The organism is Mesorhizobium sp. B2-1-3A, from assembly GCF_006442655.1.
Classification (GTDB): domain Bacteria; phylum Pseudomonadota; class Alphaproteobacteria; order Rhizobiales; family Rhizobiaceae; genus Mesorhizobium.
In genome coordinates this window covers 739,622-962,326 of the sequence record NZ_VFWK01000002.1, presented here as the reverse complement: position 1 = coordinate 962,326, position 222,705 = coordinate 739,622, and the positions used below count along the sequence as shown (strand labels likewise).

At 64.9% G+C, this 222,705-nt stretch carries 223 protein-coding genes, 1 tRNA gene and 1 pseudogene (2 of these 225 only partly in view); 123 read left to right on the top strand and 102 right to left on the bottom strand.

The window, feature by feature from the left end:
- Nucleotides 1–332: the final stretch of an aldo/keto reductase gene (locus FJ977_RS11245; RefSeq protein ID WP_140771295.1), read on the top strand. It extends 670 nt beyond the left edge of the window; the window shows 332 of its 1,002 coding nt (coding positions 671–1,002); its start codon lies off the left edge, out of view; the stop codon is at nucleotides 330–332.
- Between the two features lie 268 nt (nucleotides 333–600).
- Here the strand turns inward: FJ977_RS11245 and FJ977_RS11240 are convergent, their stop codons facing one another.
- Nucleotides 601–1,506, bottom strand: a complete 906-nt coding sequence (locus FJ977_RS11240; RefSeq protein ID WP_140771293.1) for a LysR substrate-binding domain-containing protein — start codon at nucleotides 1,504–1,506, stop codon at nucleotides 601–603.
- Nucleotides 1,507–1,584: 78 nt separating this feature from the next.
- Here FJ977_RS11240 and FJ977_RS11235 point away from each other — a divergent pair, with 78 nt between their 5' ends.
- Both FJ977_RS11235 and FJ977_RS11230 read left to right on the top strand, forming a co-directional pair.
- Nucleotides 1,585–3,012 carry an FAD-binding oxidoreductase gene (locus tag FJ977_RS11235; RefSeq protein WP_246682924.1) on the top strand — a complete coding sequence of 476 codons (1,428 nt, stop codon included), beginning with the start codon at nucleotides 1,585–1,587 and terminating at the stop codon, nucleotides 3,010–3,012.
- Nucleotides 3,013–3,033: 21 nt separating this feature from the next.
- Nucleotides 3,034–4,197: an MFS transporter gene (locus FJ977_RS11230; protein ID WP_140771291.1), complete on the top strand. Its 1,164-nt coding sequence runs from the start codon at nucleotides 3,034–3,036 to the stop codon at nucleotides 4,195–4,197.
- A 128-nt stretch (nucleotides 4,198–4,325) separates the two neighbouring features.
- Here FJ977_RS11230 and FJ977_RS11225 read toward each other — a convergent pair whose 3' ends face one another.
- Nucleotides 4,326–6,293, bottom strand: a complete 1,968-nt coding sequence (locus FJ977_RS11225) for an AI-2E family transporter (RefSeq protein ID WP_181179759.1) — start codon at nucleotides 6,291–6,293, stop codon at nucleotides 4,326–4,328.
- A gap of 173 nt (nucleotides 6,294–6,466) precedes the next feature.
- Here FJ977_RS11225 and FJ977_RS11220 point away from each other — a divergent pair, with 173 nt between their 5' ends.
- The 3 genes from FJ977_RS11220 (at nucleotide 6,467) to FJ977_RS11210 (ending at nucleotide 8,973) form a co-directional block, all read left to right on the top strand.
- Complete coding sequence (locus FJ977_RS11220) at nucleotides 6,467–7,036, top strand: TetR/AcrR family transcriptional regulator (protein WP_140771287.1); 570 nt, start codon at nucleotides 6,467–6,469, stop codon at nucleotides 7,034–7,036.
- A 123-nt stretch (nucleotides 7,037–7,159) separates the two neighbouring features.
- Nucleotides 7,160–8,029 carry an SDR family NAD(P)-dependent oxidoreductase gene (locus tag FJ977_RS11215; RefSeq protein ID WP_140771285.1) on the top strand — a complete coding sequence of 290 codons (870 nt, stop codon included), beginning with the start codon at nucleotides 7,160–7,162 and terminating at the stop codon, nucleotides 8,027–8,029.
- A complete protein-coding gene (locus FJ977_RS11210) occupies nucleotides 8,026–8,973 on the top strand; it encodes an SDR family oxidoreductase (RefSeq protein WP_140771283.1) in 948 nt (315 codons plus the stop codon). Before FJ977_RS11215 ends, FJ977_RS11210 begins: the two co-directional genes overlap by 4 nt.
- 13 nt (nucleotides 8,974–8,986) lie before the next feature.
- Here the strand turns inward: FJ977_RS11210 and FJ977_RS11205 are convergent, their stop codons facing one another.
- The 7 genes from FJ977_RS11205 to FJ977_RS11175 form a co-directional block, all read right to left on the bottom strand.
- The gene (locus FJ977_RS11205; RefSeq protein ID WP_210243835.1) at nucleotides 8,987–9,451 is read right to left on the bottom strand and encodes a helix-turn-helix transcriptional regulator; all 465 of its coding nucleotides are present in this window, start codon (nucleotides 9,449–9,451) and stop codon (nucleotides 8,987–8,989) included.
- A gap of 184 nt (nucleotides 9,452–9,635) precedes the next feature.
- The gene (locus tag FJ977_RS11200) at nucleotides 9,636–10,715 is read right to left on the bottom strand and encodes a D-alanine--D-alanine ligase family protein (protein ID WP_140771279.1); all 1,080 of its coding nucleotides are present in this window, start codon (nucleotides 10,713–10,715) and stop codon (nucleotides 9,636–9,638) included.
- A gap of 17 nt (nucleotides 10,716–10,732) precedes the next feature.
- A complete protein-coding gene (locus tag FJ977_RS11195) occupies nucleotides 10,733–11,350 on the bottom strand; it encodes a C39 family peptidase (RefSeq protein ID WP_140771277.1) in 618 nt (205 codons plus the stop codon).
- A 139-nt stretch (nucleotides 11,351–11,489) separates the two neighbouring features.
- Nucleotides 11,490–11,918, bottom strand: coding sequence for a VOC family protein (locus FJ977_RS11190; RefSeq protein ID WP_140771275.1), 429 nt, complete (start codon nucleotides 11,916–11,918; stop codon nucleotides 11,490–11,492).
- A 118-nt stretch (nucleotides 11,919–12,036) separates the two neighbouring features.
- On the bottom strand, nucleotides 12,037–12,861 hold the full coding sequence (locus FJ977_RS11185; RefSeq protein ID WP_140771273.1) for an outer membrane beta-barrel protein: 825 nt from the start codon (nucleotides 12,859–12,861) through the stop codon (nucleotides 12,037–12,039).
- 208 nt (nucleotides 12,862–13,069) lie between these two features.
- A complete protein-coding gene (locus tag FJ977_RS11180) occupies nucleotides 13,070–13,738 on the bottom strand; it encodes an outer membrane beta-barrel protein (protein ID WP_246682921.1) in 669 nt (222 codons plus the stop codon).
- A 323-nt stretch (nucleotides 13,739–14,061) separates the two neighbouring features.
- Nucleotides 14,062–15,021 (bottom strand): AraC family transcriptional regulator, encoded by a 960-nt coding sequence (locus FJ977_RS11175; protein WP_140771270.1) that lies wholly within the window; start codon nucleotides 15,019–15,021, stop codon nucleotides 14,062–14,064.
- 345 nt (nucleotides 15,022–15,366) lie between these two features.
- Here FJ977_RS11175 and FJ977_RS11170 point away from each other — a divergent pair, with 345 nt between their 5' ends.
- The 4 genes from FJ977_RS11170 to FJ977_RS11155 all read left to right on the top strand — a co-directional run bounded on the left by FJ977_RS11170 (nucleotide 15,367) and on the right by FJ977_RS11155 (nucleotide 18,420).
- On the top strand, nucleotides 15,367–16,269 hold the full coding sequence (locus FJ977_RS11170) for a protein-L-isoaspartate O-methyltransferase (RefSeq protein ID WP_210243834.1): 903 nt from the start codon (nucleotides 15,367–15,369) through the stop codon (nucleotides 16,267–16,269).
- A gap of 308 nt (nucleotides 16,270–16,577) precedes the next feature.
- On the top strand, nucleotides 16,578–16,832 hold the full coding sequence (locus FJ977_RS11165; protein WP_244735465.1) for a hypothetical protein: 255 nt from the start codon (nucleotides 16,578–16,580) through the stop codon (nucleotides 16,830–16,832).
- Between the two features lie 210 nt (nucleotides 16,833–17,042).
- Nucleotides 17,043–17,792: a DUF4142 domain-containing protein gene (locus tag FJ977_RS11160; protein WP_140771267.1), complete on the top strand. Its 750-nt coding sequence runs from the start codon at nucleotides 17,043–17,045 to the stop codon at nucleotides 17,790–17,792.
- 25 nt (nucleotides 17,793–17,817) lie between these two features.
- Nucleotides 17,818–18,420, top strand: a complete 603-nt coding sequence (locus FJ977_RS11155; RefSeq protein WP_140771265.1) for a general stress protein — start codon at nucleotides 17,818–17,820, stop codon at nucleotides 18,418–18,420.
- Nucleotides 18,421–18,537: 117 nt separating this feature from the next.
- On the opposite strand, the gene FJ977_RS11150 is transcribed toward FJ977_RS11155, so the two are convergent.
- From FJ977_RS11150 to FJ977_RS11140, 3 genes are all read right to left on the bottom strand, one after another.
- Entirely contained in the window at nucleotides 18,538–19,737 is a 1,200-nt protein-coding gene (locus tag FJ977_RS11150) for a PLP-dependent aminotransferase family protein (protein WP_181179786.1), read from the bottom strand.
- 167 nt (nucleotides 19,738–19,904) lie between these two features.
- Nucleotides 19,905–20,357 (bottom strand): GNAT family N-acetyltransferase, encoded by a 453-nt coding sequence (locus tag FJ977_RS11145; RefSeq protein ID WP_140771261.1) that lies wholly within the window; start codon nucleotides 20,355–20,357, stop codon nucleotides 19,905–19,907.
- A 206-nt stretch (nucleotides 20,358–20,563) separates the two neighbouring features.
- Nucleotides 20,564–21,283 (bottom strand): pyridoxamine 5'-phosphate oxidase family protein, encoded by a 720-nt coding sequence (locus FJ977_RS11140; protein ID WP_140771259.1) that lies wholly within the window; start codon nucleotides 21,281–21,283, stop codon nucleotides 20,564–20,566.
- A gap of 38 nt (nucleotides 21,284–21,321) precedes the next feature.
- On the opposite strand from FJ977_RS11140, the gene FJ977_RS11135 reads away from it, so the two are divergent.
- Entirely contained in the window at nucleotides 21,322–22,767 is a 1,446-nt protein-coding gene (locus FJ977_RS11135; RefSeq protein WP_140771257.1) for a PLP-dependent aminotransferase family protein, read from the top strand.
- A 320-nt stretch (nucleotides 22,768–23,087) separates the two neighbouring features.
- On the opposite strand, the gene FJ977_RS11130 is transcribed toward FJ977_RS11135, so the two are convergent.
- Nucleotides 23,088–23,585, bottom strand: coding sequence for a hypothetical protein (locus FJ977_RS11130; protein WP_246682917.1), 498 nt, complete (start codon nucleotides 23,583–23,585; stop codon nucleotides 23,088–23,090).
- 155 nt (nucleotides 23,586–23,740) lie between these two features.
- Here FJ977_RS11130 and FJ977_RS11125 point away from each other — a divergent pair, with 155 nt between their 5' ends.
- Complete coding sequence (locus tag FJ977_RS11125; RefSeq protein ID WP_140771421.1) at nucleotides 23,741–24,301, top strand: DUF922 domain-containing protein; 561 nt, start codon at nucleotides 23,741–23,743, stop codon at nucleotides 24,299–24,301.
- Between the two features lie 348 nt (nucleotides 24,302–24,649).
- On the opposite strand, the gene FJ977_RS11115 is transcribed toward FJ977_RS11125, so the two are convergent.
- Entirely contained in the window at nucleotides 24,650–26,179 is a 1,530-nt protein-coding gene (locus FJ977_RS11115) for an acid phosphatase (RefSeq protein WP_140771253.1), read from the bottom strand.
- A 199-nt stretch (nucleotides 26,180–26,378) separates the two neighbouring features.
- Here FJ977_RS11115 and FJ977_RS11110 point away from each other — a divergent pair, with 199 nt between their 5' ends.
- Nucleotides 26,379–27,665, top strand: a complete 1,287-nt coding sequence (locus tag FJ977_RS11110; protein WP_140771251.1) for a cytochrome-c peroxidase — start codon at nucleotides 26,379–26,381, stop codon at nucleotides 27,663–27,665.
- 6 nt (nucleotides 27,666–27,671) lie between these two features.
- On the opposite strand, the gene add is transcribed toward FJ977_RS11110, so the two are convergent.
- Both add and FJ977_RS11100 read right to left on the bottom strand, forming a co-directional pair.
- Nucleotides 27,672–28,664: an adenosine deaminase gene (add, locus tag FJ977_RS11105; protein ID WP_140771250.1), complete on the bottom strand. Its 993-nt coding sequence runs from the start codon at nucleotides 28,662–28,664 to the stop codon at nucleotides 27,672–27,674.
- 123 nt (nucleotides 28,665–28,787) lie between these two features.
- On the bottom strand, nucleotides 28,788–29,492 hold the full coding sequence (locus FJ977_RS11100) for an SDR family oxidoreductase (RefSeq protein ID WP_140771248.1): 705 nt from the start codon (nucleotides 29,490–29,492) through the stop codon (nucleotides 28,788–28,790).
- A gap of 127 nt (nucleotides 29,493–29,619) precedes the next feature.
- Here FJ977_RS11100 and gcvA point away from each other — a divergent pair, with 127 nt between their 5' ends.
- The gene (gene gcvA / locus FJ977_RS11095; RefSeq protein ID WP_140771247.1) at nucleotides 29,620–30,519 is read left to right on the top strand and encodes a transcriptional regulator GcvA; all 900 of its coding nucleotides are present in this window, start codon (nucleotides 29,620–29,622) and stop codon (nucleotides 30,517–30,519) included.
- A gap of 48 nt (nucleotides 30,520–30,567) precedes the next feature.
- Here gcvA and FJ977_RS11090 read toward each other — a convergent pair whose 3' ends face one another.
- The gene (locus tag FJ977_RS11090) at nucleotides 30,568–31,185 is read right to left on the bottom strand and encodes an XRE family transcriptional regulator (protein ID WP_140771245.1); all 618 of its coding nucleotides are present in this window, start codon (nucleotides 31,183–31,185) and stop codon (nucleotides 30,568–30,570) included.
- A 135-nt stretch (nucleotides 31,186–31,320) separates the two neighbouring features.
- Here FJ977_RS11090 and FJ977_RS11085 point away from each other — a divergent pair, with 135 nt between their 5' ends.
- From FJ977_RS11085 to FJ977_RS11070, 4 genes are all read left to right on the top strand, one after another.
- Nucleotides 31,321–32,454, top strand: coding sequence for an FAD-binding oxidoreductase (locus FJ977_RS11085; protein ID WP_140771243.1), 1,134 nt, complete (start codon nucleotides 31,321–31,323; stop codon nucleotides 32,452–32,454).
- A gap of 49 nt (nucleotides 32,455–32,503) precedes the next feature.
- Complete coding sequence (locus FJ977_RS11080) at nucleotides 32,504–34,108, top strand: ABC transporter substrate-binding protein (RefSeq protein WP_140771242.1); 1,605 nt, start codon at nucleotides 32,504–32,506, stop codon at nucleotides 34,106–34,108.
- An 84-nt stretch (nucleotides 34,109–34,192) separates the two neighbouring features.
- Nucleotides 34,193–35,293 carry a serine hydrolase domain-containing protein gene (locus FJ977_RS11075; RefSeq protein WP_140771240.1) on the top strand — a complete coding sequence of 367 codons (1,101 nt, stop codon included), beginning with the start codon at nucleotides 34,193–34,195 and terminating at the stop codon, nucleotides 35,291–35,293.
- A 130-nt stretch (nucleotides 35,294–35,423) separates the two neighbouring features.
- Nucleotides 35,424–36,107 carry a YoaK family protein gene (locus tag FJ977_RS11070; RefSeq protein ID WP_140771238.1) on the top strand — a complete coding sequence of 228 codons (684 nt, stop codon included), beginning with the start codon at nucleotides 35,424–35,426 and terminating at the stop codon, nucleotides 36,105–36,107.
- Between the two features lie 2 nt (nucleotides 36,108–36,109).
- Here the strand turns inward: FJ977_RS11070 and FJ977_RS11065 are convergent, their stop codons facing one another.
- Nucleotides 36,110–36,829 carry a 3-keto-5-aminohexanoate cleavage protein gene (locus tag FJ977_RS11065; RefSeq protein ID WP_140771237.1) on the bottom strand — a complete coding sequence of 240 codons (720 nt, stop codon included), beginning with the start codon at nucleotides 36,827–36,829 and terminating at the stop codon, nucleotides 36,110–36,112.
- Between the two features lie 187 nt (nucleotides 36,830–37,016).
- On the opposite strand from FJ977_RS11065, the gene FJ977_RS11060 reads away from it, so the two are divergent.
- Entirely contained in the window at nucleotides 37,017–37,211 is a 195-nt protein-coding gene (locus FJ977_RS11060; RefSeq protein WP_181179755.1) for a hypothetical protein, read from the top strand.
- A 15-nt stretch (nucleotides 37,212–37,226) separates the two neighbouring features.
- On the opposite strand, the gene FJ977_RS11055 is transcribed toward FJ977_RS11060, so the two are convergent.
- Both FJ977_RS11055 and FJ977_RS11050 read right to left on the bottom strand, forming a co-directional pair.
- Nucleotides 37,227–39,320 carry an EAL domain-containing protein gene (locus tag FJ977_RS11055; RefSeq protein WP_140771235.1) on the bottom strand — a complete coding sequence of 698 codons (2,094 nt, stop codon included), beginning with the start codon at nucleotides 39,318–39,320 and terminating at the stop codon, nucleotides 37,227–37,229.
- A gap of 140 nt (nucleotides 39,321–39,460) precedes the next feature.
- Nucleotides 39,461–39,556: a putative RiPP precursor gene (locus FJ977_RS11050; RefSeq protein ID WP_181179753.1), complete on the bottom strand. Its 96-nt coding sequence runs from the start codon at nucleotides 39,554–39,556 to the stop codon at nucleotides 39,461–39,463.
- 304 nt (nucleotides 39,557–39,860) lie between these two features.
- Here FJ977_RS11050 and FJ977_RS11045 point away from each other — a divergent pair, with 304 nt between their 5' ends.
- A complete protein-coding gene (locus tag FJ977_RS11045) occupies nucleotides 39,861–40,310 on the top strand; it encodes an ester cyclase (protein WP_140771233.1) in 450 nt (149 codons plus the stop codon).
- Between the two features lie 367 nt (nucleotides 40,311–40,677).
- Entirely contained in the window at nucleotides 40,678–41,748 is a 1,071-nt protein-coding gene (locus FJ977_RS11040) for a phosphatase PAP2 family protein (protein ID WP_140771231.1), read from the top strand.
- Nucleotides 41,749–41,827: 79 nt separating this feature from the next.
- On the opposite strand, the gene FJ977_RS11035 is transcribed toward FJ977_RS11040, so the two are convergent.
- Both FJ977_RS11035 and FJ977_RS11030 read right to left on the bottom strand, forming a co-directional pair.
- Nucleotides 41,828–42,364 carry a hypothetical protein gene (locus tag FJ977_RS11035; RefSeq protein ID WP_181179751.1) on the bottom strand — a complete coding sequence of 179 codons (537 nt, stop codon included), beginning with the start codon at nucleotides 42,362–42,364 and terminating at the stop codon, nucleotides 41,828–41,830.
- 115 nt (nucleotides 42,365–42,479) lie between these two features.
- Complete coding sequence (locus FJ977_RS11030) at nucleotides 42,480–42,806, bottom strand: DUF1330 domain-containing protein (RefSeq protein ID WP_013894455.1); 327 nt, start codon at nucleotides 42,804–42,806, stop codon at nucleotides 42,480–42,482.
- A gap of 177 nt (nucleotides 42,807–42,983) precedes the next feature.
- Between FJ977_RS11030 and FJ977_RS11025 the strand changes: the two genes are divergently transcribed.
- The 5 genes from FJ977_RS11025 to FJ977_RS11005 all read left to right on the top strand — a co-directional run bounded on the left by FJ977_RS11025 (nucleotide 42,984) and on the right by FJ977_RS11005 (nucleotide 46,500).
- Nucleotides 42,984–43,676, top strand: coding sequence for a helix-turn-helix domain-containing protein (locus tag FJ977_RS11025; RefSeq protein WP_140771229.1), 693 nt, complete (start codon nucleotides 42,984–42,986; stop codon nucleotides 43,674–43,676).
- 91 nt (nucleotides 43,677–43,767) lie between these two features.
- The gene (gene ada / locus FJ977_RS11020; protein ID WP_181179749.1) at nucleotides 43,768–44,886 is read left to right on the top strand and encodes a bifunctional DNA-binding transcriptional regulator/O6-methylguanine-DNA methyltransferase Ada; all 1,119 of its coding nucleotides are present in this window, start codon (nucleotides 43,768–43,770) and stop codon (nucleotides 44,884–44,886) included.
- A 21-nt stretch (nucleotides 44,887–44,907) separates the two neighbouring features.
- Nucleotides 44,908–45,117, top strand: coding sequence for a hypothetical protein (locus FJ977_RS11015; RefSeq protein WP_244735460.1), 210 nt, complete (start codon nucleotides 44,908–44,910; stop codon nucleotides 45,115–45,117).
- 100 nt (nucleotides 45,118–45,217) lie between these two features.
- Nucleotides 45,218–45,760: a methylated-DNA--[protein]-cysteine S-methyltransferase gene (locus FJ977_RS11010; protein ID WP_140771223.1), complete on the top strand. Its 543-nt coding sequence runs from the start codon at nucleotides 45,218–45,220 to the stop codon at nucleotides 45,758–45,760.
- Entirely contained in the window at nucleotides 45,757–46,500 is a 744-nt protein-coding gene (locus FJ977_RS11005; protein WP_140771221.1) for a 2OG-Fe(II) oxygenase, read from the top strand. Before FJ977_RS11010 ends, FJ977_RS11005 begins: the two co-directional genes overlap by 4 nt.
- Nucleotides 46,501–46,507: 7 nt before the next feature.
- Here the strand turns inward: FJ977_RS11005 and FJ977_RS11000 are convergent, their stop codons facing one another.
- Entirely contained in the window at nucleotides 46,508–47,410 is a 903-nt protein-coding gene (locus tag FJ977_RS11000) for a LysR family transcriptional regulator (protein WP_140771220.1), read from the bottom strand.
- 116 nt (nucleotides 47,411–47,526) lie between these two features.
- On the opposite strand from FJ977_RS11000, the gene FJ977_RS10995 reads away from it, so the two are divergent.
- Nucleotides 47,527–48,441, top strand: coding sequence for an alpha/beta hydrolase (locus tag FJ977_RS10995; RefSeq protein WP_140771218.1), 915 nt, complete (start codon nucleotides 47,527–47,529; stop codon nucleotides 48,439–48,441).
- Nucleotides 48,442–48,548: 107 nt separating this feature from the next.
- Nucleotides 48,549–49,310, top strand: a complete 762-nt coding sequence (locus FJ977_RS10990; RefSeq protein WP_140771216.1) for an alpha/beta hydrolase — start codon at nucleotides 48,549–48,551, stop codon at nucleotides 49,308–49,310.
- A gap of 21 nt (nucleotides 49,311–49,331) precedes the next feature.
- Here FJ977_RS10990 and FJ977_RS10985 read toward each other — a convergent pair whose 3' ends face one another.
- The 3 genes from FJ977_RS10985 to FJ977_RS10975 form a co-directional block, all read right to left on the bottom strand.
- On the bottom strand, nucleotides 49,332–50,261 hold the full coding sequence (locus FJ977_RS10985; protein WP_140771215.1) for a sigma-70 family RNA polymerase sigma factor: 930 nt from the start codon (nucleotides 50,259–50,261) through the stop codon (nucleotides 49,332–49,334).
- 183 nt (nucleotides 50,262–50,444) lie between these two features.
- On the bottom strand, nucleotides 50,445–51,389 hold the full coding sequence (locus FJ977_RS10980) for an alpha/beta hydrolase (protein ID WP_140771213.1): 945 nt from the start codon (nucleotides 51,387–51,389) through the stop codon (nucleotides 50,445–50,447).
- Between the two features lie 101 nt (nucleotides 51,390–51,490).
- Entirely contained in the window at nucleotides 51,491–52,078 is a 588-nt protein-coding gene (locus FJ977_RS10975) for a dihydrofolate reductase family protein (protein WP_140771211.1), read from the bottom strand.
- Between the two features lie 102 nt (nucleotides 52,079–52,180).
- On the opposite strand from FJ977_RS10975, the gene FJ977_RS10970 reads away from it, so the two are divergent.
- Both FJ977_RS10970 and dinB read left to right on the top strand, forming a co-directional pair.
- Complete coding sequence (locus FJ977_RS10970; protein WP_140771210.1) at nucleotides 52,181–52,597, top strand: helix-turn-helix domain-containing protein; 417 nt, start codon at nucleotides 52,181–52,183, stop codon at nucleotides 52,595–52,597.
- A gap of 126 nt (nucleotides 52,598–52,723) precedes the next feature.
- Nucleotides 52,724–53,971 carry a DNA polymerase IV gene (gene dinB / locus FJ977_RS10965; RefSeq protein WP_140771208.1) on the top strand — a complete coding sequence of 416 codons (1,248 nt, stop codon included), beginning with the start codon at nucleotides 52,724–52,726 and terminating at the stop codon, nucleotides 53,969–53,971.
- 200 nt (nucleotides 53,972–54,171) lie between these two features.
- Here the strand turns inward: dinB and FJ977_RS10955 are convergent, their stop codons facing one another.
- A complete protein-coding gene (locus FJ977_RS10955) occupies nucleotides 54,172–54,702 on the bottom strand; it encodes a sterol desaturase family protein (protein WP_140771206.1) in 531 nt (176 codons plus the stop codon).
- A 189-nt stretch (nucleotides 54,703–54,891) separates the two neighbouring features.
- Between FJ977_RS10955 and FJ977_RS10950 the strand changes: the two genes are divergently transcribed.
- Nucleotides 54,892–55,362, top strand: a complete 471-nt coding sequence (locus FJ977_RS10950; protein ID WP_140771204.1) for an NUDIX domain-containing protein — start codon at nucleotides 54,892–54,894, stop codon at nucleotides 55,360–55,362.
- A gap of 24 nt (nucleotides 55,363–55,386) precedes the next feature.
- Here the strand turns inward: FJ977_RS10950 and FJ977_RS10945 are convergent, their stop codons facing one another.
- A complete protein-coding gene (locus FJ977_RS10945) occupies nucleotides 55,387–56,382 on the bottom strand; it encodes a LacI family DNA-binding transcriptional regulator (protein ID WP_181179747.1) in 996 nt (331 codons plus the stop codon).
- A 364-nt stretch (nucleotides 56,383–56,746) separates the two neighbouring features.
- Between FJ977_RS10945 and FJ977_RS10935 the strand changes: the two genes are divergently transcribed.
- From FJ977_RS10935 to FJ977_RS10920, 4 genes are all read left to right on the top strand, one after another.
- Nucleotides 56,747–57,538, top strand: coding sequence for an ABC transporter ATP-binding protein (locus FJ977_RS10935; protein ID WP_140771200.1), 792 nt, complete (start codon nucleotides 56,747–56,749; stop codon nucleotides 57,536–57,538).
- 68 nt (nucleotides 57,539–57,606) lie between these two features.
- On the top strand, nucleotides 57,607–58,428 hold the full coding sequence (locus FJ977_RS10930) for an ABC transporter permease (protein WP_140771198.1): 822 nt from the start codon (nucleotides 57,607–57,609) through the stop codon (nucleotides 58,426–58,428).
- Nucleotides 58,429–58,474: 46 nt separating this feature from the next.
- Nucleotides 58,475–59,464, top strand: a complete 990-nt coding sequence (locus FJ977_RS10925; protein WP_140771196.1) for an ABC transporter substrate-binding protein — start codon at nucleotides 58,475–58,477, stop codon at nucleotides 59,462–59,464.
- A gap of 84 nt (nucleotides 59,465–59,548) precedes the next feature.
- The gene (locus tag FJ977_RS10920; RefSeq protein WP_140771194.1) at nucleotides 59,549–60,457 is read left to right on the top strand and encodes a nucleoside hydrolase; all 909 of its coding nucleotides are present in this window, start codon (nucleotides 59,549–59,551) and stop codon (nucleotides 60,455–60,457) included.
- A 108-nt stretch (nucleotides 60,458–60,565) separates the two neighbouring features.
- On the opposite strand, the gene FJ977_RS10915 is transcribed toward FJ977_RS10920, so the two are convergent.
- Nucleotides 60,566–61,750, bottom strand: coding sequence for a Gfo/Idh/MocA family oxidoreductase (locus FJ977_RS10915; RefSeq protein WP_140771192.1), 1,185 nt, complete (start codon nucleotides 61,748–61,750; stop codon nucleotides 60,566–60,568).
- 290 nt (nucleotides 61,751–62,040) lie between these two features.
- Between FJ977_RS10915 and FJ977_RS10905 the strand changes: the two genes are divergently transcribed.
- The 11 genes from FJ977_RS10905 (at nucleotide 62,041) to FJ977_RS10855 (ending at nucleotide 75,046) form a co-directional block, all read left to right on the top strand.
- Nucleotides 62,041–62,934, top strand: coding sequence for a MurR/RpiR family transcriptional regulator (locus FJ977_RS10905; RefSeq protein ID WP_140771188.1), 894 nt, complete (start codon nucleotides 62,041–62,043; stop codon nucleotides 62,932–62,934).
- Nucleotides 62,935–63,012: 78 nt separating this feature from the next.
- Nucleotides 63,013–63,795, top strand: a complete 783-nt coding sequence (locus tag FJ977_RS10900) for an SDR family oxidoreductase (RefSeq protein WP_140771187.1) — start codon at nucleotides 63,013–63,015, stop codon at nucleotides 63,793–63,795.
- Entirely contained in the window at nucleotides 63,792–65,336 is a 1,545-nt protein-coding gene (locus tag FJ977_RS10895; RefSeq protein ID WP_140771185.1) for a mannitol dehydrogenase family protein, read from the top strand. The genes FJ977_RS10900 and FJ977_RS10895 overlap by 4 nt, the downstream gene beginning before the upstream one ends.
- Before the next feature lie 22 nt (nucleotides 65,337–65,358).
- Entirely contained in the window at nucleotides 65,359–66,273 is a 915-nt protein-coding gene (locus FJ977_RS10890; protein WP_140771183.1) for a sugar phosphate isomerase/epimerase, read from the top strand.
- An 88-nt stretch (nucleotides 66,274–66,361) separates the two neighbouring features.
- A complete protein-coding gene (locus tag FJ977_RS10885; RefSeq protein WP_140771181.1) occupies nucleotides 66,362–67,396 on the top strand; it encodes an ABC transporter substrate-binding protein in 1,035 nt (344 codons plus the stop codon).
- 267 nt (nucleotides 67,397–67,663) lie between these two features.
- Nucleotides 67,664–69,220: a sugar ABC transporter ATP-binding protein gene (locus FJ977_RS10880; RefSeq protein WP_140771179.1), complete on the top strand. Its 1,557-nt coding sequence runs from the start codon at nucleotides 67,664–67,666 to the stop codon at nucleotides 69,218–69,220.
- Nucleotides 69,217–70,188: an ABC transporter permease gene (locus FJ977_RS10875; RefSeq protein ID WP_140771177.1), complete on the top strand. Its 972-nt coding sequence runs from the start codon at nucleotides 69,217–69,219 to the stop codon at nucleotides 70,186–70,188. Before FJ977_RS10880 ends, FJ977_RS10875 begins: the two co-directional genes overlap by 4 nt.
- Nucleotides 70,189–70,246: 58 nt before the next feature.
- A complete protein-coding gene (locus tag FJ977_RS10870) occupies nucleotides 70,247–71,293 on the top strand; it encodes an ABC transporter permease (RefSeq protein WP_140771175.1) in 1,047 nt (348 codons plus the stop codon).
- 306 nt (nucleotides 71,294–71,599) lie between these two features.
- Nucleotides 71,600–72,610: an aromatic ring-hydroxylating dioxygenase subunit alpha gene (locus FJ977_RS10865; protein ID WP_181179745.1), complete on the top strand. Its 1,011-nt coding sequence runs from the start codon at nucleotides 71,600–71,602 to the stop codon at nucleotides 72,608–72,610.
- Nucleotides 72,611–72,740: 130 nt separating this feature from the next.
- Nucleotides 72,741–73,493, top strand: a complete 753-nt coding sequence (locus tag FJ977_RS10860; RefSeq protein WP_140771171.1) for an ABC transporter ATP-binding protein — start codon at nucleotides 72,741–72,743, stop codon at nucleotides 73,491–73,493.
- Nucleotides 73,490–75,046 carry a permease gene (locus FJ977_RS10855; protein WP_140771169.1) on the top strand — a complete coding sequence of 519 codons (1,557 nt, stop codon included), beginning with the start codon at nucleotides 73,490–73,492 and terminating at the stop codon, nucleotides 75,044–75,046. Before FJ977_RS10860 ends, FJ977_RS10855 begins: the two co-directional genes overlap by 4 nt.
- 203 nt (nucleotides 75,047–75,249) lie before the next feature.
- On the opposite strand, the gene FJ977_RS36250 is transcribed toward FJ977_RS10855, so the two are convergent.
- The 3 genes from FJ977_RS36250 to FJ977_RS10840 all read right to left on the bottom strand — a co-directional run bounded on the left by FJ977_RS36250 (nucleotide 75,250) and on the right by FJ977_RS10840 (nucleotide 78,481).
- Nucleotides 75,250–75,558: a hypothetical protein gene (locus FJ977_RS36250; protein WP_246682913.1), complete on the bottom strand. Its 309-nt coding sequence runs from the start codon at nucleotides 75,556–75,558 to the stop codon at nucleotides 75,250–75,252.
- A gap of 18 nt (nucleotides 75,559–75,576) precedes the next feature.
- Entirely contained in the window at nucleotides 75,577–77,508 is a 1,932-nt protein-coding gene (locus FJ977_RS10845; protein WP_246682912.1) for an SLC13 family permease, read from the bottom strand.
- An 85-nt stretch (nucleotides 77,509–77,593) separates the two neighbouring features.
- Nucleotides 77,594–78,481: a transglutaminase family protein gene (locus FJ977_RS10840; RefSeq protein WP_140771167.1), complete on the bottom strand. Its 888-nt coding sequence runs from the start codon at nucleotides 78,479–78,481 to the stop codon at nucleotides 77,594–77,596.
- A gap of 277 nt (nucleotides 78,482–78,758) precedes the next feature.
- On the opposite strand from FJ977_RS10840, the gene FJ977_RS10835 reads away from it, so the two are divergent.
- Entirely contained in the window at nucleotides 78,759–79,781 is a 1,023-nt protein-coding gene (locus FJ977_RS10835; RefSeq protein ID WP_140771411.1) for an aminopeptidase, read from the top strand.
- Nucleotides 79,782–79,866: 85 nt separating this feature from the next.
- Here the strand turns inward: FJ977_RS10835 and FJ977_RS10830 are convergent, their stop codons facing one another.
- Nucleotides 79,867–81,411, bottom strand: coding sequence for an alpha/beta hydrolase (locus FJ977_RS10830; RefSeq protein ID WP_140771165.1), 1,545 nt, complete (start codon nucleotides 81,409–81,411; stop codon nucleotides 79,867–79,869).
- Nucleotides 81,412–81,629: 218 nt separating this feature from the next.
- Between FJ977_RS10830 and FJ977_RS10825 the strand changes: the two genes are divergently transcribed.
- Nucleotides 81,630–82,271, top strand: coding sequence for a class I SAM-dependent methyltransferase (locus FJ977_RS10825; protein WP_140771163.1), 642 nt, complete (start codon nucleotides 81,630–81,632; stop codon nucleotides 82,269–82,271).
- A gap of 39 nt (nucleotides 82,272–82,310) precedes the next feature.
- Here the strand turns inward: FJ977_RS10825 and FJ977_RS10820 are convergent, their stop codons facing one another.
- The 3 genes from FJ977_RS10820 to FJ977_RS10810 form a co-directional block, all read right to left on the bottom strand.
- Nucleotides 82,311–83,129, bottom strand: coding sequence for a hypothetical protein (locus FJ977_RS10820; RefSeq protein ID WP_140771161.1), 819 nt, complete (start codon nucleotides 83,127–83,129; stop codon nucleotides 82,311–82,313).
- A 7-nt stretch (nucleotides 83,130–83,136) separates the two neighbouring features.
- On the bottom strand, nucleotides 83,137–84,639 hold the full coding sequence (locus FJ977_RS10815; protein WP_140771159.1) for an ATP-binding protein: 1,503 nt from the start codon (nucleotides 84,637–84,639) through the stop codon (nucleotides 83,137–83,139).
- Between the two features lie 317 nt (nucleotides 84,640–84,956).
- A complete protein-coding gene (locus tag FJ977_RS10810) occupies nucleotides 84,957–85,616 on the bottom strand; it encodes a glutathione S-transferase family protein (protein ID WP_140771409.1) in 660 nt (219 codons plus the stop codon).
- 175 nt (nucleotides 85,617–85,791) lie between these two features.
- Between FJ977_RS10810 and FJ977_RS10805 the strand changes: the two genes are divergently transcribed.
- From FJ977_RS10805 to FJ977_RS10780, 6 genes are all read left to right on the top strand, one after another.
- Nucleotides 85,792–86,100 carry a hypothetical protein gene (locus tag FJ977_RS10805; RefSeq protein ID WP_140771158.1) on the top strand — a complete coding sequence of 103 codons (309 nt, stop codon included), beginning with the start codon at nucleotides 85,792–85,794 and terminating at the stop codon, nucleotides 86,098–86,100.
- A 137-nt stretch (nucleotides 86,101–86,237) separates the two neighbouring features.
- Nucleotides 86,238–87,245 carry a LacI family DNA-binding transcriptional regulator gene (locus tag FJ977_RS10800; protein ID WP_140771157.1) on the top strand — a complete coding sequence of 336 codons (1,008 nt, stop codon included), beginning with the start codon at nucleotides 86,238–86,240 and terminating at the stop codon, nucleotides 87,243–87,245.
- A gap of 75 nt (nucleotides 87,246–87,320) precedes the next feature.
- Complete coding sequence (locus tag FJ977_RS10795; protein WP_140771155.1) at nucleotides 87,321–88,112, top strand: 3-methyl-2-oxobutanoate hydroxymethyltransferase; 792 nt, start codon at nucleotides 87,321–87,323, stop codon at nucleotides 88,110–88,112.
- An 8-nt stretch (nucleotides 88,113–88,120) separates the two neighbouring features.
- Nucleotides 88,121–89,125, top strand: coding sequence for a sterol desaturase family protein (locus FJ977_RS10790; RefSeq protein WP_140771153.1), 1,005 nt, complete (start codon nucleotides 88,121–88,123; stop codon nucleotides 89,123–89,125).
- Nucleotides 89,126–89,239: 114 nt separating this feature from the next.
- Entirely contained in the window at nucleotides 89,240–90,181 is a 942-nt protein-coding gene (locus tag FJ977_RS10785; protein ID WP_140771151.1) for a substrate-binding domain-containing protein, read from the top strand.
- A 77-nt stretch (nucleotides 90,182–90,258) separates the two neighbouring features.
- The gene (locus tag FJ977_RS10780; RefSeq protein ID WP_140771150.1) at nucleotides 90,259–90,576 is read left to right on the top strand and encodes a MocE family 2Fe-2S type ferredoxin; all 318 of its coding nucleotides are present in this window, start codon (nucleotides 90,259–90,261) and stop codon (nucleotides 90,574–90,576) included.
- A gap of 71 nt (nucleotides 90,577–90,647) precedes the next feature.
- Here the strand turns inward: FJ977_RS10780 and FJ977_RS10775 are convergent, their stop codons facing one another.
- From FJ977_RS10775 to FJ977_RS10765, 3 genes are all read right to left on the bottom strand, one after another.
- Nucleotides 90,648–91,478 (bottom strand): aldo/keto reductase, encoded by an 831-nt coding sequence (locus FJ977_RS10775; RefSeq protein WP_140771148.1) that lies wholly within the window; start codon nucleotides 91,476–91,478, stop codon nucleotides 90,648–90,650.
- Nucleotides 91,479–91,621: 143 nt separating this feature from the next.
- Complete coding sequence (locus tag FJ977_RS10770) at nucleotides 91,622–92,254, bottom strand: PQQ-binding-like beta-propeller repeat protein (protein WP_140771146.1); 633 nt, start codon at nucleotides 92,252–92,254, stop codon at nucleotides 91,622–91,624.
- Between the two features lie 89 nt (nucleotides 92,255–92,343).
- The gene (locus FJ977_RS10765) at nucleotides 92,344–93,564 is read right to left on the bottom strand and encodes a helix-turn-helix domain-containing protein (protein ID WP_140771144.1); all 1,221 of its coding nucleotides are present in this window, start codon (nucleotides 93,562–93,564) and stop codon (nucleotides 92,344–92,346) included.
- A gap of 295 nt (nucleotides 93,565–93,859) precedes the next feature.
- On the opposite strand from FJ977_RS10765, the gene FJ977_RS10760 reads away from it, so the two are divergent.
- The 4 genes from FJ977_RS10760 (at nucleotide 93,860) to FJ977_RS10745 (ending at nucleotide 96,425) form a co-directional block, all read left to right on the top strand.
- Entirely contained in the window at nucleotides 93,860–94,612 is a 753-nt protein-coding gene (locus tag FJ977_RS10760) for a thioredoxin family protein (protein ID WP_140771142.1), read from the top strand.
- A gap of 106 nt (nucleotides 94,613–94,718) precedes the next feature.
- The gene (locus FJ977_RS10755; RefSeq protein WP_140771140.1) at nucleotides 94,719–94,976 is read left to right on the top strand and encodes a hypothetical protein; all 258 of its coding nucleotides are present in this window, start codon (nucleotides 94,719–94,721) and stop codon (nucleotides 94,974–94,976) included.
- 49 nt (nucleotides 94,977–95,025) lie between these two features.
- On the top strand, nucleotides 95,026–96,030 hold the full coding sequence (locus tag FJ977_RS10750; protein WP_140771138.1) for an NAD(P)-dependent alcohol dehydrogenase: 1,005 nt from the start codon (nucleotides 95,026–95,028) through the stop codon (nucleotides 96,028–96,030).
- 122 nt (nucleotides 96,031–96,152) lie between these two features.
- The gene (locus tag FJ977_RS10745) at nucleotides 96,153–96,425 is read left to right on the top strand and encodes a hypothetical protein (RefSeq protein ID WP_140771136.1); all 273 of its coding nucleotides are present in this window, start codon (nucleotides 96,153–96,155) and stop codon (nucleotides 96,423–96,425) included.
- A gap of 19 nt (nucleotides 96,426–96,444) precedes the next feature.
- On the opposite strand, the gene FJ977_RS10740 is transcribed toward FJ977_RS10745, so the two are convergent.
- Both FJ977_RS10740 and FJ977_RS10735 read right to left on the bottom strand, forming a co-directional pair.
- The gene (locus tag FJ977_RS10740; protein ID WP_140771134.1) at nucleotides 96,445–97,443 is read right to left on the bottom strand and encodes a bestrophin family ion channel; all 999 of its coding nucleotides are present in this window, start codon (nucleotides 97,441–97,443) and stop codon (nucleotides 96,445–96,447) included.
- 59 nt (nucleotides 97,444–97,502) lie between these two features.
- Complete coding sequence (locus FJ977_RS10735) at nucleotides 97,503–98,120, bottom strand: TetR/AcrR family transcriptional regulator (RefSeq protein WP_140771132.1); 618 nt, start codon at nucleotides 98,118–98,120, stop codon at nucleotides 97,503–97,505.
- Between the two features lie 285 nt (nucleotides 98,121–98,405).
- Between FJ977_RS10735 and FJ977_RS10730 the strand changes: the two genes are divergently transcribed.
- The 6 genes from FJ977_RS10730 (at nucleotide 98,406) to FJ977_RS10705 (ending at nucleotide 106,116) form a co-directional block, all read left to right on the top strand.
- Nucleotides 98,406–98,903, top strand: a complete 498-nt coding sequence (locus FJ977_RS10730) for a (2Fe-2S)-binding protein (protein WP_140771130.1) — start codon at nucleotides 98,406–98,408, stop codon at nucleotides 98,901–98,903.
- Nucleotides 98,900–99,958 carry a xanthine dehydrogenase family protein subunit M gene (locus tag FJ977_RS10725; RefSeq protein WP_140771128.1) on the top strand — a complete coding sequence of 353 codons (1,059 nt, stop codon included), beginning with the start codon at nucleotides 98,900–98,902 and terminating at the stop codon, nucleotides 99,956–99,958. The genes FJ977_RS10730 and FJ977_RS10725 overlap by 4 nt, the downstream gene beginning before the upstream one ends.
- The gene (locus FJ977_RS10720; protein WP_140771126.1) at nucleotides 99,948–102,206 is read left to right on the top strand and encodes a xanthine dehydrogenase family protein molybdopterin-binding subunit; all 2,259 of its coding nucleotides are present in this window, start codon (nucleotides 99,948–99,950) and stop codon (nucleotides 102,204–102,206) included. Before FJ977_RS10725 ends, FJ977_RS10720 begins: the two co-directional genes overlap by 11 nt.
- A 165-nt stretch (nucleotides 102,207–102,371) precedes the next feature.
- The gene (locus FJ977_RS10715; RefSeq protein ID WP_140771124.1) at nucleotides 102,372–102,845 is read left to right on the top strand and encodes a (2Fe-2S)-binding protein; all 474 of its coding nucleotides are present in this window, start codon (nucleotides 102,372–102,374) and stop codon (nucleotides 102,843–102,845) included.
- Nucleotides 102,842–103,825 (top strand): xanthine dehydrogenase family protein subunit M, encoded by a 984-nt coding sequence (locus tag FJ977_RS10710; protein ID WP_140771122.1) that lies wholly within the window; start codon nucleotides 102,842–102,844, stop codon nucleotides 103,823–103,825. The genes FJ977_RS10715 and FJ977_RS10710 overlap by 4 nt, the downstream gene beginning before the upstream one ends.
- Nucleotides 103,822–106,116 (top strand): xanthine dehydrogenase family protein molybdopterin-binding subunit, encoded by a 2,295-nt coding sequence (locus FJ977_RS10705; RefSeq protein WP_140771121.1) that lies wholly within the window; start codon nucleotides 103,822–103,824, stop codon nucleotides 106,114–106,116. Before FJ977_RS10710 ends, FJ977_RS10705 begins: the two co-directional genes overlap by 4 nt.
- 42 nt (nucleotides 106,117–106,158) lie before the next feature.
- On the opposite strand, the gene FJ977_RS10700 is transcribed toward FJ977_RS10705, so the two are convergent.
- The 10 genes from FJ977_RS10700 to FJ977_RS10655 all read right to left on the bottom strand — a co-directional run bounded on the left by FJ977_RS10700 (nucleotide 106,159) and on the right by FJ977_RS10655 (nucleotide 118,403).
- Nucleotides 106,159–106,917: a slipin family protein gene (locus FJ977_RS10700; protein ID WP_140771119.1), complete on the bottom strand. Its 759-nt coding sequence runs from the start codon at nucleotides 106,915–106,917 to the stop codon at nucleotides 106,159–106,161.
- Entirely contained in the window at nucleotides 106,914–108,299 is a 1,386-nt protein-coding gene (locus FJ977_RS10695; protein WP_140771117.1) for a nodulation protein NfeD, read from the bottom strand. Before FJ977_RS10695 ends, FJ977_RS10700 begins: the two co-directional genes overlap by 4 nt.
- A gap of 144 nt (nucleotides 108,300–108,443) precedes the next feature.
- Nucleotides 108,444–109,148, bottom strand: coding sequence for an outer membrane protein (locus FJ977_RS10690; RefSeq protein ID WP_140771116.1), 705 nt, complete (start codon nucleotides 109,146–109,148; stop codon nucleotides 108,444–108,446).
- A 247-nt stretch (nucleotides 109,149–109,395) separates the two neighbouring features.
- Nucleotides 109,396–110,277 (bottom strand): DMT family transporter, encoded by an 882-nt coding sequence (locus tag FJ977_RS10685; protein WP_140771114.1) that lies wholly within the window; start codon nucleotides 110,275–110,277, stop codon nucleotides 109,396–109,398.
- Nucleotides 110,278–110,412: 135 nt separating this feature from the next.
- Nucleotides 110,413–111,099 (bottom strand): aspartyl/asparaginyl beta-hydroxylase domain-containing protein, encoded by a 687-nt coding sequence (locus FJ977_RS10680; protein WP_140771112.1) that lies wholly within the window; start codon nucleotides 111,097–111,099, stop codon nucleotides 110,413–110,415.
- A gap of 57 nt (nucleotides 111,100–111,156) precedes the next feature.
- Nucleotides 111,157–112,650, bottom strand: a complete 1,494-nt coding sequence (locus FJ977_RS10675) for an efflux transporter outer membrane subunit (protein ID WP_140771110.1) — start codon at nucleotides 112,648–112,650, stop codon at nucleotides 111,157–111,159.
- 10 nt (nucleotides 112,651–112,660) lie between these two features.
- A complete protein-coding gene (locus FJ977_RS10670) occupies nucleotides 112,661–115,828 on the bottom strand; it encodes an efflux RND transporter permease subunit (protein ID WP_140771108.1) in 3,168 nt (1,055 codons plus the stop codon).
- 4 nt (nucleotides 115,829–115,832) lie between these two features.
- Nucleotides 115,833–117,107 carry an efflux RND transporter periplasmic adaptor subunit gene (locus FJ977_RS10665; RefSeq protein ID WP_140771407.1) on the bottom strand — a complete coding sequence of 425 codons (1,275 nt, stop codon included), beginning with the start codon at nucleotides 117,105–117,107 and terminating at the stop codon, nucleotides 115,833–115,835.
- 263 nt (nucleotides 117,108–117,370) lie between these two features.
- Nucleotides 117,371–117,577, bottom strand: coding sequence for a hypothetical protein (locus FJ977_RS10660; RefSeq protein WP_140771106.1), 207 nt, complete (start codon nucleotides 117,575–117,577; stop codon nucleotides 117,371–117,373).
- A 124-nt stretch (nucleotides 117,578–117,701) separates the two neighbouring features.
- On the bottom strand, nucleotides 117,702–118,403 hold the full coding sequence (locus FJ977_RS10655) for a hypothetical protein (RefSeq protein WP_140771104.1): 702 nt from the start codon (nucleotides 118,401–118,403) through the stop codon (nucleotides 117,702–117,704).
- A gap of 226 nt (nucleotides 118,404–118,629) precedes the next feature.
- Between FJ977_RS10655 and FJ977_RS10650 the strand changes: the two genes are divergently transcribed.
- Both FJ977_RS10650 and FJ977_RS10645 read left to right on the top strand, forming a co-directional pair.
- Nucleotides 118,630–119,355, top strand: coding sequence for a response regulator (locus FJ977_RS10650; RefSeq protein ID WP_140771102.1), 726 nt, complete (start codon nucleotides 118,630–118,632; stop codon nucleotides 119,353–119,355).
- Nucleotides 119,352–120,593, top strand: coding sequence for an ATP-binding protein (locus tag FJ977_RS10645; protein ID WP_140771100.1), 1,242 nt, complete (start codon nucleotides 119,352–119,354; stop codon nucleotides 120,591–120,593). Before FJ977_RS10650 ends, FJ977_RS10645 begins: the two co-directional genes overlap by 4 nt.
- Before the next feature lie 283 nt (nucleotides 120,594–120,876).
- On the opposite strand, the gene FJ977_RS10640 is transcribed toward FJ977_RS10645, so the two are convergent.
- From FJ977_RS10640 to FJ977_RS10630, 3 genes are all read right to left on the bottom strand, one after another.
- Nucleotides 120,877–121,377 (bottom strand): hypothetical protein, encoded by a 501-nt coding sequence (locus tag FJ977_RS10640; protein WP_140771098.1) that lies wholly within the window; start codon nucleotides 121,375–121,377, stop codon nucleotides 120,877–120,879.
- A gap of 72 nt (nucleotides 121,378–121,449) precedes the next feature.
- Nucleotides 121,450–121,674 carry a hypothetical protein gene (locus FJ977_RS10635; RefSeq protein ID WP_246682911.1) on the bottom strand — a complete coding sequence of 75 codons (225 nt, stop codon included), beginning with the start codon at nucleotides 121,672–121,674 and terminating at the stop codon, nucleotides 121,450–121,452.
- A gap of 43 nt (nucleotides 121,675–121,717) precedes the next feature.
- Nucleotides 121,718–121,990 (bottom strand): DUF4242 domain-containing protein, encoded by a 273-nt coding sequence (locus FJ977_RS10630; protein ID WP_095775628.1) that lies wholly within the window; start codon nucleotides 121,988–121,990, stop codon nucleotides 121,718–121,720.
- A gap of 246 nt (nucleotides 121,991–122,236) precedes the next feature.
- Here FJ977_RS10630 and FJ977_RS10625 point away from each other — a divergent pair, with 246 nt between their 5' ends.
- Nucleotides 122,237–124,825 (top strand): AAA family ATPase, encoded by a 2,589-nt coding sequence (locus FJ977_RS10625; protein ID WP_140771405.1) that lies wholly within the window; start codon nucleotides 122,237–122,239, stop codon nucleotides 124,823–124,825.
- Between the two features lie 38 nt (nucleotides 124,826–124,863).
- On the opposite strand, the gene FJ977_RS10620 is transcribed toward FJ977_RS10625, so the two are convergent.
- From FJ977_RS10620 to FJ977_RS10610, 3 genes are all read right to left on the bottom strand, one after another.
- Nucleotides 124,864–125,868 carry a cytochrome d ubiquinol oxidase subunit II gene (locus FJ977_RS10620; RefSeq protein ID WP_140771094.1) on the bottom strand — a complete coding sequence of 335 codons (1,005 nt, stop codon included), beginning with the start codon at nucleotides 125,866–125,868 and terminating at the stop codon, nucleotides 124,864–124,866.
- A 1-nt stretch (nucleotide 125,869) separates the two neighbouring features.
- Complete coding sequence (locus FJ977_RS10615) at nucleotides 125,870–127,231, bottom strand: cytochrome ubiquinol oxidase subunit I (RefSeq protein ID WP_140771092.1); 1,362 nt, start codon at nucleotides 127,229–127,231, stop codon at nucleotides 125,870–125,872.
- 119 nt (nucleotides 127,232–127,350) lie between these two features.
- Nucleotides 127,351–127,839, bottom strand: coding sequence for a MarR family winged helix-turn-helix transcriptional regulator (locus tag FJ977_RS10610; RefSeq protein WP_140771090.1), 489 nt, complete (start codon nucleotides 127,837–127,839; stop codon nucleotides 127,351–127,353).
- Between the two features lie 60 nt (nucleotides 127,840–127,899).
- Here FJ977_RS10610 and FJ977_RS10605 point away from each other — a divergent pair, with 60 nt between their 5' ends.
- From FJ977_RS10605 to FJ977_RS10595, 3 genes are all read left to right on the top strand, one after another.
- The gene (locus FJ977_RS10605; RefSeq protein WP_140771088.1) at nucleotides 127,900–128,856 is read left to right on the top strand and encodes a zinc-binding alcohol dehydrogenase family protein; all 957 of its coding nucleotides are present in this window, start codon (nucleotides 127,900–127,902) and stop codon (nucleotides 128,854–128,856) included.
- Nucleotides 128,857–129,028: 172 nt separating this feature from the next.
- Nucleotides 129,029–129,955: an ABC transporter ATP-binding protein gene (locus FJ977_RS10600; RefSeq protein ID WP_140771086.1), complete on the top strand. Its 927-nt coding sequence runs from the start codon at nucleotides 129,029–129,031 to the stop codon at nucleotides 129,953–129,955.
- Nucleotides 129,952–130,731 carry an ABC transporter permease gene (locus FJ977_RS10595; RefSeq protein ID WP_140771084.1) on the top strand — a complete coding sequence of 260 codons (780 nt, stop codon included), beginning with the start codon at nucleotides 129,952–129,954 and terminating at the stop codon, nucleotides 130,729–130,731. Before FJ977_RS10600 ends, FJ977_RS10595 begins: the two co-directional genes overlap by 4 nt.
- Before the next feature lie 231 nt (nucleotides 130,732–130,962).
- Here the strand turns inward: FJ977_RS10595 and FJ977_RS10590 are convergent, their stop codons facing one another.
- On the bottom strand, nucleotides 130,963–132,000 hold the full coding sequence (locus tag FJ977_RS10590; RefSeq protein ID WP_140771083.1) for a phosphatidylglycerol lysyltransferase domain-containing protein: 1,038 nt from the start codon (nucleotides 131,998–132,000) through the stop codon (nucleotides 130,963–130,965).
- A gap of 433 nt (nucleotides 132,001–132,433) precedes the next feature.
- Between FJ977_RS10590 and FJ977_RS10585 the strand changes: the two genes are divergently transcribed.
- From FJ977_RS10585 to FJ977_RS10575, 3 genes are all read left to right on the top strand, one after another.
- Entirely contained in the window at nucleotides 132,434–133,621 is a 1,188-nt protein-coding gene (locus FJ977_RS10585) for an NAD(P)/FAD-dependent oxidoreductase (RefSeq protein ID WP_140771081.1), read from the top strand.
- Nucleotides 133,622–133,709: 88 nt separating this feature from the next.
- Entirely contained in the window at nucleotides 133,710–134,198 is a 489-nt protein-coding gene (locus FJ977_RS10580; protein ID WP_140771079.1) for a MarR family transcriptional regulator, read from the top strand.
- Nucleotides 134,195–134,875, top strand: a complete 681-nt coding sequence (locus tag FJ977_RS10575; protein ID WP_140771077.1) for a GNAT family N-acetyltransferase — start codon at nucleotides 134,195–134,197, stop codon at nucleotides 134,873–134,875. Before FJ977_RS10580 ends, FJ977_RS10575 begins: the two co-directional genes overlap by 4 nt.
- A 21-nt stretch (nucleotides 134,876–134,896) precedes the next feature.
- Here FJ977_RS10575 and FJ977_RS35765 read toward each other — a convergent pair whose 3' ends face one another.
- Together FJ977_RS35765 and FJ977_RS10565 are read right to left on the bottom strand one after the other, a co-directional pair.
- Nucleotides 134,897–135,121 (bottom strand): hypothetical protein, encoded by a 225-nt coding sequence (locus FJ977_RS35765; protein WP_181179743.1) that lies wholly within the window; start codon nucleotides 135,119–135,121, stop codon nucleotides 134,897–134,899.
- Between the two features lie 218 nt (nucleotides 135,122–135,339).
- Nucleotides 135,340–137,343 (bottom strand): PhoX family phosphatase, encoded by a 2,004-nt coding sequence (locus FJ977_RS10565; protein ID WP_140771073.1) that lies wholly within the window; start codon nucleotides 137,341–137,343, stop codon nucleotides 135,340–135,342.
- Nucleotides 137,344–137,614: 271 nt separating this feature from the next.
- Between FJ977_RS10565 and FJ977_RS10560 the strand changes: the two genes are divergently transcribed.
- Nucleotides 137,615–138,250 (top strand): hypothetical protein, encoded by a 636-nt coding sequence (locus tag FJ977_RS10560; RefSeq protein WP_140771071.1) that lies wholly within the window; start codon nucleotides 137,615–137,617, stop codon nucleotides 138,248–138,250.
- A gap of 186 nt (nucleotides 138,251–138,436) precedes the next feature.
- Here the strand turns inward: FJ977_RS10560 and FJ977_RS10555 are convergent, their stop codons facing one another.
- Nucleotides 138,437–139,099 carry a response regulator transcription factor gene (locus FJ977_RS10555; protein ID WP_140771069.1) on the bottom strand — a complete coding sequence of 221 codons (663 nt, stop codon included), beginning with the start codon at nucleotides 139,097–139,099 and terminating at the stop codon, nucleotides 138,437–138,439.
- Nucleotides 139,096–140,487, bottom strand: a complete 1,392-nt coding sequence (locus tag FJ977_RS10550; RefSeq protein WP_140771067.1) for a sensor histidine kinase — start codon at nucleotides 140,485–140,487, stop codon at nucleotides 139,096–139,098. The genes FJ977_RS10555 and FJ977_RS10550 overlap by 4 nt, the downstream gene beginning before the upstream one ends.
- A gap of 171 nt (nucleotides 140,488–140,658) precedes the next feature.
- On the opposite strand from FJ977_RS10550, the gene FJ977_RS10545 reads away from it, so the two are divergent.
- From FJ977_RS10545 to FJ977_RS10535, 3 genes are all read left to right on the top strand, one after another.
- Nucleotides 140,659–140,997 carry a hypothetical protein gene (locus FJ977_RS10545; protein WP_140771065.1) on the top strand — a complete coding sequence of 113 codons (339 nt, stop codon included), beginning with the start codon at nucleotides 140,659–140,661 and terminating at the stop codon, nucleotides 140,995–140,997.
- A gap of 27 nt (nucleotides 140,998–141,024) precedes the next feature.
- Nucleotides 141,025–141,726 carry a phosphatase PAP2 family protein gene (locus FJ977_RS10540; RefSeq protein WP_140771063.1) on the top strand — a complete coding sequence of 234 codons (702 nt, stop codon included), beginning with the start codon at nucleotides 141,025–141,027 and terminating at the stop codon, nucleotides 141,724–141,726.
- 291 nt (nucleotides 141,727–142,017) lie between these two features.
- Nucleotides 142,018–142,293, top strand: a complete 276-nt coding sequence (locus tag FJ977_RS10535) for a helix-turn-helix transcriptional regulator (protein ID WP_140771061.1) — start codon at nucleotides 142,018–142,020, stop codon at nucleotides 142,291–142,293.
- Nucleotides 142,294–142,401: 108 nt separating this feature from the next.
- Here FJ977_RS10535 and FJ977_RS10530 read toward each other — a convergent pair whose 3' ends face one another.
- From FJ977_RS10530 to FJ977_RS10520, 3 genes are all read right to left on the bottom strand, one after another.
- Nucleotides 142,402–143,028, bottom strand: coding sequence for a DNA-3-methyladenine glycosylase (locus FJ977_RS10530; protein ID WP_140771059.1), 627 nt, complete (start codon nucleotides 143,026–143,028; stop codon nucleotides 142,402–142,404).
- The gene (locus FJ977_RS10525; protein WP_140771403.1) at nucleotides 143,007–143,387 is read right to left on the bottom strand and encodes a nuclear transport factor 2 family protein; all 381 of its coding nucleotides are present in this window, start codon (nucleotides 143,385–143,387) and stop codon (nucleotides 143,007–143,009) included. Before FJ977_RS10525 ends, FJ977_RS10530 begins: the two co-directional genes overlap by 22 nt.
- A gap of 108 nt (nucleotides 143,388–143,495) precedes the next feature.
- Nucleotides 143,496–144,356, bottom strand: a complete 861-nt coding sequence (locus tag FJ977_RS10520) for an ATP/GTP-binding protein (RefSeq protein WP_140771057.1) — start codon at nucleotides 144,354–144,356, stop codon at nucleotides 143,496–143,498.
- 114 nt (nucleotides 144,357–144,470) lie between these two features.
- Here FJ977_RS10520 and FJ977_RS10515 point away from each other — a divergent pair, with 114 nt between their 5' ends.
- Nucleotides 144,471–145,271: a helix-turn-helix transcriptional regulator gene (locus FJ977_RS10515; protein WP_140771055.1), complete on the top strand. Its 801-nt coding sequence runs from the start codon at nucleotides 144,471–144,473 to the stop codon at nucleotides 145,269–145,271.
- A gap of 19 nt (nucleotides 145,272–145,290) precedes the next feature.
- Here the strand turns inward: FJ977_RS10515 and FJ977_RS10510 are convergent, their stop codons facing one another.
- The 3 genes from FJ977_RS10510 to FJ977_RS10500 are packed head-to-tail and all read right to left on the bottom strand — an operon-like array spanning nucleotide 145,291 to nucleotide 147,567.
- Nucleotides 145,291–146,097, bottom strand: a complete 807-nt coding sequence (locus FJ977_RS10510) for a YiiX/YebB-like N1pC/P60 family cysteine hydrolase (protein WP_140771053.1) — start codon at nucleotides 146,095–146,097, stop codon at nucleotides 145,291–145,293.
- 55 nt (nucleotides 146,098–146,152) lie between these two features.
- A complete protein-coding gene (locus FJ977_RS10505; protein WP_140771051.1) occupies nucleotides 146,153–147,097 on the bottom strand; it encodes a CHAD domain-containing protein in 945 nt (314 codons plus the stop codon).
- Complete coding sequence (locus FJ977_RS10500; protein WP_140771049.1) at nucleotides 147,094–147,567, bottom strand: CYTH domain-containing protein; 474 nt, start codon at nucleotides 147,565–147,567, stop codon at nucleotides 147,094–147,096. Before FJ977_RS10500 ends, FJ977_RS10505 begins: the two co-directional genes overlap by 4 nt.
- Before the next feature lie 90 nt (nucleotides 147,568–147,657).
- Between FJ977_RS10500 and FJ977_RS10495 the strand changes: the two genes are divergently transcribed.
- From FJ977_RS10495 to FJ977_RS10480, 4 genes are read left to right on the top strand one after another with little or no spacing between them, the layout of a single operon-like run.
- A complete protein-coding gene (locus FJ977_RS10495; protein WP_140771048.1) occupies nucleotides 147,658–148,374 on the top strand; it encodes a DUF1956 domain-containing protein in 717 nt (238 codons plus the stop codon).
- Nucleotides 148,371–149,324 (top strand): HlyD family efflux transporter periplasmic adaptor subunit, encoded by a 954-nt coding sequence (locus FJ977_RS10490; RefSeq protein WP_140771046.1) that lies wholly within the window; start codon nucleotides 148,371–148,373, stop codon nucleotides 149,322–149,324. Before FJ977_RS10495 ends, FJ977_RS10490 begins: the two co-directional genes overlap by 4 nt.
- Nucleotides 149,321–150,241 (top strand): ABC transporter ATP-binding protein, encoded by a 921-nt coding sequence (locus tag FJ977_RS10485; protein WP_140771044.1) that lies wholly within the window; start codon nucleotides 149,321–149,323, stop codon nucleotides 150,239–150,241. The genes FJ977_RS10490 and FJ977_RS10485 overlap by 4 nt, the downstream gene beginning before the upstream one ends.
- A complete protein-coding gene (locus FJ977_RS10480; RefSeq protein WP_140771042.1) occupies nucleotides 150,238–151,374 on the top strand; it encodes an ABC transporter permease in 1,137 nt (378 codons plus the stop codon). Before FJ977_RS10485 ends, FJ977_RS10480 begins: the two co-directional genes overlap by 4 nt.
- Nucleotides 151,375–151,683: 309 nt before the next feature.
- Here FJ977_RS10480 and FJ977_RS10475 read toward each other — a convergent pair whose 3' ends face one another.
- Nucleotides 151,684–152,661, bottom strand: coding sequence for a threonine/serine dehydratase (locus tag FJ977_RS10475; RefSeq protein WP_140771040.1), 978 nt, complete (start codon nucleotides 152,659–152,661; stop codon nucleotides 151,684–151,686).
- 312 nt (nucleotides 152,662–152,973) lie between these two features.
- Nucleotides 152,974–153,294 (bottom strand): hypothetical protein, encoded by a 321-nt coding sequence (locus FJ977_RS10465; RefSeq protein WP_056576330.1) that lies wholly within the window; start codon nucleotides 153,292–153,294, stop codon nucleotides 152,974–152,976.
- A 177-nt stretch (nucleotides 153,295–153,471) separates the two neighbouring features.
- On the opposite strand from FJ977_RS10465, the gene mbfA reads away from it, so the two are divergent.
- The gene (gene mbfA, locus FJ977_RS10460; RefSeq protein ID WP_140771036.1) at nucleotides 153,472–154,455 is read left to right on the top strand and encodes an iron exporter MbfA; all 984 of its coding nucleotides are present in this window, start codon (nucleotides 153,472–153,474) and stop codon (nucleotides 154,453–154,455) included.
- 20 nt (nucleotides 154,456–154,475) lie between these two features.
- On the opposite strand, the gene FJ977_RS10455 is transcribed toward mbfA, so the two are convergent.
- Together FJ977_RS10455 and FJ977_RS10450 are read right to left on the bottom strand one after the other, a co-directional pair.
- Nucleotides 154,476–154,820: an antibiotic biosynthesis monooxygenase gene (locus FJ977_RS10455; RefSeq protein ID WP_056574020.1), complete on the bottom strand. Its 345-nt coding sequence runs from the start codon at nucleotides 154,818–154,820 to the stop codon at nucleotides 154,476–154,478.
- Nucleotides 154,817–155,149 carry an NIPSNAP family protein gene (locus FJ977_RS10450; protein WP_140771034.1) on the bottom strand — a complete coding sequence of 111 codons (333 nt, stop codon included), beginning with the start codon at nucleotides 155,147–155,149 and terminating at the stop codon, nucleotides 154,817–154,819. Before FJ977_RS10450 ends, FJ977_RS10455 begins: the two co-directional genes overlap by 4 nt.
- Before the next feature lie 172 nt (nucleotides 155,150–155,321).
- On the opposite strand from FJ977_RS10450, the gene FJ977_RS10445 reads away from it, so the two are divergent.
- On the top strand, nucleotides 155,322–155,996 hold the full coding sequence (locus FJ977_RS10445) for a winged helix-turn-helix domain-containing protein (protein ID WP_140771032.1): 675 nt from the start codon (nucleotides 155,322–155,324) through the stop codon (nucleotides 155,994–155,996).
- 10 nt (nucleotides 155,997–156,006) lie between these two features.
- Here the strand turns inward: FJ977_RS10445 and ligD are convergent, their stop codons facing one another.
- The gene (ligD, locus tag FJ977_RS10440) at nucleotides 156,007–158,505 is read right to left on the bottom strand and encodes a DNA ligase D (RefSeq protein ID WP_140771030.1); all 2,499 of its coding nucleotides are present in this window, start codon (nucleotides 158,503–158,505) and stop codon (nucleotides 156,007–156,009) included.
- Nucleotides 158,506–158,513: 8 nt separating this feature from the next.
- The gene (locus tag FJ977_RS10435; RefSeq protein WP_140771028.1) at nucleotides 158,514–159,368 is read right to left on the bottom strand and encodes a Ku protein; all 855 of its coding nucleotides are present in this window, start codon (nucleotides 159,366–159,368) and stop codon (nucleotides 158,514–158,516) included.
- A 357-nt stretch (nucleotides 159,369–159,725) separates the two neighbouring features.
- Between FJ977_RS10435 and FJ977_RS10430 the strand changes: the two genes are divergently transcribed.
- From FJ977_RS10430 to FJ977_RS10410, 6 genes are all read left to right on the top strand, one after another.
- The gene (locus FJ977_RS10430) at nucleotides 159,726–159,866 is read left to right on the top strand and encodes a hypothetical protein (protein WP_013892047.1); all 141 of its coding nucleotides are present in this window, start codon (nucleotides 159,726–159,728) and stop codon (nucleotides 159,864–159,866) included.
- 2 nt (nucleotides 159,867–159,868) lie between these two features.
- Nucleotides 159,869–159,994, top strand: coding sequence for a hypothetical protein (locus FJ977_RS36645; protein ID WP_281406814.1), 126 nt, complete (start codon nucleotides 159,869–159,871; stop codon nucleotides 159,992–159,994).
- Nucleotides 159,995–160,045: 51 nt separating this feature from the next.
- Nucleotides 160,046–160,519, top strand: coding sequence for a DCC1-like thiol-disulfide oxidoreductase family protein (locus FJ977_RS10425; RefSeq protein WP_140771026.1), 474 nt, complete (start codon nucleotides 160,046–160,048; stop codon nucleotides 160,517–160,519).
- Nucleotides 160,520–160,598: 79 nt separating this feature from the next.
- Complete coding sequence (locus FJ977_RS10420; protein ID WP_140771024.1) at nucleotides 160,599–162,311, top strand: SDR family oxidoreductase; 1,713 nt, start codon at nucleotides 160,599–160,601, stop codon at nucleotides 162,309–162,311.
- Between the two features lie 346 nt (nucleotides 162,312–162,657).
- Nucleotides 162,658–163,026 (top strand): YciI family protein, encoded by a 369-nt coding sequence (locus FJ977_RS10415; protein WP_140771022.1) that lies wholly within the window; start codon nucleotides 162,658–162,660, stop codon nucleotides 163,024–163,026.
- Between the two features lie 7 nt (nucleotides 163,027–163,033).
- Nucleotides 163,034–164,278 carry an RNA polymerase sigma factor gene (locus FJ977_RS10410; RefSeq protein ID WP_140771020.1) on the top strand — a complete coding sequence of 415 codons (1,245 nt, stop codon included), beginning with the start codon at nucleotides 163,034–163,036 and terminating at the stop codon, nucleotides 164,276–164,278.
- A 104-nt stretch (nucleotides 164,279–164,382) separates the two neighbouring features.
- On the opposite strand, the gene FJ977_RS10405 is transcribed toward FJ977_RS10410, so the two are convergent.
- The 6 genes from FJ977_RS10405 to hrcA all read right to left on the bottom strand — a co-directional run bounded on the left by FJ977_RS10405 (nucleotide 164,383) and on the right by hrcA (nucleotide 170,049).
- Nucleotides 164,383–165,009 (bottom strand): glutathione S-transferase family protein, encoded by a 627-nt coding sequence (locus FJ977_RS10405; protein ID WP_140771018.1) that lies wholly within the window; start codon nucleotides 165,007–165,009, stop codon nucleotides 164,383–164,385.
- A gap of 341 nt (nucleotides 165,010–165,350) precedes the next feature.
- On the bottom strand, nucleotides 165,351–166,331 hold the full coding sequence (gene cysK, locus FJ977_RS10400) for a cysteine synthase A (protein ID WP_140771005.1): 981 nt from the start codon (nucleotides 166,329–166,331) through the stop codon (nucleotides 165,351–165,353).
- Between the two features lie 179 nt (nucleotides 166,332–166,510).
- Nucleotides 166,511–167,128: a LysE family translocator gene (locus tag FJ977_RS10395; RefSeq protein WP_140771003.1), complete on the bottom strand. Its 618-nt coding sequence runs from the start codon at nucleotides 167,126–167,128 to the stop codon at nucleotides 166,511–166,513.
- A 135-nt stretch (nucleotides 167,129–167,263) separates the two neighbouring features.
- A complete protein-coding gene (locus FJ977_RS10390) occupies nucleotides 167,264–168,631 on the bottom strand; it encodes a sorbosone dehydrogenase family protein (protein ID WP_140771001.1) in 1,368 nt (455 codons plus the stop codon).
- Between the two features lie 98 nt (nucleotides 168,632–168,729).
- Nucleotides 168,730–168,927, bottom strand: coding sequence for a hypothetical protein (locus tag FJ977_RS10385; protein WP_013892036.1), 198 nt, complete (start codon nucleotides 168,925–168,927; stop codon nucleotides 168,730–168,732).
- 39 nt (nucleotides 168,928–168,966) lie between these two features.
- Nucleotides 168,967–170,049: a heat-inducible transcriptional repressor HrcA gene (gene hrcA / locus FJ977_RS10380; protein WP_140770999.1), complete on the bottom strand. Its 1,083-nt coding sequence runs from the start codon at nucleotides 170,047–170,049 to the stop codon at nucleotides 168,967–168,969.
- A gap of 179 nt (nucleotides 170,050–170,228) precedes the next feature.
- Here hrcA and rph point away from each other — a divergent pair, with 179 nt between their 5' ends.
- The 5 genes from rph to FJ977_RS10355 are packed head-to-tail and all read left to right on the top strand — an operon-like array spanning nucleotide 170,229 to nucleotide 173,535.
- Nucleotides 170,229–170,945, top strand: coding sequence for a ribonuclease PH (gene rph, locus FJ977_RS10375; protein WP_140770998.1), 717 nt, complete (start codon nucleotides 170,229–170,231; stop codon nucleotides 170,943–170,945).
- Between the two features lie 15 nt (nucleotides 170,946–170,960).
- Entirely contained in the window at nucleotides 170,961–171,371 is a 411-nt protein-coding gene (locus FJ977_RS10370; RefSeq protein ID WP_140770996.1) for a VOC family protein, read from the top strand.
- The gene (rdgB, locus tag FJ977_RS10365; RefSeq protein WP_140770994.1) at nucleotides 171,371–172,033 is read left to right on the top strand and encodes an RdgB/HAM1 family non-canonical purine NTP pyrophosphatase; all 663 of its coding nucleotides are present in this window, start codon (nucleotides 171,371–171,373) and stop codon (nucleotides 172,031–172,033) included. The genes FJ977_RS10370 and rdgB overlap by 1 nt, the downstream gene beginning before the upstream one ends.
- Nucleotides 172,030–173,208, top strand: coding sequence for a radical SAM family heme chaperone HemW (hemW, locus tag FJ977_RS10360; protein WP_181179741.1), 1,179 nt, complete (start codon nucleotides 172,030–172,032; stop codon nucleotides 173,206–173,208). The genes rdgB and hemW overlap by 4 nt, the downstream gene beginning before the upstream one ends.
- Before the next feature lie 3 nt (nucleotides 173,209–173,211).
- Nucleotides 173,212–173,535: a low molecular weight protein tyrosine phosphatase family protein gene (locus FJ977_RS10355; RefSeq protein ID WP_140770992.1), complete on the top strand. Its 324-nt coding sequence runs from the start codon at nucleotides 173,212–173,214 to the stop codon at nucleotides 173,533–173,535.
- Here FJ977_RS10355 and FJ977_RS10350 read toward each other — a convergent pair.
- Genes FJ977_RS10350 through FJ977_RS10340 form a run of 3 tightly spaced genes read right to left on the bottom strand, consistent with a single transcriptional unit; the run spans nucleotide 173,477 to nucleotide 174,541 of the window.
- Nucleotides 173,477–174,142, bottom strand: a complete 666-nt coding sequence (locus tag FJ977_RS10350; RefSeq protein ID WP_140770990.1) for a hypothetical protein — start codon at nucleotides 174,140–174,142, stop codon at nucleotides 173,477–173,479. The two genes, FJ977_RS10355 and FJ977_RS10350, sit on opposite strands and share 59 nt — an antisense overlap.
- Before the next feature lie 17 nt (nucleotides 174,143–174,159).
- A complete protein-coding gene (locus tag FJ977_RS10345; protein ID WP_140770988.1) occupies nucleotides 174,160–174,348 on the bottom strand; it encodes a hypothetical protein in 189 nt (62 codons plus the stop codon).
- A gap of 7 nt (nucleotides 174,349–174,355) precedes the next feature.
- Complete coding sequence (locus FJ977_RS10340) at nucleotides 174,356–174,541, bottom strand: hypothetical protein (protein ID WP_140770986.1); 186 nt, start codon at nucleotides 174,539–174,541, stop codon at nucleotides 174,356–174,358.
- A gap of 166 nt (nucleotides 174,542–174,707) precedes the next feature.
- On the opposite strand from FJ977_RS10340, the gene rsmI reads away from it, so the two are divergent.
- A complete protein-coding gene (gene rsmI / locus FJ977_RS10335) occupies nucleotides 174,708–175,619 on the top strand; it encodes a 16S rRNA (cytidine(1402)-2'-O)-methyltransferase (RefSeq protein WP_140770984.1) in 912 nt (303 codons plus the stop codon).
- On the top strand, nucleotides 175,612–175,989 hold the full coding sequence (locus FJ977_RS10330) for a YraN family protein (RefSeq protein ID WP_172347700.1): 378 nt from the start codon (nucleotides 175,612–175,614) through the stop codon (nucleotides 175,987–175,989). Before rsmI ends, FJ977_RS10330 begins: the two co-directional genes overlap by 8 nt.
- Nucleotides 175,990–176,257: 268 nt before the next feature.
- On the opposite strand, the gene FJ977_RS10325 is transcribed toward FJ977_RS10330, so the two are convergent.
- Nucleotides 176,258–177,064 carry an undecaprenyl-diphosphate phosphatase gene (locus tag FJ977_RS10325; protein ID WP_056573971.1) on the bottom strand — a complete coding sequence of 269 codons (807 nt, stop codon included), beginning with the start codon at nucleotides 177,062–177,064 and terminating at the stop codon, nucleotides 176,258–176,260.
- Nucleotides 177,065–177,224: 160 nt separating this feature from the next.
- On the opposite strand from FJ977_RS10325, the gene FJ977_RS10320 reads away from it, so the two are divergent.
- The 12 genes from FJ977_RS10320 (at nucleotide 177,225) to FJ977_RS10260 (ending at nucleotide 189,136) form a co-directional block, all read left to right on the top strand.
- Nucleotides 177,225–177,917 (top strand): glutathione S-transferase family protein, encoded by a 693-nt coding sequence (locus tag FJ977_RS10320; protein WP_010912586.1) that lies wholly within the window; start codon nucleotides 177,225–177,227, stop codon nucleotides 177,915–177,917.
- Nucleotides 177,898–179,052 carry a tRNA epoxyqueuosine(34) reductase QueG gene (gene queG / locus FJ977_RS10315; protein ID WP_140770981.1) on the top strand — a complete coding sequence of 385 codons (1,155 nt, stop codon included), beginning with the start codon at nucleotides 177,898–177,900 and terminating at the stop codon, nucleotides 179,050–179,052. The genes FJ977_RS10320 and queG overlap by 20 nt, the downstream gene beginning before the upstream one ends.
- Complete coding sequence (locus tag FJ977_RS10310) at nucleotides 179,049–179,951, top strand: SDR family oxidoreductase (protein ID WP_140770979.1); 903 nt, start codon at nucleotides 179,049–179,051, stop codon at nucleotides 179,949–179,951. Before queG ends, FJ977_RS10310 begins: the two co-directional genes overlap by 4 nt.
- Before the next feature lie 62 nt (nucleotides 179,952–180,013).
- The gene (mepA, locus tag FJ977_RS10305; protein WP_140770977.1) at nucleotides 180,014–181,108 is read left to right on the top strand and encodes a penicillin-insensitive murein endopeptidase; all 1,095 of its coding nucleotides are present in this window, start codon (nucleotides 180,014–180,016) and stop codon (nucleotides 181,106–181,108) included.
- A gap of 188 nt (nucleotides 181,109–181,296) precedes the next feature.
- Nucleotides 181,297–182,322: a glucokinase gene (locus FJ977_RS10300; RefSeq protein ID WP_140770975.1), complete on the top strand. Its 1,026-nt coding sequence runs from the start codon at nucleotides 181,297–181,299 to the stop codon at nucleotides 182,320–182,322.
- Between the two features lie 162 nt (nucleotides 182,323–182,484).
- Nucleotides 182,485–184,341 carry an ABC transporter ATP-binding protein gene (locus tag FJ977_RS10295; protein WP_140770973.1) on the top strand — a complete coding sequence of 619 codons (1,857 nt, stop codon included), beginning with the start codon at nucleotides 182,485–182,487 and terminating at the stop codon, nucleotides 184,339–184,341.
- Nucleotides 184,338–185,159, top strand: coding sequence for a 4-hydroxy-tetrahydrodipicolinate reductase (gene dapB / locus FJ977_RS10290; RefSeq protein WP_140770972.1), 822 nt, complete (start codon nucleotides 184,338–184,340; stop codon nucleotides 185,157–185,159). The genes FJ977_RS10295 and dapB overlap by 4 nt, the downstream gene beginning before the upstream one ends.
- A 41-nt stretch (nucleotides 185,160–185,200) precedes the next feature.
- On the top strand, nucleotides 185,201–185,821 hold the full coding sequence (locus FJ977_RS10285) for a 2,3-bisphosphoglycerate-dependent phosphoglycerate mutase (protein ID WP_140770970.1): 621 nt from the start codon (nucleotides 185,201–185,203) through the stop codon (nucleotides 185,819–185,821).
- A 286-nt stretch (nucleotides 185,822–186,107) separates the two neighbouring features.
- Nucleotides 186,108–186,192 (top strand) — tRNA-Leu (locus FJ977_RS10275).
- Nucleotides 186,193–186,340: 148 nt separating this feature from the next.
- Nucleotides 186,341–188,038: a cyclic nucleotide-binding domain-containing thioredoxin-disulfide reductase gene (locus tag FJ977_RS10270; RefSeq protein WP_140770968.1), complete on the top strand. Its 1,698-nt coding sequence runs from the start codon at nucleotides 186,341–186,343 to the stop codon at nucleotides 188,036–188,038.
- A 61-nt stretch (nucleotides 188,039–188,099) separates the two neighbouring features.
- Complete coding sequence (locus FJ977_RS10265) at nucleotides 188,100–188,408, top strand: UBP-type zinc finger domain-containing protein (RefSeq protein WP_140770966.1); 309 nt, start codon at nucleotides 188,100–188,102, stop codon at nucleotides 188,406–188,408.
- Nucleotides 188,409–188,596: 188 nt separating this feature from the next.
- Nucleotides 188,597–189,136: a cytochrome b gene (locus FJ977_RS10260; RefSeq protein ID WP_140770964.1), complete on the top strand. Its 540-nt coding sequence runs from the start codon at nucleotides 188,597–188,599 to the stop codon at nucleotides 189,134–189,136.
- 23 nt (nucleotides 189,137–189,159) lie between these two features.
- Here the strand turns inward: FJ977_RS10260 and FJ977_RS35760 are convergent, their stop codons facing one another.
- The 5 genes from FJ977_RS35760 to FJ977_RS10240 all read right to left on the bottom strand — a co-directional run bounded on the left by FJ977_RS35760 (nucleotide 189,160) and on the right by FJ977_RS10240 (nucleotide 192,718).
- The gene (locus tag FJ977_RS35760; RefSeq protein WP_181179740.1) at nucleotides 189,160–189,333 is read right to left on the bottom strand and encodes a hypothetical protein; all 174 of its coding nucleotides are present in this window, start codon (nucleotides 189,331–189,333) and stop codon (nucleotides 189,160–189,162) included.
- Nucleotides 189,334–189,403: 70 nt separating this feature from the next.
- Nucleotides 189,404–189,877 carry a DUF2127 domain-containing protein gene (locus FJ977_RS10255; protein ID WP_181179784.1) on the bottom strand — a complete coding sequence of 158 codons (474 nt, stop codon included), beginning with the start codon at nucleotides 189,875–189,877 and terminating at the stop codon, nucleotides 189,404–189,406.
- A 118-nt stretch (nucleotides 189,878–189,995) separates the two neighbouring features.
- Entirely contained in the window at nucleotides 189,996–190,376 is a 381-nt protein-coding gene (locus FJ977_RS10250; RefSeq protein WP_140770960.1) for a YkvA family protein, read from the bottom strand.
- 70 nt (nucleotides 190,377–190,446) lie between these two features.
- Complete coding sequence (locus FJ977_RS10245) at nucleotides 190,447–190,626, bottom strand: hypothetical protein (RefSeq protein WP_056576321.1); 180 nt, start codon at nucleotides 190,624–190,626, stop codon at nucleotides 190,447–190,449.
- Between the two features lie 100 nt (nucleotides 190,627–190,726).
- Nucleotides 190,727–192,718, bottom strand: a complete 1,992-nt coding sequence (locus tag FJ977_RS10240; protein WP_140771399.1) for a transcriptional regulator — start codon at nucleotides 192,716–192,718, stop codon at nucleotides 190,727–190,729.
- 249 nt (nucleotides 192,719–192,967) lie between these two features.
- On the opposite strand from FJ977_RS10240, the gene FJ977_RS10235 reads away from it, so the two are divergent.
- The 3 genes from FJ977_RS10235 to FJ977_RS10225 all read left to right on the top strand — a co-directional run bounded on the left by FJ977_RS10235 (nucleotide 192,968) and on the right by FJ977_RS10225 (nucleotide 195,982).
- Entirely contained in the window at nucleotides 192,968–194,056 is a 1,089-nt protein-coding gene (locus tag FJ977_RS10235; protein WP_140770958.1) for a pyridoxal-phosphate dependent enzyme, read from the top strand.
- Between the two features lie 13 nt (nucleotides 194,057–194,069).
- Complete coding sequence (locus FJ977_RS10230; RefSeq protein ID WP_140770956.1) at nucleotides 194,070–195,557, top strand: aspartate aminotransferase family protein; 1,488 nt, start codon at nucleotides 194,070–194,072, stop codon at nucleotides 195,555–195,557.
- Nucleotides 195,558–195,625: 68 nt separating this feature from the next.
- Nucleotides 195,626–195,982 carry a hypothetical protein gene (locus FJ977_RS10225; RefSeq protein ID WP_140770954.1) on the top strand — a complete coding sequence of 119 codons (357 nt, stop codon included), beginning with the start codon at nucleotides 195,626–195,628 and terminating at the stop codon, nucleotides 195,980–195,982.
- Between the two features lie 12 nt (nucleotides 195,983–195,994).
- Here the strand turns inward: FJ977_RS10225 and FJ977_RS10220 are convergent, their stop codons facing one another.
- The gene (locus FJ977_RS10220) at nucleotides 195,995–197,512 is read right to left on the bottom strand and encodes a winged helix-turn-helix domain-containing tetratricopeptide repeat protein (protein ID WP_181179738.1); all 1,518 of its coding nucleotides are present in this window, start codon (nucleotides 197,510–197,512) and stop codon (nucleotides 195,995–195,997) included.
- A gap of 227 nt (nucleotides 197,513–197,739) precedes the next feature.
- Between FJ977_RS10220 and FJ977_RS10215 the strand changes: the two genes are divergently transcribed.
- The 6 genes and pseudogenes from FJ977_RS10215 to FJ977_RS10190 all read left to right on the top strand — a co-directional run bounded on the left by FJ977_RS10215 (nucleotide 197,740) and on the right by FJ977_RS10190 (nucleotide 204,226).
- Entirely contained in the window at nucleotides 197,740–197,988 is a 249-nt protein-coding gene (locus tag FJ977_RS10215; protein WP_181179736.1) for a DUF1127 domain-containing protein, read from the top strand.
- Between the two features lie 124 nt (nucleotides 197,989–198,112).
- Entirely contained in the window at nucleotides 198,113–198,484 is a 372-nt protein-coding gene (locus FJ977_RS10210; protein WP_140770948.1) for a hypothetical protein, read from the top strand.
- A 121-nt stretch (nucleotides 198,485–198,605) separates the two neighbouring features.
- Nucleotides 198,606–199,232 (top strand): CDGSH iron-sulfur domain-containing protein, encoded by a 627-nt coding sequence (locus FJ977_RS10205; RefSeq protein ID WP_140770946.1) that lies wholly within the window; start codon nucleotides 198,606–198,608, stop codon nucleotides 199,230–199,232.
- A 109-nt stretch (nucleotides 199,233–199,341) separates the two neighbouring features.
- Nucleotides 199,342–199,552 (top strand): annotated as a pseudogene (locus FJ977_RS10200) (DUF559 domain-containing protein); the annotation flags it as partial.
- 124 nt (nucleotides 199,553–199,676) lie between these two features.
- Nucleotides 199,677–201,719, top strand: a complete 2,043-nt coding sequence (locus FJ977_RS10195; RefSeq protein WP_140770944.1) for a hydantoinase/oxoprolinase family protein — start codon at nucleotides 199,677–199,679, stop codon at nucleotides 201,717–201,719.
- 335 nt (nucleotides 201,720–202,054) lie between these two features.
- On the top strand, nucleotides 202,055–204,226 hold the full coding sequence (locus tag FJ977_RS10190) for a malate synthase G (protein ID WP_140770943.1): 2,172 nt from the start codon (nucleotides 202,055–202,057) through the stop codon (nucleotides 204,224–204,226).
- Between the two features lie 68 nt (nucleotides 204,227–204,294).
- On the opposite strand, the gene FJ977_RS10185 is transcribed toward FJ977_RS10190, so the two are convergent.
- Nucleotides 204,295–204,810: a GNAT family N-acetyltransferase gene (locus tag FJ977_RS10185; RefSeq protein WP_246682909.1), complete on the bottom strand. Its 516-nt coding sequence runs from the start codon at nucleotides 204,808–204,810 to the stop codon at nucleotides 204,295–204,297.
- A gap of 186 nt (nucleotides 204,811–204,996) precedes the next feature.
- Here FJ977_RS10185 and FJ977_RS10180 point away from each other — a divergent pair, with 186 nt between their 5' ends.
- Nucleotides 204,997–205,650, top strand: coding sequence for an outer membrane protein (locus tag FJ977_RS10180; RefSeq protein ID WP_140770941.1), 654 nt, complete (start codon nucleotides 204,997–204,999; stop codon nucleotides 205,648–205,650).
- 88 nt (nucleotides 205,651–205,738) lie between these two features.
- Here the strand turns inward: FJ977_RS10180 and efeO (FJ977_RS10175) are convergent, their stop codons facing one another.
- The 7 genes from efeO (FJ977_RS10175) to FJ977_RS10145 form a co-directional block, all read right to left on the bottom strand.
- Complete coding sequence (gene efeO, locus FJ977_RS10175) at nucleotides 205,739–206,554, bottom strand: iron uptake system protein EfeO (RefSeq protein WP_140770939.1); 816 nt, start codon at nucleotides 206,552–206,554, stop codon at nucleotides 205,739–205,741.
- Nucleotides 206,555–206,592: 38 nt separating this feature from the next.
- Entirely contained in the window at nucleotides 206,593–207,891 is a 1,299-nt protein-coding gene (efeB, locus tag FJ977_RS10170) for an iron uptake transporter deferrochelatase/peroxidase subunit (RefSeq protein ID WP_140770937.1), read from the bottom strand.
- The gene (gene efeO / locus FJ977_RS10165; RefSeq protein WP_140770935.1) at nucleotides 207,888–209,063 is read right to left on the bottom strand and encodes an iron uptake system protein EfeO; all 1,176 of its coding nucleotides are present in this window, start codon (nucleotides 209,061–209,063) and stop codon (nucleotides 207,888–207,890) included. Before efeO (FJ977_RS10165) ends, efeB begins: the two co-directional genes overlap by 4 nt.
- Nucleotides 209,060–209,905: an iron uptake transporter permease EfeU gene (efeU, locus tag FJ977_RS10160; protein ID WP_140770933.1), complete on the bottom strand. Its 846-nt coding sequence runs from the start codon at nucleotides 209,903–209,905 to the stop codon at nucleotides 209,060–209,062. The genes efeO (FJ977_RS10165) and efeU overlap by 4 nt, the downstream gene beginning before the upstream one ends.
- A 214-nt stretch (nucleotides 209,906–210,119) precedes the next feature.
- Nucleotides 210,120–211,538: an aldehyde dehydrogenase family protein gene (locus FJ977_RS10155; RefSeq protein WP_140770931.1), complete on the bottom strand. Its 1,419-nt coding sequence runs from the start codon at nucleotides 211,536–211,538 to the stop codon at nucleotides 210,120–210,122.
- A 330-nt stretch (nucleotides 211,539–211,868) separates the two neighbouring features.
- Nucleotides 211,869–213,401, bottom strand: a complete 1,533-nt coding sequence (locus tag FJ977_RS10150) for a YifB family Mg chelatase-like AAA ATPase (RefSeq protein WP_140770930.1) — start codon at nucleotides 213,399–213,401, stop codon at nucleotides 211,869–211,871.
- Between the two features lie 250 nt (nucleotides 213,402–213,651).
- Nucleotides 213,652–214,716, bottom strand: a complete 1,065-nt coding sequence (locus FJ977_RS10145; protein ID WP_140770928.1) for a glycosyltransferase — start codon at nucleotides 214,714–214,716, stop codon at nucleotides 213,652–213,654.
- Nucleotides 214,717–214,890: 174 nt separating this feature from the next.
- Here FJ977_RS10145 and FJ977_RS10140 point away from each other — a divergent pair, with 174 nt between their 5' ends.
- Nucleotides 214,891–215,964, top strand: coding sequence for a glycosyltransferase (locus FJ977_RS10140; RefSeq protein ID WP_181179735.1), 1,074 nt, complete (start codon nucleotides 214,891–214,893; stop codon nucleotides 215,962–215,964).
- A 90-nt stretch (nucleotides 215,965–216,054) separates the two neighbouring features.
- On the opposite strand, the gene gshB is transcribed toward FJ977_RS10140, so the two are convergent.
- From gshB to FJ977_RS10125, 3 genes are all read right to left on the bottom strand, one after another.
- Nucleotides 216,055–217,008, bottom strand: coding sequence for a glutathione synthase (gene gshB, locus FJ977_RS10135; protein ID WP_140770924.1), 954 nt, complete (start codon nucleotides 217,006–217,008; stop codon nucleotides 216,055–216,057).
- 157 nt (nucleotides 217,009–217,165) lie between these two features.
- Nucleotides 217,166–217,540 carry a GtrA family protein gene (locus FJ977_RS10130; RefSeq protein ID WP_140770922.1) on the bottom strand — a complete coding sequence of 125 codons (375 nt, stop codon included), beginning with the start codon at nucleotides 217,538–217,540 and terminating at the stop codon, nucleotides 217,166–217,168.
- A gap of 4 nt (nucleotides 217,541–217,544) precedes the next feature.
- Entirely contained in the window at nucleotides 217,545–218,549 is a 1,005-nt protein-coding gene (locus tag FJ977_RS10125) for a glycosyltransferase (protein WP_140770921.1), read from the bottom strand.
- A 164-nt stretch (nucleotides 218,550–218,713) separates the two neighbouring features.
- On the opposite strand from FJ977_RS10125, the gene FJ977_RS10120 reads away from it, so the two are divergent.
- A complete protein-coding gene (locus FJ977_RS10120) occupies nucleotides 218,714–220,507 on the top strand; it encodes a GtrA family protein (protein ID WP_140770919.1) in 1,794 nt (597 codons plus the stop codon).
- Here the strand turns inward: FJ977_RS10120 and FJ977_RS10115 are convergent.
- Entirely contained in the window at nucleotides 220,491–220,715 is a 225-nt protein-coding gene (locus FJ977_RS10115) for a hypothetical protein (RefSeq protein WP_140770917.1), read from the bottom strand. The genes FJ977_RS10120 and FJ977_RS10115 overlap by 17 nt on opposite strands.
- Before the next feature lie 2 nt (nucleotides 220,716–220,717).
- Here FJ977_RS10115 and FJ977_RS10110 point away from each other — a divergent pair, with 2 nt between their 5' ends.
- Nucleotides 220,718–222,067, top strand: coding sequence for an EAL domain-containing protein (locus FJ977_RS10110; RefSeq protein ID WP_140770915.1), 1,350 nt, complete (start codon nucleotides 220,718–220,720; stop codon nucleotides 222,065–222,067).
- A gap of 256 nt (nucleotides 222,068–222,323) precedes the next feature.
- Nucleotides 222,324–222,705 carry the beginning of an SDR family oxidoreductase gene (locus FJ977_RS10105; protein ID WP_140770913.1) on the top strand. The gene runs 386 nt beyond the window's last position, so only the first 382 of its 768 coding nucleotides appear in the window; it begins with the start codon at nucleotides 222,324–222,326; the stop codon falls past the right edge of the window.

The window sequence follows — 222,705 nt, the reverse complement described above, 5'->3', positions numbered from 1 at the left end:
GCGACTACCGCCGCAACGACCCGCGCTACCAGGGCGAGAATTACGACGCCAATGTCGAGGCGGCGAGCACGGTGCGCGACGTCGCGGCCGCCCGGGCCGTCAAGCCGGGTCAGGTCGCACTGGCCTGGCTGCTGCAAAAGGGCAGCGATTTCGCGGTTGATATCGTGCCGATCCCCGGCACCAAGCGCAGAAAATATCTGGAGGAGAACATCGCCGCCGCCTCGCTGAAGCTCGACGCCGCCGACATGGCCGCGCTCGACGAGGCGCTCGCGCCGGGAAAAATCTCCGGCCCACGCTATGGCGAGCGCGGCATGGCGATGCTGGACCGGTAGAGGGACAGTTGCGAAACGAGGGAACCGTCCTCGGACGAGAAGGAGCCTATTCGATTCGATCGAAATTTATCAGGCCGTAGGGACAAGACTGACCAGTTGATTGTCTGGCTTCGTAATTGCTCCGGCTCCAAGCTCGCTTGCCGAAGCAAGGTGCCGATCCTCCTTCTCGTAATTAACGCATAGCCGCCCGCCCAACCTCGGCACCCTTCATCGGATGAACGCTGTTCCTCGGCGGCAAGCCGGCGCAGCTTATCCATGTTCGGCAATCTCATATGACGGTTCTCGTCCACGCCGAGAAAGACTCTATGATCGTGGACCGCGGACTGGAATGCATCCATACGACATAAAAACTGTAGCCCGGCAGAGACAATGGATGCGCTTTGACGAGCGAGCCGTTTTCCAGTTCACGGCCAACCACGACGTCACTGCAGATCGCAATGCCTTGCCCGGCGACAACCGCGTCGATCGCATGCAGTTCCTCGCGGAAGCTCAAGTCCCAACCCTTGTCGGGACTGAGGTCCGGATCGATTGAGCGGGCCGTCGCGAGCCAGCGGCGCCAGGTAGGAGCGTCCGGATCCCGGTTCATCCAGTCAAAATGGATCAGGGGATAACGCAAGAGATCCGCGGCACGCTCTATCGCCAGTCCATCGCTTGCCAGCAATCGTGGACTGCAAACGGGAAAGAAGGAATCGCGGCACACCTCTTGCGCTGCAAATCCTATAGGCGGGCGACGCGCATAGCGGATCGCCACGTCCGCGGCGCCGGCGCGCAGGTCGAGTACCACATCCGTGCCGATGATCTCCAGCGGCACCGCCGGGTTGGCCTCTCGCCATTTCGGCAGCCGGGGCACCAGCCATCGGCTCGCGAAGGCATTCGGACTCGTCACCCGCAATGGTGCTTGAGCATCGGGCTCCGCGACTGCGGCAAGGGAACCTGCAAGAAGATCAAAGCCGTCGCGAAGGATCGGAAACAGCCGCGCTCCCGCACCCGTCAGCATGAGCGGTCGCGGCCGGCGCTGAAGCAGCTTGCAACCGCATATCTCTTCCAGCAAGCGGACCTGGTGGCTAATCGCCGTCGGCGTCACACCGAGTTCCGCGGCGGCGGCCTTGAAGCTGCCGTGCCGGGCTACGGCCTCGAAAGCGCGCAAGGCGCGGAGGGGCGGACGGTTGCTCACATCGGCAATCTAGATGAATTCCCCTCATCTGCCAGCTAAGAATTTTGCCTTTGCAGAAGATCGGGCCCCTGTGAGAGCATGATCGTCTCGCTGGAGCCAAGGGCGGTAACGATGGAGATTCCCAGGCAGACCGATACGCTGTCGGGCCGATCTCATTCTCCGAGCACGACATTCGAACAACTGCGACAGCACTTACAAGGCGAAGTGGTATTACCGACGGACGTTGGCTACGATCAGGCGCGCGCGGTCTGGAACGGAGCGATCGACAAGCGGCCTGGCGCAATCGTCTTTTGCGCCAATTCCGACGACGTCGTTCATGCCGTGAGCCATGCCAGGTCAAAAGGTTGGCTCGTAGCCGTTCGCAGCGGCGGCCATAATGTCGCCGGCCTGTCGGTCTGCAACGATGGGATAGTGATCGACCTATCTCGCATGAAGAAGATTATTGTCGATCCCGGGCGCCGCATCGCAAGGGCCGAAGCCGGTGTCAACCTTGGCGAGTTCGACGCGGCCACACAAACGCACGGTCTCGCGACGACCATGGGCGTCAACAGCGACACCGGCATTGCCGGCCTCACGCTGGGTGGCGGTTTTGGCAAGCTCGGGCGCAAGCATGGCCTGAGTTGCGACAACCTGATCGCCGCTGAAATCGTCACGGCCGACGGACAATTGCTGCGCACAAGCGCCGGCGAGCATCCGGACCTGTTCTGGGCCTTGCGCGGCGGCGGCGGCAATTTCGGCATCGTGACGGCGTTCGAATACCGGCTGCACACGGTCGGCCCGGCCCTTCTCGTGGGCTCGGTGCTGCACGTCTTCGATCATGCGCGCGAGGCCATGCGGTTTTACGACAAATTCTCCCGCGACGCCCCCGACGAGGTGAGCGTCGACGCCGCGCTCGTGACACTGCCCTCTGGCGATCGTGCCTTCAGCATCTCGGCCTGCTATGTCGGGCCACCCGAGGAGGGCGAGCCTGTCATCGCACCGCTTATGAAATTCGGATCCCCTGTCGAAAGCCGCCTTCAGCCCATTCCTTATCTTCGGATTCAATCGGCGGGCGATAGCCTTTTTCCACGCGGGCGACGTTATTACTGGAAGGCGCAGTTCCTGCGCGAGATCAGCGGTGGCGCGATCGAGGCGCTGCTCGATGCCTACGCGAAGGCTCCCAACAACTCGTCCCTGCTGGTTTTCCAGCAGGTCGGCGGAGCGATCGCTCGCGTGCCCGCGTCGCACTCCCCCTATGCCAACCGCGACGCCGCCCTCGACTGCTTCCCGATCGCCATCTGGGACAATCCTGCCGATGACGAGGCGAATATGCGCTGGGCACGCGATCTGTGGAATGCGGTCCGACCATTCTCCACCGGCGGTGTCTATGCCAACAATCTCGGGGATGAGGGCGATGAGCGCGTGCGTGATGCCTATGGCGCGAACTATGCGCGCCTTGCCGCCATAAAGAAGCAATATGATCCGACCAATTTCTTCCGGTTGAACCAAAACATCAGGCCTGCGTAGCCCGGAATTTGTGGGGAACCCGTGCGCAGTCGCTGGACGATCCTTGCTGTCTTGTTTGTCGCCCGCATCGCAATGGCGTTTCAGTTTCAGAGCGTTGCCGCCGTCGCGCCCCTTGCCGGCGTGAACCTGGCCGACATCGGCATTCTAATTGGTCTCTATCTTGCGCCGGGGATCGCGTTGGCTCTGCCTGGCGCGGCCATCGGAGAGCGCTACGGCGACAAGGCGACCGTTCTCGCCGGTCTCATGATGATGCTGGCGGGTGAGATGCTGACCACGGCGTCGACGTCCTGGAACCTGCAAATCGGCGGTCGACTGATCGGTGGCACTGGCGGCATTCTGCTGAATGTCCTGATGACAAAGATGGTCGCCGAATGGTTTGCCGGCCAGGAAATCGCAACCGCCATGGCCATCTACATCAACTCTTGGCCAGCGGGGATCGCCATCGCTCTCATGCTGTTGCCTGCAATCGGGACGACATTCGGGACGACCGCCGTCGGCATTGCTGTTTCGGTCCTGATTGTCGTCGGTATCGGCCTGATGATCTTCATCTATCGCGCGCCAGAGGTGCCATCCTTCAGTGGAAGTGAACGCCGCGGCATTTCGGCGGGGGTAACTTACGCTCTCGTCGCCGCCGGCCTGATCTGGTGCCTTTACAATGTCGGCTTCGCAATGGTCTTCAGTTTCGGTCCGTCGATGCTCGTTGAACGCGGTTGGTCCAATCCGTCGGCGGGATCGACGATCAGCATCGTGCTTTGGCTGGCGGCGCTTTCGGTCCCCCTGGGTGGCTTCCTGGCTGATCGCACCAAACACGGCGGCGCGGTCCTCATCGCGGGCTGTGTCACCTTTGCATTCCTGATGCTGCTTCTGTCGCGAAACGAACCGGTGCTGCCCCTCATCATAGCCATTGGGATCGTGTGCGGCTTGCCTGCCGGCGCGATCATGAGTTTGCCGACGCGCGTGCTCAATCAGCAGACGCGCTCGATCGGGATGGGAGTGTTCTACACCGTCTACTATGCCGGCATGCTCGCCGGGCCGGCGATCGGTGGCAAACTTGCTGCTTGTGCCGGCACCGCGGCCGTCGCGCTCGATTTTGGCGCTGCCGCGCTCCTCCTTTGCCCTCTCCTCCTTTGGCCACTCCACAAGATCAGCCGCCTCCCGCCGCCGATGGTGGCTCCAATCAGGTAACGCGGACATTCCCGCATTTCCGTCCGTCGGGCGGACGTCGACTTAACGACACGACGGCCTCCGGTGCACTCATCTCCGCATCCTCGTTCAGGAAATGACAGAGCTGAACCATCCGGCTGGCTTCACCCCTAAGCCGCCGCGGCAGCCACCTTCCTAGGGGCAGCGCGTGGCCGGCGCCGTTTGGCGACGAGCTTCAACGCAATCGGCGGCTCTTTCGACAGCGCGCCCGTCACCGCGCCGACCATGCCATGCGCGACGAAATCCGCGCCGATGTCCTGGGCCAGCCTGGCGGTCGCTTCCTTGTCGCCGTTGCCGGTCTCCGACCAGAACACGACGCCCACCCGAAGTGCTGCCTTCGCCCGCTTCAGCCGGCGAACCAGGAAGCGGGCATGCTTGACGGAATCGCGGTTGAGGAAGCCGACCACGACCGTATCGATGGCTTCGAGCTCAAGACGGCGGATGCTGGCGGGTTCCATGTCGGCAAAGCCCGCCTTCGACGCGGCCGCGCCCTGGACTTCCAGCACCTGCGCCAGCATCGCGGCGGCGGCATCGTCGAGCTCGCCTCGCCCGCCGGCGCAAAGCACCGATAGGCCGGTGCCGTCTGGCAGGTCGGCCGCGTCCTCATCGGCGGCGTCGCCGGGCTCGCCCGCCTCCTCGGCCTGCTCATCCTCCTCACCCGCTTCCTCTTTCGCCTCGTCCTCCAGATTGGCCACCAGCGTCAGGGCGCTGGCCGCCACTTGCCGCCTTTGCAGGTCACCCATGACGCCGCGCACACGGTCCCGCTCGCCCAGCAGAAGGGCCGGAATGGCGACCTTGTCGTAGAACTCGACCAGATACTTTTCTTCCAGCATCTCCTCGGCATGATCGGTGGCTTCGTCCGGATCGCCCGCCAGAAGCCGCTGGTAGAGCCGCGCGTGAGGTTCCAGCACGGGCTCGTTGCCGAACAGCACGTCGAGGAATTCGAACTGCGGCACGTGCCTGCCCAGAACCACCAGGCAGACGGTGAGCGGCGTCGACAGCACCAGCCCGAGCGGCCCCCACAGCCACGTCCAGAAGATCGCCGCCACGATGATCGCCAGCGGCGACAGCCCGGTTCGCGAACCGTAGAGCCAGGGCTCGACGACATTGCCGGTGACCAGTTCCATCACCACGAACAAGGCGGCCGTCCACAGCACGAGCTCCCAGCCGGGCGCCACGGCAAGCGCCAGGAACAGCGGCAAAAGCATGCCGATGGCCGGGCCGATATAGGGAACGAAACGCAGCGCCAGCGCCAGCAACCCCCAAAGCAGGGCATTGGGAATGCCGAGGATCCACAGCCCGATAGCGATCGGTATGGCGTAGACGATGTTGACGACCAATTGCATGAGCAGATAGAGGCCCACGCGCTTGCCGGCATCCTGAAGCGCCTCGGTGGTGCGATGAAGGTCGCCATAGCCGACAAGCCTGATGAAGCGGTCGCGCAAATCCTCCCGCTCGAGCAGCATGAAGATGACGACGACAATGATCAGCCCGGCCGATCCGAGCGGGCTGATCAGCGGACCGACGATGTTCTGCAGGACTTCGAGCGGCCTTTCGCGCGAGACGATTTCGACCGGCACCGGCTCGCGCGGCGGCTTGTCGGGCGTGGCGGCCGGCAGCGTGGCGTCCTGCCTGTCGATCTCCTGGCCGACACGCTCGACCACGCCGCTCAATCTCGAAATGATCCCTCCCCCGACCCCGGTTTCCTTGAGCGAGCGGATCTTGGCCAGGATGTTGGTCTGATAGACCGGGATGTTCTGCGCCAGTTCGCTGACCTGCGTGGCGACGATGAAGCTGAACAGGGCAAGTGCCGCGAAGGCGGCGAGCACGCTGGCGATGACAGCGGCGATCCGCGGAATGCCCACCCGCTTGAGCGCCGAAACCAAGGGCGCGAGCGCGAAGGTCAGCAGCAGTGCAATGGCGATCGGCAGGAAAACCTCGCGCCCGAAATACAGCGCAGCCACCGTGGTGACGGTGGTCGCCACATTTGGCAGTGATGTTCGCGGGTGGGGCGCGGCGGCCGAAAGAATGTCGTCCAGCCCCTGCGACGCCATTCCATTCCGACGATTGTTCGCCACCTGGTACATCTCCCCTGCCAACGGCCATGGTCTGACATATTGAGCCGGCGTGCAACCTTGGCCGGCGGCAATGCGCTGCTCCCCAACGGGCGCCGGTCCGAATGGCTCCCACACGCTTGACATTTTGTGCGCACGTCAATAAATGAGTGACCACTCACTCAAATGGCTTGGACATGGCACGCCCCCTCAGCGAAGAAAAACGTCAGGCAATCCTGGCCTCGGCCACCGAGCTGGTGGCGACGCTTGGAACCGGCGCGGCCACGGCCAAGATCGCCAGGGAGGCCGGCCTCTCCGAAGGCTCGCTCTTCAATTACTTCGCCAGCAAGGATGAGTTGCTCAACCAGCTCTACCTCGAGATCAAGACCGGCCTCGGCAACGCCTTGCTGACTTCATATCCGTCGCAGGCCAGCGTGCGCGAGCGCAGCCGCCACGTCTGGAACAACTTCATCGACTGGGGTGCGAAATTTCCCATGAAGCGCAAGGCCATGCGCCAGCTCAGCGTGTCGGAGCGCATCACCGAGCAGAGCAGGCGGCAGGGCAACGCGGCCTTCGGCGACATCAACAGGATGATCGAGGAAAGCCTCGACGACGGCGGGCTGAAGGGCTGCTCGATGGCCTTTGCCGGAGGCATTTTCGAGGCCCTCGCGGAGACGACGCTAGAATTCATCGCCCGCGATCCCCGGCAACGCGAACACTACAAGGAGGCCGGCTTCGCGTTTTTCTGGAGCGGTATCTCCAAGTAGCTCCGGGCGGGTCTCAAACAGCACCACACGGATCATGACCACCGCAAATCTACGACCAAATCAACACGAATGAATGAGTGCCTAATCACTCGTTTATTGCCAACACACTGAACGGAAAAGACAATGTCGAAAGTCTGGCTGATCACCGGCAGCGCCCGCGGATTGGGGCTGGATATCACCGAGGCGGCGCTTGCCGCCGGTAACAGCGTCGTGGCGACGGCGCGCGATGTCACCCGCCTCGCCGATCTCGAAAGGCGCTACGCCGGGCATCTGCGCGGCTTCGCGCTTGATGTCACCGACCCCGCCGCCGCGCAGGCCTCGGTGGATTTTGCGCTGGAGACGTTCGGACGCCTCGACGTTCTCGTCAACAACGCCGGCTTCGGCCATATCAGCCCGTTCGAGCAGACCGGGGAGGCCGATTTCCGGGCGCAGATCGAGACCAATCTCTACGGTGTCGTCAATCTTGCCCGCGCGGCCATCCCGGTCATGCGCGCCCAGCGCTCGGGCCATATCATCAACATTTCCTCGGTCGGCGGGCGGACGGCCACGCCGGGCCTCGGCGCCTACCAGGCGGCAAAATGGGCGGTGGGCGGGCTCACTGAAGTGCTGGCGCTGGAACTCGCCCCCTTCGGCGTCAAGGTCATCTCGGTCGAGCCGGGCGGCATGCGCACCGATTGGGGAGCCACCGCCCTGGCCGCCGCGCCGGCCCTGCTGCCCGATTATGAGCCAACCGTCGGCGCGGTGCTCGGCATGCTCAAGGCCTATGTCGGCAATGCCATTGGCGACCCGCGAAAGGTCGCCGATGTCATCGTCGATCTCGCCGACCGCGATGCCTTGCCCGCTCACCTGATCCTCGGCAGCGACGCCTTGCATGTCTTTGCCCAGGCCGAAGCCGCGCGCCAGCAGGCGGCGACGGAATGGGCACCGGTCAGCACCTCCATCGATATCGAGGGTGTCGACCTTTCCTTCCTGTCGCGGGATGGCCACTCGTGAGCGCCTGGACCACGCACGACATCCCGCCCCAGCAGGGACGCAAGGTGGTGATCACAGGCGCCACCGGCGGCCTTGGTTACGAGACGGCGCTGGCGCTGGCGCAAGCCGGCGCGGACGTGCTGATGACCGGGCGCAACGAAGCCAAGGGCAAGGATGCGCTGAGCCGCGTCCAGGCCGCGGTTCCCGGCGCCGCCGTGCGCTATGCCCATCTCGACCTCGCGGACCTCGCCTCAATCGAAGCCTTCGCCGGCCAGCTCGCCGGCGAATGGGAGGCCATCGACCTGCTGGTCAACAATGCCGGCGTCATGACCCCGCCGACCCGCCACGAAACCGCCGACGGCTTCGAACTGCAATTCGGCACCAACTATCTCGGTCACTTCGCCCTGACCGGACGCCTGCTGCCTATGCTGCGCAAGGGCAACAGGACGCGCGTCGTCAATCTCAGCAGCGGCGCCCACCGCATCCAGGCGGCGATCCATTTCGACGACCTGCAATGGCAAAAGCGCTACAGGCCGTGGGCCGCCTACGCGCAGTCCAAGCTCGCCATGATCCTGTTCGCCTTCGAACTGCAGCGCCGCAGCGACATCAATGGCTGGGGCTTGCTGAGCAATGCGGCTCATCCCGGCTACGCTCTCACCGACCTGCAGACCAGCGGTCCACGCATGGGGCGCGGCGGCGGGTCTTCACCCTTCGATTGGCTCGGCGTGCTGCTCGCGCCGGTTCTTTCGCAGTCAGCCGCGCAAGGCGCGCTGCCGACGCTGTTCGCCGCGACCGCGCCCGATGCGAAGCCGTGCGGCTATTACGGTCCGCAAGGCCCGTTCGAACTGAAGGGCGCGGTCGGCGAGGCAAGGATCGGCAGGCATGCGCGCGACACTGCCGTCGCCGCCCGGCTTTGGGATGTGTCGCGGGAGTTGACCGGTGTTGGCTGGCCGGGCGGAGCCTGACGCACCCGTCAGCTCAGCCTTGCCTGGCAAACAGCGTGATGCCGGCAGCGCCGGCAACCTTCAGGACTTTCCCCAGTTCGAGTGTCGGCTTGCCGTTCTCCAACTCCGACAGGAAGCGCCGGCCGACCCCGGCGAGATCGGCGAACTGCTGCTGGGAGAAATCCCGCCGCTTACGGGCCGCGCGCACCAGCCGGCCGAGATCCGCCGGCGACGTTATGGTGCTGCCCTGCAAGGCCGACTGCGCCAAGGCGTTCCCGTCATCGCGGACCGAAGCAAGCCGCCGCGGCAGCGATGCACGGACGGGCCTGGAGTCGTCGCGGGGATCACCAAGGCTCCCCTCATGCTTATTCGAAACGCCGTCAGCCGGAACAGCCGGCGCCAGCGAACCGAACAAATCCCCCTGCCCGGCGGCGGCGGATCGTGCGGCGCGGCGCGCAATTTCGACAGCGCTTTCAGGCAGGGGTGTTTGTGTGGTCATGATTCCGCTCCCGAGCGGGAGCATATGCTCTGCCGGGGTGAAATCAAAGCCACTTTGTTACCGCACGGGATCATAAATCATGACCCCGTACGGGAGCATCTGTACATCCTGTCAAAGCGATTGCCGTCAGCTTCCACCCGGAAGCAAGCGCGGGTGGAGATTGCTCCCGAACGGTATCAGTCGATCAGCGCCCCGCGTATCTTGCCAGCGCGTGCTCGATCAGCACGTCGATAACCTTGCTGTAGCCGATGCCTATCGCCGCCAGCGCCTTGGCGTACATCGAAATGTCGGTGAAGCCCGGCAGCGTGTTGACCTCGTTGACCAGCAGTGAACCGTCGGCGCGCAGGAAGAAGTCGACGCGCGCCATGGCCTCGCAGCCCAGCGCCCGGAAAGCCTGCGCGGCCATCTCCTTGGCTCTGTCGGCAACCGCGGCCGGCACATTGGCGGGCACCTGGACCATCGCGCCGTCGGCGTCGAGATATTTGGCCTCATAGGTGTAGAAGCCATGCTTGCCGGCGGGAATGATCTCGCCGGGCAGCGACACCGTGAGTGAGCCGTCGGCCCGCTCCAGCACCGAACATTCGATTTCGCGGCCTTCGACGAACTCCTCGATCAGCACCTTGCCATCATAGCGGAAGGCCGTTTCGACGGCCTGCTGGAAGCCATCCCTGTCATTCACCTTGCTCACGCCGAAGGACGAGCCCTGGCGCGCCGGCTTGGCGAAGAAGGGCAGCCCAAGCGCGCCGGCAATTTCCTGGAACGAACCTTTGTCGTTGCGATGCACGGTCACGGAGCGGGCAACGCCGAGCCCCGCCTCGCGCATCAGCCGCTTGGCGACGTCCTTGTCCATGGCGACGGCGGAGGCCAGGATGCCGCAGCCGACATAGGCGACATCGGCGACCTCGGCATAGCCCTGCACCGAGCCGTCCTCGCCGAACGGTCCGTGCAGCACGGGAAAGACGACGTCGACCGGCGGCAGGTCATGCTGCGTGCCACCGTGCGGCACGGCCACCAGCCGTCCCTTGCCACCTGGCAACAGGGCGACCTCGATACCGTCCTCCGATACCGCGGCCCCTGCCCCGTCGCCGTCAGGCTCGGACAACGGTTGCAGCAGCCATCTGCCGTCCCTGGTAATGGCGATCGGGACCACCTCGTAGCGCGTCCGGTCGATTGCCTTCAGCACATTGGCCGCCGACAGGCGCGACACCTCATGCTCGGCCGAGCGCCCGCCATAGAGGATGGCAACTCTTGTCTTCCCGGTCATTGAAACCCCTCAAAAAATCAAATGGCGACGGCAATGCCGCGATTGGCAAAGAAACGGTCGAAATCATATGGCGCCAACACTGCATTCTCTTGTGTGGCACTGGTATGGCCGGATGGGTTGTGAAAGCGAAAACCATCATCGGATGCCGCTGTCACCAGCACCAAATGGCCGCCCTTCGATGGCGGCTCGCGCTCGGGCCAGCGGATCGAGCTGCTGACCGAAGCGATGAAGAAGCGCGACTGCCCGAGGATCGCCGGAATGTCCGATGTCGCGACATTGGTCATCACTTGCGCCTCCAGGCCGAACTCCGCCTTCACGAAGGTCACGAAAGGCGCGTAGATCAGGCCCTTGATCGAGCCTTCATTGACGACATAGCCGCCATATCCGGTGCATCGCCTGGCCAGCTCGATCGTCGGCACGATCTCGCCCCGCGTCGCCAGGATCATCTTGAGGCACGCCATGCCGCAGATGTTGTCGGCCCAGACCGCGTATTCGTCGAGCGTGTCCGCGCCTGATCCCCGCCACAGCGGATCGCGCCGCAACGCGGCCTGGGCGCCATCGGCGATCACGGCCAGCGTCATGTCGGGCGTTTCCCACTGGCTGAAAAACGGCACGGCTTCAGGCAACGGGCTCATGCGAATCCCCGGGGCGGCTCATTCCGATCTCGTATACGAGGATACGGGATCAAAGAAAAGCCGACGCTTGGAGACTGTTTCGAGTTCGCTCTTGCCGCCAGGGTGGTATGTCCAGACAGTCTCTCAGCCAGACAGTCTCTCAGAAGGTGATCTTCACCGAAGCGGTACTGCGCGTGTGCGGACCGTGATGGACGGCCTCGATATTGTTGCCGTCCGGATCGAGCAGGAAGGCGGCGTAGTAACCGGGATGATAGGGCCGCTCGCCTGGCGCGCCATTGTCCTTGCCGCCGGCCGCCAATCCGGCCTTGTAAAAGGCGTCGACCATCGCGTGGTCCTTTGCCTGGAAAGCCAGATGGTGACGGCCGGTGAGCTGTCCCAGCGCGGCACGGCTGTCGGCACTGGAGATGAACAGCTCGTCGCACCAGAAATAATCCGCTGCCGTCCCGCCGATCGGCACATCGAGCACTTGCAGGATCGCCTCGTAGAAACGCCGGCTGGCGGCGAGATCCCTTACCACCAGCTGGATATGGTCTATGAGCCGGCCGCGATGCAGTTCCTGGGTTTCCATGCAAATCCTCCTCGCAAGGCCCCGAATGTAGATTCGGACCGGGCGCCGTCAATACGGGCGGCGGTGTCAGCTGACATGCCTTGCCTGGTTTCGCTGGATCTCCCTGGAGCTGGCCGCGTCACTTCGTGTTGGTCACCGAGGAAGCCCGGTAGGTATCCATGGTGGCGCCGTTGCGGTCTTCGTCGAACAGCGTTTCGCTGCCGAAGCTGGCGCGCAGGCCGATGACGAACTTGTTGGCCTTGATGCCCTCGGCGGACGTTTCGAACTTCCTCCGCTCGAATTCGTAGCGTCCGAACACCGCCCACGGTGTTTCGTCGAACCGGTACATCGCCTGGACGGCGGCACCGATCAGGTTCTCGCTGGTGCCGTCATAGTCGGTTTGGTTGAAGTCCAACTCGGCATCGAGGCGAAGATTCTTCCGGACGAAATAGCGCGCCACGCCGCGCACGCCCCATTGGTCGCCGTGAAAATCGTTCACGGTGAGCTGGCCGACACTGGCCTGGCCGTAAAGGGTCAGGTTGCCGAGGTAGAGCTGGGCTTCCGGACCGACCGCATAGTTGTAGACGGTCACGTCGTCGCCGAAGCCGAAGGATGTGTAGGCCGCGAAGATGCCGGCGGCAAAACGGTCGGGATCGCGATAGAAGCCATGGATCGCGCCGCGTGTGTCATCGAGCGGGTCATAGTGACCCCATATGCGGTCGTAGGTCAGGTCGCCCTGCAGGTTCCAATGCTGCGCGAATGCGATGTTGACGCGCGCTGCTCCGCCGCCGGACCGGGTCGTATAATCGTCGCCGACAAAGCGCAGCCCGCCGAGATAGAGTTCGCCGTAACCCGAAATCCGCGGCGTCGTCACCATCTCCGCGGCCAGCGGCGACAGGGCGTCCGCGGCGAAAGCGGAGGTCGTGGCGGCCAGCGAAGCGACGACAAGTAAAAAGCGATGCATTGAGAACCCCGAAAAATATGCGTTCCGGACCCCGCGTCCGGCGAAATGACCGTCAATTGGCCGATACCGTGGCCGGCGCTGACGGGCCTTCCCGTGTTGCATCGTTCGCCGTGCCGCGTCTTGGGCTGGACCGCATGCGAATTGTCCTGGAGTGCGCCGCCACACTTGACGCACCGGTGTGGCCATTCGGCATCAGCGGAGACACCGTTCAGAATTTGTAGGCGATGCCGAGCCGGATATCGTGCGTCTTCAGTTCGATCGCATCGGGATTCACCGCGGCCCCATCGAAGGTCGAGTGCCGTATGGAGATGTGGCGGCCGAAGTCGGCAAAGCGATATTCGCCCCGGACCACCCAATTGTCGCTGACGGCATATTCGGCGCCGGCGCCCAGCGCATAGCCCGCGATGGTGTCCTCGACATCGGCATAGACATCTCCGCTCGGCAGGAAGACGGTGCTGTGCTTGTAGTGCGCCATCGCCACGCCGGCGGTGACGAAGGGAAGCCACCGATCCATCGCGTAACCGGCCCTCAGGCGGGCGGACCCGATCGAGTTCAGTTCCAGCACACCGCCGAAGCCGGGATCGTCGACGCCCAGCGCCTGATAGCCGGTCGTGTCCTTGAGACTTGCGAAGTTGTAATCGCCCTCGACGCCGAGGACCAGGCCGCCGTCGAACTGCTTCATATAGCCGGCATATAGGCCGCCGAAGCCGCCCGAAAGGCTGCCGTAGCCCCAGCCGTAGCCGCCAAAACTGTCAGGCGTGAAAGTCTGGCCAACCCTTGCGTCGTCCCATCCGTATCCGGCCTGCGCGCCGATATAGCCACCGGACCAGTTGTAGGCGGTCGAGACCGGCAGGCCGGCGTCGGCGGCTGAAGCCATGCCTACGTGCCCGAGAAAGAAGGCTGTGGCGAGAAGTATCGTTTTCATTGCTTGTGCGCGGTCCCCGAGATGCTCGCCACGGCGGAAGTGCTTCGCGACGATACATCGCGTGTCTCGCATTGTTCGCCGTCCTTCGTCTTGGGCTGGACCGCACCGGACTTGTCTTCGAGCGTGCCGTGGTGCTTTCCCGCCCCGTGTGGCCGTTCCGCACCGGCCGGATGAGACCAAGGGTCCGATGTGGTCGAGCGGCTCACCGTCTTACGACGACGGCGAACTCCGACTATCCCAAGGGAAAGCCGTTTCACGCTTTTCCTCGAGTTGCCTTATCTGGCGCCGCTCGGCGTCGAACCGAAGCGGCGGCGGAAGCAGCGGTTGAAATAGGAGACGTCGGAAAAGCCGCTCAGCAGCGCGATTTCACTGATGCGCATGCGGTCGTTGCGCCTGTCGCTAAGCATGCGGTGGGCCCTCTGCAGGCGCAATTCGAGAATGCGCTCGGCGAAGCTCACCCCGGTCTCCTGCAGGAGGTCATGGACATAGCGCACGGAAAGCCGCAACTGCTGGGCGACCTGCTGAGCCGAGATGGCGGGATCGGCGAAATTGTCGCGGATCTTGTCCAGTATGGCCTGCAGCCTCGCCGCGCGCAGGCCGCGCATGCCGGCGAGTTCGGCGGGATCGCCCTTGGCGCCGGTCACCAGGCCGATCAGGTCGACGATGGTTTCGGTGGCATGGGTGACAAGGTTGGGCGAGACCAGGGCCGGGCCTGCCGCCAGGAAGCTGCAATAGCGCCTGAGCATGCCGAGCGCCTCATTGTCGGCCGCGACAGTCAGTGCCAGCCGGTCCTCGACACGGGCGAAGGCATTCTCCAGGATCTCGCGCGGGACGACGATATTGGCCCACACATTGCTGTCGCCGCCGCTCATTTCCAGCGCTTCGGAGGCCGACACCAGCGCGGCCTCGTTTTTGCCGACGCTGTAGTCGCGGCCGGCCTGGGCGCCGCTCAGCGTGGTGTCGCCATTGTTGATCAGCAGGAGATAGCCGTCGCGGCCGTCATCGGCGATGTTGCGGGCCTTGCGGCTGGCATGCTGGATCGTTCCGGCCATCTGCCCCAGCACCAGCGGCCCCACCGCCGTCGCCTCGATGGCCGCGGCGAACGGCCGGTTGGCCGAGATGGCATATTCGACCGACCAGATCTCCGCGACATGGATATCCTGCCAGAGCGCGAACCGTGCTTGATCGTCGAGATGTGATGGCAGGTCGACCGACGAGAAGACGTTCTTTTTCAAAAATAACCGGCCCTTCCCGCGCCTTCCAGGAAATGCACCGTATGAAACTTGCTTGCGTCTTGTCCAGAGTTGGCGATGTTTATGCTTTGCGCGACAATTTCATTGCCGTACCGGTCAAGAATTCAGTCGATATTCCCCGAGCCGGCGTTCGAAATTTCAAAACAATCGGAAATATACAGGCGCGCGGGAATCATCTCCGCCGAGTGACCTTCGTACACTCGCGGTGGTTGAGCCCGTACTTGTGCCTTTCGCCGATCTTACCGAAATGTATGGACCTTCCCGGTTGTCAAACCATCGGATCGGGACGATCCTCGGCCTGACCTGTCAGCCGCGGGGTATCCTGCCATGAAGGATCGCCAGATACGCATCGAGGTCAGGCGCTTGCGCGTCGACCGCCGGCAATTCCTGTTTGGCGCCACCGCCACCTTGCTGGCCGGGCCCGCCGAGGCCGATGTGCCGGCTGGCTACGATCGCAACGCCATGCCGGCGATGGACAGTCGCGCCGGCTTCATCGACTGGATGCGGAAGAACCGGGGCGAGGATGCCGGCTTCCTCGGCCAGCGCTGGGATCGCTTCCAGGCCCTGCTCGCCCACAAGGATATCTGGGACCTGCGCGACAAGCGCGCCTATCTGATGACGCCGCGCGAGGAGTTCGTCACCAAGGCCAATCTGAGCCGCGCCTATGAGTGGCACTATCTCGATATCGGCTATGGCGTGACGATCACCGGTCCGCACAGCGTCGCGCGCATGACCAATTCGCTGCAGATCAAGCCCGGCGACAAGGTGCTCGAGATCGGCACCGGCTCCGGCTACCAGTCGGCCTATCTGTCCAACCTCACCGACAAGGTGTTCTCGATCGAGATCATCAAGCCGCTGGCGGCAAGGACGCGCGCGCTCTACGACGCGCTGATCGCCAGGGGCTATTCCGAATACAAGGCGATCACCACCCGCAACGCCGACGGCTATTATGGCTGGCAGGAAGAAGCCCCGTTCGACAAGGTCATCGTCACCTGCGGCATCGACCATATCCCGCCACCGCTGCTGCAGCAGCTGAAGCCGAACGGGATGATGGTCATTCCGGTCGGCCCGCCCGGCGCCCAGCATGTGCTGAAGGTCACCAAGCACCAGGAAGCTGACGGTACGTTCCAGGTCACGCGCGCCGACATCTACAATGGCGGCACGCTGTCCTTCGTGCCGTTCACCAAGCTCGAAGGCGACGCCATAAAGGGCACGCATAACGGCCCGTAGCCCACCGCACCGGTCGGCGCGCCATTGGGTGGCCAGCCCTCGGCCCAGGCTTCAAACAAAAAGCCCGCCAGGAGGGGATCCAGCGGGCCTTTGGAAAGCTGATATTGAGCTTTCAGATGTCTGACGGGGGTTCAGACGCAATGACAACCCCTGATGACCACGGAGGTTCCAACAAAGCCGAAAGAATTCCGACAGAGGCTGGACCTCGGCAATTCAAACGGCGGAAGCGATTTCTTTTCGCGGCACCGCTCCGAGCTGGAACCTTCCACTGCTGACCGGGTTTGTGGCGCGGTCAGGGAGGAATTGAATTGGACAGTTTTAAGAGGCTCGAAGCACTCGTCGACGGCGCCGGCGGCGACAGCATCGAAGAAGCGACCGCTTTGCTGCGCCGCTTCAAGGGCAGGTCGCAGGAGATCACAGCGGCGGTGGACGAGTTCATGCTGGACTTCAAGACATTGGTCTTCGTCATCGAAAGCGGCAAGGAAGGGTTCGAGAAATCGATCCGCAAGCTGGCTCGCGCCAGGCTTTCGAAGATCAAGCTCTTGATCGGCGTCCCGGCGTAACGGCTCGTGGCGACGTCCACAAGCCTACGGAGCGCCGATACGTGGCTTCCGCGCAGCCCGCCCCGCTTCAAGTTCCTTCGCTGGTCGCAAAGGTAGGGAAACGACTTTCTTGTCATTGGCGACATCGCTTTATTGCTTATCCCTCGGAACAAAGCTCTCGAGCGCAGATTAAGTCCTCAGCACGTATGTGCATAAACAAGGACCTTCCCCATGAAAACTCGCCTTCTTATGGCCTCACTGGCCACAGCCACAGCTATGGCTTTCGCGCTGCCAGCCTTTGCTGCCGACAGCGCGCAAGACTTTGTCGACAAGGCAGCGAACGGTGCGATGTTCGAAATAGATTCGAGCAAGATCGCCGAGACCAGATCGCAGGATCAGAGCGTCAAGGATTTTGCGCGTAAGATGATCGACGATCACGGCGCGGCCAATGCCAAGCTGGAGACGATCGCCGGCGAGCAGAAGCTGACGGTTCCCAAGGAACTGGACGCCAGGCACAAGAGTGATGTCGACACCCTGCGGAACGGCAAGGATCCGATCGACGGCTCCTACGTCCAGATGCAGCGCGACGCGCACACCGATGCCGTGAAACTGTTCGAGAGCTACGCCAAGGACGGCGACAACGCCGAGCTGAAGACGTTCGCCGGGCAGACCGTGCCGACGCTCAAGATGCACCAGGAGATGATCGAGAAGATCGCGGCGGCCATGGGCACCCAGTCGTCGAGTTCGCAGACGCCCAAGGTCACGGTCGGCGACAAGCCCGACCAGGCCCCTCCGCTTTCCGGCGCGAACAGCTTCACCGAAGACCAGGCAAAGGGCCGGATCAAGGATGCCGGTTTCTCGGATGTTTCGAAGCTGACCAAGGACGACCAGGGCATCTGGCGTGGACAGGCGAGCAAGGGCGGCAAGAACACCACCATCGCGCTGGACTACAAGGGCAACGTCGTTGCCGGCACCAACTGAATCCGAAATCGAGGAGATCAAGACCATGAAAACCGTAACCGGACTATTCGACAATTATGACGACGCCTCCGATGCCGTTGGCGAACTGGAAGCCACGGGCATTCCGCATTCCGACATCAGCATCGTCGCCAACAACGCGGACAACCGGCACGAAAATGACGGCTCCAGGACCGCGGATGACGCCGCGGGCGGCGCTGGACTTGGAGCTGCGATCGGCGGAGCTGGCGGGCTGCTGGCTGGACTCGGCCTCATGGCCATTCCGGGCGTCGGCCCGGTGGTGGCGGCCGGATGGCTGGCGGCCACCGCGGTCGGCGCGGTGGGAGGTGCCGTGGTTGGTGGCGCCGCGGGTGGCATCGTCGGCGCGCTGACCGACTCCGGCGTGTCTGAAACCGATGCACACGTTTACGCGGAGGGCGTGCGCCGTGGCGGCACATTGGTCACGGCCAAGGTCGATGACCAGTTCGTGCCCGAGGCTGAAAGGATTCTCGGGCAGGCCAAATCCGTGAACCTGGAAGAGCGGCGCGGTGAATACCAGGCCGACGGTTGGACCGGCTTTGACGCCGATGCGGAGAATTACCGCTCGAACGAAATCGGACGCGACGGAGCTCGTGACGTCAACCGCATCTGACTTCGAGCAATTCCAGGAAACAAAGAGTTAGGGCGGTTTGCCGTTTCCGTGAAACGGTGAACTGCTCCAGAAGCTTCGCTGCCGGATCATCATTCCGGCGGCGAAGCTTGCCTAAGCCTACGCCTTCAGCAGCGCCGCCAGCCTTGGAATGCCCTCGGTCACCGCGCGGCGGTCGGCCAGAGTGAAGGACAGCCGCAGCGTGTTGCGCCCAGTGCCGTCGGCATAAAAGGCGTTGCCCGGCACGAAGGCGACGCGCGCCTCCTTCACCGACCGTGCCAGCAGTTCGGTTGCATCGACCCCCTCCGGCAGCGTCGCCCAGACGAACATGCCGCCTTCCGGGCGGCTCCAGGTCACGCCCTTGGGCATGTTGGCTTCCAGCGCGCCGAGCAGGCCGTCGCGGCGCTCGCGATAGGCGCCGATGAGTTTTTCGACCTGGCCGTCGAACACGGCCTCGGCGACGCGGTGCATGACGAGTTGGTTGATCGAGGGGCTGTGCAGGTCGGAGGCCTGCTTCATCAGCACCAGTTTTTCCACCACATGGCGCGGCGCGCACACCCAGCCGACGCGCATGCCGGGCGACAGGATTTTCGAGAACGAACCGCAATAGAGCGTGCGCGCCTTGTCGATGCCGCCGGACCGCGCGCAGTCAAGCGCCAGGATCGGCGGCACGCCCTCGCCGTCATAGCGCAGCGCGCGATAGGCGGCGTCCTCGATGACAGCGATGTCGAGTTCTCCGGCAAGGTCGAGCACCGCCTCGCGCTGCTGCCGGTCCAGCGTGTTGCCGGTCGGGTTGGCGAAATCAGGAACCAGATAGGCGAATTTGACCTTGCCGCCATTTGAAGCCGCCGCCGCGCGATAGGCATCCGGCGTCATGTTGCCGCCTTCGGGCCGCAGCCGGTCGTAGCGCGGCTCATAGGCATTGAAGGCCTGCAGCGCGCCGAGATAGGTCGGCCATGTCACCAGCGCGGTGTCGCCCGGCGACAGGAACAGCTTGCCGAGATAGTCCAGCGCCTGCTGCGAACCGGAGGTGATGAAGATGTTGGCCTCGTCACAGGCAACGCCGAGCTTGCCCATCTGCCCGGCGATCCAGCGCCGCAGCGGCAGATAGCCTTCCGAGACCTGGTATTGCAGCGCTGCCCCCGCCTCCGCGCCGCCCAGCACCTCGGCATAGGCATCGCGGATGGCCTCGGCCGGAAACAGCGACGGATCGGGAATGCCACCGGCGAAGGAGATGATATCCGGCTGGTCGAGCAGCTTCAGCAGTTCGCGGATTTCGGAGGCCTTCATGCGCGACGAGCGCGAAGCCAAGAGGTTCATAAGGGTCAAGTCACGCCTCCCCAGACGTTTCGGATATAGGTCAACTTGGCTGACCTATATCCGCTTTGCCAGGCAATTTGAATAGTGCCTGAAGCTCTTGCGGTATACGCCAGTCTCTGCCGGGGCGGAAACATCAATCGCTTCGTCAGCTCAGCGGACAATTGCCCCTAAAGGCTCTTCTTGTAGCCAATATGGCTGCCGGTGAAGCCGAGGCCTTCATAGAAACGGTGTGCGTCCGCCCGCCCCTTGTCGGTGGTCAGTTGCACAAGACCGCAGCCGCGCGCCCGGCATTGATCGATCGCCCATTCGAACATCCGCCGGCCGATGCCGCCCGAGCGGCGATGGCCGGCGATCCGCACCGCCTCGATCTGCCCGCGCCAGGCGCCCTTGCGTGAAAGTCCGGCAAGAAAGGTGATCTGCAACGTGCCGATCACCTCGCCGCCATCCACGGCCACCGCCAGCAACTGGTTGGGGTCGGCGTCGATGGCCTTGAAGGCATCGACATAGCCTTGCGCCAACGGCAAGGAGGCATCCTCGCGGGCAGCACCCAGCGCATCGTCGGCGAGCATGGCGACGATGGCGGGAAGATCGGAGGCTTGCGCCTTGCGAAAGGTGATCATGGCGCCGGGATAGCGCGAGGAATGGGCGGCGGCAAGTGAGCTCTCCCTTCTCCCCTTGTGGGAGAAGGTGGCCTCGCGAAGCGAGGACGGATGAGGGGTGTTCCAGGGAACGCCGACGTCTCACTCCGCTGGAACACCCCTCATCCGTCTCGGCGCTGCGCGCCGATCCACCTTCCCCCACAAAGGGGGGAAGGAAGAGGTGCTAACTACACCTCGCCCTCATACACCCTCTGCGCCTGCGTCAACGCCGCGTCCAGCCTCTCGCCCTCGGCATAGCCAGCTAGATTCCCCGGCCGCTCGATGCCAGGCAGCAGCCTTGGACACGGCTCGGCCGCACCGATCACCATCCGCACCGGGATGACGCCCGCCCAGACGGGATGGCCGTAATCCTCCTCGTCATCGCCGACACCCTTGGCGCGGACTTTCGCCGAAGCCTCCTCGATGCGCATACCGATCACCATCGTCGCCTTGGCCTCCTGCGCCGAGATCGGCCGCAAGGTCTCGGAACGGCCGGGATAGAAGCGGTCGACGACGCCGGCCAGCGCCTTCATCTTCTCTTCCGGCTCGTCAACGATGCGTGCGGTGCCGAAGCACATGGCCGAGCGGTAGTTGGCGGAATGGTTGAAGCCGGTGCGTGCCAGCACCAGCCCGTCGAGATGCGACACGGTGAGACAGGCAGGCGTGCCGCCGCGCAACTGGCGCAGCATGCGGCTGGCCGACGAACCGTGCCAATAGAGCATGTCCCCCTCGCGCCAGTGGATGGTCGGCGTGCAATAGGGCTGGCCGTCGAACGTATAGGCGACATGGCAGAGCAGCCCGGCATCCAGCACCGCGAACACGGCCGCATGGTCGTAGCTGCCGCGCTCATGCAGGCGCTTGACCCGGTTGCGGCTGGTGGTCGGAAAGCTGGCGGCGACATCGTTCACGGCTTGCATCCTCAATTATTGTCTGCCAACCATGCGTCATGGCATTGGTCGATAAAAGAACCAATCAAGGCGATAAAATTCAGACCAATCTGCCGGACTGGTCGGCGCTGATCCCGGTTTTGCCCGGCGACGGCCCGCGCAGCCGCGAACTTTACGCCGCGCTCAGGCGGCTGATCGAGACCGGCGCGCTGGCCGCCGGCGCCAAGCTGCCGACCACACGCGACCTCGCCCGGCGCTTCGGCCTGTCGCGCTCGGCGGCGGTCGCCTGTTTCGAAATGCTGATCTCGGAAGGCTTTGCCGTCGCCAAGGTCGGGGCCGGCACTTTCGTCGCGCGCGATGTACCGTATCTGCCGACAACACTGGCCAAGGCGCGTCCGCCCGAGATCGATGCCGCCACGTCGTTGCCTTGCGGCCTTGGCGTCGCGGTATCCGACCCGCGCACGCTCGACCTGTTCCGCATCCTGCTGTCGCGCCACCTCGCCCGTCCCGGCCCCGAACATTTCCGCTACGGCGATCCGCGCGGCGGCATCGCGCTGCGCACCGCGATTGCTACGTATCTGAGGACCGCGCGCGGCGTGCGCTGCGACGCCGGCCAGATCGTGCTGACCTCGGGCACGCAGCAGGGGCTCGACCTGCTGGCGCGCGCCGCACTTCGCCCCGGCGACGCCGTCTGGCTGGAAAACCCCTGCTATCCCATGGCGCACGCCGTGCTGGCCGGCAGCGGCGCCAGGATTGTCGCCGTGCCGGTGGACAGCGAAGGGCTCGATCCCGGGATCGGCGAAAGCCTCTGCCCACAGGCACGCGCGGCCTATGTCACGCCCTCGCACCAATATCCGCTCGGCGTGACGATGACGATGCCCCGCCGCCTTGCCCTGCTCGATTGGGCGCGACGCAACGACGCCTGGATCATCGAGGACGATTATGACAGCGAGTTCCGCTATGCCGGCCCGCCGCTGACCTCGCTGCAAGGCATGGATGGCGCCAACCGCGTCGCATATCTCGGCACCTTCTCCAAAGTGCTCTTCCCCGGCCTGCGCATTGGCTATGTCGTGGTGCCGGAGCCGCTGCTCGATGCCGTGATGGCGGTCAGGGCGCGCTCCGACCGCTACCCCTCGACACTGGCCGAAGGCGCGCTGACCGACCTCTTGAACGAAGGCCACTTCGCCGCCCATCTCAGACGCGTGCGCCGCCGGGTGCAAGCCGCGCGCGACGTGCTGGTGGCTGGCCTCGAGGCGCATTGCGGCGATGCGCTCGATGTGACGGTGCCCGAACAGGGGCTGCATCTGATGGCGATGCTGCGGGGCGCCGGGCCGGACACCGCGATCGTCGAGGCGGCAAAAGCGGCAGGCGTCGGCGCGCGGGCGCTGTCGGCGATGTTCATCGACGGGGCGCCGAAGCACGGGCTGGTGCTGGGCTTTTCCGGGTTTTCGGATGAGGAGTTGATGGGAGCGACGGTGCGGCTGGGTGGGGTGATGGGGTCGTGATCGGTAGTTGTTGTGTTGGTTTGGAGCAGCGCAAGCCTCGGAGATTAGCCGAAGCCCTCCACCCTTCGTCATCCTAGGGCGAAGCAGGAGCGAAGCTCCGTCGCGGAGACCCTAGGATCCATGCCGCGACATCTGTGATGGGCCAAAGCGGATCAGGATAGAGCACTGTAATTCGACGCAGAACAACAGTAATACGTCGGGATAAAATCCTGATTCCGTTGCATTTTCCGGCAAAGCTCACGGCATGGATCCTAGGGTCTATGCCGCGTCGCTTCGCTCCTTGCTTCGCCCTAGGATGACGAAGGCGCGGGTACCGCCCCTCAATCCCCGTCACCGGCAGGCTTCGCCTTGCCGCACTGCGCCAGCACCTTGCCGATAGCCCCGCTCGACCCCTTCAGCGGAAAACTGCTCGCGCCATATTTGGCTGAACTGACCGACACGTCACCTTTCGAGCGCAGCAGGTCGAGCAACGGATCGACCTTGGCCAAATCCACCGTGAAATAACCGTACATTTCCTCCAGCTGCAGCGTCCTGGTCACCGTTTTGCCGTCGGCCTTGAAGTCGAACGCGCCGCTGGCGCCGGATTCCGGTTGCTGGCCGGCCGTGCCGAGGTCATAGCTCAGCACCGGCGTGTCGAAACAGGCCAGCATCAGATGCGCGTCGCCTTTCGGCCCGCCGCAGACCGAGGCGGTCAGCACACTGCCCCCCTCGTCTTCCTCCATCTTGGCACTCCAGCCGCCGCAAGACGCGGCAAAAGCCGGCTGCGCGACCTGCAATGCGGCCACGGCACCGGCGACGACGAGATATCCCGCTTTCATGATTTCCCCCAATGACTCAGCCGCGATATTTGCAGCCCCCACCGGCAACATATAGGAAAAGTGACCCGGTGGCATCGCCTGTTCGGCACCGCCGCCCGGTCCCTGCCTGGAGAGAGTTTGTGTCGAGAGTTCGTCCTTGTGTTTTGCTGGCCGCCATGCTGGCCTTGCCGGTCACCGCCCATGCCGAGTGGAAGCCGGCCGAGAAGGTCGAGACCTACGCCATTTCGGGCCAGTCCGGGATCGAGCTCTACCGGTCGATCGGCGAGAACGGGCCGAATGTCGGCATTACCCGCGCCATCGCGTACACCAACTTCAAGCTGACCTGGGGGGTCAGGGACTACAAGCCCAGGGGCAAGGACTGCGTGCTGACGGCGGGGAAGCCGAAACTGGTCATCACCTACACCTTGCCAAGCCCTTCCGCCCCGCTGCCGCCGGCCGTCCAGAAGAACTGGGAAGTGTTCATCGCCGGCGTCAGCGCCCATGAGAAGGTGCATGGCGCCAGCATGATACAGATGGTCCATGACATCGAAGCCGCGACACACGGCCTGACCGTCACTGATGATCCCAAATGCACCAAGACCAGGGCCGAGGTAGTCCGTCGGCTCGATGCGATCTCGAAGGCGAGGATACAGGGCAGCCGGGATTTCGACCGCGTCGAATTCGGCCAGGGCGGCAATCTGCAGAAGCTTGTGCTAGCCTTGGTGACCGGTCCCTGACTGTCATCATCGCGGCTCCATCAGGTCCGGTCCTCAAGCCCCCGACGCCATGGCGCGGTCACCACGGTGGCAAACTCGCGCCTTTCCTCTCCCCCTCCGGAGCAGGGCAATCGCATATGAGTTTTTACGAAGAGGACCCCCACCCTAACCCTCCCCACAAGGGGGAGGGAACGCTGCCGCTTTTCTGGCTTCGGACCTGGACACTTCGTAGAGATCGGCGCCGACCCACTTCCCCTCCCCCTTGTGGGGAGGGGTTAGGGGTGGGGGTACGTGCCGGGCAAACCTTCGGGAAGTTTCCATATGCGATTGCCCTGCCCTCCGGAGGGAGAGGAAGGGCGCCAGCCCAACCTACCGGCTCAGATCAAGCGCGGCGCTCAAATCGCCCATCGGCGGCTGGTCGTTGTTGCGCAGCGCCTTGTCGCGGGCGACGATGCCTGAAAGCACCGGCAGGTCGTAGCGCGCGGTGATGAAGCGCAGGATCGACGTCGTGTCGTATTGCGTGTGGTCGACCGTGCCCATCTTCGCGTAGGGCGAGATGATGAAGGCCGGGACGCGGTTGCCCGGGCCCCAGCGGTCGGCCTTGGGCGGCGCGACATGATCCCAGAAGCCGCCATTCTCGTCATAGGTGACGACCACCAGCATGTGGTTCCATTGCGGGCTCTTCTCCAGATGCGCGACGAGGTCGGCCAGATGCTGGTCGCCCGATGTCACATCGGCATAGCCGCTGTGTTCGTTGAGATTGCCTTGCGGCTTGTAGAAGCTGACAGAAGGCAGCTTGCCGTCATCGATCGCCTTGATGAATTCGGAGCCGTCGAGACCGCCATCCCTGAGATGCGCGGTGCGCGCGGCGGTGCCCGGCGCATAGGCGGCGAAATAGTTGAACGGCTGGTGGTGGAACTGGAAGTTCGGCACCGGCGTCGCGTTCTTGCCGTCGAGCGTTGCCTGCCAGGCGCCGGCATACCAGGCCCAGTCGATCCCCTTCAGCGACAGCAGGTCGCCGATGGTGATGTCGTGCTGCGGCGGCAGCGTCGTCGGCTGCGCCGGGTCGGCCAGCGCCTTGTCGCCGCCTTCGACGGGCTTGTTGGCGCTCGGCTGATAGGGCGGCTGCATGGTGTTGACGGCATAGAAGTCGGGCGTGATGGCGCCGTCATTGACGAATTTCGGCACGCCGCCAAGGGCGGAGGGTGGCGAGTTGTCGGCCACCTTCAGCGTCTTGCCATCGGCTTCGACAACGGCGATCTGGCCCTTCACCGGGCTGGTATCGGCGTTTGGATAGACCGGGGCGCAGGCGCAGGCGAGCTGGAAATGATTGAGGAAGGAGCCGCCAAAGGCGCCCTGGAAGAAATTGTCGGCCAGCACGTATTTCTTCGCCACCGCCCACATCGGCAGGCCGGAGCCGTCATAATGGCCCATGACCAGACCGCCTGAATCGGCCCAGGCGGCGAACTTGTCGTTCCGGCCGCCATCGATCTGCATCTGCTCCTGGTAGAAGCGGTGCCAGAGGTCGCGCGTGACGACGGAGGTCTTCTCGTTGAAGCCGCTGGCGTCATCGATGGCGAAGCTGGCGTTGCTCAGATGCGCCGACTGCGCCTCGGTCACCACAGGCGTCACGCCCTTGGCGGTCAGCCCGCCCCAGGCCGGCGGCAATTCGGCAAGCGGCTTGCCGTCGCGGTCGAGCTGGCGCGCCTGGTCGGCCGAGACATTGGCCAACCCGTTGGCGCCGGGGAAGCCGCCATAGAGATTATCGAAGCTGCGGTTCTCGGCATAGATGACGACGACAGTATCGATCTTGTCGTAGCCGGGAGGGGCGGCGTTGGCAGCGCTGGCGAACGATGCCAGGGCGGTGGAGGCCAGGAAAAGCGAACTGAAGGGCCGCATCAAGGAGTCCTCATGGCTAAGGGGGATGGCTAGAGGCGTCGTGCATGGCCGGTGGCCGCGCACGCAAAGAGCTACGTCGATGCCTTGTCACCTTTGTGACACTTGCCTCGCCCGCGAACACGGTTTCGTGAAGAACGGAAGCAGTCATCAATCCGTTGCAGTGCGCCCCTAACTGCGGAGCGAAATGGACTGGGAAGCGATGACGACGGGACGAGGCAGACGCCTGATGATCGCGGCCGCTGCCGCCTCGTTGTTCGGCCTTGCCCTCGCCTGGCCGCAAACCCTTGTCCATGCCGGATCCGGCAGCGTCCACCCCGGCCCGCTATCGCGTGCCGATGCCTTCGCGCGGGCGCAGTCGCTGACCGCGCTTGGCCGAAAAATGTTCTTCGATCCGGCGCTGTCCGCCTCGGGCAAGCAGGCCTGCTCGTCCTGCCATGACCCGCACCATGCCTTCGGCCCGGCCTCGGCCACGCCTGTCGAGATGGGCGGTCCGAACCTCGACCGGCCGGGCGTGCGCGCCGTGCCGTCGCTGCGCTATCTCCAGGCCGCGCCCGCCTTCACCGAGCATTTCTACGATTCCGAGGACGAGGGCGATGAGAGCGTCGACAATGGCCCGACCGGCGGCCTGACCTGGGACGGCCGGGCCGACCATGGCAAGGACCAGGCGAAAATCCCCCTGCTCTCGCCCTTCGAGATGGCCAACAAGGACGGGACCGCCGTCACATCGGCCTTGCGCAAATCAGCCTATGCCCGCGAGTTCAAGGCCGCCTTCGGCGACGACGTGTTCGACCACCCGGGCGATGCCTTCGACGCCGCCGCCGAGGCGCTCGGCACATTTGAGCAGAGTGCACCTGATTTCTATCCCTATTCCAGCCGCTACGACGCGTTCCTCGCCGGCAAGGCGCAGCTGACGGCGCGGGAATTGCGCGGCCGCGCGCTGTTCGAGGACGGGGCCAAGGGCAATTGCGCCAGTTGCCACCTCAGCGAACCGGCCAATGACGGCGAGCCGCCGCAATTCACCGATTTTGGCCTGATCGCCATCGCCGTGCCGCGCAACGCGGCAATTCCCGCCAATGCTGACCCCGCCTATATCGATCTCGGTCTGTGCGGCCCGCTGCGCACCGACTTCAAGGGCCGGACCGAGTATTGCGGCCTGTTCAAGACGCCGAGCCTGCGCAACGTCGCGCTGCGCAAGAGCTTCTTCCATAACGGCACCTTCCACACGCTGCGCGACGCTGTCGCCTTCTACGCCAGCCGTGATACCGATCCCGGCCATTGGTACCCCAGAAATGCCGATGGTACGGTCCGGCAATATGATGATCTGCCAAAGGCTTACTGGCCGAACTTGAATCAGGATCCGCCCTTCAACGGCAAAAAGCCCGGCAACAAGCCGGCGCTGACCGACGCCGAGATCGACGACATTGTCGCGTTCCTGCAGACGCTGACGGACGCGGATCAGCAGGCCGGGACGGTGCCTGCGAACTGAACCTTGCTAGCTTCGCCAGGCCGCCAGATCGGCCAGGATCCGTGCCTTCAGCGCGGGGTCGGCGTAGCTCGCCTGCACCGATGTCGCGGCGAGCTGGCGGATGGTTTCGTCGTCCCAGGCGAAGGCCTCCGCGCAAGCGGCGTAGGATGCCTCAAGCGTGGTGTCGAGCAGTGCCGGATCGTCGGTGTTGATGGAGACCGGGACACCGGCCTTGCGCAGGGCGTCGAGCGGATGTTGCGCCAGCGAGGGATAGACGCCGAGCGCCAGGTTGGAGACCGGACAGATGCCGAGCGGAATCTGTCTTTGCGCCAGCAAGTCGACAAGGTCCGGATCCTCGATCGCCCGCACGCCGTGGTCGATGCGGTCGGCACCGAGCAGCTCGATTGCGTCGCGAACGCCTTCCGGCCCGCTCGACTCGCCGGCGTGAACCGTGCGCCGCAAACCCGCCGCGCCGGCACGGCGAAACGCCTCGGCGAAGCGTGGGCCGGTGCGGCCGGCAGCCGCTTCGTTGCCGTCGATCGACAAGGCAGCGACACGGCCGTGCCTGATGTCGATCAGCAGCTCCACCAGCTCGATCGCTTCCGCCGCCGACTGGGTGCGAAGCAGGCTGACGCAAAGCCCGACCGGCGGGTGCCCATCCTGTTCGGCGGCCGCGAAACCCGCATCGAACGCGTCGATCATCCCCGGAACGTCTTTGTGCCAGTGCGGCCAGTGCGTCGGGTTGACGATGACGTCGGCGTAGCGCACGCCGCTTCGGCCCATGCGCTGCGCGAACTTGTAGGCCGTGGTCGCGAGCTGCTCGCGCGTGCGAAAAGTCCCGCACAACCAGTCGAGCATCTCGAGAAAACTCTTGAGGTCATGGACTTCGAACAGCCTGTCGCGCGGCGCGCGCAACGCAATGCCGGCTTCCTCGCAGTTCCTGACCACATCGTCGGCCTCGAAGCAGCCCTCGATATGGATGTGCACTTCGGCTTTCGGCAGTCCGATGAAGTCGGTCAATGACGCCTCCCCTCTTGGCCGGCACCATCAAACCATGAAACTGTCGCTGTCGGTTTCAAGAAATGATTGAAAGTACTGCGCACGAGCCGCGAGACTGGCGGCGCCTGGCCCCAGGCCGGCGCCTCACAGCGCCCGGATGACACCCCCATCGACACGAATGTTCTGGCCGGTGATATAGCCCGCACCCTCCGATGCCAGGAAGGCGATGGTCGCGGCGATCTCCTCCGATGTGCCGTAGCGCTGCATCGGCACGTTGTCGCGGCGCTCCTCGGTGGCCGGCAGGCTGTCGATCCAGCCGGGCAGCACATTGTTCATGCGCACATTGTCGGCGGCGTAGGTGTTGGCGAAGATCTTGGTGTAGGCGGCAAGACCGGCCCGGAACACGGCCGAGGTCGGGAACATCGCATTCGGCTCGGCGACCCAGGCGGTCGAGATGTTGATGATGGCGCCGCCCTTCTGCTTGACCATTTGCGGCGCCACGATGCGCACCGGCCTGATCACGTTGAGCAGATAGACATCCATGCCGGTATGCCATTGCTCGTCCGTGATCTCCAGGATCGGCGCGCGCGGGCCGTGACCGCCGCTGTTGACCAGCACGTCGATGCGGCCAAAACGCTCCAGCGTCAGGTCGACGAGGCGCTGCAGATCGTCATTCGACTGGTTGGAGCCGGTGACGCCGAGCCCGCCCAATTCCTTGGCCAGCGCCTCGCCCTTGCCCGACGAGGACAGGATGGCGACCTTGAACCCGTCCGCCGCCAAGCGCTTGGCCGCCGCCGCCCCCATGCCGCTGCCGCCGGCCACGACCACAGCCACTTTTTCTACACTCATTGGATTTTCCTCTTCGGGTTGGCGAGAGCCGCAAACGGTGTTTTCGGGATCCGAGCGCTGATATAGCTGGTTTTTCCGCTTGGTTCGAACCAGAATGCCTGAAATCAACCAGTAGAAAAACTCCTGCATGCCCGAAGCCTTCCTGAGCCTGCCGCCGCTGAATGCGCTGCGCGCCTTCGAGGCCTCGGCGCGCCATCTCAACTTCCGCATCGCCGCCGAGGAGCTGAACGTTACCCAAGGGGCGGTGGCCCAGCACATTCGCGGGCTGGAGGCCGATCTCGGCACGAAACTGTTCGAGCGGTTGCCACGCGGGCTGGCGCTGACCGATGAGGGCCGCGCCTATGTGCCCAACATCCGCCGCGCCTTCGACCTGATCTCGGAGGCGACCTTGCTTCTACGCCCCGAACCGGCGCGGCTGACGATCAGCGTGACCCCGAGCTTCGCCACCAAATGGCTGATCCCCAGGCTGCAGGACTTCATGGCCGACAATCCGCTGGTCGACCTGCGCGTTCTGGCCAGCGAAAGCCTGTCGAGCTTCCAGGCCGACGGCGTCGACATCGCGGTGCGGCAAGGCCGCGCCCCCTTCGGCCCAGGCCTGATCGTCGACCTGTTGTTTCCCCAGCAGATCATCGCCGTCTGCAGCCCGGCTCTGCTGCCGGCCGGCACAACCGAAATCGCGGCGACCGAAATCCAGCATCACGTCCTGCTGCACGACGCGCACAATCTGTGGCCGGAATTCATGGAAAAAGCGGTCGGCCTGAAGATGACGACCGAGTTGAAACGCATGCGCTTCAACCAGACCGGGCTCGCCATCGACGCGGCCCTCGCCGGCCAGGGCATAGCGCTGGCCAGCCGCTTCCTCGTCGCCGCCGACCTCGCCGCCGGCCGGCTGATCCAGCCGGTGCATGGCGAGATGCGCGGCACGCAGGATTTTTATGTCGTGATGCCAAGAAAACAGCGCCATCCCGAACCGACGCAGGCCGTCCGGCAATGGCTGCTGGATGCGGGGGAAAGGCCGCCCGTGTAGATCAACAAGGGCGTTGGGCTCCGCATTGGAACGTGCGCAGCAGCCCCCCTACCCCTCCACAGTCTCCAGCACGCTCAGCAGAGTGCCTTCCATGTCGGGCTCGTCGCCGGAACACACGCACAGCATCTCGGCGTCACCCTCGCCCACCGAGAGGTAGGCGTGGCCCATGGTGGAATCGATGTAGACGCTGTCGCCCTCCTTGAGCCGCACCGGCGCGTACTGGTCGGTGTGGAGTTCGATCTCGCCCTTGAGCACGATCAGGAACTCCTCGCCGGCATGCCGGGTCAGCGGGCCGAACTCCTCCGGCGTGCGGGCGCGCGCATAGGCGCGGATCGGCACCATGCGTTTGCGCACCAGGTCGGTGGCCAGATACCGGTAGTCGTAGTTGCGGGTCAGCTGGCGCAGCGTGTTGGCCGGCGAGGTCACCGAGCGGCGCGTGCGCGACGCCGGCTGCTTGCGGTCGCCGCTGAGCAGCTCCGTCACATGGATGCCGAGCCCCTCGCAGATCTGCAAGAGCTTGTCGTAGCTCAGCGACATCTGGTCGTTCTCGACCTTGGACAGCGTCGACACCGCGACGCCGGTGAGCGTGCTGACCTCCTGCAAGGTCCAGCCATGCGTCTTTCTCAGCGCCCGCAGACAATCACCGAGGTTCGGTTGCTCCGACATTGTCAGCTCCATGGCGCGGCCATCCGTCGCTCGTTTGCTCTAGGTAGTCGAACTCCCGGTCGCCATCAACAACACCAACAATTTTCTTATACGCTAAATATTGACTGGATACGAAAACATTTTTACGACTGGTGGATGCAGTCGAAGTCTCCCAAAAAAATCGTCGTCATCGGTGGTGGTATTGCCGGCCTGTCGCTGGCCGCGGCCGTGCGGGACTGGGCAGAAGTCATCGTCATCGAGCGTGAGCCGCATCTGGGCTACCACGCCAGCGGCCGCTCCGCCGCTCTGTTCACCGAGACCTATGGCAACCGGTTGGTGCGCGGGCTGACGCTGGCCAGCCGGGAGGCCATCGTCGAGGGCGGGTTCGTCGCCCACCGGCGTGGGGCCCTGCATGTCGGCTGGCGCGGCGACGACGCGGCGATAGACCGGCTGGCCGGCGAATTGCAGGCGCTGGTGCCGAGCGTGCGCCGCCTCTCCGCGGCCGAACTCCACGCCCTGGTTCCGGTCATTGCCACGGAGGCCACCTGCGGCGGCGTCTATGAGCCGGACGCGGTGGATGTCGACACGGGCAAGATGCTGGGGTCAAGCGCCTCGGCGCTGAAGGCCGGCGGCGGCATCATCCGCACCGGCGAGGAAGTCCGCGAGATCGGCCATGCCGGAGACGGCTTCCATATCATCACCAGTGCCGGCGAGCATCGGGCCGACATCGTCGTCAATGCCGCCGGCGCCTGGGTCGATGTCGTCGCCGGCCTTGCCGGGCTCTCCGGCCTTGGCTTCCAGCCGAAACGGCGCACCGCCTTCCTGTTCGACCCGCCCGCGGGCACCGATATTGCCGGCTGGCCGCTGGTGGTCGATTTGCACGAACAATTCTACTTCAAGCCCGATGCCGGCAGGCTGATCGGCTCGCTGGCCGACGAAACGGACTCCGAGCCTTGTGACGCCTGGCCCGAAGACATCGATGTCGCCATCGCTGTCGACCGCATCGAGCAGGCGACGTCGATGCGCATCGGCCGGCCCTCGACGCCGTGGGCGGGCCTGCGCACCTTCGCGCCCGACCGCACGCCGGTCGCCGGCTTCGACCCCCGCCTGCCCGGCTTCTTCTGGCTCGGCGGCCAGGGCGGCTACGGCTTCCAGGTGTCGCTGACGCTGGCCAGGCTGAGCTCGGCGCTGATGCGCGGCGATCCCCTGCCTGCGGATGTCACCGCGCTCGGCGTCACCGTCGCGGCGCTGGCGCCCGACCGTTTCCTCGTCCCGGCGGCAACGCCATGAAGTTCATGCCCTTCCCTCAACCCCGAAAGTGTCATCAGGAGCGTTTGCGATGAAATCCCCCGTTCTGCGCGCAGTGCTTGCCTCGACCCTTCTGGCCTCGTCCGTCCTGCTCGGCGGGCAGGCCTACGCCAAGACGCTGGTCTATTGTTCGGAAGCCAATCCGGAGACCTTCAACCCGGCGATCGGCATCGCCGATTCCACCATGGACGCCGCCGCCAAGACGATCTTCAACCGGCTGGTCGAATTCAAGCCGGGCACGACGGAGGTCGGGCCGGCGCTGGCCGAAAGCTGGGATGTCTCACCGGACGGCAAGACCTACACCTTCCACCTGCGCCACGGCGTGAAATTCCAGTCGAACGAGCATTTCACCCCGACGCGTGATTTCGACGCCGACGACGTGCTCTACACCTTCAACCGCCAGCGCGATGCCAACAATCCCTACCACAAGCTCGGCGGCGGCACTTACGAGTACTTCAATGCGCTCGGCATGGGCACGCTCATCGACAAGATCGACAAGGTCGACGACTACACCGTGCGCTTCACGCTGACCGCTGCCAACGTCACCTTCCTGGCCGGGCTGGCGCTCGACTATCTCTCTATCCTGTCACTGGAGCAGACCGAAAAGATGGTGGCGGCCGGCACGCCGGAGCTGATCGACAGCCAGCCGGTCGGCACCGGCCCATTCATGCTCGAGGCCTATGTGCCCGACAGCCAGGTCCGTTATACCGCCAACAAGGATTACTGGCGCGGCGCGCCGAAGATCGACACGCTGGTCTTCGCCATCACGCCCGAGCCGACCACCCGCGTCGAGCGCATCAAGGCCAATGAATGCCAGGTCGCCGCCCCGCCGCCGCCAAGCGCGGTGGCCGACCTGCGCACCGATCCCGACATCACGGTGCTCGACCTCAAGGGCCAGAACATCGGTATCCTCGGCTTCAATGTCGAACACCAGCCGCTGGGCGATGTGCGCGTGCGCACCGCGCTGGCCAAGGCCATCGACCGCAAGGCGATCGTCGAGGCCGTCTATGCCGGCGCGGGCACGGTGGCCGGCAGCGTCGTACCGCCGGCGCAGCTCGGTGCCGTCACCGATGCGGGCATCGACTATGATCCCGATGGCGCCAAGAAGCTGCTGAAGGAAGCCGGCCACGAAAACGGGCTGAAGATCAGCCTGTGGGCGATGCCGGTGTCGCGCCCCTACAATCCCAACGCCAAGCGCATGGCCGAGATGATCCAGGCCGACTGGGCCAAGGTGGGTGTCCAGTCGGAGATCGTCAGCTTCGAATGGGGTGAATACCTCAAGCGCACCGCGGCGGGCGAGCAGGACACCTTCCTGCTCGGCGGCAGCAGCGACAATGGCGATCCCGACAACATGCTGAGCTATCTCCTGTCCTGTGACGGCGTGAAGGGCGGCTCCAACCGCTCGCGCTGGTGCGACAAGGATTTCGAGAAGCTGCTGAACGAAGGCCGCGTCGCCGCCGACCAGAAGGAACGCGCCGCGATCTACGGCAAGGCGCAGGCCATCCTGAAGGCGGAAGTGCCGGTGGCCCCGATCGCCCATTCCATGGTCGCGATCCCGATCCGCAAGAGCGTGCTCAACTACGTGCTCGACCCCTTCGGCCGGCAGAATTTTGCCGCGGTCGACATAGCGGAATAAGGCCCGGCTCCTCGTGGTCCATTCCTCGGCAGGATGGACCACGACATCCATGAAACCAGCAATTTAGCGGCGAAAGCAGAATCGATGCGTGAGAATTTGAACGCCCTCCTCGACACCTACCTCGCCGATGGCGCGGTAGGCGCCTCGCTGGCCTATGCGCGAAACGGCGCGACGCCAACCGCCCTCACATCGGGGCTTTCCGACCGGCAAAGCGGCGCCGGCGTCACATCGGACCAACTGTTCAAGATCGGCAGTTGCACCAAGACCTTCGTCGCGGCGGCACTGGTCAAGCTCGCCGAGACCGGCAAGCTCGATCTCGGCGCGCCGATCTCCGCCTGGTTTCCGGACCTGCCGGGAGCCCGGGATATTTCGGTGCGCCAGCTGATCAACCACCGCAGCGGGCTGCCGGAATTCGAATATTACATTCCGATGGACCCGAGCCGGCGATGGACGCCGCAGCAACTGGTCGACATCGCCTTCGCCTCCGACAAGCAGAAGGCCCCGGGCGGTCCGGCCGTCTACAACAACACCGGCTATGTGCTGGCCGGCATGGTGATCGAGGCCGTCACCGGCCAGTCGCTGGGCGCCTATGTCAGAAGCGCGATCCTGCAGCCGCTCGGCCTGAAAAACACCTGGTCGCCGGCGACCGAAGCCTTTCCGGAAAAATCGATGGTGCGCGGCTATTACCACCGGCCGCCGCCGGCGCCGAACGCGCCCACCGACATCGCTTCGGGCGGCGAGATGTGGCGCATGGATGGCGTTCTGCCCTATTCCGACGCCTTGCAGGATTCCTCCGATTCCTTCCCCTTCGGCGCCGCCTATGGCTGCGGCGACATGGTGGCGACCCCGTCCGACATGGTGGGCTTCATGCGCGGCCTGTTTTCCGGCGGGCTGCTGTCGCCGCACTTCTTCGCGGAGATGTTCGAACACCGCGTGCCGGCGAGCTTCCCCGGCACACGCATGCGCGAAACCGGCGCCGGCATGTTCCAGAGCGCCTATGCCGACCGCGCCTTCTACGGCCACCAGGGCAGCATTCCTGGCTATGTCGCCGTCATGCTGCATGACCCGGAAACGGATCTCACCATCGCCATGACCAGCAATGTCGGCTCCGGCAACCGCCTCTCCTTCCAGGCCAGCGGCCTGCATCCGGTGGTCGATCAGGCGATCCGGATTATTCTGGAGTAGCAATCTGGGCGGACGCCTAGCCGGACGTCCAGTAAAGGTACCGTGCTCGTGACGGCAAGGCCCCTAACGGAGGTGGATTGCCGCGCGGGGATATGAGACGCTGCCTGATCCCCGGACGCGAGATGCCGCCATGAAGCCCACCCTGCCGCTGCTGTTGAGCCTCAATGGCGGTTATGTCGACACGGCGGGCTTCCTGGCGCTGCAGGGCCTGTTCACCGCGCATGTGACGGGGAACTTCGTCACGCTGGGCGCCTCGCTGGTGCTCGGCATTTCGGGTGTGCTGGCAAAGCTCCTGGCGCTGCCGGTGTTCTGCATCGTCGTCATCCTGACCCGGCTGGCCGGCGAACATCTGCGCCGGCATGGCCGGCCGGCGCTCGCGCCGCTATTGGGAACCAAACTGGCGCTGCTTGTCATCGGCGCCGCCCTGGCGGTCCGCTTTGGCCCCTTCGCCAGCGGCGACAGCGCGGCCGCGATCTTCACCGGCATGGTGCTGGTCTCCGCCATGGCGATCCAGAACGCGGTGCATCGGGTCCATCTGGCGGCAGCCCCGCCCTCGACGCTGATGACCGGCACCACCACCCAGATCATGATCGACCTCGCCGACCTCATCGGCGGGCTGGCGCCGGAGGCCCGCCCGGCGCTTGTTGCCCGCCTGCGGCGCATGGCGGCGGCAGTCGCCGTGTTCGCCACCGGCTGCGCGGCAGCCGCACTCGGCTTCGCCTTCGTCAATGTCTGGTGCTTCGTCATCCCGCCGGTGATCGCGCTGGCCGCGCTGGTGCTACGGCTCGCGGCGCCGGACGAGACGAGGCAATAGGATCAGCCCCGCGACGAGAAGATCGCCACCGCCGCCGCAACGATTTCGGCATTGTCCTTCGCCACCGTTCCGTCGGCCAGCGTCTTGCCGTCTTCCAGCCCGACCCGCGTCGACCAGCGCCTTTGGCGCGCCAATTCCACGAACGGCCAGACCGTGGCGTCGACGCCATGCAGCAGGATCGGCCGCCGCATCTCGGCGCGTTCGAGCGCGGCGCCGATGCCTCGAGCCTCGTCGAGCGCCGCCGCCAGGTCCTGTATGTCGATCTCGATCAGGATGCGCAGCACCCGGCTACGGTCGGCAAGCGCCACGAAGCGCTCGGCATCCTCTGTCGTGGCAAGCCCGGCCTCGATGCCGACGCCGCGCTGGCGCAACAGCTCCATCACGGCGGGCGCGTCCGCCTCCGACAGATTGACAGAAGCATAGTCGGGCAGCTCGCGCCAGCCGGCGATCGCCGCGCGGGTCCGACCGGCATCATTTTCGATCCAGGCGCCGGTCGACACGCCGACAAGCGTGCCCGGGCAAGCCCGGCGCACCGCCAGCACCGTCGCATCGACGGCGGCCAGGCTTTCGCGCCCGTCGGCGCCGCGCGGATGGATGTGCAGTTCGCCGGCGCCGGCGGCGACGCAGGCCGCGGCATCGCTTGCCATGGCCTGCACATCGAGCGGCAGTTTCGGGTGGAAATCGCGCCGACGCGCGCCGTTGATGCAGGCCTGGACGATCATGAATGTCACCTCGGGAAAAGAAGTCTCAGTCTAGCCGTGCGGGCAGGCAGGGCAAAGAGTTGCGCGGTGTCTCTCCTGACAGCGCGGCAAGGTCCGGCGGCATTTGAATAAAAAACGCCTGTGGATATTTACCCAGCGTTCCGGCGGGCAAGCCAAGATAAATTAGGGCGGGATCATGGAGGGACCATTGACCAGCGATTTTTCAGCCGCCCGCATCCATCTCGAACGCGCCTATCACTATCTGCGCGGCAATGACGAGACAAGCCGCTCGACATGCGAGGCCCTCGACCTCCTCATCGAGACGGTGGCGGAAGCCCAGCACAGGCGGCCCGAGACCGGAGTGCTGGACTTTCCTCAGGTGACGATGCGGCACCCCAGCTGATGTAAGCGACAGGCATCAGGACGCCTTGCGGGCACCGCTTGCCGGCCCGGCCGCACGTGCCACGATCTGCTCCAGCGGTTCGGGCCGGTGCAGCAGGAAGCCCTGGCCGAAATCGACGCCCATTGCCTGCAGGATGCCGAGCGTCTCGGCCTGCTCGATCTTCTCGGCCACGACGGCGCAGCCGACGCTGCGGGCAATGCCTGATATGGCCGAAACGATCTCGCGGTCGAAGCGGCTCTCGGCGATGTGCTCGATGAAGGACCCATCGATCTTGATGGCATCGACCGGAAAACGCCTGAGATATTCGAACGAACTCATGCCGGCGCCGAAATCGTCGAGGCTGACCTTGCAGCGGCGCTCGCGCGCCTTGCGCACGAACGTCTCGGCGGCGTCGAAATTGGTGACGGCGGCGGTTTCGGTGATCTCGAACCCGATGCCGGAATGCGGCGCTCCGGTTTGCTCGATGATGCTGTCGACGAAGTCCCACAGCCCCGGATCGCTCAGCGTCTGCGCCGACAGGTTGAAGCCGAGCGTGATCGCGCCGGACTTCATGGCCGCGCCGTGCTGCGAGAGCGCGGTGCGGATGATCCAGCGATCGAGCCTGGCGGCAATGCCGAAGCGCTCGGCCGCCGGTATGAATTCGCTGGGCGGGATCAGCTTGCCGGCGCGCCCGGCAAGCCGCGCCAGCACCTCGACATGGCGGCTTTCCTGCCAGGGCCGGCCCAACCGGTGGATCTCCTGACCGAACAGTTTCAGCCGGCCGTCCTCCATGGCGTCGACCGTATCGGCGGCGAGCCGTGCCGCGTTGAGGCCGCCCGAAGCGGCCTCGGCCGAAAACACCGCGAAACGGTCGCGCCCGGCGGCCTTGGCCGCGTAGCAGGCATCGTCGGCGCAGGCCAGCGCGTCGGCAACCGTGGTGGCTCGGTCATCGACGATCGCGATGCCGATGCTCGCCGCGAGCCGGCGCGAGGTCACGGCGAGGCCGAGATCGGCGCCGCGCACGGCCGCCAGGATGGCGCCGGCCAGCCGCTCGGCCTGTGCGGCGTCGCAATGGGGGACCAGCAGGGCGAACTCGTCGCCGCCCAGCCGCGCCGCATGCGCCGATGGCGGCAGGCAGCGGCCGATGCCCGCCGCCACGCTCTTCAGCGCGAGATCGCCGGCGGCGTGGCCGGCGAAGTCGTTGAGCGCCTTGAAGTAGTCGAGATCGACATAGAACACCGCCAGCGGCATGCCCGTGGCGATATGGTCGGCAAGCAGCCTGTCGAAGGCGGCGCGGTTCCACAGGCCTGTCAGCGCATCGTGACGCGCGGCGAAGGCAAGCTCCTGCTCGCGCAGCTTGTCCTCGGTGATGTCGCGCACCGTGCCGAGGACCTGGCCGGCAGCGCCCGCGGCGGCGACGAAACGCACCAGCGATTCGATATGGCGGATCTCGCCGTCGCGCTTGATGATGCGGTATTGCGAGGCGGTGACGCCCTCCGATCCGGGTGCCGGCTGGTGCGCGCGTTCCGTGGCTTCCTTGTCATCGGGGTGCAGAAAGCTGTGCCAGAGGTCGGCGGGCACCTCGTCGGCATCGGCGGCGACGCCGAATATGGCCCTGGTGCGGGCGTCCCAATAGCTCTTGTGGGTAGCGATGTCGTAGTGCCAGATGCCGGTGCCGCTGGCGGCGAGCGCCAGGCGGAAGCGCATGGTGACCTGTTCGAGCGCGGCTTCGGCAGCCTTCTGCTTCGAGATGTCGGTCTGCACGCCCATCAGCCGCACCGGCCGCCCGTCCGTGCCGCGCTCGACGATGCCACCGCGATCGAGCACCCACACCCAATGCCCCTGCTTGTGCTTCAGCCTGAGTTCGGTCTCGATGGTATCGGTCAGCCCGGCGATGTGGCGGTCGCCACTGGCCAGCGCCCGCTCGCGATCTTCGGGATGGGTGAGTCGCAGCCACAGGTCGCTGGCGTTGGCGAGTTCATCTTCCCCGTAACCCAGCATTCGTGCCCAGGTCGCCGAATAGAAGCAGTCGCCGCTGCGAAGATCCCAGTCCCAGACGCCAAGATGGGCGCGTTCCAGGGCCTTGGCCCAGAACGCTCCATTGCGACTTTTCTTACCCTGACGCGCCATAGTCTGTTTCGCTTGCCCCACCGACGGGCAATCTGCGGCAAGACCAGAGAAGAAACAGTTACCGGAGCGGCGGAATGCCATGTCTGGAAGGTCAGCGGCCCATCAAGGCGCCCACGCTGCTTGCCGCAAGGGGCGGCCCGTCAACTTTCCTCGACCGTTGACACGCCGCTGGCCGCCGTCACGCCGGACAGCTTTTCGCGCTTTTCGAGCCTCGGCTCTTCGTAGGTCTTCGTCATCGCCAGTTCCTTCTCCAGTGCCCTTTCGCCGCTCAAGTCCATCCGGGGCCAGGTGGGCAGGCTTGGGCCCGGCGGAACAGAGTTTGGCCTGGGCCGCCCTGTCCAGGTCCCGGATACCGACGCCCTCCCGGTCTTTCGATTGGGCGACAAGAAGCGGAGTTTTGTCGCCGGCCAATGGTCCTAGTGATCGCACGAGGCCGCCCATCCCGGCGATCTCGAGAGAAGCAGCCGCCCGGCAGCCATCGGCCGAATGCGCCCACGCCTTGGGGAAAACGGCATGCACGACAACAAAGAGGACCCTCCCATGACCAAACAGGAAGACAACAAGGCCGTCGTCGTCAGATGGTTCACCGATTTCTGGGGTGAAACCTGCGATCTCAGCGTCGTCGACGACATCGCCGCGCCCGACATGCTGCTCAAATATTCCTTGCATGAGCCGCGCCGGGGCCGCGACGACATCAAGGCCTTCATGACCGATTTCCGCGCCGCCTTCCCGGATCTCAACTTCTGGGCCACCGCCGATCTCATCGCCGAGGGCGACTATGTCGTCGGCCAGTGGGAGGGCGGCGGCACGCATACCGGGCCGGCCTTCGGCGATTTCCTCGCCGGTTCGCTGCCCGCCGCCACCGGCCGCGCCATGCGCTTCACCGGCACCACGGTGCTGAAGGTGATCGGCGGCAGGATCGTCGAGGAGATCGGTCTCGACGACGGCGTCGCGGCGCTGACCCAGCTCGGCCTGATCAAGGCCGCCTGATCGGCGGGGCCATCGCCGCCAGGGCAATTCCAGGAAAAATGTGAAACGGTTTTCCCACAGGAATTGCGTAAAAACAAACAGTTAGAGCAGTTCGCCGTTTCCGTGAAATGGTGAACTGCTCCAGGCGGCGGCCCCTAGGTCGAAGCCGGCAGCCGTTCGGGGCGTTCGGAAGCGGCCCGCGAAATCGTCAATACTTGTGCATTTCACGACGACATCTTCGTCAACGATTCCTTGATGAAAAAAGAATAATTATAGACGTCTAATATTTTCAATTTTTATCCTTTGCCAAGTGTAACTGAATAGTAATACACAATATGCAAAAAATACCCATCAATAATGCTTTGGGCAGCTGGCGGGACGTCCTTCAATGAATGCGCACACCGGGCAGCGGGACCGCGATCGCCGGTCTCTTGCCGTTATCGACCTGGACATCGCGGTGACCAGGAGCGGTTGGCTGCTGACCGCCCTGTGCCTGGCCTATGCCCTTACCGCGCTTAGCCTGCAGCCGGACCGCTATCTGCATCTGGCGCAATCCTACACAGAGCCATTTGTCTTCTTCCTGCCTACGCTTCTTGCCGCCGGCCTCGGCGTGATGGCGCTGACATTTGCCAGGCATGGCCCGACGCGGTTCATGCTCGACATGCTCAGGCAGCGCTGGCTAGGCGCGGCACCGGTGATCCTCCTGTCCTTTCTCTGCATTACCGCCTTCACCACCTTTAAGATCGCCATCCCGGAGATCGTGCCATTCTATGCCGACCGCATGCTGGCGGAGCTTGATCTTGGACTGCATGGCGCCGATCCCTGGACATGGGCGCACCGCGTCGTTCCCGAACGCATTTCGGCTATCATCTTCATCGGCTACGGATATGGCTGGCACCTGCAATGGTTCGGCACCTTGCTGTTCGTCGCCTTCTGGAACAACCCGGCAGCGCGTTTGCGTTATTTATGGGCGCTCGCGCTGACCACGATCCTGTGTGGCACCGTTCTGGCCATGGCGCTGTCCTCCACCGGCCCGATATTTCATGACCAGTTCTATGGCGGCGACCGGTTTGCCGCCTTGCAGACCGCGCTGGCGCGGAACAGCTACGCCGCGCCGGTCCATATGTATGCCAGCTATCTGCTCACAGCCTATACAAGCGGCCGCCCAGAACTGGGCGGCGGCATATCCGCCATGCCAAGCATGCATGTCGCCTTCGTCACGCTCAACGCTTTCTTCCTCACCGGTTTCGGCCGCCGCTGGGCCGTTGCCGGCTGGTCTTTTGCAGCACTCATCCTGTTCGGCTCGGTCTATACCGGCTGGCACTATGCCGTGGACGGCTACCTTTCGATCCTTGTCGTGTCCGCGATCTGGTATCTGACAGGGCGTTTCGTCCTGCCGCAAGCGAGCCGGGATACCGTCGGGACGGATCTGCCGTTGCCCGAACCGGTGTCGCAATGACCGGGCCCGGCTGAGGCCGGCAAACCACCTCCAGCTGGCTTTCGGCCAGGCGGCCTTGGCGCCGCCTGGCCTTGGCCCGCTACTGGCTCGGCGCCATCGTGTGTTCGCAAGACACTTTCGGGTTCATGTCGGCGAAGGTGCCGGTCGGGTTGCCCTTCCAGGCCCAGACATGCAGCTCGTAGAATTCACCAAGGCCATAGCGGTTGGGCGCGCTGTTGAAGTTGAACAGCCGTCCGTCCAGCGACGCCGGCCCCTTCGAGGTGATGTATTCGACCGCCACCAGCTTCAAAGTGCCGTCGGCCATCGGCTCGTACATGACGGCCTCGGGACGGGCGATGTCGATCTTGTCGTCCTTCAGGTACTGGCCGTTGACGTAGTGGATACCCATGGCGCCGCCGGTGATGCCGCTGGCGCAGGGAATGGGCGCATAGCCCTCGGCCGTCGCCGCTTTCACGTCAAGAAACCGGCTGTTGGCGGCCCGCACCTTGTCGGCCAGCGGATTGGGGCCGGACGCGGCTTCAGCCGCTTCCTGATGCGCCTGTGCGAAGGTGGTGCAGACGGCCAGCATGGCCCCCGCCATGACAAGCCTGTTGCGAAAACCTGATATCATGTCCATTCCATTCTTCTTGAAAAAGCACGGCTGGCCGGCCGCCGGAAATACGGCGGCGCGACAGGCAAGCGCCGTGGCTGTTGTTGCTTGGAGATCCCGAAAACGATGCGGCGAATGCCGGTCATCCCTTCGGCAGATATGGGATCGTTCCGGCCAGATCGGTGTCGTCGATCAGCTGGAAACGGCTGTCGCTGCCGCCTTGACGGGCCGAAACGAAAGGCGCGTAGGCCGGATCGTTGGTGAAGGCGCGCGCCGCCGCCTCCGACGGGAAAGCCATCAGGGCGATCAGCGTGGTGTCGAGCGGCTTGCCTTCGAGCGTCTTCACATTGCCGCTGCGCGACAGATACTTGCCGCCATGCTTGTGGACGAGGTCGTGCACCGAGGCGGCATAGTCCGGCACCCATTTCGGGTCTTTCATCTTGATGTCCGCGATAAGATAAGCAGTCATGGTCGTCTCCTGGTTGCGGCGCACAGGGGTATCCCGTGTCACCGGCCAAAGGGCTCGCATGGCGGGGCCCTCGCCAACCAGTCCGCGATCTGTACCGGGCCGGTACAGTTTCTGTACTCGCCGCCTCAATCATGAAGGACTAATGTTCGGCCTTGCTTCGAGGGAAGGACACCAATCATGGCCCAGCACGGATACAAGCAGTTCTGCCCGCTATCGATGGCTGCCGAGGTGCTGTGCACCCGCTGGACGATGGTGCTGATGCGCGAGTTGGTGGCCGGTTCGACCCGCTTCAACGACCTGCGCCGCGGCGTCCCAAAAATGTCGCCGACCCTTCTGTCGCAACGGCTCAAGGAGCTCGAGCTGGCAGGGATCGTCGAGCGCAGGGAGGTCCAGGGCGAGAAAGGGATCTTCGATTACCGGCTGACCGAGGCCGGCCGCGATTTGCGCCCGGTCGTCGAGGCGATGGGCTTCTGGGGGCAGAAATGGGTCGAGTCGCGGCTGTCGCTCAAGAACCTCGATCCGTCGCTGCTGATGTGGGACATGCGGCGCAATCTGAACCCATCGCCGCTCCCTGAAGGGCGCACGGTGATACAATTCCTGTATCAGGATCTGCCGGCATCCAAACGCTCGTGGTGGCTGATCGTCGAAAAGCACGGCGAGGTCGACCTTTGCTGGTACGATCCGGGCTTCGATGTCGATCTCTACGTCTCGACCGACCTGCACACGATGACGGCGATCTGGATGGGGTTGCTGACCGTCGAGAAGGCCGGCGCCAAGGTTTCCCTGACCGGCGATCAGGCCATCGGCAGGAAGATGCAGACCTGGCTGGGACTCAGCCCGTTCGCGGTGGAGCCCAAACGCGCGGCGTAAGGGAGCCGCGCCCCTCGCATACGCTTGCGCCATCCTGACATTTGTCAGGAAACGGGTGGCGGCGGCGGCTTTCGGCGGCTTCAATGCTGCCATGTTCGTCACGCTCCAAAGAGACTTGAAATCCACGCCGCTGCCGGTCAGTGACGATCCGCGCTGGGCGCGCATCGTCGCGCGTGACAAATCGGCGGACGGAGAATTCTGGTATTCGGTGGCGACGACCGGCGTCTATTGCCGGCCCTCCTGCCCGTCGCGGCAGGCCAACCCTGCCAATGTGCAACTGCACGACACGCTGGCCCAGGCAAAGGCGACCGGCTTTCGCGCCTGCCGGCGCTGCACCCCGGATGGCCCCTCGCTCGAGGCCGGCAATGCCGCGATGGTCGCCGATGCCTGCCGCAGGATCGAGCAGGGCGAGGAAGAGCCCTCGCTCGCCGAACTCGCCGATGCCGCCGGCCGCAGCGCCGGCTATTTCCACCGCGTCTTCAAGGCGACCACCGGGCTGACGCCGAAGGACTATGCCGCCGCGCACCGCGCCGCCCGGGTCCGCCAGGGTCTGGAGGACGGCGCCAGCGTAACGGCCGCGATCTACGACGCCGGTTTCAATTCGAGCGGCCGCTTCTACGAAAAATCGACCGGCATGCTCGGCATGACGCCGACGCGCTACCGCGCCGGCGGCGCCAACGAGGATATCCGCTTCGCCGTCGGCGAGACCTCGCTCGGCACCATACTGGTGGCGTCGAGCCGCAAGGGCGTCGCCTCGATCCTGCTCGGCGACGATCCGGATGCACTGGTGCGCGACCTGCAGGACCGCTTCCCCAGGGCGCGGCTGATCGGCGGCGACCGCGACTACGAGGCGCTGGTCGCCCGCGTCGTTGGCTTCGTCGAGGCCCCACGGTTCGGTCTCGACCTGCCGCTCGACGTGCGCGGCACCGCGTTCCAGCAGCGCGTCTGGCGGGCCTTGCGGGATATCCCGGTCGGCAGCACGGTTTCCTACGCCGAGATCGCCGAACGCATCGGCTCGCCCAGGGCAACCCGCGCCGTCGCCGGCGCCTGCGCCGCAAACGCCCATGCGGTCGCGATTCCCTGCCACCGCGTGATCCGCAAGGACGGCGCCCTCTCAGGCTATGCCTGGGGTGCCGAGCGCCGGCGCGCGCTTCTCGACCGCGAGGCGGACGGGACGGCGACCGCCGCCGACCGGCCTTCGCGGGCCTGACGAGGATCGGCGATGCGCGCGATGGCCAGGTCTTCCACCACCGGCGCGAACAGCCAGATCGCCAACGGCGCAGCCATCGACGCGAAGTCACGGGTGTTGGCCGCCATCGGCGGCCTGGTCGATGCCGGCAAGGCCGAATTGAGCAGCACCGCGACAGGTGAGATCGAGCTGCGCCTGTCATCAGGCGAAGTGTTCGTGCTGGGCGAGGTGTCCGTCACGCGTGTGGCATAGGCACACTCAAACGCCAAGATTTGAATTTGAAAGCAAGCATCGGAGTGAGGAACGCAAGGCACCTGGCTAGGGTTCGGCCATAGACAAAGGAGTGAAGGCAATGAACCCCATGCAAACTCAAGTGACCGCATCGACGGCGCACGACACCATCGCCTATGCCGCCGGCCAATCCGCGATCGGCCATATCCTGGCCGCCCGCAGCCCCTTCGGCGTCTGCGCCATCCTGATCGGCTCCGACGCCGATGCATTGAAGCAGGATCTCGCCAGCTACTTCCCCGGCACGGCCTTGGCCGAGGACGAGGCCGCCTTGCGTGACGATCTTGCGGCAATAGCGCGCTTCATCGAAACGCCCGCCGCCGGCCTCGACCTGCCGCTCGACATGCGCCACGGCACGCCGTTCCAGCAACGGGTGTGGGAAGTGCTGCGCACCATACCGTGCGGCGCCACCATCACCTACACCGCGCTTGCCCGACGCCTTGGCCAGCCGAACGGCGCGCGCGCCGTGGCGATCGCCTGTGCCGCCAACGCGATCGCGCTCGGCATTCCCTGCCACCGTGTTGTCAGAGCCGACGGCACGCCGTCGGGCTACCGCTGGGGCATCGAGCGCAAGCGCGCGCTGCTGGACAAGGAGGCCGCGATATGAACGCCCATGCCAAGGTTGCCACATCCGTGGTCGAAGCCGCGGAGACCCGCATCACCGGCTACGACTGGCCAGCCCTTGCCGCCGAACTCGACGGGTTCGGCTGCGCGGTGATGCAAAAGCTGCTCTCACCCGAGGAGTGCCGGCGGATCGCCGGCCTCTACCCCCAGGAGCAGCATTTCCGCAGCCATGTCCACATGGCCAGGCACGGTTTCGGCAAGGGCGAATACCGCTACTTCCGCTATCCCTTGCCCGACCTCATCGGCGGCCTGCGCAGCGCGCTCTATCCAAGGCTGGCCGAGGTCGCCAACCGGTGGAACGAACGCATGGGGATCGCCCTGCGCTATCCCCGCACGCATGCCGAGTTTCTGGACCAGTGCCATGCCGCCGGCCAGGAGCGGCCGACGCCGCTTCTGCTGCAATATGTGCCCGGCGACTTCAACTGCCTGCATCAGGACCTCTATGGCGACCTCGCCTTCCCTCTGCAGGTGGCGATCCTGCTCTCCGAACCGGGCGAGGATTTCACCGGCGGCGAATTCGCGCTGACCGAGCAGCGGCCGCGCATGCAGAGCCGGGTCGAAGTGGTGCCGTTGCGCCAGGGCGATGCGGTGGCCTTCGCCGTCCACAACCGGCCGGTGCAGGGGACCAAGGGCACCTACCGCGTCAACCTGCGCCACGGCGTCAGCCGGCTGCGCTCGGGCATGCGCCACACGGCCGGCATCATTTTTCATGATGCCAAGTGAGCGCTGCTCAAGCCTCCCAATAGGGCGGATCGCCAAAGGCATCGCGCAGCCATGTGGTGAGCGCGCGCAGTTTGGCGGATCCGCGCCTATCCTCGGGATAGGCGATATAGATGGTGGCTCCCTGGGGCTCGGCGCCGACATCGACGACCATCAATCGCTTGTCGGCGATCTCGGTCTGGATGAAGTAGGCGGGGAGCAATGCCAGGCCGAGGCCGGCAAGAGCGGCGTCGCGCATCAGGATTCCGTTGTTGACGCGCAACGCCGTTTGTGGGCGGATCGTCACCAGCCGCCGCGAAATCTTGAGCCGCCAGTCGGCGGCGCCCCGGATGGAATAGATGATGCCCTTATGGCGCTTCAGATCTTCGGTGGCCGCGGGCCGTCCGAACCGCTTGATATAGTCCGGCGAGGCCACCAGGAAGCGCTCGCTGGAAGCCAGCTTCTTGACGATGACAGGTCCGTCATCGACGACCGGCCCGTGACGCACGATGGCATCGTAGCCATCGGCCACCATGCTGACGAAACGATCGTCGAGATCAAGCGTCAGTTCGATCCCCGGGTGCCTGGCCAGGAAGCCATACAGCGCCGGGCCGAGATGGAGGATGCCGAAACTGGTCGGCGCCGATATCCTGAGCGGCCCGGCCAGTTCGCCGCGATGTTCGGCGATTTCGGCGCTGGCATCGGCCACCTCTTGCATGATGCGCTTGGCGCGTTCGTAAAAACCCCGCCCCGCTTCGGTGATCGAGAGTTTGCGGGTGGTGCGGTCCAGAAGCTTTGTGCCGAGGCTGCGCTCGAGCTCCGACAGCCGCTCGCTGATGACGGACTTGGACAGGCTCATGCGCCTGGCCGCCTCGCTGATCGAACCGGATTCCGCGACGGCGACAAACGCGGCGGCGGCTTCAAGCTTTAGCATTGTTCGGCGTTCCCGAATTCACAATCAGGCGACCGACGCCTAACGAAATCAAGGGCATGGTGCCATAGTTGGAAGGACCGCGATACGGCGGCCACAAAAGCTCGGGGTAATGCATCATGTTTCGTCCTTTGGTTATCGTGCTTGGTCTGCTGTCACTCGCCGCTCCGGCCTCGGCGCGCGTGATCCCGTTTCCGGCGGGCTTCAAGACCCAGTCGATCGAGACCAACGGCACCAGCCTGCATGTGCGCGTCGGCGGACAAGGGCCCGCAGTCATTCTGCTGCACGGCTTCGGCGATACAGGCGACATGTGGGCACCGGCGGCGACAAAGCTGATGAAGGATCACACGGTGATCGTGCCGGACCTGCGCGGCATGGGCCTTTCGGCGCATCCGGACAGCGGCTACGCCAAGAAGAACCAGGCGGTCGACATCGCCGGTGTGATGGATGCGCTGAAGATCGACAAGGCCGACCTGGTGACGCACGACATCGGCAACATGGTCGGCTATGCGCTGGCCGCGCAATATCCGAAGCGCATCACGAAATGGGTTGTCATCGACGCACCGCTGCCGGGCATAGGTGACTGGGACAAGATCAAGCAAAGCCCGCTGCTATGGCACTTCAACTTCCGCGGCCCCGACATGGAGCGGCTGGTGGCGGGCCGCGAGCGCATCTACCTCGACCGCTTCTACAACGAACTGTCGGCTGACCCGAAGAAGATCGATGAGGCGACGCGCGCCCACTACGCAAAACTCTATGCGCGGCCGCATGCCATGCATGACGCCTTCGAGCAGTTCAAGGCATTCGACCAGGACGCCGTCGACAACCAGGCGATGCTTTCCGCCGGCGGCAAGCTTCCCATGCCGGTGCTCGCGGCCGGCGCGGAGAAATCGGCGGGCACGTCACAGGCCGACATCCTGCGGTTCGTCGCGTCGGACGTGACGGGCGCCATCGTGCCCGCATCCGGCCATTGGATCATGGAAGAAAACCCGGATGCCACGGTCAAGCTGATCACCGATTTCCTCGCCAGGTAACAACCGGCCGGCGATCATTTCGGACCTGCTGAAACCGATGTCATGAAACCAAGCCGATGGGTTGTCCCTCGCAAGGCGGCCCGTCACGACAAAAATGGAGCCATTCGATGTCGTTGTCGCATCTTCTCTTGTCGGGAACCGCCGTCCTGATGGCGATGGCCGCGCCGGCTTCGGCCGCCGGCGCGCCGAAGAAAACGGTCGTGCTGGTGCATGGTGCCTTTGCCGACGGCTCGAGCTGGAGCAAGGTCATCCCCTTGCTGGAGGCCAAGGGGCTCAATGTGGTGGCGGTGCAGAATCCGTTGAGCTCGCTGGCCGCCGATGTCGACGCAACCAGGCGGGTCATCGATGCCCAGCCGGGGCCGGTCATCCTGGTCGGCCATTCCTGGGGCGGTGTCGTCATCAGTCAGGCGGGCGTGAACGACAAGGTCAAGGCGCTGGTCTATGTCGCCGCCTTCGCACCGCCAAAGGGCGTGTCGGTGAACGATCTTGGCAAGGGGCAGCCGCCGCTGCCCTGGGCAAGCGCCCTGGAAGCCGATAGCGGCGGCTATGTCAGGCTAAGCGCTGAAGGCGTCGCCAAACATTTCGCGCAGGACCTGCCGCCGCAGGAAATCAGCCTGATCGCAGCCACGCAAGGTCCGCCCTTTGCCGGTATCTTCGACGAGAAGCTCACGGCCGCCGCCTACGAGACCAAGCCGAGCTTCTACATCGTCGCCAGCCACGACGGCATGATACCGCCGGCGGCTGAAGCCGCGATGGCCAAGGCGATCGGCGCTGAGGTGACCGAGCTTGCGACCAGCCACGTTCCTATGCTGTCCACACCGCGCGAGGTGGCCGATGTCATTCTGGCTGCCGCCGACTCGGTGAAATAGGACGCGGGCCGGATCGGCCCGTCACCCGTCCGTGAAGACCATCTCCAGGATCCAGGGGCAGGCATAATAGTCGGCGATGCGATCGATGACGCCGCCATCGGCATGGATGCGCACCAGATAGGCTGGCCGCCACGCCTCGCCCTGCAGCCTGTCGACCACCAGCACGGCCTCCCCTTCGATCGCATCTTGCCGCATGCGCCAGGGCTCGCCGCGCTCGTATTCGACGAAATAGGGCGAGCGGGAGAGCAGGCCATTGTAGCAGTCCGAAACCCGCAGCCGGGCATCGGCGCTGGTCAGCGCCCGCACCCCGTCCCAGTCCCTGGCATTGAAGAGCTCGACATAGCGGCCGAGCAGCCGCTCCAGTTCGGGGTCGTGCGCGGGTGCCGCGACCGGTTGCGCCGGAAGAGCGGCGAGCTTGGCGCGGCCACGATTGAGCGCCGACTTGACGCCGCCCGATGTCGAGCCGACCAGGTCGGCGATCTCTTCCAGCGAATGGTCGAGGACATCCTTGAGCAGCACGCAGGCGCGCTCCTTCGGCGGCAGGTGCACCACCAGCCGCTCGATGGCGCGGCCGGCGCCCGGACCGGCGGGCTCGACAGGCAGCACGATCTCATCGCTGGCATAGGAGGCTTCGGCCTTGAGCCGCGTGCGGCGGTTGCGGATGAAGTCGATGCACCTGTTATGGGCGATACGAAACAGCCATGGCCGCAATGCCTGTGCATCGTCGAGCAGCGCGATCTTGCGGTAGGCCTCGAACAGCGCCTCCTGCATGATGTCCTCGCCGTCGAGAGCCGAGCCGGTCATGCGCGCGCAGTAGCGGTGCAGACGGACGCGCAAATGCGAGACCGTCTCCAGGAATGCCCTGTAGCGCAGGTCGAACAGGCCTTCGGGATCGAGGCGCGGCTCGATGCCTTGCCTCGTTTCACGGGATGTGCGGATCTGCTGGTTCATCGCGGCACGTCGCTTAGAGCAATTCCAGGAAAAGTGTGTAGCCGTTCGGAATTGCGTCAAAACAAAGAGTTAGAGCAGTTCGCCGTTTCCGTGAAACGGTGAACTGCTCTAACGTCACGGCACCATCGCGCAGGCGCCGTGCATCCACAAGCACGAAGTGCGACCCGATCGGCCCGCCCATGCTTATGCCGCCTTGCCGCTGGCGATCTTCTCGCTGACGGCATCCGGCAGGCCGAGCCTCGGCCGCAGCCAGGCGGCGAAGCGGCCGATCGCGTCATCGGCCTCCGGCGCCCGGCCGGCCATCATCTGGAAGGAGTGCAGCATGCCGTCGAAGACATCGAGGCGCGTCTCGATGCCAGCCTGCCGCGCGCGCTCGGCGAACATGCGGCTTTCGTCGACCAGTGCCTCGTCGGCACCGGCCTGAAGGAAGACGGGCGGAAAGCCGCTGAGATCGGCGTAGAGCGCGCTGACCTCGGGATCGAGCCGGTCGCCGTCGCCGATGAAATTGGTCACCAGCCAGTCGACGGACTCCCTGGCGAAGGCCGGATCCTTCTCGCGGTTGGTCGCGTAGCTGGCGCCGGTCAGCGCCATGTCGAACCAGCCGGAGATGATCAGCGTGGCGGCTGGCAACGGCCGGCCTTGCGAACGCAGCCGCTGCAGGAGGCCATAGGTCAGCACCGCGCCGCAGGAATCGCCGGCAAGCGCGACCCGCCGGGTGTCGAAGCCCTGGTCGACGAGCCAGTTCCAGGCGGCCATCGCCGCCTCGGTCTGGGCCGGATGCTTGGCCTGGTGCGCCAGCGGATAGTCATAGAGCAAGGCCCGGCAGCCGACGGCTTTGGCGAGATGGCCAACCATCTTGCGGTGCGTGTAGATCGAACCGCCGAGGAAGCCGCCGCCATGCGCATAAAACAGCGCCCGCCGCTCGTCGCCGCCCTTCGGCACGATCCACAGCGCCGGCACGCCGCCGGCATCGACCTCGATATAGTCGACGCCGCCGGGTTCGCGGGTCAGCGCCGTCCAGCTGGTGTCGTTGAAATCGATCATCGCCTTTGGGCTGTTGAACGTGCCGGCATTGGCGACGATCGCCGCATAGTGGTTCCTGTTCGCCTCACTCTCAGTGCTCGCCATGATAATCTCCCAGGGTTGCGGATCGCGGGCTGCGCGACCTTCCAAAGCCAAGGACGGACGGGCGGGTGGAAAGGATACGTCGGACCCGGATTTTTCTCTCCTCACCGCGCCGGAGCGTAGCGATTGACCACCATGCCGCAGGCATAGGCCTTCGAGCCGAGCAGAAGCAGGTCCTGGAAACCGCCCTGCTCGAAGATGCGGCGTCCCGCGCCCAGCACCGCCGGGTTGATGAACAGCTGGAACTCGTCGACCAGCCGGGCCGCGATCAGCGCCGATGCAAAGCCGGCACCACCGAAGGCGGCCATGTCGCCGCCCTCGCCTGCCTTCAGCGCCTCGATTTCGCGCGGCAGGTCGCCGCTGACCACCGTCGTGCGCTCCCAGCGCGAGCTTTTCAGCCTGCCGCTCGGCACCACCTTTCGGGCCTCCACGATACGCTGGGCGAAGGCGTAGAACGGATCGGCCGGAAACCTCTTCGCCGCATTGCCCCAATGGGTCAGATACCCCTCCTCGGCCATCTTGCGGCTGAGCAGGATTGTGTCGATGCCGGCGAAGACGGTGTTGAAGTCCCGCTTCAGCTCCTCGTCCCAAGCACTGTCGTCGCCCCACTCCCAGAGCTGCCAGCCATGATCCTCATAGGCGCCGACGAAACCGTCGACCGACATCTGCATCTGAAGGATGAGCTTCTTCATCGTCGTCTCCACATCAAGAGGCAATTGCTTTACTTTTGGAACCATTGACGCAGGCCAAAAATGATGTCAATAGTAAATTGATTTAAAAATGGAAGCATAGAAATGTCGACGCGTGAAAGATCCGGCTGTCCGATCAGCCTGTCGCTGGAACTGCTGGGCGACCGCTGGACGCTGCTCATCATCCGCGACCTGGTCTTCGCCGGGAAAAAGCATTTTCGCGAGTTCCTGCAGTCCGATGAAGGCATCTCCTCACGCACGCTGGCGGAGCGGCTGCAGACGCTACAGGACGAAGGCATCCTCACTCGCAGCGACGACCCGAGCCATGGGCTGAAGGCGATCTACCGGCTGACCGAGGCCGGCATCGACCTTTTGCCGGTGCTGGCCACGCTCGGCGCGTGGGGCAGCAAGCACCGCAAGGCCGACGATCACCTGGCCCGGATTGCCGACGAACTGGCGGCCGGCGGCGAGCCTGCGCTGGAACGGATCAAGGCAACACTGCGGGCAGAGCAGATTGGGTAGGTGGCGGCGCAGCGTTCCCTTCTCCCCTGTAGGAGAAAGTGGAGCTTTCCACAGTCCCGCTTGACAATTGTCTCCTTTTGTTCTCTATTCGTTCTTGTCTATCAGCAACCTCGGATATGCAGCGGGATGGAAACCACAGCCACCATCCTGCATGCCGATCTCGACGCGTTCTACGCCTCGGTCGAGCAGTTGCTCGATCCGTCGCTGCGCGGCAAGCCGATCGCGGTGGGCGGCGGCGTGGTGCTCGCCGCCTCCTATGAAGCGCGCGCCTTCGGCGTGCGCGGCGGCATGCCGGGGCGCAAGGCGCGCGAGCTTTGTCCGCAGCTGATCTTCGTCGGCGGCAATTTCAGCCACTACCAGCGGCTGGGCGACGCGGCGATCAAGGTCCTCGACGATTTCACGCCGGTGGTCGAGCGCATTTCCATCGACGAGGCCTTCGCCGATGTCGCCGGCTGCACGCATCTGTTCGGGCAACCGGCGGAGATCGCCACGGCGATCCGGCGCCGCGTGCGCACGGAACTTGGCCTGCCGATCTCGATCGGCGTGGCCCGCACAAAGCATCTGGCCAAGATCGCCTCGCAGGTCGCCAAGCCCGACGGGCTGGTGGTGGTCGATCCCGGTACCGAACTCGCCTTCCTGCACGATTTGCCGGTCTCGCTGATGTGGGGCGTCGGCCCCGCGACAAAGGCGCGGTTGGCCGAGATCGGCGTCGAGACCATCGGCGAGCTTGCCCGAACGCATAGCGGCGCGCTGACGCGACTGCTCGGCCCCGCCGCCGGCGAAAAGCTTGCCGCCCTGTCGTGGAACCGCGACCCGAGGAAACTGGAAACCAAGCGCCGGGCGCACTCGGCAGGCGCGCAATCGGCGCTTGGCCTGAAGCCGGCCGTGGCGCGGGTGATCGTGCCCACGCTTCTGCACCTGGCCGACCGGGTCGCCAGCCGCCTACGCGCCAAGGCGCGGCCCGGCCGCACGGTGACGGTGCGCGTGCGCTTTGCCGATCTCAGCGCCGTCACGCGCTCGATCACGCTGGATCAGCCCATCTCCGCGACCACCATGCTGGCCGAGATCGCCGGCGACCTGGTGCGCGGCGTCCTCGCCGACCATCGCCAGGAGAAAACGATCTCGCTGCTGGCGATTTCGGTCTCGCATCTCGAGGAAAGTGCCGAACTGCAGCTCGACCTGCCGCTTGGCCTCGCCGACGAGAAGCGCCGCCCCGGCAGTCAAAAAGGCCTGGCCCGATTCGGCGCCGACCGCGCCATCGACAAGATCCGCGAACGCTTCGGCAAACAGGCCGTAGGCTACGGCACGGTGGCGCTCGAAGCGGCACGCTCCGTGCCCGACGAATTCAGGGAACTGGCGGAAAAGGAGCTGTAAGCGCCAGAGCCCTCGCCCTCAGGCTTCCGGGTCAACGCCCGGAAGTAACAGGCGCCGCGGTCACGACGGACAGCAATTCGCGCTTCACCAGCACCGGCTTCTGATAGGTTTTCTTCACGGCAATCCCCAACGTCCAAGCGGTTGGCGGCAAAACAACACCCGGCAAGCATGGCTTGTCAAGGAGCTTGGCGCCACTTGTCTCAAAGCCGGGCCGTGCCGAAAACCCTGTCCCAGAAAATCGACGTCACACCGAAATTGGCGGTGTCGTCGATATGGTGGTGCACAGCATGGCGGCGCTTGAGCGTGTAGAGGTAGCTGGGATGCGAGGGGTGCCAGTGATGGATCATGTGATGAACGCTGATGTACCAGAGATAGCCCAGCATCAGCCCGCAACCGACCGCGCTGGCGGTCGCGAAATCCGAGAGCATCCAAACGGGCAGTACGATCAACGCATGCACGCCGAGACTGAGCCAGGTCGGCGTGCCCACCGAACTGCGCTCCTCGACATGATGACGATCATGCAGATCCCTGATGTAGGGAACGTGATGAAGGACGAAGCGGTGCAGGACGTATTCGATCAGCGTCCACAGGCCCAGGCAGATAAGCATTGTGCCGAGCCAGTCCGGGGCGCTCTCTTCGCCTGCCTCGATCAGCCCGGCGATCCCCAGTACGGCGATCACCAGCGGATAGACCACGAAATCGCTGTAGTAGCCGATCAGACCCAGTTGCATTTCGGACGTCCCACCTGACTTCGACGCAACCCAAACGATGCTGTCAGATTGCAGGCCCCCGCAATGGGGTGCAATGCGGATGCACCTGACATAACGTCGCAATGTCCCGGCGCAAGATCGGCGCCCATGATCCACGCGCAATCAGGTGACCGCCGACTTCGCACCGGCGCCGCAAACGGACATACAAAAATGGCAAAACGCAGTGCAGGCCTGCTGATTTATCGCCGAAGCGGTGGCGATGTCAGGGTGCTTCTGGTTCATCCCGGCGGCCCGTTCTGGGCGAAGAAGGACGATGGCGCCTGGTCGATCCCGAAGGGGCTCGTCGGCGAGGACGAGGACGAACTCGCCGCGGCACAACGCGAGACCGCCGAAGAACTCGGCATCAAGGTCGGCGACCCTTTCGCGCGCCTCGGCGAATACAGGCAGCCGGGCGGCAAGATCGTCATCGCCTGGTCCGTCGAGACCACAACCGAGATCGATGTCGCCGCGATCAGCAGCAATACCTTCACCATGGAATGGCCGCCGCGATCCGGGTCGATGAAGGAATTCCCCGAGGTCGACAGAGCCGGCTGGTTCAGCCTGCCCGAGGCCGAGGTGAAAATCCTTGTCGGGCAGCGCCCGATGCTGGCTGATCTGGCGAAGCAACTGGGGGCAGGATAGCCCGCCAACCCTGTCCCTGTGCCGTCACGTCGTCTCGCGCAAAATCACCGTCGGTTCCATCAGCACCATCCGGCGCGGATGCGTCGGGTCGTCGAGAAAATCGAGCAGCGCGCCGATCGCCAAGGTGCCGGCCTCGGAAATGCGCCGTTCGACGGTGGACAGCGGCCGCACCAGCAGCGGCGCGATGTAGATGTTGTCGAAGCCCATCACCGCGCAATCGTCGGGAACGGCGAGGCCCCGTTCGCGCAGCGCCACGGTCGCGCCCATCGCCAGCATGTCGCTCATGCAGCACATGGCCGAGAAGCTGGTGCGGTCGAGCAGCGTGCGGGTGGCCACCAATCCGAACCTATGGTTGAACGCGCCGCATTCGATCAGGTCGGGATCGACCGGTAGCCCGGCCTCGCGATGCGCCCGCTCGAATCCCGCCCGTCTGATCTTGGTGTTCGAGGCCAAGGGATTGCCGCTGACAAAGGCGATGCGTGTATGTCCTGTCTCGATCAGATGGCGCGCCGACAGGAAGGCCCCCTGCTCGTAATCCGTATCGATGCGCGCGGCCAGGCAATCGAGATCAGGAATTTCCCGGTCCATCGAAACGACGGGAATCCGGAGTCGCTCCAGCAAGTCGGCCTCCGGAATGAGATCGCTGGCGGCCAGCACGATGCCATCGACGCCGTGACTGGCGAGGAAGGTCAGATGCGCCGCCTCCTTTTCAGGATCGGAGTCCGAATTGCACAGGATCGTCGAATAGCCGCGCTCGCGCGCGGCCTGGTCGCAGGCCCGCACCAACTCGGTGAAATAGGCGTTGAGAATGTCGGGCACGATGACGCCGATGACGCGCGAACTGCGGGTGATCAGCGAGCGCGCAATCGAGTTCGGCGTGTAGTTGAGCTCCTTGACCAGCGACCAGATCTTTTCGCGGGTCTGCTCGCCGATCGACTGGTCTTTCCGGTTGAGAACCTTTGAGACCGTTGCCGCCGTCACGCCTGCCAGCCGGGCGATATCCTTGATCGTTGTTGCCACATTCCCTCGCAACCCGGCGAACAATGGCCTGTCGTTCGCCGCCATCGCCACGCGACTAGAGCGTTTCGCCCTTTCGGCGAACGCTCTATCTCTTTGTTTTGACGCAATTCCGAACGGAAAACCGCTGCGCACTTTTCCCGGAATTGCCCTAGCACGGATCGCGATCCCGACAAACAGGTCGCGTCATCCACAGCCCCGGTCGTCGATTTGACAACAAGCCGGAAACCATCTAGGTAAACGTTTACCTACGTTAGTTCAACGTTGTTTTCTGGCGATAAGCACGCCTGCCCGGTGCAGGCCTGCGTGACGCCGGATGGGAGGATCCATGCGTTTCCGAGCCAGCCTGCTTCGCGAGGATTGCTGAATGCCGGAGACGTTACAGGCACAAAGCGCCGCCGGATCCCGAGAATCCGCTCCGACCAAGCTGTCGATCGAGAACCTCAACGTCCGCTTCGGGTCGGTCGTGGCGCTGAACGATGTCAGCCTCGATATCGCCGACGGCGAGTTCGTCTGCATTCTCGGCGCCTCGGGCTGCGGCAAGAGCACGCTGTTCAACGTCGTCTCGGGCCTGCTCAAGGCGACGTCGGGAAAGATCGTGCTCGACGGCCACGATGTCTCCAACCGGCCGGGCCAGGTCGGCTATATGCTGCAGAAGGATCTGATGCTGCCCTGGCGCACCGTGCTGGGCAACATCACGCTGGCCGCGTCGCTGACGCGCGGCGCCACCGCGCGGGACCGGATCGAGGCGGCCGAGCTTGCCAGCCGCTACGGTCTCGGCGATTTCCTCAACCATTATCCGCACGCGCTGTCCGGCGGCATGCGCCAGCGTGTCGCCATGATGCGCACCATCGCCGCCGGCCGCCAGGTGATGCTGCTCGACGAGCCCTTCGGTGCGCTCGACGCGCAGACGCGGCTCGGCATGCAGCAATGGCTGCTGCAGCTCTGGCGCGACCTCAAGCGCACCATCCTGTTCGTCACCCATGATGTCGACGAGGCGATCTATCTCGCCGACCGCATCGTGGTGATGACGCCCCGCCCCGGCCGCATCGCCGAAATCCTCACCGTCGACCTGCCGAGACCCCGGCCGTTGGAAGTGCTGACGACCGACATTTTCGTCGGCCTGAAGCGGCAGATCATGCAGCACCTCTACCACTGACCATCAGGGCACTGACCGATCGGGCATGGACCGATCGCGCACGGACCTCAGGGGATCGGAGTACTCCAATGAACACAAGATTTGGCGCAGCGGCGGGACCGTTCTTGATCTGGGTCGTGGCCATGGTGTTGATCCTGGTCGGCTGGCAGTTGCTGGTCTGGATCTCCGGGCTTCCCACCTATGTCATCCCGCCGCCGGCGCTCGCCTTCTCCACCCTGTTCGACAACTGGCCGCGGCTGTCGGTGCTGACCGGCCAGACGCTCTACGAAACCGCCATCGGCTACGTCATCGGCGCTCTGATCGGCTTCGTGCTTGCGCTCGCCATGGGGCAGATCCGTGTCGTGCAGCGTCTGGTCATGCCGGCCCTGATCATTTCGCAGGCGGTGCCCATCGTCGCCATCGCGGCCCCCCTGGTCATCATCTTCGGCTTCGGCCTGATGCCCAAGCTGATCATCGTCGCGTGGATCGTGTTCTTCCCGGTCGTCGTCAATGTGCTCGACGGTCTCGCCTCGGTCGACCGCGACATGCTCAACCTCGCCCGCCTGATGGGTGGCGGGTCCTTGCGCACCTTCGCCATCGTCAAACTGCCGGCCTGCATCGGCCCGCTGTTTTCCGGTCTCAAGATCGGCGCGACCTATGCGGTGACCGGCGCGGTTATCGGCGAATGGACGGCGTCGTCCAAGCAAGGGCTCGGCACCTATCTGCTCACCGCCAACGCGCAGATGAACACCGCCGGCGTCTACGCCGCCATGCTGCTTCTCACCGTCATCGGTGTCGGCTCGTTCCTGCTCGTCTTCGGGCTCGAAGTGCTGATGACGCCCTGGCGCTCGCGCTCCACCGCACCCGCCTGGGCGCAGTGGAAGCCGGCGGGGGCCAGCACCGCCGCGTGAATTGCCATCAGTTTTGAATAGTCGACAACAACCAAAGGGGAATGCAATGCACAGTGCTTACACCAGGATGATCTCGGCAACCGTCGGCCTCATCGCCCTCGGAACCGCCTTCGCCGCTGCTCCGGCCAGCGCCGCCGATCTCACCACCGTCCGCTTTGTCTATGACTGGGCGAGCGCCGATTTCGAGCTGATCCCGACGCTGGTCGCCCAGCAGAAGGGCTTTTATGAAGCCGAGGGCATCAAGGTCGATGTGATCTTCCCACCGGACTCGCAGACCACCGCGCGGCTGCTTGCCGTCGGCCAGGCCGAGATCGGCTTCGAGGCCACCACCGACGTCGTCTTCGGCGCTGCCCAGGGCATCCCCATCACCTCGATCGGCCTCTACACCAAGAGCAACAATTGGGGCCTGTTCGGCCGCCCCGGCGAGCCGCTCTCGCTCGACAATCTGAAAGGCAAGTCGATCGCCATCTACACCGACTCCTGGACCAAGGCGATGATGCCCTTCGTGCTCAAGGCCGCCAAGCTGACCGAGGATGACGTCAAGCTGATTATCGCGCAGGATTCCGACACCAACCTCTTGCTCGCCGGCAAGATCGACATCGCCACCAACACCGAAAACTATCTGGTGCCGCAGGTGCAGGAGACCTTGAAGAAAGACCCGACCAGCCTCGTCGGCACGGCCGCCGGCGCGCCCGACGTGCCGGTCTGGACCTACACGGCGTCGACCGCCTATCTCGCCGAACATGGCGACATCGCAAAGAAATGGATGCGCGCCACCATCAAGGCCACCGAATGGGCCGCCGAGCACCCCGAGGAGGCCGCTGAAATGTTCACCAAGGCTTATCCGGAGGGCGGCAGCCTTGCCTACAACCTCTCCGGCTGGAAGCTGACCGCGGCCCTGATGAAGGGCGACACCGGCTACATGATGCAGGAAGACAAGAACTGGCTGCCGATCGCCCAGGCGCTGAAGGACACCGACCAGATCAAGGAAGTCCTGCCGGCCTCGAAATACTACACCAACGAACTGCTGAAGTAGCGGCGGGCTGCCCCCCTCAAGACAAGGGCCACTCCGCCGGGGTGGCCCCTTTTTTCCAGTGCAAAGAGAATGGACTTATCACGCATGGCCAAGAGCAGGATCATCATCGATTGCGACCCCGGCGTCGACGACGCCATCGCGCTGCTTCTGGCGTTTGCCTCGCCCGACGAGATCGAGATCGTCGGCATCACGACGGTCATCGGCAACGTCTCGCTGCCGCTGACGACCCGCAACGCGCTGCGCATCACCGCCATGGCCGGCCGCCAGGACATTCCGGTCCATGCCGGCTGCAGCAGGCCGATCATCCTGCCGCGCGTGCAGCGTGGCGCCTCGGTGCACGGCACCGACGGCCTTGGCGACCTTGGCATATCAGACGCCACGCATGAGGCTGAGAGCCAGCATGCGGTGGATTTCATCATCGACACCATCCTGCGCGAACCGGGTGAGATCACGCTCTGCCCGATCGGCCCGATGACCAACATCGCGCTGGCGCTGATCAAGGAACCGTCCATCGCCGAGAAGATCAAGGCCATCGTCTTCATGGGCGGCGCTGCCTTCACCCCCGGCAACACCGCGACCGACGCCGAGTTCAACATCTGGATCGACCCGCATGCCGCGCAGGTCGTGCTGTCATCCGGCATTCCCATGACCATGTTCGGCCTCGACGCGACCCGCCACGCGACGCTGACCAAGGCGCGCTTCGACCAGCTCGAGCGCGACGCCAGCCCGATCATGCAGACCGCCATCGCCATTATGCGCCACTATGGCAGCGGCGACGCCAGCCTGCACGACCCCTGCGTGACGGCATTCCTGATCGACCCGACCCTGTTCAGGGGCGTCGACGCGGTGATCGAAGTCGAATGCGACCAGGCCGGCGCCTACGGCCGCACGCGGGCGGTCGAAAACGGCAACGGCCGGCCGGTACATGTCATCACCGAAGTCGATGACGAGCGGTTGTTCCAGCTGATCGACCAGCGGCTGCGGCTTTTGTAGATCAAGGCGGGAATCAGGTATCCGCCTTCGCTGAAGGGCAGCGCCAGTGGGGGAGCGCCGTAGACGAATTGCCTCTGCGGCTAAACCACGGCAGTTCACCGTCCCGCCTCACCCAAGCCTTGCCGCCGTCCAAGCCCCGCCCGCCGCGTTCGACTCCACCGCCGCCGCAACGAACTTCACGCCCCGCGCGCCATCGACCACATCCGGCACCTGCGCCGCGCGCGCCGGATCGACCACCCCGCCAGAGCGATGGGCGCGGATGATATCCGCGGCGTCACGATAGAAATTGGCGAAGGCCTCGATATAGCCTTCCGGGTGCGCCGCCGGCATGCGTGACACGCGCCGCGCCTCCGCCGTCGATCCGTGGCCGCCGCGCACCAGCGTGCGGGTTTCCTCGCCATAGGGCGAAAAGCGCAGTTCCTCCGGCCGCCCACCCGACCATTCGAGCCCGGCTTTGTCGCCATAGATGCGCACGGAGAGATCATTGTAGTGGCCAGGCGAGGTCTGGCTGGCCAGGATCGTGCCGCGCGCGCCGTCCGTCCAGCGCACCAGCACATGCGCGTTGTCGTCGAGCCGGCGCCCTGGCACGGCGGTGAACAGGTCGGCCGAGACCGCCTCGGCCTCGCGGCCGGAGATGAAGCTCGCCAGGTTGAAGGCATGCACGCCGATATCGGCCAGGACAGCCGACTGCCCTGCCCTTGCCGGATCGGTGCGCCACTCCGCCTGCTTCTGGCCCTCGGCGTCGATCGGCTTGGTCAGCCAGTCCTGGATATAGGCGCCATGCACCGATACGATCCGTCCGAGCTCGCCCGCCATCACCATTTCGCGCGCCTGGCGCACCATGGCGTAGCCTGTGTTGTTGAGCGTGACGACGAAGCGGCGTTTTCTTGCTCGTGCCAGCGCCACCAGCGCTTCGGCATCACCGATTGTCGTCGACAGCGGCTTGTCGCAGATGACGTCGATGCCGGCCTCGAGGAAGGCGGTGGCGATCGGCGCGTGCAGATGGTTGGGCGTGACGATGACCACCGCCTCGATACCGTCGGGCCGCGCGGCTTCGGCCTTGGCCATGGCATGGTAATCGGCATAGCTGCGTTCCGGCGCGATGCCGATCTCGGCGGCCGAAGCGGCGGCGTTCTCCGGGTCGGACGATAGCGCGCCGGCCACCAGCGCGATCTGGTCGTCGAGGCGCATCGCCAACCGGTGCACCGCGCCGATAAAGGCATTGCGGCCGCCGCCGACCATGCCGACCCTCAGGCGCTTGCCCGCCGACCCATCCGATGTTGCGTAGACCATGTTTTCTCCTCCTCCACCGATCACTTTGTCATCCTGGGGCGGAGCAAGGAGCGCAGCGACGCGGCGCAGACCCCAGGATCCATGCCGCGACTTCAAAGCGTTGCAACGGTCAGGATTTTTCCTTCCGCCGCATTCTTCGACAACCGTCATGGGCATGGATCCGAGGGGCTCCGCGACGGAGCTTCGCTCCTGCTTCGTCCTGGGATGACGACAGTGAGCCCCTACCACTTTCGAACATAATTTCCAATTTCCTTATTGTAATACGATTGTGCCGCGCTAGCCTGACCATCATGAGTGGGGCGGGCAAATCATCGGGACGGTCTCTCAGCGACGAGGCGGCGACACGCAAGCGCGGTCGCTCGCTGGCGGCATTGGGCTATATCCAGCCGCAGACCTATGAGGAACTGCGCGCCGTGCTGTCGTCGGGCACCGTGCATTTCCCCAAGCGCCTGCGCCAGGTGGCGATCTTCCTGTGGCAGCATCCGAGCGATGTCGCGCTCGGCACCATCGCCCAGGTGGCGGCACAGGCCGGCGTGCAGCCCTCGACCCTGGTGCGCTTCGCGCAGATCTTCGGCTATTCCGGTTTTTCCGATTTCCAGGGCTTGTTCAAGGAGCACATCAAGGGGTCGTGGCCGGACGGGCGCGGCGAGCAGCGGACCGAGGCCGAACCCAATGCTCTGCTGCATTTCCTGCATGGCATGGTCGGCGCCTCCCAGGCCTCGCTTGGCCGCATCGAGGCGGGCTTCGACGTCGGGAGTTTCGAGAAGATGGTGGAGGTGCTGGCGGCCGCCGACCTGATCTATGTCATCGGCTCCAAGCGCGCCTTCCCGGTCACCACCTATCTGTCGCTGACGCTCTCCCAGCAGGGCGTGCGCAACGTGCTGGTCGACAATGTCGGCTCCACCGCGCTCGACCAGGTCGGCTGCATTGGCGCGCGCGATGCCGTGCTGGCGGTGTCCTTCAGCCCTTACAATTCGATCACGCCCGACCTCGTGGCGGTGGCGCATGAGCGCAAGGCCCGCATCGTCACCATCACCGACAGCACCTTCAGCCCGCTGATCCGGCTGTCGGACAGCTGGCTGGAGGTGGTGGAATCCGACTTCGCCGGCTTCCGCTCGCTGGCGGCGTCGCTGGCGGTCGGCATGGCACTGGTCCAAGGCGTCGCGGCAAAGCGCGGCACATGAGGTGATGCTGGCACAATTGACTATCGGGAATTATCGTTCCATATTTTAAAAAATAGAAACTTTGTTCCGGGAGGAGGAATGGAGATCAGGCTCGACGGCAAGGTGATATTGGTCACCGGGTCGACGCAAGGCATCGGCCGCGCCATCGCCGAGACGCTGGCGCGCTCCGGCGCGGCCGGGCTGCTGGTGACCGGCCGCGAGAAGACGCGTGGCGATGCGGTGGCGGCGGAGCTTTCGCGGCTGGGCACGCCGACTGTCTTCGTCGCAGCCGACCTCGGAGACCCGGCAACTCCTGCCCTTTTGGCGCAGGCCTGCATCGAGCGCTTCGGCCGCATCGACGGCCTGGTCAACGCGGCGGGGCTGACCGACCGCGCCTCCTTCCTCGATGCCAGCCTCGACGATTGGGCCTCGCTGTTCGCCGTCAACGCGCGCGCGCCCTTCTTCCTGATGCAGGCGGCCATCGCCGACATGAAGAAGCGCGGCGAGCGCGGCGCCATCGTCAACATCCTGTCCATCAACGCCCATTGCGGCTCGCCCGAGCTTGCCGTCTATTCCGCCACCAAGGGCGCTCTGGCGACGCTGACCAAGAACGCCGCCAACGCCCATCGTTTCGACCGCATCCGCGTCAACGGCATCAATGTCGGCTGGACCGACACACCGGCCGAACGCACCATGCAGTCCGAAACGCTCGGCCATGGCCCCGGCTGGCTCGACGTCGCCAACGCCGCACAGCCTTTCGGCAGGCTGCTCGAGCCAGGCGATATCGCCAGCCTTGCCGTCTTCCTGCTTTCCGACGCGGCCGGGCCGATGACCGGCGCCGTCATCGATCAGGAGCAGTCGGTGATCGGGGCGAACCGGTGAACGCTACTCCCAAATCGGCGGAAACACTTGGGCCGGCCTTGCTTGACCGGCTTCCGTCCGCTGTCCAGACACCGTCCTATGACCGCGCGGCGTTGGCCCCCGGCATGGCGCATCTCGGCGTCGGTGCCTTCCACCGTTGCCACCAGGCCGAATACACGGATGATCTGCTCTCGCTCCAGTTCGACCGCTGGGGCATTGTCGGCATCAACATCCGCCCGCCTCGCCTTGCCGACACGATCGGCCGGCAGGGCGGGCTCTATACGCGGCTGATCCGCGAGAACAGCCATGTCGAGGCACGCGTCATCGGCAGCATCGTCGAAGTGGTCGACAGCCAGGATAGCGCCACGCCGGCGCTCGATGTGCTGGCCTCGCCCGACATCGAACTGGTGACGATGACGGTTACGGAAAAGGGCTATTGCCACATCCCGTCCAGCGGCGCGCTCGACCTCGGCCACCCTGACATCGTCCACGACCTCGCCAACCCGCAAGCACCGCGCAGCGTGCCTGGCCTGTTGACGCGGGCGCTGGAATTGCGCCGGGCCACGCATGGCCGGGCGCTGACGCTGCTCTCCTGCGACAACATCCCGACCAACGGCGTCATCCTCGAAACTGTCGTGCGGACGTTTGCCGAACGGCGCGGCGATGGCCTTGCCAACTGGATCGCGGCCAATGCCGCCTTCCCTTCGGCCATGGTCGACCGCATCGCACCGGCGGTGACGCAGGACGATCTTGACAGCGTCGAACAATGGTTCGGCTACCGAGATGCCGCCGTTGCCGTCGGCGAACCGTTCCGGCAATGGGTGATCGAGAAGAAATTCGCCGGCCGCATGCCGCGCTGGGATCTGGCCGGCGCGACCTTCGTCGAAGACGTGACGCCGTTCGAGCATCTCAAGATGCGGGTGTTGAACGGCGCCCAGACGACGCTTGCGACCCTCGGCGTGCTGGCCGGACTTGAACACACATTCGACGCCATCGCCGACCCGCTGCTGTCGGTCTTCGTGCACCGCATGCTTGTCGAGGAAACGCTGCCGACGCTGACGCCGGTGCCCGGCATGGAGCCGCTGGCTTACGTCGAGCAAAGCCTTGGCCGGCTGAAGAACACGGCCATCCGCCACCGCAACCACCAGATCGCCACCGACGGCTCGCAGAAGATCGTGCAGCGCCTGCTCAACCCGATCCGCGACCGCTTGCGGCAGGGCCAGGGCATCGGCCTTCTGTCGGTGCCGGTCGCCGGATGGATGGCTTACCTCATCCAGGCCTCGGCCCGCTTCGGCAAACGCTGGCCGGTGTCGGATCCCTATGCCGGCAAGGTCGCCGAGATCGCGGACATGACCGGGCGCGATGCGCCGGCGCTGGCCTCCGCCATTCTCGCGATCGACACGATTTTCGACCCTGGCCTGGCCGCGAACGCCATGTTCCGCGAGGCCGTGACCGCGGCGCTTGGCGAGCTGCTCTCGGACGACCCGATGGCGGCTGTCAGGCACAGTCTTGAACAAGATGAGGTCGCGAGGTTGAAGCGATCCAAACAATCGGCATTATAGGCACTGGCTTTAGGGAGGCATGATGAAACTTGGTGTGCTTACGGCACCGTTCGCGCAGACGCCGCTTGGCGAGGTTGCCGGCTGGGCGAGTTCCGTCGGCTTCGAGGCGTTGGAAATCGCCTGCTGGCCGAAAACATCTGGCGCCACCCGCCGCTATGCCGGCACCAGCCACATCGATGCGGATGGCACCTCCCCCGCGCAGGCCAAGGAAATCGTTGCCTCGCTGGCGCAGAAGAACCTCGCTGTATCAGGCCTCGGCTACTATCCCAACCCGCTGCACCCGGATGCCGCGCACCGCGAGGCGGTCATCGGCCATCTGAAGAAGGTGATCGTGCTGGCCGCCAATATGGGCGTGCCGGTCGTCAACACCTTCTGCGGCGGCGATGCGTCCAAGACCGTCGACGTCAACTGGCAGGACGCGCTGAAGATCTGGCCCGAGATCGTCGCCTATGCGCGTGGGCACGGGGTGAAACTCGCTTTCGAGAACTGCCCGATGATCTTCAGCCATGACGAGTGGCCGGGCGGGCACAACATCGCCTATTCGCCGCAGGTCTGGCGCCGCATCCTGGAGGCCTGGGGCGGCGATGTCGGCATGAATTTCGACCCCTCGCACCTCGTCTGGCAGATGATCGACCAGGCCCGCTTCATCAGGGAGTTCGGCCCCTACATGCTGCATGTCCACGCCAAGGACCTGATGATTGATCATGATGGTTTGTACGAGCGCGGAATCCTTTCGGCTGGCATAGGCTGGCAGGTGCCGCGCATGCCGGGGTTGGGCGATGTCGACTGGAGCGGCTTCTTCTCCGGCCTTTACCGCGCCGGTTATGATGGATCCGTCATCATCGAACACGAGGACAGGCGATTTGAAGGCAGCGACGACCAGGTGAAGCGCGGTTTCCTGCTCGCCCGCGACGTGCTGCGTCCCTTCGTCAAATGAACGAGCGCGCGCCGCATGACTCACTTTGTCAGCGGCGTGTTCTAACAGGTTGAACTGAAACTGAAAAACAATGTGGAGGAGTACTGAAATGAAGAAAATCCTGACCATGGTCCCGCTGCTTGCGGGCGCGGCCTTGCTGGCCTCGGTGGGCGTCTCGTCGGCCGCCGGCAAATACACGATCGGCATTTCCAACACCGTGCAGGGCAATGGCTGGCGCGAGGAGATGGTCTGCGCCATGAAGGCGCAGGCGCTGGCTTCGGGCGAAGTCACCAAGCTCAACATCGCCCACCGCAACACCGATGCCGCCGGCCAGTTGGAAGACATCCGCAACCTGATCAGCGCCAAGGTCGACGCCATCGTCGTCAACCCCGCCGATCCGGCCGGCATCAAGGCAGGCCTGGAAGAAGCCACCAAGGCCGGCATCGTCGTCGTCGCCGTCGACCAGGCGGTCACCGAACCGTCGGCCTACATCATCTCCAACAACCAGGAGCAGTATGCCTATCTCGGTGCCAAGTGGCTGTTCCAGCAGATGGGCGGCAAGGGCGAGGTGTTCTACATGCGCGGCGCCGCCGGCGCTTCCGCCGACAGCGATCGTGACAAAGGCTTCAAGAAGGCGCTGGCCGAATTCCCCGATGTGAAGGTCGCCCAGGAAGTCTTCACCGGCTGGCAGCAGGACCAGGCCAAGCAGCAGATGCTGTCTTTCCTCGCCACCGGCACGCCGTTCAACGGCGTCTGGACGTCGGGCATCGACAACGTCATCGTCGACGCGCTGGTTGAATCGCAGGCGCCTTTGGTGCCGGTGGTCGGCGCCGACAATGCCGGCTTCGTCGGCCAGCTGAGCTCGGTCAAGGGCCTCGTCGGCGCTGCCGTCACCAACCCCGGCTCGATCGGCGGCGCGGGCGTGACGCTGGCCCTGCAGATCCTCGACGGCAAGAAGCCGGCACAGCAGACCGTGCTGGTCGACCCGCAGCTGTGGGAAAACGCCACCGAGGAAGGCAAGGCCAAGCTGAAGGCCGCCGCCGACCCGTCGCTCAGCCCCGAATGGCCGGTCTCGATCTCGATCCCGGACTGGACGACGTATACGAAGGACCAGATCGTGGCCTGCAAGGGCCCGGGGGAGTAAGTGGGGCTTTGATTGTGTAGCGAGGACGGCGAACTGCCGTCCTCGTTCCTCAGATTAGCGCTCTACGGCGCCCCCCTCTGTCCTGCCGGACATCTCCCCCACTTGGGGGGAGATTGGCTGTCATCTCGGCTTTCGCTAATTTTCAACGTCGCAAGACGAGGGCCGGCGCCGAAGCTGCCAATCTCCCCCCAAGTGGGGGAGATGTCCGGCAGGACAGAGGGGGGCGCCGTAGAGCGCAGATAGTTTCCGAATCGAGAGCAACACCTTTTGACGACAAGCCCTCAACAGCAAAGCCCCCTCCTCGACGCGTCAGGCGTCGCCAAGAATTACGGCGCGGTAGCCGCACTGCGCAACGCGTCGCTCTCCGTGCTGCCGGGCGAGGTGCATGCGCTGATGGGCGCCAATGGCGCCGGCAAGTCGACGCTGGTGAAGATCCTGACCGGGGCGATCTCGGCCAATGCCGGGCGCATCCTGATCCGGGGCGAGGCGCGCGACATACGCTCGCCCGCCGCCGCCCGCCGCGCCGGGCTGCTGCCGGTCTACCAGGAGCCGTCGCTGATCCCCGATCTCGACGTTCTGTCCAATCTGCGGCTCACCGGCACGCCGGTCGAGCCGTTCCGCGCCTGGGTGCGCGAGCTCGGCATAGCCGACCTCGACTTGCGCGACACCGCGCGCGACATTCCGCTGGCCGTGCTGCGCGTGCTTGACCTTGCCCGCGCGCTGGCCGTCGAGCCCGATGTGCTGCTGCTCGACGAGATGACGGCCGCACTCCCGGCCAACCTCGCCGAAAAGGTGCTCGAAGTGGTGCGCCGCCAGGGCGACGCCGGCCGCGCCGTGATCTTCATCTCGCACCGCTTCGTCGAGATATCGGCGCTCTGCGACCGCGCCACGGTGCTGCGCGACGGCGAGACCGTCGGCGTCGTCGACATCGTGCCCGGCGTCGAGGAAAAGATCGTCGAGCTGATGCTCGGCACCCGCATCGTCAAGACCCATGTCGCCGCCCGCAGTGCCGCCGAGAAGGCCGCGCCCGCCCCTGCCCGGCCGCGCATCGCCGTGAAGAACCTGCGCGTCGGCACCAAGCTCAACGACGTCTCCTTCGATCTCGGGGATGGCGAGGTCGCCGGCGTGGTGGCGCTGGAAGGCCAGGGCCAGGACGAACTGTTTTCCGCCCTTGCCGGCTCGATCCGGCCCTCCGGCGGCACGATCGAGGTCGATGGCCAACAGGTGAAATTCTCCCATCCGATCGACGCCATCCGGTCGGGCATCGCCTATGTGCCGGGCGACCGTTCCGAGGCGCTCGCCATGCAGCGCTCAGTGCGTGAGAACATCGCCCTGCCCTTCAGCGCCGCGCTGCGCAACTGGGGCCCCATTCCCATGCGCCGCGAGCGCGCCAAGGTGCTCAGCGCCATCGAGCGGCTGCAGATCGACACCCGCGCGCAAGGCGAGGTGCAGCGCCTGTCCGGCGGCAACCAGCAGAAGGTGACAATTGCCCGCTGGATCGCGGCCGACGCCCGCACCATCCTGTGCTTCGACCCGACGCGCGGCATCGATGTCGGCACCAAGCAGGAGATCTACAAGCTGCTGCGCGAGCTCGCCGGCCACGGCAAGTCGGTGCTGTTCTACACCTCGGAGCTCGAAGAGGTGCAGCGCGTCTGCGACCGCGTGATTGTCATCTTCGGCGGCCGCCTGGTCGACATCTTCCCGGTCGAGGAGGCCGACGAACCGGCGCTGATGCGCGCCGCCTATGGCCTGCCGCGCGGCGCCAAAGCCGATGTCGGCATCCTGGCGGATCCCCAGTCCCCGTCTTCGGGGACGGCGCCATGAACCATTTCCTGCGCCGCCAGGGCTGGGTCATCGGCCTGTTCGCTCTCCTCGTCGTCCTGTTCATCGCCACCAAGCTTATCCAGCCCGGCTATGGCAGCGGCGATTTCGGCTCGCTGGCGCGGGCCGTGCTGCCCTACGCTTTCGCCGTCGCCGCGCAAACGGTGGTGGTCATCGCCGGCGGCATCGACCTGTCGGTCGCCGCCATGATGGCGCTGACCAGCGTCACCGCCGCCTCGATGATGGCGGGCGCGTCGGAAGAATACGCGCTGTTTGTCGTGCCCTTCGTGCTCGCCATGGGTTTCGTGCTCGGCGCGCTCAATGGCCTCCTGATCGTCGTCACCCGCGTGCCCGACATCGTCGTGACGCTCGCCATGCTGTTCGTGCTGCAGGGCGCGGCCCTTCTGGTGCTCGACGCGCCAGGCGGTGCCGCGGCCGAATGGCTGAAGGCGTTGATCTCCGGCACCGTGCCGATCCCCGGCCTGACCGACGCCATCGACGCCTGGCTGCCCAAGGCGCTGCTGGTGCTCGTCGTCTGCCTCGCCATCATCTGGATACCGCTGCGGCGCTCGCGCCTCGGCCTCTCCATCTACGCCATCGGCTCCAGCGAACTGGCCGCGTTCCGCTCAGGCGTGCCGGTCAAGCGCACCCGCATCATCGCCTATGCGCTGTCGGGCCTCTTCGCCGCCTTCGGCGGGCTGGCGCTGACCATGAGCACCGGCATCGGCGCGCCCATCCCCGGCCCCTATCTCTTGGCCAGCGTCGCCGCGGTCGTGCTGGGCGGCGTGGCGCTCGGCGGCGGCAAGGGCGGCCTGCTCGGCCCGATCATCGCCGTCTTCGTGCTGCGCCTGGTGCGCACCGATCTCACGCTGCTTGCCATCGACCCCAACGTCACCGCCATCATCGAGGGCCTGATCATGGTCGCGGTCGTGATGTTCGGAGCGTTCATCACCATGCGGGGGCGGCAATGATGGGAGAGAGAAATATAGAGCGTAGCGCGCTACCCTCCCAGAACATCGGGCAAACCCCATGAGCACCACCGCGATCACCCCCGTCCCCTTCGGCCGCCGCCTGAAGCGCTTCATGGCCGACCGGCCGCTGGTGCCGCTGATCATCCTGCTCGTTATCCTGGTGGTGATCCTGCAGATCCTGCGCCCCGGCATCGTCAACGAGCGCTGGATCGCCAACACCATCAAGTTTGCCATTCCGCTGGCGATCCTGGCCGGCTGCCAGACCATGACCATGCTGACCGGCGGCATCGACCTGTCGGTCGGCACGGTGGCGACGATGAGCGCCTTCATCATGGCGACGCAGATCGTCAACCAGGATCCGGCCATCGCCTTCCTGCTGGCGATGATGCCAGCGGTACTGATCGGCCTCGTCAACGGCATCGGCGTCGGCGTCTTCCGTGTCCACCCGCTGATCATGACGCTGGGCACCAGCCTGATCGGCACCGGCTGCCTGCAGGTCTACCAGCGCACGGTGATCGCGTCGGGCGCCAAGATCCCCGACTTCCTGGCCTGGCTCGGCACCGGCGTCACCCGCCTGCCGGATGCATGGGTGCCATCGGAGGCGGCGCGCCAGTGGCTGACCGACGCAGGCATCGGTTTCAGCTTCCCCAACGCGCTGCTGCTCTACGTGCCGCTGGCAGCGCTGATCGTCTTCACGCTGGCCCGCACCGGTTTCGGCCGCCTGCTCTACGCTGTCGGCGACAATGAGCGCGCGACCCGCCTTTCGGGCGTGCAATACTGGCAGGTCATCACCGCGCTCTACATCACATCGAGCGTGCTCGCCGGCATAACCGGCCTGCTCTATATCGGCCTGATCAAGGCCCCATCGCTCTCGCTCGCCGAACCCCTGGTGCTGCCCTCGGTCGCCGCCGCCGTCATCGGCGGCACCTCCATCTTCGGCGGCCGCGGCGGCTACACCGGCACCATCATCGGCGCCCTGATCCTGACCGTGCTGACGACGCTGCTGACGATTTTGCAGATGCCGGAAGGGGCACGGCGGATCTTGTTCGGGCTGATCGTGCTGTTTGTCACGGCGGCGTATCTGCGGATTGTGGAGGAACGGTAGGGAGGATGAGTTAATGGCCGCAGCGAGGCGGGCTGCTGACTGTCGGGTTTCGGTCGCGCTCGGCGGATAGCTCCCATTCGGCAACCGACCCCATCCTCGTCGTTCGCGAGCGAACCGCACCATTCTGATACCGCCGTTCATCAGGCGGACGACGAACTGGGCTCGAAGTCGGCCCAGAACCTGTGCTGCGGTAAGGCATCCGACTTGCGATGTCGCTCCGCTTACGACAGGATTGCCGCAACTTGAGGTTAGCCTATGACGCCAGATGCCTTGCGACTCGACCACACGCCATCAGACACTCCGCCCGTGCAATACCTGAACCTGGACCCGTCGCTTTATGTCCGCGATGATATCTGGCAGCAGGAACGGCGCGACATCTTCGCGCGCACCTGGCAGTTCATGGGGCCTGTCGCCTCGGTCGCGACATCAGGTCAATACCTTGCGATCGACATCGCCGGCACGCCGGTCTTCGCCATCCGGGGCCGGGACGGGACCTTGCGCGGATTTAAGAACGTCTGCCGCCACCGGGGGGCGAAACTTCTGGCCGATGGCGCGGGCAAATGTGGGCTGATCGTTTGTCCCTATCACAAATGGTCCTTTGCCGACACCGGACGGCTGGTGCAGGCCCCATGGTATGGCAAGGATCCCGCGATCATCGCCGAAGACTGGCCGCTGGAGACGGTGCAGTTGTCCGAATGGCGCGGGCTGCTCTTCGCGGCATTGGACCCGAAGGAAAGTCTTCTGGATCAACTTGGCTCCCTGCCCGCCGAACTGGCGGACGAGCCGTTGGAGACCTATGCCGCCACCGATCAGGCCACTGTCAGCTTTGCGGCGAACTGGAAGATCTACACCGACAATTTCGTCGAAGGCTACCACATCCCTGGCACGCATCCCTCGTTCTACGCTGCCATCGACTTCGAAGCTTTCCAGACCACCGCCCATCCCGGTTATGTCCGGATGACCGCACCGCCGAAAGACGGTCTGTTCTATCGCGGCAAATGGCTTTGGATGTGGCCGAACTGGACGCTGTCGCTTTTCGACGGCGGCATGAACGTTAGCCGGATCAACCCGACCTCACCGCATCACACAGACCAGCACTACCATTTCTTCTTTGCCGACACCTCCGCGGAAGCATCCGAGAGCAGGGCGAAATCCGTGCAAGGCACCCTGGCCGTGGTGCGCGAGGACTACACCATCTGCGCCGATACGCATCGCAACTATGCCGCGGGGGCCTATAGCTCAGGCCCGCTTTCGGGGCGGCATGAGCGGGGAGTGCAGTATTTCCAGGAACGGGTCGCCGCGGCACTGGCGCTGTGACCGCCCCTCGCGTGCACGGGGTCCGATTACCGTTCGTTAACCAATGGGACACGGTGGCTCACGCGCAGGTGCGGCCTTCACCCCTGGGAAACCGTTGCCGGGCTACCAACTCCATCCACTGGAGATTGCCATGGCCGCTGAGACGACGATTGCGAACGCGCTCGAAATTCGTGGGCTCTACAAAAGCTTCGACAAGCCTGCGGTGGCTGGCCTCGACCTGACCGTCAGGGCGGGCGAGTTTTACGGCCTTCTTGGCCCAAATGGCGCCGGAAAGACAACGACGCTGCGCATGGTAGCAGGGCTGCTGCAACCGGATGCGGGAACGATCACCATTGCAGGTCGCGACGCGCTCCGAAGCCCCATTGAAGCCAAACGCATCATTGCCTGGATATCGGACGAACCGATGATCTACGACAAGCTCACGCCATTCGAATATCTCGAATTCGTCGCCGGTCTGTGGAGCGTCAAGGCAAGCACGGCACAGGAACGGGCAAGGCAGCTGTTCGATCTGCTGGACCTGACACCGTATGCACACACGCATTGCAGCGGCTTTTCGAAGGGCATGCGACAGAAGGTGGCGTTGGCCGGAGCATTGGTCCATGACCCGGAAATCATCATCCTCGACGAGCCGCTGACCGGCCTTGATGCCGGCTCGGCGCGTCAGGTCAAGCGGGTGTTGCGCGAACGCGTCGATGCCGGCGCAACGGTCATAATGACGACGCACATTCTGGAGGTGGCCGAACGCATGGCTGAGCGCATCGGAGTCATTGCCAAGGGTAGGCTGATCGCCGAGGGCACTTTCGAGCAACTGCGGCGGCAGGCCGGCCATGGGGTGGGAACCCTGGAAGATACCTTCCTGGCTCTGGTGGCCGAAGCGGCATGAGCGCCCATCCCGCAACGATCGCCCGTCCCGCAACGATCGGTTGGCTGGCGGCACATGAATTGCGCCTCTCGTGGCGCGACTGGTTTTATCTCTTCACTGCGGGCAAGAAGGGGCGTTCGCGCAAGTTAGGTATATTCTTGATAGTCGGCGTGCTGCTCGCGCATGCCTTTGCGCTGTTTGTGGTTGGACGTTTCACCGCCGCCGATTTTCCCGTTTCGCGCGCCAACTATCTCCTGCTGACCAGCGGTGTGCTGCTCTATTTCTTCCTGATGACCTCGCAGGCGATGGAGGCGGCGACCCGCGTGCTGTATGCCCGCGCCGATCTGGAATTGCTGCATTCATCCCCGGTGGCGCTACGGCGGGTCTTTGTCGTGCGCCTGTCTATGATCGCGATTTCGATCGCCACGATGGCGATGGTGATCGCATCGCCTTTCATCAACGTGCTGGCTTGGCGCCTGGGGGCTCAATGGCTGGCCGCCTATGGCGTGGTGTTCGCGACGGGATGCGTTGCTGCCACCTTGGCCATCACGCTGACGGCGTTTTTGTTCAACGTCGTCGGCCCACGGCGCACCCGATTTGCCGCCCAGTTTGTGGCCGCGATCGTCGGCGCGCTGTTCGTCATATCTCTGCAGGTCATCGCTATCTTCACGACCGACACGCTCTCGCAACTGGCGGTCTTGCGGGACGAGTGGGTCATCGCGCTTTCGCCGCCCGAGGACAGCCTGGTGTGGTGGCCGGCGAGGGCCGCGCTTGGCGACGGCGTGAGGCTGGCCTGGGTGCTTGGATGTGCGGTGGCTTTGGCCGCCGCCGCCATTGCAGTTTTCTCATGGCGTTTCGTGCGCTACACGGCGCTCACCGCCAACATTGGCGAGAGCGGTTTGATCCGCCAAGGCAAGGCGGCGTCGTTTCGTCTGATGTCGCCGGGACACGCCTTGCGTTCAAAGGAATGGACATTGTTGCTTCGCGATCCTTGGCTCATATCGCAAAGCCTGATGCAGCTGCTTTACATGCTGCCACCCGCGATATTGCTGTGGAAGAGTTATGGCCACGGCACGGACGCTCTGGTTCTGATCATCCCCGTGCTGGTGATGGCATCCGGGCAGTTGGCCGGCGGCCTTGCCTGGCTTGCCATTTCCGGTGAGGATGCACCCGATCTGGTGGCAACCGCGCCGGTGACCGCGACAAGCATCATACGCGCAAAGGTCGAGGCGGTTTTGCGCGCAATCATAGTCGTCATCGCCCCATTCGTCCTGGCTTTCGCAATGGTTTCGACGCGACACGCGCTGGTTCTGGCAGCCGGCTCGGCACTGGCCGCGATCTCGGCGACGATGATCCAGCTTTGGTTCCGCGCGCAGGCGCGGCGTGCCCAATTTCATCGTCGCCAGACCTCCTCGCGGATCGCTACATTCGCCGAAGGGTTTTCGTCGGTCGGCTGGGCAGGCACAGCCGCCCTCTACGCTGGTGGCATTACAGCGGCCAGCGTCGTTGCCGGGATTCTGACCGTACTGACGCTGGTGGTAGCTTATTTTGCCGCGCCAAAAGCGACGGGATAGGTAAATCCGGGTTGTCTGCGACAATCATCTTCGTCCAAAATCCGACTCCAGCAATCGCACTCAATGACCGCTTGCGGAAAATGGAAAAGCTGACTTCAACGGCTTACATCAGGCGCAGAGCGGACCTTGAATTAGCGTGGGCGCGCGACGTCTCGGCCCACAACACACTTATTTAAGTCCGACCCTAGGCTTGCTTCTTGCTGTTAAGCAAGCGTCGGCTGATGGCCAACTTCGCCCCGCCTCTCAACCACCCGCACCATCCGCCCAATCCCCTCCAGCCCCCTGCTCCCCCACCCAGATCCAGGGATCCTTCCCTCCACCTCGACAAACCGCACCCCTGCTATCCTTGCCGCCAGATACCGCCCGGCCTCAACCCACACGGCGCGGTCGCCGGTGCGGTGCAGGACTAGCGTCTTGGCCGAGACTTTGCCGGCGACATCCATCTCCGCCAGTATGTCGCACGCGGTGGCCTCGACGGTCGGGCGGGCGCCGACGCGGGCGCGGACTTCCAAATCGTGCCCCACTCCACCTCAAAAAGGCAGGAGCAGCGGAACCAGGATCACGCTCACGATCAGGACGATGAAGGAGAAGGGGACGCCGATGCGGACGAAATCCCCGAACGAGTAGCGCCCCGGCGCGACCACCAGCGTGTTCACGGGCGAGGAAACCGGCGTCATGAAGGCTGTCGAGGCCGCCAGCGCGACGGTCATGGCGAATGGATAGGGGGACACACCCAATTCATGGGCCACGGCAAGGGCGACCGGAGCCATCAGCACCGCGGTTGCGGTGTTCGAGATGAACATGCCCAGGGCAGCCGTGATGGCGAAGAGCATGGCAAGGACAATGCTGTTTCCGGCCCCGGCGGTGAGTGTCTTCAGGCCTTCCGCCGCCAGGTCGACGCCACCCGTTCGCTCCAGGGCGACGGAAAACGGCAACATGCCGACGATCAGGATGATCGTTTTCCAGTCGATCGATCGATAGGCGCTCGCGAAGTCGACGCAGCCGAGCACGCCCATGAGAAGGCAGCCGATGAGGGCCGCCTGCACATTCGGCACGATGCCGCTGACCATCAGGCCGATGACGAAAAGCAGGCAAATCACCGCGTGCAATGACTTTCCGGGGACTGGAAGCCGTTGCTCGATCTCGACGGGCAATTTGATGACCACAAGATCTTTCGTATCGGTCCGATACCGCTCGATTTCCTTCCAGGATCCGATCACCAGCAACGTATCACCGGTCTGAAGCCTCTCGGCCAGGAGATTGTCCGTGTGCGGGCCGTCGCCGCGGTTCAGGCCGACGGCCGTCAACCCGAACCGCGTCCGCAGATCGGCCTCCACCACCGTCTTGCCGATGAGTTCCGACGTCGGCGGCACGATGGTCTCCGCCATGCCGATCTCTTGCGATCGATCCGCGAAATAGCCGCCGCTCAATGGCAGGTCTTCCAGGGCCATCCGCGCCTGGAGCTCGTCGAATTGACCGCCGGGAGCCGTCAGGTCGATCAGGAGAATGTCGCCGGCCTGCAATTCCGTATTGACGGTAGGCCTGAGAATTTCCTTTCGGAACTTGTGACTACGCTCGATCGCCAGGATGTTGGCGCCCGATGTGCTTGGCAGGTCCAACTGCTCCAAATTCTTTCCGACCAAGGGAGACCGGTCGGAAATCTTCACCCGCCGCTCTCGGTGAGCAAGCCTGTATTCCTCCACCCACGCCCCGAACGTTGCCTGTTGGGGCGCTTTCGGCTCGTTTTCGCCAGGCAGCCAGCGTCGGGCAAAGATCATGTACAGAACCGCAAGACCAAGAACCGGAAGGCCGAAAGGTGTGAAACTGAAGAAGCCGAAGCCTGGCACGCCGTGCCGCTCGAGCTCGCTGTTGACGACGAGGTTGGGCGCGGTGGCCACCAGGGTCATCATGCCGCTGATGAGGGCAGCGAAGCTGAGCGGCATCATCAGCCGTCCCGGGCCTATGCCGGTGCTTTGCGAAATACGCAGTACGACGGGAATGAAGATCGCGGTTACCGCCGTCGAACTCATCGTCGCCCCCAGCGAGCAGACGACCAGCATGAGGAGCACGGTCAGCCGGAGCTCGTTTGATCCCGCTCTTGCAATGAGCCAGTCGCCGAGCTGCTGAGCGACACCTGTGCGCACCAATCCGTCGCCGATGACAAAAAGAGCCGCGATGAGGACGATGTTCGGATCGCTGAAGCCCGCCAGCGCCTCTCCCATCGACAGCACGCCGGTAAAAGGCAGCGCCACCAGCATGATAAGCGCGACGGCGTCCAACCTTGGCTTGTTGACCGCGAACATGACAATCGCGGAGACCAGCAGGGCAAGGACAAGCCCGAGTTCTGCATTCATCTTGCGTCCCTGTTCAATGGCAGCCAACCCGCGCGGGCGATGTCCTCGATTGAAGGTATCTTGGCTCGTTGTTGGCGGTCGGCGGCGGAATGGAAGGCGTTCGTTCAAGTGGAAGGCTATCCGAGAGTCGGGATTCCCGCCAGCAAGGCTTATGCACCGACACCAGGGAAGACTGCCTTCGACGGCAGATGCTTCAGCGTATCGGAACCGCGGAGACCGATACGTCGACATGCATGCCGGTCGGATCTCCGGCGCTGCCGACAAAGCCTCCCGAGATTGGAAGGGCCTGCGAGGCTTCGCGGGTCACTCCCACGCGGATCAGGTTGGCGCCCGCGACCAGCCCGTTGGTCGGGTCGTACTCGACCCAGCCGGCGCCCGGAAGATAGACACCGCACCAGGCGTGCGTGCTACCGCCTCCGCGCGTCGTGCCGGAGGTGTCGTCGTAGAGGTACCCGGTGACGAAGCGGGTGGCCAGGCCGAAGCTTCGCAGCGCCTCCATCATCAGGACAGCGAAGTCGCGGCAGGTACCGGTGCCGAGCTCGATTGTCTGGGCGGCTGTCTGCGTGCCTTCCTCATGGCGGGCGCCGTAGCGGAATTGCTGCTGGATGGCGCGGGTCATCGCCTCCAATACCTTCAACGTGTCCGTGCTGCCGGCCTCGGCGACCACGCGTCGCGCCCAGGCCTCGACCTTGCGGTCCGTGTCCGGCATTTGCAGTTCGACCAGACGCCCCAGATCAGCGGTTTCGCCCTGGTCGTAGGACAGCGGGAATTTTTCGGCCGCGGGCTCGAGGCTGTATTGCGGGAGCGGCGGACCTTCGGGATGATGCGTCAAGTCCAGCGTCGAGACGATGCTTAGGCGCTTGGTCCTGAGCGTTTCGGGCCATTCGACGAAACAGATGGAATTGTCGAATGTGTCGTGCTTCCAGTGGATGGAGGCTGGCTCCGGCTCAATCTTGAGATCGGCGCGATGCAGTCTCAAATCGTGGCTGTCGTCGGGTCGCACCATCAGCCGGTGACGCAGAAGGCCGACCGGATTGCGGTAGGTGTACTCGGTCGTATGGACAATCTTGATTCGCGCCATTTGGCGTCCGTCCCTGCTTCCGAATGGTCTGTTCCGTTCCTGATTTCTGCGTACAGCTATTTCGCGGCATGGCCAAGGCGACCGATCGGAAGCAAGGGATAGGTGGCGCCTCTGTCCGGTTCATTCCCTGGCGCAACCAAGGCCGCCAGCCCAGCCAGCTCTTGACGAAAATCGATGCGCCTGTTTGAGACACTAGGGCAAATGGGGCAATCGCTCCATGGGGAGATGAGCAGGGCAAGCTGTGAAGCGCTTTTTTCGATTGCTTGCCGCTGTGGTGATGGCGTCCTGCGTGGCCGGGTGCACCAGCGTTTCCTATTACGCGCAGTCGCTCGAGGGCCATGTGCGGATCATGGCGGCGCGCAAAAATGTCGGAAGGCTCATCCACGATCCCTCGACGCCGGAGGCATTGCGCGCCAAGTTGACATCGGCGAGCGCCATACGTCGCTTTGCCACGGACGAGCTGGCGCTGCCCGACAACAGCAGCTATCGAAGCTATGTCGACATCGGCCGGGACAATGTGACCTTTGCCGTTTTTGCCGCGCCGCAATTCTCGCTCACACCCATAACATGGTGCTTTCCGGTCTTCGGCTGCGTTCCGTACCGGGGTTATTTTTCCCAGAAATCAGCGGCTGAAAGCGCTGGCGACCTGCAGCGGAAGGGGCTGGACGTTTACGTCTCGGGCGTCACCGCCTATTCCACGCTGGGCTGGTTCAGCGACCCGCTGCTCAGCACCATGCTGCGTCAGGACGACGCCTATATTGCGGGCCTCATCTTCCATGAGCTGGCGCATCAGAAAATCTATGTGAACAACGACTCCGCGTTCAATGAAGCGTTCGCGGTCGCCGTCGAAACCAGCGGCGTGAGGAAATGGCTCCGGGTCACCGGCGATCGCGCCGGATTGCGCCGCTACGAAGCAGGCCGCAAGCGCAGTGCGGATTTTCTCGGGCTGATCGCGCAAACGCGTGAAGAGTTGCGGCAGGTCTACGGAAGTCCCCGCGCCCCGCAACAGATGGCTGCCGCCAAGACAGCCACGATCGACAGGCTGCGGGTACGCTACCGGCAGATGCGCGACAAGCGCTGGGCCGGATACAGCGGATACGATGCCTGGTTCAAGAGCCCCATCAACAACGCAAAGCTCGCCGCGACGTCCGTCTATGGCGAGCAGGTCCCGGCGTTCCTTCGCCTGTATGATTTGTGCTCCGGCGACTATCCAAGGTTCTATGCTTCCGTTCGGCGGATCGCGGCCTTGCCCGAGCCTTCCCGTGCGGAGGCACTGAGGACCGCGACGACGTGTAATTGACGCAGAAGAGCATGGCGGCCGGTCTCGCAAGCTCGGCCCCGACCGATGCCTGATATGGCCGACACGCGCGGCAGCGTGCCTGCCCTCACCGTCTGCCCGCCATCGCCGCGATCGCCTCCAGCAGCGCCCGCTGCTCCCCCACCCAGAACCAGTGATCCTCCCCCTCCACCTCGACAAACCGGGCCCCCGCAATCCGCGCCGCCAGGTATCGCCCCGCCTCGATGCGCACGGCGTGGTCGCCGGTGCGGTGGAGGACCAGGGTCCTGGCCGAGACTTTTGGCAGCAGCGGCCGCACATCGGCATCGCGCAGCGCCTGCAGCAGGCCCGCCACCGCGCCGGGGCTGGAGGCGGCCCTGAGCAGCCCGGCCCACCAGGCGCGCGCCTGGCGGTCCTGGGCGACACTCGGCGCGAAGGTCTCGATTTCCGCCGGGCCGCCCCAGCCGGCGAGCAGGCGCCGCTGCCAGAGATCGTATTGCGCCGATGTCAGCGCGAAGGGGTAGTCGGGTGCGTGGCTGCCCTTGGCGAGCGAGCCCCACAGAACCAGGCCGGTCAGCCGGTCGGGGTGGTCGACGGCAAAGCGGATGCAGCCCGGCCCGCCCTCCGAGGCGCCGACCAGCAAGGCCTTGCGGCTGCCGGCCGCGTTCATCACCGCCAGAATGTCGCGCGCCGTCGCCTCGACGGTCGGACGCGCGCCGACGCGGTCGGACAGTCCCATGCCGCGCCGGTCGAACAGGATCAGGCGGCCGAGCCGCGACACCGCGCCGAGCCAGGCGCGGCAGCTCCTGTCTTCCCAGATCCGCTCGACATGCGAGATGAAGCCCGGCACCAGCACGATGTCGGCCGGGCCGTTGCCGATGGTCTGGTAGGCGACATGGATGCCGTCCACCTCGACATAGCGGGTCCTGGGCATCTCCAGTTCGGGGTCGGGCGTCGGCGCGCGCAGCAGGGCAAGCGTGGCCGGGTCCGGCGCCACACCGAGTTCGTCGCGCAGCAGCCGCGTGCAGGTTTCGCCCTGGCGCTCGGCCGCCGCCCTGTCGCCGGCCGCCAGATGGGCGCGGATGAGGTGGCGGTGTGCGCTTTCGCTCAGCGGGTCGAGCGCGGCAAGCCGCGTGGCGTGCAGGACAGCGCCGCGCGCATCGCCGCCGGCGATCTTGGCTTCCACCAGCCGCTCCAGCGCCTGCACCAGCCGGCTGCGCAAGGCCTCGCGCCTGAAGAACACCCATTCCTCGAATTCGGGGCAATCCGGCAGCGAGAAGCCGGCGAGGTAGTCGCTGGTGTAGAGGCCGGCGGCCGCGTCGAGCAGTCCGGCATCGCAGGCACGGTCGAAGGCCCGGGAATCGGCCTCGACCGACAGCGCCGGGCGCAGGCTCAGCGATGCCGCGTTGGCGACGATGACCTCCTCGCCGAAGGCGACGCGGATCTTGTAGAGCGTGCGTCGCAGGCGGGCGCGGGCGGCTTCCGCGTCGGCCTCGGGCCAAAGCAGCGTGGCGGCGACGTCGCGCGCCACCGGCCCACCGGTCTCGGCGAGGTAGATGACGAGCGCGGCCGCCTTGCGCAAGGCGAGCTCCACCCGCCGGCCGTCGAGCCGGAACTCCGGAAACCCCAGCAGTCTGAGTTGTATCAGCTCCATCGATCCGCACGCGGCCGCGCAAGGATGCAGAGAGGACGTTGAGGGGACGCCGGCCATCTATCCATCCCCGCGACGTCGGGCCAATGGGACCCGATCAGGAGACTCCCTTGGAGCGAGAAATGTCACCGGTCAATACATCAAGCCATCGCATGTCGGAACCGCTTGCCGGCGGCGCCGCCCCTGCCGCCCCTGCCAACACCGGGCACGGAGGCTGAGCCATGTGCCAGACCTGTCTCTCCTGGTACGCGCGCTGCGTTGCCCCCTACCTCGTCCACGCCGGCTGTTCGGCCGGCGCCTTCGCGCGGATGCGCAGGCGCGTGATCCCGCGCGCAAAGGGAATTGTCGTCGAGGTTGGCTTCGGGTCCGGTCTCAACCTTCCCTATTACGACCCCACCAAGGTGGAGTGGCTGATCGGCGTCGATCCCGACGGCACGATGCTCGGCCTTGCCGGACCCAGGAGCCGTGCCTTGCCATTCCGGGTCGAGTGCCTGCGGGCGAGCGGCGAAAGCCTGCCATTGGCCGATGGCCTCGCCGACACGGTCGTCGTCACCTATGCCTTCTGCACCATTCCGGACCCGGAGGCGGCGCTCGGCGAAATCCGGCGCATCCTGAAGCCCACGGGCCAGCTGATCTTCATCGAGCACGGCCAGGCCGAGGGAAAGTGGTGCCGCAACTGGCAGCAGCGCCTCAACGGGCTATGGGGGCGCCTCGCCGGCGGCTGCCACCTTAACCGCGATCCGCTCGGCCTGATCCGCGCCGCCGGCTTCAGCCTTACCGAACAGCAGCACGGGCGTTTCCCCCTGCCCTTCTGGCAATTGGGCAGCCATCACGCCGGCATTGCGGCGCCCTTTACGGGTTGACGGGCCGGTGACGTCAAGCTTGCCGGCGTCCGCCACCTCTCACCAGAAACCCACCAGCGACCTCAGTATCGCCGCGGGACCAATCGCTTTCCGGCAGGTTTTGCGAAATCCGGCCCGGCCCGTCGCATCGAGCACATCATCGTCGATGTCGCGCAGGATGCGGCGCGCATTGCGCCATCCGATCCTGGCAAGCGCCGATGCCAGATCCGCGCGCGTGGGATCGAACGGCCCCTGATTGGCGGCCGGATCGGCGGGCCGGTCGATGTCATTGCTTGCCCCCATCGCGTAGCGAGGGACCGTCACCGAGGCGCCGGCGTCGAAAGGCGAGGCCAGATCGAGAAAACGGGACATCGAACTCAGGCAAAGGGCCGGCGTGGAAACGAGCTGCTCATAACATGTGAAATGCACCGGCGCGCCGGTGCGGCGCAGGGCTTCCATGGCGAAATAGAACTGGTTCCAGTAGTCGGCAGGCGTGCGGAACCTGTACTCCATCTGCTTCGGTTGCGTAAAATCCTGCCTGATTTCCAAAGGCCCGTTCAGGAACGGCCCGAGATGTCTGGCCGGCCTGAAAATGCTGCGGTTCCTGGTGAAACGGAACCATGACAGAAGCTGGGTAATGGGGTCCTTGCTCATCACGATGATGGGCAAGCCGCCATATCCGAGGTCGCGCCCGCTCATCAGCGCCGGAAAGATCCCATGCTTCCAAAAGCCCTGGTCGAAGACGACGGGCACGCCAAGATGGGTTTCGACAAGGTGCTTGGCGAGATTCGTGCCGGATCTCGGCGTCCCCATGATGCGCACCCGGGCGGCATTGCCGTCATGCTGCGTCTGGGATCCATCGTGGGCTGAACGCGTCATGGCCGTCTCACAGTGCCAGGCTCCCCTGCTCCGCCTCCTCGGCATTGGGATCGCCGGGCGCAGTGGCCCAGGCGAGTTCGACCAGCGTCACGGTGCGCTTTCCCGTGCCGTCGAGCTGGCAGACGATGAGGCCTTGCTCCTCGATATAGGTCAGGAGGCGCCGGGCGCGGCGCAGCGAGTGCGAACCATAGGCGCGCGCGATCGCGGCATCGCTCGGGCACGGCCAGCCCTCCTTCGCCGCACGCGCGATCATCATGAACACGCCCTGCATGTCGTCGGGCAGCAGCGAGGCGCGGACGGAAACGTCCCGCCACGCGTCATCCTGCGTCGTCTCGGAGCCGAGGCCGGCGCGCGCGCGCGTCAGCATGCGGCGGAACTCCGGCAGATCCGGCACTACCGAGGCGAGGCCCTCGATGCGGCAGCGCACCACGAATTCCTGGTAGAGCACGCCGATGACGCGGAAACCCGCGTCGGGTTGCGCAAGAATGGCGCTCAACACGCGGTCGACCCGTTCGCGCCGATCGGCCAAGTCCTCGGCGCTGATTTGCGGCTCCGCCGGTTCGGGGCGGATTTCCAGCGCCGCCGACTTTGCCGCCATCAGCTGGTCAAGCAGGTCCGGCGACGCCACCCGGCGCGGCGCGCGCACCGCCTCGGGCGGCGGTGCCGCCAGGATGATCGCGCGGGCGTCCTCCAGGGCCGCCTCCGGCATCGCCATCAGCCGCGGCGTGCCGTTGCGCGGGCTGGTATCGGTCGGCCCGATACGCAGGCCGAGCGGCCGGCGCGACAGCGCCGGCCCCAGCGCCATGAACTGCCCGCGCTCCAGGTCGCGAAAGGCTTCCGCCTGGCGCCGCTCCATGCCGAGCAGATCGGCGGCACGCGCCATGTCGATGTCGAGGAAGGTGCGGCCCATGAGGAAGTTAGATGCTTCCGCCGCGACGTTCTTGGCGAGCTTGGCCAGACGCTGCGTGGCGATGATGCCGGCCAGCCCGCGCTTGCGGCCACGGCACATCAGATTGGTCATGGCGCCAAGCGAAAGCTTGCGCGCCTCGTCGGAAACCTCGCCGGCCACCGCCGGCGCGAACAGCTGCGCCTCGTCCACCACCACCAGCATCGGATACCAATGGTCGCGGGCGACCTCGAACAAGCCGCCGAGGAAGGCGGCGGCGCGCCGCATCTGGTTTTCGGCGTCGAGCCCTTCGAGGTTCAGCACGGTGGAGACGCGGTGGATGCGCGCCCGCTCGCCGGCTGCCTGCAGGCCGCGCTCGGTATGCTCCTCGGCATCGATCACAAGATGGCCATAGCGCTCGCCGAGCGAGACGAAGTCGCCCTCGGGATCGATGATGGTCTGCTGCACCCAGGGCGCGCTCTGTTCCAGGAGGCGGCGCAAGAGATGCGACTTGCCGGAGCCGGAGTTGCCCTGCACCAGAAGGCGGGTCGCCAGCAGTTCCTCGAGATCGAGGTTCGCTGGGGCGCCCGCCGTGGTGTGTCCCATCTCGATCGCAACGGTCATGTCTCGACTCAAAAAGGTCTCCTGCGCGGCATGGGGCTTACCAACCCAGGCGCTGCACGTCGAGCACTGATGGCCGACTGCCGGGTGTTGCACACAGTTGCGAGAGCCGGTGAAGGTCGGGCGAAGAGTGGTCATCGCCCGGCCGGCCTGTGGATAGTAACCCCTCATTCACCATGGGCAGGCGTTCCGATTGAAGATGCCGTTCATCCGCCTAGCCTGACCCTGCATCGCGCCCCAACGGGATGCACCCAACGCCCCAGATGACGGCCGGCGTCTTCAAGTTCCCTCTCTGTATGCGCCGGCCGTCGGTTTCACCTTTACGTTTTCACTTCCGCGCCTTGCCCCGGCACCGGCGGCAATTCGGGCGCGTCGAGCCCGTTGAACGGATCACGCCAGGCCTCGATGCCTTCAAGCCGGCGATACCACTCGGCAAGCACGGGATAATCACCGAGCGGCAGCCTCCCGACATCGTTGAAAGGCAGGAACGTTGCCATGCGGAAGTCAGCGTAGGAGACCCTATCCCCGACCAGCCATTGCCGGCCCGCAAGTGCGGCCTGAAGGATCGCCGCCATCTTGTGGAACAGACCCAACCCCTCCTCGACCAGCTGATGATCGATCGGGCCCAGATGATAGCGCTGCTTCGTGCCACGCTCGAAATGCACCATGTCGCAGGCCCTGGCGAAATTCTCCTTGCCCCAGCTCAGCCAGCGGATCATCTCCGGTTCGTCATCGCCGGAGCGCCAGAAATCCGAGCGCATGTCGCGCGACAGCCGGCAGGCTATGGCGTCGGTCTCCCACAGGCTGCCGCCCGGCCAGGCCAGTATGGGGAGGGAAAGGTTGGGATTGAGCGGCCGAAATCGTTGCGCTTGCCCCGGCGCGAAGGGCGACGCGAATTCGAAGGTCACCCCCGTCTCGAGGTGACGCGCCACCGCGACCGCCAGGCGCGGATTGGGATTGCGGCTGAAATACAGTTTCATTTCGCCCGCTGCCGGCACCGGCTCGACCCTGTCACTCATGAATGCCTCTCCTTGTCTTGGCCAACATCGCCAGACCAAGGACGAAAGTGGACGGTGCAATCCGACAAAGTTTGGGTTGACCGGCCCCGATGGCGAGGCGACACTTCCTCTCGCACCAAAAGCAGGAGGAAATACGATGGACGAGCCCGAACGGTGGCGCCACATGTCGACAGCGCCCATGGACGGCAGCCGGATCCTGGTCACGGTGCGCCCCTCCGAACAGGGGCCGGCGGAAGTCGACCTCGCCTATTGGTCGCGCGGCGACCAGTTCGCCGGGGAAGGCTGGCGGGCGTCGGACTCCTCGCCCGGCCGCGTCGTCGAATATGCCGAGCCGGAGCTGAAATGCTGGATGCCCCTGCCCTCGGCCAATCTCAGCCGGGGCGGCTCGATGCCCGCTCCCTGGGAAGGCGACGATGCGCAACAGCTGGATGGTTCCGGGATATAGCAAAAAGGCAGACGCTGCCGGCCTGCTCTCTCGTGGGGAGACCGGCTGCTTGGCGGTAGCGCCATCGATGCGGAAGGCTGGAGCCTTACCGAAAAAATATGGTACCTCCCTGATCAAATCGCATCAGGGAGGATGCCATCGCCAAACCCACCTTCGCCGACATTGCCCGCCGCGCCGCGGTTGGCACCGCGACCGTCGAGCGCGTGCTCAACGGCCGGGGCGGCGTACGTCCCGAGACGGTCGAAAAAGTGGTCGCCGCCGCGCGCTCGCTCGATTATCCGCGCCGGCTTCCGGAGGCGCATCGCGGCATCATCCGTATCGAGGTCATCCTGGTGCGACCGGATTCGACCTTTTTTTCGCGCCTGTCGCGCGCCTTCGAGCGCATCGCCGCCACGCTCGACCGCACGGTCGCCGTGCACCGGACTTTTCTGGACGAAGGCGATGCTTCCGCCGTCGCCCGGCGCATCCGCGAACCCGGCATGCGGCGCGGCGGCTTGATCCTGGCGGTGCCGGACGATCCGCTGATCCGCGCCGCCCTGGCTGAGGTCGAGGCGCAGGGCGTGCCCACGGTCCAGGTGGTGACCCGCATCGCCGGTTCGAAGGCCGATTATGTCGGCATCGACAATTATGCCGCCGGCCGCATGGCGGCCCAGCTGATGAGCCGCATGCAGCCGCGCGGCGGCAGCATCGCCGCGCTCTGCCACAGCCAGATCTACCAGGTGCACCGCGATCGAATCCTCGGATTTTCCGACTATCTGGCCGAGCATCCGCGCGCCGACCAGGCTTTCGTCGAGGTGCTGTTCGGGCATGATGAAGGCCACCGCAGCGCCGACCTCCTGGTCGATATCCTGCGGCAGCGCCCCGATCTCGCCGGCTTCTACAATGCCGGCGGCGGCAACGGCTCGCTGAACGAGGTTTTGGCACGCGATCCGCGCCGCCACGAGATCTTCTTCGTCGGCCATGAACTGACCGAGCGCAGCAGCGCCGCTCTGCGCACGGGGACCATGGATGTCGTGCTCGACCAGGCGCCGGAAGCGCAGGCGCGCCGCGCCATCGATCTCATCCTGGCCCGGCTTGCGCTCCACGATTTGCCGATCGACAACCCGCCGATCCGCTTCATCACCTTCACCGCCGAGAACCTTTGATCTGATTTGATCAAGGAACAAGGCGGCCTTCCGCCCGCCGCGATGCTACGCCTCTCGCAAATGGGAGGAGCACCGGTGACGAGACGGCTGACGGTTCACGACCTGCAAAGCGCCAGGGGCAGCAGGAAATGGCTGCAACTGCATGTAGACACGCCGGCAGAGGCGGCGGCCGCTGTCGCCTGCGACATCGTCATCCTGTCCTGCGAACCCGATCACAATCTCGAAGCCATTCGCCAGGCGGCACCCCTCGCCTTCCTCTCCGTGGGGATGCCGCATGGCGCGGTCGCCGCGCCGGATGAGGCGGTGCGGCTCGGCTTCGCGATGATGAAGCGCGGCGCCGATGCGGTCTATTGCTCGCATTCGCCGCGCTTCATCGAAGCCATGGCCGCCGAGGGCATTCCCGTCACCGGCCATGTCGGCCTGGTGCCGAACCGCGCCGCCTGGACCAATTTCCGCGCCATCGGCAAATCAGCCGAAGAAGCGATCAAGGTGCTGCGCGCCGTCAGGGATCTGGAGAATGCCGGCGCCGCCTGCATCGAGGTCGAAGTGGTGCCGGTCAGGCTTGCCGAACACATCACCCGCTCGACGCCGCTGATCACCATGGGCATGGGCTGCGGCTCGGCCTGCGACACGCAATATCTTTTTTCCTCCGACGTGCTGGGCACCCACACCGGCCACTATCCGCGCCACGCCAGGCGCTACGCCGACTTCGTCACGCTGGAAGCCGAACTGCAGGAGAAGCGCATCGCTGCCTTTCGTGCCTTCGGCCGCGACGTGGCCGATGGCCTCTATCCCGAAGCACGGCATCAGGTCGACATGGACGATGCTGCCTATGACCGCTTCCTTGCCCATTCCCAGGCCTTGTGAGATCAGACATGAACGACCTGAAATACGGCACACGCAACAAGCGCGGCGACTGGGCACCGAACGAACCCGCCGGCACGGCGCCGCTCTTCGTCTTCCCGCCGCGTCCGCTGGCACTTCTGAAATGGCTGCCGCATTATTTCCTGCCCTACAACCTGCTGTTCGCGCTCTCGGCGGTCGCCTGGTGGCACTTCGTGCTGCCCGACATCGAGGTGATGAAGACGCTCTCTGTCGGCTGGATCCTGCGGCTGTTCCTCGTCAACTGCGCGGCGCTGCTCGTCTTCTTCGGGGTTTTCGAACTGCGACTCTACATTTTGAGAAGCCAGGGCAACCGGTTCAAATACAACGGCAAATGGCCCTCGGAGCAGAAGAGCAAGGCGTTCTTCTTCGAGAGCCAGAACCTCGACAACATGCTGCGCACTTTCGGCACCGGCATGCCGATATGGACGGCGATCGAGGCGGCGATCCTCTATGCCTACGCCAATGGCTACGTGCCGTGGCTCACCTTAGCCGCGCACCCGGTCTACCTCTTCCTGCTGGCACTGGTGGTGCCCATCATCCATGAGACGCATTTCTTCCTGCTGCACCGGGCGATCCATTGGGGGCCGCTCTACAGATGGGTGCATTCGGTGCACCACAATTCGGTCAACCCCTCGCCCTGGTCGTCGCTGTCGATGCACCCGGTCGAGCAGTTCGGCTATCTCGGCGTCGCCTTCTGGCACCTGATCATCCCGTCCAACCCGCTGCTCGCACTCTACCAGCTCCACTATGCCGGCTTCGGCGCCATTCCCGGCCATGTCGGCTTCGATAAGGTCGAGCTGACCGAGGACGCCAGCGTCGATAGCCACGCCTACATCCACTACCTCCACCACAAATATTTCGAGGTGAATTACGGCGACGGCCTCATCCCGTTCGACAGGTGGTTCGGCACCTTCCACGACGGCAGCAAGGACGGCGAAGCCCGCATGCAGGCCCGCTACGAGAAGAAGAAGGCGCGCGCCAACGCGGCTCCCTGACCGCGGCCCGACCAGACAGCCATGTGGATGGCTCCAGCCATCCATCCAGCCATCCCGAAAGGGCCGGTAACAAAAGAGGGGTGAACCGGCACTCCATCCGCAAGGGAGGAAACCGTGAAAAGACTTCTCATTTCAACCGCGCTGGCGGCCTTGATGTCGACCAATGCCTTCGCCGCCAAGATCGGCGTCTCGATCGTCAATATCGACAACAACTTCCAGACGCTCCTGATGCATGGCATGCAGGAGCGCGCCCAGGAAAAAGGCGCCGGCATCCAGGTCGAGGACGCGCAGAACGACGTCGCCAAGCAGCTCGACCAGGTGAAGAACTTCATCGCCAGCGGCGTCGACGCCATCATCGTCACGCTGGTCGACACCAATGCCTCCAAGACGATCAGCGAGGAAGCCGCCAAGGCCAGCATTCCGCTGGTCTTCGTCAACCTCGAACCGTCCGACATGAAGAACCTGCCGGAGGAGCAGGTTTATGTCGGCTCGAACGAAACCGAATCCGGCACGCTGGAGGCGTTCGAGGTCTGCAAGCTGTTGCGCGCCAAGGGCAAATCAGCGGGCGCCACCGCCTACATCATCATGGGCAGCCTGGTTCACCAGGCCGCCTTGCAGCGTACCAAGGATGTCGAGCAGGTCTTTGCCACCGACATGTGCAACTTCATCAAGGTCACCGACAAGCAGTCGTCCGAATGGGCGCGCGACAATGCGCAGAACCTGATGACCAACTGGCTGACGGCGGGCCCTGCCCCGGATGCCGTCATAGCCAACAATGACGAATCCGCCATCGGCGCGATACTGGCGCTAAAGGCTAACGGCATCGACATGAAGAATGTTGTCGTCGGAGGCATCGACGCCACTCAGGACGGCCTGCAGGCGATGAAGGCGGGCGATCTCACCGTGACCGTGTTCCAGAACGCCAAGGGCCAAGGCGGCGGCGGTGTCGACGCGGCCCTCGCGCTCGCCAAGGGCGAGAAGGTCGACCGCGTCGTCTACGTACCGTTCGAACTGGTCACGCCCACCAACGCCGCCAAGTATCTCAGCAAGAACTGATCCCGCGACCTGGGCCTTTCGGGGCGATTCAAGCCGTTCCGGAAGTCCATCGCGATCGAACCCAGTGGTGAGAAGAAATGACCAGCTGGATCAGGGCCTGCGGCCTCGACGACATCGAACAGGAAGGCGCGCGCCGTTTCGACCATGGCGGCCGCACCTACGCCATCTTCCGCTCGCCCGACGACGAGGTGTTCTGCACCGACGGGCTCTGCACCCATGAGGCGGTCCACCTCGCCGACGGGCTGGTCATGGACTACGAGGTCGAATGTCCGAAACATTCGGGCGCCTTCGACTACCGCACGGGTGCTGCCAAGCGATTGCCGCCCTGCATCAATCTCAGGAGCTATCCTGCGCGGCTGGAGAGCGGCGCGGTGCTGGTGGATTTGTCGGGATGAGAGAGGAGCCGCGGAAAGCGGCCAATCTCCACCACTTGGGGGGAGATTGGCAGCTTCGCCGCCGGCTCCTTTTAAAACAAGAACGCCGCTGTAGCCGGATTCGGTCCGTCGCGGCCGTCGGCCGAATCCATGCCCGCGATCGTCTTCAGGTCCTGCTCGTCCAGTTCGAAATCGAAGACATCGAAATTGGCCGCGATGCGGTCCTGGTGGATCGACTTCGGGATGACGATCAGCCCTTGCTGGAGGTGCCAGCGGATGATCGTTTGCGCGGCGGACTTGCCGTGCTTCCCGGCAATGCCCGCTATTGTCGGGTCGCTGAGCAGCCGGCCGCTGCCGAGCGGGCTCCAGCTTTCGGTATGGATGTTATGCAGGGCATGGAAATCCCTGAGCGCACGCTGCTGGAAGCGCGGATGCAGTTCGATCTGGTTGGCCACCGGGACCACACCGGTCTCGCCGATGATCCGCTCCAGGTGATCCCTGTTGAAATTCGAGACGCCGATCGACTTGATGCGGCCGGCCTGCTTCAGCTCGATCAGGGCCTTCCAGGCCTCGACATATTTGTCCTGGCTGGGCACCGGCCAGTGGATCAGGAACAGGTCGAGCTGCTCGATGCCGAGCTTCTTCATCGTATCGTCGAAAGCGCGCAGGGCCGCATCGCGCTGGTGCGCGCCGTTGCGCAGTTTCGAGGTGATGAACAGCTCGCTTCTCGGCACATCGGCGGCACGGATCGCCTCGCCGACGCCCTCCTCGTTCTGGTAGCCTTCGGCGGTGTCGATCAGCCGGTAGCCGGCCTTGATCGCCCAGCCCACCACTCGCGCGGTGATGTCATGATCGACCTGCCAGACACCAAGGCCAAGCTGGGGAATGGTGGCGCCGTCGTTCAGCGTAATCTGTTCGGGCATGGTCGGTTCCTTTGCGAAGAGATGTCCGGGCGGTCGCCCAACGCAGCCTATCTAGGCACGCGCCACGGCGACGGCCAGTCACCGGTGGACAAATTCGCAGACACGGGCCTGGCAGCCCTGATGTCCCTGTCAGGAGAACCGTCTCATTTCGGCCGGCGCACCGCCCGCACCACCCCGGAGGACGTACTGCCGCAGAAAAGGCGGTCGCCGCCATCGGATTCCAGCCCCGAAACGCCAATGCCGTCAGGCATGTCGAGCCTCTCCAGAACCTTGCCCGTTTGCGGGTCGACGCGGCGCAGGTCGCTCTCGTCGCCCTCCCAGGTGGCGTGCCACAGCTCGCCGTCCACCCAGGTCACCCCGGTGACGAAGCGGTGGGATTCGATCGTGCGCAGGATCTGTCCGGTCTCGGGGTCGATCTGGTGGATCTTGCGTTCCCGGTACTGCCCCACCCAAAGCGTGCCTTCGGCCCAGGTCAGCCCGGAATCGCGACCGCCGCCGGGCGCCGGGATCGTGGCGAGCACCTTGCCGGTATCGGGATCGATCTTCTGGATGCGATCATTGGCGAGCTGGAAGAAATGCCGGCCGTCATAGGCGGTGCCGGCATGCGCGGCGACATCGATCGAACGCAGCGCCTGCCCGCTTTGCGGATCGAAGGCGTTCAGCCTGTCGCCCGAGGCGAACCAGACGTTCTCGCCGTCGAAGCTCACCCCATGCACTCGCTCCACCCCCGGAAAGGGTCCGTATTCGCGCAGGATTTCGGCCGCTGAATGTTTCATTCCTTGATCCTCATGGTCGTCATCCAAGGTGTCGAAATCCGGGTCAGGCCGCCATTTGCAGGCCGGCCTCATCCGGATATCGCCACACCTTAGCCGTTCGGCAGCGGCGCCGGGAGTAACAAGGTGGTCGTGAATCCGGCCACTGGCGGCGTCATCCAGCGGCGCGCCCGGCCATGGCCGAAAAACTGCACCTTGCCGGCCTCGGCGAGCGGCTCGAGCGCCCGCTGTACGCTGCGCTGGCCAGTGCCGAGCGCCAGCGCCAGGGCCGAGCTTGACCAGGCTTCGCCGTCGGCGAGCAAGGCCAGCACCGCCGCGTGCCGCTCCTCGATCGGCCGCGCCAGCACCATCACCGCGCGCCCCCCGCGCGGCGCCAGCGTGAAGCCGCGCTTTGTGGCGCTGATATCCGTCAGCGCGGCAAGCTCGGCGCGCAGCCGGCCGATCTCGACGCGCAGGCGCGCGCGGTGCGATTCATCGGCATGCTTGCCGCCGAAGGCCCGCGCCACGAGATCCTCGCGTGATACATCCCCGGGCCAAGCCTGGCCAAGCGCACGCGCCAGCGCGAACAGCACCGGCCGGCTCGCCAGCGAGACGGTGCTGTCGCCGGCGCGCACGACATAGCGAATGGCGTCGATGACCAGCGCCGGCGATGCCTGCAGCGCCTCGACCTCTTCGAGCAGCAGCGGCCGCTCCACACCTTGCGTGATCAGCCGCGCCGCCGGTGTTTCGAGCGCCAGCGATGCGCTGGCGACCTCCGCCATGAGGCCGGGAATACCGGCCTGGCGGGCGGCGTTGCTTGCCCATTCCAGCGCCGCGCGCGCCGGACGGATCCTGAGGCGCCGCATGGCGATGCCGGCGACGGCGAGCTCGTGCGCCGCCCTCGCGGCCGGCGGCAACGGCGTCGGGTCGAGCCCCGCCAGCACATGTTCGGCCTCGTCGAGGCGGCCGATCAGCAACAGGCGCCGAACCTTGAGTTGGCCGGCATGCGCCGCGTTCAGCCGGTCGCCATGCTTTTCCAGCGCGGTCCGCGCCGCGTCGAGCGCCTTGGCCGGCCAGCCCAGATCGCGCGAGACCAGCGCGATCTCAGCCTCGGCGACGACGCATCTGGCGCGCGCGACGGCCTCTTTCGGGCTGAACGCGCGGGCCGCGCGCCGCAACAGCAGCTTGGCGCGGTCGAAGTCGCCGAGCTGCGCCATGGCAATGCCGCGCAGCGCCAGCGCCGGCGCGTCCTCGCGCAGCGCGACGCGGTCGAGCGCGCCGAGCGGATCGCCCGACGCCAGCGCCAGTGCGGCCGCCGTGATCAGCGAGTCCATTCAAATCCCGTCACACTTGTAACTCCCACCTCGAAAAGCACCGCCCTAACTTAAGTCACCGCAGCCAAGCAGCAAGCCGCATCGGCAACGGGCGGCGCACCAAGGAGAACGCGATGACTGTCTCAACCGACCTTGCTCTCGACGCACCGAACGACGCCACCGGGCCTGCCCGGCGTCACCCCTGCTGCGCCGGACCGGACGATGCAACACCCCTCCCTCACCGCCCCACCCTGGCTCAGGATCCGCGGGCGACCACAGGCCGCGACGGCCCCATGACTGGCAAAGGAGAAGACCAATGACCAAGCACATGACGATGAAGACCCCGCCGATCGTTTCGAGGCAGGAATGGGACGCCGCGCACGAAAAGATGCTGGTGAAGGAGAAGGCGACGCTGCGCGCCAAGGACGCGCTCGCCGCCGAACGCCGGCGCATGCCGTGGTTGGAAGTGGACAAGGCCTACGTGTTCGAGGGCCCCAACGGCAAGGCAAGCCTGCTCGACCTGTTCGAAGGCCGCCGCCAGCTGATCGTCTACCGCGCCTTCTTCGAGCCGGGTGTCTATGGCTGGCCCGATCACGCCTGCCGCGGTTGCTCGCTCGGCGCCGACCAGGTCGGCCACCTCGCCCATCTCAACGCCCGCAACACCACGCTCGCCTACGCCTCGCGCGCCCCGCAGGCCGACATTGCGCGGCTGAAGACGCGGATGGGCTGGGAAATGCCCTGGTACACCATCACCGACAGCTTCGACAAAGACTTCGGGGTCGACGAATGGCATGGCCACAACGTCTTCATCCATGACGGCGACCGCGTCTTCCGCACCTATTTCATCAGCAGCCGCGGCGACGAGGCGATGGGCACGGTCTGGAGCTATCTCGACGCCACCCCGCTCGGCCGCCAGGAGGTCTGGGAGGACTCGCCCGAAGGCTATCCCCAGACCTCGCTCTACAGCTGGTGGAACTGGCACGACAATTACGAAGCCGGTGCCGACAAGAAGTGGGCCGAAGTGGCCGCCGCCGGCGAAGCCGCCTTCCGCGACAAGGGCGAACAATAGGACGGTGGATCGACGCCATCCCGCTTGGGTTCCTCCTGCCCCACCTGGGTGGCGAGGAACCCAAGCGCAGGCCTCGTCGCTGGCGTGATCATTAGGGAAAAGGACCATGACCGACATCCATTCCGGCACCGGCGGCGCGACCCCCGAAAATACCGCCCCCCTTGGCGTCGCCGACTGGCTGTGTCTCGCGGCGGCACCGACCTTCGCTCTGATGGCCCTGCTCTCGTGTCTTCAAGGTGGCGACGCGGCCATGCTGTGCATGGGCGGCTCGCCGCTGACCGGCATGGCTGCCATGTACCTGCTGATGAGCGCCTTCCATCTCGCACCCTGGCTGCGGGTGATTTCCGGCCGCCAGATCCGATAGCGCCGGTTCGCTGTCGCCATATCAAGACATCCACACATCGGAGAAGACAATGAAGCTGGTCAGGCTGAGAGCGCCGGGTGGCCTGGACAGGCTCGAACTGGTCGAGGAAGATCCGCCGCGGCCGGGGCCGGGTGACGTGCTTGTCAGGATCCGCGCCTGCTCGTTGAACATGCGCGACGATTTCGCGGTGCAAGGCAAGACACCGCTCGCCGACGGCCGCGTGCCGCTGTCCGACGGCGCCGGTGAAGTGATCGCCGTCGGCGGCGATGTCGATGCGCTCCGGCCGGGCGACAGCGTGGTCAGCGTTTTCTATCCCTGGTGGCTGGACGGAGACATGACGCCCGCCACCAGGCGCGACATTCCGGGAGAAAGCTTCGACGGCTTCGCCAGCGAATATGTGTGCATGCCGGCGCATGCCTTCACGAAAGCTCCGGCGGGCCATAGCCATTTGGAGGCGGCGGCGCTCGCCTGCACCGGCGTCACCGCCTGGCGAGGCCTGGTGGTGTGCGGCAAGGTGAAGCCCGGCGACACGGTGCTGGTGCTCGGCACCGGCAGCGTGTCGCTGTTCGCGCTGCAATTCGCCAAGGCCGCCGGCGCCCGGGTCATCGCCACCTCGTCCGACGAGGAAAAGCTGGAGCGGCTCGCAAGCCTCGGTGCCGACGCCACCATCAACTACAGGGCCGTTCCGGATTGGGGCCGCAAGGCCCGGGAGTTGACCGACGGGCGCGGCGTGGATCACGTGGTCGAGGTCGGTGGCCCCGCCACGCTGGCGCAATCCCTGGTCGCCTGCCGGACAGGCGGCCACATCGCCCTGATCGGCGTCCTGACCGGTTTTGCCGCTGAAGTCTCGATCCCGGCCGTGTTTTCGAACCAGATCCGCATCAGCGGCATTTCGATCGGCAGCCGGGCGGACCAGGAGGACATGATCCGCGCGATAGAGGTCAACCGGCTGAAGCCCGTCATCGACCGCCGCTTTCCGCTGCGCGACATCGCCGCCGCCTTCACGCATTACGGAGCACGAAAGTACTTCGGCAAGGTTTGCCTGGAGCTTTGATCCATTCCATCAGCAACAGCTAATTGACAGCCGAAGCGAAACGGCGCTCAGTGCCTTGTACAGGTGGATCGCAGCATCAGGCGGGCGATTTCGACCGCCGGCGTCACCCTGGGGAGGATGCCATGCCAACCGTAATCGGCCATCACGACATCACGAAAGACAGCAAGCACTGGCTCAGTTCACCCAAGCGCAAGGAGCTTTTCGGCTCGCTGGGGATCACCAACATCCGCACCTTCGTCGATCCCCAGAACCCGAAACGGGTGGCTTTGATGATGGACGTGCCGGATATGGATAAGATGGCCGCGTTGATGCAGAGCAAGGCGGCCGCCGATGCCATGGCACACGATGGCGTGGTGCCGGAGTCCCTGGTGATCCTGGTCGAGGCGAAAGCGTAGCCGCGCCAGGTCCGGCCCTTCAGGTCGCTATATCGTTGACCGGCAGCAATGGCTTGGGGAGGTCAGTCTCGCCGAGCCCGGCGCGCAACTCGATCTCGATGTCGCGGCATATCTGCGAGATCGGAACGTCGTTGGCGTTGCCCTCGAACGGGTTGGCGCTGCTCTCGCCGACCTGGTCGAGAGACATGTAGGCCCAGCCCAGCAGCGTGCTGAACGGGATCGTCAGCCAGATGCCGATCGTGCCGAGCACGCCGCCAAGTTTGCCCATGTCGGCAAAGACTGGAACGACGCCGAACGGCAACAGCGTGCAGAAGATCATGACGAACATGGAACTGACGATGGCGTACTGGCGCGGATAGGGATTGTTCTTGATGCGGTCGCAGCGCGCCTGCTGATCGTGGAAATCGCGGATCAGCTTCGTCAGTTCGCCATAGATCTGCGGGGGGATCTTGGCGTCCTTGAGCAGTGCATTGACCTGGACCGATTGCATTTCGAGCAGGGCGATCGCCGGCTGCGGCGATTCCAGCACCTTGCCGGCCTGTTCGGCCAGCAACGGCTGCAAGTCGCCGGCGAGCGAGCCGGTATCCTCCTGGATGCGGTAGCGCCGCCGGTATTCGATATTGGCGGCCTTCCCCATGGATTCCCAGGGCATCGGCCGCCGCAGCGAAAAGCGCAGTGCCGTCATCCAGGCGATATGGCGGTAGATCAGTTGCCTGGCCGTCGGCGCATCGAGGAAGTCCCGGCAGAAATTGGACCACACCCGGCTGCTGGCGGTGATTTGCGTGAACGCCTGCAGCGCCTCACCGCTGCGGGTGAGCACCTGCGAATTCTTGAAGCCGGCAACGAGCGACACGGTGGTGCCGAGCACCAGCACCACCGACCACGGCACAGAGAACCCAGCAAGGCCCGGAAGACGATAGGCCGCGACCGCCAGTCCGCTCACCACCACCATGTAGATGACGCTGCGCCGCGACCAGAGCGCGAAGTCGATCAGCTTGTAGGAACGGCCTACATACATCGGATCCCCCTCAAAGATCGTGGACAGGCATGGTTGTCACGCGGCCGGTATCCAGGCCCTCAACGCGCGCTGTTTGCCCCGAACCGCAAGCCGTCCATCAACAGCTTGACCAGCCGGCGCGAGCGGTCACGCCACTCCGGCGTATCGGGTGCGGAGTAGATGCCGGACAGCGCATGCAGCACGTCGGAGGCATCGACGTCGCCCCGGATCGTGCCGTCGGCCACCGCTGTCTCGACCAAAAGCCGCAAGGCCTGGGAGACCCTGCCCGACGTGTCGGAAAACAGCGTCGAGTTGGTGGTGAGCAGGATGCGCAGGCTGGTTGCCAGGCCGCGCTTGGTGGCGATGTAGTCGACGAAGCGCCGCATCCATTCTTCCAGCGCGATATCGGACGGATGCTTTGCCGTGAGCTCGCCGGCCGCCGCGCACAGTGCCTCCACCTCGCGGCGATAGACCACCTCGACCAGATGCTCGCGGGTCGGAAAATGCCGGTAGAGCGTGCCGATGCCGACACCGGCGCGGCGCGCAATATCCTCCAGCGAGGCATCGATGCCGCGTTCGGCAAAGACCGATGCGGCCACTTCGACCAGCCGGTCGCGGTTGCGTTGCGCGTCCGCGCGCAGCGGCTTGGTCTCCGCGGCGGTGTTCGTTTCAGCGATGACGGACGGCTCAACGGCCAATTTTTTCTCCACGGTCGAAATATGGGGGCTTGAACCCGGCCGGGCCAGCCCCCACGTAATAAACGGAGGCGCCTCCGTTTTAGTGGAGTGCTTTCATCATATAAGAAGGGGAACGCTTATGTCACGCCTTTCGAACCTGCAAGCTGACATCTCCCCTGCCCGCCCATCTCCCGGGAGATCCGCTGTCACTTCCGCCAACACCTGACCAAAAGGTTACCTTGCCGTTCTCCGGCAAGGCACCAGTTCACTCCCGATCCGCGTCAAGCAAACTGGAGCCAGACGCCCATGACCAGTCTTCCCATCACGCTTACCATCAACGGACACCGACACGAACTGGAAGTCGATCCACGCGTAACCCTGCTCGATCTCCTTCGCGAGCGGCTTGACCTCACCGGTACCAAGAAGGGCTGCGATCGCGGCCAGTGCGGTGCCTGCACGGTGCTGGTCGACGGCAATCGCATCAACTCCTGCCTGGCGCTGGCGGTCAGCCATGACGGCGCCAACGTCTTGACCATTGAAGGCGTCGCCCGTGGCGAGGACCTGCATCCGGTGCAGGCCGCCTTCATCGCCCATGACGGTTTCCAGTGCGGTTTCTGCACACCGGGCCAGATCATGAGCACGCTCGGCCTGATCGCCGAAGGACAGGCCGGCGACGATCCCGAACGCATCCGCGAGGGCCTGAGCGGCAACATATGCCGCTGCGCGGCCTATGGCGGCATCGTCGAGGCCGTCCTGGAAGCTCAGGAGCAACTTGCCAAAGCCGACCGGAGGACCGCGGCATGAGGGACTTCGATTACGTCAGGCCGGCCACGATCCCGGACGCCATCGCGGCCGCCGCGCAGCCGGGTTCGGCCTATCTCGCCGGCGGCACCAATCTGCTCGACCTGATGAAGGGCGGCATCACCAGCCCCGAGCGCATCGTCGACATCTCGCGGCTGCCGGAGCTCAACCGCATCGAACGGCTGGACGATGGCAGCCTGCGCATCGGCGCGCTGGTCCGCAACGCCGATCTCGCCCACGACACGGCATTCGCCAAGGCCTATCCGGCGGTGGCCGAGGCGCTGTTGTCGGGCGCCTCCGCGCAGCTTCGCAACGCCGCCACCGTCGGCGGCAATCTCCTGCAGCGCACGCGCTGCAGCTATTTTTACGACACCGCCAGCGCCTGCAACAGGCGCGAGCCCGGCACCGGCTGCGACGCGATTGGAGGCGAGAACCGCCTGCACGCCGTGCTCGGCTGGAGCGATGCCTGCATCGCCACCCATCCGTCGGACTTCTGCGTGCCGCTGGTGGCGCTCGACGCCGTGGTCGAGATCGAAGGCAAGCAGGGCCGGCGCCACGTGACGCTGGAGGAATTCCACCGGCTTCCCGGCGATACGCCGCAGCGGGAGAATGTGCTGGAGCCCGGCGACCTGATCGTGGCGGTGCGCCTGCCGGCCGAGGCAGCCTCCTTCGCTGCCAACGCCCGCTACCTGAAAGTGCGCGAACGCACCTCCTACGCCTTCGCCGTCGTCTCGGCCGCCGCGGCACTTGTCGTCGACAGCGGCAAGATCCGCGCCGCGAGGCTGGCACTGGGCGGCGTCGCGGCCAAACCGTGGCGGGCGCGCTCGGCGGAAGCCGTCCTGCTTGGCGCGGATGCCAACGAGGCGACCTTCGCCAGCGCGGCGGACGCGGCCCTGGCCGATGCCAGCCCCTCCGGCGACAATGCGTTCAAGATCGAGCTTGCCCGCCGCATCGTGGTCAGGGCGCTGATATCGGCCATGGCGGGGACGCCCGAGCGGATACCGGCCCTTCCGGCTTCTCCCTTTTCCTCCATTCCCGGAGTGCGCCATGACGCTTGAACTCAGCCTCAACCAGCAACCCGCCCATGCGCGGCAAGGCTCCAGCATCGGCCAGCCGCTGACCCGCCGCGACGGCTTTCTGAAAGTCACCGGAGCCGCGCGCTACGCGGCCGATAACCATCCGCCCGGCATGCTCTATGCCGTGCTCGCCGTCTCCAGCATCGCGCGCGGTCGCGTCGCCGCGCTGGATATCGAAGCGGCCAAGGCGCACAAGGGCGTGGTCGAGGTGATGACGCCCGACAACCGGCCGGCGCTCGCCATCGATCCGGATGCCAAGGACAATCCCTTCATGTTCCGGCTCGACCTGTTGCAGAACGATCAGGTCCGCTACCCGAACCAGACCATCGCCGTGGTGATCGCCGAAACGCTGGAGGCGGCGACCGAAGGGGCGGCGCTGCTCTCGCCGCGCTATGAGGCGCTGCCGGCGCGCGTCGGTCTCGAAGGCGCCGAAAGCTTCGTGCCGCGTGGTGTCGGCGTCGGCAATCCGGCCGTGCAGCACAAGGGCGATGTCGAGGCCGGCCTCGAATCGGCGAAGACGCGGATCGAAGCCACCTACGAGACGCCGGCCCAGTACCACAACGCCATGGAACCGCATGCGATCGTCGCCGCCTGGGATGGCGGCAGGCTGTCGATCGACACGCCGAGCCAGGGTCTTGCCATGGCGCAGGGCCGTATCGCCGGCCTGTTCGGCATCGCACCGCAGGACATCCACATCCGCAGCCCCTTCCTCGGCGGCGGCTTCGGTTCGAAAGGCATGATTTCGGGGCCGCAGGTGCTGGGCATCCTGGCGGCGCGTCTCGTCGGCCGTCCGGTCAAGCTGGTGCTGCGGCGCGAGCAGATGTACGGGCCGGTCGGCCATCGTGCTCCGACGCGCCAGACCTTGCGCATGGGCATGGATGGCGAGGGCCGGCTGACGGCGATCGACCATCATGCCAAGACCGCGTCGAGCACATTCGACGATTTCTTCGAGCCGGCGGCGGATGCCTCGCACACACTCTATGCCAGCCCGGCGATCGCCACCTCGCACGAGGCGGTGCGGCTCGACACCGGTACGCCGCTTTTCATGCGCGCACCCGGTGAAGCCACCGGCTCGATAGCCCTGGAGAGCGCCATCGACGAGGCGGCTCATGCCTGCGGCATCGACCCGCTGGAATTCCGGCTGCGGAACTATGCCGAAGTCGAGCCGATGACCGGCAAGCCGTTCTCTTCAAAGGCCCTGCGCGAATGCTACGCACAGGCGGCCGGGGCGTTCGGTTGGGCGAGCCGCCCGCTTCGGCCGCGGCAGATGCGCGACGCCGACGGTTTCCTCACCGGCTGGGGCATGGGTACGGCGACGTTCCCGGCCCTGATGTTCCAGGCCGAGGCGCGTGCGGTGCTGAGGGCCGATGGCAGCGGCCTGATGGAGACCGGCGCACAGGACATGGGGCAAGGCGCCTGGACCGCCTTCGCCCAGATCGCCGCCGACGGGCTCGGGCTCGACATCGGCCAGGTCGATTTCAGGGCCGGCAGCTCCGACTTGCCCAATGCGGGCATTGCCGGCGGCTCCGGCCACACGGCAACGGCCGGCATGGCGATCCACAATGCCGGCGCCGCCGTCATCGCCAGGCTCGCCAATCTCGCCACCGGCAACGAGGCCTCGCCATTGTTCGGCGCCGGCAATGAAGGCGTGCTGGCGCGCGGCGGCCGGCTGTACCGGCGCGACGATGAAAGCCGCGGTGAAAGCTATGCCGAGATCCTCACGCGCGCAGGCCTCACGGAGATCGAAGGCCGTGGCAAGGCCGCCCCGGACCCGGCGTCCCAGGAGACCTATGCCAAGCATGCCCACGGTGCCGTGTTCGCCGAGGTCAAGGTCGATCCGGATTTCGGGCAAATCCGCGTCACCAGGCTGGTCGGCGCTTTCGCCGCCGGACGGGTCATCAAACCCAGGCTGGTGCGCAGCCAGTACTATGGCGGCATGATCTGGGGCGTCTCCTTCGCGCTGCATGAAGAAGCCAGCACCGACAGGCGCTCAGGCCGGATCCAGAACGCCAGCCTCGCCGAATACCATGTCCCGGTGAATGCCGACGTGCCGTCGGTCGAGGCGATCCTGGTCCATGAGGACGACCCCTACGTCAACGCGCTCGGCATCAAGGGCGTCGGCGAAATCGGCATCACCGGCACCGCCGGCGCGGTTGCCAACGCGGTCTGGCATGCAACAGGCGTGCGGCCTCGCCGCTTTCCGATCCGCATCGAGGACCTGCTGGGGTGAGGAGTGGTCCGCAGAATGGACGGGAAGCCAATTGCCTGGCTTCCCGAACAACGAACGCTCGAAGCGACAGCCAAGGGCCGGACCGCTCGAGCTAGACCCGCCGGCTGCCCCGCCCGCGCAACATGATCAACCGACCTCGCGTCAAGCAACTGGAGCCCGACGCCCATGACGAAAATCCCCGTCCATCTCGATATCAACGGCCATCATCACGAATTGCAGCTGGAGCCGCGCGTGACGCTGCTCGATGCCTTGCGCGAACGGCTCGGCCTGACCGGCACCAAGAAGGGCTGCGACCACGGCCAGTGCGGCGCCTGCACCGTGCATGTCGACGGCGAGCGCGTGCTGGCTTGTCTGACGCTGGCGGCGCAGGCCGAGGGCCGCGCCATCACCACCATAGAGGGGCTTGCACGGGAGGGCGAACTGCATCCCGTGCAGGCTGCCTTCCTCGAGCAGGACGCCTTCCAGTGCGGCTATTGCACGCCGGGCCAGATCATGTCGGCGGTCGCCTGCATCCGCGAGGGCCACGCCGGCTCGGATGAGGAGATCCGCGAATACATGGCCGGCAATCTCTGCCGTTGCGGCGCCTATCCGCACATCGTCGCCGCCGTGCGCCAGGCAGCCCTGGAGGTCGCATCATGAGGGATTTTTCGTATCTGCGCGCCACTTCGGTTGATGTCGCGCGACAGGCCGCTGCCCTGCCCGGCGCCATGCTGCTTGCCGGCGGCACGACGCTGATCGACCTCGCCAAATGCGGCGTCGCCGAACCCGACACGCTGGTCGACATCACCCACCTCAAGGGCCTCGACCGGATCGAAGTGGGCGAACACCGCGCCATCATCGGCGCGCTCGCCAGAATGGGCCATGTCGCCGACCATGCCGACATCAAGAGCCACTTCCCCGCCATCTCCGAAGCGTTGTGGCAGGCGGCCTCGGCGCAGATCCGCAACATGGCGACCATCGGCGGCAATCTGATGCAGCGCACGCGCTGCCCCTATTTCCGCGATCCCTCGAACTTTTCCGCCTGCAACAAGCGCGAACCAGGCAGCGGCTGTTCGGCGATCGGCGGCGTCACCAGGGGCCACGCCGTGCTCGGCACCAGCGAGGCCTGCATCGCCATGTACCCCGGCGACCTCGCCACCGCACTGGTCGCCTTCGACCCGATCGTTCATCTGGGCGAGCGCAGGCTTCTGGTCGACGACTTCTTCCTGCTGCCCGGCACCACGCCGGAGAAGGAACACGCGATCGAGCCGGGCGAGATGATCACCGCCATCGAGATCCCCTCATCCGCTGCTGCCCGCCGTTCGACCTACCTCAAGATCCGGGACCGGCAATCCTACGAATTCGCGGCGGCCAGTGCTGCCGTAGGGCTCGAGCTGGAACCCGATGGCCGCACCATCCGCGACCTGCGCGTGGCGGTCGGCGGCGTCGCCACCAAACCGTGGCGGGCGCGGGCCGTGGAGGCCGCCTTGATAGGCAAGGTGCTGGAACCGGACGCTGTCCGCGCGGCCAGCCTGCTTGCCGTCGAGGGCGCTGTCGACCATGGCGCCAACCACTACAAGATCGAACTCGCACCGCGCGTTGTCGCGCGGGCCATCCTCAAATTGGGAGAGACGGCATGACTGTTCACACAAGACATGGCGACGCCTCGGATGGCACGCTGGCGGAAGCCGTAGGCGGCCGGCTGTCGCGCGTCGACGGCCCGGCCAAGATCACCGGTGCCGCCAAATATGCCGTCGAGCAGCAGCTCGAAGGCCTCGCCCATGCCGTGCTGGTCGAAAGCACGATTGCCTCCGGCAAGGTGCGCGCGATCGACACCGCGCGGGCAGAGGCAGCGCCGGGCGTGCTCAAGGTGCTGACACCGGACACCATCATCAGCCTGAGAACCGCGTCGGACTGGTTCGGCACGCCGCCGCCGGACAAGCCTTACTGCCCGCTGGCGCGCGACATCACCTTTTCAGGCCAGCATGTCGCCGCCGTCGTGGCGGAGACCTTCGAGCAGGCGGTCGCCGCGGCGGCGCTGGTCAAGGTCAGCTATGACGAGACGCCTTCCATCGTCGACCTCAGCGACGGCAAGGCCGGCGACGGCATCCCGATCGACGCCATGACCAAGGAATGGGGTGACGCGGCCACCGCCTTCGCCTCGGCGCCGGTGCGGATCTGCGCCGCCTACAACACGCCGCGCGAATACCAGGCGCCGATGGAGCCGCATGGCCTGATCGCGCGCTGGGAAGGCGATCGTCTGACCGTGTGGGAGCCCAGCCAATGGCTGGACGGCATGGCCCGCACCTATGCCGAATGGTTCGAAGTGCCGTTCGAGAATGTGCGGCTGGTCTCGCCCTATATCGGCGGCGGCTTCGGCTCCAAGGCACTGGCGCTCAGCCACGGCGCGATTGCCGCCAGTGCCGCCAATATGCTGGGCCGGCCGGTGAAGCTGGTGATGACACGGCCGCAGACTTTCACCGGCTATGGCGGCCGCGCCGCGACCCGGCAGACGGTGACGATCGGCGCCGACCATGACGGCGTGATCCAGTCGATCGTGCATCGCGGCGTCAATGAAACATCCATCGACGGCATGTGGGTCGAGCCGCTGGGATCGGTCACCTCGATCATGTACGCGACGCCGAATTTCTCCTCGAAGCAGAACGTCGTGCGGGTGAATTCCGTGGTGCCGGGCGCCATGCGCGCGCCGGGCGAAAACCCCTCAGCCTTCGGCATCGAGAGCGCCATCGACGAGCTCGCCTACGAGGTCGGCATCGATCCGCTGGAGATCCGGCTGCGCAACTATGCCGAACAGGACCCGCACGCCAGAAAAGCCTGGTCGACCAGGCAGTTGCGAGAGGCTTTTGCAGCGGGTGCCGAGCGCTTCGGCTGGGCCAGGCGCACGCCGGCGCCGCGCTCGATGCGCGACGGCAACCATTTGATCGGCTGGGGCGTCGCCGCCGGCACCTATCCGGTGCGACGCGCCTATGGCGAGGCGGTCGTGCGCATCCTGGCCGACGGTTCGGTCGAGGTCGAAAGCTCCTCGATCGACATGGGCCAGGGCACCTACACCATCCTGGCGCAGACCGCCGCCGAAACGGTCGGCGTGAGCGCCGACGACGTGGTGGTGAAGCTCGGCGACTCCCGCTTTCCCCGTGCTGGCGTCACCGGCGGCTCGCGCCTTGCCGGCGTGATGACGGGTGCCGTCTACAAGGCGGCCACCTCGGCGCTCGACCAGCTGGTGGGCCTGGCGATCAGCGACCCGCGCTCGCCCTTCCACGCGCTGCAGGCGAACACCTTGGTCGTCGCCAATGGCCGCATCGGCTCGCCGCGCGGCGACGGCCCCGATGTCTCGATCGCCGACCTGCTCAGGAGCGTCGGCCGCGACCGCATCGAGGCCGCCGGCGACACCATGCCGGCCAACTCGACCGCCGAGGACCGCTACAAGAACTACACCACCATCGCCATGGCGCTGCCGCACACCGAGGGCGACTATTCCCGCCACTCCTGGTGCGCGCATTTCGTCGAGGTGCGCGTCGACGAGGATTTCGGCACGGTGCGTGTGTCACGCGTGGTGTCGGCGCTCGATTCCGGCCGGCTCTACAACCCGAAGCTCGCCGAGAGCCAGTGGAAGGGCGGCATCATCATGGGCATCGGCCAGGCCCTGCTCGAGGAAGGCATAGTCGACCGCCGCCATGGCCGCATCGTCAACAACAACCTCGCCGACTATCTGGTGCCGACCAATGCCGACATCCCCGACATCGAGGTGATCTCGGTCGGCATCCCCGACCTGCATTCCTCGGTGCTCGGCGGCAAGGGCGTCGGAGAGCTCGCCATCGTCGGCGTCGCGCCGGCGATCGCCAACGCTGTGTTCCATGCGACCGGAAAGAGGATCAGGGACCTGCCGATTACGCTGGAGAAGCTGATCTGAGCGCGCAATCTCTCCCTCGAGGGGAGATTACGCGCACATCCCTCACTTCCCCTGCCCCTTCATGAACTGGCTGAGCAGATCCACCGGCAGCGGGAACACAACCGTCGACGAGCGCTCGCCGGCGATGTCGTGCAAAGCCTCGAAATAGCGCAGCTGCATGGCCTGCGGCTCGGCCGCCAGCATGCGGCCCGCCTCGACCAGTTTCGCCGCCGCCTGCTGCTCGCCCTCGGCGTTGATCACCTTGGCGCGCCGCAGCCGCTCGGCCTCGGCCTGCTTGGCGATGGCGCGGATCATGTTCTCGTTGAGGTCGACATGCTTGATCTCGACATTGGACACCTTGATGCCCCACGCATCGGTGCGCTGGTCGAGGATCTCCTGGATATCGCTGTTGAGCTTGTCGCGCTCGGCCAGCATCTCGTCCAGCTCATGCTTGCCGAGCACCGAGCGCAGCGTGGTCTGCGCCAGCTGGTTGGTGGCGGCCATGTAGTCCGCGACCTGGATGACCGCCCGTTCGGCATCGACGATTCGGAAATAGAGCACCGCGTTGACCTTGACCGAGACATTGTCGCGCGAAATCACGTCCTGCGGCGGCACATCCTGCACCACCACCCGCAGGTCGACCTTCACCATCTGCTGCACGAAGGGAACGAGGATGATGAGGCCCGGCCCCTTGACCCCGGTGAAGCGGCCGAGCGTGAAGACCACGCCGCGCTGATATTCCCTGAGGATGCGGATGGCCGAGGACAGGAACATGATCACGACCAGTGCGACGACCAGATAGACGATATAACCAATCATCATTGTGGTGCTCCATTCCTTGCCGCGTCGCGCCGCCGCACCGTCAGCACGAGGTCGCTGATATCGGTGATCTCGACACTGTCGCCGGCCGCGATCGGCTCGTCGGCCTTCGCCCGCCAGCGCTCGCCCAGGGCCAGGACATGGCCCTCCGCGCCTTGCCAGTCGAGGATCTCGACCGGTAGGCCGCGCATGGCCTCGCCGCCGACGCGCGGCGGGTTCTTGCGCGCCGCCCAGACATAGGTGCCGGTCAGCAGCGCCAGCCCGAGCGTCAGCGCCGCGGCGGGGCCGATGACGGCCCAGGACATGGCAAAGCCCGGCCCCTCTACCCGCAGCAGCATGGCGGCGCCGAACAGAAAGGCGGCCATGCCGCCGAGCCCGAGCACGACGGTGGGATTGAACGCCTCGATGACGAGGAAGGCGAGGCCGAGAAGCATCAGGGCAAGGCCGGTATAGTTGATCGGCAGCAGGTCGAGCGCATAGAGGCCGAGCACGAGGCAGAGCGTGCCGATGACGCCGGGCGCGACCGCCCCGGGACTGGTGAACTCGAAGACGATGCCATAGACGCCGACCAGCATTAGTATCACTGCGACGTTCGGATCGGTGATGACGCCGAGCAGCCTGATGAACCAGCCGGGCTCCAGCGTCTCGACCGGCAGCCCCTTGGTCGCCAGCACCATCTTCTTGCCGGCGACATCGACGGTGCGCCCGTCGGCCAGTTGCAGGAGCTCGGTTGTGTCGCGGGCGACGAAGTCGATGACATGTTCCTGCAGCGCCGCATTGGCCGACAGGCTCGCCGCCTCGCGCACCGCCTTTTCGCCCCAGTCGCCATTGCGCCCGCGCAATTCGGCAAGCGACCGGATCAGGGCGACCGCGTCATTGGTCACCTTGGCCATCATCGCGTCGCCCGCCGGCCGCCCGCCCTGGCTCTTCTGGTCGCTCTTGTCCTTCTGGTCGTCCTTCTCGCTGCCCGGAAGCGACGGCAGCCCGCCGATCTCGACCGGCGTCGCGGCGCCGAGATTGGTTCCCGGCGCCATCGCCGCGACATGGGTGGCGTAGAGGATGTAGGTGCCGGCGCTCGCCGCATGGCCGCCGGCCGGCGCGACATAGCCGATGACGGGCACCGGCGAAGCCAGGATATCGGCGATCATCTCGCGCATCGAGGTGACCAGCCCGCCCGGCGTGTCGAGCTGCAGGATAAGAACCGTCGCGTCCCGCTTGGCGGCGGCATCGAGCGCTTCCTCGAGCTGCCTGCTGCTTGCCGGCCCGATGGCGCCGTCGATGGCGACGCTCAGCGCGACCCTCTCGCTCCCGGCTGAAGAGAAGGGAGAAAAAACAGCCACGGCGACGAAGGCCGCGGCAAGAAGGGCCACCCGCGCGAAGGTCACGCTCAAAGCTCCATGGACTCAATATGGGTTGTATTTTGGCGAGTCCAAGAGGAGCCGAAGTCGGCGACCGGCGAAGGCCGAAGCGACGACGGATTGCGTCCCCGCGCCGAAAAGGTCGGCGCGGGATATTGTTCGGTCTGCGGATCAGAACTTGTAGCTGAGCCCGACCCGGATATCGTGCGTCTGCAGGTCGACGTTCGTCTCGGTAGGCAGGCCGGCTGCTATCGACAGATCCTGGTTGCCGAAATCGGAGTAGCGGTATTCGGCCCGCGCGATCCATCTGTCGGTGAAGGCATGCTCGATGCCGGCGCCAACCGTCCAGCCGACATGGCTCTCGTCGTGGAACGGTATTTCACCGCCGGGGCCGGCGCTGACCGCGGTCACTTCATATTTGGCCGCGGCCACGCCGGCGGTGATGTAGGGCAAGGTCCGGTCGAACGCGTAGCCCGCCCGCAGCCGCGCCGATCCCTGCCATTTGAGTTCGCTCTTGAGCAATGTGGTGACGCCACCGCCGCCGGTGTCGACAGGTGTCAGTCCGTCGGCATTGCTGTAGGCGATGTCGGCCTCGGCGCCGATCACGAAGCTGTTCGCCATCTGGTAGTTGGCGCCGATATGGATGCCGCCGACAAAACCGTCGGGATCAAGCGGCACGCTAAGGTCGGATCCGCCGCCGAAGCCGCCGCCGGCGATGAAGAGATTGGATTTTCCGGCTACGTAGCCGGCGTCGACGCCGGCATAGAGGCCGGACCAGTCGTAGCCGGCAACGGGCGAGACCTCATTGATGTCGGCCGCGCACGCCATGCCGACAGGCGCCAGGGTGAAGGCCGTCGCGAGAAGAATGATTTTCATTGTTTGTCTGCCGCCCCAATATGTTGTGGTCCTCGCCACGAAAATACTCCGTGGCGATCCAGCTGTGGTCGAGGCCCCCGGTGTTGCATTGTCCGTCGGCTGCGTCTTGGGCTGGGTCGCACCGGAATTGTCCGGGAAAGCGGGACGCCGCTTTCCCGATCGGTGTGACCATTCAGCCGCAGTCGATCGATGCGAACGCGGCCGCTGTGACACCGAAGGCACCGGCGAGGACGGTGCGGTGCCGCACCTACTCCGGCGACGGCACCGGTGGCTTCGAGGTCAGCGCCGTGCCGGCGGCCGCCGCGATGACGGCGGCGATGCCGGCCAGTTGCGGCAGGCTCAGGCTTTCGTGCAGGAACAGGAAGCCGGCGAGCGCGCCGAGCCCCGGCTCCAGGCAGGTCAGCGTGCCGTAGATGCGGGCCGGCATCCGGGTCAGCGCCACCATCTCCAGGAAGAACGGCAGCGCGCTGGAAAACAGGCCGACGAGCAAGGCGCTGACCAGGATCGACGGCGCCAGCAGCCCCGTTCCGGCCTCGGCGATGCCGAAGGGCAGCACCAGCACGGCGGCGATCGCCATGCCATAGGCGGTGGTTCGGGTGCCAAGCTCGGCGCCCGTCTTCTGGGCGAGCACGATATAGAGCGCCCAGAAGCCGCCGGCCGCCAGCGCCAGCATTACCCCGGTCGGGTCAAGCGGCTGCTGGGAGCGGGTGAAGGGCGACAAAAGGATGATGCCTGCCACCGCCAGCGCGATCCAGGCAAAGTCGCTGGCGCGCCGCGACGTCAGCGTCGCGACCAGCAGCGGCCCGGAAAATTCGAGCGCCACGGCGACGCCGAGCGGGATCCTGGCAAGAGCCGCGTAAAACAGGAGATTGAGCGCGCAGAGCGTCACTCCATAGGCGACGAGCCAGGGCAAGGTGGCGCGTGTCGGCCGCATCTGCCAGGGACGCAACACCGCGATCAGCATCAGCGCGCCGACGACCAGCCGCAGCGTCGTCGTGCCTTGCGCGCCGATCACCGGAAACAGGGTTTTTGCGAAAGTGGCGCCGATCTGGATCGACACCATCGCGCCCATCAGCGCCGCGACGGGCAAGGGCGCCGCTTCGCGACTGGCAACCGGCATCGATGTCACTTGGTACTATCCTCCTCGCCGCCGGGCACAAGCCCTCTGGCGGCATCGGGATAGGCCGAACCGGCCCGCCTGTCGTGAGACAGCGCGCGGCGCTTGATGGGGCAAGACAGTGCGGACGCTGTCGCCGCCGCCGGTTCAGCCGCCGAACGACACGCCTCTGCGGCGCATTCCCGCCTGCACGCCGCGCACGATCAGCCTGGACAGGACCTCCATGTCCCAAGGCATGTCCGGACGCCAGACATCGAGCAGCAGGGCTATGCGGACTTCATCGGCATTGTTCATCACCTCGTGCGGATAGGTATCGTCCCACAGCATGCCTTCGCCGTCGGTGATCCGTTTCTCCTGATGGTCGATCATCATGACGGTCGCCGGGCGGCCATCGACTTGCCGCGGGATGACCAGGCCGAGGTGGAACCGCATGATGCCGCGAAAGGGTCCGCGATGGCTGGGAATGTGCTTGCGCGGTGCGAGGAACGAGATAGCCGCCGATTTGACTTCCGCGCATTCGGCAAGCAAGCGGCTGAGAACCGGCATGCGCGCAAGGTTCTCCGGAACCGCCATGTCATAGGCCTTGAGCACGAACATGCGCCAGTCGAGGCCGTCATTGGCCGAGATATCAGCCTGCTCGGGCATGATGTCGTGAAAACGCGGGACCTTGCCCAGATGTACGCCCAACGCTTCGTCGCGGATTTCACGCCAGGCGTCGATGAATTTCGCCGCGTTGGGAAATTCGGTATCGGTATCGAGGATCGCCGGCGCCTCTATCCGCCTTTCATAGACACGCCGGATCACATCGGATGCAAGATCGTAGGTACGGGACATCGCATTGCCTCCACGCGATTATAAACGGATGGCCCCGGTTTTGTTTACACATCTTGTTCACTGCGCCGTCATCGTCGACGCCAGCCTTGGCCCGGCCTTGACGTCGATGATCTCGGGCTTCGCGCTGTCGACCGCGCCGTCCCAGCCGCCGCCGAGCGCCTTGTTGAGGGCGATGTAGTTGGTCGCCAGCAGCACGCGGCTTTGCAGCAGGGAATCTTCCGCCGTGTAGAGCGAGCGCTGCGCGTCGAGCACATCGAGCAGGCTGGTCTCACCGGCCTTGTAGAGCGTGCCTTCGAGATTTGCCGCTTCACCATAGGATTTCGCCGACGAGGCAAGCTTGCCGATCCGGATGCGCTCCTGCGCCATCAGCACCAGCGCGTTCTCGACATCCTCGAGCGCGGTCAGCACCGAGGCGCGATAGGCGATGAAATACTGGTCGCGCTGCGCGCGGGCGACGTCGGCCGCGGCCTGCAACTGGCCGGCGTTGAACAGCGGCACGCTGAGCGAAGGCCCGAACGACCAGCCGATCGACGAATTCTTGCCGAGATCACCGAGATTGAGGGCCGCCGTGCTGATGTTTCCCGTCAGGCTGACCGAGGGATAGCGCGCCGCCTCGGCCTGGCCCACCTTGGCGGTGTATTGCGCGTATTGCCGCTCGGCCATGCGCACGTCCGGGCGCGACAAAAGGATGTCGGCGGGAATGCCGGTCGGCATCGGCAGGCGCGGCGACGGGATCGGCTTGCCGCGCTTCAGCCGCTCGCTGAGCGCGGCCGGCGGCCGGCCGGTGAGCACCGACAGGCGATGCACCGCCTCGGCATAGCTTGCTTCCAGCGTCGGCACCTCGGCCTCGGTGCTGGCCGCCTGCCCCATCGCCTTGGCGACGTCGGCGGCCGTCGCCGACCCCGCCAGCGCCATGGTGCGGGTGAGTTCGGCGGTCTGCCTCTGCGACACCGCCGAACGCCGGGCGAGCGCGATGCGGGCCTGGTAGCCGCGCGCCTGGGTGTAATAGGACGCGACATCGCCGACCAGCGTCAGCAGCGTCGAGCGCAATTCCTCTTGCGCCGCGTCCACGCCGTAGCGCGCGGCCTCGACGCCCCTGCGGTTGGCGCCGAACAGGTCGAGCTCCCAGCTGGCGTCGAAGCCCGACTGGTACTCGCTGTAGATCGAATTGGTCCCCGCCGTGGTCGCGGACGACTTGTTGCGGGTGACCGAGCCGGAGCCGTCCACGGACGGCAGCAGCGTGCCCGCGCTCTGGCGATAGCTGGCGCGCGCCTCGCGGATCTTGGCCTTGGCGGTGGCGACATCGAGATTGCCGGCGACCGCTTCCGCGACCAGCGTGTTGAGCTGCGGATCGCGCAGGCGCTGCCACCATTGCGACAGCTGCGCCGGCTGGACGGATTTCGTCGGCTTCTCACCGCTCCAGTTCGCCGGCATCGGCAGGATCGGCGTGCGATAGTCCGGGCCGACGACACATCCGGCAAGCAGAACAGCCGTGATCATGGGCGCAATGAGCCGCCCCGCGGCCACCGGGCCACGTTCCAAACCTGTCATGGGAAGTTCCTTACTGCTGGTTGGCCGGCGCCGGCTTCTCGTCCGTGCCTTGCCCGAGATCCGGCCCGGTATCCTGTTTGGCCACCCTGCCCTTGAAGATGCGCCGCACCGTGACGAACAGCAGCGGCACCAGGAACACGCCGATCACCGTCGCCGCGATCATGCCGCCCATCACGCCGATGCCGACCGAGTTCTGCGCGCCCGAGCCCGCACCGCTGGCGATCGCGAGCGGCGTGACGCCGAGGATGAAGGCCAGCGACGTCATCAGGATCGGCCGCAATCGTTGTCGCGCCGCTTCCAGCGTCGCTTCGACCAACCCCATGCCGGCCGCCTGCCGCTCGATGGCGAACTCGACGATCAGGATGGCGTTCTTGGCGGCCAGGCCGATCGTGGTCAGCAGGCCGACCTTGAAATAGACGTCGTTGGTCTGGCCGAAAAGCGTTGCCGCCGCGAGAGCGCCAAAAATGCCGATCGGCACCGACAGCATGACCGCGAACGGGATCGACCAGCTCTCATAGAGCGCGGCCAGACACAGGAACACCACCAGTGCCGAAATCGCATAGAGCGACAGCGCCTGGTTGCCGGAAAGCCGTTCCTGATGCGACAGCCCGGTCCATTCGTGGGAATATCCGGGCGGCAGCTGCGCCACCAGCCTGTCGATCTCGTCCATCGCCGCACCGGAGCTCACGCCGGCTGCCGCCGCGCCCTGGATCTCGACCGCCGCCGAGCCATTGTAGCGTTCCAGCCGCGGCGAACCGAATGTCCAGTGACTGGAGGCGAAGGCCGAGAACGGCACCATGGCGCCGCTGGCATTGCGCACCTGCCATTTGTCCAGGTCTTCCGGCTGCATGCGGAAGTTCGCGTCCGACTGCATATAGACCGGCTTCACCCGCCCGCGGTCGATGAAGTCGTTGACGTAGTCGCTGCCCCAGGCGCTCGACAGCGTGTTGTTGATGTCGGCGAGGCTGACGCCGAGCGCGCTGGCCTTCTCCTGGTCGATATCGATCGAGAATTGCGGCTGGTCCTCCTGGCCATTGGGCCTGGTGTTGGCGAGCAGCTTGCTCTGCGCGGCAAGACCCAGTAGCTGGTTGCGCGTCTGGATCAGCGCGTCATGGCCGGCGCCGTTGACGTCCTGCAGGTAGAAATCGAAGCCGTTGGTGTTGCCGAAACCCTGGATGGCGGGCGGGGCAAGCGCGAAAACCTGCGCATCCCGGATCTTGGAGAAGGCGCCCATGGCCCGCCCGGCAACCGCTTGCGCCGACAAGGCCGGCGATTTGCGCAGGCTGAAATCCTTCATCGGCACGAAAGCGATGCCGACATTCTGCCCGGCGCCGCCGAAGCCGAAGCCGGAGGCCGTAAAGACGCCCTGAACAGCGTCCTTTTCCTGCTTGAGATAGTGGTCGGTCACCTCAGCCAGGACACGCTCGGTCCGGTCCTGCGTCGCACCGACCGGCAGCGACACGCTGGTGATCAGGATGCCCTGGTCCTCTTCCGGCAGGAACGAGCTCGGCAGCCGGGCAAACATCCAGCCCATGGCAACGACAATGGCGAGGAACACGGCCAGGAAGCGCCAGGACCGCTTGATGATGCCGTGCGAGCCGTCGCGATAGGCTGTCGTGCCGCGATCGAAGACGCGGTTGAACCAGCCGAACGGGCCGGTCTGCGTCGCATGGTCCTTGGGCCGCTTCAGGATCGTGGCGCAGAGCGCCGGCGTCAGCACCAGCGCGACCAGCACCGACAGCACCATGGCCGAGACGATGGTCACCGAGAACTGCCGGTAGATGATGCCGGTCGAGCCACCGAAGAAGGCCATCGGCACGAACACCGCCGACAGCACGGTGGCGATGCCGACCAGCGCGCCGGTGATCTCGTTCATCGATTTTCGCGTCGCCTCTTTCGGCGACAGATCTTCCTCCGCCATGACGCGTTCGACATTCTCGACCACGACGATGGCGTCGTCGACCAGCAGGCCGATGGCCAGCACCATGGCGAACATGGTCAGCGTGTTGACCGAATAGCCGAACAGCGACAGCACGCCGAACGTGCCGAGCAGCACCACCGGCACGGCGATGGTCGGGATGATCGTCGCCCGCAGATTCTGCAGGAAGATGAACATCACCAGGAACACCAGCACGATCGCCTCGGCCAGCGTCTTGACCACCTCCTCGATCGACAGCCGCACGAAGGGCGAGGTGTCGTAGGGGTAGACGACCTCGACGCCTTGCGGGAAGGTTGAGCTCAGCCGGTTGATCGTCGTGCGCACCGCTTCCGCCGTGCTGATGGCGTTGGCGCCGGTTGCGAGGTTGACGGCGACGCCGGCCGCCGGCTGGCCATTGTATCTGGCTTGCGTCGTATAGCTCTCGGCGCCGAGCTCGACGGTAGCGACATCGTTGAGGCGAACGAGCGAACCGTCGGTCTGGCTCTTCAGGATGATGTTGCGGAACTGTTCGGCGGTCTGCAGCCGGCTCTTGGCCGTCACCGTGGCGTTGAGCTGCTGGCCCTTGCGTTGCGGCATGCCGCCGAGCTGGCCGGCCGAGACCTGCGTGTTCTGCGCCTGGATCGCCGCGGCCACGTCGCTCGGCATCAGCGTGTATTTGGCGAGCTTGTCGGGATCGAGCCAGATGCGCATGGCATAGCTGGAGCCGAACAGCTGCGTCGAGCCGACGCCTTCGACGCGCTTCAGCGTGTCATTGATGGTCGAGTCGACATAGTCGGCAAGGTCGGTCGAGTTCATCTTGCCGTCGCTGGAGACGAAGCCGATGACCATCAGGAAGCCGGTCGAGGATTTGGAGACGGTGATGCCGTTGCTCTGCACCACCTGCGGCAGCTGCGACTGCACCAGCTGCAGCTTGTTCTGCGTCTGCACCTGGGCGGTGTCGGGATCGGCCGCGCTGGTGAAGGTCAGCGTTATCGTGGCCTGGCCGGTCGAGGTCGAGGTCGCCGTCATGTAGTCGAGATTGTCGATGCCGGTCATGCCTTGCTCGATGACCTTGGTCACCGAGTTCTCGACCGTTTGCGCGTCGGCGCCCGGATAGTTGGCGCTGATGTTGACCGTGGTCGGCGCGATCTGCGGATATTGCGAGATCGGCAGCGTGGTGAGCGCGAGCAGGCCGCCCAGCATGATCACGATGGCGATCACCCAGGCGAAGATCGGCCGGTTGATGAAGAATGCTGACATCGCCTCAGTTCCCGGTCGACTGGCTGCTATCGGCCATCTTGGACGTGGAAGGTGCGGCCGAAGAGGTCTGCGCCCGGTCCTTCACCTCGCCGGTCGTCTCGTCGATCGTCACCTCGACGCCCGTCGCGTCGCCGCCGGGGCGCACCAGCTGCAGGCCCTCGACGATGACACGGTCGCCGTCGCCGACGCCCGAATCCACCAGCCAGTTGTTGCCGACGCTGTTGCGCACGGCGAGCACGCGCGTTTCGACCTTGCCCTGCGCATTGATGACCATGGCGGTCGCCTCGCCCTTGGTGTTGCGCGTGACGCCGCGCTGCGGCACCAGGAAACTGTTCTGGGCGACGCCCTCTTCGACCAGCGCGCGCACATACATGCCCGGCAGAAGCAGGCGGTCGGGATTGGGGAACTCGGCCCGCAGCGCAAAGGTGCCGGTGGTCTGGTCGACATTGGCGCCGGCGAATTCCAGCTTGCCGGTCTGGTTGTAGATGGTGCCGTTCTCGAGCTTCAGCTTGACGCTGACATTGGGGCCGCTGAACTTCAGCCGGCCCTCGTTGATGGCCTGGCGCAGGTTGAGCAGATTGGTGCTCGACTGCGTGACGTCGACATTGATCGGATCGAGCGAACGGATGGTGGTGAGCAAGGTGTCCTGATTGGCGGTGACCAGGGCGCCCGGCGTCAGCGACGACTTGTCGATACGGCCGGCGATCGGCGCGGTGATCTTGGTGTAGTCGAGATTGATGCGCGCGGTTTCGACACTGGCCTTGGCGGACGCCACATCCGCATTGGCCTGGGCCAGCGTTGCGGCGGCATCGTCATAATCCTGTTTGGAAACAACGTTCTGCTTCAGCAAGCCGGCATAACGGTCGAACTTGGCCTGCGCCGTCGGCACCGCCGCCTCGGCCTTCTGCTGGGCCGCCTGCGCGCTGTCATAGGCGGCCTGGTAGCTCGCCGGATCGATGAGGTAGAGCGGTTGCCCGACCACCACCTCGCTGCCCTCCTTGAACAGCCGCGCCTGGATGATGCCGTTGACCTGCGGGCGCACATCGGCGGTGAGCGAGGCTGAAGTGCGTCCCGGCAGTTCGGCTGTTATCGCCACCGACTGGGGATGTAGCGTCACGACGCCGACCTCCGGCTTGCTTGCACCCGCCATGCCGGCGGGAGCTTTGCTCCCTTCCTGCGAACAGGCCGCCAGAAGTACCGTGGCGGCGAGTATCGCCGCCCAGGGCGTGAGCCGGCGTGGATGGGCCGGCACGACGGATTGGCTAGGCGTGAAAGGCATGGCCTGGATCTTTCCCTGGAGTTGCGGCGGCCTGGCACCGGAAGCGGGGCCAGGCAGGATCGATGAAATACGCTCGACGGCGATCGATATGGTGAAAACGGGCCGCGCCCATGCCAGGGCGGCGTCGAGCAGTGCCTCGAAGCGGCTCATGTCGCGCTCCTTCTCCGCGGCCAGATCGAACCCGACGATCGAGTTCCTGGCCGCGATGCCCATCGCGCCCATTTATGCCGATTGGCGGTTGCATGCCAAGCCTTGCCTGCATCCTATGCGGTCTTGCGGTCATGATGATCGTGGAGCTGCCGCGAAACCGGCAGCGACAGGCGCCAGGCGGCAAAGTGCAAGCGGATCGCGCCCTGCGGCGTGTCGACCGGCGGCATCTCCGGCGTGACGGCATGGCCGGCGCGCTGGCCGAGCGCGCCGATCGGCCTGACCGACGCAATCAGCCGCAGCATCATCAAGGCTTCCCACATTGCCGTGCTTCCGTTGTGCGTGATTTGAAGGGTGGGATGGCTGGATCTGTCAGCCATCCCACGGGACCGGCCGGCCCGAGAACGGGTTGGGCGCCGGGCCGGCCGGCGCAGCCGGCTGGAGTAATCAGCCGTTCCCGGGCTGGGGTGGCGGAAGCTGCCCGCCCTGGTCGGGCGGACCTCCAGGTGCGGCTGCATCATTCGGCGGGCCGCCCCAGGGGCCGGGGGGTGGTCCGTGGGGGCGTTCCGCCGAAGCGAGGATTTCGAGCTGTTCGGGCGTAAGCTTGGCGCGCAGCGCGGCGATCGCATCCTTGAGCTTGGCGGCCGAAGCCGCGCGCGCCGTGATGTCGTCGGCCAGCCTTTCCTGGAAGGCGAAGGCATCGGGCTTGCCGCCCGGAGCCGCATCAGGCCCCTTCGCCTCGGCTTCGCCGGGGCCGCCGGGGCCGCGATCAGGCCGGGGCGGCGAAAGCACCGCCTGCAGCGCACTGGTATAGTCGCGCCAGGCGTCGAGCTGCTCGCTGCGGATGCCGACGCGCGTCTCGAGCGCCGCCAGCCGGGCGGCCAGCATGAATTCCGGCGGCGGTCCCATGCGGCGGGGACCAAAGCCTTCAGGGCCATGCGGGCCCCAGCCTTGCGGACCCCAGCCTGGCGGACCGTGCCGCATCGGGCCATGCGGGCCAAAGCCCTGCGGTCCGGGCATCGATCCGTCCTGCATGGCCATGGCGGGAGGCGGCTCGCCGGGAGCGGGGCCGGCATCGGGCTGCGCCGCCAGCGCGGGATGAATCGCGGCGACGGAAAACAGGCCGAGCGCAAGAAGTCTGCTTCGCATGATTGTGTTCCTTTCTCTCATGCATCGGACGGCCATGAGGATAGGAAGCCTGTTTGTCCGCTTCGCGTCGGCATGTTGCCGAAGGTTTCCGCAAAGCGGCGATTTGTTTCCCAATGTTTCCCACCCCCGGCCAGAAACATTGCGTTGCAATTTTCCATGCCGCCGGCGCGCGCGCTCCCTATAATCAGCCTCGAGCCCTCAATAATCACGGGCAAGGGCAGGCATCATGCAGTCACAACCCCATATCCTCGTCGTGGACGACGACCGCGAGATCAGGACGCTTCTCGGCCGCTACCTCGACGGCCAGGGCTTTCGCGTCTCGGTGGCCGCCGACCGGCGCGAATGCGAGCAGAAGCTGGCCTCCGGCCAGTTCGACCTCGTCGTGCTCGACGTCATGCTGCCGGACGGCTCGGGCCTCGACATCTGCCGGGGCTTGCGGGACCGCAAGCCGCACGTCCCCGTCATCCTGCTGACGGCGCTGAAGGAGGATGTCGACCGCATCATCGGGCTGGAACTCGGCGCCGACGACTATCTCGGCAAGCCCTTCAACCCGCGCGAGCTCACCGCCCGCATCCGCGCCGTGCTGCGGCGCGCCGCACCGGAGGAAGCGCCCGCTCCCCGCGCCCGCGTCTACCGCTTCGCCAGCTACCGGCTGGAACCCGACACCCGCAAGGTGACGGACACGCAAGGCGCGAGCATCGATCTCACCGGCGCCGAGTTCGACCTTTTGCAGGTGTTCCTCGACCGCCCCGGCCGGCTGCTGTCGCGCGACCAGCTGCTTGATCTCACGCAAGGCCGCGAGCGCGACCCGCTCGAACGCTCGGTCGACGTGCTGATGAGCCGGCTGCGCCGCAAATTCTCCGACACCGGCGAAGGGCCGCTGTTCAAGACCGTGCGCAACGGCGGCTATCAGCTGACCGCCCGTGTCGAGACGGTGGAGGCGCAGGCGTGAACTCGCTGCGCCGCCGCCTCATCCTGCTTTTGGTCATTTCGATCGTCGGCGTCGTCGGCCTGGCGACCGCCGCCGTTATCAGCGTGCGCGGCGGCGGGCCGCCGCCGGAGCTGACCGTGCCCTGGATCGCCCAGCAGATGGAACTCGTGGCGCGGCTGCTGCCGGGGCCGATACCGGATGTGCTGCGGGTGCAATTCACAGACCATCCGGCCGCCGGCAAGGTCGCCCGCGCGGAAACGGAGATGCTCAACGACATCCTGCAACGCCGCGGCCTCGACCTCCTGGCGATCATCAGCGAAAAGCCCGGTGAACCCGGCCAGACCGCCTCGGTGCAACTGCCCGACAGGCGCTGGGCGATCATGGACGTGCCGCACCTCAAGCCGCCAGGGCGCGAATGGCTGGTGCTCGCCGGCTGGATCTCGCTGATCGTCGCCGGCGCCACCGCCGTCTCGGTCTATTTCACCTCGGTGCTGATCCGGCCGCTGGAAATGCTGGAAGCCGCCGTCTCCAAGATCGGCAGCGACGGTGTGCTGGCAGCGGTGCCGGAAGTGGGTTCGGCCGAGGTCAAGGCGACGGCCCATGCGCTGAACCAGCTGTCGTCGCGGCTGAGAGTGGCCATGGAAAGCCGCATGCGCCTCGTCGCAGCCGCCGGCCACGATCTGCGCACGCCGATGACGCGCATGCGGCTGCGCGCCGAATTCCTCGACGAGGAACGCGACAAATGGCTTCACGACCTCGACGAGCTCGACCGCATCGCCGACAGCGCCATCCGCCTGGTGCGCGAGGAGGTGAACCAGGACGCTGTCGAGCCGCTCGACCTGGAAAAGATGGTGCGCGACATATCGGCCGAAATGGTCACGCTCGGCCATCACGTCTCGATCGGGCATCTGGACAAGGTTTCGGTGCGCGCCGGCGCGCTCGGCCTGCGCCGCGCGCTGCGCAACCTGATCGTCAACGCCGCCACGCACGGAAAGGCCTGCGGCATCGACCTCGCGCTGGCCGACAGGCGTGCGGTGCTGACCATTTCCGACAATGGCCCGGGCATTCCGCCCGACCTCATCAACAAGGCCTTCGAGCCCTTCTTCCGCGTCGACCCCGGCCGCCAGCAATTCATTCCGGGCGCGGGGCTGGGCCTGGCCATCGCCAAGGAGATCATCGAACGCTATGGCGGGACGGTGACGCTGGAGAACCGCCTAGGCGGCGGGCTGGCGCAGACGGTGGTGTTCAAGGCTGTGTGAGGGGTGCGGCGCAGCCCCCCACCCGATCCGCCTTGCGGATCGACCCTCCCCCAAGGGCAGGGCAATCGCATATGAGTTTTTACGAAGAGGACCCCCACCCTAACCCTCCCCACAAGGGGGAGGGAGACTCGCGCCGGCGCTGCACTCGGTAATCTGTAGAAGTTCGACGCCAAAGCGTAGCGCGCGGCAGCGTTCCCTCCCCCTTGTGGGGAGGGTTAGGGTGGGGGTTCTCTTCGTAAAAACTCATATGCAATTGCCCTGCCTCGAGGGGGGAGATTTGCGCCTACATGGCCTTCATCGCGTCGCACGACACATCGGGGTTCATGTCGGCGAAGGTGCCGGTCGGGTTCTTCTTCCAGGCCCAGACATGCAGCTCGTAGAAGGCGCCCAGGCCATAGCGATTGGGCGCGCTGTTGAAATTGAACAGCTGCCCTTCCAGCGAGGCCGGGCCTTTCGAGGTTATGTACTCGACCGCCACCAGTTTAAGCGTGCCGTCCGCCATCGGCTCGTACATGACGGCCTCCGGCTTTGCGAGATCGACGGCATCGTCCTTCAGATAGGCCGCGTTGACATAGTGGATGCCCATGGCGCCGCCGGTGATGCCGCTGGCGCAAGGGATCGGCGCATAGCCTTCGGCGGTGGCCATCGCCACATTCTCGAAACGGCCATTGGCTGCCCGTACCTTCTCATCCAGCGTGCCCGTGTCATGGGCATTCGCCGCCGTGGCCGCGATCGAAAGGATCGACAGGTTGATGAGGTGCTTGGTCCACACATGAATGTTCATTTTCTCTCCTCGTTGTTGATGGTGCGCGGGAGCAGCCGCTCCCGCCGCCGGCACGTCGGATGGCTGCGCGTTTCAGTGGTCTGACCGGGTGAAATCCCAGTACTGCGGCAGCTCCTCGAGCTCCGGCAAGCCGATGTCGCGTCTCAGATAGTTGTCCTGCGGTGGCAACCGCCGCCGCCCCTTGCGCAATGGTGCGAGCAGCAGCGAGGCAAGCCGCCAGGGAAGCCGGCCCAGTGACGGCCGTCGTCCGACGGGTCTCGAAGCCGCCGGCACCTCGCCGGGCGCTTCGTCAGGCATGTCGCCACCGCCGCGAAGGGCAGTTTGACGCCCATCGGAGGGATCAACGGTAAAAGTAAGGGTCAAGGACCCGCACCTCCGTGATCTTGTCGACAGGCAGCGCGTTCTTCTGGGCCGTGCTGCGGATCGCTTCCGGCGAGGGCGCGTCATAGATGCAGAAACTCTGCTTCTTGTCGGGCGACACGAAGGATTGCACCCAGGTCACGCCCTTCTCCGCATTGCGCATGATGACGCCGCCCAGCGCGTCGGCGCCGGCATCGTTCATCGGCACGCTGAGGCCGTCAGGAAATGTGCGTTGTACCACATAGCGAGGCATATCAAGTTTCCCTTTTCTGTTGATTCACGCTCGATTTAAGCGCGGCTGGACATTGATCACGCTCGCCAAGGGCGTGCATCGGAGCCTTTCCCTATTTTTTTGTTGGAAGATTCCCTATAGTGGCGACGTTATGTGGTAGGTGGCACCGAAAATGTGGGGAGGGGCACATTGTCGGTCATCGTCCCGGACGCTCGTGGCGGACGTCCAGGGATACGCCCGGACACCATCCCTGTTGAGCGAATGACGATGCTTCTGGAACGGCAGGCACAGCTGGAGCAGCTGGATGGACTTCTCGCGGAGGCCACGCGTGGCTTCGGCCATGTGGCTGCACTGTCCGGCGAGGCGGGCGCCGGCAAGTCGGCCCTTGTCGAGGCTTTCGTCGGCGGCGTTGGCGACGGCGTGCGCGTTTTCCGCAGCGCCTGCGAGGACCTGTCGATACCGGACCCGCTCGGGCCGCTCTACGATCTCGCCCGGGAGGCGCGATGGTCGATGCCGCAGGCGATCGATGCCCGGCAGGGACAGAGGCTGCCCCTGTTTTCCGACGCGCTCGAAGTCTTCGAGGCAAGGACGCAGCCAACGCTCCTGATCATCGAGGACCTGCACTGGGCGGATGACGCGACGCTCGATTTCGTCCGCTTTCTGGGCCGCCGCATCGCCAACACCCACATCCTGCTCGTCCTGACGGCGCGCACCGACCGCAGCGAAGGACAGATGCGCGTGCGTCGCGCGCTCGGCGAAATTCCCACCGGCAATGTCGTGCGGATCGAGGTGCCGCTACTCAGCGAGGCGGCGGTGCTCTCGCTCGCCATTGCCGCCGGCCGCGACGGCGAGGCCATCTACCGGGCGACGGCCGGCAACGCCTTCTTCGTCACCGAGCTTTTATGCGCCGACAATGAGATGACGCCGCCTGCCAGCGTGCGCGACGCCGTCGTCGCGCGCGCCGAACGGTTGTCGGCTGGCGCCCGCTCGATGCTCGACGCGGTGTCGGTGTTTCCCAGACGCGCCGACGCCTGGGCCTTGCAGGGCCTGTGCGGCGTGGCCGCCGCCGGTCAGCTCGCCGAATGCGTGTCGCATGGGCTGCTTGACGATCTGGGCGACGGCTACGCCTTCCGGCACGAGATCGCACGCCACGCCATCGAGATGATGCTGACGACGAGTTCCCGGAGACTGTTCAACCAGCGTGCGCTGTCGGCGCTGCTCGAAAACAGGGATGTCGCCACCGCGCGCCTCGTCCATCATGCGGTGGAAGCGCATAATCTCGAGGCGGTGCGCGAGTTCGCGCCGATCGCGGCGCGGGAGGCCTCGCGTCTCGGCGCCCATCGCGACGCCGCCGGCTATTACGAGGTCGCCTTGCGCCAGGCCGACACCTTGCCCGAGGAAGAGCGCGCCGGCCTTTACGAGCAATATGCCTTCGAGTGCCATCTGATCGCGCGCATCGAAGAGGCCATCAAGGCGCAGGAACAGGCCCGCGTGCTGCAGCAGGCGCTCGGCAACACGCTGAAGGAAGGCGACAGCCTCAGATGGCTGTCGCGCTTTTCCTATCTTGTGGGCGACCGGCAGGCCGCCGACATGTTCGGCGCCCAGGCTGTCGCGTTGCTGGAGACCGTGCCGGCCAGCGCCGAGCTTGCCATGGCCTACTCGAACCTTTCGCAACTGGCGATGCTGGCCGAAAGGTTGGACGAGACCTTGTCGCTGGGTGCCCGGGCGATCGAGCTCGCCGAACGGCTGAACAGGCCCGAAGTCGTCTGCCATGCTCTCAACAATGTCGGCGCCGCCGAGCAGTGGCTGGACCTAGACTCAAGCCGGCTGCATCTTGCCCGCAGCCTCGAAATCGCGCTTGAGCAGAATTTCCAGGAACATGCGGCCCGCGCGTTCACCAATTGCGCTTGTGGCGAGATGAACCAGTTGGGCTACAGCCAGGCCCAATCCTTCCTTGACCGCGGCATCGACTATTGCGTCGAGAACGATCTCGCGACGTGGCGCGATTACATGCGTGGCGTGCGGGCCCAGCTGCTGCTGCGCCAGGGATGCTGGAATGAGGCGGCCGCCGAGGCTCTGGATGTGATTGCCAACGACCGGGCGACCGCACTGGTGCGCTATCCGGCTCTTGTGGCGCTGTCGCGGCTTAGGGTCCGTCGCGGCGACCCCTCGGCCGAGCCGCTTCTGGCCGAGATGAAGCAGTTTCTGGAAAGGGGAGCGGAGCTGCAGCGGCTGTTGCCCTACGCGGCGGTGATTGCCGAACGGGCCTGGCTCGGCGAGGCGGACAAGGCCGAGGCGCTGCGCCTGATCGGCCTTGCCGAAGGCCTGTCGCCGACGCGGGCGGTCTTCGCGGAACTGGCCGGCTGGCGGCAGCTGCTTTCACCCGATACCGATCCGGGCGACACGTCAGGCATGGCCGCGCCCTACCGCATGCTGCTGGCCGGTGACTGGCGCGGCGCGGCCTCGGCCTGGGCGGAACTCGACGCCCCCTACGAACGCGCGCTGGCGCTCGCCCAGGGCGACGAGGCCGCGCAGCGCACGGCGCTGGAGATTCTCGAGGCGCTCGGCGCCCAACCGGTCGCGAGCCATGTGCGCGACATCATGCGGCAGAACGGCGTCATTCACATTGCCAGGGGGCCGCGCCGCACCACCCGGGCCAACAGCGCCGGCCTGACCCAGCGCCAGATGGAAGTGCTGCAGCTGATCGAGCGCGGCCTGTCCAACAAGCGCATCGCCGAACATCTCGCCATTTCGCCCAAGACGGTCGACCACCATGTCTCGGCGGTGCTGGGCAAGCTGGACGCCGTGTCGCGCGGCGAGGCTACCGCGGCCGCGCGCGACTCAGGGCTGATCTGAACCTTCGCCATGCCTTGGCGGTTGGGAAGGCCGGCGGATCAGTCGTAGGTGAGATCCGTCGCCTTGCCGCCGAACACCCTATACGCATAGAAGGAATAGAAGATGATGATCGGCAGCACCACCACGGTGCCGACCAAAATGATGGCCAGGCTTTCGGTCGCCGACGCCGCCTGCCAGATGGTCAGCTTGTCGGGCACCACGAACGGGTAGAACGACCAGGCAAGGCCGGCAAAGCCCAGCACGAAGATGCTGGCCAGCGCCAGGAACGGCGTCAGCGAATGGCGGTCGTCGGGCTTCGGCAGATGGAAGGTCTGCCGCCACAGCCACAGGAACAGCAGCGCCGACAGGATCGGCAGCGGCGACAGGTACAGCATCTCCGGCCAGACGAACCATTTGTCGAAGATGCGCGGGCTGGCGAAGGGCGTCGCCAGCGACACCGCCGCCATGCCGAGCGCGGTCAGCACCAGCGCCGTGCGCAGCCAGCGCACCGCCTTCTTCTGCAATGCGCCTTCGGTCTTGTAGATCACCCAGGCCGCACCCATCGCCGCGTAGGCCGCGGCCAGGCAGAACGCCACCAGCGCGCCGAATGCCATGCCGCCCACGCCGACATCGAGGCCGAGCACATAGACGCCCAGCATGTAGCCTTGCGCCAGCGAGGCGATGACCGAGCCGAGGAAGAAGATGCGGTTCCAGCGATGCTTTTTACCGCTCGGCACCTTTGCGCGGAAATCGAAGGCGACGCCGCGCAGGATCAGCCCGACCAAAAGCACGAAGACCGGAATGTAGAGCGCGGTCAGGATGACGCCATGCGCCATCGGGAAGGCGACCAGCAGCAGGCCGACGGCCAGCACCAGCCAGGTCTCGTTGGCGTCCCAGAACGGACCGATGGCCGCGATCATCGTATCCTGCTCGGTGTCCTCGGCGGCCGCGAACAGAATGCCGATGCCGAGGTCGAAACCGTCGAGAATGACGTAGATCAGGATGGCAAGGCCCATCAGGCCGGCGAAGATGAGGGGGAGGGCGGTTGGCCAATCGAAGCTCATGTCACTCTCCTGCCGCCGGCTGTGAAAGCGCTGCTTTCATGACGCCCGGCAATGGCGAGGTATCGCCATCCTTGGCCGCCTTCAGCGCCAGGTGCACCAGCACGCCGAGATAGGCGATCAGCAGCAGCACGTAGAGAATGAGATAGACGGCGAGCGTCAGCGCGACATGGCTGCCCGCCACCGGGCCGACGGCGTCGGCGGTTCTGAGCACGCCCGTCACCAGCCAGGGCTGGCGGCCGATCTCGGTCGTATACCAGCCGGCCAGCGTCGCCAGCCAGCCCGACAGCGCCATCGGCACCATCAGCATGGCGAGCGGCCTCGGCAGGCTGTGCCGGCGCTTGAGGAAGAAGGCGGCCGACCAGGAAACGGCGAGCATCAGCAGGCCGGTGCCGACCATGACGCGAAAGCCCCAGAACACCGGAAAGACCGGCGGGTGGTTGCCGGGAAAGTCGTTCAACCCCGGCACCACGCCGCTGGTCGAGTGCCGCAGCACCAGGCTGGCGCCGTCGGGAATGGCGATCTCGAACCTGTTCTCCCTCGCCGCCTCGTCGGGCAGCGCGAACAGCACCAGCGGCACGTTGGGCCCGGTGTTCCAGTTGGCCTCCATGGCGGCGATCTTCTGCGGCTGGTGTTCCAGCGTGTTCAGCCCGTGCTGGTCCCCGGCGAAGATCTGGATCGGGATCAGGACCGCCGCGGTGAAGACGCCGGTGCGCAGCGCCTTCCACATCGATTCCGAGCGGTCGCCTTGGAGATAACGCAGAGCCGACAGGCCCGATATCAGGAATGATACGGTCAGGCCCGATGCAAGCAGCATGTGGACCAGGCGGTAAGGCATGGATGGGTTGAAGACGACAGCCCACCAGTCGACGGCGTGCGCCACACCGTCGCGGATCTCGAAACCGGCCGGCGTCTGCATCCAGGAATTGAGCGCGATGATCCAGAAGGCCGACAGGGTGGTGCCGCCGGCGACCAGCACCGTAGCCAGCGTGTGGACGCGGTTGGAGACGCGGCGGAAGCCGAACAGCATGATGCCGAGGAAGGCCGCTTCGAGGAAGAAGGCGGTGAGGATTTCGTAGGCCAGCAGCGGCCCGGCGATGTTGCCGACCTTTTCCATGTAGCCCGGCCAGTTGGTGCCGAACTGGAAGCTCATGGTGACGCCCGAGACCACGCCCATGGCGAAGGACAGCGCGAACACCTTCACCCAGGTGAAATAGGCGCGCATCCAGGCGGAATCATTGGTGGCGTTGTAGCGCAGCTTGAAGAACAGCAGCACCCAGCCAAGTGCAATGGTGATTGTCGGAAACAGAATATGAAACGAAATATTCGCGCCGAACTGGATGCGCGACAGTATGAGCGGGTCCATGGTGGGCTCCGGCTGCTGCAAGTATTGATGAAGGATAGGCCCGAAGCAGGGTCAGGTCAAAGCGGCGTCCTGCCGCGAGGCTGAACGCCACAGGACAATTTTACCGGTTCATGCGCCGGTTAAGAACTGGTCTCAGGCACATTGCCAAGCGCATCCGCGAACTTGCGCATCAGGCGCACCAACTCGTCGACGTCGCGCGCCTCCCATGTCTCGAAAATGGCGTGGCCGATCTTCTCGCGCGCCGCATCGACGAGGTCGGTCATCGCCTTACCCTTCGGACTGATCACGGCTTCGCGCACGCGCCGGTCGGCGGCGCTGGCCTGGCGTAGCACCAGGCCCAGACTCTCCAGCTTGGCGACCTGGCGGCTGACGGTCGTGTAGTCGCGCCCGACACGGTCGGCCATCTCGACGACGCCGATCGGCCCGAAACGCTCGATGCCGACGAGCAGCGGGAACAGTGCCCGGTCGAGCGGAATGCCCGCCGCCCTGATCAACAACTCGTCGCGTTGCGGCCGGTTCATCAGGCCGACAATATCGAGCACAGCGCCGTGAATCTGGCGCAGCTGGTCCGAGATATGTGTATTTTGCACGTTTTTTGTTGACGGCATGCTCAAGCTCCTTATATGTGCATTATACACATAAAATCGATCCCAGAAAGGCAGACCATCATGAAAGCCGCTATTGTCCCAGGCGCTGGGCAAGCGCCTGTCTATGGCGACTTCCCCGAGCCGGTCCCGGCGGCGGGCGAAAGCCGCGTCACGGTCATCGCCGCAGCCATCAGCCATGTCGTGAAGAGCCGCGCCTCTGGCTCGCATTACAGCTCTTCGGGCCGGTTCCCCTTCGTCGTCGGCATTGACGGCGTCGGCCGGCTCGAGGACGGAAGCAAGGTCTATTTCGCGCTGCCCAAGGCGCCCAATGGCAGCATGGCGGAGCGGACCGTCGTGCCCGAAGCGCATTGCGTGGCGCTGCCCGACGGATTGGACGACGTCACCGCCGCGGCCATCGCCAATCCCGGCATGTCGTCATGGGCGGCCTTTACCGAGCGGGCGAAGCTCAAGCCGGGCGAAACCGTGCTGGTCAACGGCGCCACCGGCACGGCCGGCCGTCTCGCCGTTCAGATCGCCCGGCATCTCGGGGCGAAGAAAGTCATCGCCACTGCCCGCAACGCAGCCGCGCTCGATGCGGTCGCGGCGCTCGGGGCGGATGTGACCATCCCGCTCGTCGAGGACGGGGCGGCTCTTGAAGAAAGCTTCATCAGGCAGTTCAGAGAGGGCGTGGATGTCGTCATCGACTATCTCTGGGGCAATAGCGCCGAGCGTCTGCTGGTCGCCGCCGCCAAGGCCGGAGCCGACGCCGTGCCGATCCGCTTCGTCCAGGTCGGCGCCGTCAGCGGGTCCGATATCACCTTGCCGAGTGCCGTGCTCCGTTCATCCGCGATTGCCCTGATGGGTAGCGGCATCGGCAGCGTACCGCTCGACCGCTTCATCGCCTGCACCGGCGATCTGCTGCGCGCCGTGGTCCCGGCCGGCCTTCAGATCGCCACCACGCCCGTGCCCCTGGCGGATGTCGAGCAGGCATGGGCCAGGGACGACAGCACAAGGCGTACAGTGTTCACCCTGGGCTGAGGCAATTCCAGGAAACGCATGAAGCGGTTTCCAGCGGGGATTGCGTCGAGGCAAGAGCTCTGGCCGCCCGCAACCGCTGTCCAGAACTGTCAGCAGCGCCTTGACTTACGGTTGCACACCACGACATTCGGCCTATATCAGGGGACCTCTTTCAGGCAGCCGTTTTCAGCCCATGCCCTCCATTCTGTCCATTTCCGGGGTCTCCAAGACCTACGCCACCGGCTTCACCGCGCTCAAGGAAGTCAATCTCGACATCAACCGCGGCGAGATCTTCGCGCTGCTTGGCCCCAATGGCGCCGGCAAGACGACGCTGATCTCGATCGTCTGCGGCATCGTCAACCGCTCGACCGGCACCGTCACCGTCGACGGTCACGACATCGGCAAGGACTACCGCGCGGCGCGCAGCCTGATAGGCCTGGTGCCGCAGGAGTTGACCATCGACGCCTTCGAGAGTGTCTGGGCGACGGTCAATTATAGCCGCGGCCTGTTCGGCAAGCCGGCCAACCCGGCCTTCGTCGAAAAAGTGCTGCGCGATCTCTCGCTGTGGGACAAGAAAGACGCCAAGGCGATCACGCTGTCGGGTGGCATGAAGCGCAGGCTGATGATCGCCAAGGCGCTGTCGCACGAGCCGCGCATCCTGTTCCTCGACGAGCCGACGGCGGGCGTCGATGTCGAACTGCGTCAGGACATGTGGGAGATGGTGCGCCGGCTGCGCGAGGATGGCGTCACCATCATCCTCACCACCCATTATATCGAGGAAGCCGAGGCCATGGCCGACCGTGTCGGCGTCATCAACCGCGGCGAGATCATCCTGGTCGAGAACAAGGCCGAACTGATGCGCAAGCTCGGCCGCAAGCGGCTGGTGCTGGAGCTGCGCAATGCGCTGACGGCCATACCGGAAGCCTTCTCGCGCTATGCGCTGGAGCTGTCGCCTGATGGCGGGCAACTGACCTACACCTATGACAACCAGGCCGAACGGCCGGGCGTCGCCTCGCTGATCCGCGATCTCGAGGCCGGCGGCATCCAGTTCCGTGACATCGACACGCAAAACAGCTCGCTCGAGGAGATATTCGTCAATCTGGTGAGGAGAGAGCCATGAACCTGCGCGCAGCCCCTAATTTTCGCGCAGTATGGGCGATCTACCGGGTCGAGATGGCGCGTGCGTTCCGCACCGTGCTGCAAAGCATCATCTCGCCGGTCATCTCGACATCGCTCTATTTCGTCGTCTTCGGCTCGGCCATCGGCTCGCGCATCACCGAGATCGACGGCATCGCCTACGGCGCCTTCATCGTGCCGGGGCTGATCATGCTGTCGTTGCTGACGCAGTCGATCTCCAACGCCTCCTTCGCCATCTACTTCCCGAAATTCGTCGGCTCCATCTACGAGCTGCTGTCGGCGCCGGTCTCCTATCTGGAGATCGTCATCGCCTATGTCGGCGGGGCGGCCACCAAGTCGATCATCCTCGGCCTGATCATCCTGGCCACTGCCTCGCTGTTCGTGCCGCTCAGGATCGAGCATCCATTCTGGATGATCGCCTTCCTGGTGCTGACGGCGGTGACCTTCAGCCTGTTCGGCTTCATCATCGGCATCTGGGCGAAGAGCTTCGAGCAGCTGCAGCTGGTGCCGCTGCTCATCATCACACCGCTGACCTTCCTTGGCGGCAGCTTCTATTCGATCCATATGCTGCCCGGCATCTGGAAGACGATCACGCTGTTCAACCCGGTCGTCTACCTGATCAGCGGCTTCCGCTGGAGCTTCTTCGGCAAGGCCGACGTCTCGGTCGGCATCAGCCTCGGCATGACGCTGGTCTTCCTGGCCGCCTGCATCGCGGTCGTCGCCTGGATCTTCAAGACTGGGTATCGGCTGCGCAACTGACGCGGCCCCCCACCTTCGTCATCCACGGGCGGAGCAGGAGCGAAGCTCCGTTGCGGAGACCCGAGGATCCATTCCGTGACCTGGGTCGAAGGGTGCAGCGGAGCAGAATTCGGACCGTGGCTGCGCGTTGAAGTCCCGGCATTGATCCTCGGGTCTGCGCCGCGTCGCTTCGCTCCTTGCTCCGCCCTAGGATGACGAAAGGAAGGGCATGGCCGACCGCGCGCTGCGTCCCTAGATCGCCTTGACCAGCCGCAGCAACCCCAGCATCTCGATATACGTTCCCTCGCGGAAGGCGATGTAGACCGGCTCTTCCACGCCGTGGAAACGGCGCTTGAATGCCGCCTGGCCCTGCAGGTTGAACCGGCGGCGGTTGATCCAGGGCGAGGCGTAGGCGCGCTGGAAGGCGTTGCGCCAGAAGTCGCTTTCGGCAAATCCGCTTGGGGTCACGTCGACGAGCGGCGACAGGCCAAGCGTGACCACCGATATGCCTTCCTCGCGAAACCGGTCGACCGCGAATTTGGTCAGGCCGATCTCGGCATGCGGCGAGGCATCGATATGCTTGCGCTTGAAGGCGGTGGTATAGCCGATGACCTTGCCGTCGCGAAACAGCGGATCGAAATCGAGCAGCGCGACCAGCTCGCCGTCAGGACCATGCAGCACGAAACGGCGCATGTCGGTGCCGAGTTGATCGTAGAAGGGGCGGTTCAGAAAGCCCATTTCCCAGCGCTTGACGATGCGGTCGCCACGCCAATTGTCGGAAAGTCGTGTGATCTCGTCGAGGAAGACGGTTCTTTTGTCCTCGTCGAACGAAAACCCCTTTTTCAGCAGCCAGCGCTCGGAATAGCGCACGGTCTCGTTGCGCTTGCCGGAAAAATCATGCTCGGGCAGGACAAGGCTTGTGTCGATGCCCAGCCGGTTGATCTTGTAGCCGAGCCCGGCCAGCACGCGTGCCGTATCCGCGCCGATCTGCACGAACCACGGGGCGCCGGCGGTCTCGACAAAGCGCCTGATGTAGTCGGCCCGCCGCGCCGGCGCCGCCACCGGGTCGCCGAGTGCGAAATGATGCTTCATCTTGGTGCCGAAGGCGATGTAGCCGTCGGCATCGCCAAAATAGGAAAGCTTGCCCTGCACGGCAGTGGAATAGGCGAGCGAGAAGTCGCCATGGCGGCGGACCAGGGCCAGACGTTCGACATGCGTCAACGCCTGGCGCTCGACCTTGGGCGAGGCGCCCTCGAGGATTTTGTCGAAATAGATCCGCAAGGAGGGCATGGTCGAGATTCCGCGTGCCGTCTGTGGCGTGGCGTGCCTGTCGACACGCAAGACGCGCCACGGCGTCTTGATTTTCGCGGGAAGCCGAAATCTTTGCGGTTTCGAATTCCTGCGCCGGTAACGAGATCCGCCAGCCCCCGGAGCTCGAATCAATCACATTGCCGCGACCTGATTATCGCCGATGCCGCCGATATGCCATATAGGGCTGGATGTATTCGGACAGAAGCGGGCATTCCGCTCCATCTTGTTGTTTTGGCCGCATTTCCGCGATCCAGTCGTTTCCGCTTGGCAACGAAATGTTCTGGAGCGCGGCCGCGGCCCGGCGCAGGGCTCGGCGATGACACCCATATATGGGGTTGCGCGTGATCAAACGGTTACAGCCTGCTGCGAGCCTTGCGGGAATGCGCGGCGGCTGAATGGGACTAGAGGGTGAATGGCTGATACGACAACCAGACCGATGGTGGAGCAATTGGTGGCGGTCGAGCCTGCAATCGTCATTGGCGCCGGCGCCGCCGGACTGACCGTCGCGCATGCCCTGATCAAGGCCGGCGTGCCGACGGCGATCCTGGAAAAGGAGAGCCGGCTGGCCGAGCCCTGGCACCGGCGGCACCAGCAATTGCATCTCAACACCCATCGCGATCTCTCGGCGCTGCCCGGCCTTGCCTATCCCGGGGATACTCCCGCCTTTCCGCACAGGGACGTCGTTATCCGCCATATGAACGATTTCCGGGAGGCGAACCGCCTGCCGGTGGAGTTCGGCGTTGCCGTCGAGGCCATCGTGTTCAGGGGCGACCACTGGGCCGTGCGGACCAGTGCCGGCTTGCGCCTGGCGCGTCATGTCGTGGTCGCCACCGGCCGCGACAGGGAGCCCTTCACGCCGCAGTGGAAGGGCATGCAGGCCTTCGCGGGCCGGATCATCCATTCCGCGGATTTTGGCGACGCCACGGCCTATGCCGGCAAGAAGGTGCTGGTCGTCGGCGCCGGCAATTCGGGCTTCGACGCCCTCAATCATCTGGCCGGCGTGGATACGGCGGCGCTTTGGCTGTCGGCCCGCAACGGGCCCGCGCTGCTGCCCAAGCGCATCGGCAAGATCGCCGTGCACCGGCTTTCGCCGCTCATGGCGCGTTTGCCGCTGCGCGTCGCCGATGCGGCGATCGCCGCGACGCAGCGCCTGGTTTTCGGCGATCTGACCAAATTCGGCATGCCGCCCGCGCCGTCGGGCGGCGCCAGCCGCCTGACCTCGGACTACACGGCGATCGCCGCGGATGATGGTGCCGTCGACGCCATCAAATCGGGCAAGATCGTCGTCGTGCCGGCGATACGGGAGTTCACCCGCGACGGCGTGTTCCTGGCCAATGGCAGCCTGGTCGATCCCGATATCGTCATCGCCGCGACCGGCTATCGCACCGGGCTGGAGCGTATGGTCGGCAATCTCGGCGTGCTCGACGGCAAGGGCGTCCCGCTGTTCAACGGCGGGCAAGCCGATGCGAAACTGCCAGGCCTGTGGTTCACCGGCATGCGGCCGAGCATCCGCGGCTGCTTTGCCAATGCCAGCATATTGGGCAAGGCGATCGCCAGGCGCATCGCCGGCTCCTCCCGGCCCTCGGGCGCGTCACGCTGATTTGATCGCGGAGGCGGGCGACAAGCATATCGCTCCGGCATTTTATATGCCATGTTATATAACATGTTACAAACTATCGCGGGAAATGATGATGGAAGACGTTATCCGATCGCTTGGCTATCTCTGCCTCGGCAGCCGGCTGAAGCGCATCGGCGAACAGTTGCAGGCCGATGCGCAACAGCTGCTCGACGGCCTGGAGGTTCCGCTTCAGTCGAGCCAGTACCCCCTGCTGGCCGCTCTTGACAGGCTCGGGCCCCTGGCCATCGGCGAGCTGGCGCAATCGCTCGGGCTGACACAGCCGGGCGTGACACGGAGCGTGTCGCTGCTAGCCGAGCTGGGGCTGGTCGAAGCCATTCAGTCACGGGGTGACCAGCGACGGCGGGTGGTCTCGCTGACGGGCAAGGGTCAGCGGCTCGTCGATGTGGCGAAACGGGATGTGTGGCCACGCATCGAAAACGCTGTCGCGGATCTGTGCCGGGACCTTTCAGGACCGCTTCTCGATCAACTCGCCGCCATCGAGGATGGGCTGGCCACGGCCCCGCTCGACCGTCGTGTCAAAACGGGCGCCGTGCAATGAAACATGTTCTCGACCGGCCCGTCTGGAGCGCGCTTGAGACGCGGCATCGCGCCTTCGCGCAAGGCGGCGATCTCGCCAGGCGCTATTCACCGTCAATCGCCCTGTTTGCCGCCACCGCCGCGGACGATCCCGCAAGCCTGCGGGCGCTCGGCGAGCTTGTTGGCCCGGATGAGAGCATCATCATGGCGCAAGCCGACACCATTACCCTTCCGCCAGGTCTCGCGGCCATCTCGACCGCCGACGCCGTCCAGATGATTGCCGAGGCGCCGTCGCCGGCCGTGCCGGATGAACGCATCCAGCCCCTGACGCCAGAGGACGCCGCCGAAATGCTGGCCCTGGCGTCGCTCACCAAGCCTGGCCCGTTCACATTAGGCGCCTTGAGCCTTGGCGCCTTCTGGGGCGTGAAGGTCGAGGGCAGGCTGGTGGCGATGGCCGGCGAGCGCATGAAGCAGCCCGGCTATACCGAACTCAGCGGTGTGTGCGCACACCCCGAGTTTCGCGGCACCGGCCTTGGCCGGCTGCTGTCCGTGTTCGTGGCCAACCAGATTTTCGCACGCGGCGAAATCCCCTACCTTCACGCCTTTGCCACAAACGCCGGCGCGATAAGGCTGTACGAGTCCATCGGCTTCAGCTTGAGGACCCCGATCAATGTCGCCGTCGTTCAGCGCGCTGCATAGGGCTGGACGCGACCGCGGACATCACGCCGATTTCGGTTCGAGCCGGCGGAAACCGACGGCTTCCATCAACATCTCCTCGTCGACCATGCCGGCATTGTGGAGCGCAAGCAGCGTCAGGGCGATTTCGCGCGCTTCCGGCGAGTCGGGCTGCACGTCGCGCCGCAGGCAGGCTTCGTCAAAGACGCGCTGCAGCCTGGCGATTTCGCCAGGCTTGAGCAGGCCACGATCATAGACTGACTTCGACATGGCGGCGGTCTCCTGGGAGAGGAGTTAGGGCGCCATTCCTAAATTGCCAATCTTTCCCGAGGCTTGAGCCTTGGCGATTGGCACAAACAGCCATCGCTTCGTCATCCCGGGGTCTCCGCGACGGAGCTTCGCTCCTGCTCCGCCCTGGGATGACGACACTCGCGGACGTCCATGACCCACGCCAACCGGCAGATCCCTGCTCCACCAGAGCCCCGAGATCAGACCGCGATCTTGCCGCCACCCTGCCTGGTGATGGCGACGACCGCTGGCCGCACCGGCATGTCGGGCTTGAAGTCGGGCCAGCGCGTCGACGGATCCTCGTAGTAGGACGGGCGGCCAAAGCCTTCCCAATCCTCGCCGCCATCGCCCGGATGCTGGACGGCGACAAAGGCGGTCTGGTCGTCGGGCGCAAACAGCGGGCCGCACATTTCGGCGCCGATCGGCACGCGGAAGAACAGTTTCGAGGTCGCCCGCGCGGCACCTTCCGTGTCGACCGCCCACAGGCCGTCAGTGCGCCCGGTGGCTTTCGGGCCCTGGCCGTCGGTGGCGACCCACAGGCGCCCGGCCGAATCGACCGCGCAATTGTCGGGCATGCCGAACCAGCCATTGGCCGTCGTCGCCGTCGAGAAGGTGGCGCCCACATCCGCGACGGAGGGATCGCCGCATTTCAGCAGCACTTCCCATTTGCCCTTGGCGGCCGTGAAATCGCCGTCGGTCTCGGTGATCTCGATGATGTGGCCGAAGGCGTTTTCGGCGCGCGGGTTGGCGGCATCGACCTGGTCGGCCTTGCGCTTGGAATTGTTGGTCAGCATCACATAGACCTTGCCGTTGACGCCATTGGGCTGGATGTCCTCGGGCCGGTCCATCTTGGTGGCGCCGAGCAGATCGGCGGCACGCCGTGTCTCGATCAGCACGTCGGCCTGGCTGGCGAAGCCGTTCTCGGCCGTCAGCGGGCCCTGCCCAAAGACGATCGGCAGCCAGTCGACCGTGCCGTCCTCGGCGAATTTGGCGACATGCAGCGTGCCGTCGTCGAGCAGGTCCTTGTTGGCGGCATGGTCGTTGGCGTTGAAGGCGCCCTTGGTGACGAACTTGTAGACATAGTCGAAGCGCTCGTCGTCACCGAGATAGAAGACGACGCGGCCGTCCTTGGCAACGATCGATTCGGCGCCCTCATGCTTGAAGCGGCCCATGGCGGTGCGCTTCCGCGGGGTCGAGGTCGGGTCGTTGACGTCGACCTCGACGATCCAGCCGAAGCGATTGGGTTCGTTGGGCTCCTTGGCTAGGTTGAAGCGGTCGTAATGCGCGCCCCATTCATAGGCGCCTTCGGGAATGCCGAGCCGCTTGTAGTTGGCGGCTTCCTTGTGACCCTCGGGCAGTTCGCCGGAGAAATAGCCATGGATGTTTTCCTCGGCCATCACATAGGTGCCCCACGGCGTGACGCCGCCGGCGCAATTGTTGATGGTGCCGAACACCTTGGTACCGGACGCGTCGGCATTGGTCTTGACGCGGTCATGGCCGGCGACCGGGCCGGACAGCGCCATCTCTGTGGTGGAGGTGATGCGGCGGTTGAGCTTGCCGTCGCGCACCACTTGCCATTTGCCGCCGTCCTTGCGGATCTCGACGATGGTGCCGCCATGCGCCGCCATTTCGACATCGACCTGCTCCTTCGAGAGCGGAGCGACCTCGGCCTTCTTCTTCCCGTCCTTCTCGACGATCGAAACGATGCCCGGGAACATCAGATGCGGGTTGGTGTATTCGTGGTTGACCACCAGCATGCCGTGCTCGGCCGAGCCGTCGATCGGGATATAGCCGACATAGTCGTTATTGTAGCCGAACTGTCTGGCCTGCGCCTCGGCCGACTGCTTCGTCGGGTCGAATTCCGGCGAATCGGCAAACAGCGGATCGCCCCAGCGCAACAGCACGTCGGCGTCATAGCCCGGCGCGACATGATGCTTGTCGTCGATGCCGGCCTCGAGCTCGTCGAACTTGAAGGCCGAGCCTTCCGCGGCGCGGGCATCGTCCGCGGCGATCATGGCCAGCGGGCCGACCGTGGCGGCGATCGCCGAGACGGCGAGCGATCCCTTGAGGAACCCCCGGCGCGAGAACCGCGCGGCGATGATCTCGCCCATGGTGCGGTTGTCGGTCGGGTTGATGGCCGGTCCTTCGTTTTCCTCGAGCAGGCTGGTGCGGAATCTGGCGTCGGGGGAGCGATGTTCGGTCATGAGGGCCTCTGGCTTTGGAGTGGCTGGAGCTTTTGTCGCTTTCGACCCCTACAGCCGGCTGATCACATTTTCGTGACATCATACCTGTTCCACCGCTCCGAGCGAGGCAGTTGTCATCCATGACCTCGGACTTTGGTCCAACCTTGCGCTTCCAAAGGTCCTGGGGGACAAACGCAACGGTCGGAGGTCGCTTCCGGTCAATACATCTTTCGGCGATGTTGCTGGTTGCAACGTTGGGGTGGGCGCGCCGGCTCAATCGACGGAGATCAGGATGAACGGATCGATCACGGCCCGTTGTTGCCGGCTGGCGCTCGTCACTGCGGCGGCTTTGCCGTTGACCATTGCTCCCTATCGAATCGCCCTGAACGGCTCCGCCCCCGGAATCGATGCCGCCACCGCACAGGCCGCCAAGGGCGGCAATGGCGGTGGCAACAACGGCAACGGCAACGGTAACGGTGGCAGCAACGGCGGTGGCAACAGCGGCAACGGAAATGGAAGCGGCGGCAGCAGCGGCGGCGGCAATAGCGGCAACGGAAATGGAAGCAGCGGCAACAGCGGCGGTGGCAATAGCGGCAACGGGAATGGAAACGGCGGCACTAGCGGCAACAGCGGCGGCAATAGCGGCAACGGAAATGGAAACGGCGGCAATTCCGGAACAGATGGCGGTGATGACGGTGGCGGCAACTCGGGATCGGGCGCCAGCCAGAGCAGCACGGGCACCAGCCATGTCAACGCCACGACCGGCGACAAGGTCAGCGTGGACGGCAGCAAGATCTCGGTCGAGCACCCCAACGGCATGACGGAAAAGGTCGAGAACGGTCGTTTCAGGATGCGAGACGCGCTCGGCCGCACGATCATCGACCGTCGGGCCACGCCCGCCGATGTCAGGCGTCTCAAGGCCTTGTGAGGCCGGTCAACAGGCAACGACCAGCTTCACACGTCACCTCCGCCGCCCCCGGCGGAGGTGACCTCGTTCTGTCTGGCTTTAGAGCAATTCCAGGAAAAGTGTGTAACGGTTTTCCCGGGACAAGCGCGCAGCGCTTGCCCTTGGGAATTGCGTAAAAACAAATAGTTAGAGCGGTTCCGCGATGGCCTACGCGCGGTTCCTGTCTCGGTCGCGCAACTCGCGCATCATGAGGGCCGCCTCGGTGCGGTTTCGCACGTTGAGTTTCGACAGCACCCCGGTCATGTGGTGCTTGACCGTCTTCTCCTGCAACTCCAGGCGCAAGGCAACCTCCTTGTTGCTGAGCCCCTCCGCCACCAACCGCAGGATTTCCGTCTGTCGCCCGGTCAGTTGCCGCAGCCGGTCCGCCTCGCCATTGGCAGGCTGCGGGGACTGGAGATCGGACAGCAGCCGCGCCGACAGCGTCGGCGAAAGATAGCTCTCGCCGGCCGTGACGCTGCGCAGGATGTCGGCGAGTGCTCGCGATCCGACACCCTTGAGGATATAGCCGTGCACCCCCGCATTCAGGGCCTTGGTGACGTCGGCATTGGCCTCCGAAACGGTCAGCATGACGATCTTCTGGGCGGGGTGGTCGGCAAGGATGCTTGTAACCGCGGCCAGGCCGCCGCCCGGCATGGAGATGTCGAGCAGCAATATGTCGGGCTGGACCGTCGAGGCGATGCGTTCGGCATCCTGCGCCGTCGCACCTTCGCCGACGATCTCGAAGCCTCCGATCTCCGACAGGCTGCGCGTCACGCCTTCGCGAAACAGCGGATGATCATCGACAATAGCGATTCGAATGGCGCCAATCATGCTTGCTCCTCAACCGATAGACTGATTACCAATCGCGTGCCTTGTGCTCCGGTCAAGGTCTGGAACTGGCCGCCAATGCTTTCGACCCTCTCCCGCAGGCCGGCCAGCCCCAGCCCCTCGACCCGCGCCGGGTCGAAGCCCGGCCCGCTATCCGACACTTCAACAAAAAGCCGGCCATTCTTCATCCCGGCACGCACTGTCTGATCCTTGGCCCGTCCGTGGCGATACGCATTGTTCAGCCCTTCCTGCACGAAACGATAGATGCTGATCTTCTCCGAGGCGCCGGGTTCGGGCAAATGCTTGGGCACGGTAAGCCTCACCGAGGTTCCCGTCCGGCGCTCATGTTCGTCGACGGCCAGCCGTAATATCTCCTTGGCGGCGGCCGTCTCTATCTGCGGCAGCACAAGGCCGGTGCAGATACCGCGTATTTCGCGCATGGCATCCTCCAGCGTCTTGCGGATCATCGCGACCTCGGTCGAACGGCTCTCGGTCGAATGGCCGTCGTCCGAAAATACCGGGCTGTCCATGCGCAAAGCCGCCAGCGCCACGAGTTGCGCCGGTCCGTCATGAAGGTCGGCGCCGATCCGGCGCAGATATCTTTCGTTGAGTGCGGTGGCGCGGCGGGACGCCCGCTGCACACGCTGCCGCAAGGCGCTGTTTTGCGTCACCAGGTCCTGCAGTTCCGACACCTGGTGGCGCAGCGCGCCGCGCTGATCGTCGATGGTGCGGCTGGCCCGCAGGACGATGCCCGACAGCAGCAGAAAAGCCGTCAAGGTGGTGCCGGCAACGACCAGCCAGCTCGACAGCAGCGCGGAAGCCAGCGTGGCCTTGAAATCGCTGGCGACCTCGAAGAATTCGGTGACGGCCACCACATTGCCGGACCAGGGTTCGCGCACGGGATTGTAGATCTCCAGCAAGGGCACGCCGACAGCCTGTTCCTTCCTTTCGTCTTCGTCGAACGTATCGAATTGGGCGGTGACGTTGCCCTGGAAAGCGGACAGCAGATTGTCGGTCAGATTGAAGCGGCGGCCGATCAAGGCCGCGTCCTTCGCATAGAGCACCGTGCCGTCGCGCCGCCAGAGCCTGAACGAAACCAGGCGTTTGCCGAGCGCACCCTGGCCAAGCGTCTCGTCGAGCGCCTGCTTGACGGCCTCGCTGAGCTCTTCGCTCTTGCGCAGGTCCGGCAGCAGCGGCGCGATCACGCTGTCGACATAGAGCGCTGTCGTGGCGGCCGAATTGCGCATGACGCCGTCCCGGATCTGCGTCGTTACCCAGGTGCCGACCACGAGCATGACGGCCAGGAGGCCAAAGCCGCCGGCAACGAGGAATTGCAGGGCAAGCGAAAGCTCGCTCCAGCGCCGCGCCAAATTCTGCAGAATACGAATCATAAGCCCCTGACCGCCCCCTCCCCATCGACAGCTGGGCGACATTGGCACATTGAGCCTCAGTCTTGCCCTTGCCAAGACCTTAGTTGGAACGAGGTCGCTTGACGTCTTGGGGCGCTTGGGAAACAAGGTCCGCGGCACACGCGGCGGCAGCCGCTTCTAAGGGGACGGACGTTGAGTTTTTCGGGACTGCTGCAGCTTGGCTTTTCAACGGTGATCTTCCTTCTGGCGGCGACCGCCGCCAAGCAATGGGGACTGGCGCCGAGCCTCGGCAAGATCCTGCTGACGCTGGCACTCTATTCGCTGGGCAATTTGATCATGCTGCGGCTGATCCGTGAGTTCGGCATGTCGGTGTCCTTCAGCCTCTCGGCCGTCATTCAGCTGGTCTCGGTCAATGTCGTCGCGCTGGTGTTCTTCGGCGAGCGCGTCAACGCGCTGCAGGCCGCCGGCATCGTGCTGGCGATCGCGGCCGTGGCGCTGATCACGCTCGGGCCCTATCTGCAGGGACGATGACCGAATGAAGGCTGCGGTACCAATCCGATGAAAGACCCTGCAAGCACCCTGCTTAACCGGATCGAATTCCCGGTCCTGCTGGCCGGCCTTGTCATCGCCGGCGGGCTTTGGGGCTTCGAGGAGTTGATGGAGGTGGCGCGCGCCACCACGCCACACGCCTTCGACACCGAAATCCTGCTTGCCTTCCGTCAGACGGGCCAACCCGGTATCCCAATCGGCCCGCTATGGCTGGAGGGGGCGATGCGCGACATCACCAGCCTCGGCAGCGCCAGCGTGCTGGTGCTGATCACGACGGCAACGATCATCTATCTGCTGTTGATCCGCAGGCCTGGGACCGCGCTGCTCATCTTTGTCGCCGTGGCGGGCGGCCAGGTTCTGTCGAGCCTGCTGAAGGTCGGCGTCGATCGGCCGCGGCCCGAGCTCGTCTCGCATCTGGTCAGCGAGACGTCGCTTTCCTTCCCGAGTGGCCACGCCATGCTGTCGGCGGTGACCTATCTCACGCTCGGTTCGCTCGCGGCGCGCTTCCTGCATGGCCGGGCGACGAAGATATACGTCCTGTCCCTCGCCGTGCTGACGACGGTGCTGGTCGGCGTCAGCCGCATCTATCTCGGCGTCCACTGGCCGTCGGATGTGTTGGCAGGCTGGTGTGCGGGCTTCGCCTGGGCGATGCTATGCTGGTTGGTGGCGCGGATCCTGCAGCGGCGCAAGGTGGTGAGCGACGACACCTGATGGCGCCTGGCCACACCGCCCGGGCTTGCCCTCAGATCAATCTGTTGATCAGGTGTCCACCACAGCCTGCGAGCGCCAGAACCATTGACAGCAAGCATGCCGATGTCACCAAAGTCTTGAAAATGTTCAACCGCGTTACCCCCTGCCTCAGATGGACAACATCCTAGCTTGCAATCCTCGGAAAGTATCGAAAATGGACGATCAGGCGACGGTGCTTGAGTCACAAGGATTGATGCTGATGCTTGAAACATCATGCGTCATTTCCGCGGACGCAGACATGGGTTGCGGCCGATGATCACTGCCGCGCAGATGCGTGCCGCAAGGGCCTTGGCCGGCATCGATCAGAAGACGCTCGCCGAGCGCGCGGGCGTTTCGCTTCCAACCATCCAGCGCATGGAAGCGAGCGATGGCGTGGTCCGGGGCGTGGTCGATACGCTGATGAAGGTCATCCAGGCGCTCGACGAGGCCGGGGTGGAACTGATCGGCGAGAACCAGGCCAGCGAGCGCGGCGGCAGGGGCGTGCGCCTCAAGCCCGCCGCACCGCCGGCATCAGGCGGCCGCTGGTGACCTATGCCGCCTCGATCCGCGACGCGCGGGCGCAACTGGCGGGGAAGTGAGGCGCGGCTCCTTCGCGTCCAGCTTCCTTTCAACGAAGGAGGGCGGCTGACCGGCGTCTCATCGGTTGAGCGATCTCGGACCGCTGACGAACGGGCTGCCCCTGAGATAGAATCGCAGTGGTCGGTCGGCATCCTTCGAAATGCCGATCCTGATGCCTTGCCCGATCTCGCCGGGGTCCTGGGCATCGCCTGCGAGCCATAAAAGCCCTTTCCGGCAGAGGTCGAGCCCGTCGAGCGAACGATCGATCCGCAGCGCCGAGGCCAGCCTTCCCGGCCCGCGCGCCAGGTCACGCAAGCGCTCCACGCCACGGTTCCGCCGCATGATCGCGATGCCTTCGAGTGGTTCCAGTGCCCGGATCAGGACACCGGTGCCGATCCCCTGCCCCTCGCTCGAGACGTTCAGCATCATGGAGGTGCCATAGGCGAGATAGACGTAGGCGTGGCCTCGCTCGAGAAACAGCGAACGGTTGCGCGGGGTCATTCCCCTGAAACCATGCCCGGCGGCGTCGCCGACGACATAGGCCTCGGTCTCGACGATGCGGCCGCCGACAATGCCTTCGGGCAACGCCCGCATCACCAGCTTGCCGATCAGGAAGCGGGCGAGAGCGACGGTCTCGTTCGGCAGCTCCGCGCGGGCGATCGGCGGATGATTTTCCCCATGGCTCACAATATCCGCTCGGCCCATTGTGCCCGCGAGGCTCCCGGTTCGAATGGATCGCTGAAATACTGGGTCTCGCGGGCCACCTTGCCGTCCAGGAACTCCATGATGCTGACGGTGTAGGATGGCCGCCCATCATAGGTCAGGACATATTCGGTGACCCAGAGGTCATCCTTGCCGGTGATCCGCCGCACGGTGAAGCGTTTGCGGTTCGGTTGCGCGGCGCGGGAGGACTGGATGTTGCGCCGTCCGCGGATGCGCTCGCCCGATTGCGGATAGTCGAGCACCGCGTCCTCCCGGTAGATCTGGTGTTCCGCCTCGAAGTCACCTGCGTCGGAGGCCGCCCAGTGGCGATCCAGGGCCGCCCGGATGTCCCCGTCTTCCATGGCAAAGTCTTCCATGGCAACCTCCATCGCCGTCGATGGACCTTTCCTACCACGGGTCCATCGACGGCTGTTAGCGAAGGTCGCGGTTCGGCCCCGAGGCACCGTTTCTCAATCGAGCTTCAGCGCTGCGACCTCCCCCTCGTTCATCAGCGGCACATAGAGGATCGACTTGCCGTCGGTGCCGATGTCGGCGCTGCCCGGCTTGAAGTGCGCCACCGCTTCCGGAGTTCCGCCGGCCTTGTAGCGGTAAAGCGTGCCGGTCATGTAGGCGGTGGCGTAGATGGTGTCGCCAATGGCGATGACGCCGTCGAGGTCGGCGAATTTCTGCGCGCCGGGCAGCGGCGAAACCACCTTGCTGGCGAGGTCGACCGACAGCAGCCCGCCCGGCTCCGCCGTGCTGAAGTCGGGCTTGATGCCCTTGCCCCAGGAGCCAACGATCAGCCGGTCGCCATCGGCGAAGACGCCATTGGGCGAAGCCAGCATCGCATCCCTGACGAACAGCTCCGGCCTGTCGCCGTCGATGCGGTAGATCGTGTCGGCCAGCATGTCGCTGACATAGACCTTGCCTGTGTGGTCCGCAGTCATGTCGTTGAGGAAGACGGCATTCGGCACCACGATGCTGGCGATCAGCCTGCCGCTGGCGAGATCGACGACGCGGACCTTGGTGATGTCGGCGACATAGAGCTTGCCGCCCGATATCGCCATGCCCTTGGGCGCGTCCATGCCTTCGGTCCAGTGCTGGGTGACGATCTTGCCGTCCAGGGACAGCACGCTGAGATAGCCGTTGCCGTCGGCATCGCCCGGGTTACCCACGATATTGGAGACGATGATGCGGTTGTTGGCGGCGTCGAACAGTGCCGATTCCGGTTGTTCGAGGCCCGTTGCGCGCCAGAGTTCGCCGGCCTGGACCGCTGGTGCGGCTGCGATGCCGATGGTGGCGACCAAGGCTGAGATGATTAAGTGTTTCATGGCTGTTCTCCTGTGCTGACAGGCGGTGAGCTAGGATTTCCGATACTTTTCGAAAAGCCTGATTACCGTTAGTATCGAAAGTCGATACGAAATTGCCGGCAAGAGGTGCATCCCATGAACGGTCTGATCTTCGAGGCGCTGAAGCGGACACTGAAGGCGAAGGGCGTCACCTATCGCGAGCTGGCCGAACGCATGGGCGTTTCCGAGCCGACGGTGAAGCGCATCTTCCACGAGCGCAACTGCAAGCTCGACCGGCTGGTCGAGATCTGCGCCGCAGCCGGCGTCGAGTTGGAAAACGTGCTTGGCTCGATGAACCGGGGGCCGGGCCCGGTCAACCACATCGCGCCCGAGATCGAGCGCCGGCTCGCCGGGCGGCCGGCGCTGCTGTTCGTCTTCGTCATGCTGTCGGAAAAGTTCACGCCTGACGGCATCATGCGCTCGCAAGGCCTGAGCGAGGCCTCGATGTTCCTCTATCTGCGCGACCTGGAAGAACTCGGCCTGATCGCGCTCGGCCGGGGCCTCACGGCAAGATTGCTGGTCGAGACGCCGATCCAGTGGAATTTCGAAGGGCCGCTCAGGCCGCTGTTCGAGATGACCAACAAGAATTTCATCGACTGGGCCATCACCCATATCGAGAAGGAGGCGACCTTCGTCAGCTTCTCCAGGCGGATGCGGCCGGAGACGGCCGAGATGGTGCGGCGCGAAGCGGAGGACCTTGCCGAGCGCGCCAAATTGCTGGCTCACCACGACCAGCATACGACGCCCGAGGACGGGCTCACCGGCTACAAATGGACGTTTGCCTTTGGAGCGACGCCGTTTCCCGCGATCATGCCGATCGGCCCGCACCCGCGCGATGCCGGCGCGCGGACGCCTGAGCAGCCCGCCGCAAAAGGACGGCGCCCGCTTCCAGCTTGAAAGGACTGCCAAACATGCATTATTCGGCGGCTTTCGTCTCCGCACTGGCGGCCTTGTCGTCCCAGACCATTTCCCGGTAGTCGAAACCATATTCCAGCGTCGGTTTGACGATGCGGAAAAACGGCGACAGGTCGAAGTCGCGCGGCGTGTAGAGCGAGTGGTGGCGAATGTGCAGGATTTCCTTGCGCATATAGCTCGACTGCGCCGAGGCGCGGCCCGGCGCACGGGTGATCTCGGGCAGGATCGGGTAGTGGATCCGGCCATAGGCCTCGGCGATGAGCGAGGAGCAGATGGCCCGGGTCGGGTCGCCGGAGCCGAAGGCCAGCATGCGCCGGCGCCAGCGCACCGGCACCGGCGGCGTCGGCAGGAAATAGCGCAGCATGTCGAAAATGTTCTTGAGGTCGTATTTCAGGCCAAGCTTGCCGATCATGAAGGCGACGACCGTGTCGCGGTCCTCCGGTGTCAGCCCGCTCGCCCGGCAGATGCGGGTGTTGTAGGTGCGGTAGCGCGACAAGGGTACCGCCACGCAGCCTTCGCCGAGCGTGACCTCGATCAGCCGCCGCCGCTCTGTTCCGTCCCCCGGTTCGGCCAGCGCGTCGCCGACATAGAAGGCCGCGTGCGACCATGTCGACTGGGTGAGGTACTTGATCGCCGCCGAGATCTTCTGGTTGCCCTCGATCAGCAGGATGTCGCCGGGTTCCAGCGTGCGGCGCAGCGTTTCAGGGTCCGACGGCGTGTAGGGTTCATAGCCGGAGGACTCTTCCTGCAACCGGCCGGCGAGCCAGCGGCCAAGTCGGTCCAGGAGCGTGTCGCCGGGCTCGGTCATGATGGAGCGTGACTAGCACACGCCGGCGGGGAAGTGCCAGCGTGCCGGCGCTTCGTCAGCCGGCGGAAGCGCTCGTCTCGTCGCGCGGCGCCGGACTGGCCAGATCATCGCGCGCCTTGCGGGCCAGCTTCTTCGTCGAATGCTTGGGGCTGTCGCCGAACAGTTCGGCCGCCTCGGCAAGACATGACTTTCTCAGACTCTTCTCCGAGCGCTTCATGAGCTTGCCAAGAAGTTTCGTGTCCTCGGGCGGGCCAAGCGGCTCGTCGTCGGCCTCGAGCAGCGCGCGCAAGACGAACAGATCATGCAGTTCGCCGAGCCGCTCGCCCAGTGCATCGACCGCCTTGCGCCGCGCCTTGATCGGCGTCGGCCAGAGCCTGCCCAGCAGCGAGAGGTGCATGCCATGCGTCTTGGCCGCCTTGCGCAAATCGTGGAAATCGTCGGCCTCGCCGCGCGAGTCAGCCTTGTCGAGCGCCTTCCTGGCACGGCGCAGCGTGACCCGGGCGCCTTCGGCAAGCACGTCGGCCGCCTGTTCCGGCTGGTCGGGCAAGTCGAGGCTTTCGATCCGCTTCATACCGTCTTGGCAGGCCGCGGTCGCCGCGCCGATCGCAGCTTCGAGGCCGGCGCCTTCGTGGAGATCGTGCTGGCGGGCGATCAGCCGGTCACGTACGGCATCGAGCCCGCCATCGGCGCTCTCCTTCGGGAAAGCTGCCGCCAGCCGGTCGATGGTCTCGATCAGCGCCGTCGCCTCGCGCGGGCCGGCAAGCAGCGCCGCGACGTTGCGATAGCACTGGTTCTCTGTCGTGCAGAATGTTTCGTCGCCGGAATGAACCAGGCGCAGCAAGGCACGAGCGCTCTTCAGCCGCTTGCGGCATTTATGCAGTCCCTGCTCAGGCCGGCTGCGCGCCGTATCCAGATGCAGGAGCGCCTTGCCAATTTCCTCGGCGAGGATGCGCCTGACCTCGCCGGTCAGCGGCAGGCGCGGGTCGATACGAAAGCTCATGCGGCGATCTCCGGTATCCCCCCGAGGGCGAGCGACGCGTTGTAGAATTTCTGCTCGCCGGTGACTTCACGGCCGAGCCAGTCAGGCAGCATTTCGTCCGGCACGTCTTCCGGCGTCTCGAGTTCGGCCACCACAAGTCCCGCGAGTGCACCGCCAAAGACGTCGACTTCATAGAGATAGCCGCGGTGCCTAACATGGTGACGTGTCTTCTCGATGACACGTCCGATGGCGAAGTCCAGCATCTCGACGGCATCGGCGAGCGGGATTGGATATTCGAACTCGTCGCGCTCGCGCGCCCCGCTGCCGAATTTGAGCGTCAGCTTGGCGGAAGCGCCGTCGCTGATGCGAATGCGCACGGTCCGCCCAGGCGCCGTGGCGAGATAGAACTGGAGAATGCGGATATCCGCCTCGACCAACTCCCGCCATGCGATGCTGGAGACCAGGAACTTGCGCTCGACTTCCTTGCCCATGGCCGCGCACTTAAGCGTTTGCTGCGGGCGATGGCAAGACAACTCCGAACACAAGTTGACTTTAATCAATCGATTGATTAAAGTCTTGCCATGATCAAAGTTCCCGACGCCAAAAATCCGCGCCGCGAAACCTCTCCGGCGGATCTGACGCGCACCGCACTCGTGCGGGCGGCGCTGAAACTCTTCGGCCGGCAGGGTTTCGACGGTACCTCGACCCGTGAGATCGCGGCGGAGGCGCAGGCCAATATCGGCTCGATCGCCTATCATTTCGGCGGCAAGGAAGGCCTTCGCGCCGCCGCCGCCGACTATATCGTCGAAACCATCCAGACGGTTGCCGGCCAGGCACTGGGCAGCGCCCAGGCCGCGGCGGCAAACGATCCGGAGGCCGCGCGTTTGCTGCTCTTCGGGGCGCTGGAGCGGATGGTCGGCTTCATCGTGGCGCAGCCGCAGGCCGGCGAGATCGTTCAATTCGTCCTGCGCGAACTGTCGCATCCGACAGCAGCCCTCGACCGCATCTATGACGGCGTGTTCGAGCCGACGCATCGCCGGCTGTGTCTGATCTGGGAGCAGGCTACCGGCGAGCCGGCCGAAAGCGAGCGGACCCGGCTCACCGCGTTCACGCTGATCGGCCAGGTCATCTATTTCCGTATCGGCCGCGAAGCGGTGATGCGCCGCATGGGCTGGCACGATATCGGCGCGGCCGAGGCAGCCAAGGTCGTGGCGGTCACGACGGACAACCTCAGCGCCATACTGGCCGCCCGAAAGATCGAGGATGAAGCGGCAGGGATGAAGGGGCAAAGACCATGAGCTTTCTGTGTTCGCTGCCGCTCGCCGCGCAGCTTTTCGGGGCCTGTGCCCCTACCTCTCCCCTGGCCGTCGGCTATGTCGAGGGTGACTATGTGCTCCTGGCGCCGATCGAGGTGGCGCAGGTCGAGGCCGTCGCCGTGAAGCGCGGCGATCGCGTCACGCCGGGCACGACGGTGGTGACGCTGGAAAGCGCCGACGCCAAGATCGCGGTGGCGCAGGCCGAGGCAAGCCTCGCCCAGGCCCAGGCGCAGCTCGCCGATTTGCAGGTCGGCAAGCGGCCGGAAGAAATCGCTGCACTCAAGGCGCAGGTCGACATGGCCAAGGCGCAGGCCGACGACGCGAAGCGCAAATACGACCGCGCCGCCGATCTGTTCAAGCGCGGCACCGGCACCCAGGCCGATTACGACACCGCCTCGGCGACGCTGGAGACCGCCAATGCCCAGGTCGGCCAGGCCGAGGCCAACCTCGCCGTCGGTGGTCTGCCGGCCCGGCCCGAGACGATCAAGGCCGCCGACAATCAGGTCAAGCAGGCGCAGGCAGCGCTGGAGCAGGCTCGGTGGCGGCTGTCCAAGCGCACGCTGGCCGCGCCCTCGCCCGGCCGCGTCAACGACGTCATCCGCAATCCCGGCGACACGGCCGGCCCGACCGCGCCGGTCATCTCGATGCTGCCTGACGGCGCGGTGAAGCTCAGCGTCTACATACCAGAGGCCGCCTTCTCCTCGGTCAGGATCGGCAGCCTGCTCAACGTTCATTGCGACGGCTGCGGCGCGGGTGTGAAGGCGCGCGTCAGCTATGTCTCGCCCGATCCCGAATTCACCCCGCCGGTGATCTATTCGCTCGAGAACCGGCAGAAGCTGGTCTATCTGGTCGAGGCACGGCCGGAGGGCGATGCCGGCCCGCTGCAGCCCGGCCAGATCGTTGACGTCGATCTCGCGGAAACGGCGAGATGAACGCCATCGACGTTCACGGCCTGGTCAAGCGGTTCGGCGACAAGACCGTCGTCGACCATGTGACGATGTCGGTCGCCGAAGGCGAGATCGTCGGCTTCCTCGGCCCCAATGGTTCGGGCAAGACCACCACCATCCGCATCATGTGCGGCCTGCTGACGCCGGACGAAGGCGAAGGCACGGTGCTGGGTTTCAACATCCGCACGGAGTCGCTCAGGATCAAGCGCGAAGTCGGCTACATGACGCAGAAATTCTCGTTCTACGAGGATCTGACGATCGGCGAGAACCTCGAGTTCGTGGCGCGGCTCTACCGGCTGAAGCCGGTCGAGGAATTCGTCGCCAGGACACTGGAGGAACTCGGCCTGACCTCGCGCCGCAACCAGCTGGCCGGCACGCTGTCCGGCGGCTGGAAGCAGCGGCTGGCACTCGCCGCCTGCATCATGCACAAGCCGAAACTGCTTTTGCTCGATGAGCCGACGGCCGGTGTCGACCCGAAGGCGCGGCGCGAATTCTGGGACGAGATCCACCGTCTCGCCAGCGGCGGGCTCACCGTGCTGGTCTCCACCCATTATATGGACGAAGCCGAGCGCTGCCATCGCATCAGCTACATCTCCTACGGCAAGATGCTGGCCACCGGCACCGTCGCCGAAGTGGTCAGGAATGCCGGGCTGACGACATTCGTGGTGCAGGGGCCGCGGCTGGCCAAGGTGGCTGAAGAGCTGCAGGGCCGCCCCGGCGTCGACCAGGTGGCGCCTTTCGGCGCGACGCTGCATGTCGTCGGTTCCGACAGGAAGAAGCTCGAAGCAGCGCTTGCCGATGTCGAGAAGGAGCACGAGGGCGTGACGGTCGCGCCGGGCGAAACCAGCCTGGAGGACGTCTTCATCCAGTTCATGTCGGGGTCGAAGGACAACATGGCATGAACAGCGTCTTCTCCTTCGCCAGGCTTGGCGCGCTGCTGATCAAGGAATTCATCCAGATGCGGCGCGACCGCATCACCTTCGCCATGATGCTCGGCGTGCCGCTGCTGCAGCTGGTGCTGTTCGGCTTTGCCATCAACAACGATCCGAAGGGCTTGCCGACGGCGCTGGTGGCGATGAGCAACGACCAGTATACGCGCGCCATGGTCTCGGCGCTGCAGGTGACGGGCTACTATCGTTTCGACCATGTCACCCAGAGCGCCGAGGAGGCGGAATTCCTGATGGCGCGCGGCGACGTTTCCTTCGTCGTCACCATCCCGGCCGACTTCGCCAAACGTGTCGAGCGCGGCGATAATCCGCAGATCCTGATCGAGGCGGACGCGACCGATCCGTCGGCGGCGAGCGGCGCCATTTCCACGCTGAGCACGGTGGCGAGCCAGGCGCTGCTGCGCGCCCAGGGCATGCAGGCGGCCGCCGCCGAGAATGCCAGGCAGCAGCTGCAGGTGGTGGTGCACCAGCGCTACAATCCCGAAGGCATTTCGCAATACAACATCGTGCCCGGCCTGCTCGGCGTCATCCTGCAGATGACCATGGTGATGATGACGGCCATGGCGCTGACCCGCGAAACCGAGCGCGGCACGATGGAAAACCTGCTCGCCATGCCGTCCAGCCCGGCCGAGATCATGCTGGGCAAGGTGCTGCCCTTCCTCGTCGTCGGCGCGGTGCAGGTCGCGGTGGTGCTGGTGGCGGCGAAGCTCCTGTTCGACATCCCGTTCGTCGGCAGCCTGACGCTTCTGTTGTCGTCGGTGCTTGTCTTCGTGCTCTCGCTGGTGCTGCTCGGCTACACCATCTCGACCATGGCCCGCTCGCAGATGCAGGCCATGCAGCTGACCTTCTTTTTCTTCCTGCCGTCCCTGCTCTTGTCCGGCTTCATGTTCCCCTATCGCGGCATGCCGGGCTGGGCCCAGGCGCTGGGCGAAATCTTCCCGCTGACGCATTTCCTGCGCATCACCCGCGCGGTGATGCTGAAGGGCGCCGATTTCCACGCCATCGCCACCGAGATCGGCTGGCTGGCCGTGTTCGTGCTGGTCTTCGCGGGCACCGCGCTTTTGCGCTTCAGGCGCACGCTGGACTGACCGGCGCTTCGCACGAAGCCCGCCGGAAAACTTGGCGGCACCGCCGCGCAACCTGGGTTACGCGGGCGGGCCGTTGGAGCAAATTCTACGGGCATGGATGGGAGATCGTGCACGTCACCGCGGTCACGACCGAGAGCTTCTCGCGCTTCATCAGCCGTGGCTTTTCATAGGTCTTTTTCATCCTGTCACCTGTCCCAACGAACCATGATCACCAATGACGACGGCCGGATCGTAAAACGGCGTCCGATCGCCCGCATCTCCCGTACGGCAGATGCGCTGATAGCGGGCATGGCGCGGAGGACAAAGCGCTCAGGCGGCCGCCATGATCCCGGCATAGGTGCCGAAATCGACATTGCCGCCGGACAGCACCACGGCGACATTCTTGCCCGACAGTTCGATCTCGCCCGATGACAGCGCCGCCAGCGCCACGCAGCCGCCCGGCTCGACCACCAGCTTCAGATAGGCCATGGCGTCGCGCATCGCCTGTGCCGTCGCTTTGTCGGAGACGGCGATGGCGCCAGCGAGGTTCTTGCGGTTGATCTCGAACGTGATCACCCCCGGCTCGGCCGTCAGGATCGCGTCGCAGATCGAGCTGTAGCCGGCTTCGTTGGAAACCCGGGCGTCGGCGGCGAGCGAGCGGCGCGTATCGTCGAAATGCTCGGGCTCGACCGCCCAGACCGCTGTACCTGGCGAGGCGTCCTTCACCGCGACCGAAATGCCGCTCGACAGGCCGCCGCCGCCGCAGGGGATCAAGACGGCGTCGAGGCTGACGCCGAGCGCCTTGGCCTGCCGCATGAGTTCAAGGCCGATCGTGCCTTGTCCGGCAATGATGGCAGGATCGTCGAAGGGCGGCACCAGCACCATGCCCTTGTCGATATAGGGGCGAACCACGGTCATGCGGTCATCGCGAAAGCGGTCGAAGGGCACCACCTCCGCGCCCATCTTGCGGACATTGCCGATCTTCATCGCCGGCGCGTCCGCCGGCATGGCGATGACCGCCTTGACGCCGAACATGGCGGCCGAAGCGGCGACCCCTTGCGCATGATTGCCCGAGGAGAAGGCGACGACGCCCCGGCTGCGTTCCGCCTCGCTCAGCGACGACAGCTTGTTGTAGGCGCCGCGGAACTTGAACGAGCCGGTGCGCTGCAGCGTCTCCGGTTTGAACAGGACGCGGCCGCCGAAGCGCTTGTTCAGCTCCTGCGATTCGATCAAGGGGGTTTCGACGATCAGGCCGGAGAGGCGGGCTGCGGCGGCGTGGATGTCGGCGATGCCGGGAAGGGTGGTCATGGCGGATCCTGTAGCGATGTGATCCGGCCATGGTGCACGCAAAGAGCGGCGCGGTGCCACCGAAAAGATGTGACCGATACAAAGTTAGGAGTCATGCGTGAAATGCGAGATCACCCCTGCCTCGGCTGCGCGCCCCCCTCTGTCCTGCCGGACATCTCCCCCACTAGGGGGGAGATCGGCAGTCATTGGCGCTTTCACCACTTTTCAGCGGAGAAAGAAGGGCGGGACGGTGACGCTGTTAATCTCCCCCCTTGTGGGGGAGATGGCCGGCAGGCCAGAGGGGGGCGCTGTCCCGCCGACATCTCGCCAGTTTCACCCAAGCAACGTCCGCTGCCTCTTGGTTCCGCCGAGCTTGCGCCAGTTGTTGAAGCGATGGGTAGCGGCGGCAAAGGAGATCTTCATCTGCTGGGCGACCGAATAGCGCGACTTGCCTTCGTCGAACATGCGGTAGCAGCACTCGACCCCTTCCTCGGTCAGCTTGCCGTCGGGGGCCTTGTTGTGTGGGTTGGCGGGGTCGAACTTTTCGATCTGCTGCTCGACCAGACCCTTCAGGCGCTGCAGATCGGCCTCGATGCCGGCGATGAGATCGAGAACGGGTTTCGGGTCGAAATGCTGCGGATGCGGCTTCGTCATGCGCATGCTCCTTATTCTTGTCTTAGGTTCAGCTATATAGGTGAATCTTCGTCAATAAAGAAGGATCGAGGCCGCTCGGGCGCTTCAACAATTCTTGAACCCCGTGACCTCGGCGCGATTGACCCGGAGCGTGGCAAACCCTAGTTTAGAACTATTCTAAACTAGGGTCCTTTCCTCATGCTTTCCCGTGTTTTCGGCTTCGGCCGCCGCCCCTTCGAATCGCTCTCCGAACAGGAAATCCTGGCGCTGGCCATTTCATCCGAGGAAGACGACGGCCGCATCTATCGGGCCTATGCCGACGGGCTGGCGGAAAGCTTCCCGCAATCGGCAAAGGTGTTCGAGGAGATGGCCGAGGAGGAGGACGGCCATCGCGACGCCCTGATCGAACTCTTCCGCAAGCGTTTCGGCGAGCGCATTCCGCTGATCCGGCGCGAACATGTGAAAGGCTATTTCGAGCGCAAGCCCGACTGGCTGGTGAGGCCGCTCGGCATCGAGCATGTGCGCCGCCAGGCCGAGGCGATGGAGCAGCAGGCCTACCTGTTCTACGTCGAGGCGGCAAAGCACACCACCGATGCTTCGACGCGAAAACTTCTCGACGATCTCGCCATAGCCGAACAGGGTCACGAGACACTGGCGCAGCGGCTGGAGCAGAAGCATGTGCCCGGCGACGTGAAGGATGAGGAGGCCGCCGCCGAGCAGCGCCAGTTCATCCTGACTTATGTGCAGCCGGGCCTTGCCGGCCTGATGGACGGTTCGGTGTCGACGCTGGCGCCGATCTTCGCCGCTGCCTTTGCCACGCATGACACCTGGCAGACCTTCCTGGTCGGGCTTGCCGCGTCGATCGGCGCCGGCATCTCCATGGGGTTTACCGAGGTCGCTTCCGACGACGGCAAGCTCTCGGGCCGCGGCTCGCCGATAAAACGCGGCATCACCACCGGCGTCATGACATCAGCCGGCGGTCTTGGCCACGCATTGCCCTATCTCATTCCGCATTTCTGGACGGCGACGGCGGTTGCCGCAGTGGTGGTGTTCTTCGAACTATGGGCCATCGCCTTCGTCCAGAACCGCTACATGCAGACGCCCTTCCTGCGCGCCGCCTTCCAGGTGGTGCTGGGCGGCGCGCTGGTGTTCGCGGCGGGGGTGCTGATCGGGAATGCTTGAGCGCTGCCGCGCCAAGCCACTCACCCATTCACCGCCCGGCTGTCCGCTGGCGCCTCGTCCCTTTCGGTCAGCCCGTAATCGCGAACGACATGCGCGATGCGCAGACGGTAGCCGGCAAAGATACCGCCGCGGCCCGCCTGCTGCGCCTGGCGGTGCTCTTCGGTGTTGCGCCAGGCCTTCACTGCGTCCTCGTCGCGCCAGAACGACAGCGACAGGATGCGGTTCGGGTCTGCGAGACTCTGAAAGCGCTCGATCGAGATGAAGCCATCGATGCCGTCGAGCAGGGGCCGCAGCTTGGCGGCGATCCCCAGATAGGCATCGCGCCGTCCCTCTGCTGGCTGCACCTCGAAGATGACGGCGATCACGGCAGCACCAGCTTGGCGTGGGGCCCGGAGACGTGTTTCAGGAACATGCGGTCCTCCTTGAGGATGAATCTTTCGCGGCGGGCGAACTCATAGTTTGCCTTGCCGGCCGGATCGGCGGCAAGGCGGGCCCGATAGGCTTCGTAGGCGGCCAGGCTTTCAATGTTGTAGGCGGCGTAGGCCGTCGTCGCCGAACCCTCATGCGGAGCGTAGTAGCCGATGAGATCGGCGCCGCAGCGCGGGATGGCCTGGCCCCAGTTGCGGGCATATTCCTCAAAGGCGGCCTTGCCGAACGGGTCGATCTCATAGCGGATAAAGCAGGTGATGGTCATGGTCGGCTCCCTGGGGTCTTGCATCGACGCTTCGAGCGCGGTCGAAACGTCATGTTGATCGATGTGCTAGGCAGTTTGGTGTCAGGAGCCATCGTCGCTTGCGTAGCCGGCTCCTTGAGCTGAAGCCAGATTAGTGGTTATCTTACAAGAATGCTTCGACAAGGATCAAACTATGCGTGAAGGACCCGATATCGCGCGCATCGCCAGCTTGGTCGGCGATCCGGCCCGCGCCAACATGCTCAGCGCGCTGATGGGCGGCACGGCGCTGACGGCGAGCGAACTGGCGCTGGAGGCCGGCGTCTCCTTGCCGACCGCCAGCTCGCATTTGTCGAAATTGATGGAGGGTGGGCTGCTGACCTTGGCCAGCCAGGGCAGGCATCGCTATTACGGCCTCGCCGGTCCGCAGGTCGCGGGCATGATCGAAGCCATCACCGGTGTGGCGGAAGCCGTTGGCCCCAAGCGCGTGCGGCCGGGTCCGCGTGACGCGGCGATGCGCGTCGCCCGGGTCTGCTATGACCACCTCGCCGGCGAGCAGGCGGTGGCGATGCTCGACCGCCTTGTCGAGAAAGACATCCTGCTGCGTGACGAGAGGGAGATCAGGCTTGGTCCGTCGGCGGCATCGCATTTTTCCGCCATCGGCATCGATGTTGGTCCCAGGCCGCGCCGGCCGGTCTGCCGCGCCTGCCTCGACTGGAGCGTGCGCCGCTCGCACCTCGCCGGCACGCTGGGCGCGGCCATCCTCGACAAGATCCTTCTGGAAAAATGGGCACGCCGCGAAAAGGACAGCCGCGCCATCATCTTCTCGCCGCCGGGCAAGCAGGCGTTTGAGAGGCTGTTTTTGGCGTAGTTTGCCGCGCTCACCCTCGCTTCAACGCCTTCCCCTGCTCGAAAAACCCCTTCCACGGATCGGCTTGCGCCAACTGTTTCAGCGTCGTCTTGTCGCCGATCGGGAACGCGTTCGGCGCCAGCCCGGCCTCGATCTCGGCCCAGGTCACCGGCATCGACACGGTAGCCCCCTTCTTGGCCCTCGACGAATAGGGTGCGACCGTCGTCGAGCCGCGGCCGTTACGCAGATAGTCGACGAAGATTTTCCCGGTGCGCGCCTTTTTCGACAGCGTCGCCGTGTAGCGGTCGGGGGCGGCCTGTTCGAGCGCCTTGGCGAAGTCATGGGCGAAGGTTTTTACCGCATCCCAATCCGCCGAGGGCTTCAGCGGCACCAGCACGTGATAGCCCTTGCCGCCCGATGTCTTGACGAAATTCGGCAGCGACAGCTCGTCGAGCTTGCCCCTGATGTCGAGCGCTGCCTCGCGCACCGCTTTCACGTCGACGCCTTCATCGGGGTCGAGATCGAAGATGATCTGGTCCGGCTGTTCGAGCTTGTCGATCGTGCAGCCCCAGATGTGGATCTCGACCACGCCGTACTGGACGAGCGCCGCGACGCCATCGAAATCCCGGACGAACAGGATTTCCTCGCCATCGGTCGGGTCTTTCATCCGGGCGATCTTGTCGCTCATGCCGGCCGAGGCGTGTTTCTGGAAGAAGCGTGGGCCGCCGACGCCGTCCGGCGCCCGCACCAGGCTGAGCGGACGGTTGACGACGAACTGCTCCATGCGCGGCCAGACCTCCGCGTAATGGTCGAGCAGACCTTGCTTGGAGATTTTTTCGTCGGGCCACAGCAGCTTGTCGGGGTGGGAGAGCTTGACGGTGGTCGTCACCGCCCCGGCGGATTTGCCGGCGCCGCTTGACGACGGCTTGGCCTTGCCTGTCGCTGCCTTGGGCTTTTCCTGCACAACGTCCTCCGCCGGCTTGTCCTCGCGCAGCCCCTGGAACGAGGCATGGCGTATTATACGGTCCGAGGTCCAGCTGCGAAACTCCACTTCGCCGACAAGCTGCGGCTTGACCCAGACCAGACCCTTGCCCTTCGGCACGGCCTTGTCGAAAGGCGAAGCCTTGGCCTTCAGCGCATCGAGTTTTGTCTTCAGCTCCGTCGCACCCTTGGCGGAGAAGCCGGTGCCGACGCGCCCGGCATAGTGTAGTTTGCCGGCCTCGTAGTAGCCGACCAGTAGCGAGCGCAGCCCGCGCCCGGTCTTGTCCGACGGCAGATAGCCGCCAATGACGAATTCCTGCCGCGCCGTGCATTTCGACTTCACCCATGTCGGGCCGCGCCCGCTGCGATAGGGCGCATCGGCTCGCTTCGAGACGACGCCTTCCAGCCCCATGCGGCAGGCATGCTCCAGCATGATCTTGCCGGGCTCGGAAAAGTGGTCGGAGAAACGCACCGCCGGGTTCTCGGACTGCTTGCCGAGCAGCTCCTGCAAGGCCTGCTTGCGCTCGATGAGCGGCTCGGCGCGCAAATCCTTGCCGTCGAGGCGCATCAGGTCGAACACATAGTAGATGAAGCGATTTGTCCGCTTTGCCGACAAATCCTGCTGCAGCAAGGCGAAGGAAGAGACGCCGCTGTCGGCCAGCACGACGATCTCGCCGTCGATGATGGCATCGCTGCATTTCAAGCCGGCGAGTTCGGTGACGAGTTCGCTGCCGAATTTCTCCGTCCAGTCGAGCCCGGTGCGGGTCAAGAGCCGCACATCGGTTCCGGCGATCTGCGCCTGCATGCGATAGCCGTCGAATTTGACTTCGTGCAGCCAGTCCTTGCCCGGCGGCGCATCCCTTTCGAGTGTCGCCAGCTGCGGTTCGATGAAGTCGAGTTTACGGGCAGCCGCCTTCGCGTTGCCGGCCGCCGGCTTGTTCGAATGCCAGACGTCGGGCTTTCGGCCTTTCGCCGTCTTGCCTTCGCCGATCTCCTCGATCGTCAGGCCGGACTTCACCGATTGCGGCGCCTCCCTCAGTATATCCTCGCCCGGGCGCGCCGCGGCATCGTCCGACTTGATCAGCAGCCAGTTGTCGCGCTTTTCGCCCGGACGCGGTTTCAGCCTGACCAGATGCCACAGCCCATGCAGCTTGTGGCCCTTGAGCTCGAAGCTGATATGGCCTTTCTTCATCGCCTTGGCCGGGTCGGTCTCGGGGACCCATGTCCCTTCGTCCCAGACGATGACCGAGCCGCCGCCATATTCGCCTTTGGGGATCGTGCCCTCGAACGGTGCATAGTCGATCGGGTGGTCCTCGACATGGACGGCCAGCCGCTTCTCATGCGGGTCCAGGCTTGGGCCACGTGTCACCGCCCAGCTCCACAGCACCCCGTCATGTTCCAGCCGAAGGTCGTAATGAAGCCTGGTCGCCGCGTGCTTGTGGACGACGAAGATGCCGCCCTCGCTTTTCCCGGTCCGCGCGATCTTGCCGGCCGGTTCCGAGGTCTTCTTGAAATCGCGCTTGGCGTTATATTGCTCGAGGCCGGCCATTTGGTCCCTCAGGCCGATTTGCGCTTGGGCGCGGCCGCTTTCGGCTTGGCGCGCTTTGCCGCCGGCTTGGCTTTCGCGGAGCCTGAATCCGACGAAAGGCTCTTCTTCAGCGCGTCAAACAGGTTGACGACGTTCGAGGGTTTGGGCGCCGCCTGGGTCTTGGGCGCTTTCTTGCCGGCCTTCTTGGCGCGGATCAGTTCGAGCAGTGCGTCCTCATATTTATCGTCGAATTTCGATGGATCGAACTTCGCCTTCTTCTTGTCGATGATCAGTTCGGCCAGATCGGTCATCTCCTGGTCGGTCTTCACCGCCTTGATCTCGCCGAACACGCCGTCCGGCTGGCGCACCGTGTTGTCGTAGCGCAGCGTCGTCAGCACCATGCCCTTGCCGAGCGGCTCGATGACCACGGGGCGTTCCCGGCTATAGAGCACGATGCGCGCCAGCCCGGCCATCTTCTTGCCTGCCATGGCATCGCGGATCACGGCGAAAGCTTCCTCCGACACCTTGTCGGCCGGCGCGACATAATAGGGCGTATCGAGATAGATCTGCTGGATCGAGGCTTTGTCGACGAAACCGTCCAGGCTCATGGTGTGCGACGATTCAATCTGCACCGCCTCGATCTCGTCCTCCTCGATATGGACGAAATCGCCATCATCCAATTCATAGCCTTTGATTTCGTCGCCATCGGCAAGCGGCTTGCCGGTTTGCGCATCGACATAGATGCGCTTCACCGTGTTGCCGGTCTTGCGGTTGAGAATCCGGAACGAGACCCGCTCCGTATGGGTGACGACATTGGTCAGTTCAACGGCACAAGTGACCAGCGAAAGCTTCAGATAGCCCTTCCAGGCTGGACGTGGTGCCATGACGAACTCCCGTGGTGACAGGTCGAGAACGAGCAAGTTCCATTCCAGTTCCAACCGCACGCTGCTGCGCAAGCCATCGCCCGGGGCTCCGCGCACGAAAATTTCCCGCGTTGGCTGGAAGTTGAAACAGAACCGCGCGCAGGCGACATTCAAACGAAACATATGTGATGCAAAAGTCACACTCGGCGGAATGGCGACAAAAGGCATGGAAACACCCCGAATCAGCCGCATTCCGGCCACGAAGCAACGGGTTTTCGACCAGAAATTAACATCACGTTCACCGACTATTCACGCCTCGATGCTATCATTTACGCAATTCGGAAGGGACATCCGAAAATCGGGACAGGGACGGGTAAAATGAACTTCCTAACGCACCTCATCGGCTACGCCGCCGCCATTCGCGAATTCGTCGCGCCGACCTATCGGCCAGAGCGCTACTACATGCGCGGCCCGGGTCCGGCTTGCGCCCGTCGCGGCACCTCGTTGGGCGCGCACTGATCATGACGTTCGAGAGCCGCCACAACAGCCGGATCTGCCGGCCAGGTGCCAACTCCCGCGCCACCACCTATCGCGCCGAGCGTCCGGTTTTCGCCGACGAGCGGCGTGCGACAACGCCGCGTCTTTGATGCCGCCTTCGGCTGGCTTAGTGTCTCCGGACACGAGCAGCCGAGGCCAGCGTGACCGACCTTTCCCAGTCAAGTCCGTCCCCGTCCAATCGGCCCAACCCAAGCCGTCCCTCTGAACCCTTCGATACAAACCATCCGCTGATCGTCTTCGACGGCGTGTGCGTGCTGTGCTCCGGCTTCGTGCGCATGGTGGTCAGGCTCGATCGTCGAGACCGCTTCCGCTTCGCCACCGCTCAATCGCCCTTCGGCGAAGCGCTGTTCCGGCAATATGGGCTGCGCACGGACACTTACGAAACCAATCTCGTCCTTGTCGATGGCGCGGCCTTCACGCGGCTGGACAGCTTTGTCGCCGTGATGTCGGAACTCGGCTGGCCGTGGCGGGCGGCCAAGGTGCTGTCGCTGCTGCCGAGGCCGCTGCGCGACTGGCTGTATGATCGCGTCGCCAAGAATCGCTACGCCCTGTTCGGCAGGAGGGACAGGTGTGACGTCCCGTCGGCCGAACTGCGCGGTCGCCTGATTGGCTGATGCATGTCGCCCAGAAGTGCTTGGCGGTTTTGGGACAAAGCATGCATGAACTCAACCGTGGCTCTGGGGGGAGCAGTGCATGAAACTTCTCATCGTCGGCGGCTATGGCACCTTTGGCGGACGCATCATCCAATTGCTGGAGAGCGAGCCGCGCCTGGCCGTGATCGTCGCCGGCCGCTCCCTGGCCAAGGCCGAGGCCTGGTGCGCAAGCCGTGGCGCGGTCGCCGCCCGGCTGATGCCGGCCGCGTTCGACCGGGACGGCGATCTCGCCGGGCAGTTGGCGTCGCTGCGTCCTGATACGCTGGTCGACGCCAGCGGCCCGTTCCAGGCCTATGGCGAGGGCCGCTATCGCCTGATCGAGGCCTGTATCGCCGGCCGCGTCAACTATCTCGATCTCGCCGACGGATCGGATTTCGTTGCCGGCCTGCCGGCCTTCGATGAGGCCGCCAGGCGGGCTGGGCTGTTCGTGCTGTCCGGCGTCTCCAGCTTTCCCGTGCTGACGGCGGCAGTGGTGCGCCGGCTGTCCTGCGACATGGCACGCATCGACACGATCAAGGGCGGTATCGCGCCGTCGCCCTATGCCGGCGTCGGCGAAAATGTCATCCGGGCGATCGCGGGCTATGCCGGCCAGCCGGTCGCGCTGGTGCGCGACGGCGGCAAGGCGCAAGGCCATCCGCTGACCGAACAGATGCGCTACACCATCGCGCCGCCTGGCCGGGTGCCGCTGAAGAACACGCTGTTTTCGCTGGTCGACGTGCCGGACCTGCGCGCGCTGGGTGAGTTGTGGCCACAGGCGAAAACCATCTGGATGGGCGCCGGGCCGGTTCCCGAAATCCTGCACCGCGCCCTGATCGGCCTTGCCTGGCTGGTGCGCATCGGGCTGGTTGGCTCGCTGTCGCCGCTTGTCCCGTTGATGCATTGGGCGACCAACCGGCTGCGCTGGGGCGAACATCGCGGCGGCATGTTCGTCCTGGTCGAGGGTGCCGACAGGGCCGGCACGCCGGTCAAGCGCTCATGGCATCTTCTGGCGGAAGGCGATGACGGGCCATTGATCCCGTCCATGGCGGTCGAGGCGCTGGTCCGCAAGGCGCTCGACGGCCGTGTGCCGGCGGCAGGTGCCCGCGCCGCCGTGGACGATCTCGAGCTTGTCGATTACGAAGCCCTGTTCGCGGGCCGGACGATCTATCCCGGCTTTCGCGACGACACAGCCGCCAGCCCGGACAAACCGCTCTATGCGAGGCTGCTTGGCGATGCCTGGCAAGGCTTGCCCGATGAAATCCGAGCGATGCACGACCAAACGAAGATGGCGGAAGGCCGTGCCAGCGTCGAACGCGGGCGAAACATCCTTGGCCTGATGACGGCATGGCTGGTCGGGTTTCCCAAGGCGAGCGCGGACATCCCGGTTCGTGTCCGCTTCGACGTAGACGGGCAGGAAGAGACCTGGACGCGGACATTCGGCACGCACAGTTTCTCCAGCCGCCAGTTCGCGGGGCGAAGGCGCTGGCAACGCCTGCTGAGCGAGCGCTTCGGTCCGCTGACCTTCGCCATGGCGCTGGTGGCCGAGGAGGCCAAGGTGTCGCTCGTCCTGCGCGGCTGGAGCGTTCTTGGCCTGCCTTTGCCGATGTGGCTTTGCCCGCGGTCCACATCTTACGAAACCGTCGAGAATGGCCGCTTCCGCTTCCATGTCGAGATTTCGCATCCGTTCACCGGATTGATCGTGCGCTATCGCGGCTGGCTCGAGCCGGTGGATTCTCATGTCGCGAAGATGTCGCCTGATGCCGTTGCCAGCTAGCCGCAGGGCTCGGCGATTGGCGGAAACGCTTGTCATTTCGTCGTCCTAGGGGAGCAAGGAGCGAAGCGACGCGGCGCAGACCCCGGGATCCATGCCGCGACATCGACACCATCACAGCGGTGCAGAATTCGGCTCCGCCGCGCACGCCACCTCCCGCCATGGCATGGATACCAGGGTCTCAGCGACGCCGCTTCGCGGCTGCTCCGCCCTGGTATGACGAAAGGCTTGCACCGCGCCCGATCAGAGCCGAAAGATTTTTTCTGCGCCCTGTCGAAACCGGTCGCTGCCGCGCGACATACGTCTGGCCCCGCAAGGACGCGGCCGTCCAAACCACGGGAGAACACCCATGCGATACATACTTTTGATCAATGGCGACGAAGCCGCGCTGGCGAAAACGCCGGTCGAGCAGCTCCAGCAGATGAGCGCGGCCTACGCCACCTATACCGAAGCGTTGAAGAAATCCGGCGTATGGCTGGCCGGCGAGCGACTGCGCCCGACCCAGGCGACCACCTCGGTGCGGATCGCCGACGGCAAGACCCATGTGATCGACGGCCCCTATGCCGACACCAAGGAGCAGCTTGCCGGCTTCTATATGATCGAGGCGGCTGACATCGACACCGCCATCGAATGGGCGGCGCGCTGTCCGGCGGCCAGCACCGGCACGGTCGAACTGCGTCCGATCTGGGAATTGGCCGACTACATGCCACAGAAATGACGATGTAATGGACAGTCGCCCGGAGATCGCCCGGGCGGCCGCCGAGGCCGCCGCCCGGCAGAGTTATGGCAAGCTGGTTGCCTGGCTCGCGGCGCGCACGCGCGACGTGGCCGCGGCCGAGGACGCGCTGGCCGATGCCTTTGCCGCGGCGCTCGAACGCTGGCCGAAGTCGGGCGTGCCCGAGAAGCCGGAAGCCTGGCTGCTGGCCGTGGCGCGTCGGCGTCGTGTCGATGCGGTGCGGCGGCGGCTCACCCGGGAGGCCGCCCGCGATCATCTCAAGCTGATCGCCGAGGAGATGGAGGCGCGCATGACCGACGAAGATCTGCCCGACGAACGGCTGCGGCTGATGTTTGCCTGCGCGCATCCGGCGATCGAACCGGGCGTGCGGGCACCGCTGATCCTGCAGACCATCCTCGGCTTCGATGCCGCGACGATCGCTTCCGCCTTCCTGGTCTCGCCGGCAACGATGGGCCAGCGCCTGGTGCGCGCCAAGACGCGCATCCGCGAAACCGGCATTCCGTTGCGGGTTCCGGAGCGGGCCGAACTCGGCGAGCGGCTGGACGCCGTGCTGGAGGCGATCTACGCCGCCTTCGCCGAAGGCTGGTCCGATCCGGCCGGCACCGAGACGCGGCGCCGCAACCTCGCCACCGAAGGCATCTGGCTCGGCCGCCTGGTCGCCACGCTGATGCCGGAAGAGCCGGAAGCGCTTGGCCTGCTTGCACTGATGCTGTTTGCCGAGGCCCGCCGTGCCGCCCGGCGTAGCGCCGAAGGAGACTTCGTGCCGCTGGCCGAACAGGATTGCGGCCTGTGGGACCGCGCCCTCATCGATGAGGCGGAGGCGCTTCTGTCCCACGCCGCGACGTGCGGCGTCGTCGGCCGCTACCAGCTTGAGGCCGCCGTACAGTCCGCCCACGCGGCGCGACGGCTGACCGGCCGCACCGACTGGGTGGCGATCCGTGAACTTTACGACGCGTTGCTTTCGATCGCCGGATCGCCGGTGGTGGCGATCAATCGCGCGGTGGCGCTCGCCGAGGCTGAGGGCGCCATGGCGGGGCTGGCGGCGCTTTACGTGCTGGGTGACGACAAGCGGCTGAATGAGTATCAGCCTTACTGGGCGGCGCGGGCCGGTCTCCTTGCCAGGCTTGGCCAGGTGCCGCAGGCAACCGAAGCCTATGACAGGGCGATCGGCCTGGAACGCGATCCGGCGCTGCGCCGGTTCCTGCAAGGCAAACGCGCAGCGCTGCGAAACTGACCCTTAGAACAATTCCAGGAAAAGTGTGAACGGTTTTCCGTCCGGAATTGCGTCAAAACAAAGAGTTAGGGTAGTTCGCCGTTTCCATGAAACGGTGAACTGCTCTAGCCCGGCCACATCTCGTGCGACGTGTTGAGCGTCTTCAGCAGTGGATGCTCGCGCAGCTTCGCCCACAAGCGTTCGATATCAGGCCATGCCGTCCGCGCGGTTTCGATGTCGGGATGCCAGGCCACGAGCATGACGAGATAGATGTCGGCCAGCGACATCGCCTCACCCACCAGCCAATCACGGCCGCGCAAGGCGGCATCGAGAACGGTGAAGCCGCGGTCCATCTCGGCGATGGCCGCCTGCTTGACGGCTTTCGTGCCGTCGGCGTCGGCGGTGTAGCGATAGGCGTAATACAGCCGCAGGATAGCGGGGTAGAGCACCGACGACATGAACGCCATCCAGCGCAGGAACTCGACGCGGGCCGGCGCGTCGATCGCCGGCGCCAGGCTGGCCTCGGGATGGCGCTCCGCAAGCAGAATGCAGATCGCCGCCGATTCGGTCATCGAGCGCCCGTCCGGCAAGGTCAGCACCGGCACCTGGTTCAGCGGGCTGATGTCTAGGAAGGCCGGATCGGGCCGGTCGGTCTTCGGCACGTCGATCTGCTCGAACGGCGCGTTCGCCAGCGCCAGCGCGGCCTCGACGACGAAGCCGCCGCTGCTTGGACGGGTATAAAGCTTGTACATGAAAATCCTCCCCGACCTGCGCAACGCAGGCCCGGGCGATATGAACCGGAAGCAGGGTTCCGCTCAAGCCGGGTCACGGGCGCCACGGAAGGATTTTTCAGCGGGCCAGCGAGGATGGGTCACGACGCTGCCCTTCGCGTCGTCATCCACGGGCGGAGCAAGGAGCGAAGCGACGCGGCGCAGACCCGAGGATCCATGCCGCGACTTCAAAGCGCCGCGACGGTACAAAAATAGACCTTCACCCTGCACCGCGGCACTCCTCGGCCGCGATCACGGCATGGATCCCAGGGTCTGCGCGCCGCTTCGCGTCACTCCGCCCTGGGATGACGAAGCTGTTAGGCCTAAGCCCCCAGCCCTTCGAACAGGATCGTCGACAGATAACGTTCGGCGAAGTCGGGAATGACCACGACCAGGGTCTTGCCCTTGTTCTCTGGCCGCGAGCCGACGACGATTGCCGCTTGCAGGGCAGCGCCCGACGAAATGCCGACCGGCACGCCTTCAAGGCGGGCGACGAGGCGTGCATTGGCGACGGAATCCTCATTGGAAACCTTGACGATCTCGTCGTAGATCGTGGTGTCGAGGATTTTTGGCGCGAAGCCGGCGCCGATACCCTGGATCTTGTGCGGGCCTGGCTGGCCGCCCGACAGCACCGGCGAGGCTTCCGGCTCGACGGCGACGACATGCAGCGAAGGCTTGTGCTTCTTCAACACCTGGCCGACGCCGGTGATGGTGCCGCCGGTGCCGATGCCGGCGACGAAGATGTCGACCTCGCCCTGGGTGTCGTTCCAGATTTCCTGGGCGGTCGTCTTGCGGTGAATTTCCGGATTGGCGGGATTTTCGAACTGCTGCGGAATGACGGCGTTGGGGATCGTCGCGGCCAGCTCATCGGCCTTGGCGATGGCGCCCTTCATGCCTTTCGGGCCTTCGGTCAAAACCAGTTCGGCGCCGAGCAGCGCCAGCATCTTGCGGCGCTCGATCGACATTGTCTCGGGCATGGTCAGGATCAGCTTGTAGCCCTTGGCGGCGGCGGCGAAGGCGAGCGCGATGCCGGTGTTGCCCGACGTCGGTTCGATCAGCGTCGTCTTCCCGGGTGAAATCTTGCCTGCCGCCTCCAGCGCCTCGATCATCGCCACGCCGATGCGGTCCTTGACCGAGGCGATCGGGTTGAAGAATTCGAGCTTGGCCACGAGGTTGGCGACGATCCCCTTCTCCTTGGCGAACTTGTCGAGCCGTACCAGGGGCGTGTCGCCGATCGTGTCGGTGATGGAACTGTAGATGCGGCCGCGGCCGGGGGCGCGGGCGGAGGTGACGGGCTTGTTCATGGTTTCGCTCCCAGGATTTCAGGCAAGTGGCATTGCAGCCGGCAAGATAGGGCTTTCAGCCGCGCAACATAAGCTGTCGGCCGGAAATATCCGAGTGGGGCCTGTGTCTAAAACGCCGTCGTCCCGGAAAAGCATTTCGCGGAAAAGCCTGACACCGGAATGTTTTGGCTGAAAGGGTGCTACTGGCGGGCGGCGATCGCTGCTGCGGCGCCGACCATGAAGCCGGCGGCGGTACGGTTCAGCACCTTCAGCGCGCGCGGCGATTTCAGGAACCAGCGCGCCTTGGCGGCGAGCGCCAGGTAAGGGACCAGCACGACGAACAGGACGACGACCGTCAGCGCGGCGAGAATGCCGTAGTCCGCCAATGTGATGGTCTTCAGCTCGACGATGGTCGGCGTGATGGCGAGGTAGAAGATCATCGTCTTGGGATTGCCGAGCGTGACGGTGAGGCCGGCGATAAAGCTCGAAACCAGTCCGCCCTTGCCCTTCCTGGCCTCAACCGTTTCGGGCGTGATGCCGGCGGTCCAGAAGCGCCAGCCCAGAAACGCCAGATAGGCGACGCCGGCCCATTTGATCGCCAGGAACACCATGCCGAAGGTCTGCGCGACAAAGGCGAGGCCAAGCACCACGGCAGTCAGATAGGTGAGGTCGCCAACCATCAGGCCGAAGAACATCGCCAGCGACGAGCGGAAGCCGGAGCCAAGCGCACGCGCGACAAGCGCGGTGATGCCGGGGCCGGGGATGGCGGCGGCGATGCCAAGGGCGGCGCTGTAGGTGAGGAAGCCGGTGAGGGTCATGGTTTCGGTCTCGGATCGGAGAGCCTTGTCGCATGGCGCGGGCCACGGTTGAATTCCCTGGGGGTCGGAATCCATTGCACCAGACATCGCGGCCTTCACCCTGCGAGGGGGCCTGCGCCAGCCGGGCAAAATCCCTCAGGAGCGGGCACCGCCATAGGTCACGCGCCAGATGGTGCCGTTGCCGTCCTCGGTGACGATCAGGGCACCGTCGCTCGCCACCGCCACGCCCACCGGCCGGCCCCACACCTCGCCATTGGAGACCACGAAGCCGGTCATGAAATCCTCGTATTCGCCGGTCGGCTTGCCGTCCTCGAACAGCAATCGCACGACCTTGTAGCCGGTCCTGTTGCCGCGGTTCCACGACCCGTGCAGGGCCACAAAGGCGTCGCCCCTGTAGTCCTGGGGAAAACCGGTGCCGGCCGGAAGATCCTGGCGGTCGTAGAAAGCGATGTTGAGCGGCGCCGAATGCGCCTGCATCAGCACATCGGGAATGGTTGCCTTGCCGGCGAGATCGGGCCGCGCTCCCTTGTGGCGCGGATCCTCATTGTCGCCGATATAGTACCAGGGCCAGCCGTAGAAGGCGCCGTCCTTCACGGATGTTGCGTACTCGAACGGCACATTGTCGCCCAGCGCATCGCGCTCGTTGACGACGCACCACAGCGCCCCGGTCGCCGGCTGCACGGTCATGCCCGAACAGTTGCGCAGGCCGGTGGCGACGATGCGGCCGTTCTTGCCGTCCGGGTCGAAGGCCAGCACGTCGGCGCGGCCGTCCTCGGAACTCCATGTCGCGCCAAGCGGCTTCGACGTCACCCACGCTTCGAGGCCGCCATCCGGCGCCTTGCCCATGTCCTCGGCGATGTTCGAACCCGAGCCGACCGACAGATAGAGCGCCTTGCCGTCAGGCGAAAAGACGATGTCGCGCGTCCAGTGGTGGTTGGAGGGAATCTTGTCGACGATGGTTTGCGGCTCGCCGGCGGCCTTCAGCTCGCCATTGCGGTAGGCAAAGCGCACGATCCTGTCGCTGTTGGCGACATAGACCCATTGCGGGTCATTGCCCGGCGGATAGAAGGCGATGCCATAGGGTTGGTTGAGATTGCGGGCAAAGATGGCGTCTTCGGCAGGCTTGGCACTGTCCTTGGCCAGGCGATAGACGCGGATCTGGTTGGCTTCGCTGTCGGCGACGAACAGGTCGCCGTTCGGCGCGATGCGCACGACCCGCGGATTGTCGATGCCGGACGCGATCAGCTCGGCCGAGAACCCCGGCGGCAGTTGCGGCTTCGCGCCTGCCGGCATGTCGGCGAGCCCGGCGCTGTTCGAGGCGGATTTGGTGACATAGGGCTTCGGCAGGTCTTCCGGCTTGATCAGGCGACGCACGCCTGGCTTGTCGGCGCGCCAGTCGCCGAAGGCGGCTGGGCCCTTCAGCACCGGTTGGTCCGCCTGCTGTGCGAATGCCGCTGTCGTAAGAAAGAGCGCTGGAAGCACCAGGCCGGCCAATCGGATCATCTTGTCCTCCATCTGGTCGCGAAGGAAACCAACGGTAGGTCTGTCCAGAGGTTCCGCCTCATACGATGCGTCGAGGAAGCGAAAGACCGGTTTCCGGTCTATGTCCCGGCAGCGTAAAAATCGTCGTCGAGGCGTTTTTCCAGCGCGACGAGATCCGCCGGCAGCGGCAGGCCCATGGCGCGCATCTCCCGCAGTTTTTCGCGCAGCTGTTCCTGGATTTCGTGCTGGTCTTCCGGCTGGTTGACCATCTCCTCGAGCAGCAGGCTGATCCGGGCCTTGAATTCTTCGAGCGCCATTCTTTTTCTCCTTGCTGCCCGTCTCTTCTGTCCGGGGCGCTACCTTAACATGCGCGATATCAGCTGCGCGGTATAATCGACCATCGGCACGATGCGGGCGTAGTTCAGCCGGGTCGGGCCGATGACGCCGAGCGCGCCGACGACGCGGGCATCCTTATCGCGATAGGGCGCGACCACCAGCGACGAGCCGGACAGCGAGAACAGCTTGTTTTCCGAGCCGATGAAGATGCGCACGCCCGATCCCTGTTCGGCGAGATCGAGCAGCTGGATCAGCCCGTCCTGCGTCTCCATGTCCTCGAACAGATGCCGCAGCAACTCGATATCGGCCTGGGCGGTGACGTTTTCGAGCAGGTTGGCGCGGCCGCGTACGATCAGCCGCGCCGGCAGGCCGCTTTCGGCGCCCGCCCACACCGCAAGCCCCTTCTCGACAAGGTCCTGCGACAGCGTGTCGAGCGCGGCTCGCGTCTCTTCCTTGATGCGGGCGATCTCGGTCCGCGCCTCGGCCAGCGTGCGGCCGCGGATATGCGCGTTGAGGAAATTCGAGGCCTCGTGCAGCTGCGAGAGGGTGATGCCGGCGGGCAGCTCGACGACGCGGTTCTCGACATCGCCATTCTGCGACACCAGCACGGCAAGCGCCTTGGTCGGTTCCAGCTGGATGAATTCGATATGCTTCAGCGCCACCTCGTTCTTGGCGGCGAGCACCAGGCCGGCGCCGCGCGACATGCCCGACAGCATCTGGCTGGCCTCGGTCAGCATGTGCTCCAGCGTCGCGCCCGAGCCGGAGGCTCGCACCTGTGCCTCGATGGTGCGGCGCTCCTCGTCGGAAAGGTCGCCAAGCTCCATGAAGGCGTCGACGAAGAAACGCAGTCCGGCCTGCGTCGGCAGCCGGCCGGCCGAGATGTGCGGCGCATAGATCAGCCCGAGGTGCTCGAGGTCGCTCATCACATTGCGGATGGTGGCCGGCGACAGCGAGGAGGGCAGGATGCGCGACAGGCTGCGCGAGCCCACCGGCTCGCCGTCCCTGAGATAGGAATCGACAATGCGCCGGAAGATGTCGCGTGAGCGCATGTCGAGTGATTGCAGTGCAAGCGGTTGCGAACCCGGATCGATTGCCTTGGTCATTCGGCCAAAAACCTCCTTGTTCAGGATATAGACTTCGGCACGGTGGGCGCAACCCGGTGTCTGTGTCGGATCATCCCGGGTGTCTGGATCAGATCACCGGTCCGTTTTCCTTTGCGCGCTGCCCCCCATGCGTCTAAAAGCCGGCCACGATTCCGAAAAATGACTGGAAAGAAGCCCGAATGCGCCCCTCCAAACGCCAATTCGACGAAATGCGCGCCATCTCCTTCGAGCGCGGCGTCTCCAAGCACGCCGAAGGCTCGTGCCTGGTGAAGTTCGGCGACACCCATGTCCTGTGCACGGCGAGCCTCGAGGAGAAGGTGCCGGGCTGGATGCGCAATTCCGGCAAGGGCTGGGTGACGGCTGAATACGGCATGCTGCCGCGCTCGACCGGCGAGCGCATGCGCCGCGAGGCTTCGGCCGGCAAGCAGGGCGGCCGCACGCTGGAAATCCAGCGCCTCATCGGCCGTTCGCTGCGCGCCGTGGTCGATTTGCAGGCGCTGGGCGAACAGCAGATCACCGTCGACTGCGACGTCATCCAGGCCGATGGCGGCACCCGCACCGCCTCGATCACTGGTGGCTGGGTGGCGCTCCATGATTGCCTGCGCTGGATGGAAGCCCGGCAGATGGCCAGCGTCGCCAAGGTGTTGAAGGACCATGTCGCGGCGATTTCCTGCGGCATCCATGATGGCCAGCCGGTCATCGATCTTGACTATCTCGAGGATTCCTCGGCCGGCACCGACGCCAATTTCGTCATGACCGGCAAGGGCGGCATCGTCGAGATCCAGGGCACCGCCGAGGGCGAGCCTTTCTCGGAAGGGCAGTTCGCGGAATTGATGGGCCTGGCCAAGAAAGGCATCCAGCGCCTGGTCAGCCTGCAGCAGATGGCGGTGGCGTAAGCCATCGATTTTCTGGTGACCCCTTCCGCCATCCTTGAATCAGCCCTGTACGTCACCGATCTGGCGGCGGCGGAAGAATTCTATGTCGGCGTGCTCGGCCTCGACCTGCTCGGCAAGGTGAACGGCAGACATCTTTTCTTCCGCTGCGGGCCGGGCGTGCTGCTGGTCTTTAATGCCGAGGCGACCAGAATATCTCCGGCGCCGGATGCGCGTCTGAAAGTGCCGCCGCATGGCGCGACCGGCGAAGGTCATCTCTGCTTCGCGGCGACCGCTACGGAAATCGTGGCCTGGAAAGCCCATCTGGAGGCAAAAAGAATTGCCATCGAAAGCGAATTCGAATGGCCGCAAGGCGGCCGTTCGCTCTATATACGCGACCCCTCGGGCAATTCGATCGAGTTTGCCGAGCCAAGAATCTGGGGCCTTTGATGCATTCTCTTGATGGAAAGAAGATCGTCGTCGCCAGCCACAATGCCGGCAAGTTGCGCGAATTCGCCGATCTGATGGGGCCGTTCGGCTTCGAAGCGAAGTCGGCGAAGGACTATGGCCTGCCGGAGCCGGACGAGACCGGCACCACTTTCGAGGAGAATGCCTACATCAAGGCGCTGGCCGCGGCGGAGGCGACCGGCCTGCCGGCACTGTCGGATGATTCAGGCCTCTGCGTCGACGCGCTCGACGGCGCGCCTGGCGTCTACACCGCCAATTGGGCCGAAACCCCGGACGGCAGCAGAGATTTCGCCATGGCCATGCAGCGCACCGAAGTGGCGCTGCAGGAAGTCGGCGCTGCCCTGCCGGAACAGCGCAAGGGCCGCTTTGTCGCCGTCATTTGCCTCGCCTTTCCCGACGGCGAGGCCGAATATTACCGCGGCGAGGCCGAAGGCACGCTGGTCTGGCCGCCGCGCGGCGAGCTTGGCTTCGGCTATGATCCGGTGTTCTTGCCCAATGGTTTCGAAAAAACTTTCGGCGAGATGAGTGCCGAGGAAAAACACGGTTGGAAGCCGGGCCAGGCGACGGCGCTGTCGCACCGTGCCCGCGCTTTCCAGAAATTCGCCCAGGCGCGATTGAATTTGCCGGGATTGGGCTCGGCATGACTGGATCCGGCATGACCATGCCGCTCGACCGGGCGCCTGGCTTCGGCGTCTACATCCATTGGCCGTTCTGCGCGGCCAAGTGCCCCTATTGCGACTTCAACAGCCATGTCCGCCACCAGCCGGTCGACCAGGAGCGCTTTGCCGCCGCCTTCGAGGCGGAACTGGCGACGATGCGCCAGCGCACCGGGCCGCGCGAGGTGACCAGCATTTTTCTCGGCGGCGGCACGCCGTCGCTGATGAAGCCGGAAACGGTGGCCAGGGTCCTGGACGCCGTGGCCAAGAACTGGACGGTGCCTGATGGCATCGAGGTGACGCTGGAGGCCAACCCATCCTCCGTCGAAGCCGAACGTTTTCGCGGCTATCGGTCGGCGGGCGTCAACCGCGTCTCGCTCGGCGTGCAGGCGCTGAACGACAAGGATCTGCGCTTCCTCGGCCGGCTGCACAATGTCGACGAAGCGCTGCACGCCATCGGCCTCGCGCGGGAAATATTCCCAAGGCTGTCCTTCGATCTGATCTACGCCCGGCCCGGACAGACGCCGGAAGCCTGGGCATCCGAGCTCGAACAAGCGATCGGCCATGCCGCTGACCATCTGTCGCTCTACCAGCTGACCATCGAGGAAGGCACGCCCTTCCATGCGCTGCATGCGGCGAAGAAATTCATCATTCCCGACAATGACCACGCCGCCGACCTCTATGCGCTGACGCAGGAGATTACGGCCGCACACGGCCTGCCGGCCTATGAGATTTCCAACCACGCCAGGCCGGGCGCCGAGAGCCGGCACAACCTGACCTACTGGCGCTATGGCGAATATGTCGGTGTCGGTCCCGGCGCGCATGGCCGCTTCGTCGAGAATGGCCGCCGCACGGTGACGATAGCCGAGCGGATGCCGGAAACCTGGGCCAATCTTGTCGAGGCCAAGGGCCATGGCGTTACTGGTGGCGAGATCCTGACCCGCTCGGAAGAGGCCGACGAATTCCTGCTGATGGGACTGAGGCTCGCCGAAGGCATCGACCTCTCGCGCTACGAGGCGTTTTCCGGGCGCGGCCTGTCGAGCGCGCGGCTGTCCATGCTGCAGGGCGAGGGGCTGGTGGCGCCGATCGGCAATGCGCGGCTGCGCGCCACGCCGGCCGGCATGATCGTGCTCGACGCCGTGGTGGCCGACCTGGCGCGCTGATCCTTGAAAAACGTCCTTTTCGTCTGCAGCCAGAACCGCTTGCGCAGCCCGACCGCCGAGCAGGTGTTTTCAACACGCCGGGATATCGAGGTCGCATCGGCGGGGACCAACCATGATGCCGACACGCCGCTGACGCATGAGCTGGTCGCTTGGGCCGACATCATCTTCGTCATGGAAAAGGTGCACCGCACCAAATTGCAGAAGAAATTCAAGACGAGCTTGAACAAGGCCCGAATCATCTGCCTCGATATACCGGATAACTATGAATTCATGGATTTGGAGCTGATTGACCGTCTGAAGGCGAGCGTTTCACGCTATCTGGGGTGACAGATGGCTTGCCGCGCGCGCTTGGCGATGAAGCATCGGCCACCGCGCAATCCGGACCCGAGTCGACTTCAAAGAAGAAATCCTGATGGTGAAAATCGCCACCGTCCTCCCAGGATTGTTGGGTGAGGCCACAGCCCGCGTAGGAAAACACGTCGATTTTTGTGGCCCGCGGCGCCTGGATCCATTGCTCGCCAACTTTATGGAACATGTAGTGTGATGTGGCTGGATCGTCTGAACGCATATGCAGGTGGATGCCCGGCATCGCGAATTGCGGATCAATGTCCAGTTGCAGATAGGCGGCGGAGAGACCTTCGACGCTTATCCAGTCCCGGTTGGAAATAGGCTGATTGAACGCCGGATAGCGAATTCTCGCGAATTCCCGTTCCTCGGTTTCGCCGACCAGCACCCCTCGGAGCGAGAGTGTCTTGCCAAAGAGGCCACTGGCCGCCGTTGCCCTGAACTTGACCGTTCGTGGGCTTTGCGCGGCGGATGAAGAGCCGGCCTCTGCGTTGTTTCTTGTATTGGCTGAGGACGTGAAGGCGACAAGGCCGACCGCAAGGGCCAACATTCGCGGACCAATCAGCTTTTCAGTCGCGATGCGCTTCAATTTTGTCAGCGATCTCGTCAGGCGTCGTGCTTGAAACCGCGCTTGCCGCGATCCTTCTCGGCATGCGCCTCTCCGTTGCGGGCCGGTTTGGCGTCAGCCTTCTCGCGGCGAACGCTGTGCTGGTCGTTCATCGGATGCGGGGGCACGCCTTCCCTGGCGCTTTTCGTTTCAAGACGGGTGATGAAGATATCGAAGCGATTGGGCATCGTTCGGTCAGTGCTCCGTCGTGCTGTCTGGTTTGTTGTCGGAAAGCCTGACATTGGTGGGCAAGGCCTTGGCGGCCCGCTTGGTCAGGCTGGCGTCGTTCTCGGCAGGCAGGCGCTTGCCCCTGGGCAGGGAGGCGCTGTTGCGGCCGGCATAGTAGGGCGCGAACGCGTCCTGTATCTTCAGGCTGTCCATCCTGTCCTCCCTTGGGAATCAGGGCCTAAATCTGCCAAACCCGGTTTCGTTCCCTACTGTGGCGAAGGAATGGCGGTTACCTTACATCGGCGTGAGTTTTGCAAGCCGGCACCAGCCGTGCCAAACAGGATTGGCAGCCAAACAGGGCTGAACGGAGACGGCATCGGTGACTGGCGAGACGGGCAAGCGCAGCTATGTGGTCGGGCAGACCGAGATCGTGGCCCGTCCTCTCGAGCCGGCGCTCTATCTGGTGGCGACGCCGATCGGCAATCTCGCCGACATCACGCTGCGCGCGCTGGAGACGCTGGCCGCCGCCGACATCGTCGCCTGCGAGGACACGCGGGTGTCGCGCGTATTGCTCGACCGCTACGGCATCCGCCGCCGCACCACGGCCTATCACGAGCACAATGCCGGCGAGGCCGGGCCGAAGCTGATCGCGGCCCTTCAGGCCGGTCAGAGCGTGGCGCTGATTTCCGATGCCGGTACGCCGCTCGTCTCCGATCCCGGCTACCGGCTGGTCGGCGAGGCGATCGACCACGGCATTCGTGTCGTACCGATCCCTGGTCCGTCGGCACCGCTTGCCGCTCTGACAGCGTCCGGCCTGCCGTCGGACGCCTTCCTGTTCGCCGGATTTCTGCCCGTGAAATCAGGCCAGCGGCTGGCGCGGCTGGAAGCGCTGAAGGCCGTACCAGCAACGCTGATCTTCTTTGAATCGCCACGCCGGCTGGCCGAGTCGCTGGGCGCCATGGTCGAGGCGTTGGGCGGCGAGCGAAAGGCTGCCATTGGCAGGGAATTGACCAAGACCTTCGAGGAAATGCGTATCGGCACGCTGCGGGTGCTGGCCGACCACTATGCCGCGGCCGACACGCCGAAGGGCGAGGTCGTCGTCTGCGTCGGTCCCGCCGAGGCCAAGGCGGACGAGCCGGCGGATATCGACCGCCTGCTGTTGTCGCTTGCCGCCGAAATGCCGGCTTCCAAGGCGGCGGCGGAAGCCGCGAAGATGACCGGAGGCCAGAAACAGGCCCTCTACCGTCGGCTGCTGGAGCTCAAGGATGCTTCCGGAGAGGGTAGTGGCTGAGCGGCCGAGCGCCAGCCGCCAAAAGGCCTATCGGCGCGGCCATCGCGGCGAATGGCTGGCGGCGGCCGCGCTGATGCTGAAGGGCTACCGGATTCTCGCGCGCCGCCACCGCACCCGTTTCGGCGAGATCGACCTGATCGCGCGGCGCGGCGACCTGGTGCTGTTCGTCGAGGTCAAGGCGCGGCGCACGCTGATGGAAGCCATGGAGGCGATCAGCCATGAATCGGAGCGCCGCATCGAGGCGGCCGCCGACATCTGGCTGTCGCGCCAGGCGGATTACGGCAGGCTGTCGATGCGCTTCGACATGGTCGCGGTGCTGCCATGGCACTGGCCGGTGCATGTCGAGAACGCGTTTTATGGACGGAGTTAGGGGGAGGTCCCTCACGTCGTCATCCACGGGCGGAGCAGGAGCGAAGCTCCGTCGCGGAGACCCGAGGATCCATGCCGCGACCCTTGAGCGCTTCTACGGTGCAGGAAGTGGAAGACTTTTTCGCCGGATACAGCGCGCCTAGCAAGCTATTCTCGACCGCCGAGCTCCTCGATCCACGTCACGGCATGGATCCTCGGGTCTGCGCTGCGTCGCTACGCTCCTTGCTCCGCCCGTGGATGACGAAGTCGAGGAGGTCGCGGAACGCTCCTCACCCCCAAACCATCAATGCCAGCAACCCGACAATCCCCACCACCAGCCGCCACCAGCCGAACAGCGAGTAGCCGTTGCGCGAGACGTAATCGAGCAGGAAGCGCACCACGAACAGTGCGGTGACGAAGGCGGCGACGAAGCCGATGGCGATGATCGGCAGGTCGGCCGAGGTCAGCACGTTGCGGTTCTTGAACAGGTCGAAGGCAAAGGCGCCGACCATGGTCGGAATGGCGAGGAAGAAGGAAAATTCCGCCGCCGCCCGCTTGTCGACGCCCAGAAGCAGCGCGCCGACGATGGTCGACCCCGAGCGTGAGGTGCCGGGGATCAGCGACAGGCACTGGAAAAGCCCGATCTGCAGGTAAAGCCTGGTCGGGAACCGCTCGACGTCGCGATAGACCGGCTTCAGGTTCATGCGGTCCACCACCAGCAGGATGACGCCGCCGATGATCAGCATGATGCAGATCAGCCTCGGCGATTCGAACAGCACCGTCTTGATGAAGTCGTGCGCCAGCGCGCCGATGATCGCCGCCGGCAGGAAGGCGATCAGGATGCCGATGACGAAATGCCTCGTCAGCCTGTCATGCGGCAGGTCGAGCAGCATCTGCCACAGGCGGCGGAAGTAGACGCTGAGGATCGCCAGGATCGCACCCAGCTGGATCAGGATCTCGAAGGCCTTGCCGGTCGAATGGAAGCCCAGGAAATGGCCGGCAAGCAGGATATGGCCGGTCGAGGAGACCGGTATGAATTCGGTCAGCCCCTCCAGCAGGCCGAGCAGCAGGGCTTCGACGAAGGTCTGGCTTTCCATGGCTACCTCGGCTTTTGCGCGACGGCTAACAGAACGGCTTGCTTGTCATGGCGTTGAAGTGCCCCTATAGGTCGCAACACCCTGACGGCCCGCTAACCGGGCGGCCAAGACTTACCGGTGCGCCCGGCGATTCGCCAGTGCGCTTTATCATCGCGGAACCATGCTGACGCTTTTCCACCATCCCATGTTCGCAACTTGCCGCTTCGTCCGCCTCGCCTTTGGCGAGTATGGCGAGGAGCTGGCGCTGATCGAGGAAAAGCCGTGGACGCGGCGCAAGGAGTTCTTGGCGCTGAACCCGGCCGGCACGCTGCCGATCCTGCTCGCCGAAGGCGACGTGCCGATCGTCGGCGCGACCGTGATCTCGGAATATCTCGACGAGACGCGCGGCGTCTTGAAGCGCGACAAGCGGCTGTTCGCCGAGGACCCGATGCAGCGCGCCGAAATCCGCCGGCTGATCGACTGGTACTTGAACAAGGCCGAAAGCGAAGTCACCCGCCATCTGGTGCGCGAACGCGTGCTGAAGCCGATCATGCCGGAAACGGCCGGCGGCGGTTCACCCGATTCGGGCGCCATCCGTGCCGCGCGCGCCAACATCCGCCAGCATATGAAATACACCAACTGGCTGGCCGGCACCCGCCATTGGTTGGCCGGCGGCAGGGTCACCTATGCCGATCTCGCCGCCGCCGCGACGCTGTCGGTGCTCGACTATCTCGGCGAGATCGATTGGCGCGAACACGCCGCGGCGCGCGAATGGTACACCAGGGTAAAGTCGCGGCCTTCCTTCCGGCCGCTCCTGACCGACCGCGTGCGCGGCCTGTCGCCGGTGTCGCACTATGCGGACCTCGACTTCTGACGCCGCAAAACTGCGCGCGCTGATCGACGCGGAGGCGCATCGCGCCGGCTTCGATGCCATTGCCGTCACCTCTCCCGATGCGATCCCGCTGGCTCCGGCCCGCCTCGCCGAATTCGTCGCCGACGGCTTTCACGGCTCGATGGACTGGATCGCCGAGACGCTGGAAAGGCGCAGCGAACCTTCCACGCTTTGGCCTGAAGTGCGCTCGATCGTCGTGCTGGCGATGAATTACGGCCCCAACCATGATCCGCGTGACCTGCAGGCCCGGCACGACCGGGGCGCCATCTCCGTCTATGCGCAGAACCGCGACTATCACGATGTGATGAAGGGCCGGCTGAAGGAGATCGCCGGCAAGATCGTGTCGCGCGCCGGCGGCGACGTGAAGGTCTTCGTCGACACCGCGCCGGTGATGGAAAAGCCGCTGGCGCAAGCCGCGGGGCTCGGCTGGCAGGGAAAGCACACCAATCTGGTCAGCCGTGAGCACGGTTCCTGGCTGTTCCTCGGCACCATCTTCACCACGGCCGAACTCACGCCCGACCGGGCCGAGATCGACCATTGCGGCTCCTGCCGCGCCTGCCTCGACGCCTGCCCGACTGATGCCTTCCCCGCGCCCTACCGGCTCGATGCGCGGCGCTGTATTTCCTACCTCACCATCGAGAACAAGGGGCCGATCCCGCATGAATTCCGCGAAAAAATCGGCAACCGCATCTATGGCTGCGACGATTGTCTGGCCGCCTGCCCCTGGAACAAGTTCGCCCAGGTAGCCTCCGAAGCAAAGCTCGCCGCGCGCGCCGATTTGCGCGAACCGCCGCTCGCCGAGCTGTTGCAGCTGGATGACGCGGCCTTCCGCGCCTTCTTCTCCGGTTCGCCGATAAAGCGCATCGGCCGCGACCGTTTTGTCCGCAACGTGCTGATCGCCGCCGGCAATTCCGGCGATGCCGGGCTGGCCGGCCCTGTCGGTGCACTGCTCGGCGACGCCTCGCCGCTGGTTCGCGGCGCGGCAATATGGGCGCTGGCGCGGCTGGTATCCGATGCCGAATATGCCGAGCGGGCCGCGACCGGCCTGAACACCGAAAGCGATGGCGTCGTGCGCGAGGAATGGCGCCTGGCGCGGCCAGACAGGACGCATGCATGAGCGAAAAACAGGTCTTCATCTTCGGCGCCGGCTATTCCGGCAAAGCTTTTGCCCGGGCCGGCAAGGATGCCGATGCGATCCTTGGCACGACGCGGTCAGAGGATAAATTCAATGCGTTGCGCCAGGCCGGCATCGCCCCGCTGCTGTTTGATGGCGCGCTGACGGGCGAAATCGGCGAGGCGCTGGAGAAAACGACGCATCTGGTGATTTCAGTCGCCCCGGAAGAGGCAGGCGATCCCGTGCTGAATGCCGTCCGCGCCGCGATCGCGGGGATGCCGGCGCTGCAATGGATCGGCTATCTCTCCACGGTCGGTGTTTACGGCGACTATGGCGGCGCCTGGGTCGATGAAACGGCCACGTGCCGGCCGGTGTCGAAACGCTCCGTCATGCGCGTCGAGGCTGAGCAGGACTGGCTGAAGCTCGGCGAGCATATCGGCCGGCCAGTGGCGATCCTGCGCCTGTCCGGCATCTACGGTCCGGGCCGCAATGCGCTGGTCAACCTGGAAAACGGCACCGCGCGGCGGCTGGTCAAGCCCGGCCAGGTGTTCAATCGCATCCATTGCGACGATATTGCCGGCGCGCTCTGGCAACTGATCGGGGGCAACACAGGCGGCATCTTCAACGTCACCGATGATGAGCCGGCGCCGCCGCAGGATGTCGTTGCCTACGCCGCGTCGCTGATGGGCGTCGAGCCGCCGCCGGAAATTCCCTTCGACACCGCCCAACTTTCGCCCATGGCGCGGTCCTTCTATGGCGAGAACAAGCGTGTCGCCAATGCGGCGATCAAGGCGTCAGGCTATCGCTTTCGCTTTCCCGATTACCGCGCCGCCTTCGACCATATGTGGGCAAGCGGCGACTGGCGCGACGGCGAGGCGCGCAGCCCGATGAAGCGCGGATGATCGAAGCCTGGCGGCCGACGTGCTATGATTCGGTTTCGGGATTGCGGTGGGGATCCGGTTTCATGAACTCAGCGATGCGTCCATATTTCGGCAGATCGTCACGGTTGGCGGTCGCTCTTGGCCTGATTGCCCTGACCGGTCTCGCCGCGCAGCCGGCACGCTCCGAGGAACGGGCAAAAGACCTGTTCGGCGCCGAAAAGCTGCCGGCAGCGACCGCGGCGCAGTCGATCGGCTTCTATTCCAAGGGCTGTTTTGCCGGCGGCGTCGCCATTCCCATGGATGGCCCGAACTGGGAAGTGATGCGCCCCTCGCGCAACCGCCGCTGGGGCCATCCGGCGATGATCGCCGTAATCGAGAAGCTTTCACGTGATGCCGCCGCCGATGGCTGGCCGGGCTTGCTCATAGGTGACATTTCGCAGCCGCGTGGCGGTCCGATGCTGACCGGCCACGCCTCGCACCAGATCGGCCTCGATGCCGACATCTGGCTGACGCCGATGCCCAGCCGGCCGCTGTCGATCGCGCAGCGCGAATCGATGAGCGCTACCTTGATGGTCGACGAGAAGACGCATCTGGTGAAGGACGCGCTGTGGAAGCCGCAGCATACGGCGCTTTTGAAGCGCGCCGCGAGCTACCCCGAGGTCGAACGCATCCTGGTCAATCCGGGCATCAAGAAAAAGCTCTGCGACACCGTCAAGGGCGACCGCACCTGGCTGCGCAAGATCAGGCCGTTCTGGGGCCACGACTATCATTTCCACATGCGCATCGGCTGCCAGCCGGGTTCGCCCAACTGCAAGGGGCAGGAGGCGACGCCGGATGATGACGGCTGCGGCAAGCCGCTGGCCTGGTGGTTCACGGAAGAACCGTGGCGTCCCAACAAGAACCCGGACGCGCCGAAGGCACGCGACGTGATGACGATGGCCAACCTGCCCAGGGAATGCCGCGCCGTGCTCGACGCGCCCGGTCCGGCCTCGGCCGAGGCGGCGACCTATCACGGCGGCGCCATGCCGGTCGCGGTGGCGGCACCCGAACCGGAAGCATCGTCGTTGCCCGCCACCACGGCCGCCGGCACAGCCGGCCTGCCAGGCGCGCTGAACGCCTTCACGTCGACGCCCGAGGTCGGCGTGCCGGTGCCACGGCCACGGCCGCCCGCGAACTGATCGTCGCGGCGGCATCGGCGGCCTCAATCGGTTTAGCATCGCGTTTTCCGCGAAATAGTGGCCGTTTGGCCGCAGAACCTTTCCCTGCGCATCACCCGGTTCGAAAACCGTTTCCCTTTTCAAACTCATGCGCTAGTCAACGGAAGAACGGCGAGACGCCGTCAGGGGCGCCGGGGACGGACCAGAGCATGCCAAGCGTAAGCGATACCGACACGTCGTTGCGGTTCCCGATTCTGATCGGCGACATTGGCGGCACCAATGCGCGCTTCTCGATCGTGCTCGACGCCAATTCCGAGGCCGGCGAGCCGACCATCGTGCAGACCGCCAACTACAACACCATCGACGAGGCGATCCAGGCGGCCGTTCTCGACCGCTCGTCGGTCCGCCCGAATTCGGCGGTCCTGGCGGTGGCCGGTCCGGTCGATGGCGACGAGATCGAGCTCACCAACTGCCCATGGGTCGTCAGGCCGAGGCAGATGTTCGCCAGTCTTGGCCTGAGCGACATCGTCGTGCTCAATGATTTCGAGGCGCAGGCGCTGGCCGTCGTGGCGCTGGGCGAAGAGCATATGGAAAAGATCGGCGGCGGCGCGCCGGAGCCCAATGCCGGCCGCGTCGTGCTCGGGCCGGGAACCGGTCTCGGCGTCGCCGGGCTGGTCCATGCGCTACGCCACTGGATACCGGTGCCCGGCGAAGGCGGCCATATGGACATCGGCCCGCGCACGCCGCGCGATTTCGAGGTTTTCCCGCATATAGAGAAGATCGAGGGCCGCATTTCCGGCGAGCAGATCCTGTGCGGGCGCGGCCTCGTCAACGTTTATCGCGCGGTGGCCACGGCGGACGGCAAACCGTCACCCTTCACCACGCCGGCGCAGATCACCGGCGCGGCACTGGCCAAGACCGATCCGGTGGCGCAGGAAGCGCTGGAGACCTTCGTCACCTGCCTCGGGCGCACGGCGGGTGACCTTGCCCTGGTGTTCATGAGCCGTGGCGGCGTCTTCCTCACTGGCGGCATCGCGCAAAAGATCGTGCCGGCGCTGAAGGAAGGCAATTTCCGCGCCGCCTTCGAGGACAAGGCGCCGCACAGCGCGCTGATGCGCACCATGCCCGTCTACGTCATCACCCATCCGCTGGCGGCACTTCTCGGCCTTGCCGCCTATGCCCGAAACCCGTCGCTTTTCGGCGTCCAGACCGCCGGCCGGCGCTGGCAAGCCTAGCTCTTCGACTGGATGTGCCTATATTCCCCGCGGGCGCGCTTGAGCCGCCCGCGACGAAGTTAATCAGCCGCGGGCATAGGCAAGCCGGCCTCATGACGTTAAGAGGGGTGCCGAATTCGCAGCCCGATCCCACGAGGCGGAAAACCACAAAGCGCTCCTGATTTGACACTTCAAGCCCCCAAACAAAAAGTCCGGCCTGGCGAGGTCACGGCGGTGCTCCGCCGCATCCTCGCTGAAAACGGCAACGAGTATCGTTGGACCTATGTCGTTGCCGTCAGCTGCTTGCTGATTGTTTCCGGCACCACTGCCTTCACGGCGTGGATCATGGCCCCGATGATCAACCAGATCTTCTACGAACGGCGCGGCGATATGCTCGTCTGGATCTGCGCCGGTTTCATGGGAGCCTCCCTGCTGCGCGGCTTCGCTGGTTACGGCCAGGCAGTCGCGCTGGCCAAGATCGGCAACAATCTGGTCGCGCGCTACCAGAAGCGCGCCTTCGACCATCTGATGAAGCTCGGCGTCAACTTCTTCAACGATACGCGTTCCGGTCGGCTGGCGGCACAGGTCAGCGAGAATGTCGGCGGCGTTCGCGACCTGCTGTCGCTGACACTGACCTCCATCAGCCGCGACGCGGTCACACTGGTCGCTCTCGTCGGCGTCATGATCTACCAGGATCCGGTGTTGTCGCTCAGCTCGCTGCTGATCGGGCCGCCGCTGATCTGGGCCGTCGTCTACATCACCCGCCGACTGCGGCGTATCAACCGGGAATCCGTGTTGATCAATTCTAGGCTGAACGGATCCGTGCAGGAGGCCACGCAAGGCATCGCCATCGTCAAGGCCTTCACCTTGGAGGCCGAGTTGGCGCGCCGCATCGGCATCATGGCGGACACGGCCGAGCAGCGTAACAACAAGATTGCCCGCGTCTCGGAGCGGCTGTCGCCAATTTCCGAGATTCTGGGCGGTCTCGCCATTACCTCCGTGCTTGCCTATTCCGGCTACCGGGCGCTGGTGCTTGGGCAACCGCCGGGCGCGGTGTTTTCCTTTATCACCGCTCTGATCATGGCCTACGACCCGGCAAGACGCCTGGCGCGCACGCAGGTCGGGATGGAGCGGGCGCTGGTCAATGCGCGCATGATCTACGAGTTGCTCGACCTGGAGCCGAAACAGGGCGATGCGCCCGACGCTGTCGAGGCCAGGGTCACCACCGGCGAAGTGCGCTTCGACAATGTGACGTTCGGCTACAACGCCGACATGCCGGTGCTGAGGGACCTGAGCTTTACCGCCGCGGCCGGCAAGGTCACGGCCATCGTCGGTGCATCGGGCTCCGGCAAGTCGACGCTGGTGGCGCTCTTGCAGCGCTTCTACGACGTCGACCAGGGCAGCATCGAGGTCGATGGCCAGGACATCTCGAAGGTGACCAAGCATTCGCTGCGGCAGTCGATCGCCTATGTGGCGCAGGCGCCCTATCTGTTCGAGGGCACGATCCGCGACAACATCCGCTATGGCCGCCTGTCGGCCACGGACGCCGAGATCGAGCAGGCGGCGAAACAGGCGGCAGCCGACGAGTTCATCCGCCAGCAGCCGCAAGGTTACGATACGCCGGTCGGCGAAGGCGGCTCGACCCTTTCAGGCGGCCAGCGCCAGCGCGTGTCGATCGCCCGCGCCATCGTGCGCCAGGCACCGATCCTGCTGCTCGACGAGGCAACATCGGCACTCGACAACGAGGCGGAGGCGCGCGTCCAGGAAGCGCTGACCCATGTCATGGAAGGCCGCACGACCATCGTCATAGCGCATCGGCTGTCGACGGTGGTCAATGCTGACCACATCATCGTGCTGGAAGAGGGACGGTTGGTCGAGGAAGGCACCCATGCGACGCTGATGGCCGACCCGGACAGCATCTATTCCCGCTTCCACCGCATCCAGGGCAAGAAAGGGCTGGGGCTTGTCGATGACAGCAAGCCGATCCAAACTCCGGTCCGAGCCACGCGTGCGAAGAAGACTGCTGTGAGGAGCACATGAGCGAAGCAGGCGATATGGGCCTGGTGGTGGTGGGCGCAGCCGGCCGCATGGGCCAGACGCTGATCCGCGCCATCCATACCATTCCGGGCGCCCGCGTCATCGGCGCCGTCGAGCGCGCGGATTCGCCCTATCTGGGCAAGGATGCCGGCGAGCTGGCAGGCATCGGCATCATCAACGTGCCGATATCGGACGATCCGCTGCCGGTCTTCGCCAAGGCCGATGGCGTGCTCGATTTCACCACGCCGGCCTCATCAGTCGAGTTCGCCGGCTATGCGGCGCAGGCGCGCATCGTCCATGTCATCGGCACGACCGGCTGCTCGGCCGACGACAATGCCAGGATTGCCGCTGCAGCGCGCCACGCGACGATCGTCAAGTCGGGCAATATGAGCCTCGGCGTCAATCTCCTGGCGGTGCTGGTCGAACAGGCGGCGCGCGCGCTCGACGCCGACGATTTCGACATCGAGATCCTGGAGATGCACCACAAGCACAAGGTCGACGCTCCCTCGGGCACCGCTCTGCTGCTGGGCGAGGCCGCCGCCGCCGGGCGCGGCGTGGCACTTGCCGGCAATGACGTACGTTCACGTGACGGCCATACGGGTGTGCGAAAAACCGGCGCGATCGGCTTCGCCACCCTGCGCGGCGGCTCGGTGGTCGGCGACCACAGCGTGATCCTGGCCGGCACCGGCGAGCGCATCACGCTGTCCCATCATGCCGAGGACCGCGCCATCTTCGCCCGCGGCGCCGTCAAGGCAGCGCTGTGGGCACGCGGCAAGAAGCCAGGACTGTATTCGATGCGGGACGTGCTCGGCCTGAGCTGAAGCGGCCAATCTGCCAAATTTGCCAATCTGAAGGAGCAAACATGTCGAGAACCCTCGTGCTCGTGCGCCATGGCCAGAGCGAATGGAACCTGAAGAACCTGTTCACCGGTTGGCGCGACGTCGACCTGACCGAGCAGGGCCACGCCGAGGCCAAGGCCGCCGGCCAGAAGCTCAAGGCGCGCGGCCTGAAGTTCGACATCGCCTTCACCTCGGCGCTGATCCGGGCGCAGAAGACCTGCCAGCACATTCTCGACGCGGTCGGCCAGAGCGATCTGAAGACCATCCGCGACCAGGCGCTCAACGAGCGCGACTACGGCGACCTTTCCGGCCTCAACAAGGACGATGCGCGCAAGAAATGGGGCGAGGAGCAGGTGCATGTCTGGCGCCGCTCCTACGACGTGCCGCCGCCCGGCGGCGAAAGCCTGAAGGACACCGGCGCCCGCGTCTGGCCCTATTACCTGCATGACATGCAGTCGCATGTGCTGCGCGGCGGCACCGTGCTGGTCGCCGCCCACGGCAATTCGCTGCGCGCGCTGATCATGGCGCTGGACGGCAAGTCGGGCGAGGAGATCGTCAAACTGGAGCTCGGCACCGGCGTGCCGGTCATCTACCAGCTCAACGCCGATTCGACCGTGGCGTCGAAGGAAGTACTGGACGGCTGAGGGCGATAAGCCTCGGTCATCAATTGTAAAAGGCGGCGCTGCCCCTCATCCCCCTGCCGGGACCTTCTCCCCGTATAGTGACGGGGCGAAGGGGCTGCTGGCCGCAACGCCGGCGATTGGCGAAATCGGTGATGAGAGCGTCCCCTCTCCCCGTCTCTATACGGGGAGAGGATGCCGGCAGGCAGGTGAGGGGCGGCGCCAACGCCCGAAACTGAGCCGGCGAGCATCAGCCTTCAAAAAAGCGCGTTGACAGCCATCGCTTGCCCGCTTACATGAGCCCGCACCAGCCCAGATGGCGGAATTGGTAGACGCGCACGGTTCAGGTCCGTGTTCCGCAAGGAGTGGAGGTTCGAGTCCTCTTCTGGGCACCAAATTCCAGTTTCGAGCCACTCCATGGTTCAGAAACCCAAAGAAAAAGCCCGGTTCGCCCGGGCTTTTTCTTTTGAAGCAACCTCCCCTCCCGGCTAGTCCCCAACAAACCGCTTCAAACCGCGCGCCGGCTTCGCTACGCTCGCATCCATGTCTCAATCCTCCACCGCGATCTTCGGCGCCCGGCGCGATCAGGCGTTTCCCACGCTGAGCGAGACCGACATCGACCACATGCGCCGTTTCGGCGAAGCCAGCTTCTACGCCGCCGGCGAGCACATCATCAGGGCCGGCGATGTGGCGCCCGGCCTGATCGTCGTGCTGTCGGGCAGGGTTGATATCACCCAGGATGGCGGGCTCGGCCGGCGCGAGACGATCGTCACGCATGGTCCGGGCAGCTTCGTCGGCGAGCTGGCGCAGCTTTCGGCGCGGCCTTCGCTGGTCAATGCCGAGGCCGCCGAGCCTGTCGAGGCGTTTGTCATTCCCTCTCAGCGCGTACGCGACCTGATGGTGCAGGAGGCCAATCTCGGCGAGCGCATCATGCGGGCGCTGATCCTGCGCCGCGTCGGGCTCCTGGAAAGCGCGACCAGCGGACCGATCATCATCGGACCATCAGGCAATGCCGATGTCTTGCGGCTGCAAGGCTTCCTGGCCCGCAGCGGCCAGCCGCACCGTGTGCTCGATTCCGCCAGCGACCCCTGCGCGAAAACCCTGGTCGAGCGCTTCGACGTCGATCCCCACCATCTGCCGGTCGTGCTGTGCCCGAACGGCAGGCTGCTGATGAATCCCGGCGAGAAGGACCTCGCCCGCTGCATCGGCCTGCTCAGGCCGATCGATGCCGACACGCTGTATGACGTCGCCATTGTCGGCGCGGGCCCGGCTGGGTTGGCGGCGGCGGTCTATGCGGCGTCGGAAGGATTGTCGACCATCGTGCTCGATTGCCGGGCTTTCGGCGGGCAGGCCGGCGCCTCCTCGCGCATCGAGAACTATCTCGGTTTCCCCACGGGCATTACCGGCATGGCGCTGATGGCGCGCGCCTACAACCAGGCGCAGAAATTCGGCGTCGAAATGGTGATCCCGGACGAAGCCAAGCTGCTGAGCGCCGCGGCCGACAATTCAGGCGCCCGCTACCTGCTCGATGTCGGCGACGGCGAGACCGTGCGCACGCGCAGCGTGGTGGTCGCCAGTGGCGCGCGCTACCGGCGTCTCGATGTCGCCAATCTGTCGCGGTTCGAGGGCACGTCGGTGCACTATTGGGCCTCGCCCATCGAAGGGCGGCTTTGCGCCGGCCAGGAGGTGGCGCTGGTGGGCGCCGGCAATTCGGCCGGGCAGGCGGCGGTCTATCTGGCCAGCCATGCGCGCAAGGTGGCGCTGCTGGCGCGCGGCGGCAGCCTCGATGCCTCGATGTCGCGCTACCTGGTCGAGCGCATCAAGGCGCAGCCGAACATCGAGGTGTTGACCGAGACCGAGATCGAGGCACTGGAGGGCGAGGAAGGCAATCTTGCCAGCGTGCACTGGCGCAACCGCGTCAGCGGGGAGCAGACGACACGCCCGATCCGCCATCTCTTCCTGTTCATCGGCGCCGATCCGAACACCGACTGGCTGGCGCAGTGCAACGTGGCGCTGGACGCCAAGGGTTTCATCCGCACCGGATCCGAGCTCGGACCGGAGCGGGGCCTGATGGAGACCAGCCGCAGCGGGGTGTTTGCCATCGGCGACGTGCGTTGCGGTTCGGTCAAACGCGTCGCGGCGGCTGTCGGCGAAGGCGCCCAGGTGGTGGCTGCGCTGCATGCCTATCTCGCGCAGGACGGAACCCACGCCGCGGAGAGCAATTTCAGGAAAAGTGTGTAACGGTTTTCCCGGGAAAAGCGCAAAAAGGAAGAGTTGAGCCTCAACTGGCCAGGAGAGTGTGATGGCGGATGAATGCAAGCATGCGGCTGGGGTCAAGGACGTGACGCCGAGCGCGCTCGGTTGCGAGGAGTGCCTGAAGAGCGGCTCGTGGTGGGTGCATCTGCGGCTCTGCCGCACCTGCGGCCATGTCGGCTGCTGCGACGACTCGCCCAACCGCCACGCGACGAAACATTTTCACGCCACCAGCCACCCCATCATCGAGGGCTACGATCCGCCGGAAGGCTGGGGCTGGTGCTATGTCGACGAGGTTTTTCTCGACCTAGGCGACCGCACGACGCCGCAGAACGGCCCGATCCCAAGGTTTTATTGAGGCCGCATCGGGCGGACAGCGGAACTCGAACCGCTCGACGATTCAGTATCCGAAAAGCCCGGTTCGTCCGGGCTTTTTGTCGTCCAAGGCATGAGCTGTGGCCCAGGCACGGCCAACGGGATCGTCGCCCGACAAAGCTTTGACATGATCACGGCTAGTTTAGAAACATTCAAAACTGGAAGCCTCGCATGCACCCCACCTATACAAGCGCGCAGAAGGCCATTCACTGGGCGGTGTTTCTGCTGGTCATCGGCCTTTATGGCCTGACCTATGTGGAGGAGCTTTTTCCGCGCGGCGATCCCGGTCGCGCGCTCGTCTGGTGGCTGCATATTTCGTTCGGGCTGCTGCTTTTCACGCTGGTCGTCATCCGTGTCGGCCTGCGCCTGACGCTGGGGACGCCCGGCCTGCCGCAGGAAATGTCACCGCTTGAGCGATGGGCGGCCAAGGTTGCGCATCTCGCGCTTTACGCGCTGCTGATGGCCATTCCCGTGCTTGGCATATTGCTGACCTGGTACAGGGGCGATGCCCTGAGTTTCTTCGGTCTTTTCACCATCCCGGCGCCAGTTTCACCGGATCGCGACACGGCCCGGTTTATCAGGGAGCTGCACAGCCTCTGCGCCAATTCGATCCTCATCCTTGCCGGCGTGCATGCGGCGGCGGCGCTGTGGCATCATTTCATCCGCAGGGATGACGTGCTCAAGCGAATGCTGCCGGAAAGCACGCGCTGATTGCGCACGCCGCCTTCCTTCGATCAGTCCCGCTTTGGCGTCACCGGCGCGGATGCCGGATTGTCGACGCTGTTCTCGTTCACCTGGAAGGCCTTTCCTTCGACCTTATTTTTCCTGAGGTCGTCACCGGTCTCAGGCTGCGGCGGGCGCTTCGGATTTTCTTCTGTGTTGTCGTTGATATCGAAAGCTCTGGTCATCATGTCCTCCAGGGGCTGTCCTGGAACACAATGTCCGACAGTGCGTGGGGTTCCGCCGGCAACTCAACCATCATGCCGGCTTGTGTTGCCGCACGATCCTCCACTCGTGCCAGATCAACACCATGACGACCGCATCGAAGACGGTCAGGACCAGCAGGCCGAATGATTGGGTGTATGAGTAGCGGTAGACTTGATAGACCATGAACAAGCCCAAGGCCGCGAGCGAGGCAGGGTAAGACCAGAGCTTGCCTCTCAAAAGCCCGACCACCAAGGCAAGCTTTATCAGGCCGTGGCTAAGCAGGTAGAAGGCATAAAACTCCTTGCTGGCGATCGAAAAATGACTTGCCATCCGCGACAGATGGCCAGCTATGAAGTCGTTGGGATCCTCGATCAATTCCTCCGCGGTGAGGGCATTGACCCAGGAGGCAATGGTATCGGTGGTGACGACATAGAGCAGAATCCCGCCGATGCATTCGATCAGGGCATGCGCGCCCTTCAGCCACAGGCTGACTTTGAAGATCTGGTGGATGCGGTGTTCATCGATGCGCTTCAAGAACCCACCTCACAACCAACCACGAAAACCCCATGCCGATGGAGTCGCTCTAAAGACGCATTCGGGAGCGCAATCGCGTTGTTCCACGTTGCAGGGCGCGGCTTCAAGATCAGCCGGCGAAGTATCGATACGCCAGCCATCCCGCCAGCGCGACCGAGGCGCCCCAGATACAGGCGATCATCACCGCCGCGCTGCGGCTCACGGGCCTGTCAACGGCGAGGGCGGCGGCCTCCCTGTGCTCTGCCATGACCTCGGGCGGTATCATCTTGACCACGGCAATGATCCCCAAGGGAACCAGGATCGCATCATCGAGGTAGCCAACCAGGGGGATGAAATCGGGAATCAGGTCGATTGGAGACAAGGCATAGCCCGCGACACACACGGCAAGCGCCTTGGCGTACCACGGCGTTCGGGGATCGCGCGCGGCAAGGTAGAGCGCATGCACGTCGCGCTTGATCGCTCGGGCCCATTCGCGCAGTGCTGTAGCCATTGGATGACTGTAGCGCCAAAGGATGACGCGCCCAATAGCGCACAGCGTTCGCGGCCGGCTGTCGTGCCGTCTATCGCACCGACCCGGTTACGGTGCGGTCGACATCGGGAACGGATTTGCGTTCGTTGCCGGCAAGCGCGGCTATGATCAGCAGGCTGGCGACAACCGGAACGAACAGGACGGCGACGCGGGCCTGTACGTGGAGAATGGCGCGCCATTCGTTGCTGCGCTTGTCGGGGCTGTCGCTCATCATACTCACTTTGCCATTGACCCCCCGGGAGGTCACGTAGAGGTGAACGGTTAAACAACTCCTTCCGACTTCGTTAACGGACGCAATTCCAGCGCGAAAATCAGCTGAGCCCGATGCGCCTTGCGCCTTGCCGGAACAGCGCCTCGGCATCGGGATCGAAGCGGAACGTGCCGATGAAATCGTCGGCGCGATAATCAGGCAATGTCTTGCGGATGGCGGCGGCAAAGCCGCGCGCCTCTTCGAGCCGGCCGGCCAGCGCCAGGCAGTGCGCGGCGATCGCCAGGATGATGGTATGCGCATTCGGCCGCGCCGCCGCTTTCAGCGCCCAGTCGGCCGCCTCTTCGAACTGGCCGAGCCGGACATGCGACATAGCGCGTGAGCCCAGCATGCCGAACAGCAGCGGGTCGAAGGGGCTGAGATGACGCGAATGGTCGGAGGAGCTTATCGCCGCCCGCGGGTCGCCCGATTGCGAGTGGACGAAGGACAGCGCGTAATGGCCGAGCGCGAAATTCGGGCTGAGATCCACCGCCCGCCCCAGTTCGGAGAGCGATCCATCCTGCTCGCCGCGCAGCCACAGCGCCCGGCCCATCGCCCAGTGCGCGGCCGGATTGTGGTCGTCGACCAGCAGGCTGTGGCCGGCGCTCTCATAGGCCAGCGCGCTTTCGCGGTCGCGGTCGCCCCAGCGCTGGAACGCATTCTGCCAGTGGGTGAACGACAGGCCGGCATAGGCGCGGGCAAAGGTGGGGTCCAGCTGCAAGGCCTTGTCAAAGAAATGCCGCGCCTGCTCGTTCTCGGCCTGCGTGAAGCGGTACATGTGCCAGAGGCCGCGATGGTAGGCCTCCCAGGCGTTGAGCGAATTGGGTGCCTTCAGCATGGCGCGGTTGCGCTCGACCGTTTCGATCTCGGCAGAGATCGACGACACGATGCTGTCGCCGATATCGTCGAGCACGGCAAAAATGTCGTCGGGCCGGCGCTCGAAGGTCTCCGCCCAGACGATCCTGGCCGTGCGCACCTCGATGAGCTCGACGCTGACGATCAGCCGGCCGGCCGCGTTGCGCACCGTGCCGGTGGCGACATAGTCGACGCCAAGTTTTCTGCCGGCTTCTTCCGGCGCGATGGCTTTTTCAGCCAGCGCAAACACCGATCCGCGCGCGATGACGAAGAAATCGCGGAGTTTGGCGAGGCGGGTGATGATGTCATGGGTGAAGCCGTCGGCAAGCCCGCCGCGTGTGCCCTCGCCGGCTTCCTCGACAAACGGCATCACCGCCAGCGAGGCCTGGCTTGGCTCGACCGTGCCGGCATCCGATGGGACTGCCAATTGCGATGGTGTGGACAGGCAGGCCGGTTGCGCCTTGAGCGAGCTGCCGGACTGTTGGTCACGGATTGCCTGCCAGGCCGCGCGAAGCGGGGCGAAATCCAGTTCTTCCGATTGGAACAGGCGAGCCGCCGAAGCCAGATGCTCCTCGGCCGCGCCGATGGCGCCGCGCTCCGCCAGACTGGACAGCAAGGCCAGATGCGCGCGCGTGTCGAACGGCGCCAGCTCGACCCATTTGTCGAGATGCATGGACATTTCGGGCGAGCCCGCCGGATGGTTTACGGCAAGCTGTTCGAGCACGGCGGCGTGGTACGCCTGGAAGCGCCGGCGCTGGGCGATCAGCCAGCTGTCGAAAAGCGGGCTGCGCTCGAGGTCCAGCCCGTCGAGCAAATCGCCGGCGAAGAGTTCTGACAGCGCCCGCAACCGCTCCCGATCGAGCGTGCCGATCCCTTGCGCGGCGGCGCGGGTGACGTCCAGCGCATCGACAAGGCAGCCATCGAGATCGAGCGCCACCGTGTCGCCCCGTGTCTCGACCCGGCGCCGGTCCGGCGTGTCGAGGGCCGCGCGCAGCTTGCTCAGGTACCAGCGCAACTCGCCGCGTGGATCGTTGGGCACGTCCCACAACAGCTCGCACAGGCGGCTGCGCCCAACCGCATGGGGCGCCAGCGCCAGATAGGCGAGCAGCGCGCGCAGCTTGCGCGATGCCGGTAGCGCTACCGGCGTCCCATTACGCAAGATTTCCAGCGGTCCAAGCAGGCGCACCGACAGGCGCGGCATGTCGCCGTCCAGCCTCGATGGTGCGGATTCCACGTCCGTTTCCACGCCTGCTCCCACGCTGATCCGCCGGCCTTTGCTGTATCACCAAACACGACACAGCGCATCCGGCGGCGAATTTCCACGCCGGGTACCGTTATTGCCGCATCGTCGGCGCGTCAGTCCTAGCGCGGCCATGTCTCGAAACCTCGCCGCCCAAGCCGCCGGTTTGTAACCGGCCTGTGAAGATGAACACGATCGAGGAGATCAACGATGTTGAATAAGCAGAAAATCAGGACCACGACCGGACGCGGCCGCCTGTTCGACAGCATTCTCGACACTGTCGGCGACACGCCGGTGGTGCGCATCAACAATCTCGGACCGGCCCATGCGACGATCTATGTCAAGGCCGAGTTCTTCAACCCAGGCGCCTCGGTGAAGGACAGGCTGGCGCTCAACATCATCGAGGAGGGCGAGCGCAGCGGCGCGCTTAAGCCTGGCCAGACCGTGGTCGAGGCGACCAGCGGCAACACCGGCATCGGGCTCGCCATGGTCTGTGCGCAAAAGGGCTATCCGCTGGTCGTCACCATGGCCGACAGCTTCTCCGTCGAACGCCGCAAGCTGATGCGCATGCTTGGTGTCAAGGTGGTGCTGACGCCGCGCGCCGAAAAGGGCTTCGGCATGTACAAGAAGGCGGTTGAACTGGCTGAGGCCAATGGCTGGTTCCTCGCCCGCCAGTTCGAGACGGCGGCCAATGCGGCCATCCACGAGGCGACCACGGCGCGCGAGATCATCAATGATTTCGCCGGGTCGCGGCTCGATTGCTTCGTCACCGGCTATGGCACTGGCGGTACCGTCGTCGGCGTGGCGCGCGTGCTGCGCCGCGAGCGGCCGGACACCCGCATCGTGCTCTGCGAACCGGCCAACGCCCAGCTGGTCGGCAGCGGCAAGACGCAGCAGCGCGGCGCGCATGGGGCGCCAGCCGCCAGCCATCCGGCTTTCGAGCCGCATCCTGTCCAGGGCTGGACGCCGGACTTCATCCCCAATGTCCTGCAGGAAGCCATCGACGCCAGCCTCTATGACGAAGTGATGCCGATCGCCGGGCCCGAGGGCATCAAATGGGCCAAGGCCCTGGCGCAGAAGGAAGGCATCTTCACCGGCATTTCCGGTGGCGCCACCTTCGCCGTGGCACGGCAGGTCGCGGAGAAGGCAGCGCCCGGATCGGTGATCCTGTGCATGCTGCCCGACACCGGCGAGCGCTACATGTCGACGCCGCTGTTCGACGGCATCGAGGCCGAGATGGATGCCGACGAGATAGCGCTGTCGCGCTCGACGCCCGGCTGCCAGTTCCCGGCGGCTTGACGGGAGCCCGGTCATGGATATCGCGCAGGAGACCCTTGGGCTGGTGGCCGAGGAAACGCTTGACCCCGCCGACTGGGCCTCTGTCCAGGCCCTGTCGCACCAGGTCATCGACGATGCCGTCGACTATCTGCGTGCTGTCAGGGACCGGCCGGCCTGGCGGGAAATGCCGGCGGATGTGAGAGAAGCCTTCGCGGCACCGTTGCCGCGCTCCCCCGCGCCGCTGGCCGCTGTCTATGGCGAGGTCTCGCGCACCGTGATGTCCTACCCGATGGGCAACGTCCATCCGCGTTTCTGGGCCTGGTATATGGGTTCGAGCAACTTCACCGGAGCGCTCGGCGACTTCCTGGCGGCAATCCAGGGCTCCAACCTCGGCGGCGGCAACCACGCCGCCGGGCTGATGGACGGCCAGGTGGTCAACTGGTGCAAACAGATGCTGGGCTTTCCCGCTTCCGCCTCCGGCACGCTGGTCAGTGGCGGCTCGATGGCCAACATCATCGGGCTGACGGTGGCGCGCAACACCAAGGCCGGCATCGACGTGCGCGAGCACGGCGTCGCCGCGATCGAAAAGCCGCTGCGCTTCTATGGTTCGGACCAGATCCACTCCTGCCATCGCAAGGCGATGGAAGCGCTTGGGCTCGGCAACCGGGCGCTGCGCCGGATCCCGACCGACGCCCGGTTGCGCATCGATATACCGGCCTTGCGAGCAGCGATATCGGAAGATCGTGCGGCGGGTTTCAGACCGGTCTGCGTCATCGGCAATGCCGGCACGGTCAACACCGGCGCGATCGACGATCTGCGGGCGTTGGCCAAACTCGCTCATGAGGAAGACCTGTGGTTTCATGTCGACGGCTGCATCGGTGCGCTGATTGCGATTGCGCCTGAGAACGCGCATCGCGTTGCCGGCATCGAATGGGCCGATTCGGTCGCGCTCGATCCGCACAAATGGCTGCACGCGCCATTCGAGGTCGGCTGCGCCCTGGTCAGGGACGCCGTCGCGCATCGCCGGACCTTCGCGGTGACGCCGGAATATCTGGAATCGATGCCGCGCGGTCTTGCCTCCGGCGAATGGCTGCACGACTACGGCCTGCAGACGTCGCGCGGCTTTCGCGCGCTCAAAGTGTGGATGGCGCTGAAGGAGCATGGCGTCGACAAATTCGGCCGCCTGATCGACCAGAACATCGCGCAGGCTCTCTATCTCGCCGAACGCATCGAGGCCGAGCCGCTGCTGGAGCTGGCGATACAGCCGACCATCAACATCGTCTGCTTCCGCTACCAGCCTGGCGTCACGGGTGAGGCGCTGAAGGCGCTCAACACCGAGATCATGTTGCGGCTGCAGGAACAGGGTATCGCCACCCTCTCCGACACCACGGTGCATGGCGAGCACTGGTTGCGCGTGGCGATCGCCAACCATCGCACAAGGCGCGACGACCTCGACCTTCTGGTCGGTGAGACGCTGCGGCTGGGCCGGGAGATCACGGCGCAGGGGCCTTCCGGGAAATAGTCAGAAAACGCGAGCGACAGGCACGGGCGGCCATGCGATTCTGCGGCAATGATTCGGGAGGCCAGACCGTGACGCTCTTTCGTATGGCCGTGCTCGTGGCGCTGGTCTTCACCAATTCAGCCAAAGCCGCCGACATGGCCTTCTTCGTCAAGAACCTGCACAGCCGCGCGGTTGCGGTCGAGCTGTTCAGCCGCGACCGCGAGACGGTCTGGCCGGGCAACGACAAGGTGTTCCTGATCGATCCGGGCTCGCAGAAATCGGTGCCGCTGTCCTGCAATCAGGGCGAGCGCATCTGCTATGGCGCCTGGGTCGACGGCAACGACCAGATCTCCGCCGGCGTCGGGCCGGACAACGATCAGCCTTGCGACAACTGCTGCTTCATCTGCGTGGAACACTCGACCGAGACGATCGATCTGGTGCCGTGATCGACCGGCACGTCAGTCCGGCAGCCCGGCTTTGCGGAAGCCGTCCACGAAATGCTCGAGCATCGCGGTGTCGCGGAAGGGCTCCGTCCAGACCCAGTGGCGGGTTGTGAAATGCGGGTTGCCGACGAGGAACAGCTCGACCTCGGCGCGCGCTTCGTCGAGCCGGCCGAGTTGGGCCAGGCTTGCCGCCAGGAAACGGCGTGAGCTCGTCCGATAGGTCTCGTCCCGGCGCAGCGTCTCGACGGCGGCCTCGTAGTCGCGTGCCGCATATTGCGCCTGGCCAAGGGTGAGATAGTACCAGCTTGCCGGAAACGGATTCAGCCGGAACGCCTTGCGGATCTGCTCGAGGCCTTCCTCGACCCGCCCGGCCAGTGTCGTGATGTCCGACAGTGTCGCCCAGGCGTCCGCCTCGTTCGGGTCGAGCTCGAACGCCCTGGCGAATTCGGCATCGGCCTCTTCGAAGCTGCGCTCATAGGCGAGCAGATTGCCGAGCACCCAGTGGCAGCCGGCATCGTTGGGGTCGATCGCCACGGCCTTGCGCGCCAGGTCCAGGGCAATGCGGCGGTTGGGTTCGACCGGCTCACCCCAATGCACCCATCCCATCCAGTGGTTCATGGCAAGCCAGCGATAGGCCTCGGCGTAGGCCGGATCGAGAGACACCGCGCGCGTCAGCATCAGATGCGCTTCCCGTGCCGACTGCGGCGAATCGTCGATCAGCTTGCGCGCCCGCACGCACAGATCGTAGGCCTCCAGGTTTGTGGGCCGGTTGCGTGCCGGTGGCGCGCGCAGCCTGCCGAGCAGCGCCTCCACGATCTTGGCCGTGGCCTCGTCCTGGACGGCAAAGATATCGTCCAGGCCGCGATCGAAGCGTTCCGCCCACAGATGCTCGCCGCTCAACGCGTCGACCAGCTGTGCGTTGATGCGCACGCGCCCCGCCGCGCGCCTCGCACTCCCTTCCAGAAGGTAGCGCACGCCAAGCTCCTCGGCGATCGCGCGCACGTCCATCGCCTTGCCCTTGTAGGCAAAGGTCGAGTTGCGCGCGATGACGAACAGCCCCGGGGCCCTGGACAGGTCGGTGATCAAATCTTCGGTCAACCCGTCGGCGAAGGCCTCCTGCTCGGGATCGTTGCCGAGGTTGACGAAAGGCAGCACCGCAATCGATGGTTTGTCGGGCAGCGGCAAGGGTTTTCGCTTCGCGCGGTCGAGCTGCTCGATGGCGCCCGTGAAGCGGTAGCCGACGCGCGGAACCGTCGATATCCATTCGCCGCCGTCGGCGGGCGGCCCGAGCAGTTTACGCAGCTGTGCGATCTGGACGGTGAGGTTGCCTTCCTCGACCGCCGTGCCCGGCCACGCCGCGTCCATCAATTCGGCTTTCTCCAGGATTTCGCCTGGCCGTCCGACGAGCGCCGCGAGCAGCTTCAGCCCGCGATAGCCGACGGCAACGGGATCGTCGTTCCGAAGCAGCGTTCCCGCACCCGGATCAAGCACGAACGGACCAAAGGCAAAGCGCGATCCCTGCATGGGGCGCATCTATAGAGCAATTCCGGGAAAAGCGTGAGGCGGTTTATCGGAAAACGCGCTGCGCTTTCCCCGGGGAATGGCGCCAAAACAAAGGGTTAGAGCCATTTGGAACTTTTGAGAACTATTTGGCGGGCTTTAATTACGGCGCCGTCCGTATCCTGCAGAATTCAACCTCTTTCAGTTCGAGGGTGCCCATTCTCAAACCGTTTGGGCCCCCAAGCCACATGGAGGTTGCCATGACCAATAGCTTTGCATCGGCCCCGCATCAGGCCGTACGGCGGGGAACCACCGCCGGGCCGGCGCCGCGTCGTCGCTATGGCCTTGTCACTCTGCGAAACACCATCGCGGCCTGGCGCGAACGGACACGCTATCGCTGGGACCTCAAGCGAATCTCGGAGGTCAATCCGCATCTGATCGATGATATCGGCCTGACCAGGCGACAGGTCGAGGATGAGATCGCCAAGCTGCCGTTCTGGCAGCGATAGGCGAAGTCTTGAGATCCGGCGTCGGATTAAGTCAGGAATTGTCACCATCATCCCTTTAGCGCCCGCCCGCGTCATGGCATAACCCCGATCGGCCGTCAGGGCCGATTCTTCATCGGGGGTTTCCATGTCTTTCACGTCCGCGCGCCGGCTTGCCGCCGCGTTTTCGCTTGCTGTCCTGTTTGCACCGTCCGCCCATGCCGGCGACGTCACCTTTGCCATCAAGAATAGCCATCCCAACGCCATGCGCATCGAGCTATACAGCCAGGATCGGGACTATGTCTGGCCGGGCGATGGCAAGGACTTCTATCTCGACGACGGCGAGACCAAGTCATTGCCGATCTCCTGCAATGAGGGCGAATCGATCTGCTACGGCGCCTGGGTCGATGGCGACGAAGGCACCTACTGGGGCGTCGGCCCCGGCAACAAGGAAAAATGCGAGGATTGCTGCTACACCTGCAGCGGCGGCGAGACCGAGGAGATCAATCTCGTCCCCTGACCGGTTTGCCAGCTTGACGGTTTTCCTGTTGGCGCCCTAGCCTGCGCCGAGACGATCACCCCGAGCACGCCGCGCGGCTTCCTTTGAAACGCGGCGTGCTCCAGGCAACAGGAGCACCGCGATGGCCGGCATGGTCGAGAGCGACAAAATCGACGTCGGATTTTCCGGCAAGCGCTGCATCCATTCGCGCAATTGCGTGCTCGGCGACCCGCATGTCTTCGTGCCCAATGCGCCGGGGCAGTGGATCCACCCAGAGGCGGCCAGCGTCGAAAAGATTGTTGCACTGGCCGAAAATTGCCCATCGGGCGCCATCACCTACATCAGGAAGGATGGCGGCCCGCAGGAGCAGCCGCCGGTGGTCAACACCGTGCGCGTCCGTGAGAACGGCCCGCTGGCCGTGCACGCCGAAATCGTCCTGGGCGACGAGACCTTCCATCGCGCCACGCTCTGCCGTTGTGGCGCCTCGCAGAACAAGCCGTTCTGCGACAACAGCCACATCAAGGCCGGCTTCACCGCCACCGGCGAGCCGCCGTTAAAGGAAGCGCCGGCACTCGAAGCGCGCAATGGCCCGCTCAATGTCACCCCGACGAAAAACGGCCCGCTCAAGCTCGAGGGCAATCTCGAGATCGTCACCGGCACCGGCCATACGATCGATCGCACGACGGTCGCTTTCCTGTGCCGCTGCGGCCACTCGGCCAACAAGCCGTTTTGCGACGGGTCGCACAAGAAGGTTGGATTTGTGGGGTAGTTTGACGCTGCGGCCGACGCAGCCAATCTCCCCCCTCGTGGGGGAGATGTCCGGCAGGACAGAGGGGGGCGCCGTAGGGCACCAACTTCAATAGCCACCGAGCGCAACAATGCCCCACACACCGTTGCCTCCGAGACATCGCGCAGACGCCAGATCGATGCGCAAGGTCATGACATCAGCCGAGTTGAAGCTCTGGAACGAGCTTCGCGCGCATCGGCTGATGGGGCTTGGCTTCCGCCGACAATTTCCGGTCGCCGGTTACATTGTCGACTTCGCTTGCCCGGAGAAGAAACTTGTCAGTCGACGGTTCCCAGCATGCCTGCCGGCGATCTCCCCCACGAAGGGGGAGATCGAACTCCTCCCGTGGCCCAGCGCTCGCGGCTTTATCGACCGCTCCGTATCGGCTAATGGGCGGGGGCAGATAAATCGGACCGCCATCAAAAAATGACCGCCAAGACCAAGCCAAAACCCCTGTTCCTCGGCATCGACACCGGCGGCACCTATACCGATGCCGTGCTGTGGTCTGAAACCGAAGGTCCGCAGCAGGGGCCGAACAAGGGCAAGGTGCTGGCCAAGGCCAAGTCACTGACCACCAGGCACGATCTGGCCGTCGGCATTTCCGGTGCCGTCGACGCGGTGCTCGAAAAGGCCGGCACCAATCCGGCTGACATCAAGCTGGTCTCGATGTCGACGACGCTCGCCACCAATGCGCTGGTCGAGGGCCAGGGCGGCCGCGTCGCGCTGGTCATGATCGGCTTCTCCGAGGCCGATCTTGCCCGTGACGGGCTGAAGACGGCGCTCGGCACCGATCCGGTGGTGTTTTGCCCGGGCGGCCACGATGTCCACGGCAATGCCGCCAAGCTCGACCTGTCCGGACTTGAGGCCGCCTTGCCGGAGCTCGGCGCCTCGGTGTCGGGCTTTGCCGTCTGCGCCTATTTCGCCACCCGCAATCCGGCGCACGAGATTGCCGCCCGCGAACTGATCCGCGAGAAAACCGGCCTGCCGGTCACGGCAAGCCACGAACTGTCGGCCAAGCTCGGCGGCCCGCGCCGGGCGCTGACGACCCTGCTCAACGCCAGGCTGATCTCGATGATCGACCGCTTGGTGGCGGCGACCGAAGGCTTTCTCACGGAGCGCAACATCGCCGCCCCGCTGATGGTGGTGCGCGGTGACGGCGCGCTGGTCTCGGCGGCGTTCGCCCGCCAGCGGCCGATCGAGACCATTCTCTCCGGCCCCGCCGCCAGCCTGGTCGGTGCCCGCCACATGACCGGGCTCGACAATGCCATGGTGTCCGACATTGGCGGCACCACCACCGACGTCGCCGTGCTCGACAACGGCCGGCCGCGGCTCGATCCGGAAGGCGCCACCGTCGGCGGCTTCCGCACCATGGTCGAGGCCGTCGCCATGCGCACTTTCGGTCTGGGCGGCGATTCCGAAGTGGCGCTGGAGGATGGCGCGCTCAACCCGAAAATCCTGCTTGGGCCGCGCCGCCTGGTGCCTTTGGCGCTGGCCGGCATGGCGCATGGCGAGGCGGTGACGTCAGAGCTCGAGCGTCAGCTGCGCGCGCCCAACACCGGCCGCATGGACGGCCGCTTCGCGGTTCGCACCGGCGTGCCGGACAGGCTCGCCGCCGGGCTGACCGCCCCGGAAGCGCGGCTCTACGAGGCGATCGGCGCGACCCCGCTCGCCCTCGACCGGCTGCTGACGTCGAATGCCCAGAACGCCACCTTGAACCGGCTGGTCTCGCGCGGGCTGGTGCATATTTGCGGCTTCACCCCGTCGGATGCGGCGCATGTGCTTGGCAAGCAGGCCAACTGGGATGCCGCCACCGCCCGCCTTGGCGCCGACCTGTTCGCCCGCAAGCGCGACGGCCGTGGCCAGCCTATAGCGGCGTCACCGGAGGTGATCTCGGAGCGGGTGCTGGTGACGCTGACGCGCTGGTCGGCCGAATACATCCTTGAAACCGCTTTCGCCGAGGACGGGCTCGATGGCGCCGCGACCGTGGCGCACGCGCTGGTGCAGCGCGCCGTCGACGCCCATCCCGGTATCGCTCGGCTGAGTGTCGCGCTCGACCGCCCCGTCATCGGCCTCGGCGCCTCGGCGCCGCTGCACTATGCCGGCCTGGCGCCGCTGGTCGGCAATGACTGCGTGGTGCCGGAAGACACCGATGTCGCCAACGCGCTCGGCGCCGTCGTCGGCCAGGTCAGGGTCTCGGCCGAAGCGCGGGTCAGCCAGCCAAAGGAAGGGCTGTTCAGGCTTGCCTCGGGTGAGACGGTGCGCGATTTCCTCGACGAGGCGGCGGCGATCGCGGCGGCCGAGGCCGATGTGCGGGCGATTGTCGCCGAGCGCGCCCGGGACGCCGGTACCGACAACGCCGAGATCGACGTGGCGACCGAGTTCCGTGTTTCGACGGTCGAAGCCCAGCGCATGTTCATCGAGGCGCATGTGGTGGCGGTGGCCTCGGGACGGCCAAGGATCGCGGTGTAGATGCAGGTGAGGCCGACCTGCAAATGGCGGCGTCCTGCGCTTCCGGCGCTCACGTACCCAAAAGTACGCTCCGCTCCGGTTCTCGGACGCCACCATTTTCGGCTCGGCCTGACCTGAATCCCGCGCCTTCGTCATCCTAGGGCGGAGGAGGAGCGAAGCGACGTCGCGGAGACCCTAGGATCCATGCCGTGACGTTGGACGTAGAATGCACGGTTCAGAGTAACGCTCGGTACTTCGAACGGGGCCAAAATGCCCCACCTTCACCCTAAGCTGAATTGACCCGGCAAACTCAACATGCCAAACGCCCCGCAAAGCCTTTCATCTGGAGTAGCCTGATGACCGATCGCGTCGAGATCGCCGGATTGCGGATTGCCCGCGAGCTGCATGATTTTGTGGCTGGCGAGGCCTTGCCCGGCACCGGCATCGCCGCCGATGCGTTCTGGAACGGCCTTTCGGCCATCGTCCACGATCTCGCTCCGAAGAACCGGTCGCTTCTGGCAAAACGCGACGCCATGCAGGAAAAGCTCGACGGCTGGTATCGCGACAATGGCGCGCCCGTCGACATGGACGTCTACAGGGCCTTCTTGAAGGACATAGGCTATCTCCTCCCCGAGGGCACGGCCTTCAGCGTGTCGACGGAGAATGTCGACCCGGAAATCGCTGTCGTCGCCGGGCCGCAGCTGGTCGTGCCGGTGATGAATGCGCGCTATGCGCTCAATGCCGCCAATGCGCGCTGGGGCTCGCTCTACGACGCGCTCTACGGCACCGATGCCATTCCCGAGACGGGCGGCGCGGAAAAAGGCAAGGGCTTCAATCCGGCGCGTGGCGCCAGGGTCATTGCCTGGGCCAAGGATTTTCTCGACCAGTCGGTGCCGCTCACCTCGGGCAAATGGGCAGGCGTCAACGGGCTGTCGGTGGCCAATGGCGCGCTGAAGCTCGGCGCCGGCGCCGGCGGCACCACGCTGGCCGATCCCAAGCAATTCGTCGGTTATCGTGGCGATGCCGCCAATCCCGATGCCGTGCTGCTGGTGAAAAACGGGCTGCACATCGAGATCGTGATCGACCGCGCCAACCAGATCGGCCGCACCGATCCGGCGGGCATCGCCGACGTCATCCTGGAATCGGCGCTGACCACCATCCAGGACTGCGAGGATTCGGTCGCGGCGGTGGATGCCGAGGACAAGGTCGTCGTCTACCGCAACTGGCTTGGCCTGATGAAGGGCGATCTCGCCGAGGAGATCACCAAGGGCGGCAAGAGTTTTGTCCGCAAGCTCAATCCCGACCGCGCCTACACCGCGCCCGCCGGCGGCCAGCTCACCGTGCCCGGCCGCTCGCTGATGCTGGTCAGGAATGTCGGCCACCTGATGACCAATCCGGCGATCCTGGACCGCGACGGCAACGAGGTGCCGGAAGGCATTATGGACGCCGCGCTGACGGCGCTGATCGCGCTGCACGATGTCGGACCGAACGGCCGCCGCGCCAACTCCCGCGCCGGCTCGATGTACGTCGTCAAGCCCAAGATGCACGGGCCGGAAGAGGTCGCCTTCGCCGTCGAGATCTTCGACCGCGTCGAAGCGCTGCTCGGCATGGCGAAAAACACCATCAAGATGGGCATCATGGACGAGGAGCGGCGCACCACCGTCAACCTCAAGGAAGCGATCCGCGCCGCAAAAGAACGCGTCGTGTTCATCAACACCGGCTTCCTCGACCGCACCGGCGACGAAATCCACACCTCGATGGAAGCCGGGCCGATGATCCGCAAGGGCGACATGAAGCAGGCCGCCTGGATTTCCGCCTACGAGGCCTGGAATGTAGACACCGGGCTCGAATGCGGGCTGGCCGGCCATGCCCAGATCGGCAAGGGCATGTGGGCGATGCCGGACCTGATGGCGGCCATGCTGGAACAGAAGATCGCCCATCCCAGGGCCGGCGCCAACACCGCCTGGGTTCCGTCGCCGACGGCGGCGACGCTGCATGCGACCCACTACCACAAGGTCGACGTGCATGCCGTACAGGCGGCGCTGAAGAGCCGCCCGAAGGCGAAGCTCGACGACATCCTTTCGGTGCCGGTGGCGGTGCGGCCGAACTGGACTCCCGACGAGATCCAGCGCGAGCTCGACAACAACGCGCAAGGCATTCTGGGCTATGTCGTGCGCTGGATCGACCAGGGCGTCGGCTGCTCGAAAGTGCCCGACATCAACGATGTCGGCCTGATGGAAGACCGCGCCACGCTGCGCATCTCCTCGCAGCACATCGCCAACTGGCTGCGCCACAAGGTGTGTTCGGAAATCCAGGTGCGCGATTCCCTGCAGCGCATGGCGGCCATCGTCGACCGCCAGAACGTCGGCGATCCGCTCTACCGGCCGATGGCGCCGGATTTCGACACCTCGATCGCCTTCCAGGCCGCCTGCGACCTGGTGTTCAAGGGAACGAGCCAGCCGAATGGCTACACCGAGCCGGTGCTGCACGCGCGGCGGCTGGAGCTGAAGGCGAAGGCGACGGCCTGAATAAAAGGTCCAGAAGAGATTACGCACTGGCCGAGCACGGGCGGAAGCGCCAGCGTTCCTCATCCCCTTTATGAGGATCGGATCGCGAGCGACATGAAGACGTCGGTATGCCTGACATGCTCGGGGGTTTCGCGAAAGGGCGGGCAAGACCTGAAGCCGAACGACTCGTACACGGCGACCGCACTCGTCATGTAGAACGTCGTGTGGATCAGCACTGTCCGGCTCCTGCCCTTCCTGATCTCCGCCAGCGCGGCCCCCATCAGGGCACGGCCAATCCCCTTTCCGCGAAACGATTCATCGACAAAGAACCTATGAACCTCCGCCGTCTCGTCGTCGAACCGGTCGAAGGCGAGGCAACCCGCCGGCTGGTTCTCCGATCGCGCGATGAACGCCATGGCATCCGGCGCGCCGAACTTCGCCGCCAATCCGCCGCCGCTCGTTTCGGGATGGAAAATCGTCATTACGTCTTCTGCCGAGACACCGTAAGGCTGCACCGCTTCGGCATCCCATAGCGCAAGCTTGCGGCAAAGCCCGGCCATTGTCTCGAAGTCCTCGGTACCGCGCGCCGGCAAAATCGAAATCATCCCAACCCCCCGGTGAGTGCATCATCGTGAGACTACGCGACCCGTCAGGCGCTGGCCTCACGAGTGCAGCGTATTGGCAATCACTAATTTAGTCAGAAGAGTGGCCATATTTGATACAGCTTTCCGGGAATTTTAGCGTACATTTACCATGATAGTGGTGACGACAACTCGGCTTGGGGGCGATCCATGCGACTTGTTTTAGGTTTCCTGCTTGCAGGCATGACCATCACTGGGGCCAAAGCAGCAGACATTGTTCAACCGGTGGCTGCCATGGATATCCCATATTCATGGACCGGCTTCTATGTCGGTGCAAATGCCGGCGGCGCCTTCGGCAAAGTCGACGGAGATTACACCGGCATTCTCGGGTCGGCTGACATCGGGAATTTCACCGGTGGCGGTTTGGTCGGCGTCAACTATCAGTACGGTCAGTGGGTTCTCGGTGTTGAAGGCGACATCAACTACTTGGGATTCAAGAAAGAATTTTCGCCGGGCGTCGATGGTGGCGGCCTCGGCGCTGAAGCGAGACTGGATGCCTTCGGAACGATCCGAGGCCGCGTCGGCTACGCCTTTGATCGCTGGCTTCCTTATGTCACAGCCGGCGTTGCGATGGGCAATGTGAAAATTGATGAGCATGTCTTCGCGGCGGCCGAGAGCAAGTTCCAGACCGGATATGCGGTCGGCGGCGGTGCTGAATATGCCTTCAACAACAATTGGACCGTCCGTGCGGAATATCTTTACGTCGACCTTGGCAAGAAGGATTTCGGGTTTGACCCGTTCGCGTCCTATGAGGTGAAGACGAATTTCAGCGTCGTTCGCGCTGCCGTTGCCTACAAATTCTGACTCCCGGCCACGCGAAGCCGGCGCTTGATGTCCGCACGACCGGACGGTGGGCCGCGATCGATTTCGATCCGCGGCCCCGCGCGAGCCCTCAGTTCAATCCCAGCGTCCCCCGCAGCTTGGACAAATCCTCGGCCAGCGACGTCACCGGGCCGGCCAGCGCCTTGCGATCGGCGTCCGACAGCTTGTCGTAGGTCTCGAAACCATCTGACGTCTTGTACTTGGCCAGGATGGCGTCGACGGTGGCGAAATTGTCGTCGACGGTCTTGATCAAGGTGGGGTTTTCCTTCTCGACCAGCGGATGCACCAGGGCAACGATCTTCTGGGCGCCGTCGATATTGGCCTGGAAATCCCACAGATCGGTGTGGCTGTAACGGTCTTCCTCGCCTGAAATCTTGCTGGACGCCACCTCCTCGAGCAGCCCGGCCGCCCCGTCGATGGCCTTTTCCGGCGGCACGGTGAGGCCGGCGACGCGCTTCTGCAGGTCCAGCACATCGGCGTCGAGTTTTTCGGCCAGCGGACCGAGGCCATCCGTGGTGTCCTGGCTGAACAGGCCGTATTCGATGCGGTGGAAGCCGTAGAAGTCCGCCGACTTTTCCTTCTGCTCATGGTCGTCGGCGCGCGAATCGATGGTGCCATCGAGGTCGGAGAACAGTTCGGCAATCGGCTCGATGGTCTCGTAGTTGACGCGGGCCGGCGCATAAAGTGCCTTGGCCTTGGCGAGGTCGCCTGATTTGACCGCGTCGGTAAACACCTTGGTGCTGGTCACCAGCGTCTCGATCTTGCCCTGGACGTAGAGCTTGTAGTCGGCGATCGGTTGGACGAGATCGAGCGGCGAGACGGCGGCGTGCGCCGGCGCGAGGCCGGTCAGCAGCGCGATTGCGGAGGCGGCAAGCAGGGTTCTCATCGGATATATCCTCTCATGGTGCGAAGCGGGTTTGGGGTTCAGGCATGCGTCGAAGCGGCCATTTCGAGCAGTGACCGGCCGAGATAATCCTGATCGTCCTGCACGCCCGGCAGGACGAAGAAATAGCCGCCACCAAAGGGTTTGATGTATTCCTCGAGTGCCTCGCCGTTGAGGCGGGTCTGCACGGCGACAAAACCCTGTTCGAGGTCGGCCTGGTAGCAGATGAACAGCAGGCCCATATCCATCTGGTTGGATTTGCTGACGCCGTTCGAATAGTTGAAGGGCCGGCGCAGGATCAGGTGTTTCCGCGCTTCGGCGTCGCGCGGATTGGCAAGCCGGATATGCGCGTCGAGCGGTGTGGTCTTGCCCTGGGGGTCGCTGGCGAAGTGAGGAACATCGGCCTCGCTCGTCCCGCCTTCCAGCGGCGCGCCGCTGGCCTTCTGGCGGCCGATGATCGTCTGCTGCTCCCGCAGCGGCGTGCGGTCCCAGCGCTCGACGAAATTTCTGATGAGGCGCACCACCTGGTAGGAGCCGCCCGAAGTCCAGGCCGGCTCCCCGCTGCCCGGCTGCACCCAGACGATCCGCTTCATCAGCTCGTCGTCGGTGGAATCCGGATTGGCCGAACCATCGCGGAAACCGAGGAAGTTGCGGGCGCTTTGCTGGGGCTTTCCAGGATTCGCCGGCCGCATCGGCACCGACCCTTCCTGCTTCCAGCGCAGGAGCAATGTGTCAGGCGTATTCTTCACGATATCGCGCAGCGCATGGATATTGGTGTCCGGCGTGTTCGATGAGAACTGCAGCAACAGGTCGCCGTGGCAGAACTCTTCCTGCAGGGCGTCGTTGGAGAAGGAGGTCATCCGGACGAGATGCCTCGGTTTCAGCGCGCGCAGGCCGAAACGATCGTCGAAGATCGACGCGCCGAGCGAGGTGGTGATCGTCAGATTGTCCGGCGTCACCACGGGACCGAGGATGCCGGAATCGGCGGCGGGAAACTTCGGGTCGAGCACGGGCGGCGTTCCGCCCGCCATCAGGAAGGCCGTGCGCTCGGTCAGCGTGCGCAGCAGCCGCAGCAGTCCGGCGCGGTTCTGGGCAAGCACGTCGAACGAGGCAACGAGGCCGGCCGCGGGCCGCGGCGTCACGATGCCCGGCTGGTGCTCGCCATGGAAGGGCTGCCGCTGGTCGATCGTGTCGCTCTCCGGCGCATTGGTCACGCTGCCGGCGCTGGCCGCCACGGCGGCCTGCGGGGCGAGCGCCCCGGCGACCGCGCCGATCAGCACGGACCGGCGCGAGGGCGAGAAGGCCGCGTTCGGTTTGTCTGGTTTTCCCCCGGCTGTCATTGGCTCAGGTCCATGGTTTCGCGCAATTGTGTGAGGTCGCCGGCGAGCACGGTTGCCGCCTTGCCGAGTTCGGCCTTGGCGGGATCGGACAGCGCGTCGGAGGCTCCGGCGCGGCGCACCGCGATCATGTCCCCCAGCACGGTGAAATCCTTGTCGAGCGACGTCACGATCTCGGGCGCGCTCCTGGCCGCGATCGGATGCAGAAGGTCGAATACCTTGCGCACGCCCGTCACCGCCGCCTCGAAGGAGGTGAGGTCGCCATGGGCGTACGGGCTGTCGCCGAAGTCGGGACCTGGAGCGGCAAGCCGCTCGAGGATCGCAACCGAACCGCTGACCATGCTTTCGGGCATGATGCGCAGATCGTGGATGCGCGTCTTCAGCTGCGCCGCGTCGCTCGCGAGCTTGTCGGCGACCGGAGCGAGGCCGTCCGTGCCGCCCTGGCTGAACAGCCCGTATTCGAGGCGATGCAGGCCGCCGAAATCCGGATCGGCCTCACGTTGGCCGAAAGTATCGGCGCGCGCGTCGATGGCCGCGTCGAGGTCCGAAAACAGCGGCGACACCGGCGCGAGATGCACATAGGCGATCTCGGCCGGCGGATAGAGCGTCCTTGCCGCCGCCAGATCGCCGGATTTGACCGCGTTGGCGAAGGTGCCGGCCGCCTGGACGAAGGCATCGGTCTCGGTCGCCAGGAACACCTTGTATTCGGCGAGCGCGCCGATATAGGCGGCAAGATCAGGTTTCTGTGCCGCGCCGGCATTGGCGGCCGGCAGAACGTGCAGCCTGCCGCGCGGGTTTGAGAGCAGGCCGCAGGTGATGGCGTAATCACCGGGCTCGAGCCGCGTCGCCAAGGTCTGGGCGAAGCCCGGCGCGATGTTCTCGCGCTCTTCCAGCACCATCACGCCGTCGAGGATTTCCCACTCAACGGCGCGGTCGGAGCGGTTTTCGATCTGGAACACATGACGACCAGCGGTGACGCTCAGCTCGTTGGGCTCGCAGGATTTTCCGGTGATCGCCACCGAGGTCGCCGATGCCGCGAGATGGCGTCCTTTCTGCGCGACCCGTGTCGCATAGGTGAAGGCGGCGGCAGCCGCGACCAGCAGCATGAGGGAAAGCGCTAGGCCGATGCGGACCGCCGTGCGCGGCAATACGGGGGATTGCGGCGTCGCGGTCATGTCGCCGGCCGCCGTTGCTTGGAGGCCGTTGCCGATTGCAGACCCGCCCGGTCGGCCAGGAAGAGCCACAGCGACGGCAAGAGGAAGCCGAGATAGACGGCGATCTCGCTGACCGTTGGCGCGTCGATATAGCCGAAAATGCCTGAAAGCACCGAGCCCAGCGGGCTGTCCATAGGCAGCACGCCGCTGACGTCGAAGACGATCGTCTGCCCATGGTTCCACAGGCCGGCCTCATGCAGCGCGTTGACCGAATTGGCGAGCAGGCCGGCGGCGACGATCAGGATGAAGGCGCCGGTCCAGCGGAAGAAGCGCCTGAGGTTGAGCCGCACGCTGCCGGCATAGATGCCGTAGCCGACAGCCGCCGCCAGCAGCACGCCGGCAAGTGCCGCCAGCGGCGCAAGACTGTTTTCCTGCTGGAAGGCGGCGAGCAGGAAGAACACCGACTCGACACCTTCACGCGCCACGGCCAGAAAGACCATGGCGATCAGGCCGAAGCCTTTGCGCGATGGCGTCTCGAAGGCCGCGTCGATGGAATTGTGCAGCTCCGCCTTGATCGAACGGGCCGCCTTGCGCATCCAGAACACCATCGAGGTCAGCACGCAGACCGCGACCAGCCCGATGACGGCCTCGAACAGTTCCTGCGCCTTCTGCGGAAACTCGACGCTGGCGAATTGCAGGATGGCGCCGACCCCGAGCGAGAAGGCGAGCGCCAGGAAGATACCGATCCACACCACCGGCATCCAGGCGCCACGGCCGGTGCGCTTGAGATAGCTGGCGATGATGCCGACGATGAGCGCGGCCTCGACGCCCTCGCGGAACATGATCAGGAACGGTACCAGCATTGTCTGTCCAGCCACGCCGACGAGGAGGCCCTTGGGAGGCTGCATCCGCAGAAGTTGACGCTTTCCAGGAGGAACCGAAAACTTGTGCAGAGCGGTCAGCTTTTATTCTCGACCGCCGCGGCGGCACAAGGGAGGTGCGATCACATCAGCGAGAAGTGGACGTGATCGCGGCGCACGGATGGGAGGGATCTTGATTGCGCCCGCAGGGGCGTGGTCAGGCCGACTGGTTTATCAACCTCGCCTGCGCGTAGCCTTCCAACGTGTCGTCATGCCCGGCACCGCCAATGATATCGCCGAGCGGCGTCGAGAGGGCCCGATTGTCACGCTGATTGAAAAACAGGAAGTCGCTGGCGACATCGCGTCTGATGTTGCCGGTCGTGGTCTTCGACGTCGTATGGGCATGCAGTGCCATGGGGCGAAGACGGCTCACCCCTTCAATTGCGGTCTCATATCGATCGAAACGGCTTATCACTACGATCGGCCCGAAGGGCTCGACATCCATCGAGCCCGCTTCCGGTGTTCCTTGCGTCAAGGCGGTAGGCCAGAAGAAATATCCGAAATTGCCCATCCGATGCCCTCCGGCCACCACGACGGCCGACCGTGCCTGAGCATTGGAGATCGCGGCCTCCATGGTCCTGATGCGATGTTCGCCCGTCAGGGGCCCCATCTCGATACCGTCCTGAAATCCGTTTCCGACCTGGATACGTTTCATAGCCTCGATGAAATCGTCGAGGAAACGTCCGTGGACGGAGTCCTGCACCAGGATATGCGTGGGGGCGAAACGCGATTGCCCCGCATTCCGGAACTTCGCCTTGCAAAGCAAATTCACCGCGAGACCGATATCGGCATCGTCGAAGACGATCGCTGGCGCCTGTCCGCTGAGCTCCAATACCAGTCGCTTCCCGTGGGTGCCTGCCAAATCCGCCAATCGCGCACCGAGCGAGGCAGGGCCGCTAAATGAGCCCCGCTCGATGGCGGGATGTGTGACCAGGTATGGTGCGACTTTCGCTTGCGGGCCGTAAACCAGATTCAGCACGCCGGCAGGCAGACCGGCGTCCGCGAAAGCAGTGACCAAGGCGGCGCAACTGGCCGGGGCCGCGTCCGGCCCCGCCAGGACCACCGAGCGGCCGCAGGCTAGGGCGGCCGATACCTTGCGCGCGGCCTGCCCGAGGGGAAAGCTCCACGCCACGAACGCCGCCAAGGGTCCGATCGGTTCGGCCTGCGCGAAGGTCTCCGTTCTCGGGCGCGTCGCCGTCGCCGCCGCGCCGTTGCGGGTCTCATTTGCGAACCAGTCGATCAGGGCGGCGGCCGCGGCGGCTTCGGCGCGTGCCTCGGCGAGCGGCTTTCCCTGCTCCATTGTCATCGACCGTGCGATGGGCTCGATGCGTCGGCGCAACAGCTCGGCTGTCCGTGTCAGCGTCTGGTACCGTTCGAGAGCGCTCGTCCGTTGCCATATGGACAACCCGTGCTCCGCGCTGGCGACAGCATCATCGAGGTCTCCCACGCCGGCCGTGGCGAAGGTGCCGATGCGAGCCTCGGTGGCCGGATCTACGACAGGAAGGCTCGGCGAGTGCCCTGACCGCCAGCGACCGTTGATGTAGAGCAGCGTGTTGGCATTGGTATGGATCGTCACATCTTCCCCCCGGCGCCCACTGTCGAAGAGGCGAGCACCGGCTGGCCGTCTTCGTCATGGCTTTGGTGCCCCAGACGAGGCATCCACAGCGGCCTCACCGCCATGGGCGAACGATGCTACCCATTCTTTTCGCTAGTTTTTCTGCACTATTGAATCTTGTTTCCGGATTGTTTCGTGAGGTCGGGCCGGCGGAACGGGTGCGACCTCGTCAAGGCTCTCGACCGGCGCAGGCGGCCGTTGGCCGCTTGGCGGGAACGGGATGCTCTCGCTTGGGGAAGCGTCGCATTCCGGCAACCATGCTGGTAGTCACCGGCTTCAAGAGGAACGATACTACGCCGCCTGCGCCACCCGCTCCGAGCTCATGCGATAGGAGATCGCCTCGGCCAGGTGGATGCGGCCGACGGTCTCGCTGGCGTCGAGATCGGCCAGCGTGCGCGCCACTTTCAGCACCCGGTGATAGGCCCTTGCCGAAAAGGCGAGTTTCTCGCTGGCGTCCCTGAGCAGCGACAGGCCGGCGGCGTCGGGCATGGCGATGTCTTCGATGACGGCCGGCGCGCAATGGGCGTTGGTGGTGGCGCTGGTCACGCCGAGCCGCTCGAAACGCTCGCGCTGGATGCTGCGCGCACGGGCGACGCGCAGCGCCACGGAAGCGCTCTTCTCCGCCCGGTCGGGCCTTATCAGGTCGCTGGCTGAGACCGCGGGAACTTCGATCCTGAGATCGATACGATCGAGCAGCGGGCCGGAAATGCGGGCCTGGTAGTCGGTGCGGCAGCGCTCGCCGCGCAGGCAGCGATAGCCCGGCTCACCGGCCATGCCGCAGCGGCACGGGTTCATCGCCGCCACCAGTTGGATGCGCGCCGGATAGGTGACGCGGTGGTTGGCGCGCGCGATCATGCAGTCGCCGGTCTCCAGCGGCTGGCGCAGCGCGTCGAGGGTCTGCGGCGTGAATTCGGGGAATTCGTCGAGGAACAGCACGCCGTGATGCGCCAGCGACACTTCGCCCGGCCGTGCGCGCAACCCGCCGCCGACCATCGCCGCCATCGAGGCCGAGTGATGCGGCGCGCGGAACGGCCGCCGGTCGGTCAGCTTGCCTTCGCCGAGCTCGCCCGCCACCGAGGCGATCATCGAGACTTCCAGCAACTCCTTCGGCGCCAACGGTGGCAGGATCGACGGCAGCCGCTGCGCCAGCATCGATTTGCCCGATCCAGGCGGGCCAACCATCAAGAGATTGTGGCCGCCGGCGGCCGCCACTTCCAGCGCCCGCTTGGCCGTCTCCTGGCCCTTGATGTCGGCGAGGTCGGGCAGGTCGCGCGCCGAGGCGTGGATGCCGGCCTCCGGCCGCGACAGCACCTGCGTGCCGCGGAAATGATTGGCGATGGCGATCAGGCTGCGCGGCGCCAATATGTCGAAATCGGCGCCGGCCCAGGCTGCTTCCGGTCCGCAGGCGAACGGGCAGATCAGGCCCTTGCCTTCGGCATTGGCGCCGATCGCCGCCGGCAAGGCACCGGCGACGGCGGCAATCGTACCGTCGAGCGAGAGTTCGCCGAGCACGACATAGCCGGCCAGCATGTCGCCCGGAATGGCGCCAAGGGCTGCCATCAGGCCGAGCGCGATCGGCAAATCGTAGTGGCTGCCTTCCTTGGGCAGGTCGGCCGGCGCCAGGTTGACCGTCACCTTCTTCGACGGCATCGACAGGCCGGAGGCGTGCAGGGCCGCCTGCACCCGCTCGCGGCTTTCGGCCACCGCCTTGTCGGGCAGGCCGACGATCTGAATGCCGACCTTGCCGGGCGCGATCATCACCTGCACGTCGACCGGCACGGCCTCGATGCCCTGGAAAGCGACCGTGCGAACCCGCGCCACCATTTTCCCTGCCCCCAGATACGGCCACAACCCAACCGATTGGCCAAGAATGGCCCTTCGGGAAGACAACCACACTTCCTTGATCAAATCAAGAACATTACAGGAACACGGAAGCGTACTGGTTGCAATCAGGTTGTATCCGGCTGCAAAAGCGGAACATGGTTAATACGAAATGAAAACGGGCTGCTTCCGCTTGCTCTCAACCGCGTTGAGAGGGCGACCAGTTCCTCAGGCAATCCGAGGCTGTTGCCGTCTACGCGGTGACGAAGGCATCGACCGCACCGGAAAGGGATCGATCGATTGCGATCTGCGGTGGAAGCCACTCCATGACAGGGTATCGGAAAGGCCAAGGCATGGCGATCCGGTGCAAGGAGCCGCTTTCCAGAAAAATCTCATTTACAAGGTCTATGAACCGCTCGCGGTCTCGTTCAACTCGTTTCAAAGTTTGCGAACGAATATAAGCCCGGGGGATTCGTCGCTCTTTCAGCGCCAAGACAGCCTCCGCGATGGATCGAGGATCGGGTGGAACTGTAAGCGAATACTCGTCATCCAGATAAAGGTCTCGGCCGCCAAGGTTCGGCGTGGTGACCACAGGAAGCCCCGCGAGAAGATATTCCGTGCTGGCGAACATTGGTCCCTCCACTTCAGAGAGACAAAGTCCCACGGCTGCACGATTTAGATGCGTGTTCACGTGAGCTGATGTCAATCGGACAGGCTTGCCGGTGCCGTCAAACGCGTTGATAAAGACGTGATGCGGCGCGAGTTCCCTGTGCCGATCTATTCGTGCTCTCTCCGATTCCTTCGTAGAGGACTCGCTTGAATCTCGATAAAACACAAATGCGCAACGCGGTATGCCAAGAGACAAGTCATGGCGCTTCCACGGAGCCAGTTGCGCATTGTAGATTGCATCAAACTCTACAGGGACGTCATCGAGAGGCCTGAATATGTATTCGGAGGTTGTTGAAGTCTTGTTGTGCAGGACGGCGGCCTCGCCGGACTGATTCAACAGATCAGCCTCGGCTTGCGTGTTGGACAGGAAGATTAGCGAGTGACGGGGGTTCCTAAGTCTATGCAGAACGGCATAGGTGCGGATGGTTTTGACGCTAGAACTGTTTTCGATGGACCAGGTTGGCGAGATGAGAAACCAGGCACGGTGGCCGCGTGGAAGAAGAGGCATATGACTTGCTAATCCGAGGGGCGTACCGGACATTCCCGAATAGGATATGAACGGATCGTCCGACAGCAAACTTGCCTGAAGAGCAGGTTGCGATTTCGCAGAAGGGTGCCCTTTTCTGAGGTTGCGGCCATGACGCAGCATAGCTCTGACAATCTCGAATCTGGTAGGAGGGCGATACCCGTGCTTTAGAGTCAACATGCGGCAATTGCGATCATGAGTACGGAAGACGGCAGAGAGAAATTTCGCAAAGAAAGCATCGCCATCTGATCGACTGAGTATCTCAGCGATCAAATTTGGTGTGCGAAGGAGCGCCTCGTGGAAGAAAGCATCCTCCCAAGCGGGGCTGGTTCTCACATCGCACTACCAACCATATCCGTTTGCGTAGGCTGTTTCAATCAAGAGGCATTCATCGACACTGCGATCCGATCCGTAGCGGCGCAGACGTACACTGCGTTCGAGTGCGTGGTGGTCGATGATTTTTCGACCGACGGTTCCCGCCGAAGGATTGAAGAGTGTCTGTCCCAGCTTGGCGACAGTCGTTTCCGCTTTCTGCCCCGACCGCAAAATGGCGGGCAGTTGGCAACAATAATGACTGGGCTCGACGCGACAGCCGGACCTCTGATCTCCTTTCTTGACGGTGACGATGCCTGGCATCCTGACTTCATAAAATGCCATGCGACAGCCCATCTCAGTCACACCCGTATCGCGGCGATATCGAGCTCCGATGAAGTGTTGATAGATGCGGCCGGCAAGCTGCTTGCTGGCGGTCATCCCGTATTCCACCTGAATGACCCGCGATCGATGCCGAAAATGAGCCGTTACCTGCATGTCGATACGGAAGCTGACCCAACATTGTTATTTATTGATCGAGGTACTGTGGGTTGGTTTTGGTCAACCACATCGGGGATGATGTTTCGTCGAGCTCCGCTTGAAATCATGCGTCCATCTGATCCGGACGAAATTAGGATAGGTGCCGATGGTTATATGGCTCGTGCTGCCCACATGATTGGGGGAACCGTGAGGATCGAGCGGGTTCTTGGCAGTTATCGACTTCACGGCGGCAATGGCTGGGCGGACGGGCGCGTCCTGGGTGGCGGAGTTGACCTCGGTAGGATGTCGCCTGATACCGAAAGAGCGATACGGCGGGCACTGGCCAATCGTTGGTGCGAGGTGGCGCCGGGACTGGAGCATTTGATCTCCCGCCACTCAATGCGCAGGACCTTGGTCGACTTGATCGGACTGTCTGCGGCTTTTGCATTGCTGGAAAAGAACCCCGATGCGGGTTTTCTGCTGAAAGACTGGGCAACACCACGGCGAAAATTGCAGACCAAACTTATCGGTCTCCTTCCCCCGAAACTGAGGCCTCGGCGCTTCCGGGACAGAGTTTGATGTGATGGCCGCTGCTCAGCAGTCTTATTCGATAAAGAGCATCTTTCGATGCTTCTCTGGGCTCACCGAAGTCCTCCGTAACAACACACCTTACACGGCCGACTTCCGCCGCTTCTCCTCCACGCAATCCCAGAACAGGCTGGCAATGTCGGCGCCGCCGAAACGCTGCACCTCGCGCACGCCGGTCGGCGACGTCACGTTGATCTCGGTCATGTAGTCGCCGATGACGTCGATGCCGACCAGGATGAAGCCGCGTTCCCTGAGCGATGGCCCGATGCGGGCGCATATCTCGCGCTCGCGTTCCGTCAGCTCGGTTTTCTCGGCGCGGCCGCCGACATGCATGTTGGAGCGGGAGTCGTGCTCGGCCGGCACCCGGTTGATGGCGCCGACCGGCTCGCCGTCGATCAGGATGATGCGCTTGTCGCCCTTGCGAACGTCCTTCAGGTAGCGCTGCACGATATAGGGCTCGCGGAACAGCTGGCCGAACATTTCGAGCAGCGAGGCGAGGTTGCGGTCGGCTTCCAGCAGATGGAAGATGCCGGCGCCGCCATTGCCGTAGAGCGGCTTGACGATGATGTCGCCGAACTCCTTGCGGAAGGCGGCGACTTCCAGCGGATCCTTGGTGATCAGCGTTTCCGGCATCAGGTCGGCAAACTCGGTGACGAAGATCTTTTCCGGGCTGTTGCGCACCCAGGCCGGGTCGTTGACGACCAGCGTCTTCGGGTGGATGCGCTCCAGTATATGCGTGGTGGTGATGTAGTTCATGTCGAAGGGCGGATCCTGGCGCAGCAGGATGACGTCTATCTCGGAGAGATCGGTGCGCACCTTTTCGCCCAGCGAGTAGTGATTGCCCTTCTCATCGCGCAGCTGCATCTCCTCGATGCGGGCAAACACCTTGCCGTCGCGCAGCGACAGCCGGTCGGGCGTATAGTGGAACAATTGGTGGCCGCGCCGCTGCGCTTCCAGCGACAGTGCGAAAGACGTGTCGCCGGCGATCGACACGGCGGAGATATGGTCCATCTGGACGGCGATTTTCAACTTCATGGCAGGTCCCCAGCGCAGTCGACGAGAGCGATATAAGGGTCGCGGCGCCTTCTGCCAATCGGGCCAGCGATCTAAAGCGCATCCTTGCGACGCGCTTTAGACATTGGCTTCATGCATGTCGTTGTCCCAGACGGAAGCCACTTTCGGGAGGCATGCATCAACGATCAAAGACCAGCCTGGAATAACCGAGGAAGGACAGCGCCATGGCGGCCAGCGAGGCGATGGCGAGGGCGGCAAGCGGCGGCGCTGCCGGCAGCGCCAGCAGGATCGCGGAATAGACGAGGTAGTTGACGATGCTGGTGGCGATGCCGACGCCGCCATAGCGGGCGCCTTCTCGTGCCATGCCGCGGCGCGAGGGCGCGAAGGTCAGGTGCCGGTTGATCTGCCAGGTGACGCAGAGCGCGAAGCCTATCGACAGCACTCGGGCGGCGAAGGGCCCGAGCGGTGTGAAGGTGAGCAGCAGCCAGAGCGCCGCCGCGTCGGCGGCGAAACCGATGCCGCCGGCAAAACCGAAGCGGACGAGGCGGCTCACCGCCTCAGGCCGCCCGGGGTGTCTTGCCCGGCGCGACCTTTGCCGCGGCGGGCGCGATCGCGCCGGTGCGACGCTCGGCACGGCCTGAAGGCATGGAGAGATAGAAGATGCGCTTCTGTTCGGCCCGCCCGCGCGACACCGAATCAAGGATCAGCCCGGTCACCGCCGCAAGCATGGACAGGAGCAGCAAACCGACCGACAGCACCCAGGTCGGTATGCGCGGGACGAGGCCGGTTTCAGCGAACTCGACCAGCACCGGCGCCATCAGGAACAGGCTCGAGGCCAGGAAGAACAGCGAAAAGGCGCCGAAGAAGCGCAGCGGCTGCGTCTCCTTCATCAGCATGGCGAACATCCACAGGATCCTGGCGCCGTCGCCAAAGGTCGACAGTTTCGACGACGACCCGGCCGGCCGGCGGCCGTAGTCGAGCGCGATTTCGCTGACCGGCAATTTGAGCTGCGAGGCGTGTACCGACATTTCGGTCTCGATCTCGAAGCCGCCGGAGACCGCTGGAAAGCTCTTGACGAAGCGCCTGGTGAAGACACGGTAGCCGGAGAAGATGTCGGTGAAATCGCTGCCGAACAGCCATTTGTAGAGTCCGTTGAAGACACGGTTGCCGAAAGCATGGCCGGCCCGTCCGGCATCGTCGGAGACGCCGCGCCTGGTGCCCACCACCATGTCGGAACGTTCGGTCAGCAGTGTGTTGATCAGCTGTGGCGCGTCCTCGGGCGCATAGGTGCCGTCGCCATCGGCCATCAGATAGATGTCGGCATCGATGTCGGCGAACATGCGACGCACCACATTGCCCTTGCCCTGGCGCGGCTCGCGCACGACGATGGCACCTGCCGCTCGGGCGCGGAGCGCCGTCAGGTCCTTCGAATTGTTGTCATAGACATAGACGGTGGCGGCCGGCAGCGTTTCGCGGAACCGCCGCACCACCTCGGCGATGGTCAACTCCTCATTGTAGCAAGGCAGGAGCACGGCGATGACAGGTTCGTGGTCTTGCGGCATTTTCGTCTCCGAATGCCTTGTCGACCACACGGCCGCGCGCCGGAAACCGGCCTCATCCAGGCGGTTTTACTATTTATTGAAGCCGTTAAGGCTAGGTTTAAGACCGACTTCATGAGTGTCGATTGGCCTGGAAAGGCCCGGCATTCCCGCCAAGGGCGATCGGGATGGGCACAGCAAGGGGAACTTCCGCGGGGAAGTCCGATATCGCGTTCGCGCTGCTCGCCGCCTTGCTGCTGCTGGCTCTCAACGCCTGTGCCGGGTTCCCGCAACTGGCCAATCCGGCGGGCGACAATGACAGCTTGCTGCAACTGGTCGAAGTCCGCGATCTGCTGGCCGGCCAGGGCTGGTTCGACCTGCACCAGTACAGGATGGGGCTGGAAGGCGGCTTCGTCATGCACTGGTCGCGGCTGCTCGATGCGCCGCTGGCGCTTGCGATCCTCGCCGTGTCGGCCCTGACGGGCAGCACCGCCCTGGCCGAACAGATCGTGCAAATAGTCTGGCCTGCCCTGCAATTCTTTCTCGCGATGTTCTTCATCATCCGCGCCGCGCGCGCTTTCGCCGGCGCGCACGCCGTGCTGCCCGCCGCCGTGGTCGGTGGCGCGGCCCTGTACTACATTGGTATTTTTTCGCCCGGCGCTCTCGATCATCACAATGTCCAGCTGATGCTGACCCTGGCGAGCCTCGCCCTGCTGCTGGAGGCGCCGACGCACCGGTCGGCGGCGTTTGTCGCGGGCATCTGCGCGACATTGACCTTGGCCATCGGCATGGAAAGCGCTCCCTATGCCGGAGCCCTCGGCGCCGTCGTCGCACTGCTGTTTCTCGGCAATCGCGACGGCGAAAGGCTGATCGCAAGGGATTTCGGCCTCGGCGTCGCCGGCGTCTCGGCCCTTGTCTTCGTCACCACCATCCCGGTTTCATCCTGGGGCCAGGCCCAGTGCGACACATTCTCGGTCGTGCAATTCGCGGTCACCGGGCTTGCCGGAGCCGGTTTGGCAGCGATCGCCTCCTTGAGGGCCGCGAACGCAACGGCTGCCCGGCGCCTGATCTCGTTTGGCCTGCTTGCCGTCACGCTCGCTCTGGTCGTGGTGCTGCTGTTCCCGCAATGCCTGGCGGCGCCCTATGCCCATCTCGACCCGCGCCTGCAGCAGATGTGGCTCGGCCATATCGAGGAGGCGCAGTCGATCGTCCAGCTTGTCTCCGATGACCCGGCCAGGGTGGTGGCGCGTTTTGCCACGCCGCTGGTGGCGATTGTGCTGATGGCGCTTCGCCTCGGCCATGGCGGCTGGCGGCGGCAGGACAGCCTCGTCGGCGCGCTGCTGATCGTCGCGGTCCTGGTCAGCGCCTGGGAAGTACGCGGCTCGACCTTCTCCATTGCCTTCGCGGTGATCCCGCTTTCGGCCTGGATCGCCAAATGGCGGCAGCAGGCCGAGACCAGCCCGTCCAGCGGCTCGATGCTCAGGATGGCCGCCGCCTGGTTGATCTCGGTCAATGCGATCTGGTCGGGCGCCGCTCAAGCCGCATCGAGCGCCTTCGAGACCGGTGCACCTGCCGGCGACGCCAGCATCGATGCGCCCTGCAACAGCAAGGCTTCGTTCGCGGCACTCGGCGCGATGACGCCCACCACGGTCCTTGCCATCTCCAATCTTGGCTCGCCGATCCTCGCCTTCACCGGTCATCGCGTTTTCGCCGGTCCCTACCATCGCAACGTCGCAGGAAACCTGCTCGTGTTCGATGCCTTGCTGGGCTCGGCCGCCGACGCGAAAGCCATCGTCGAAAGCCACCATGTCGGCCTTGTTGCGCTCTGCCGCGGCAACACGGAAAGCCGGCTGTTCGCGGCCAAGGCGCCGGACGGCTTCCTGGCCGGTCTGATGCGCGGCAGCGTGCCGGACTGGCTGGAGCCAGTGGCGGGAACCCGTGGCACGCCACTTGAACTCTACCGCGTCAAATCAAGCGGCTGAAAATCCGCGTGAAAACAATGGCCTGATGCTTTCTGCGGATGGCCTCGCGAAGGCAGCCGGCTGTCTGTTTGGGCAAGATCGCCGGTGAAACCCGGATCCATTTTTCGGGATCATGCGCCGGCGGCGAAAAATTGGTTTTCAGGATACGTTTCCTAAAGGGTTTGCTGCCAGTCTCGGAAATAAATTCCGACGTCAAAAACAGGGACACCGATGCAAACTCCGTTTGGCACCGGTCAGGCAAATAGGGAGAGCACGGATCTGGCCTTCACCGATCCGTTGACCGGGCTTGGCAATCATCGCCGCTTCTTCGACAAGGTCGATCGCCTGATCAGCGACCGCGCCGACGATCCCGCGCCGTTTACCGTCGGCATTCTCGACCTTGACGGCTTCAAGCCGATCAACGACCTGTTCGGCCACAAGGCCGGCGACGACATCCTGATCCAGGTCGCCATGCGGCTGCGCGCCTCGATGGACGGCCACTCGACGGTCTGCCGCATCGGCGCCGACGAATTCGCCTTCCTCTATCCGCTGGTGTTCTCGGAGGAGGCGGCGGCGGAGAAGTCCCGCATGCTGATCGAGATCCTGTCGGCGCCCTACGATGTCGGCGAACGCACCGCCAGGCTGTCGGCCTCGGTCGGCTGCTCGCTGTTCTATTCCGGCGACGAGACCACCGAGATCCTCATCAACAAGGCCGAAACGGCGCTCTACCACGCCAAGCGCTCCGGCCGAGGCCGGGTCGTGGTCTACACGCGTGAGATGGAAGAGGCGGCCAAGCGCGTCACCCGCATCGAGCAGGCGCTTCGCCGTGCCGTCTCGGCCGGCGAGGTTGAGCCGCATTTCCAGCCGATCGTCGATCTCACCACGCGTCGCACAATCGGCTTCGAGACGCTGGCGCGCTGGACCGATCGCGACCTCGGCGCGGTGCCGCCGACGGTCTTCATCCCCATCGCCGAGGAACGCGGCATCATCGGCCCGTTGTCGCAGCTGGTGCTGCGCAAGGCGACCGAGGCGGCCAGGAGCTGGCCGAATGACCTGTTCCTGTCCTTCAACCTTTCGCCCTCGCAGCTCGTCGACCAGAACACCGGCCTGCACATACTGGCGATCCTCGACCGCACCGGCTTCGACCCGCGCCGCCTCGAGATCGAGATCACCGAGACCGGCCTGATGAACGATCCGGCCTCGGCGGCGCAGATCGTCGAGGATCTGCGCCGCGTCGGCATCCGCGTCTCGCTCGACGATTTCGGCACCGGCCAGTCCTCGCTCGGCCGCCTGCGCGAATTCCATTTCGACAAGCTCAAGATCGACCGCGCCTTCGTCTCCTCCATACTCGATGACCGGCCGTCCGAACACATCATCCGCGCTATTCTGGCCATGTGCGAGGGGCTCGGAATGGACGTGGTCGCCGAAGGCATCGAAGAAGAAGCGCAGGCCGACCGCCTGGTCCAGTTCGGCTGTGCCGGCGGGCAGGGCTATCTGTTCGGCAGGCCGGTCGATGCCGACGCCACGCTCGGCTATCTCCGCGATTCCTTCCGTGGTGCATTGCGCGCCAAGGCGATCTGACCGGGATCTCTGTTCGGCCGACCATCGCGACATTGCGCCGAATGCGGCGCATTGTCGTTTTGTCTGACATAAGCCCCCAAATCCAGCTTTTCGCCCTTGCCCGCGCGACTTGCGTGGCTAGGATGCGCGCCGGTCAGGCTGCAGCGCCACGCGTCCTTCAGCACGCGTAAAGGACGCTGCGGCAGTTTTGGTTTGAACATGAGCCTTTCCGAAAATCGATCCGATTTTCGGGGTCATGTGCGAGGAGAGAAAAGACATGATGCCATCGGCGGATTTTGCCGACCTCAGGGGGGCCTCGGTGCTGATCACCGGCGGCGGGTCCGGGATCGGCGCGGCCCTGACCGAGGGGTTTGTGCGCCAGGGCGCCAACGTCGCCTTCATCGACATCGCCGACGGCCCGAGCATGCTGCTTGCCGACCGCATCGAGAAGGAGTTCGGCCGGCGGCCGCTCTACCTCAAGACCGACCTGCGCGACATCGAGGCGCTGCGGGCCGCGGCGGCCAAGGCGGCCGAGGCGCATGGCGATGTCACGGTGCTCATCAACAATGCCGCGTGGGACGAGCGCCATGCCGTCGAGGACGTGACGGTGGAGTTCTGGGACAACAACCAGGCGATCAACCTCAGGCCTCATTTCTTCA

Bases quoted from the DNA above. Each gene is read 5' to 3' on its own strand.
- FJ977_RS10890 (WP_140771183.1), top strand. From the start codon at position 65,359: ATGAAACTTGGTGTGCTTACGGCACCGTTCGCGCAGACGCCGCTTGGC.
- FJ977_RS11215 (WP_140771285.1), top strand. From the start codon at position 7,160: ATGTCGAAAGTCTGGCTGATCACCGGCAGCGCCCGCGGATTGGGGCTG.
- FJ977_RS10600 (WP_140771086.1), top strand. From the start codon at position 129,029: ATGCCCTCCATTCTGTCCATTTCCGGGGTCTCCAAGACCTACGCCACC.
- FJ977_RS10900 (WP_140771187.1), top strand. From the start codon at position 63,013: ATGGAGATCAGGCTCGACGGCAAGGTGATATTGGTCACCGGGTCGACG.
- FJ977_RS10980 (WP_140771213.1), bottom strand. From the start codon at position 51,389: ATGGCGAGCACTGAGAGTGAGGCGAACAGGAACCACTATGCGGCGATC.
- FJ977_RS10875 (WP_140771177.1), top strand. From the start codon at position 69,217: ATGAACCATTTCCTGCGCCGCCAGGGCTGGGTCATCGGCCTGTTCGCT.
- FJ977_RS10270 (WP_140770968.1), top strand. From the start codon at position 186,341: ATGTCTCAATCCTCCACCGCGATCTTCGGCGCCCGGCGCGATCAGGCG.
- FJ977_RS10515 (WP_140771055.1), top strand. From the start codon at position 144,471: ATGAACGGTCTGATCTTCGAGGCGCTGAAGCGGACACTGAAGGCGAAG.
- FJ977_RS10705 (WP_140771121.1), top strand. From the start codon at position 103,822: ATGACTGTTCACACAAGACATGGCGACGCCTCGGATGGCACGCTGGCG.
- FJ977_RS10955 (WP_140771206.1), bottom strand. From the start codon at position 54,702: ATGCAACTGGGTCTGATCGGCTACTACAGCGATTTCGTGGTCTATCCG.
- FJ977_RS11065 (WP_140771237.1), bottom strand. From the start codon at position 36,829: ATGATCGTCCAGGCCTGCATCAACGGCGCGCGTCGGCGCGATTTCCAC.
- FJ977_RS10320 (WP_010912586.1), top strand. From the start codon at position 177,225: ATGCTGACGCTTTTCCACCATCCCATGTTCGCAACTTGCCGCTTCGTC.
- gshB (WP_140770924.1), bottom strand. From the start codon at position 217,008: ATGAAGTTGAAAATCGCCGTCCAGATGGACCATATCTCCGCCGTGTCG.
- FJ977_RS10205 (WP_140770946.1), top strand. From the start codon at position 198,606: ATGGCCGGCATGGTCGAGAGCGACAAAATCGACGTCGGATTTTCCGGC.
- FJ977_RS10750 (WP_140771138.1), top strand. From the start codon at position 95,026: ATGAAGCTGGTCAGGCTGAGAGCGCCGGGTGGCCTGGACAGGCTCGAA.
- FJ977_RS10510 (WP_140771053.1), bottom strand. From the start codon at position 146,097: ATGACCGAGCCCGGCGACACGCTCCTGGACCGACTTGGCCGCTGGCTC.
- FJ977_RS10935 (WP_140771200.1), top strand. From the start codon at position 56,747: ATGCCGGAGACGTTACAGGCACAAAGCGCCGCCGGATCCCGAGAATCC.
- FJ977_RS11125 (WP_140771421.1), top strand. From the start codon at position 23,741: ATGCTGGCCTTGCCGGTCACCGCCCATGCCGAGTGGAAGCCGGCCGAG.
- FJ977_RS10240 (WP_140771399.1), bottom strand. From the start codon at position 192,718: ATGCCGCGCCTGTCGGTGCGCCTGCTTGGACCGCTGGAAATCTTGCGT.
- FJ977_RS10635 (WP_246682911.1), bottom strand. From the start codon at position 121,674: ATGCCTGACGAAGCGCCCGGCGAGGTGCCGGCGGCTTCGAGACCCGTC.
- FJ977_RS10730 (WP_140771130.1), top strand. From the start codon at position 98,406: ATGACCAGTCTTCCCATCACGCTTACCATCAACGGACACCGACACGAA.
- FJ977_RS11100 (WP_140771248.1), bottom strand. From the start codon at position 29,492: ATGAGTGTAGAAAAAGTGGCTGTGGTCGTGGCCGGCGGCAGCGGCATG.
- FJ977_RS10595 (WP_140771084.1), top strand. From the start codon at position 129,952: ATGAACCTGCGCGCAGCCCCTAATTTTCGCGCAGTATGGGCGATCTAC.
- FJ977_RS10615 (WP_140771092.1), bottom strand. From the start codon at position 127,231: ATGGACCCGCTCATACTGTCGCGCATCCAGTTCGGCGCGAATATTTCG.
- FJ977_RS10435 (WP_140771028.1), bottom strand. From the start codon at position 159,368: ATGGCACCACGTCCAGCCTGGAAGGGCTATCTGAAGCTTTCGCTGGTC.
- FJ977_RS10415 (WP_140771022.1), top strand. From the start codon at position 162,658: ATGCGATACATACTTTTGATCAATGGCGACGAAGCCGCGCTGGCGAAA.
- FJ977_RS11000 (WP_140771220.1), bottom strand. From the start codon at position 47,410: ATGCTAAAGCTTGAAGCCGCCGCCGCGTTTGTCGCCGTCGCGGAATCC.
- FJ977_RS10815 (WP_140771159.1), bottom strand. From the start codon at position 84,639: ATGACCGTTGCGATCGAGATGGGACACACCACGGCGGGCGCCCCAGCG.
- FJ977_RS10505 (WP_140771051.1), bottom strand. From the start codon at position 147,097: ATGAGCTTTCGTATCGACCCGCGCCTGCCGCTGACCGGCGAGGTCAGG.
- FJ977_RS10830 (WP_140771165.1), bottom strand. From the start codon at position 81,411: ATGGAGCTGATACAACTCAGACTGCTGGGGTTTCCGGAGTTCCGGCTC.
- FJ977_RS10605 (WP_140771088.1), top strand. From the start codon at position 127,900: ATGAAAGCCGCTATTGTCCCAGGCGCTGGGCAAGCGCCTGTCTATGGC.
- FJ977_RS10885 (WP_140771181.1), top strand. From the start codon at position 66,362: ATGAAGAAAATCCTGACCATGGTCCCGCTGCTTGCGGGCGCGGCCTTG.
- FJ977_RS11010 (WP_140771223.1), top strand. From the start codon at position 45,218: ATGAACCCCATGCAAACTCAAGTGACCGCATCGACGGCGCACGACACC.
- FJ977_RS10760 (WP_140771142.1), top strand. From the start codon at position 93,860: ATGACCAAGCACATGACGATGAAGACCCCGCCGATCGTTTCGAGGCAG.
- FJ977_RS10530 (WP_140771059.1), bottom strand. From the start codon at position 143,028: ATGGGCCGAGCGGATATTGTGAGCCATGGGGAAAATCATCCGCCGATC.
- FJ977_RS11035 (WP_181179751.1), bottom strand. From the start codon at position 42,364: ATGGACATGATATCAGGTTTTCGCAACAGGCTTGTCATGGCGGGGGCC.
- FJ977_RS10265 (WP_140770966.1), top strand. From the start codon at position 188,100: ATGGCGGATGAATGCAAGCATGCGGCTGGGGTCAAGGACGTGACGCCG.
- FJ977_RS10680 (WP_140771112.1), bottom strand. From the start codon at position 111,099: ATGTCCCGTACCTACGATCTTGCATCCGATGTGATCCGGCGTGTCTAT.
- FJ977_RS10905 (WP_140771188.1), top strand. From the start codon at position 62,041: ATGAGTGGGGCGGGCAAATCATCGGGACGGTCTCTCAGCGACGAGGCG.
- FJ977_RS10630 (WP_095775628.1), bottom strand. From the start codon at position 121,990: ATGCCTCGCTATGTGGTACAACGCACATTTCCTGACGGCCTCAGCGTG.
- FJ977_RS10250 (WP_140770960.1), bottom strand. From the start codon at position 190,376: ATGGCTACAGCACTGCGCGAATGGGCCCGAGCGATCAAGCGCGACGTG.
- FJ977_RS11150 (WP_181179786.1), bottom strand. From the start codon at position 19,737: ATGAACCTCTTGGCTTCGCGCTCGTCGCGCATGAAGGCCTCCGAAATC.
- FJ977_RS11110 (WP_140771251.1), top strand. From the start codon at position 26,379: ATGACGACGGGACGAGGCAGACGCCTGATGATCGCGGCCGCTGCCGCC.
- FJ977_RS11070 (WP_140771238.1), top strand. From the start codon at position 35,424: ATGAAGCCCACCCTGCCGCTGCTGTTGAGCCTCAATGGCGGTTATGTC.
- FJ977_RS10740 (WP_140771134.1), bottom strand. From the start codon at position 97,443: ATGTATGTAGGCCGTTCCTACAAGCTGATCGACTTCGCGCTCTGGTCG.
- FJ977_RS10655 (WP_140771104.1), bottom strand. From the start codon at position 118,403: ATGCGAAGCAGACTTCTTGCGCTCGGCCTGTTTTCCGTCGCCGCGATT.
- FJ977_RS35765 (WP_181179743.1), bottom strand. From the start codon at position 135,121: ATGTCGAAGTCAGTCTATGATCGTGGCCTGCTCAAGCCTGGCGAAATC.
- FJ977_RS10390 (WP_140771001.1), bottom strand. From the start codon at position 168,631: ATGATCCGATTGGCCGGCCTGGTGCTTCCAGCGCTCTTTCTTACGACA.
- FJ977_RS10500 (WP_140771049.1), bottom strand. From the start codon at position 147,567: ATGGGCAAGGAAGTCGAGCGCAAGTTCCTGGTCTCCAGCATCGCATGG.
- FJ977_RS10920 (WP_140771194.1), top strand. From the start codon at position 59,549: ATGGCCAAGAGCAGGATCATCATCGATTGCGACCCCGGCGTCGACGAC.
- FJ977_RS10395 (WP_140771003.1), bottom strand. From the start codon at position 167,128: ATGACCCTCACCGGCTTCCTCACCTACAGCGCCGCCCTTGGCATCGCC.
- rph (WP_140770998.1), top strand. From the start codon at position 170,229: ATGCGCCCCTCCAAACGCCAATTCGACGAAATGCGCGCCATCTCCTTC.
- FJ977_RS11040 (WP_140771231.1), top strand. From the start codon at position 40,678: ATGAATGCGCACACCGGGCAGCGGGACCGCGATCGCCGGTCTCTTGCC.
- FJ977_RS11190 (WP_140771275.1), bottom strand. From the start codon at position 11,918: ATGGAAACCCAGGAACTGCATCGCGGCCGGCTCATAGACCATATCCAG.
- FJ977_RS10550 (WP_140771067.1), bottom strand. From the start codon at position 140,487: ATGATTCGTATTCTGCAGAATTTGGCGCGGCGCTGGAGCGAGCTTTCG.
- FJ977_RS10670 (WP_140771108.1), bottom strand. From the start codon at position 115,828: ATGTCAGCATTCTTCATCAACCGGCCGATCTTCGCCTGGGTGATCGCC.
- FJ977_RS11055 (WP_140771235.1), bottom strand. From the start codon at position 39,320: ATGGCGCGTCAGGGTAAGAAAAGTCGCAATGGAGCGTTCTGGGCCAAG.
- FJ977_RS10490 (WP_140771046.1), top strand. From the start codon at position 148,371: ATGAGCTTTCTGTGTTCGCTGCCGCTCGCCGCGCAGCTTTTCGGGGCC.
- FJ977_RS11080 (WP_140771242.1), top strand. From the start codon at position 32,504: ATGAAATCCCCCGTTCTGCGCGCAGTGCTTGCCTCGACCCTTCTGGCC.
- FJ977_RS11155 (WP_140771265.1), top strand. From the start codon at position 17,818: ATGAAAACCGTAACCGGACTATTCGACAATTATGACGACGCCTCCGAT.
- ada (WP_181179749.1), top strand. From the start codon at position 43,768: ATGTTCGTCACGCTCCAAAGAGACTTGAAATCCACGCCGCTGCCGGTC.
- FJ977_RS36645 (WP_281406814.1), top strand. From the start codon at position 159,869: ATGACGTTCGAGAGCCGCCACAACAGCCGGATCTGCCGGCCAGGTGCC.
- FJ977_RS10700 (WP_140771119.1), bottom strand. From the start codon at position 106,917: ATGATGATTGGTTATATCGTCTATCTGGTCGTCGCACTGGTCGTGATC.
- FJ977_RS10780 (WP_140771150.1), top strand. From the start codon at position 90,259: ATGACCAGCTGGATCAGGGCCTGCGGCCTCGACGACATCGAACAGGAA.
- ligD (WP_140771030.1), bottom strand. From the start codon at position 158,505: ATGGCCGGCCTCGAGCAATATAACGCCAAGCGCGATTTCAAGAAGACC.
- FJ977_RS10245 (WP_056576321.1), bottom strand. From the start codon at position 190,626: ATGAGCGACAGCCCCGACAAGCGCAGCAACGAATGGCGCGCCATTCTC.
- hemW (WP_181179741.1), top strand. From the start codon at position 172,030: ATGACTGGATCCGGCATGACCATGCCGCTCGACCGGGCGCCTGGCTTC.
- FJ977_RS10915 (WP_140771192.1), bottom strand. From the start codon at position 61,750: ATGGTCTACGCAACATCGGATGGGTCGGCGGGCAAGCGCCTGAGGGTC.
- FJ977_RS10145 (WP_140770928.1), bottom strand. From the start codon at position 214,716: ATGCTGCGTCATGGCCGCAACCTCAGAAAAGGGCACCCTTCTGCGAAA.
- dapB (WP_140770972.1), top strand. From the start codon at position 184,338: ATGAGCGAAGCAGGCGATATGGGCCTGGTGGTGGTGGGCGCAGCCGGC.
- FJ977_RS10235 (WP_140770958.1), top strand. From the start codon at position 192,968: ATGTTGAATAAGCAGAAAATCAGGACCACGACCGGACGCGGCCGCCTG.
- FJ977_RS10665 (WP_140771407.1), bottom strand. From the start codon at position 117,107: ATGCCTTTCACGCCTAGCCAATCCGTCGTGCCGGCCCATCCACGCCGG.
- FJ977_RS10220 (WP_181179738.1), bottom strand. From the start codon at position 197,512: ATGCGCCCCATGCAGGGATCGCGCTTTGCCTTTGGTCCGTTCGTGCTT.
- FJ977_RS10385 (WP_013892036.1), bottom strand. From the start codon at position 168,927: ATGGCGCTCGAAGAATTCAAGGCCCGGATCAGCCTGCTGCTCGAGGAG.
- FJ977_RS11220 (WP_140771287.1), top strand. From the start codon at position 6,467: ATGGCACGCCCCCTCAGCGAAGAAAAACGTCAGGCAATCCTGGCCTCG.
- FJ977_RS10690 (WP_140771116.1), bottom strand. From the start codon at position 109,148: ATGAAAATCATTCTTCTCGCGACGGCCTTCACCCTGGCGCCTGTCGGC.
- FJ977_RS11030 (WP_013894455.1), bottom strand. From the start codon at position 42,806: ATGACTGCTTATCTTATCGCGGACATCAAGATGAAAGACCCGAAATGG.
- FJ977_RS10775 (WP_140771148.1), bottom strand. From the start codon at position 91,478: ATGCCCGAACAGATTACGCTGAACGACGGCGCCACCATTCCCCAGCTT.
- FJ977_RS10720 (WP_140771126.1), top strand. From the start codon at position 99,948: ATGACGCTTGAACTCAGCCTCAACCAGCAACCCGCCCATGCGCGGCAA.
- FJ977_RS10540 (WP_140771063.1), top strand. From the start codon at position 141,025: ATGAAAGACCCTGCAAGCACCCTGCTTAACCGGATCGAATTCCCGGTC.
- efeU (WP_140770933.1), bottom strand. From the start codon at position 209,905: ATGCTGGTACCGTTCCTGATCATGTTCCGCGAGGGCGTCGAGGCCGCG.
- FJ977_RS10725 (WP_140771128.1), top strand. From the start codon at position 98,900: ATGAGGGACTTCGATTACGTCAGGCCGGCCACGATCCCGGACGCCATC.
- FJ977_RS35760 (WP_181179740.1), bottom strand. From the start codon at position 189,333: ATGACCAGAGCTTTCGATATCAACGACAACACAGAAGAAAATCCGAAG.
- FJ977_RS10430 (WP_013892047.1), top strand. From the start codon at position 159,726: ATGAACTTCCTAACGCACCTCATCGGCTACGCCGCCGCCATTCGCGAA.
- FJ977_RS10420 (WP_140771024.1), top strand. From the start codon at position 160,599: ATGAAACTTCTCATCGTCGGCGGCTATGGCACCTTTGGCGGACGCATC.
- FJ977_RS10535 (WP_140771061.1), top strand. From the start codon at position 142,018: ATGATCACTGCCGCGCAGATGCGTGCCGCAAGGGCCTTGGCCGGCATC.
- FJ977_RS10445 (WP_140771032.1), top strand. From the start codon at position 155,322: ATGCGTGAAGGACCCGATATCGCGCGCATCGCCAGCTTGGTCGGCGAT.
- FJ977_RS10300 (WP_140770975.1), top strand. From the start codon at position 181,297: ATGCCAAGCGTAAGCGATACCGACACGTCGTTGCGGTTCCCGATTCTG.
- FJ977_RS11145 (WP_140771261.1), bottom strand. From the start codon at position 20,357: ATGATCACCTTTCGCAAGGCGCAAGCCTCCGATCTTCCCGCCATCGTC.
- FJ977_RS10285 (WP_140770970.1), top strand. From the start codon at position 185,201: ATGTCGAGAACCCTCGTGCTCGTGCGCCATGGCCAGAGCGAATGGAAC.
- FJ977_RS10625 (WP_140771405.1), top strand. From the start codon at position 122,237: ATGCTTCTGGAACGGCAGGCACAGCTGGAGCAGCTGGATGGACTTCTC.
- mbfA (WP_140771036.1), top strand. From the start codon at position 153,472: ATGCTTTCCCGTGTTTTCGGCTTCGGCCGCCGCCCCTTCGAATCGCTC.
- FJ977_RS11185 (WP_140771273.1), bottom strand. From the start codon at position 12,861: ATGCATCGCTTTTTACTTGTCGTCGCTTCGCTGGCCGCCACGACCTCC.
- FJ977_RS11170 (WP_210243834.1), top strand. From the start codon at position 15,367: ATGAAGGATCGCCAGATACGCATCGAGGTCAGGCGCTTGCGCGTCGAC.
- FJ977_RS10120 (WP_140770919.1), top strand. From the start codon at position 218,714: ATGGGCACAGCAAGGGGAACTTCCGCGGGGAAGTCCGATATCGCGTTC.
- rdgB (WP_140770994.1), top strand. From the start codon at position 171,371: ATGCATTCTCTTGATGGAAAGAAGATCGTCGTCGCCAGCCACAATGCC.
- FJ977_RS10465 (WP_056576330.1), bottom strand. From the start codon at position 153,294: ATGACGAAGCCGCATCCGCAGCATTTCGACCCGAAACCCGTTCTCGAT.
- FJ977_RS10485 (WP_140771044.1), top strand. From the start codon at position 149,321: ATGAACGCCATCGACGTTCACGGCCTGGTCAAGCGGTTCGGCGACAAG.
- FJ977_RS11180 (WP_246682921.1), bottom strand. From the start codon at position 13,738: ATGGCTTCAGCCGCCGACGCCGGCCTGCCGGTCTCGACCGCCTACAAC.
- dinB (WP_140771208.1), top strand. From the start codon at position 52,724: ATGGAAACCACAGCCACCATCCTGCATGCCGATCTCGACGCGTTCTAC.
- FJ977_RS10150 (WP_140770930.1), bottom strand. From the start codon at position 213,401: ATGGTGGCGCGGGTTCGCACGGTCGCTTTCCAGGGCATCGAGGCCGTG.
- FJ977_RS11015 (WP_244735460.1), top strand. From the start codon at position 44,908: ATGGCCAGGTCTTCCACCACCGGCGCGAACAGCCAGATCGCCAACGGC.
- FJ977_RS10620 (WP_140771094.1), bottom strand. From the start codon at position 125,868: ATGAGCTTCGATTGGCCAACCGCCCTCCCCCTCATCTTCGCCGGCCTG.
- FJ977_RS11235 (WP_246682924.1), top strand. From the start codon at position 1,585: ATGATCGTCTCGCTGGAGCCAAGGGCGGTAACGATGGAGATTCCCAGG.
- FJ977_RS10450 (WP_140771034.1), bottom strand. From the start codon at position 155,149: ATGACCATCACCTGCTTTATCCGCTATGAGATCGACCCGTTCGGCAAG.
- FJ977_RS10855 (WP_140771169.1), top strand. From the start codon at position 73,490: ATGAGCGCCCATCCCGCAACGATCGCCCGTCCCGCAACGATCGGTTGG.
- FJ977_RS10560 (WP_140771071.1), top strand. From the start codon at position 137,615: ATGAACGGATCGATCACGGCCCGTTGTTGCCGGCTGGCGCTCGTCACT.
- FJ977_RS10820 (WP_140771161.1), bottom strand. From the start codon at position 83,129: ATGACGCGTTCAGCCCACGATGGATCCCAGACGCAGCATGACGGCAAT.
- FJ977_RS10195 (WP_140770944.1), top strand. From the start codon at position 199,677: ATGACCGCCAAGACCAAGCCAAAACCCCTGTTCCTCGGCATCGACACC.
- FJ977_RS11005 (WP_140771221.1), top strand. From the start codon at position 45,757: ATGAACGCCCATGCCAAGGTTGCCACATCCGTGGTCGAAGCCGCGGAG.
- FJ977_RS10575 (WP_140771077.1), top strand. From the start codon at position 134,195: ATGAAACATGTTCTCGACCGGCCCGTCTGGAGCGCGCTTGAGACGCGG.
- FJ977_RS10745 (WP_140771136.1), top strand. From the start codon at position 96,153: ATGCCAACCGTAATCGGCCATCACGACATCACGAAAGACAGCAAGCAC.
- FJ977_RS10230 (WP_140770956.1), top strand. From the start codon at position 194,070: ATGGATATCGCGCAGGAGACCCTTGGGCTGGTGGCCGAGGAAACGCTT.
- FJ977_RS10585 (WP_140771081.1), top strand. From the start codon at position 132,434: ATGGCTGATACGACAACCAGACCGATGGTGGAGCAATTGGTGGCGGTC.
- FJ977_RS10495 (WP_140771048.1), top strand. From the start codon at position 147,658: ATGATCAAAGTTCCCGACGCCAAAAATCCGCGCCGCGAAACCTCTCCG.
- FJ977_RS10610 (WP_140771090.1), bottom strand. From the start codon at position 127,839: ATGCCGTCAACAAAAAACGTGCAAAATACACATATCTCGGACCAGCTG.
- FJ977_RS11135 (WP_140771257.1), top strand. From the start codon at position 21,322: ATGGCATTGGTCGATAAAAGAACCAATCAAGGCGATAAAATTCAGACC.
- FJ977_RS10565 (WP_140771073.1), bottom strand. From the start codon at position 137,343: ATGACCGAACATCGCTCCCCCGACGCCAGATTCCGCACCAGCCTGCTC.
- FJ977_RS10835 (WP_140771411.1), top strand. From the start codon at position 78,759: ATGGCGTCCTGCGTGGCCGGGTGCACCAGCGTTTCCTATTACGCGCAG.
- FJ977_RS11205 (WP_210243835.1), bottom strand. From the start codon at position 9,451: ATGACCACACAAACACCCCTGCCTGAAAGCGCTGTCGAAATTGCGCGC.
- FJ977_RS10475 (WP_140771040.1), bottom strand. From the start codon at position 152,661: ATGACCACCCTTCCCGGCATCGCCGACATCCACGCCGCCGCAGCCCGC.
- FJ977_RS11025 (WP_140771229.1), top strand. From the start codon at position 42,984: ATGGCCCAGCACGGATACAAGCAGTTCTGCCCGCTATCGATGGCTGCC.
- FJ977_RS10950 (WP_140771204.1), top strand. From the start codon at position 54,892: ATGGCAAAACGCAGTGCAGGCCTGCTGATTTATCGCCGAAGCGGTGGC.
- FJ977_RS11090 (WP_140771245.1), bottom strand. From the start codon at position 31,185: ATGTCGGAGCAACCGAACCTCGGTGATTGTCTGCGGGCGCTGAGAAAG.
- FJ977_RS10870 (WP_140771175.1), top strand. From the start codon at position 70,247: ATGAGCACCACCGCGATCACCCCCGTCCCCTTCGGCCGCCGCCTGAAG.
- FJ977_RS10125 (WP_140770921.1), bottom strand. From the start codon at position 218,549: ATGCCGCAAGACCACGAACCTGTCATCGCCGTGCTCCTGCCTTGCTAC.
- cysK (WP_140771005.1), bottom strand. From the start codon at position 166,331: ATGAACAAGCCCGTCACCTCCGCCCGCGCCCCCGGCCGCGGCCGCATC.
- FJ977_RS10675 (WP_140771110.1), bottom strand. From the start codon at position 112,650: ATGACAGGTTTGGAACGTGGCCCGGTGGCCGCGGGGCGGCTCATTGCG.
- FJ977_RS10480 (WP_140771042.1), top strand. From the start codon at position 150,238: ATGAACAGCGTCTTCTCCTTCGCCAGGCTTGGCGCGCTGCTGATCAAG.
- efeO (WP_140770935.1), bottom strand. From the start codon at position 209,063: ATGACCGCGACGCCGCAATCCCCCGTATTGCCGCGCACGGCGGTCCGC.
- FJ977_RS10590 (WP_140771083.1), bottom strand. From the start codon at position 132,000: ATGCCCTCCTTGCGGATCTATTTCGACAAAATCCTCGAGGGCGCCTCG.
- FJ977_RS10860 (WP_140771171.1), top strand. From the start codon at position 72,741: ATGGCCGCTGAGACGACGATTGCGAACGCGCTCGAAATTCGTGGGCTC.
- FJ977_RS10580 (WP_140771079.1), top strand. From the start codon at position 133,710: ATGATGGAAGACGTTATCCGATCGCTTGGCTATCTCTGCCTCGGCAGC.
- FJ977_RS10555 (WP_140771069.1), bottom strand. From the start codon at position 139,099: ATGATTGGCGCCATTCGAATCGCTATTGTCGATGATCATCCGCTGTTT.
- efeO (WP_140770939.1), bottom strand. From the start codon at position 206,554: ATGAGAACCCTGCTTGCCGCCTCCGCAATCGCGCTGCTGACCGGCCTC.
- FJ977_RS10975 (WP_140771211.1), bottom strand. From the start codon at position 52,078: ATGAAGAAGCTCATCCTTCAGATGCAGATGTCGGTCGACGGTTTCGTC.
- FJ977_RS10770 (WP_140771146.1), bottom strand. From the start codon at position 92,254: ATGAAACATTCAGCGGCCGAAATCCTGCGCGAATACGGACCCTTTCCG.
- FJ977_RS11195 (WP_140771277.1), bottom strand. From the start codon at position 11,350: ATGAGCCCGTTGCCTGAAGCCGTGCCGTTTTTCAGCCAGTGGGAAACG.
- FJ977_RS10525 (WP_140771403.1), bottom strand. From the start codon at position 143,387: ATGGAAGACGGGGACATCCGGGCGGCCCTGGATCGCCACTGGGCGGCC.
- FJ977_RS10405 (WP_140771018.1), bottom strand. From the start codon at position 165,009: ATGTACAAGCTTTATACCCGTCCAAGCAGCGGCGGCTTCGTCGTCGAG.
- FJ977_RS10825 (WP_140771163.1), top strand. From the start codon at position 81,630: ATGTGCCAGACCTGTCTCTCCTGGTACGCGCGCTGCGTTGCCCCCTAC.
- FJ977_RS10990 (WP_140771216.1), top strand. From the start codon at position 48,549: ATGTCGTTGTCGCATCTTCTCTTGTCGGGAACCGCCGTCCTGATGGCG.
- FJ977_RS10345 (WP_140770988.1), bottom strand. From the start codon at position 174,348: ATGCCCAATCGCTTCGATATCTTCATCACCCGTCTTGAAACGAAAAGC.
- FJ977_RS11075 (WP_140771240.1), top strand. From the start codon at position 34,193: ATGCGTGAGAATTTGAACGCCCTCCTCGACACCTACCTCGCCGATGGC.
- FJ977_RS10340 (WP_140770986.1), bottom strand. From the start codon at position 174,541: ATGGACAGCCTGAAGATACAGGACGCGTTCGCGCCCTACTATGCCGGC.
- FJ977_RS11085 (WP_140771243.1), top strand. From the start codon at position 31,321: ATGCAGTCGAAGTCTCCCAAAAAAATCGTCGTCATCGGTGGTGGTATT.
- FJ977_RS11045 (WP_140771233.1), top strand. From the start codon at position 39,861: ATGACCAAACAGGAAGACAACAAGGCCGTCGTCGTCAGATGGTTCACC.
- FJ977_RS10995 (WP_140771218.1), top strand. From the start codon at position 47,527: ATGTTTCGTCCTTTGGTTATCGTGCTTGGTCTGCTGTCACTCGCCGCT.
- FJ977_RS10710 (WP_140771122.1), top strand. From the start codon at position 102,842: ATGAGGGATTTTTCGTATCTGCGCGCCACTTCGGTTGATGTCGCGCGA.
- FJ977_RS10755 (WP_140771140.1), top strand. From the start codon at position 94,719: ATGACCGACATCCATTCCGGCACCGGCGGCGCGACCCCCGAAAATACC.
- FJ977_RS10790 (WP_140771153.1), top strand. From the start codon at position 88,121: ATGAACGACCTGAAATACGGCACACGCAACAAGCGCGGCGACTGGGCA.
- FJ977_RS10930 (WP_140771198.1), top strand. From the start codon at position 57,607: ATGAACACAAGATTTGGCGCAGCGGCGGGACCGTTCTTGATCTGGGTC.
- FJ977_RS10970 (WP_140771210.1), top strand. From the start codon at position 52,181: ATGTCGACGCGTGAAAGATCCGGCTGTCCGATCAGCCTGTCGCTGGAA.
- FJ977_RS10180 (WP_140770941.1), top strand. From the start codon at position 204,997: ATGCGACTTGTTTTAGGTTTCCTGCTTGCAGGCATGACCATCACTGGG.
- FJ977_RS10840 (WP_140771167.1), bottom strand. From the start codon at position 78,481: ATGGCGCGAATCAAGATTGTCCATACGACCGAGTACACCTACCGCAAT.
- FJ977_RS10190 (WP_140770943.1), top strand. From the start codon at position 202,055: ATGACCGATCGCGTCGAGATCGCCGGATTGCGGATTGCCCGCGAGCTG.
- FJ977_RS10805 (WP_140771158.1), top strand. From the start codon at position 85,792: ATGGACGAGCCCGAACGGTGGCGCCACATGTCGACAGCGCCCATGGAC.
- FJ977_RS10215 (WP_181179736.1), top strand. From the start codon at position 197,740: ATGACCAATAGCTTTGCATCGGCCCCGCATCAGGCCGTACGGCGGGGA.
- FJ977_RS10110 (WP_140770915.1), top strand. From the start codon at position 220,718: ATGCAAACTCCGTTTGGCACCGGTCAGGCAAATAGGGAGAGCACGGAT.
- gcvA (WP_140771247.1), top strand. From the start codon at position 29,620: ATGCCCGAAGCCTTCCTGAGCCTGCCGCCGCTGAATGCGCTGCGCGCC.
- FJ977_RS10765 (WP_140771144.1), bottom strand. From the start codon at position 93,564: ATGGACTCGCTGATCACGGCGGCCGCACTGGCGCTGGCGTCGGGCGAT.
- FJ977_RS10715 (WP_140771124.1), top strand. From the start codon at position 102,372: ATGACGAAAATCCCCGTCCATCTCGATATCAACGGCCATCATCACGAA.
- FJ977_RS11050 (WP_181179753.1), bottom strand. From the start codon at position 39,556: ATGACGAAGACCTACGAAGAGCCGAGGCTCGAAAAGCGCGAAAAGCTG.
- FJ977_RS11115 (WP_140771253.1), bottom strand. From the start codon at position 26,179: ATGCGGCCCTTCAGTTCGCTTTTCCTGGCCTCCACCGCCCTGGCATCG.
- FJ977_RS10325 (WP_056573971.1), bottom strand. From the start codon at position 177,064: ATGGAAAGCCAGACCTTCGTCGAAGCCCTGCTGCTCGGCCTGCTGGAG.
- FJ977_RS10640 (WP_140771098.1), bottom strand. From the start codon at position 121,377: ATGAACATTCATGTGTGGACCAAGCACCTCATCAACCTGTCGATCCTT.
- hrcA (WP_140770999.1), bottom strand. From the start codon at position 170,049: ATGACCAAGGCAATCGATCCGGGTTCGCAACCGCTTGCACTGCAATCA.
- FJ977_RS10650 (WP_140771102.1), top strand. From the start codon at position 118,630: ATGCAGTCACAACCCCATATCCTCGTCGTGGACGACGACCGCGAGATC.
- FJ977_RS10210 (WP_140770948.1), top strand. From the start codon at position 198,113: ATGTCTTTCACGTCCGCGCGCCGGCTTGCCGCCGCGTTTTCGCTTGCT.
- FJ977_RS10410 (WP_140771020.1), top strand. From the start codon at position 163,034: ATGGACAGTCGCCCGGAGATCGCCCGGGCGGCCGCCGAGGCCGCCGCC.
- queG (WP_140770981.1), top strand. From the start codon at position 177,898: ATGCGGACCTCGACTTCTGACGCCGCAAAACTGCGCGCGCTGATCGAC.
- FJ977_RS10925 (WP_140771196.1), top strand. From the start codon at position 58,475: ATGCACAGTGCTTACACCAGGATGATCTCGGCAACCGTCGGCCTCATC.
- FJ977_RS10260 (WP_140770964.1), top strand. From the start codon at position 188,597: ATGCACCCCACCTATACAAGCGCGCAGAAGGCCATTCACTGGGCGGTG.
- FJ977_RS10810 (WP_140771409.1), bottom strand. From the start codon at position 85,616: ATGAAACTGTATTTCAGCCGCAATCCCAATCCGCGCCTGGCGGTCGCG.
- efeB (WP_140770937.1), bottom strand. From the start codon at position 207,891: ATGACAGCCGGGGGAAAACCAGACAAACCGAACGCGGCCTTCTCGCCC.
- FJ977_RS10310 (WP_140770979.1), top strand. From the start codon at position 179,049: ATGAGCGAAAAACAGGTCTTCATCTTCGGCGCCGGCTATTCCGGCAAA.
- FJ977_RS11200 (WP_140771279.1), bottom strand. From the start codon at position 10,715: ATGACCGGGAAGACAAGAGTTGCCATCCTCTATGGCGGGCGCTCGGCC.
- FJ977_RS11160 (WP_140771267.1), top strand. From the start codon at position 17,043: ATGAAAACTCGCCTTCTTATGGCCTCACTGGCCACAGCCACAGCTATG.
- FJ977_RS10520 (WP_140771057.1), bottom strand. From the start codon at position 144,356: ATGAAACACTTAATCATCTCAGCCTTGGTCGCCACCATCGGCATCGCA.
- FJ977_RS10660 (WP_140771106.1), bottom strand. From the start codon at position 117,577: ATGTGGGAAGCCTTGATGATGCTGCGGCTGATTGCGTCGGTCAGGCCG.
- FJ977_RS11130 (WP_246682917.1), bottom strand. From the start codon at position 23,585: ATGAAAGCGGGATATCTCGTCGTCGCCGGTGCCGTGGCCGCATTGCAG.
- FJ977_RS10985 (WP_140771215.1), bottom strand. From the start codon at position 50,261: ATGAACCAGCAGATCCGCACATCCCGTGAAACGAGGCAAGGCATCGAG.
- mepA (WP_140770977.1), top strand. From the start codon at position 180,014: ATGAACTCAGCGATGCGTCCATATTTCGGCAGATCGTCACGGTTGGCG.
- FJ977_RS10185 (WP_246682909.1), bottom strand. From the start codon at position 204,810: ATGATTTCGATTTTGCCGGCGCGCGGTACCGAGGACTTCGAGACAATG.